Annotated in this window: 202 protein-coding genes, 2 tRNA genes and 4 pseudogenes (2 of these 208 running past the window's edge); 95 read left to right on the top strand and 113 right to left on the bottom strand. The window is 68.8% G+C overall.

Annotated elements, in window-relative coordinates; genetic code table 11:
- Positions 1 to 2,577 carry the 3' portion of a helix-turn-helix transcriptional regulator gene (locus ABD832_RS25200; protein ID WP_344899597.1) on the top strand. It extends 528 nt beyond the left edge of the window, so the window shows 2,577 of its 3,105 coding nt (coding positions 529-3,105); its start codon lies beyond the left edge, outside the window; its stop codon occupies positions 2,575 to 2,577.
- 95 nt (positions 2,578 to 2,672) lie between these two features.
- Here ABD832_RS25200 and ABD832_RS25195 read toward each other — a convergent pair whose 3' ends face one another.
- Together ABD832_RS25195 and ABD832_RS25190 are read right to left on the bottom strand one after the other, a co-directional pair.
- Positions 2,673 to 3,200, bottom strand: coding sequence for a GNAT family N-acetyltransferase (locus ABD832_RS25195; protein ID WP_344899595.1), 528 nt, complete (start codon positions 3,198 to 3,200; stop codon positions 2,673 to 2,675).
- Positions 3,201 to 3,331: 131 nt separating this feature from the next.
- The gene (locus ABD832_RS25190) at positions 3,332 to 3,964 is read right to left on the bottom strand and encodes an IclR family transcriptional regulator (RefSeq protein ID WP_344899593.1); all 633 of its coding nucleotides are present in this window, start codon (positions 3,962 to 3,964) and stop codon (positions 3,332 to 3,334) included.
- Between the two features lie 304 nt (positions 3,965 to 4,268).
- Here ABD832_RS25190 and ABD832_RS25185 point away from each other — a divergent pair, with 304 nt between their 5' ends.
- Complete coding sequence (locus ABD832_RS25185; protein WP_344899591.1) at positions 4,269 to 5,621, top strand: hypothetical protein; 1,353 nt, start codon at positions 4,269 to 4,271, stop codon at positions 5,619 to 5,621.
- Between the two features lie 18 nt (positions 5,622 to 5,639).
- On the opposite strand, the gene ABD832_RS25180 is transcribed toward ABD832_RS25185, so the two are convergent.
- The 4 genes from ABD832_RS25180 to ABD832_RS25165 all read right to left on the bottom strand — a co-directional run bounded on the left by ABD832_RS25180 (position 5,640) and on the right by ABD832_RS25165 (position 11,304).
- A complete protein-coding gene (locus ABD832_RS25180; protein ID WP_344899589.1) occupies positions 5,640 to 7,163 on the bottom strand; it encodes a tRNA ligase subunit PheS family protein in 1,524 nt (507 codons plus the stop codon).
- An 858-nt stretch (positions 7,164 to 8,021) separates the two neighbouring features.
- Positions 8,022 to 8,237, bottom strand: a complete 216-nt coding sequence (locus tag ABD832_RS25175; RefSeq protein WP_344899587.1) for an EF-hand domain-containing protein — start codon at positions 8,235 to 8,237, stop codon at positions 8,022 to 8,024.
- A gap of 203 nt (positions 8,238 to 8,440) precedes the next feature.
- The gene (gene secD, locus ABD832_RS25170) at positions 8,441 to 10,717 is read right to left on the bottom strand and encodes a protein translocase subunit SecD (protein ID WP_344899585.1); all 2,277 of its coding nucleotides are present in this window, start codon (positions 10,715 to 10,717) and stop codon (positions 8,441 to 8,443) included.
- Positions 10,718 to 10,920: 203 nt separating this feature from the next.
- Entirely contained in the window at positions 10,921 to 11,304 is a 384-nt protein-coding gene (locus tag ABD832_RS25165) for a hypothetical protein (RefSeq protein ID WP_344899583.1), read from the bottom strand.
- Positions 11,305 to 11,447: 143 nt separating this feature from the next.
- On the opposite strand from ABD832_RS25165, the gene ABD832_RS25160 reads away from it, so the two are divergent.
- The 4 genes from ABD832_RS25160 (at position 11,448) to ABD832_RS25145 (ending at position 17,181) form a co-directional block, all read left to right on the top strand.
- A complete protein-coding gene (locus ABD832_RS25160) occupies positions 11,448 to 13,106 on the top strand; it encodes an alpha-amylase family protein (protein ID WP_344899581.1) in 1,659 nt (552 codons plus the stop codon).
- 167 nt (positions 13,107 to 13,273) lie between these two features.
- On the top strand, positions 13,274 to 14,425 hold the full coding sequence (locus ABD832_RS25155) for an alanine racemase (RefSeq protein WP_344899579.1): 1,152 nt from the start codon (positions 13,274 to 13,276) through the stop codon (positions 14,423 to 14,425).
- 288 nt (positions 14,426 to 14,713) lie between these two features.
- Positions 14,714 to 15,781, top strand: a complete 1,068-nt coding sequence (locus tag ABD832_RS25150; RefSeq protein WP_344899577.1) for a lytic polysaccharide monooxygenase auxiliary activity family 9 protein — start codon at positions 14,714 to 14,716, stop codon at positions 15,779 to 15,781.
- A 212-nt stretch (positions 15,782 to 15,993) separates the two neighbouring features.
- Positions 15,994 to 17,181 (top strand): monooxygenase, encoded by a 1,188-nt coding sequence (locus tag ABD832_RS25145; protein WP_344899576.1) that lies wholly within the window; start codon positions 15,994 to 15,996, stop codon positions 17,179 to 17,181.
- A 398-nt stretch (positions 17,182 to 17,579) separates the two neighbouring features.
- Here the strand turns inward: ABD832_RS25145 and ABD832_RS25140 are convergent, their stop codons facing one another.
- The 3 genes from ABD832_RS25140 to ABD832_RS25130 all read right to left on the bottom strand — a co-directional run bounded on the left by ABD832_RS25140 (position 17,580) and on the right by ABD832_RS25130 (position 20,963).
- Positions 17,580 to 19,445: a CASTOR/POLLUX-related putative ion channel gene (locus ABD832_RS25140; RefSeq protein WP_344899575.1), complete on the bottom strand. Its 1,866-nt coding sequence runs from the start codon at positions 19,443 to 19,445 to the stop codon at positions 17,580 to 17,582.
- A gap of 109 nt (positions 19,446 to 19,554) precedes the next feature.
- The gene (locus ABD832_RS25135) at positions 19,555 to 20,046 is read right to left on the bottom strand and encodes a DUF4262 domain-containing protein (protein ID WP_344899574.1); all 492 of its coding nucleotides are present in this window, start codon (positions 20,044 to 20,046) and stop codon (positions 19,555 to 19,557) included.
- 251 nt (positions 20,047 to 20,297) lie between these two features.
- Positions 20,298 to 20,963, bottom strand: coding sequence for an AAA family ATPase (locus ABD832_RS25130; RefSeq protein WP_344899572.1), 666 nt, complete (start codon positions 20,961 to 20,963; stop codon positions 20,298 to 20,300).
- Between the two features lie 110 nt (positions 20,964 to 21,073).
- Here ABD832_RS25130 and ABD832_RS25125 point away from each other — a divergent pair, with 110 nt between their 5' ends.
- On the top strand, positions 21,074 to 21,307 hold the full coding sequence (locus tag ABD832_RS25125; RefSeq protein WP_344899570.1) for a helix-hairpin-helix domain-containing protein: 234 nt from the start codon (positions 21,074 to 21,076) through the stop codon (positions 21,305 to 21,307).
- Positions 21,308 to 21,397: 90 nt separating this feature from the next.
- Here ABD832_RS25125 and ABD832_RS25120 read toward each other — a convergent pair whose 3' ends face one another.
- Positions 21,398 to 21,613, bottom strand: coding sequence for a hypothetical protein (locus ABD832_RS25120; RefSeq protein WP_344899568.1), 216 nt, complete (start codon positions 21,611 to 21,613; stop codon positions 21,398 to 21,400).
- Positions 21,614 to 21,868: 255 nt separating this feature from the next.
- On the opposite strand from ABD832_RS25120, the gene ABD832_RS25115 reads away from it, so the two are divergent.
- Both ABD832_RS25115 and ABD832_RS25110 read left to right on the top strand, forming a co-directional pair.
- A complete protein-coding gene (locus ABD832_RS25115; protein ID WP_344899566.1) occupies positions 21,869 to 22,381 on the top strand; it encodes an FBP domain-containing protein in 513 nt (170 codons plus the stop codon).
- A gap of 118 nt (positions 22,382 to 22,499) precedes the next feature.
- Positions 22,500 to 22,892: a PPOX class F420-dependent oxidoreductase gene (locus ABD832_RS25110; RefSeq protein ID WP_344899564.1), complete on the top strand. Its 393-nt coding sequence runs from the start codon at positions 22,500 to 22,502 to the stop codon at positions 22,890 to 22,892.
- 9 nt (positions 22,893 to 22,901) lie between these two features.
- Here ABD832_RS25110 and ABD832_RS25105 read toward each other — a convergent pair whose 3' ends face one another.
- Positions 22,902 to 23,741 carry an alpha/beta fold hydrolase gene (locus ABD832_RS25105; RefSeq protein WP_344899562.1) on the bottom strand — a complete coding sequence of 280 codons (840 nt, stop codon included), beginning with the start codon at positions 23,739 to 23,741 and terminating at the stop codon, positions 22,902 to 22,904.
- A 194-nt stretch (positions 23,742 to 23,935) separates the two neighbouring features.
- Here ABD832_RS25105 and ABD832_RS25100 point away from each other — a divergent pair, with 194 nt between their 5' ends.
- From ABD832_RS25100 to ABD832_RS25085, 4 genes are all read left to right on the top strand, one after another.
- Positions 23,936 to 24,781, top strand: coding sequence for a class I SAM-dependent methyltransferase (locus ABD832_RS25100; protein ID WP_344899560.1), 846 nt, complete (start codon positions 23,936 to 23,938; stop codon positions 24,779 to 24,781).
- Positions 24,782 to 24,828: 47 nt separating this feature from the next.
- Positions 24,829 to 25,476 carry a TetR/AcrR family transcriptional regulator gene (locus ABD832_RS25095; protein WP_344899558.1) on the top strand — a complete coding sequence of 216 codons (648 nt, stop codon included), beginning with the start codon at positions 24,829 to 24,831 and terminating at the stop codon, positions 25,474 to 25,476.
- Positions 25,477 to 25,716: 240 nt separating this feature from the next.
- On the top strand, positions 25,717 to 26,898 hold the full coding sequence (locus ABD832_RS25090) for a hypothetical protein (protein ID WP_344899556.1): 1,182 nt from the start codon (positions 25,717 to 25,719) through the stop codon (positions 26,896 to 26,898).
- A 288-nt stretch (positions 26,899 to 27,186) separates the two neighbouring features.
- The gene (locus tag ABD832_RS25085; protein WP_344899554.1) at positions 27,187 to 27,546 is read left to right on the top strand and encodes a hypothetical protein; all 360 of its coding nucleotides are present in this window, start codon (positions 27,187 to 27,189) and stop codon (positions 27,544 to 27,546) included.
- Between the two features lie 195 nt (positions 27,547 to 27,741).
- Here the strand turns inward: ABD832_RS25085 and ABD832_RS25080 are convergent, their stop codons facing one another.
- Together ABD832_RS25080 and ABD832_RS25075 are read right to left on the bottom strand one after the other, a co-directional pair.
- The gene (locus tag ABD832_RS25080; RefSeq protein ID WP_344899552.1) at positions 27,742 to 28,230 is read right to left on the bottom strand and encodes an ATP-binding protein; all 489 of its coding nucleotides are present in this window, start codon (positions 28,228 to 28,230) and stop codon (positions 27,742 to 27,744) included.
- A 271-nt stretch (positions 28,231 to 28,501) separates the two neighbouring features.
- Positions 28,502 to 28,933: a hypothetical protein gene (locus tag ABD832_RS25075; protein WP_344899550.1), complete on the bottom strand. Its 432-nt coding sequence runs from the start codon at positions 28,931 to 28,933 to the stop codon at positions 28,502 to 28,504.
- A gap of 316 nt (positions 28,934 to 29,249) precedes the next feature.
- Between ABD832_RS25075 and ABD832_RS25070 the strand changes: the two genes are divergently transcribed.
- The gene (locus tag ABD832_RS25070; RefSeq protein ID WP_344899548.1) at positions 29,250 to 30,473 is read left to right on the top strand and encodes a helix-turn-helix domain-containing protein; all 1,224 of its coding nucleotides are present in this window, start codon (positions 29,250 to 29,252) and stop codon (positions 30,471 to 30,473) included.
- Between the two features lie 23 nt (positions 30,474 to 30,496).
- Here the strand turns inward: ABD832_RS25070 and ABD832_RS25065 are convergent, their stop codons facing one another.
- From ABD832_RS25065 to ABD832_RS25055, 3 genes are all read right to left on the bottom strand, one after another.
- Entirely contained in the window at positions 30,497 to 32,185 is a 1,689-nt protein-coding gene (locus ABD832_RS25065; RefSeq protein ID WP_344899546.1) for a caspase, EACC1-associated type, read from the bottom strand.
- Positions 32,182 to 32,556: an effector-associated constant component EACC1 gene (locus ABD832_RS25060; RefSeq protein ID WP_344899544.1), complete on the bottom strand. Its 375-nt coding sequence runs from the start codon at positions 32,554 to 32,556 to the stop codon at positions 32,182 to 32,184. Before ABD832_RS25060 ends, ABD832_RS25065 begins: the two co-directional genes overlap by 4 nt.
- Before the next feature lie 662 nt (positions 32,557 to 33,218).
- On the bottom strand, positions 33,219 to 33,848 hold the full coding sequence (locus tag ABD832_RS25055; protein WP_344899542.1) for a MerR family transcriptional regulator: 630 nt from the start codon (positions 33,846 to 33,848) through the stop codon (positions 33,219 to 33,221).
- Between the two features lie 113 nt (positions 33,849 to 33,961).
- Between ABD832_RS25055 and ABD832_RS25050 the strand changes: the two genes are divergently transcribed.
- Entirely contained in the window at positions 33,962 to 34,993 is a 1,032-nt protein-coding gene (locus ABD832_RS25050) for an aldo/keto reductase (RefSeq protein WP_344900073.1), read from the top strand.
- Positions 34,994 to 35,501: 508 nt separating this feature from the next.
- Positions 35,502 to 37,598: an MMPL family transporter gene (locus tag ABD832_RS25045; RefSeq protein ID WP_344899540.1), complete on the top strand. Its 2,097-nt coding sequence runs from the start codon at positions 35,502 to 35,504 to the stop codon at positions 37,596 to 37,598.
- Positions 37,599 to 37,681: 83 nt separating this feature from the next.
- On the opposite strand, the gene ABD832_RS25040 is transcribed toward ABD832_RS25045, so the two are convergent.
- The 3 genes from ABD832_RS25040 to ABD832_RS25030 form a co-directional block, all read right to left on the bottom strand.
- On the bottom strand, positions 37,682 to 38,476 hold the full coding sequence (locus ABD832_RS25040) for an MOSC domain-containing protein (RefSeq protein WP_344899538.1): 795 nt from the start codon (positions 38,474 to 38,476) through the stop codon (positions 37,682 to 37,684).
- A gap of 125 nt (positions 38,477 to 38,601) precedes the next feature.
- Complete coding sequence (locus tag ABD832_RS25035) at positions 38,602 to 39,342, bottom strand: VOC family protein (protein ID WP_344899536.1); 741 nt, start codon at positions 39,340 to 39,342, stop codon at positions 38,602 to 38,604.
- A gap of 10 nt (positions 39,343 to 39,352) precedes the next feature.
- Entirely contained in the window at positions 39,353 to 40,237 is an 885-nt protein-coding gene (locus ABD832_RS25030) for an alpha/beta hydrolase (protein ID WP_344899534.1), read from the bottom strand.
- Between the two features lie 585 nt (positions 40,238 to 40,822).
- Here ABD832_RS25030 and ABD832_RS25025 point away from each other — a divergent pair.
- The 3 genes from ABD832_RS25025 to ABD832_RS25015 all read left to right on the top strand — a co-directional run bounded on the left by ABD832_RS25025 (position 40,823) and on the right by ABD832_RS25015 (position 43,237).
- Positions 40,823 to 41,692, top strand: a complete 870-nt coding sequence (locus tag ABD832_RS25025) for an endonuclease/exonuclease/phosphatase family protein (RefSeq protein ID WP_413224612.1) — start codon at positions 40,823 to 40,825, stop codon at positions 41,690 to 41,692.
- 199 nt (positions 41,693 to 41,891) lie between these two features.
- Positions 41,892 to 42,698 carry a cellulose binding domain-containing protein gene (locus ABD832_RS25020; protein WP_344899530.1) on the top strand — a complete coding sequence of 269 codons (807 nt, stop codon included), beginning with the start codon at positions 41,892 to 41,894 and terminating at the stop codon, positions 42,696 to 42,698.
- A 389-nt stretch (positions 42,699 to 43,087) separates the two neighbouring features.
- Entirely contained in the window at positions 43,088 to 43,237 is a 150-nt protein-coding gene (locus ABD832_RS25015) for a hypothetical protein (protein WP_344899528.1), read from the top strand.
- 209 nt (positions 43,238 to 43,446) lie between these two features.
- Here the strand turns inward: ABD832_RS25015 and ABD832_RS25010 are convergent, their stop codons facing one another.
- From ABD832_RS25010 to ABD832_RS25000, 3 genes are read right to left on the bottom strand one after another with little or no spacing between them, the layout of a single operon-like run.
- The gene (locus tag ABD832_RS25010) at positions 43,447 to 43,785 is read right to left on the bottom strand and encodes a hypothetical protein (RefSeq protein WP_344899526.1); all 339 of its coding nucleotides are present in this window, start codon (positions 43,783 to 43,785) and stop codon (positions 43,447 to 43,449) included.
- Positions 43,785 to 45,803, bottom strand: coding sequence for a hypothetical protein (locus ABD832_RS25005; protein ID WP_344899524.1), 2,019 nt, complete (start codon positions 45,801 to 45,803; stop codon positions 43,785 to 43,787). Before ABD832_RS25005 ends, ABD832_RS25010 begins: the two co-directional genes overlap by 1 nt.
- A gap of 40 nt (positions 45,804 to 45,843) precedes the next feature.
- Entirely contained in the window at positions 45,844 to 46,107 is a 264-nt protein-coding gene (locus ABD832_RS25000) for a hypothetical protein (protein WP_344899522.1), read from the bottom strand.
- Positions 46,108 to 46,461: 354 nt separating this feature from the next.
- Here ABD832_RS25000 and ABD832_RS24995 point away from each other — a divergent pair, with 354 nt between their 5' ends.
- Together ABD832_RS24995 and ABD832_RS24990 are read left to right on the top strand one after the other, a co-directional pair.
- Positions 46,462 to 47,187, top strand: a complete 726-nt coding sequence (locus ABD832_RS24995) for an HAD family hydrolase (protein ID WP_344899520.1) — start codon at positions 46,462 to 46,464, stop codon at positions 47,185 to 47,187.
- A 133-nt stretch (positions 47,188 to 47,320) separates the two neighbouring features.
- The gene (locus tag ABD832_RS24990) at positions 47,321 to 48,700 is read left to right on the top strand and encodes a glycoside hydrolase family protein (RefSeq protein ID WP_344899518.1); all 1,380 of its coding nucleotides are present in this window, start codon (positions 47,321 to 47,323) and stop codon (positions 48,698 to 48,700) included.
- Here ABD832_RS24990 and ABD832_RS24985 read toward each other — a convergent pair whose 3' ends face one another.
- The gene (locus ABD832_RS24985; RefSeq protein ID WP_344899516.1) at positions 48,701 to 49,546 is read right to left on the bottom strand and encodes an NAD-dependent protein deacetylase; all 846 of its coding nucleotides are present in this window, start codon (positions 49,544 to 49,546) and stop codon (positions 48,701 to 48,703) included. It lies immediately after the preceding gene.
- A gap of 196 nt (positions 49,547 to 49,742) precedes the next feature.
- Between ABD832_RS24985 and ABD832_RS24980 the strand changes: the two genes are divergently transcribed.
- On the top strand, positions 49,743 to 50,168 hold the full coding sequence (locus ABD832_RS24980) for a DUF4259 domain-containing protein (RefSeq protein WP_344899514.1): 426 nt from the start codon (positions 49,743 to 49,745) through the stop codon (positions 50,166 to 50,168).
- A 198-nt stretch (positions 50,169 to 50,366) separates the two neighbouring features.
- Positions 50,367 to 51,752, top strand: coding sequence for an alpha/beta fold hydrolase (locus ABD832_RS24975; protein WP_344899512.1), 1,386 nt, complete (start codon positions 50,367 to 50,369; stop codon positions 51,750 to 51,752).
- Positions 51,753 to 51,810: 58 nt separating this feature from the next.
- Here the strand turns inward: ABD832_RS24975 and ABD832_RS24970 are convergent, their stop codons facing one another.
- The 5 genes from ABD832_RS24970 to ABD832_RS24950 all read right to left on the bottom strand — a co-directional run bounded on the left by ABD832_RS24970 (position 51,811) and on the right by ABD832_RS24950 (position 57,299).
- Positions 51,811 to 52,116 (bottom strand): transcriptional regulator, encoded by a 306-nt coding sequence (locus tag ABD832_RS24970; RefSeq protein WP_344899509.1) that lies wholly within the window; start codon positions 52,114 to 52,116, stop codon positions 51,811 to 51,813.
- Positions 52,097 to 52,585, bottom strand: a complete 489-nt coding sequence (locus ABD832_RS24965) for a hypothetical protein (protein WP_344899507.1) — start codon at positions 52,583 to 52,585, stop codon at positions 52,097 to 52,099. Before ABD832_RS24965 ends, ABD832_RS24970 begins: the two co-directional genes overlap by 20 nt.
- Positions 52,586 to 52,729: 144 nt before the next feature.
- Positions 52,730 to 54,805: an ABC transporter ATP-binding protein gene (locus ABD832_RS24960; RefSeq protein ID WP_344899505.1), complete on the bottom strand. Its 2,076-nt coding sequence runs from the start codon at positions 54,803 to 54,805 to the stop codon at positions 52,730 to 52,732.
- On the bottom strand, positions 54,802 to 56,535 hold the full coding sequence (locus ABD832_RS24955; RefSeq protein WP_344899503.1) for an ABC transporter ATP-binding protein: 1,734 nt from the start codon (positions 56,533 to 56,535) through the stop codon (positions 54,802 to 54,804). The genes ABD832_RS24960 and ABD832_RS24955 overlap by 4 nt, the downstream gene beginning before the upstream one ends.
- Before the next feature lie 155 nt (positions 56,536 to 56,690).
- Positions 56,691 to 57,299, bottom strand: a complete 609-nt coding sequence (locus tag ABD832_RS24950; protein ID WP_344899501.1) for a TetR/AcrR family transcriptional regulator — start codon at positions 57,297 to 57,299, stop codon at positions 56,691 to 56,693.
- Positions 57,300 to 57,588: 289 nt separating this feature from the next.
- On the opposite strand from ABD832_RS24950, the gene ABD832_RS24945 reads away from it, so the two are divergent.
- Complete coding sequence (locus ABD832_RS24945; protein WP_344899499.1) at positions 57,589 to 58,926, top strand: serine hydroxymethyltransferase; 1,338 nt, start codon at positions 57,589 to 57,591, stop codon at positions 58,924 to 58,926.
- Positions 58,927 to 58,994: 68 nt separating this feature from the next.
- Here ABD832_RS24945 and ABD832_RS24940 read toward each other — a convergent pair whose 3' ends face one another.
- On the bottom strand, positions 58,995 to 59,987 hold the full coding sequence (locus ABD832_RS24940; RefSeq protein ID WP_344899497.1) for an NAD-dependent epimerase/dehydratase family protein: 993 nt from the start codon (positions 59,985 to 59,987) through the stop codon (positions 58,995 to 58,997).
- Positions 59,988 to 60,134: 147 nt separating this feature from the next.
- On the opposite strand from ABD832_RS24940, the gene ABD832_RS24935 reads away from it, so the two are divergent.
- From ABD832_RS24935 to ABD832_RS24920, 4 genes are all read left to right on the top strand, one after another.
- A complete protein-coding gene (locus tag ABD832_RS24935; protein ID WP_344899495.1) occupies positions 60,135 to 60,509 on the top strand; it encodes an STAS domain-containing protein in 375 nt (124 codons plus the stop codon).
- The gene (locus tag ABD832_RS24930; protein ID WP_344899493.1) at positions 60,506 to 61,450 is read left to right on the top strand and encodes an anti-sigma factor RsbA family regulatory protein; all 945 of its coding nucleotides are present in this window, start codon (positions 60,506 to 60,508) and stop codon (positions 61,448 to 61,450) included. The genes ABD832_RS24935 and ABD832_RS24930 overlap by 4 nt, the downstream gene beginning before the upstream one ends.
- A 198-nt stretch (positions 61,451 to 61,648) precedes the next feature.
- A complete protein-coding gene (locus ABD832_RS24925) occupies positions 61,649 to 63,295 on the top strand; it encodes a PP2C family protein-serine/threonine phosphatase (protein ID WP_344899491.1) in 1,647 nt (548 codons plus the stop codon).
- Positions 63,295 to 63,696, top strand: coding sequence for an STAS domain-containing protein (locus ABD832_RS24920; protein ID WP_344899488.1), 402 nt, complete (start codon positions 63,295 to 63,297; stop codon positions 63,694 to 63,696). Before ABD832_RS24925 ends, ABD832_RS24920 begins: the two co-directional genes overlap by 1 nt.
- Before the next feature lie 142 nt (positions 63,697 to 63,838).
- On the opposite strand, the gene ABD832_RS24915 is transcribed toward ABD832_RS24920, so the two are convergent.
- Together ABD832_RS24915 and ABD832_RS24910 are read right to left on the bottom strand one after the other, a co-directional pair.
- On the bottom strand, positions 63,839 to 64,324 hold the full coding sequence (locus ABD832_RS24915) for a MarR family winged helix-turn-helix transcriptional regulator (RefSeq protein WP_344899486.1): 486 nt from the start codon (positions 64,322 to 64,324) through the stop codon (positions 63,839 to 63,841).
- Positions 64,325 to 64,542: 218 nt separating this feature from the next.
- On the bottom strand, positions 64,543 to 64,998 hold the full coding sequence (locus ABD832_RS24910) for a hypothetical protein (RefSeq protein WP_344899484.1): 456 nt from the start codon (positions 64,996 to 64,998) through the stop codon (positions 64,543 to 64,545).
- Between the two features lie 472 nt (positions 64,999 to 65,470).
- On the opposite strand from ABD832_RS24910, the gene ABD832_RS24905 reads away from it, so the two are divergent.
- Positions 65,471 to 66,733 (top strand): iron-containing redox enzyme family protein, encoded by a 1,263-nt coding sequence (locus ABD832_RS24905; RefSeq protein ID WP_344899482.1) that lies wholly within the window; start codon positions 65,471 to 65,473, stop codon positions 66,731 to 66,733.
- A 148-nt stretch (positions 66,734 to 66,881) separates the two neighbouring features.
- On the opposite strand, the gene ABD832_RS24900 is transcribed toward ABD832_RS24905, so the two are convergent.
- Complete coding sequence (locus ABD832_RS24900) at positions 66,882 to 67,124, bottom strand: CDGSH iron-sulfur domain-containing protein (RefSeq protein ID WP_344899480.1); 243 nt, start codon at positions 67,122 to 67,124, stop codon at positions 66,882 to 66,884.
- A gap of 87 nt (positions 67,125 to 67,211) precedes the next feature.
- Positions 67,212 to 67,793 carry a hemerythrin domain-containing protein gene (locus ABD832_RS24895; protein WP_344899478.1) on the bottom strand — a complete coding sequence of 194 codons (582 nt, stop codon included), beginning with the start codon at positions 67,791 to 67,793 and terminating at the stop codon, positions 67,212 to 67,214.
- 393 nt (positions 67,794 to 68,186) lie between these two features.
- Between ABD832_RS24895 and ABD832_RS24890 the strand changes: the two genes are divergently transcribed.
- The 4 genes from ABD832_RS24890 to ABD832_RS24875 all read left to right on the top strand — a co-directional run bounded on the left by ABD832_RS24890 (position 68,187) and on the right by ABD832_RS24875 (position 71,101).
- Positions 68,187 to 68,912 (top strand): hypothetical protein, encoded by a 726-nt coding sequence (locus ABD832_RS24890; protein ID WP_344899476.1) that lies wholly within the window; start codon positions 68,187 to 68,189, stop codon positions 68,910 to 68,912.
- Positions 68,909 to 69,310, top strand: a complete 402-nt coding sequence (locus tag ABD832_RS24885) for a phage holin family protein (RefSeq protein ID WP_344899474.1) — start codon at positions 68,909 to 68,911, stop codon at positions 69,308 to 69,310. Before ABD832_RS24890 ends, ABD832_RS24885 begins: the two co-directional genes overlap by 4 nt.
- Entirely contained in the window at positions 69,286 to 69,963 is a 678-nt protein-coding gene (locus ABD832_RS24880) for a DUF3618 domain-containing protein (protein WP_344899472.1), read from the top strand. The genes ABD832_RS24885 and ABD832_RS24880 overlap by 25 nt, the downstream gene beginning before the upstream one ends.
- Positions 69,964 to 70,081: 118 nt before the next feature.
- Positions 70,082 to 71,101, top strand: coding sequence for a YihY/virulence factor BrkB family protein (locus tag ABD832_RS24875; protein ID WP_344899470.1), 1,020 nt, complete (start codon positions 70,082 to 70,084; stop codon positions 71,099 to 71,101).
- Positions 71,102 to 71,189: 88 nt separating this feature from the next.
- On the opposite strand, the gene ABD832_RS24870 is transcribed toward ABD832_RS24875, so the two are convergent.
- The 5 genes from ABD832_RS24870 to ABD832_RS24850 form a co-directional block, all read right to left on the bottom strand.
- Positions 71,190 to 72,692 (bottom strand): glycoside hydrolase family 130 protein, encoded by a 1,503-nt coding sequence (locus ABD832_RS24870; protein ID WP_344899468.1) that lies wholly within the window; start codon positions 72,690 to 72,692, stop codon positions 71,190 to 71,192.
- Positions 72,689 to 73,885 carry a glycosyltransferase gene (locus ABD832_RS24865; RefSeq protein ID WP_344899466.1) on the bottom strand — a complete coding sequence of 399 codons (1,197 nt, stop codon included), beginning with the start codon at positions 73,883 to 73,885 and terminating at the stop codon, positions 72,689 to 72,691. Before ABD832_RS24865 ends, ABD832_RS24870 begins: the two co-directional genes overlap by 4 nt.
- Positions 73,886 to 73,900: 15 nt before the next feature.
- On the bottom strand, positions 73,901 to 75,040 hold the full coding sequence (locus ABD832_RS24860) for a glycosyltransferase (RefSeq protein ID WP_344899464.1): 1,140 nt from the start codon (positions 75,038 to 75,040) through the stop codon (positions 73,901 to 73,903).
- Between the two features lie 187 nt (positions 75,041 to 75,227).
- Positions 75,228 to 76,235 (bottom strand): glycosyltransferase family 4 protein, encoded by a 1,008-nt coding sequence (locus ABD832_RS24855; RefSeq protein ID WP_344899462.1) that lies wholly within the window; start codon positions 76,233 to 76,235, stop codon positions 75,228 to 75,230.
- Between the two features lie 46 nt (positions 76,236 to 76,281).
- Complete coding sequence (locus ABD832_RS24850) at positions 76,282 to 76,533, bottom strand: hypothetical protein (RefSeq protein WP_344899460.1); 252 nt, start codon at positions 76,531 to 76,533, stop codon at positions 76,282 to 76,284.
- Between the two features lie 486 nt (positions 76,534 to 77,019).
- Here ABD832_RS24850 and ABD832_RS24845 point away from each other — a divergent pair, with 486 nt between their 5' ends.
- Complete coding sequence (locus ABD832_RS24845; protein WP_344899458.1) at positions 77,020 to 78,207, top strand: esterase-like activity of phytase family protein; 1,188 nt, start codon at positions 77,020 to 77,022, stop codon at positions 78,205 to 78,207.
- Positions 78,208 to 78,368: 161 nt separating this feature from the next.
- Here ABD832_RS24845 and ABD832_RS24840 read toward each other — a convergent pair whose 3' ends face one another.
- The gene (locus tag ABD832_RS24840; protein WP_344899456.1) at positions 78,369 to 78,959 is read right to left on the bottom strand and encodes a hypothetical protein; all 591 of its coding nucleotides are present in this window, start codon (positions 78,957 to 78,959) and stop codon (positions 78,369 to 78,371) included.
- A gap of 526 nt (positions 78,960 to 79,485) precedes the next feature.
- On the opposite strand from ABD832_RS24840, the gene ABD832_RS24835 reads away from it, so the two are divergent.
- The 3 genes from ABD832_RS24835 (at position 79,486) to ABD832_RS24825 (ending at position 81,443) form a co-directional block, all read left to right on the top strand.
- Positions 79,486 to 80,259: a MerR family transcriptional regulator gene (locus ABD832_RS24835; RefSeq protein WP_344899454.1), complete on the top strand. Its 774-nt coding sequence runs from the start codon at positions 79,486 to 79,488 to the stop codon at positions 80,257 to 80,259.
- Between the two features lie 97 nt (positions 80,260 to 80,356).
- A complete protein-coding gene (locus tag ABD832_RS24830; protein WP_344899452.1) occupies positions 80,357 to 80,494 on the top strand; it encodes a hypothetical protein in 138 nt (45 codons plus the stop codon).
- On the top strand, positions 80,481 to 81,443 hold the full coding sequence (locus tag ABD832_RS24825) for a tetratricopeptide repeat protein (protein ID WP_344899450.1): 963 nt from the start codon (positions 80,481 to 80,483) through the stop codon (positions 81,441 to 81,443). Before ABD832_RS24830 ends, ABD832_RS24825 begins: the two co-directional genes overlap by 14 nt.
- 150 nt (positions 81,444 to 81,593) lie before the next feature.
- Here the strand turns inward: ABD832_RS24825 and ABD832_RS24820 are convergent, their stop codons facing one another.
- Positions 81,594 to 82,211 (bottom strand): hypothetical protein, encoded by a 618-nt coding sequence (locus ABD832_RS24820; RefSeq protein WP_344899448.1) that lies wholly within the window; start codon positions 82,209 to 82,211, stop codon positions 81,594 to 81,596.
- Positions 82,212 to 82,237: 26 nt separating this feature from the next.
- Positions 82,238 to 83,236, bottom strand: coding sequence for a lytic transglycosylase domain-containing protein (locus ABD832_RS24815; RefSeq protein ID WP_344899446.1), 999 nt, complete (start codon positions 83,234 to 83,236; stop codon positions 82,238 to 82,240).
- Between the two features lie 232 nt (positions 83,237 to 83,468).
- Here ABD832_RS24815 and ABD832_RS24810 point away from each other — a divergent pair.
- Positions 83,469 to 83,633: pseudogene (locus tag ABD832_RS24810) on the top strand (VOC family protein); the annotation flags it as partial.
- A gap of 63 nt (positions 83,634 to 83,696) precedes the next feature.
- Here the strand turns inward: ABD832_RS24810 and ABD832_RS24805 are convergent.
- Together ABD832_RS24805 and ABD832_RS24800 are read right to left on the bottom strand one after the other, a co-directional pair.
- Positions 83,697 to 84,344 carry a response regulator gene (locus tag ABD832_RS24805; RefSeq protein WP_344899444.1) on the bottom strand — a complete coding sequence of 216 codons (648 nt, stop codon included), beginning with the start codon at positions 84,342 to 84,344 and terminating at the stop codon, positions 83,697 to 83,699.
- Complete coding sequence (locus tag ABD832_RS24800; protein ID WP_344899442.1) at positions 84,341 to 85,591, bottom strand: sensor histidine kinase; 1,251 nt, start codon at positions 85,589 to 85,591, stop codon at positions 84,341 to 84,343. The genes ABD832_RS24805 and ABD832_RS24800 overlap by 4 nt, the downstream gene beginning before the upstream one ends.
- A gap of 337 nt (positions 85,592 to 85,928) precedes the next feature.
- On the opposite strand from ABD832_RS24800, the gene ABD832_RS24795 reads away from it, so the two are divergent.
- Entirely contained in the window at positions 85,929 to 87,152 is a 1,224-nt protein-coding gene (locus tag ABD832_RS24795) for a hypothetical protein (RefSeq protein ID WP_344899440.1), read from the top strand.
- Positions 87,153 to 87,272: 120 nt separating this feature from the next.
- Positions 87,273 to 88,019 carry a DUF429 domain-containing protein gene (locus ABD832_RS24790; RefSeq protein WP_344899438.1) on the top strand — a complete coding sequence of 249 codons (747 nt, stop codon included), beginning with the start codon at positions 87,273 to 87,275 and terminating at the stop codon, positions 88,017 to 88,019.
- Positions 88,020 to 88,257: 238 nt separating this feature from the next.
- Here the strand turns inward: ABD832_RS24790 and ABD832_RS24785 are convergent, their stop codons facing one another.
- Together ABD832_RS24785 and ABD832_RS24780 are read right to left on the bottom strand one after the other, a co-directional pair.
- Complete coding sequence (locus ABD832_RS24785) at positions 88,258 to 89,358, bottom strand: winged helix DNA-binding domain-containing protein (protein WP_344899436.1); 1,101 nt, start codon at positions 89,356 to 89,358, stop codon at positions 88,258 to 88,260.
- A complete protein-coding gene (locus ABD832_RS24780; protein WP_344899435.1) occupies positions 89,351 to 89,779 on the bottom strand; it encodes a nitroreductase family deazaflavin-dependent oxidoreductase in 429 nt (142 codons plus the stop codon). Before ABD832_RS24780 ends, ABD832_RS24785 begins: the two co-directional genes overlap by 8 nt.
- Positions 89,780 to 89,975: 196 nt before the next feature.
- On the opposite strand from ABD832_RS24780, the gene ABD832_RS24775 reads away from it, so the two are divergent.
- Positions 89,976 to 90,875: a helix-turn-helix domain-containing protein gene (locus ABD832_RS24775; RefSeq protein ID WP_344899433.1), complete on the top strand. Its 900-nt coding sequence runs from the start codon at positions 89,976 to 89,978 to the stop codon at positions 90,873 to 90,875.
- Between the two features lie 331 nt (positions 90,876 to 91,206).
- A complete protein-coding gene (locus ABD832_RS24770; RefSeq protein ID WP_344899431.1) occupies positions 91,207 to 92,199 on the top strand; it encodes an SMP-30/gluconolactonase/LRE family protein in 993 nt (330 codons plus the stop codon).
- A gap of 153 nt (positions 92,200 to 92,352) precedes the next feature.
- On the opposite strand, the gene ABD832_RS24765 is transcribed toward ABD832_RS24770, so the two are convergent.
- Complete coding sequence (locus tag ABD832_RS24765) at positions 92,353 to 92,835, bottom strand: MerR family transcriptional regulator (protein ID WP_344899429.1); 483 nt, start codon at positions 92,833 to 92,835, stop codon at positions 92,353 to 92,355.
- A 47-nt stretch (positions 92,836 to 92,882) separates the two neighbouring features.
- Between ABD832_RS24765 and ABD832_RS24760 the strand changes: the two genes are divergently transcribed.
- The 3 genes from ABD832_RS24760 (at position 92,883) to ABD832_RS24750 (ending at position 94,976) form a co-directional block, all read left to right on the top strand.
- The gene (locus ABD832_RS24760) at positions 92,883 to 93,680 is read left to right on the top strand and encodes an MBL fold metallo-hydrolase (RefSeq protein ID WP_344899427.1); all 798 of its coding nucleotides are present in this window, start codon (positions 92,883 to 92,885) and stop codon (positions 93,678 to 93,680) included.
- Positions 93,681 to 93,789: 109 nt separating this feature from the next.
- On the top strand, positions 93,790 to 94,239 hold the full coding sequence (locus tag ABD832_RS24755) for an HIT family protein (protein ID WP_344899425.1): 450 nt from the start codon (positions 93,790 to 93,792) through the stop codon (positions 94,237 to 94,239).
- Between the two features lie 608 nt (positions 94,240 to 94,847).
- On the top strand, positions 94,848 to 94,976 hold the full coding sequence (locus ABD832_RS24750; protein ID WP_413224607.1) for a DDE-type integrase/transposase/recombinase: 129 nt from the start codon (positions 94,848 to 94,850) through the stop codon (positions 94,974 to 94,976).
- 367 nt (positions 94,977 to 95,343) lie between these two features.
- Here the strand turns inward: ABD832_RS24750 and ABD832_RS24745 are convergent, their stop codons facing one another.
- The 10 genes from ABD832_RS24745 to ABD832_RS24700 all read right to left on the bottom strand — a co-directional run bounded on the left by ABD832_RS24745 (position 95,344) and on the right by ABD832_RS24700 (position 107,542).
- Positions 95,344 to 96,684 (bottom strand): DUF4407 domain-containing protein, encoded by a 1,341-nt coding sequence (locus ABD832_RS24745; RefSeq protein ID WP_344899423.1) that lies wholly within the window; start codon positions 96,682 to 96,684, stop codon positions 95,344 to 95,346.
- Complete coding sequence (locus ABD832_RS24740; protein WP_344899421.1) at positions 96,677 to 97,801, bottom strand: hypothetical protein; 1,125 nt, start codon at positions 97,799 to 97,801, stop codon at positions 96,677 to 96,679. The genes ABD832_RS24745 and ABD832_RS24740 overlap by 8 nt, the downstream gene beginning before the upstream one ends.
- On the bottom strand, positions 97,798 to 99,831 hold the full coding sequence (locus tag ABD832_RS24735) for a hypothetical protein (RefSeq protein ID WP_344899419.1): 2,034 nt from the start codon (positions 99,829 to 99,831) through the stop codon (positions 97,798 to 97,800). The genes ABD832_RS24740 and ABD832_RS24735 overlap by 4 nt, the downstream gene beginning before the upstream one ends.
- Positions 99,815 to 100,741 (bottom strand): hypothetical protein, encoded by a 927-nt coding sequence (locus ABD832_RS24730; RefSeq protein ID WP_344899417.1) that lies wholly within the window; start codon positions 100,739 to 100,741, stop codon positions 99,815 to 99,817. Before ABD832_RS24730 ends, ABD832_RS24735 begins: the two co-directional genes overlap by 17 nt.
- A 105-nt stretch (positions 100,742 to 100,846) precedes the next feature.
- On the bottom strand, positions 100,847 to 101,515 hold the full coding sequence (locus ABD832_RS24725) for a Crp/Fnr family transcriptional regulator (RefSeq protein ID WP_344899415.1): 669 nt from the start codon (positions 101,513 to 101,515) through the stop codon (positions 100,847 to 100,849).
- Between the two features lie 267 nt (positions 101,516 to 101,782).
- Positions 101,783 to 102,505 (bottom strand): hypothetical protein, encoded by a 723-nt coding sequence (locus tag ABD832_RS24720; protein ID WP_344899413.1) that lies wholly within the window; start codon positions 102,503 to 102,505, stop codon positions 101,783 to 101,785.
- 1,132 nt (positions 102,506 to 103,637) lie between these two features.
- Positions 103,638 to 104,348 carry a hypothetical protein gene (locus ABD832_RS24715; RefSeq protein WP_344899411.1) on the bottom strand — a complete coding sequence of 237 codons (711 nt, stop codon included), beginning with the start codon at positions 104,346 to 104,348 and terminating at the stop codon, positions 103,638 to 103,640.
- Positions 104,349 to 104,472: 124 nt separating this feature from the next.
- A protein-coding gene (locus tag ABD832_RS24710; RefSeq protein WP_413224990.1) for an IS3 family transposase occupies positions 104,473 to 105,644 on the bottom strand; the annotation gives its coding sequence in 2 pieces (ribosomal slippage) (positions 104,473 to 105,392 and positions 105,392 to 105,644; 1,173 coding nt in all).
- Between the two features lie 67 nt (positions 105,645 to 105,711).
- The gene (locus tag ABD832_RS24705; protein ID WP_344895986.1) at positions 105,712 to 106,599 is read right to left on the bottom strand and encodes an IS5 family transposase; all 888 of its coding nucleotides are present in this window, start codon (positions 106,597 to 106,599) and stop codon (positions 105,712 to 105,714) included.
- A 223-nt stretch (positions 106,600 to 106,822) separates the two neighbouring features.
- On the bottom strand, positions 106,823 to 107,542 hold the full coding sequence (locus ABD832_RS24700; RefSeq protein ID WP_344899409.1) for a winged helix-turn-helix transcriptional regulator: 720 nt from the start codon (positions 107,540 to 107,542) through the stop codon (positions 106,823 to 106,825).
- A 137-nt stretch (positions 107,543 to 107,679) separates the two neighbouring features.
- Here ABD832_RS24700 and ABD832_RS24695 point away from each other — a divergent pair, with 137 nt between their 5' ends.
- Positions 107,680 to 108,519, top strand: a complete 840-nt coding sequence (locus ABD832_RS24695) for a class I SAM-dependent methyltransferase (protein ID WP_344899407.1) — start codon at positions 107,680 to 107,682, stop codon at positions 108,517 to 108,519.
- A 576-nt stretch (positions 108,520 to 109,095) separates the two neighbouring features.
- Complete coding sequence (locus tag ABD832_RS24690) at positions 109,096 to 111,399, top strand: polysaccharide lyase 8 family protein (protein WP_344899405.1); 2,304 nt, start codon at positions 109,096 to 109,098, stop codon at positions 111,397 to 111,399.
- A gap of 481 nt (positions 111,400 to 111,880) precedes the next feature.
- Here ABD832_RS24690 and ABD832_RS24685 read toward each other — a convergent pair whose 3' ends face one another.
- Positions 111,881 to 113,101, bottom strand: a complete 1,221-nt coding sequence (locus ABD832_RS24685; protein WP_344899403.1) for a ligand-binding sensor domain-containing protein — start codon at positions 113,099 to 113,101, stop codon at positions 111,881 to 111,883.
- Positions 113,102 to 113,199: 98 nt separating this feature from the next.
- On the opposite strand from ABD832_RS24685, the gene ABD832_RS24680 reads away from it, so the two are divergent.
- Positions 113,200 to 113,544 (top strand): hypothetical protein, encoded by a 345-nt coding sequence (locus ABD832_RS24680; protein WP_344899401.1) that lies wholly within the window; start codon positions 113,200 to 113,202, stop codon positions 113,542 to 113,544.
- 472 nt (positions 113,545 to 114,016) lie between these two features.
- Here ABD832_RS24680 and ABD832_RS24675 read toward each other — a convergent pair.
- Positions 114,017 to 115,020: pseudogene (locus ABD832_RS24675) on the bottom strand (IS5 family transposase).
- Positions 115,021 to 115,288: 268 nt separating this feature from the next.
- On the opposite strand from ABD832_RS24675, the gene ABD832_RS24670 reads away from it, so the two are divergent.
- Entirely contained in the window at positions 115,289 to 116,176 is an 888-nt protein-coding gene (locus ABD832_RS24670; RefSeq protein WP_344895986.1) for an IS5 family transposase, read from the top strand.
- Positions 116,177 to 116,347: 171 nt separating this feature from the next.
- Here ABD832_RS24670 and ABD832_RS24665 read toward each other — a convergent pair whose 3' ends face one another.
- The 3 genes from ABD832_RS24665 to ABD832_RS24655 all read right to left on the bottom strand — a co-directional run bounded on the left by ABD832_RS24665 (position 116,348) and on the right by ABD832_RS24655 (position 126,398).
- The gene (locus ABD832_RS24665; protein ID WP_344899399.1) at positions 116,348 to 117,202 is read right to left on the bottom strand and encodes an ankyrin repeat domain-containing protein; all 855 of its coding nucleotides are present in this window, start codon (positions 117,200 to 117,202) and stop codon (positions 116,348 to 116,350) included.
- 849 nt (positions 117,203 to 118,051) lie between these two features.
- Entirely contained in the window at positions 118,052 to 120,451 is a 2,400-nt protein-coding gene (locus ABD832_RS24660; RefSeq protein ID WP_344899397.1) for a tetratricopeptide repeat protein, read from the bottom strand.
- Positions 120,452 to 121,091: 640 nt separating this feature from the next.
- Positions 121,092 to 126,398, bottom strand: a complete 5,307-nt coding sequence (locus ABD832_RS24655) for a sacsin N-terminal ATP-binding-like domain-containing protein (protein WP_344899395.1) — start codon at positions 126,396 to 126,398, stop codon at positions 121,092 to 121,094.
- Between the two features lie 520 nt (positions 126,399 to 126,918).
- Between ABD832_RS24655 and ABD832_RS24650 the strand changes: the two genes are divergently transcribed.
- Together ABD832_RS24650 and ABD832_RS24645 are read left to right on the top strand one after the other, a co-directional pair.
- Complete coding sequence (locus ABD832_RS24650; protein WP_344899393.1) at positions 126,919 to 127,845, top strand: hypothetical protein; 927 nt, start codon at positions 126,919 to 126,921, stop codon at positions 127,843 to 127,845.
- Between the two features lie 85 nt (positions 127,846 to 127,930).
- Positions 127,931 to 128,119, top strand: a complete 189-nt coding sequence (locus tag ABD832_RS24645) for a hypothetical protein (RefSeq protein WP_344899391.1) — start codon at positions 127,931 to 127,933, stop codon at positions 128,117 to 128,119.
- Between the two features lie 155 nt (positions 128,120 to 128,274).
- Here ABD832_RS24645 and ABD832_RS24640 read toward each other — a convergent pair whose 3' ends face one another.
- A complete protein-coding gene (locus ABD832_RS24640) occupies positions 128,275 to 130,173 on the bottom strand; it encodes a DUF2075 domain-containing protein (RefSeq protein ID WP_344899389.1) in 1,899 nt (632 codons plus the stop codon).
- 161 nt (positions 130,174 to 130,334) lie between these two features.
- On the opposite strand from ABD832_RS24640, the gene ABD832_RS24635 reads away from it, so the two are divergent.
- Positions 130,335 to 130,592, top strand: a complete 258-nt coding sequence (locus tag ABD832_RS24635) for a nucleotide pyrophosphohydrolase (RefSeq protein ID WP_344899387.1) — start codon at positions 130,335 to 130,337, stop codon at positions 130,590 to 130,592.
- Between the two features lie 279 nt (positions 130,593 to 130,871).
- Here the strand turns inward: ABD832_RS24635 and ABD832_RS24630 are convergent, their stop codons facing one another.
- From ABD832_RS24630 to ABD832_RS24610, 5 genes are all read right to left on the bottom strand, one after another.
- A complete protein-coding gene (locus ABD832_RS24630; RefSeq protein WP_344899385.1) occupies positions 130,872 to 134,180 on the bottom strand; it encodes a DEAD/DEAH box helicase in 3,309 nt (1,102 codons plus the stop codon).
- Between the two features lie 2 nt (positions 134,181 to 134,182).
- A complete protein-coding gene (locus ABD832_RS24625; RefSeq protein ID WP_344899383.1) occupies positions 134,183 to 137,098 on the bottom strand; it encodes a DUF1156 domain-containing protein in 2,916 nt (971 codons plus the stop codon).
- An 11-nt stretch (positions 137,099 to 137,109) separates the two neighbouring features.
- The gene (locus tag ABD832_RS24620) at positions 137,110 to 137,505 is read right to left on the bottom strand and encodes a DUF7680 family protein (protein WP_344899381.1); all 396 of its coding nucleotides are present in this window, start codon (positions 137,503 to 137,505) and stop codon (positions 137,110 to 137,112) included.
- Between the two features lie 77 nt (positions 137,506 to 137,582).
- On the bottom strand, positions 137,583 to 140,795 hold the full coding sequence (locus ABD832_RS24615) for an ATP-binding protein (protein ID WP_344899379.1): 3,213 nt from the start codon (positions 140,793 to 140,795) through the stop codon (positions 137,583 to 137,585).
- A gap of 888 nt (positions 140,796 to 141,683) precedes the next feature.
- Complete coding sequence (locus ABD832_RS24610; protein ID WP_344899377.1) at positions 141,684 to 141,950, bottom strand: GntR family transcriptional regulator; 267 nt, start codon at positions 141,948 to 141,950, stop codon at positions 141,684 to 141,686.
- A 261-nt stretch (positions 141,951 to 142,211) separates the two neighbouring features.
- On the opposite strand from ABD832_RS24610, the gene ABD832_RS24605 reads away from it, so the two are divergent.
- Entirely contained in the window at positions 142,212 to 142,511 is a 300-nt protein-coding gene (locus ABD832_RS24605; protein WP_344899375.1) for a hypothetical protein, read from the top strand.
- A gap of 504 nt (positions 142,512 to 143,015) precedes the next feature.
- Here the strand turns inward: ABD832_RS24605 and ABD832_RS24600 are convergent.
- The 3 genes from ABD832_RS24600 to ABD832_RS24590 form a co-directional block, all read right to left on the bottom strand.
- Positions 143,016 to 143,609, bottom strand: coding sequence for a guanylate kinase (locus ABD832_RS24600; RefSeq protein ID WP_344899373.1), 594 nt, complete (start codon positions 143,607 to 143,609; stop codon positions 143,016 to 143,018).
- On the bottom strand, positions 143,606 to 144,346 hold the full coding sequence (locus tag ABD832_RS24595) for a P-loop nucleotide/nucleoside kinase family protein (protein ID WP_344899371.1): 741 nt from the start codon (positions 144,344 to 144,346) through the stop codon (positions 143,606 to 143,608). Before ABD832_RS24595 ends, ABD832_RS24600 begins: the two co-directional genes overlap by 4 nt.
- A gap of 577 nt (positions 144,347 to 144,923) precedes the next feature.
- Positions 144,924 to 145,310 (bottom strand): GntR family transcriptional regulator, encoded by a 387-nt coding sequence (locus tag ABD832_RS24590; RefSeq protein WP_344900071.1) that lies wholly within the window; start codon positions 145,308 to 145,310, stop codon positions 144,924 to 144,926.
- 160 nt (positions 145,311 to 145,470) lie between these two features.
- Between ABD832_RS24590 and ABD832_RS24585 the strand changes: the two genes are divergently transcribed.
- The 8 genes from ABD832_RS24585 to ABD832_RS24550 all read left to right on the top strand — a co-directional run bounded on the left by ABD832_RS24585 (position 145,471) and on the right by ABD832_RS24550 (position 151,270).
- Positions 145,471 to 145,818: an SCO3933 family regulatory protein gene (locus tag ABD832_RS24585; RefSeq protein WP_344899369.1), complete on the top strand. Its 348-nt coding sequence runs from the start codon at positions 145,471 to 145,473 to the stop codon at positions 145,816 to 145,818.
- Complete coding sequence (locus ABD832_RS24580; RefSeq protein ID WP_344899367.1) at positions 145,815 to 147,188, top strand: FtsK/SpoIIIE domain-containing protein; 1,374 nt, start codon at positions 145,815 to 145,817, stop codon at positions 147,186 to 147,188. The genes ABD832_RS24585 and ABD832_RS24580 overlap by 4 nt, the downstream gene beginning before the upstream one ends.
- Positions 147,189 to 147,215: 27 nt before the next feature.
- A complete protein-coding gene (locus tag ABD832_RS24575; RefSeq protein WP_344899365.1) occupies positions 147,216 to 147,917 on the top strand; it encodes a DUF2637 domain-containing protein in 702 nt (233 codons plus the stop codon).
- Between the two features lie 11 nt (positions 147,918 to 147,928).
- Positions 147,929 to 148,105 (top strand): hypothetical protein, encoded by a 177-nt coding sequence (locus tag ABD832_RS24570; protein WP_344899363.1) that lies wholly within the window; start codon positions 147,929 to 147,931, stop codon positions 148,103 to 148,105.
- Positions 148,102 to 148,233 carry a hypothetical protein gene (locus tag ABD832_RS24565; protein WP_344899361.1) on the top strand — a complete coding sequence of 44 codons (132 nt, stop codon included), beginning with the start codon at positions 148,102 to 148,104 and terminating at the stop codon, positions 148,231 to 148,233. The genes ABD832_RS24570 and ABD832_RS24565 overlap by 4 nt, the downstream gene beginning before the upstream one ends.
- A gap of 103 nt (positions 148,234 to 148,336) precedes the next feature.
- The gene (locus ABD832_RS24560) at positions 148,337 to 149,725 is read left to right on the top strand and encodes a replication initiator (RefSeq protein WP_344899359.1); all 1,389 of its coding nucleotides are present in this window, start codon (positions 148,337 to 148,339) and stop codon (positions 149,723 to 149,725) included.
- A complete protein-coding gene (locus ABD832_RS24555) occupies positions 149,712 to 149,906 on the top strand; it encodes a helix-turn-helix transcriptional regulator (RefSeq protein WP_344899357.1) in 195 nt (64 codons plus the stop codon). The genes ABD832_RS24560 and ABD832_RS24555 overlap by 14 nt, the downstream gene beginning before the upstream one ends.
- Positions 149,903 to 151,270 carry a tyrosine-type recombinase/integrase gene (locus tag ABD832_RS24550; RefSeq protein ID WP_344899355.1) on the top strand — a complete coding sequence of 456 codons (1,368 nt, stop codon included), beginning with the start codon at positions 149,903 to 149,905 and terminating at the stop codon, positions 151,268 to 151,270. The genes ABD832_RS24555 and ABD832_RS24550 overlap by 4 nt, the downstream gene beginning before the upstream one ends.
- A gap of 44 nt (positions 151,271 to 151,314) precedes the next feature.
- On the opposite strand, the gene ABD832_RS24545 is transcribed toward ABD832_RS24550, so the two are convergent.
- The 3 genes from ABD832_RS24545 to ABD832_RS24535 all read right to left on the bottom strand — a co-directional run bounded on the left by ABD832_RS24545 (position 151,315) and on the right by ABD832_RS24535 (position 152,806).
- Complete coding sequence (locus tag ABD832_RS24545) at positions 151,315 to 151,791, bottom strand: NUDIX hydrolase (protein ID WP_344899353.1); 477 nt, start codon at positions 151,789 to 151,791, stop codon at positions 151,315 to 151,317.
- A gap of 50 nt (positions 151,792 to 151,841) precedes the next feature.
- Positions 151,842 to 152,495 carry an HAD family hydrolase gene (locus ABD832_RS24540; protein ID WP_344899351.1) on the bottom strand — a complete coding sequence of 218 codons (654 nt, stop codon included), beginning with the start codon at positions 152,493 to 152,495 and terminating at the stop codon, positions 151,842 to 151,844.
- Between the two features lie 238 nt (positions 152,496 to 152,733).
- Positions 152,734 to 152,806 (bottom strand) — tRNA-Arg (locus tag ABD832_RS24535).
- Positions 152,807 to 153,011: 205 nt separating this feature from the next.
- Between ABD832_RS24535 and ABD832_RS24530 the strand changes: the two genes are divergently transcribed.
- Together ABD832_RS24530 and ABD832_RS24525 are read left to right on the top strand one after the other, a co-directional pair.
- Positions 153,012 to 153,968 carry a hypothetical protein gene (locus ABD832_RS24530; protein ID WP_344899349.1) on the top strand — a complete coding sequence of 319 codons (957 nt, stop codon included), beginning with the start codon at positions 153,012 to 153,014 and terminating at the stop codon, positions 153,966 to 153,968.
- Positions 153,969 to 154,314: 346 nt separating this feature from the next.
- A complete protein-coding gene (locus ABD832_RS24525; protein WP_344899347.1) occupies positions 154,315 to 155,352 on the top strand; it encodes a D-alanyl-D-alanine carboxypeptidase family protein in 1,038 nt (345 codons plus the stop codon).
- Positions 155,353 to 155,410: 58 nt separating this feature from the next.
- Here the strand turns inward: ABD832_RS24525 and ABD832_RS24520 are convergent, their stop codons facing one another.
- Positions 155,411 to 155,611 (bottom strand): DUF397 domain-containing protein, encoded by a 201-nt coding sequence (locus tag ABD832_RS24520; RefSeq protein WP_344899345.1) that lies wholly within the window; start codon positions 155,609 to 155,611, stop codon positions 155,411 to 155,413.
- Entirely contained in the window at positions 155,598 to 156,437 is an 840-nt protein-coding gene (locus ABD832_RS24515) for a helix-turn-helix domain-containing protein (protein ID WP_344899343.1), read from the bottom strand. The genes ABD832_RS24520 and ABD832_RS24515 overlap by 14 nt, the downstream gene beginning before the upstream one ends.
- 935 nt (positions 156,438 to 157,372) lie before the next feature.
- Between ABD832_RS24515 and ABD832_RS24510 the strand changes: the two genes are divergently transcribed.
- Positions 157,373 to 157,852 (top strand): hypothetical protein, encoded by a 480-nt coding sequence (locus tag ABD832_RS24510; protein WP_344899341.1) that lies wholly within the window; start codon positions 157,373 to 157,375, stop codon positions 157,850 to 157,852.
- The gene (locus ABD832_RS24505) at positions 157,849 to 158,184 is read left to right on the top strand and encodes a hypothetical protein (RefSeq protein WP_344899339.1); all 336 of its coding nucleotides are present in this window, start codon (positions 157,849 to 157,851) and stop codon (positions 158,182 to 158,184) included. The genes ABD832_RS24510 and ABD832_RS24505 overlap by 4 nt, the downstream gene beginning before the upstream one ends.
- A gap of 70 nt (positions 158,185 to 158,254) precedes the next feature.
- On the opposite strand, the gene ABD832_RS24500 is transcribed toward ABD832_RS24505, so the two are convergent.
- Both ABD832_RS24500 and ABD832_RS24495 read right to left on the bottom strand, forming a co-directional pair.
- A complete protein-coding gene (locus ABD832_RS24500) occupies positions 158,255 to 158,860 on the bottom strand; it encodes a CpaB family protein (protein WP_344899337.1) in 606 nt (201 codons plus the stop codon).
- Positions 158,861 to 159,233: 373 nt separating this feature from the next.
- Positions 159,234 to 160,043, bottom strand: a complete 810-nt coding sequence (locus ABD832_RS24495; protein WP_344899335.1) for an S-methyl-5'-thioadenosine phosphorylase — start codon at positions 160,041 to 160,043, stop codon at positions 159,234 to 159,236.
- Positions 160,044 to 160,356: 313 nt separating this feature from the next.
- Here ABD832_RS24495 and ABD832_RS24490 point away from each other — a divergent pair, with 313 nt between their 5' ends.
- Positions 160,357 to 162,315, top strand: coding sequence for an MFS transporter (locus ABD832_RS24490; RefSeq protein WP_344899333.1), 1,959 nt, complete (start codon positions 160,357 to 160,359; stop codon positions 162,313 to 162,315).
- Between the two features lie 138 nt (positions 162,316 to 162,453).
- Here ABD832_RS24490 and ABD832_RS24485 read toward each other — a convergent pair whose 3' ends face one another.
- From ABD832_RS24485 to ABD832_RS24475, 3 genes are all read right to left on the bottom strand, one after another.
- A complete protein-coding gene (locus tag ABD832_RS24485; protein ID WP_344900069.1) occupies positions 162,454 to 162,819 on the bottom strand; it encodes an FmdB family zinc ribbon protein in 366 nt (121 codons plus the stop codon).
- Positions 162,820 to 163,009: 190 nt separating this feature from the next.
- Positions 163,010 to 164,515 carry a potassium/proton antiporter gene (locus ABD832_RS24480; protein ID WP_344899331.1) on the bottom strand — a complete coding sequence of 502 codons (1,506 nt, stop codon included), beginning with the start codon at positions 164,513 to 164,515 and terminating at the stop codon, positions 163,010 to 163,012.
- Between the two features lie 205 nt (positions 164,516 to 164,720).
- The gene (locus tag ABD832_RS24475; protein ID WP_344899329.1) at positions 164,721 to 165,299 is read right to left on the bottom strand and encodes a 5-formyltetrahydrofolate cyclo-ligase; all 579 of its coding nucleotides are present in this window, start codon (positions 165,297 to 165,299) and stop codon (positions 164,721 to 164,723) included.
- Positions 165,300 to 165,323: 24 nt separating this feature from the next.
- On the opposite strand from ABD832_RS24475, the gene galU reads away from it, so the two are divergent.
- From galU to ABD832_RS24440, 7 genes are all read left to right on the top strand, one after another.
- Entirely contained in the window at positions 165,324 to 166,223 is a 900-nt protein-coding gene (galU, locus tag ABD832_RS24470; RefSeq protein ID WP_344899327.1) for a UTP--glucose-1-phosphate uridylyltransferase GalU, read from the top strand.
- A gap of 5 nt (positions 166,224 to 166,228) precedes the next feature.
- A complete protein-coding gene (gene glp / locus ABD832_RS24465; protein ID WP_344900067.1) occupies positions 166,229 to 167,416 on the top strand; it encodes a molybdotransferase-like divisome protein Glp in 1,188 nt (395 codons plus the stop codon).
- Between the two features lie 118 nt (positions 167,417 to 167,534).
- Positions 167,535 to 168,005: a cyclic pyranopterin monophosphate synthase MoaC gene (gene moaC / locus ABD832_RS24460; protein WP_344900065.1), complete on the top strand. Its 471-nt coding sequence runs from the start codon at positions 167,535 to 167,537 to the stop codon at positions 168,003 to 168,005.
- 151 nt (positions 168,006 to 168,156) lie between these two features.
- A complete protein-coding gene (locus ABD832_RS24455; protein WP_344899325.1) occupies positions 168,157 to 168,630 on the top strand; it encodes a MogA/MoaB family molybdenum cofactor biosynthesis protein in 474 nt (157 codons plus the stop codon).
- Positions 168,631 to 168,677: 47 nt separating this feature from the next.
- Positions 168,678 to 169,331 (top strand): GNAT family N-acetyltransferase, encoded by a 654-nt coding sequence (locus ABD832_RS24450; protein WP_344900063.1) that lies wholly within the window; start codon positions 168,678 to 168,680, stop codon positions 169,329 to 169,331.
- A 124-nt stretch (positions 169,332 to 169,455) separates the two neighbouring features.
- Positions 169,456 to 170,232 (top strand): divisome protein SepX/GlpR, encoded by a 777-nt coding sequence (sepX, locus tag ABD832_RS24445; RefSeq protein ID WP_344899323.1) that lies wholly within the window; start codon positions 169,456 to 169,458, stop codon positions 170,230 to 170,232.
- Positions 170,233 to 170,288: 56 nt separating this feature from the next.
- Positions 170,289 to 170,362 (top strand) — tRNA-Ala (locus ABD832_RS24440).
- A 56-nt stretch (positions 170,363 to 170,418) separates the two neighbouring features.
- On the opposite strand, the gene ABD832_RS24435 is transcribed toward ABD832_RS24440, so the two are convergent.
- The 9 genes from ABD832_RS24435 to ABD832_RS24395 form a co-directional block, all read right to left on the bottom strand.
- Positions 170,419 to 171,678 carry a tyrosine-type recombinase/integrase gene (locus tag ABD832_RS24435; protein ID WP_344899321.1) on the bottom strand — a complete coding sequence of 420 codons (1,260 nt, stop codon included), beginning with the start codon at positions 171,676 to 171,678 and terminating at the stop codon, positions 170,419 to 170,421.
- Position 171,679: 1 nt separating this feature from the next.
- The gene (locus ABD832_RS24430) at positions 171,680 to 171,946 is read right to left on the bottom strand and encodes a helix-turn-helix domain-containing protein (RefSeq protein WP_344899319.1); all 267 of its coding nucleotides are present in this window, start codon (positions 171,944 to 171,946) and stop codon (positions 171,680 to 171,682) included.
- Positions 171,931 to 173,325 carry a replication initiator gene (locus ABD832_RS24425; RefSeq protein WP_344899317.1) on the bottom strand — a complete coding sequence of 465 codons (1,395 nt, stop codon included), beginning with the start codon at positions 173,323 to 173,325 and terminating at the stop codon, positions 171,931 to 171,933. The genes ABD832_RS24430 and ABD832_RS24425 overlap by 16 nt, the downstream gene beginning before the upstream one ends.
- A 217-nt stretch (positions 173,326 to 173,542) precedes the next feature.
- Positions 173,543 to 173,668, bottom strand: coding sequence for a hypothetical protein (locus ABD832_RS24420; protein WP_344899315.1), 126 nt, complete (start codon positions 173,666 to 173,668; stop codon positions 173,543 to 173,545).
- A complete protein-coding gene (locus tag ABD832_RS24415; protein WP_344899313.1) occupies positions 173,665 to 173,823 on the bottom strand; it encodes a hypothetical protein in 159 nt (52 codons plus the stop codon). Before ABD832_RS24415 ends, ABD832_RS24420 begins: the two co-directional genes overlap by 4 nt.
- A complete protein-coding gene (locus ABD832_RS24410; RefSeq protein ID WP_344899311.1) occupies positions 173,820 to 174,233 on the bottom strand; it encodes a hypothetical protein in 414 nt (137 codons plus the stop codon). The genes ABD832_RS24415 and ABD832_RS24410 overlap by 4 nt, the downstream gene beginning before the upstream one ends.
- Positions 174,230 to 174,925, bottom strand: coding sequence for a DUF2637 domain-containing protein (locus ABD832_RS24405; protein ID WP_344899309.1), 696 nt, complete (start codon positions 174,923 to 174,925; stop codon positions 174,230 to 174,232). The genes ABD832_RS24410 and ABD832_RS24405 overlap by 4 nt, the downstream gene beginning before the upstream one ends.
- A gap of 84 nt (positions 174,926 to 175,009) precedes the next feature.
- Complete coding sequence (locus tag ABD832_RS24400) at positions 175,010 to 176,347, bottom strand: FtsK/SpoIIIE domain-containing protein (RefSeq protein ID WP_344899308.1); 1,338 nt, start codon at positions 176,345 to 176,347, stop codon at positions 175,010 to 175,012.
- Positions 176,348 to 176,440: 93 nt separating this feature from the next.
- Entirely contained in the window at positions 176,441 to 176,770 is a 330-nt protein-coding gene (locus ABD832_RS24395) for an SCO3933 family regulatory protein (RefSeq protein WP_344899307.1), read from the bottom strand.
- Between the two features lie 136 nt (positions 176,771 to 176,906).
- Here ABD832_RS24395 and ABD832_RS24390 point away from each other — a divergent pair, with 136 nt between their 5' ends.
- A complete protein-coding gene (locus ABD832_RS24390) occupies positions 176,907 to 177,749 on the top strand; it encodes a GntR family transcriptional regulator (protein ID WP_344899305.1) in 843 nt (280 codons plus the stop codon).
- Positions 177,746 to 178,432 (top strand): HAD family hydrolase, encoded by a 687-nt coding sequence (locus ABD832_RS24385; protein WP_344899303.1) that lies wholly within the window; start codon positions 177,746 to 177,748, stop codon positions 178,430 to 178,432. Before ABD832_RS24390 ends, ABD832_RS24385 begins: the two co-directional genes overlap by 4 nt.
- A 1,690-nt stretch (positions 178,433 to 180,122) precedes the next feature.
- On the opposite strand, the gene ABD832_RS24380 is transcribed toward ABD832_RS24385, so the two are convergent.
- Together ABD832_RS24380 and ABD832_RS24375 are read right to left on the bottom strand one after the other, a co-directional pair.
- Entirely contained in the window at positions 180,123 to 181,043 is a 921-nt protein-coding gene (locus ABD832_RS24380) for a hypothetical protein (RefSeq protein WP_344899301.1), read from the bottom strand.
- Positions 181,044 to 182,209: 1,166 nt separating this feature from the next.
- Entirely contained in the window at positions 182,210 to 182,464 is a 255-nt protein-coding gene (locus ABD832_RS24375; protein WP_344899299.1) for a hypothetical protein, read from the bottom strand.
- 461 nt (positions 182,465 to 182,925) lie between these two features.
- Between ABD832_RS24375 and ABD832_RS24370 the strand changes: the two genes are divergently transcribed.
- The 4 genes from ABD832_RS24370 (at position 182,926) to ABD832_RS24355 (ending at position 186,777) form a co-directional block, all read left to right on the top strand.
- Positions 182,926 to 183,696: a GntR family transcriptional regulator gene (locus ABD832_RS24370; RefSeq protein WP_344899297.1), complete on the top strand. Its 771-nt coding sequence runs from the start codon at positions 182,926 to 182,928 to the stop codon at positions 183,694 to 183,696.
- 1,528 nt (positions 183,697 to 185,224) lie between these two features.
- The gene (locus tag ABD832_RS24365; RefSeq protein WP_344899295.1) at positions 185,225 to 185,509 is read left to right on the top strand and encodes a DUF7710 domain-containing protein; all 285 of its coding nucleotides are present in this window, start codon (positions 185,225 to 185,227) and stop codon (positions 185,507 to 185,509) included.
- Positions 185,510 to 185,595: 86 nt separating this feature from the next.
- Positions 185,596 to 186,111, top strand: a complete 516-nt coding sequence (locus ABD832_RS24360) for a hypothetical protein (protein WP_344899293.1) — start codon at positions 185,596 to 185,598, stop codon at positions 186,109 to 186,111.
- A gap of 126 nt (positions 186,112 to 186,237) precedes the next feature.
- Entirely contained in the window at positions 186,238 to 186,777 is a 540-nt protein-coding gene (locus ABD832_RS24355) for a hypothetical protein (protein WP_344899291.1), read from the top strand.
- A gap of 19 nt (positions 186,778 to 186,796) precedes the next feature.
- Here ABD832_RS24355 and ABD832_RS24350 read toward each other — a convergent pair whose 3' ends face one another.
- From ABD832_RS24350 to ABD832_RS24340, 3 genes and pseudogenes are all read right to left on the bottom strand, one after another.
- Positions 186,797 to 187,075 (bottom strand): hypothetical protein, encoded by a 279-nt coding sequence (locus ABD832_RS24350; protein WP_344899289.1) that lies wholly within the window; start codon positions 187,073 to 187,075, stop codon positions 186,797 to 186,799.
- Between the two features lie 257 nt (positions 187,076 to 187,332).
- Positions 187,333 to 189,687 (bottom strand): hypothetical protein, encoded by a 2,355-nt coding sequence (locus tag ABD832_RS24345; RefSeq protein WP_344899287.1) that lies wholly within the window; start codon positions 189,685 to 189,687, stop codon positions 187,333 to 187,335.
- Between the two features lie 142 nt (positions 189,688 to 189,829).
- A pseudogene (locus ABD832_RS24340) lies at positions 189,830 to 190,840 on the bottom strand (transposase).
- Here ABD832_RS24340 and ABD832_RS24335 point away from each other — a divergent pair.
- Both ABD832_RS24335 and ABD832_RS24330 read left to right on the top strand, forming a co-directional pair.
- Positions 190,839 to 191,656 (top strand): IS5 family transposase gene (locus ABD832_RS24335; protein ID WP_344899285.1). Its coding sequence is split into 2 segments (ribosomal slippage): positions 190,839 to 191,181 and positions 191,181 to 191,656, totalling 819 coding nucleotides; the frame shifts between segments, so codons are not numbered across the junction. The pseudogene ABD832_RS24340 and the gene ABD832_RS24335 sit on opposite strands and share 2 nt — an antisense overlap.
- A gap of 50 nt (positions 191,657 to 191,706) precedes the next feature.
- A protein-coding gene (locus ABD832_RS24330; RefSeq protein ID WP_344895459.1) for an IS5 family transposase occupies positions 191,707 to 192,512 on the top strand; the annotation gives its coding sequence in 2 pieces (ribosomal slippage) (positions 191,707 to 192,058 and positions 192,058 to 192,512; 807 coding nt in all).
- A 213-nt stretch (positions 192,513 to 192,725) separates the two neighbouring features.
- Here the strand turns inward: ABD832_RS24330 and ABD832_RS24325 are convergent.
- Positions 192,726 to 193,202: a hypothetical protein gene (locus ABD832_RS24325; RefSeq protein ID WP_344899283.1), complete on the bottom strand. Its 477-nt coding sequence runs from the start codon at positions 193,200 to 193,202 to the stop codon at positions 192,726 to 192,728.
- Between the two features lie 253 nt (positions 193,203 to 193,455).
- On the opposite strand from ABD832_RS24325, the pseudogene ABD832_RS24320 reads away from it, so the two are divergent.
- Positions 193,456 to 194,232: pseudogene (locus ABD832_RS24320) on the top strand (transposase family protein); the annotation flags it as partial.
- A 45-nt stretch (positions 194,233 to 194,277) separates the two neighbouring features.
- Positions 194,278 to 194,901, top strand: coding sequence for a DUF6461 domain-containing protein (locus ABD832_RS24315; RefSeq protein WP_344900061.1), 624 nt, complete (start codon positions 194,278 to 194,280; stop codon positions 194,899 to 194,901).
- Positions 194,902 to 195,256: 355 nt separating this feature from the next.
- On the opposite strand, the gene ABD832_RS24310 is transcribed toward ABD832_RS24315, so the two are convergent.
- From ABD832_RS24310 to ABD832_RS24285, 6 genes are all read right to left on the bottom strand, one after another.
- A complete protein-coding gene (locus ABD832_RS24310) occupies positions 195,257 to 196,213 on the bottom strand; it encodes a fumarylacetoacetate hydrolase family protein (RefSeq protein ID WP_344899281.1) in 957 nt (318 codons plus the stop codon).
- Positions 196,214 to 196,220: 7 nt separating this feature from the next.
- Positions 196,221 to 197,159: a VOC family protein gene (locus ABD832_RS24305; protein WP_344899279.1), complete on the bottom strand. Its 939-nt coding sequence runs from the start codon at positions 197,157 to 197,159 to the stop codon at positions 196,221 to 196,223.
- Positions 197,152 to 198,210 carry an amidohydrolase family protein gene (locus ABD832_RS24300; protein WP_344899277.1) on the bottom strand — a complete coding sequence of 353 codons (1,059 nt, stop codon included), beginning with the start codon at positions 198,208 to 198,210 and terminating at the stop codon, positions 197,152 to 197,154. The genes ABD832_RS24305 and ABD832_RS24300 overlap by 8 nt, the downstream gene beginning before the upstream one ends.
- Positions 198,211 to 198,297: 87 nt before the next feature.
- Positions 198,298 to 199,425 (bottom strand): FAD-dependent oxidoreductase, encoded by a 1,128-nt coding sequence (locus tag ABD832_RS24295; RefSeq protein ID WP_344899275.1) that lies wholly within the window; start codon positions 199,423 to 199,425, stop codon positions 198,298 to 198,300.
- A 6-nt stretch (positions 199,426 to 199,431) separates the two neighbouring features.
- Positions 199,432 to 200,391 carry a cyclase family protein gene (locus tag ABD832_RS24290; protein ID WP_344899273.1) on the bottom strand — a complete coding sequence of 320 codons (960 nt, stop codon included), beginning with the start codon at positions 200,389 to 200,391 and terminating at the stop codon, positions 199,432 to 199,434.
- Positions 200,391 to 201,395: a fumarylacetoacetate hydrolase family protein gene (locus tag ABD832_RS24285; protein WP_344899271.1), complete on the bottom strand. Its 1,005-nt coding sequence runs from the start codon at positions 201,393 to 201,395 to the stop codon at positions 200,391 to 200,393. Before ABD832_RS24285 ends, ABD832_RS24290 begins: the two co-directional genes overlap by 1 nt.
- A gap of 195 nt (positions 201,396 to 201,590) precedes the next feature.
- Between ABD832_RS24285 and ABD832_RS24280 the strand changes: the two genes are divergently transcribed.
- On the top strand, positions 201,591 to 202,505 hold the full coding sequence (locus ABD832_RS24280) for a LysR family transcriptional regulator (protein WP_344899269.1): 915 nt from the start codon (positions 201,591 to 201,593) through the stop codon (positions 202,503 to 202,505).
- A gap of 81 nt (positions 202,506 to 202,586) precedes the next feature.
- Here the strand turns inward: ABD832_RS24280 and ABD832_RS24275 are convergent, their stop codons facing one another.
- The 6 genes from ABD832_RS24275 to ABD832_RS24250 all read right to left on the bottom strand — a co-directional run bounded on the left by ABD832_RS24275 (position 202,587) and on the right by ABD832_RS24250 (position 209,975).
- The gene (locus ABD832_RS24275) at positions 202,587 to 204,821 is read right to left on the bottom strand and encodes a beta-glucosidase (RefSeq protein WP_344899267.1); all 2,235 of its coding nucleotides are present in this window, start codon (positions 204,819 to 204,821) and stop codon (positions 202,587 to 202,589) included.
- Between the two features lie 204 nt (positions 204,822 to 205,025).
- Complete coding sequence (locus ABD832_RS24270; protein WP_344899265.1) at positions 205,026 to 206,219, bottom strand: MFS transporter; 1,194 nt, start codon at positions 206,217 to 206,219, stop codon at positions 205,026 to 205,028.
- A 257-nt stretch (positions 206,220 to 206,476) separates the two neighbouring features.
- Positions 206,477 to 207,454 (bottom strand): AraC family transcriptional regulator, encoded by a 978-nt coding sequence (locus ABD832_RS24265; protein WP_344899263.1) that lies wholly within the window; start codon positions 207,452 to 207,454, stop codon positions 206,477 to 206,479.
- A gap of 180 nt (positions 207,455 to 207,634) precedes the next feature.
- Positions 207,635 to 208,858 carry a cytochrome P450 gene (locus tag ABD832_RS24260; protein ID WP_344899261.1) on the bottom strand — a complete coding sequence of 408 codons (1,224 nt, stop codon included), beginning with the start codon at positions 208,856 to 208,858 and terminating at the stop codon, positions 207,635 to 207,637.
- Between the two features lie 11 nt (positions 208,859 to 208,869).
- A complete protein-coding gene (locus ABD832_RS24255; RefSeq protein ID WP_344899259.1) occupies positions 208,870 to 209,802 on the bottom strand; it encodes a PDR/VanB family oxidoreductase in 933 nt (310 codons plus the stop codon).
- On the bottom strand, positions 209,799 to 209,975 hold the full coding sequence (locus tag ABD832_RS24250) for a hypothetical protein (RefSeq protein ID WP_344899257.1): 177 nt from the start codon (positions 209,973 to 209,975) through the stop codon (positions 209,799 to 209,801). Before ABD832_RS24250 ends, ABD832_RS24255 begins: the two co-directional genes overlap by 4 nt.
- A gap of 172 nt (positions 209,976 to 210,147) precedes the next feature.
- Here ABD832_RS24250 and ABD832_RS24245 point away from each other — a divergent pair, with 172 nt between their 5' ends.
- Positions 210,148 to 210,933 carry an IclR family transcriptional regulator gene (locus ABD832_RS24245; protein ID WP_344899255.1) on the top strand — a complete coding sequence of 262 codons (786 nt, stop codon included), beginning with the start codon at positions 210,148 to 210,150 and terminating at the stop codon, positions 210,931 to 210,933.
- 37 nt (positions 210,934 to 210,970) lie between these two features.
- Here the strand turns inward: ABD832_RS24245 and ABD832_RS24240 are convergent, their stop codons facing one another.
- Both ABD832_RS24240 and ABD832_RS24235 read right to left on the bottom strand, forming a co-directional pair.
- A complete protein-coding gene (locus tag ABD832_RS24240) occupies positions 210,971 to 211,975 on the bottom strand; it encodes an alpha/beta fold hydrolase (protein WP_344899253.1) in 1,005 nt (334 codons plus the stop codon).
- A gap of 135 nt (positions 211,976 to 212,110) precedes the next feature.
- The gene (locus ABD832_RS24235; RefSeq protein ID WP_344899251.1) at positions 212,111 to 212,587 is read right to left on the bottom strand and encodes an anthrone oxygenase family protein; all 477 of its coding nucleotides are present in this window, start codon (positions 212,585 to 212,587) and stop codon (positions 212,111 to 212,113) included.
- 302 nt (positions 212,588 to 212,889) lie between these two features.
- Between ABD832_RS24235 and ABD832_RS24230 the strand changes: the two genes are divergently transcribed.
- Together ABD832_RS24230 and ABD832_RS24225 are read left to right on the top strand one after the other, a co-directional pair.
- Positions 212,890 to 213,516, top strand: coding sequence for a ClpP family protease (locus ABD832_RS24230; RefSeq protein WP_344899249.1), 627 nt, complete (start codon positions 212,890 to 212,892; stop codon positions 213,514 to 213,516).
- Positions 213,513 to 214,115 (top strand): ClpP family protease, encoded by a 603-nt coding sequence (locus tag ABD832_RS24225; RefSeq protein ID WP_344899247.1) that lies wholly within the window; start codon positions 213,513 to 213,515, stop codon positions 214,113 to 214,115. The genes ABD832_RS24230 and ABD832_RS24225 overlap by 4 nt, the downstream gene beginning before the upstream one ends.
- A 15-nt stretch (positions 214,116 to 214,130) precedes the next feature.
- Here the strand turns inward: ABD832_RS24225 and ABD832_RS24220 are convergent, their stop codons facing one another.
- The 3 genes from ABD832_RS24220 to ABD832_RS24210 form a co-directional block, all read right to left on the bottom strand.
- On the bottom strand, positions 214,131 to 214,490 hold the full coding sequence (locus ABD832_RS24220; protein WP_344899245.1) for a helix-turn-helix domain-containing protein: 360 nt from the start codon (positions 214,488 to 214,490) through the stop codon (positions 214,131 to 214,133).
- A 43-nt stretch (positions 214,491 to 214,533) separates the two neighbouring features.
- Positions 214,534 to 215,376, bottom strand: a complete 843-nt coding sequence (locus tag ABD832_RS24215; protein WP_344899243.1) for an MBL fold metallo-hydrolase — start codon at positions 215,374 to 215,376, stop codon at positions 214,534 to 214,536.
- A gap of 135 nt (positions 215,377 to 215,511) precedes the next feature.
- Positions 215,512 to 217,167, bottom strand: coding sequence for a serine hydrolase domain-containing protein (locus tag ABD832_RS24210; RefSeq protein WP_344899241.1), 1,656 nt, complete (start codon positions 217,165 to 217,167; stop codon positions 215,512 to 215,514).
- Positions 217,168 to 217,388: 221 nt separating this feature from the next.
- On the opposite strand from ABD832_RS24210, the gene ABD832_RS24205 reads away from it, so the two are divergent.
- From ABD832_RS24205 to ABD832_RS24195, 3 genes are all read left to right on the top strand, one after another.
- The gene (locus tag ABD832_RS24205) at positions 217,389 to 218,336 is read left to right on the top strand and encodes a GbsR/MarR family transcriptional regulator (protein ID WP_425582642.1); all 948 of its coding nucleotides are present in this window, start codon (positions 217,389 to 217,391) and stop codon (positions 218,334 to 218,336) included.
- Positions 218,337 to 218,628: 292 nt separating this feature from the next.
- Positions 218,629 to 219,957 (top strand): family 43 glycosylhydrolase, encoded by a 1,329-nt coding sequence (locus tag ABD832_RS24200; RefSeq protein WP_344899237.1) that lies wholly within the window; start codon positions 218,629 to 218,631, stop codon positions 219,955 to 219,957.
- 114 nt (positions 219,958 to 220,071) lie between these two features.
- On the top strand, positions 220,072 to 222,354 hold the full coding sequence (locus tag ABD832_RS24195; protein ID WP_344899235.1) for a rhamnogalacturonan lyase family protein: 2,283 nt from the start codon (positions 220,072 to 220,074) through the stop codon (positions 222,352 to 222,354).
- A gap of 131 nt (positions 222,355 to 222,485) precedes the next feature.
- Here ABD832_RS24195 and ABD832_RS24190 read toward each other — a convergent pair whose 3' ends face one another.
- Positions 222,486 to 222,704 carry a hypothetical protein gene (locus ABD832_RS24190; protein WP_344899233.1) on the bottom strand — a complete coding sequence of 73 codons (219 nt, stop codon included), beginning with the start codon at positions 222,702 to 222,704 and terminating at the stop codon, positions 222,486 to 222,488.
- Positions 222,705 to 223,238: 534 nt separating this feature from the next.
- Here ABD832_RS24190 and ABD832_RS24185 point away from each other — a divergent pair.
- The 5 genes from ABD832_RS24185 to ABD832_RS24165 all read left to right on the top strand — a co-directional run.
- Positions 223,239 to 224,555, top strand: coding sequence for a cellulose binding domain-containing protein (locus ABD832_RS24185; protein ID WP_344899231.1), 1,317 nt, complete (start codon positions 223,239 to 223,241; stop codon positions 224,553 to 224,555).
- Positions 224,556 to 224,955: 400 nt separating this feature from the next.
- Entirely contained in the window at positions 224,956 to 225,966 is a 1,011-nt protein-coding gene (locus ABD832_RS24180; protein ID WP_344899229.1) for a ketoacyl-ACP synthase III family protein, read from the top strand.
- Positions 225,963 to 226,232 (top strand): acyl carrier protein, encoded by a 270-nt coding sequence (locus ABD832_RS24175; RefSeq protein ID WP_344899227.1) that lies wholly within the window; start codon positions 225,963 to 225,965, stop codon positions 226,230 to 226,232. Before ABD832_RS24180 ends, ABD832_RS24175 begins: the two co-directional genes overlap by 4 nt.
- Positions 226,233 to 226,250: 18 nt before the next feature.
- Entirely contained in the window at positions 226,251 to 227,294 is a 1,044-nt protein-coding gene (locus tag ABD832_RS24170) for a ketoacyl-ACP synthase III family protein (protein WP_344899225.1), read from the top strand.
- A gap of 47 nt (positions 227,295 to 227,341) precedes the next feature.
- Positions 227,342 to 230,686, top strand: the 5' portion of a protein-coding gene (locus ABD832_RS24165; RefSeq protein ID WP_344899223.1) for a type I polyketide synthase. Its footprint extends 447 nt past the window's final position; only the first 3,345 of its 3,792 coding nucleotides appear in the window; its start codon is at positions 227,342 to 227,344; the stop codon falls past the right edge of the window.

Here is a 230,686-nt window from a genome sequence, read left to right as displayed (position 1 = left end):
CGGGACGGCGGGTTCGCCGCGACCGTCGCCGAGGCCGCCCGCAGCCGCGCGGCACGGACGATCGCGCTCGGGCCGCTGGCGGTACGGGACGTCGCGCGCTATCTCGCGGTCCTGCCCGGTGGCGCCGGGCTGGCCGGGGCGGTGCACGAGCGCACCGGCGGGTCACCGCTCCTGGTGTCGGCGATGGCGCGTGCACTGGCGGAGACCGGCGCGGGAGACGATCCCGGAGGTGATTCCACAGGAGGTCCCGGAGGCGGTCCCGGAGGTGATTCCGCAGGAGGTGCCGGAGACGATTCCGGAGACGGTTCCTCCGGGGGGAGGCCCGGGGAGGGGTCCGGAGGCGATTCCGCGGGCCGGGACGGCGGGGGACGTCTTCCCGGGTTGCCTCCGGCGGATCTGCGCCTCCTCGTCGCGAAGATGCTCGGCGGGCTGGAACCGGCGGTGCGGGACACGGCGAGCGTGGCGGCGGTGCTCGGCGAGGACCTCGACCCGGTGCTGCTCTCCGACGTCGGGGGCCTGCCGGTCGCCGAGGTCTCCGGTTATCTCGACGCGCTCGCCGGCGCGGGCCTCGTCGTCCCGACGGGTCAGGCGCCGCCCCGGTACCGGTTTGCCCACGCCCTGATCCGTGAGGGCGTCGTCGCGGGGTCGGCGCCGGTCGTCCCGGAGCTGCACCGCAGGGCCGCCGAGTCGCTGCACCGGCGGATCGGCGCGGATCCCGTCCATGCCGCCCGTATCGCGGCCCACTGGCGGCAGGCCGGGGAGGACCCCGAGACGCTGCGGGCCGCGGTGCGCTGGACGCGGACCGCCGCCGCGCACGCGCTGCGGTCACTGGCCCCGGAGGAGGCGGCCCGGCTGCTCCGTCGGGCGCTGGAGTCGCTCGGCCGCGCCGGGGTCGGGCAGGGCGAGCCGGCGGAGCTGCTCGTCGAGCTCGCGATCGCCGAACGGTACGCGGGGCGGATGGCGCACAGCGTCCGGTACTGCGACCGGGCGGCGGACGCCGCGCAGGCCGCCGGTCGTCCCGACCTGCTCACCGCCGCCGCGCTCGTCATCTGCGGGATCGGAGACCCGGCGATCGCGACGAGGACGGCCGCGCTCTGCGACCGGGCGCTGTCCGCCCTCGACGCCGCGTCCGAGCCCAAGCCCGGTCCCGGTCCCAGGACGGTGAGAAGTCGTGACGCGGCCGGTTCGCAGGAGGCCGTTGGGGAGACGGCCGGGAACCGTGACGCGGTCGTCCTGCCGGTGAACGTCGCCCGTGCGCGCCTGCTCGCGCGCAAGGCGTGCCTGGTGACCGAGACAGGCCGCACCCCGGGTGCCGTACGGGAGTCGCGGGAGGCGCTGCGTCTGGCGGAGGAGTGCGGCGATCCGGTCGCGTTGCTGGACGCCGGACGGGCCCGGGTCGCGGTCCTCGACCGGCCGGGGGACGTGGCCGAACGCCTGCGGATGGGCGAGCTCGCCATCCGGACCGGGACACGAGACGGCAGGCCCATGGCCGCCGTACGCGGTCATGTCTGGCGCGTCGACGCGGGTTACCAGCTCGCCGACCTCGCGGCGGTCGACGACGAGATCACCCGGCTCGGCGAGCTGGCCTCGGCCACGCGGCTGCCGGTGGCCCGCTGGTACCACCTGCGCGTGTCGGCGGCGCGTTCGGCCCTGTCGGGCCGGTTCGACCGCGCGCGCTCGGCGTCGGCCGAGGCCGGGGAGATCGCCGCCAGGATGGGCGACCCCCTCGCCCGCGTCACCACCGACGTCTTCGCGCAGCTCATGGCGCTCCTGCGCGGTGACCGCGGCGACCTGCCCGCCGGGTATCGGGAGACCTTCGCGGCGCTGCCGCCGATCCCGGTCGTCGAGGCCGCCCACACCCTCTGCCTGTACCTGGACGGGAACCACGAGGAGGCGTTCGCCCGGTACGAGCACCTGCGGCCGCTGCTGCGCGATCCCGTGCCCGGGGTGGGCGGGATGGGACTGCTGCAGCACCTGACCGAGCTCGCCGAGGCGTTCGACGACGCCGAGGCCGCCGGGTGGGCGTACGCCCGGTGGCTGCCCTGGGCGGGGGCGGGCGGGCTTCCCGGCAACGCGCACACCTTCTGCGGCGGCTCCTGCGCGCGCCCGCTCGGCCGGATGGCCGCGGTGACGGGACGGCTCGACGAGGCCGCGGACACGCTGCGGGCCGCCGCCGAGATCGACATCAGGCTCGACGCCCGGCCCTGGCTCGTCCACACCTGGCTCGCGCTCGCCGGCGTGCTGCTGCGCCGGGGGACGCCCGGGGACCGGGCCGAGGCGACGGCCCTGGCCGTCCGGGCCGCGGCCGAGGCCCGGCGGCTCGGCATGCCGGGACCGCTCGACCGCGCCGACCGGCTGCTCGTCACCCTGGAGGCCGGACGCCGCACCGGCGACCCGCTCACCGCCAGGGAACGCGAGGTGGCCGGGCTGGTCGCGCAGGCGCTGTCGAACCGGAGGATCGCCGAACGGCTGGTGCTCAGCGAGCGCACCGTCGAGAGTCACGTGCGCAGCATCCTGGCCAAACTCGGCCTCGCCAACCGGACGGAACTCGTCGCCCACCTGCTCGCCGACCGGTGAACGGGACCCGGCGACCGGACGGAGCTCGCCGCCACCCGCTCGACCTGCTCGCCGACCGGTGAACGGGACCCGGCGGCCGGTCTCCGGCGCGCGCGTCAGCGGGTCCGGCGGTAGCGGGTCATCGGGCCGAGCAGGCCGGGGATCGTCTCGAAGGGGGTCATGCCGAGGCGTTCGGCGACGGCGACGGACGCGGCGTTGCCCTCGTCGACCTCGGCCAGCACCTCGGGCAGGCCCAGGGTGTCCAGCGCGTGCTCGACCACGGCCCGCGCCGCCTCGGTCGCGTAGCCGTACCCCCAGGCGGACGGTGCCAGGCTGTAGACCACCTCGACCCCGACCCCCTCCAGGGACCGCAGGCCCGCCGTCCCGAGCAGCTCGGCCCCCTGCGACTCGGCTCCCTGCTCGATCCCCTCACGTTTCCGGACGGTCCACACGCCGTACCCCGACGCGGCGAAGTCCTGCTCGCTCGTCTCGACGATCTCCGCGATCTCCGCCGCGGACAGGACGTCCCCGTCGAACAGGAACCGTCGTACCTCAGGGGAGGTCCAGTGCGCGCGCAGTTCGTCCAGGTCACGGGCGCGCACCGGCCGCAGTACCAGCCGGCCGGTCGTCAGGACGTGGTTCATCCGCACCCTCCAGGACGGTCACAGAGTCCGACCTCACGGTAACGATCACAGATCGGCCCGGCACCCCGTTTTCCCCGTGGCACCCGCACCGGTGTTCTCAAAGCAGCGGTGTCCTCAGGCCTGCGGTGTTCTCAGGTCAGTGAGCCGGACAGCTCGGCCGCCGCGACGGCGACGCGGGGGCCGACGACGTCGGGGTCCAGGGCGGTGAAGGCGACCACGCCCACCGACGCCTCCAGCCAGGGCAGGCCGGGCACGGGGGCGGCGACACCCCGCGCTCCCTCCTGGAGCTGTCCCTCGGAGGCCAGGTAGCCGGTGCGGCCCTCGCGCAGGGCGAGAATGGCCAGCCCGGCGGCACCCCGGGTGAGCGGGTGGCGCGACCCCTCGCGGTAGGCGACGTGCATGTTCGTCCAGGAGGGCTCGACCACCGCGACCGCCAGGCCCTCGTCGCCCTCGGCCACCGTCAGGTGCGCGGTCGCCCCGACCTCCTCGGCGAGCTTGCGCAGGGTGGGCAGGGCGTCCTCGCGCAGCAGCGGTTGCACCGCGCGGGCCAGGACCAGGACGCCGAAGCCCAGGTGGACCCGGCCGCCGCCGTCCCTGCGGACGAAGCCCTCGTTCTGCAGGGTGGTGAGCAGCCGGTACACCGCCGGGCGGCTGAGCCCCAGCTCCGTGGCCAGCTCCGTGGGGGTACGGCCCCGTCGGCCGTCGGCGAGCAGCCGCAGCAGCCGCAGGCCGCGCTCCAGGGTCTGCGAGGACTCGGCCGCCATCTAGGACGCCCGCCGGGCTGGAACCATGCCCCGATTATCGCCGTGATCTTGTCATACCGGTAATGACCGGTGACCGGGAACGTGCAGGGCTTTGCAAGAATCCCGGCACGTTCCAGGGACGGCGTGCGACGCGCTGGGGTTATGACCCTTTCGGTATGTCGGGAACGTCGCGAGTCTGCCTGCGCGAATCCAACGGAAGGTTACGGCGGGCCGTCGATTTCCTGACCGGGGCTGTTGAGGTCAGGGTGATCTGGGTAAAGTGCGAATCGATCGTTTTGACGGTATTCACCGGGGAGTTTCGGATATGCGACCTACTCTGCGCCGGGCTCTCGCCGTCGGTGCCGCCCTCGCGCTCGTCGGTGTCATGACGCCGAGCGCGGCGTACTCGCAGGACGATCCCCGTGACTGTTCCGACCTGCTGGGTGCCGACGCCCCGGCGTTCATGGTCTGCACCTGGCTGGCCAAGCCCGAGGAGGCCCTCGGTGTGGCGCTGTTCTGGGGGAGTGACGACGCGGCCCACCTGAAGGAGGCCACCCCCTCGGACGGCAAGTTCATCGACTGCTCGGCCTCCGGTTCCTTCTGCCCGGCGCCGGGCGAGGACTCCGTCGAGGGCGACGAGAACTCCCCCCTGCCCGGCGGCGAGGACGGCGGCACGCCCGAGTGCGAGGCCGGCGGACAGTGCTCGGTCGACGGGCACGGCGAGGGCGGCGACGGTACGGACAACGGGTCCGAGAACACCGGTGCCACCACCCCCGTCGGCACCCCCACCCCGACGCCGTCCGCGGCACCCGCGTCCGCGTTCGCGCAGGACCCCGCCGCAGCGACGGCGGCCGCGCAGAGCCCCGCAGGCCAGGCGATCACCGCCGCGAAGGACGTACGGCTGAGGGTCTGGATCGACACCGAGCTGGCCGATGACTGGAAGGCGGGCACCGCGGCCTTCACCGCCGCGGTCAAGCGCATCGGCGCGCTCGCCGCACGCCCCGAGGTGGCGGGCATCCGGTTCACCTCCCAGCTCGGCTACAACACCACGTTCGGCACGGAGGCCGACGTCACCGCGTTCGTCACCGCCGCCTCCGACGCCCTGCGCCAGGTCGCGCCGGGCAAGCGGCTGGGCGTCCACACGGTCGTGCCCGAGCTGGCCTGCGGCGCGAACGACGCCTGCAAGGCCGAGATGCGCAAGCGCCACCCGCTGCTCGCCCCCGAGAAGGTCGAGTCGCACCTGATCGCGGGCCGCGTCGACCAGCTCTCCCTGGACAGCGGCCTGCTGTACGGCGGCTACGCCACCTGGAAGATCGACGCCGACCAGGCCCACCGCAACCAGTGGATCCAGGTACGCGCCCGCTCGTGGGACGTGCTGGCCCAGGTCGCCGCCGAGGAGACCGGCCTCGTCGGCCAGGTCAGCGACGCCCAGATCGCCACCCGTCTCGGGACGCCCGTCAAGGACGGCGGCGCCCAGCAGGTGAACGTCTGGACCCGGGTGAAGAACGCCGAGGGCGTCGTGAACCGGCTGACCGCCTGGGAGCAGCTGAAGAAGCTCACCCCGATCCAGCGCCGCCTGGCGGCCGTCTACAACCCGGCCGCCCCCGAGAAGGACGTGGCCGCCGACCTCAAGCGGCTCTCCGAGATCGTCGGGCAGGTCTACCTCACCACCACCTGACAGGCCGTCACCGCTGCGTCATCCGCACCGGCCGTCGGTGAGGCGTTCCATCGCGGTGAGGTCGAGCTCCATCGCGCTCGTTCCCGCGGGCAGGCCGAGTGCCCGGACCGTACCGGCGCGCAGCTCGCCCGCGTGGCCCAGCACGATCCCGTCGGCGAGCAGCTCCAGGCAGCGTCCGGTCAGCCAGGGCGCGTACGCGGCGGGGCGGGTGACCAGGCCCGCTCCCATGACGTGGGCGGCCGTGCGCGCGGCGTCGACCGCGCGGGCCCACGACGACTCACCGGTCAGGGCGACGGCGAGGTTACGGGGCTGGGCGGGGACGGCGGCGTCCAGCGCGGCGAGCTGGTCGTCGGTGGGGCGCCGGCCCGTCGGCGGGACGGGCGGCGGGCCGGTGCCCGGCAGGGACGTGAAGACCGTTCCCTGCTCGAAGAGCGCGGGGTCGCGGTTCCCCCGGTTGAGGTTGAGGGCCAGCGCGGCCAGTAACCCGGGAAGGAGCGTGGTGCGCAGCGACCGCTCGCGCGGGTCGATCGGATTCGCGAGCACGGGCGCGGCGCGGCGCGGATCGTCGGGCGCCAGGTCGAAGGCGTCCCACGCGGCGTCGCAGACGAACGGGAGACGCGGTGTCTCGACATATCCGGCGTCCGCGAGGGCGTGACCGATCCGCCGCTCAAGGCTCCGCGACCGGGGGAGCCCGTCACGTGCCCCCCTGCCCGGCACCCCTCTCGCGCCGAGACCGCCGCGCGTCAGGGGAATGGTCTCCATCTCCGGTACGGCCCGCGCGGCCGGTACGGCCGCCGAGACGGGCGTGGCCCGCGGGCCCGGCGTCGTCCGCACGCCCGGAGCGCTCCGCGGGCGGGGTCGGTGCCGCGGTGTGCCCGAGGGCGGGGGATCGTCCGCCCGCAGGCCGTCCATCCGCAGCAGGGGCCGGACGTCGCCGTCGACGAGGTCGCGCACGTCCCGCAGCCCGTGCCGGAGCATCAGCGTGCGCTCGACGCCCAGGCCGAAGGCGAACGCGCCGTACCGGTGCGGGTCGATGCCGCAGGCGGCCAGCACCCGGTGGTGGACCGGGCCGCACCGCCCCCATCGCGCCCATCCCGTGCCGCCGCACGTCCCGCACGGGCCCGCACCGGTCCCGTCGTACGTCCCCGCGGCCGGGTCCCCGGGGGGTGCGGTGCCGTGGCAGGCCGGGCACTCCACCTCCACCTCCACGTCCGCCTCCGCCGGTGGCCCGGCGCGCACCGGCCGCCGGGGACGGAGCCGGATCGCCGTGCCTCCTCCGAACACCGAGGCGGCGAAGTGGTCGAGGGTCTTCCTCAGATCGACCGCGGTGAGGCCCAGGTCGACGGCGACGCCCCCGACCTCGTGGAACACCGGGCCGTGGACGGTGCCGGCCGCCTCCGGCCGGAACAGGCGGCCCGCGCAGACCGCGCGGAGCGGTGGGGGAGTGGCGAGCATCGCCCGTACCCGCAGCGACGCGCTGCAGGAGCGCAGCACCAGCCCCGACCCGCGCCGGTGCCCGTCGGGGTCCGTGGGATCCCGCACGCGCAGGACCCGGCCGTCCGGGCCGTCCGGGCCCCCAGGGCCACCGGGGTCGTCCGGGTCGCCGGGAGGTGCGGGGCGAGCGGCGGGAACGGGGGGGGCCGGGAGGGGCGGTGGTCGTGAGGAGATCGGCTGCCCCGGGCGGCCCGAGGGCGTCGGCGGAGACGAGGGTGAACCATTCCGCCTCGATCTCGGGCCCCTCGGTGACGCGGTATCCGAGATCGAGCAGGACGTCGGTCATCTGCTCGGCCATGACGGTCACCGGATGCCGGGCCCCGCGCGACCCGTGCGGCAGGCCCCCGGACCGGCCGCTGGATGCTCTCCTCATCGACTGCTGGGCCTTCTTCCCCTGTGAGTGCGCCGCCGTGCCCGCCCGGCATGGCCGGGTCCGGACGCGGGCGGTCCCCGGTGTGGTCGGGCGGAGAGCGGCCGGATCACCTTCCGGCCGGAATCCGGCGGGACACGGCGAAGACGCGGATCGCGGCGCGGCGGACGGCCCGGGGTGCGAGACCCGGAACCGCCTCCGGAGCAGGCCGGGACCGCCCCTGTGGAGCGTTCGCGGCACACATCCCCCGTCACACCGGGTGCTGATGTGACTACCCAAAGTTATTGTCCGGTGAACGGAGAGTCAACTTTCCGTCATGACGGCGGCGCCGACGCTCCCGGGCTCCTCGGCCCCGGGGCCGCCATGATCATCGGGAACGACCGGCCGGACTCCCGTTTCCGGCAGGGCCGGGTCTCGTTCGGCCGTACGCACCCGTGGACATGGTGACGGACCCGGCCCGGACGTCCGGGCCGGGTCCACCGGGTCCGCCGGGGCCTTTTCGGGTCCGCAGGGGCCGTCGGGATCGGGCGGGAGGCTCAGCCCGCCCGGTGCCGGCTGAGGTAGCCGGCGAACTCCTCCAGGGAGATCAGGCCGTCACCGTTCAGATCGATCTTCGCGACGGCCGCCGCGGCCGCCTCCGGGGTGATCGGCTCGCCGAGCACCTCCATGAGGCGGGTCAGCTCGGGGACCGAGATGAGGCCGTCACCATCGACATCGACGATCTGGAACGTTGTCGCGTAGTCGTCCGCCACGAGTGCATCCGCCTTCCGGCAGCAGGAAAATCAGACGTCACGCACACTAGCGGGATCCACGCGACCCACCGGCCGCAGGCCGGAGGTTTCTCCCACCCGAGGCACGATCACCGCACGCGACCGGCCACGAGGGGAACCCCAGGTCCACCCGTGACCGGCCACGAGGAACGCCAGGCCCGGACCGGTCACGAGCGGAGAGCCCGTCAGACCACCGCGCCCGACCCCTCACGCGGGCGGGCCAGCCTGCGGCCCTTGGGCCGGGGAGGCGTACCCGGCTTGCGGCGCTCCAGCTCGATCGCCAGCGGGCCCGCGACCAGTGCCGAGGAGAGCGTGCCGACGACGATCCCGATCAGCAGCGCCACCGCGAAGTCGGTCAGCGAGTCGCCGCCGAGCACCGCCAGCGCGGCCAGGATGAACAGCGCGCCCAGCCCGGTGTTGACCGTGCGGGGCACGGTCTGCAGGATCGCGGTGTTGACCACCTCGCCGAACGGCGCCTTCGGCCGCGCCCCCCACAGCTCGCGGACCCGGTCGAAGACCACGACCTTGTCGTTGACCGAGTAACCGACCACGGTGAGCATCGCGGCCAGGAACACCCCGTCGATCGGCTTTCCCAGCCACGCGAACGCGCCGATCACCACGGCCACGTCGGCGACCAGCGCCAGCACCGTCGCCAGGCCGAACGTCCAGCGGAACCGGAAGGCGAGATAGCCCAGCTGCGCCAGGAGCGCCACCCCCAGCGCGATCAGCGCGTTGCGGCGCAGTTCCTCTCCCAGGCTCGGCCCGATGAGCTCGTCACGCTCCTTGACGACCTGGGCGCCCTCGCTCTCCAGCGCGTTCTCGATCCTCACCACCTCGGGGGGGCTGATCTGGCCGGTCCGCACCGAGATGCCGTCATCGGAGGACTGCACCACCGCGTTGGGGAAACCGGCCCGGCCGACCAGCTCGCGGGCGGCGTCGGCGGTCATCGGGGTGCTCGTCGTGTACTCCACGAGCCGGCCGCCGGTGAACTCCACGCCGAAGTCGAGCCCGCGTACCGCGATCCCGGCCATGGAGACCGCCACCAGCACGCCGGCCACCGCGTAGTACACGGCGCGGCGGCCCATCAGGTCGGGCCGGTGCGTGTTCAGCCAGGTGCGGACGCGTCCGATGCCGGACAGGCCGGTGATGCCGGGCCGGGCGGTCACGGCGGGCAGGCTCACCGCCCACTGGGCCAGGACGCGCGTGATGACCATGGCCGTGATCAGCGAGGCGATCACGCCGATGCTCAGCGTGACACCGAAACCGCGTACCGGCCCCGATGCCAGCACGAACAGCAGCCCCGCGGCGAGCAGGGTGGTGATGTTGGAGTCGGCCACCGCGCTCCACGCGTTGCGGAACCCCTTCTCCAGCGCGCTCCGCAGCACCGGCTCGGCCGCGTACTCCTCGCGGGCCCGTTCGAAGACCAGCACGTTGGCGTCCACCGCCATGCCGATGGCGAGCACGAAACCCGCGAGTCCCGGCAGGGTGAGCGTCGCGCCCAGCCCCACCAGCGCCGCGTACGAGATGAGGGCGTAGCAGGCCAGCGCGGCGGCGGCGATGAGACCCACCAGGCGGTACGTCACGATGATGAACAGCGCGGTGAGCACGATGCCGATGACCGCGGCCTGTCCGCTGGCCGCGATCGCGGCGGAGCCGAGCGTCGGGCCGACGGTCCGCTGCTCGATGATCTCCACGGGCACCGGCAGCGAACCGCCCTTGATCAGCAGGGCCAGGTCGCCGGCCTCCTCGGCGGTGAAGTCGCCGGTGATCTGGGTGGAACCACCGGGCAGGCCGACGTTGCAGGCCACGTCCTCGTTCACCTGCGGCGAGACGATGACCTTGTCGTCGAGCACGATGGCGACCCTGCGCTTGGGGTCGCCCGGCTGGGCGCAGGCGGCCTCGCCGGTCAGTTTCGCCCACGCGGCACGGCCGCTGTCGCGGAAGTCGACGGTGACGAACCAGGCGGTGCCCTGCTGCGGGTCGATCCCGGCCGCGGCGTCGCCGACGCCGTCGCCGGTCAGGGCCGCGGGCCCGATCTGCACCGGAAGGCCGCGGTCGTCGGGCAGGATCTGCTCGCCCTTGCCCGGCTTGGTCCCGGACGCCGGGTCGGGGGCGGCGAGCACGGGATGGAAGGTGAGCTGCGCGGTCTTGCCGATGACCTCGGCGGCCTTGGTCGGGTCCTGCACGCCGGGCAGTTCCACGATGATGCGCCGCTCGCCGGAGCGGGCCAGCGGCGCGTCCGCCACGCCCAGGGCGTCGGCCCGGCGGCGGAGCACCTCAAGGGTGCGGTCGGTGGCCGCGGCGTCGGCCTTGACGGTCGGTGAGTCCCTGGTCTCCAGGACGAGCTGGGTGCCGCCGCGCAGGTCGAGACCGAGGCGCGGCGACATGCTGAGGGCGATGAAGAGCGAGGCGGCGATGACGGCGAGCGCGGTCACCGCGCGTACCACCGGGGCACGCGACATGGGAGCCTCCACAGGCTTGGACGTCGGGGACGGCTTCGCGGACGGCTGTCGAGCACGGCTCGGGGACGTCCTGGGAACGTCACCGGGCACGGTCCGGGCGCGGATCGGGTCCGGTCCGGGCGCGAATCCGGGTACGGCTTCGGGGGCGACTTCCGGTACGACTTCCGGTACGGCGAAGGCACCCCGGGCGACGCCGGGGTGTCTCAGCTCGTCGCTGTGGAGGCGGGTGGTGCGCGGCCCGGCCTGACGAGCAGGGCCGCGAGCGAGCGGGTGCCCTGGTCACCGGCCGGGCGGGAGCCCGTCCGGGCCGGGACGGAGGGATGCCATGGATCGGCCGGTGGAGCCGCGGACGGGGTGCCGCTCCCGCCGCCCAGGCCGATCCCGAGCCCGGCCAGGGCGGTGACGAGGGCTCCGCGGCCGGTGTCGGAGACCGGGCGGGAGAGGGAACGGTGGTCACCGGAGAGGTGGGAGGCGGTGGGCTGCCGCGACGGGGCGGCGACGGCACCTCCCGCTCCACCGGAGACGAGCAGCGGCAGCAGCAGTGCGAGCAGCCAGCCCAGGGGCGCGCCGCGCCGTGGCTGTCGCATGATCCCTCCCGGCCGTCCCGTCCACGGTAACCGGTCGGCGGACCGCCGTGGCGCGGTTCCTCCTCCGACCCGCCAGGGGTGATCATCGAGCCTCACCCAGGGGCTGGGCTCATAAACGCCTCAGCCTGGGGTAGTGCAGACCTATGCGACTGACCTACACGGCCGATCTCTGGTGGAAGAACGCCGTCGTCTACTGTCTGGACGTCGAGACGTACAAGGACGGGAACGGTGACGGCATCGGGGACTTCCGGGGCCTGACCCAGCAGATCGATCATCTCGACCGGCTGGGGGTGACCTGTATCTGGCTGATGCCGTTCTTCCCCAGCCCGAGCCGTGACGACGGCTACGACATCAGCGACTTCTACTCGGTCGACCCGCGCCTGGGCACCCTGGGTGACTTCGTGGAGTTCATGCGCACCGCCAGGGACCGCGGCATGCGGGTGATCGCCGACCTGGTGGTCAACCACACCTCCGACGAGCACCCCTGGTTCAAGGAGGCCCGCGCGAGCAAGAAATCGGCCAAGCGCGACTGGTACATCTGGCAGGACGAGCCCGGCCCCGTCGACCCCAAGGCGATCGTCTTCCCCGACAAGGAGGACAGCCTCTGGGAGCTGGACAAGAAGACCGGCCAGTACTACTACCACAGCTTCTACAAGTTCCAGCCCGACCTGAACACCGGCAACCCCGAGGTCCGCGACGAGATCGCCCGCGTTCTCGGCTTCTGGATGGAGCTCGGCCTGTCCGGCTTCCGGGTGGACGCGGTGCCGTTCCTGATCGAGGGCATCGGCGGCGACCCGCACGAGTTCCTCGCCGACCTGCGGGCCTTCATGAACCGCCGCGACGGCTCCTCGATCCTGCTGGGCGAGGTGAACCTGCCCTACCCGGACCTGATGAAGTTCTTCGGCGACGCCGGCAACGGCGACGAGATCACCATGTGCTTCGACTTCATCGCCATGCAGCGGTTCCACCTGGCGATGGCCCGCGAGAACCCGGAGATCCTCGCCGACGCCCTGCGCGACCGGCCCAAGCCGCCCGACGACTCCCAATGGGCGATGTTCGTCCGCAACCACGACGAGCTGACGCTGGACAAGCTGACCGAGGCGCAGAAGCAGGAGGTCTTCGACGCCTTCGGCCCGGACAAGGACATGCAGGTCTACGACCGGGGACTGCGCCGCAGGCTGCCGCCGATGCTCGGCGGCGACATGCGCCGGCTCAAGCTCGCCTACAGCGTGCTGTTCTCGCTGCCGGGCACGCCGGTGCTCTTCTACGGCGAGGAGATCGGCCTGGGCGAGAACCTGGAGGCCGAGGGGCGGATGGCGGTCCGCATCCCCATGCAGTGGTCGTCCCGCGGTGGTTTCTCACCGGACCCGAAGACGCGGGTGCCCTCTCCCACCGGTGACTTCGGCCCGCAGAACGTCAACGTCGAGGACCAGCGCCGCGACCCCGACTCCATGCTCCGCTGGGTCATGCTGCTGATCGAGCGCTACCGCGAGTCGCCCGAGCTGGCCTGGGGCGAGTACACCATCCTGGACGCGGGGGACACGGCCGTGCTGGCCCACCGGGCCGACGCCGAGGGCGGCACCGTGGTCGCCGTCCACAACTTCGCCGGTCGCAAGGCGGAGGTGGAGCTCGTGCTGGAGGGGCTCGACGACTTCGAGGTCCTGGTGGACCTGCTGGTCGACGGCGTGGTCGACCTGCCCGCCGACGGCAAGGTGACGTTCACCCTGGAGCCGTACGGGACGCGCTGGTTCCGCGCCTCCGTCCGGGACGCGGCCCCGGACCAGACCTCGGCCAAGAGCTGACGCTCCCCGCCCCCGGCCGCACGGCCTCGGCCGCACGGTCGTCGACCATGCGGCCGTTGGCCGCACGACCGTAGGACCGCGCGACCCCTGACCGCCCGGCCTCCGACCGCTTCCTGCGGTGACGGCGGCCGGGCGTGTCGGGCGTCCTCTCGGTCATGCTGGAGACCATGAGCTCCACCCGTCCCGCGTCCCCGGCCCCTGATGCGGCCCCTGATGCGGCTCCGGTCGCGGTCCCGGTCCCGACTCAGGTCTCGACTCAGGCCCCGGCCCCGGGATCGGGGTCGCCGCCCGCCTACGTCTACGACCTGGCCGAGCTGGACGCCCACGCCCGTGCCGTCCGGGCCGCGCTGGGGGACGTCGAGCTGTACTACGCGGTGAAGGCCAACCCCGACCCCGAACTGCTGCGCACGCTCGTCCCGTACGTGGACGGCTTCGAGGTGGCCTCGGGCGGAGAGCTCGCGCACGTCAGGGAGCACTTCCCGCACGTGCCGGTCGCGCTGGGCGGGCCCGGCAAGACCGACGCCGAGCTGCTGGCCGACGTCACCCGGCTGCACGTGGAGAGTCCCGGCGAGCTGCGCCGGCTGCTCGCCTCCGGCCGCCCCGCCGACGTGCTGCTCCGGGTGAACCTGGACGTCTCCATCGAGGGGGCCGCGCTGGCCATGGGCGGCGGCGCCACCCCGTTCGGGATGGACCCGGCCGGCGTCGACGAGTGCGTCGCACTGCTCCGCACCCAGGAGGCCGTACGGCTGCGCGGGATCCACGCCCACCTGGCCAGCGGCCTCGACGCCCCCCGGATGCTGGAACTGGCGGCGACGATCCTGGACTACGCGCGGACGCTGGGCGTCACCGAGATCAACCTCGGCGGCGGCATGGCCGTCTCCTACGCCGACCCGTCGGACCGGTTCGACTGGCAGGCCTACGGCCGGGGCCTGGCCGCCCTCCGCCGTCCCGGGGAGAGGCTCCGGATCGAGCCGGGCCGGTCGCTGACCGTCTACTGCGGGCGCTACGTGACGTACGTCATCGACGTCAAGCGGGTGCACGGCGAGCTGTTCGCGGTCGTGGCGGGCGGGACCCACCACCTGCGCACCCCCGCCACCAAGGGCCACGACCAGCCGGTGCTCGTGTCGCGGCCGGGCGAGCCGGTCACGATCGTCGGCCAGCTCTGCACCCCCAAGGACGTGCTGGCCCGCAGGGTCCCCGTCGCCCTGGAGGCCGGGGACCGGGTGGAGTTCGCCATGGCCGGCGCCTACGCCTGGAACATCTCCCACCACGACTTCCTGATGCATCCGAAGCCGACCTTCCACTATCTGACCGCGTGACCCCGTAAGGTCCGCGACGGCGAGACCGAACCCGTGCCCGCTCCCACGGCTGGACCGCGAGTCCGTCCTCACGCGCCGGAGGGTTCCCGCACGGCCTGTCACGGCGGGACCGCGAGTCCGTCCCCGGGCGCCCGGAACACCGTGTGCGCGGGCGGAATTTGAATGTTTCATCGTTCCTGCGGCGAATGTCCAGGTCACCGGTTCCCCGAGGGGCATAACCGTTGTTCCTGACCGTCGGTTAGGAGATGGTGGGCCCCGGATGCACCCTTGAATCTCAGAAGGAGACCCGTGCAGACGCTCTCCCGCACATTGCTTCGAAGTCTGCTCGCGATCGCGGGCGCCGCGATGCTGCTCGCCACCGCACTGGTCGTGCCCGCGTCGGCGCACGGCTCGGTGAGCGACCCCCCGACCCGTAACTACGGCTGCTGGCAGCGCTGGGGCGGCGACTTCCAGAACCCGCAGATGGCCACCCAGGACCCCATGTGCTGGCAGGCGTGGCAGGCCAACGTGCAGGCCATGTGGAACTGGAACGGCCTGTACCGCGAGGGCGTGGCAGGCAACCACCAGGCTGCCATCCCCGACGGCCAGCTGTGCAGCGGCGGCAGGGCCGAGGGCGGCCGCTACGCCGCGATGGACGTCCCCGGGGCCTGGAAGACGGTCGACAAGCCCGCCCGCTTCACCCTCAACCTCCTCGACCAGGCCATACACGGCGCGGACTACATCCGTGTGTACGCGACCAAACAGGGCTTCGATCCGAAGACACAACGGCTGGGCTGGGGTGACCTGGAACCGGTCGGCCAGACGGGCCGCGTCGCCACGGGCGCCACGACCCCCGTCGAGGTGAACGCCCCGGGCCGTTCCGGTCACCACATCGTGTTCACGATCTGGCAGGCCAGCCACTCGGACCAGTCGTACTACTTCTGCAGCGACGTGAACTTCACGGGCTCGAACCCCACCCCGACCCCGACTCCCACGCCCACCCCGACCCCCACCCCGACGCCGACTCCCACGCCGACGCCGACCCCCACGCCGACCCCGACGCCGACTCCCACCCCCGGCCAGGGCTGCTCGGCCACGTACCGGGTCGTCTCCACGTGGGGCGGCGGCTACCAGGCCGAGGTCCGCGTCGTCGCCGGCTCGGCCGCGATCTCCGGCTGGACGGCCGGATGGACGCTCGCCGGCGGGCAGACGATCAACTCGTCGTGGAATGCGACGCTGACGACCAGCGGATCCACCGTGACGGCGCGCAACGCCGCGTACAACGGTTCGCTCGCCGCCGGAGCCGCGACGACGTTCGGAGTCCTCATGTCCGGCACGCCCGGCACCGCGCCGACGGTGACCTGCAGCTCCGCCTGATCCACATCGTCCGAGCATCCGCGCCCGCCCGCCGGTCCCCCGGCGGGCGGGCGCCTTGCCGTGGCCGGACGACCTGCCCGGTCACGGCGGCCGGATGAAGTGGATCATCATCTTCAGGGCTGGTGACCCCCGGAATTCCTTCCGACCTCAGGATGAGAAGGTCGGGCTCCTGGACCGATGAGAAAACCGGCGCGGGCGAGGAGGCTGGAGACATGAAAACGACACGATGGGCGGGTGCCGCCGTCCTCGCGCTGGCGGGCACCCTTGTCGTCACGTCATGCGGGCGGGACGCGAGCACCGCGCATCCCTCCGCCGCGTCCCCCGGCTCCCCGAGTGCCGCCGCGCACTCCGGCCACGGGACGAAGGCGGCTCCGCCACCGGCCGCGCCGCTGCGGGCCGGGGAACGCTTCGTCAACCTGACGCTGCCCAAGCCCTACACCCCGGACGCGCCCCCCGGAGCGACCGACGAGTACCGGTGCTTCCTGCTCGACCCCGGCCTGACCGCCCCGGCGTTCCTCACCGGCAACCAGTTCCTGCCGCAGAACACCGACCTCGTGCACCACGCGATCGTCTACGCGGTCGAGAAGGACGCGGCCGAGAAGGCCGGTGCCCTCGACGCGAGCACTCCCGGTGACGGCTGGACCTGCTTCGGCGACGCCGGGATCGAGCAGGGCAAGTGGATCGGTCACTGGGCGCCGGGCGCCGACGAGACGCTGCTCACCCAGAAGGTCGGCCACCCGGTGGCCGCCGGCAGCCGGCTCGTCCTGCAGGTCCACTACAACCTGCTCGCCACCCAGGGGAAGACCGGCAGCGACCGGTCGGGCATCCGGCTCCGGTTCGTCGACGGCGACTCCAAGATCACCGCGCTGGAGACCACCCAGCTTCCCGCTCCCGTGGAGCTGCCCTGCACCCCGCAGGAGTCGGGCCCGCTGTGCGACCGTGACGCCGCCCTCAAGGACCTGGGCCGGCGCTTCGGCGAGCGGTCGAACCAGGCACCGAACTGGCTCGCCGGGATGTGCAACAAGGGACAGCCGCTGCCGCCGGGCGACACCCAGCACTGCGAGCTGCCGCTGCCCGCCAACGGCACGATCTACGCCCTGGCCGGGCACATGCACCTGCTGGGCCGCTCGATCAAGGTCGAGCTCAACCACGGCCGTTCCGGCGAGCGTGCCCTTCTCGACATCCCGCGGTACGACTTCGACGAGCAGGCCATCCGGCCGCTGGCCGAGCCCGTCGCGGTCAAGAAGGGCGACCGCCTGCGGGTCACCTGCACCCACGACGCGGGCCTGCGCACGATGCTGCCCGCGCTGAAGGGCTCGGCCCCGCGCTACGTCGTCTGGGGCGAGGGCACCAGCGACGAGATGTGCCTGGGCCTGGTCCTGTGGACCCCCGGCGCGTGAGGCCACCCTCGTGACGAGCGTCCCATGACGCGTCTCCTGCGTGACGAGCGGCCCGTGGCGCACCCCGCGTGACGAGCACGGCGAGGCGGAACCCTCCCCGCCGGGGACCTCACCGGAAGCGGCCTCCACCGGGGGGTGACCACTCCCGGTGAGGTTCCCCGGTTACGAAGAGGCGGCCGATGCTCATATGCTGCCTCTCGTCGTTTTTCCGCGCGGCGACCGCGCAGCACCCGAGGAGAGCCCACCGTGTACAAGGAGTTCGCGATCGAGGCCGTGGTCTGGCTGATCCCCGTCGCCGTGCTGCTGGGGCTCGCCTTCATGATCACTGCCTGATCCCCGTCGCGGCCCCGGCCCGCTCCGTGCCCTCGAAGGGCACGGAGCGGGCCGGGGCACGAGGGTCAGCGTTCGGCCAGGACGATCACCGAGTCGCCGGGGCCGAGCCGGAGCGGACGTGACTTGTCCGGGTTGAGGACGACGCCGAAGTGCGGCGCCTCGTTCTGCCGATCCGCCAGGCGGTAGCCGATCGCGGTCTCGCCCCGGCGGCGGGCCGACTCGATCACCGAGGCGAAGTCGACCGGCGCCCCCGGCCGGACGTACCGTTCGGCCGGACGCGGGTAGATCTCCGAGCCCCGGGAGTCGAAGAGGCAGCCGAACACCTCGGCCAGGTGCCGGTTCTCGGCGAGCTGCGCCAGCAGCAGGCCGATCACCGTGTCGCTGATCACGATGTCGTCGGCCTCGGTCACCTCGGCCAGGCCCCGGTTGTGCTCGTCGTGCATCTCGCTGACGATCGAGTAGCGCTCGTGCAGGGTGGTCTGCATGTCGCGCAGGTGGAGCAGGGTCGTCAGGGTGCGGATGTCGGCGTGGCCGGGGTCGTAGCGGTCGTCGGAGAGCACGATCACGTGCTGGTAGAGGCCCAGGCCCAGTGACTCCAGCGCGTAGCGGTCGGAGGTGTCGCACTCCTTGACGTTCACCGTGAGGTTCTTCAGCCCGTCGAGGACGACCGTCGCCCCCGGGTGGTCGGAGGCGATGTCCAGCATCGAGCCCGGCGCGACGTAGGCGTCCAGGTAGCGGACGATCTGGCGGCCCCGGCCGTTCCAGTTGAGGACCAGCGTGCGCTCGGGGCTCGGCCCGGTGCGCTCGTAGGAGACGATCGCCTCCTCCCGGGCGCCGGGCATGCCGTCGGCCAGATGGATCACCGAGTCGTCCTGGGCGATGACGATGATCTCGTCCGAGGCGGAGATCACGGTGTCCATGGGCGGGTTCAGCGCGATCCCGTCCGCCCGGCGCAGCCCGATCACCGTGGCGGTCTGGTAGGCCGGGAGCGCCGAGCCGTACGTCATGCCGGTGAAGTGCGGATCCGAGCGCAGGTAGATCTCGCCACCAGTGAAGTCGAGCAGGTCCATGCAGACCACCGAGACGCCCGACTGCCGCGACGACTGCACGATGAGCCGGGAGGCGGTGTCGTCGGAGTCGACGAGGTGGACGTCCGGGCCTCCGGCCAGGCGGGCGGCGGCCATGTTGGAGCTCTCGGCGACGGCGGCCACCACCGGGGGATGGTCACCGTCGCGCCTGGCCAGGGCGAGCAGCGTCTTGATGACGTGCGCGTCGGGATTCTCCCCCTGCGGGGACAGCACGACCACCGAGCGCGCCGAGCCCAGGTTCATCAGGTCGAGGTCGGTCGGCTCGGAGGGGCGGCCGGTCCGGCAGACCAGCCGGGTCCTGCCGGTGTCGCCCACGAACCGCCGGATCTCGTCCTCCATGGCGAGCTTGTCCTTGTCGGCGAGGATCGCGATGACCGACTTGCGGTCGCTCGCGTGGGCCTGGACCAGCTCGCTGATGATGGTGAACACCTGCTCCGACCATCCCAGGACCACGATGTGACCGGTCTCGATGATGCGGGACCTGCCCTTGCGCAGCTTCTCGAACCTGCCCATCAGCCCGTTGGCGAGGACGCCGACCAGCGCGCTGACGATGAAGATCCCGCCCAGTGACGCGATGAACATCAGGGCGACGAACGGCGCGCTCCCGGTGTCGGTGGCCACCTTGCCGGGGCTCAGCGTGCGCATCAGGGTCGTCCACAGCATGCCCGCGGCGCCGTGGTGCTCGGCGGCCTCGCGCGGGGTCAGCCACAGGCTCGCCGCCGTCACCAGCACGATCAGGCTGAGCGAGATGAGGGCGAGCCACCCGATGAGGGCGGTCGTACCACGCGACATGGTGTTGTCGAACCAGTAGCGCAGCCGTTCCCGGAACGTCGCCCGTGACACGGATCGCCTCCCCCCGTGAGTGAACAATGTCAACGATCGCATGGAATCGTAGGCCACCACGGGGGTTCGGGTGGCTGACCGGGACCGGTCAGGCCCGCCGTCCCGCCCCTCAGGGCAGCTTGGTCCAGGGGCCCGGGGCGTGCTCGTCCTTGGGGATCCACAGGGCGGGCTGGAGCTCGCGCAGCCTCGGGTCGCAGCCGTCGTTCCAGGGGAAACGGCCCGCGGCGTCGGGCCAGACGATCTCCATGAAGGGCAGCGGGGGCCGCTGGTAGAAGTGCAGCGCCGTGCCGAAGAGCGACCGGTACCAGCTCGTGTCCACCGGCTTGGCGACGACCGGGTAGTTCCTGATCACGTCGTCCCGCTCGCGGCCCTCGGCCAGGTGGTGCCCGGCGGCGATCCCGTCGGCCAGCGTGCCGAGGCAGTTGCCCATCACGTCCACCCGCAGGCCGAACATGGCCACCTCGGGGGAGCGGAGCGTGTGCCAGAGCCCGACGGTGAACGCCCAGCCCGGCCCGTCCTCGTCCTCGGGGACCATGACGACCGCCCACCCCCGGTCCCGTACGTTCCGTATCGTCCGCAGATCCGCCTCGTCGAGCTCCACCTCGCGCTGGACACACAGCAGACAGTGACAAACAGGCTGGTCGTACATATACCGAGCGTAGTGCGCCACGGGCGTCGAAGGGGACGGCACGGGCCCCGCCCCGATGGCCGGGACCGGACGCCGGTCCGCTCTCCCGCGCGGTGTCCTCGGCCGTTCCCGGGCGGCCGGGCCCGGACCCCGCACGGCCACCGGGCCCGGGCCCTGCGCGGTCACCGGGCCCGGAGATCTCGTGGCAGGTCTCCGGGGACCCCTCAGGGAAGATCACCGGGGGCGGAGGTCCTCGGGAGGATCCGCTCGGCGGGGGCTCGCCGTACCCGGCCACCGGTCCGCCGTACGCCGGTCCTGGCGGGCGGGGCGACCGGCACCGCGTCCGGCGTCCTGGCGGCCGGACGGTGCCCGCCGCCCTCGACCTGAAGGCCGACGGCGTGCGCGACCTGCGACGGCGTCAGCTGCGTCGTGTCGACGACCTTCCCCTCGCGGATCAGCCAGGGCAGGGCGTCGAGGTAGTCCGGGAGGTGGTCCAGCCGCCACTGCCGGGCCTCGGGGTCGAGGGTGTCCTCCTCGATCCGCCGGGTCAGGGTGGCCTGGTCGGTGTGGAGCACGACATGGTGGACGGGAATGCGGGACCGCTCCAGCCGGGCGCGGATCTCCGTCCAGTACTTCTCGACGAGGACCGTCTGCGGGACCACGAGAACCCCTCCGACGTACGCGAGCAGCCGCCGGGCGGTCTCCACGACCAGGCCCCGCCACGGTGGCCAGTCCTGGAAGTCCTCGACCGGTGGCAGGTCCGGGACGTGCCGCAGCATGACGCCGACCTGCTCCGGATCGAAGAGCCGGGCCTCGGGGATGATCGAGACGAGCTCCCGCGCGGTCGTCGTCTTGCCCGCGCCGAATGTGCCGTTCAACCAGACGATCATGACATCGAGGGTAGCCACCCCGCCCGATCCTGTCGTACGGAGATGCAAGACTCGCATGTCCGCGACCCCGTCCGACCCCGGCGTCCGGCCACGTTCCCGAAGGAGGCGTCATGGCGAGCGCGAGCGGTGAGCAGAGCGAGAGCGACATCCCGGTGGCCATCGGCAGGCCCGCGCGCGGTGCCCTGGCCGCGGCCGGCTACGACACGCTGGCCCAGGTGGCCACGGCGACCGAGAAGGAGCTCCTGGCGCTGCACGGCATGGGCCCCAAGGCCCTCGGCCTCCTGCGCGCCACCCTCGCGGAACGCGGCCTCACCTTCGCCGGGGCCGGCCGCGACGCCACATGACGGTCTCGCCGGGATCGGCCGCGACGCCACGTGACGGTTGCGCCGGGTCGGCCGCGACGCCACCGTGCGCGTGACGGTCTCCCGCGTCGTTCAGTCCTGCGTGCGGGCGAACAGTTCGAGGTGGAAGCACCGGGTGCAGCGGAAGGCCTCGACGTCCCAGCGGGTCTTCCCGAAGCGTTTCACGCCGCCGAAGATGCCGCGTTCCAGCGGGCCCGCGATCCAGCGGGCGTAGCCGTAGGAGTGCTCCCCACCGTCCTCGACGAATCCCGGCTCCAGGTCCGTGCCGTCGCACTGGGTGCATCGCATGCCCGTATTGTGCCAGTGCTCCGATCCCGCGTCCCGGGAGATCCCCGTACCCCAGGAGCCCGCGGGGCCCGATGACGACGGGCCGGAAAACCGGTCGACACGGCAGGAACCACCCTGGAAAACTGGCCACCGGCCATGCCCGCAGGGGCCGCCCTCCGGCCGCGTCCGTCACCCCGTTCTCCCCCGACCCGGAACGATCGGCCGTGAGCGTCGGGACGGGGCATACGGAAGATCATTCACAACGGTAGGTGGACCATGGACCCGATCGGCGAGAAAGAGATCCGCGGATCCTTCGTCAACTGCTCCAAGGGAGAGGCGCGCAGGATCAACCTGCCCAGGGCCCTGCCCGAGCTGCCCTGGGCCGATCTCGACTTCCTGGGCTGGCGCGACCCGGGTGCGCCGGACCGCGGCTACCTGGTCGCCGGGCATCGGGGCGAGCTGGTCGGCATTTCCCTGCGCGTCGCGCAGGAGGTCCGCAGGAGCTTCACCAAGAGCACCGTCTGCTCGGTCTGCGTCACCCCGCACCCCGGCACCGGCGTCTCCCTGTTCGTCGCACCCCGGGTCGGCGCGGCGGGCCGCCAGGGCAACACGGTCGGCACCTACATGTGCGCCGACCTGGCCTGCTCCCTCTACGTACGGGACATCAAGAGGTCCGAGCCCGGCGTGCGGTTCGAGACGCTCACCACCGAGGAGCGGATCACGCGGGCCGTCGCCAACCTGGAGGGCTTCCTGGACAAGGTCTTCGACGGCGACCTGCGCTCGGCGTGAGCCGGTCCGGGGCCGTCGCGGACCCGCCCCGACCCCGGCCGGCAGACGGTGAGTAGGCTCGTCACGACCGTGCTGAGCTGCCAGAACAGTGTCGCACCCGACTGGCCGAGAGATCGCCGTGAAACTCACCGAAGAACTGCTCGCGCTGCTGCGCCGGCCGAGCACCTGCTACCTCGCCACCTCGATGGCCGACGGCTCGCCGCAGCTGACCCAGACCTGGGTCGACACCGACGGCGAGCACGTGATCATCAACAGCGTGCAGAGCCACCTCAAGACCAGGAACATCGAGCGGGACCCGCGCGTGGCCGTCGCCGTCTCCGACCCCGCCGACCCCTCGCGCTACTTCCAGGTACGGGGCAGGGTGCTCAAGGTCACCACCGACGGCGCGGCCGACCACATCGAGATGCTCGCCCAGCGCTACCTCGGCACCTCCTATCCCTGGTACGGGGGCCGTGACCAGGTCCGCGTGATGTTCGTCATCGAGCCGGAGAAGATCAGCAGCATGGGCTGACGCTGACCCTCAGGCCCGGAGGAACGCGTCGATCGGCCCGGTCTGGCCGAGGATGGCGTGACCGGCCTCGGGGAGCAGGTGCACGATCGAGTGCGGGACGCACTCACGGACGCGCCGCGCGGTCCTGCGGGAGTCCAGCATGGCGTCCCGGCCGCCGACGATGACGAGCACGGGCATGTCCAGGCCGCGCAACGCGTCGTCGGAGAACACCGGCAGCCTCTCCCTGCGCGGGTTGAAGTGCGTGAACGTCAGGACGACGGCGTCGAGCACCTCCCGGTCCCGCTCCCCGTCCAGTCCCGCCACGGCCATCGCGGACTCGCGCAGCCCGCCGCGCCGGAACGGGCTGGTCAGCAGGGCCTTGAGGATCCAGCCGACCTTCTGCCGTCCCACGCCGCCGGGGCACAGCAGGACCAGGCGGGTCACGCGTTCCGGGCGGCGGATCGCGTAGTCCAGGGCCGTCCAGCCGCCGAGGGACGCGCCGACGAACGCGGCACCGGTGATCCCGAGCCCGTCCAGCACGTCGTCCAGCCAGAGGGACACGGCGTCGGAGTCCAGGGCGGGACGCGAAGGCGCGCTCAGCCCCGGCTCGCCGACGAGGTCGACGGCGTACGTACGGAAGTGCCGGGACCAGGTGGCGACGTCCCCCCGCCACATCGACGTGTTCGCACCCGAGCCGTGCAGCAGCACCAGGGGCGGCGCGTCCCGGGGGCCGGAGGCGAGGACGAAGGTCTCGCCCTCGCGGGTCGGCACCCGCAGGTGCTCGGCGGGGACCGGCCAGGCGTCCAGCACCCGCCGGTAGGTGTCGCGGAGCTCACGCTCACCGGCCTCGGACTTGTAGATCATGGTCATGGAACCACCTCCTCGGCCACAGTGAAGGCCCTGTCACCGTGTCAAGGTCAACCCACGTGACGGTTGACATCTCCCTTCCGCCGCTCTCATTATGAACATGCATTCATGAACGAGCGTTCATTACGAGGGCGTCGTGACCGTACCGGAGACGGGGGTCGGTCGCGCCGTCCGGCGAGACCCACGGAAGGGGTTCGATGTCCTCCATCGTCAACACCGAGCAGGCAGAGGCCTGGAACGGCTACGAGGGCAACCACTGGGCCGATCACCCGGACAGGTACGACGCCGTGAACAGCGGCTTCAACGACCACCTGCTGACGGCGGCCGCCATCGGCGACCACGACCACGTGCTCGACGTCGGATGCGGCAACGGGCAGCTGACACGGCTGGCCGCCCGTCGCGCGCGGCTCGGGCACGCCACCGGGATCGACCTGTCGGAACCGATGCTGGCGCGGGCACGTGCCACCGCGACCGGCGAGGGGGTCGCCAACGTCACCTTCACCAGGGGCGACGCCCAGGTCCACCCCTTCGCCGCCGCGAGCTTCGACGTGGCCGTGAGCCGGTTCGGCATCATGTTCTTCGCCGACCCGGTCGCCGCGTTCGCCAACATCGGCCGCGCCCTGCGGCCGCGAGGACGCCTGGCCCTGCTGTCCCTGCGGGGGATGGGCGACAACGAGGTGGGCACCGTCTTCGGGGCGATGGTGGAGCACCTGCCGCCGAACCCCGCCCCGGCCGGGCCCGGCGCTCCCGGACCGGAGTCGCTGGCCGACCCGGACCGCATCCGCGAGGTGCTCACGGGCGCGGGTTTTGAGAAAGTGTCCTGCACGCCCGTCGACGCGCCGCAGGTGTGGGGCCGGGACGCCGAGGACGCGAGCCGGTTCCTCGGAGCGTGGGGGCCGGTCCGCTTCCTGCTCGACCAGGTCGGCGAGGCCACCGCGGCCCGCGCCCGTGACGCGCTCACCGAGGCGCTGCGGCCCTACGAGGAGCCCGACGCCGTACGGCTGCGCGGTGCCGCCTGGCTGATCACCGCCACCCGTACCTGACCGTTCTCCCTCGGCCCGGCCCCGGGCGGTCACTACGATGTGATGCGATGTCACCCAGAAAAGCAGCCGCCCTGCGTGACGGCGAGGGCGACCGGAGTCTGCGCGAGCACCTGATCGCCGCGGCCGGACGCCTCATGGCCCGGCGCGGCACGGCCGGGCTCACCGTCCGCGACATCGCCCGCGAGGCGCAGGTCGCCGACGGCGTGCTGTACAACCACTTCGAGGGCAAGGAAGAGCTCCTCGCGCTCGCCCTGCACGCCCACGTCCGGACCGTCGAGCGCGAGCTGGGCGAGCGGCCCACCACGGCCGGGAGCGGGACGGTCGAGGACAACCTGCGCGCCTACATCACCCAGGGGCTGGCGCTGCACGCCGCGATCCTGCCCTCCTTCGCGGGCCTGCTCGGCCGGCCCGAGGTCCTCGTCCGGTTCGCGAGCCTGCCCAACCCCGTGGCGGGCGGGCGAGGACTGCGGGCGGACCTGGCCGCCTACCTGCGCGCCGAGCGGGACCTCGGCCGTCTCGCCCCGGACGCCAGCACCGAGGCCGCCGCCACGATGATCATCGGTGCCTGCCACGAGCTGGTCCTGCCCCACCTGCTCGGCGGCGGTACGGCGACCGCGCTGGAGATCCCCCCGGGGTTCGTCGACGAGCTGCTCACCGTCGTCCTGAGGGGCATCGGCCCCGCCGGGACCTCCTGAGAGCCGATCCCCCGACCGCGAGGACGGTGACCGTCCACTCCGCGCGGATCCGGCAGGGGGCGTGCGGAGCCCGCCCGGACCTCCGCCGTTCAGGTTCGCCGCGTACGCCGTCCAAGAGGACTTCCCGACCGGAGGGGCGAAAATCGGTGAAAAGGTGATTTATAAGGAACCGAATAATGCGAAGACGGACAGGCGAAATGCTGCTGGTGGGTGCACCTCGTACACGTTAGGTTGACGAGCGTGAGCACCGAATATCACCTCCCCCACAACTACACGACCGCGCGTCCTGAGCAGCTTCCCGCCTTTCCCAAGGCGCTGGGAGTGAGCGACCACTGGACGCCGTCGGCCATCACCCTGGCCGCCGGGAAGAAGCCCGGCACCCTGACCCTGACCAGTGCCCCGCCCTACGACTCGTCCCAGCACCAGTCCTTCGGGATCGGAGTTGGCACGTTCCAGTTCGACATGGCGACCCGCACCTCCAAGGGGTGGGGAGGCGGCATGGTCCGCTACCTCCAGTCCGGCAGGCCCTGCGTGTGGAAGCCGGAGGAGCCGAAGGAGGGCAGCTTCCACCTGGCGCTGGAGATCTCCGCCGAGGACGCCGCCGCGGTTCGCGCCTCCGAACGGGAGCACATCGAGGATTTCCAGCTCGCCTGGGACCGCTCCTTCGGGCTGGTCTCCGGTCTGCTGCCCACGTGCTCCGCGGATTCGACGCAGGGGGCGATCAAGGCGCTGGTCACCCGTCTGATCGCGATGGAAGCGGCGTACGTGATCCCGGCCGATCCCGACGAACCGGGAAACTGGGGTCCGCACATCCTCAAGGTGTACAAGGCGCTGTGTGCCCACTCCTACAAACGCGACGACAAAGGCCACCACTCGCCGATCCGGTACGAGTTCACGGTGCACGAGAAGACCATCACCCTGCGCTTCGCCTTCGGCCCGAGGCATCCCAGCACGGAGTTCGTGATTCCCGGCGAGATCTCCCCGGTCTTCACCGCCGCGAGCCATGAGGAGTACGTCCAGGCGAAGCAGGCCGCCGCGTCCCGGCCTCCCGCGGCGGCCGATGCGAGGCTGGACGTCGGCACCGTGGTCGTGTGGTCCGATGCCGCCCGCGACGGTCGGCTGTTCGAGGACTACCCGCTGGGGCTCTCCATCGCCGAACAGACCATCCACGCCGTCCCCGACCCCGACCCCGACAGCCAGCGGTGGGTGGTGGACATGCCCGCCATCAACGGCCGGCTCCACTTCGAGGAGGGAACGGTGGTCGCGGTGAACGACACCCACACGTGGGTGAGGATCGATTTCCGGGACCACGAGGACGACGGCTCGTTCACCTGGGCCACGCCGAAAGTGGCGCAGCTCGGACTTCCCGACGGACACGGCTACGTGTGCCTGCGTCACCACCTGCTGAAGCCGAAGACCTGACCGGCGCCGTCCCCGTCGGCCGCACCGGGCGGCTCCCCGGCGGACCGGCCGACACCCGTCCTCGCTCCTCGCGCTCTCACGGTGCCGGTCGAGGAAATCATCGGGACGCCCGAGGAAATCCTCGGGACGCCCCTGCCGGGCTCGCCGAGGTCAAGGGCGAGAAAGGCGCGTCCTGGTGAATCCGGTCGCCACCCAAGGCGAAAAACCACCCAAATTAACCCTTATGGGCTGATCGCGTCGAGTGTCATACTGGCCCCGCCCAAAACCTTGATCAGGGAGACCGATTCAATGCGCAAATCCTTCACATCAGCCCTCGTCGCACTCAGTGTCGCCGCCGCATCCGTCGTCTTCGCGCAGCCCGCAGCCGCCGAGACGCGCCACACCTGCCGGCCGTCCTACATCACCAACAAGTGCGCCAGCGGCTACACCCCGGCCAGGACCGACCTGCACCGCGTGTGGATCGGCCTGGACACCACCTCCATCGCCACCTGGGAGGTCTGGGACCGCGAGACCGGCGTACGGGTGGGCCGTGGCACGGTGAGCCCGAACAAGAGCTTCCGCGGTGCGGTCAACGGCCTCTACGGCACGAAGTACCAGCTGACCATCAAGGCCGACTGGGGCACCTACGGGTTCATCTGCGACTGCTGACCACCTGCCCGTCACCGTACGGCGACCGTCGCCGTACGACCGGGCACGACCTGCGGCCACCGGGTGATCCTCGTCCGTCGACACGACGGCCGGGGATCACCCGGTGGCCGTTCGCGTCCCCGGCCACCGCCCCGGGCTCCGTCCCTACCTCGCGACGGAAGGAACGACCCGGGATACGTCGTCGTCACGCCCGGCTCAGTCGTGGTCGTACGGTCCCGTCCACCGGACCGGCACACCGGGTCGTTCGGCCTTCGCGCCGGGCGAGCCGAGTTCGAACCAGATGACGGTGCCGGTGGAGTCGCGGTGGAAACCCCAGCGGGTGGCGAGCTCGTTGACGAGCAGCAGGCCCCGGCCACCCGTGGCGGCCGGCCCGGAGTCCCTCGTACAGGGAACTCCGGAGGCTCCGGCGTCCTGGACGGTGACCAGCACACCGCGAGGAGTGAACGCCACGGTGACGACGAACTCCCGAAGCCGGTCACCCGCTCCGCCGGGATCGGGCCGGTAGGGCTCGGCGTGGACGGCCTCGGCGGGTGCGGCGGAGTGCTCGATGGCGTTGGTGGCGAGCTCGCTGGTCAGGAGCAGGGCGTCGTCGAGGAGCGGGTGACCGTCCCCAAGGAGCTCGGCGACGAACTTCCGTGCCTGCCTGACCTGGTCACGACTGGCGGCGAACCGCTGGGAGATCACGGGTGTATGAGCATGGGACGCCGACCAGCCTGGTATCCGCCCAAGGTGCGGTGACCACATCGCACCAGGGAGACCCGATCCCGTGGCGTCGCCGGTCGTCGTCCGGAAGCGGTCCGCGAACACCCCGACGAGCGCGGACAGCAGTCGCACGGTCATTCCGGCCGTCCCCTTTCGCATCCTTCGCGGGTGATCGCGGTGTCGGCCACGTCCACCGTGTCCGCTGTACCGGCGTCGGCCGGTGCACCGGCCGCGGCGCCGACGAGAGGGGAACTCATACCTGAACCCCTCTCCGGTACGACTCGCGCCTGCCCGGCCGGGGCCGTACACCCGGTGGCGACTCCTGCCCGTGGGGCGGTGCGGCCATCGCGGCCGGTCGCGCGTGACGTCCCCTGCCGACGGGGGAGCCCGCAGGGGGATGGGCCGGTGCGCGCAGCGGCACGGTGGTCAGCGGATTCGGCGTGACGTGCCCGGTCATGGGCGCGGGCAGCCGACCACAGAGCCCGAGACGACGCCGGGCCGCCATGCGGGTACGGACCTGCGCCGGGGTGGGCTGCTCCCACAGGTGACCGGGCCGGTGCGGCAGGCTGGCGGCGTCGTGCGCGTACGGGGGATGACCGCACCAGCGGCACCCGAGGGGTGAGGGCGGCCGCTCGGCATGCCAGCGGACCCTGACGATCTTGATGGTTCCCCTATGGTTGAACACAGGTCGCACCTCCACTGTGCGATCGAGGCTCTGCCCGGCGACCTCATTCGCCTGGCAGAGCCGCCTTCTACGACGTCGCCGACCACACTCGCGCCGTGGCCGGTGACCGAGCTTCCGTTCCGGGAAGCGCCGGTCGGAAGCGGCACCTCGTCATCGAGGCCAGGTGGCCCGATCACCCGTATCAGCGGCCGTTTCCGTATCCATCGCTCCTTCACGCAGAGCGACGGTAGTGATGCGGAGAGGCAGCGACATCAGTGCGGTTGATACTTTGGCGGGGACGGGAGCCAAGCGCGGTATGGCGGGTTACCGTGAGGCCATGGCCTACTCTGACCCGGCTGCGGAGAGTGTGGGAAGGCGCGTACGACGTGCTCGTAAGCGCGCGGGCATCACCCAGATCGAGCTGGCGCGACGCATCGGCCGCGCGCAGTCCTGGGTGTCCGGGGTGGAGAACGACAGCATCCCGTTGGACTCCATCGCCCTGATCAACACCCTCTCCCGGGTGCTGCGCGTCCACCCCAACGAACTCACCGCGCGTCCCTACCGCGGTGACACGCCGGCCGAGGACCGAGGGCACTCGGCGATCCAGGAGATCCGTCGCCAACTGGAACGCTACGACCTCGATCCCGAATGGTCCGGCGACGTACGCCCGATTTTCGAGCTGCGATCCGAGGTCGAACGTCTCATGTGGCTACGGCGGGAGACACGCTATGCCGACATGGCCGACAGGACTCCTGCACTGATCGCCGAACTTCAGGCGGCCACCCACCTCTGCCCTGATGCCGATCGCATGAAGGCCTACCAACTGCTCTCGATCGCCTATCGGGCAGCCGACGCGGTCGCCTACAACCTCGGCTACGCCGATCTCTCGGTGATCGCCACCAACCGGATTCACTGGGCGGGAGAGCGAGCGGGGGACGTCTACAGCGAAGCGCTGTTCGCCTATCTACGGACCAGGAACCTGTGGGCCAGTACGTCGTGGAACGACGCGCTCACCGTGCTCGACACGGCATGTACGAAGATCGAGGGCGAGTACACCGCAGGTCATCCAGAGGCGTTGGCCGTCTGGGGAGGACTCCAACTGAGGGCCTCGATCACAGCAGCTCGTAAGAACGACGCCGATGAGGCATGGTCACGACACCGGCTCGCGGCCGAGGCGGTCACTCGACTTGGTGCGCGTCAGCGCACCAACTACTACGAGCTTTCCACCAACCAGCCCAACATCGACATCCATGGCGTGGCCATAGCCGTCGAACTGGGTGACGGACCGCGGGCCGTACAACGAGCGCAGACGGTCCACCTCCCCAAGGATCTCCCAGCCAGCCGTGCCGGTTACCACCATCTGGACTACGCCCGAGGACTGCTGTGGTGCGGTAAGCGCGATGACGCCCTGACGGAACTCGAACGCGCGGAGAAGATCGCCCCGATGCTCGTCCGCAACCACCCGATGGCCCAGCAGGCCGTACGAACGTTGCTGGAACTTGAGCGCTATGGCTACCGAGAGCGCATTCGACGGCTTGGTGTGCGGATGCACATCCTTTGAAAGGAACGGCCACGGATAGGTCGTTAGATAGGGGAAACGTACGGATTGGAGCTTGCTCTTTGATGGAGTTCCCGATGATATCTCAAGTGATCTTGACTGACTCGATGCTTATTGTTCATTCGTAGATCGTCTATAATCTCACCGGTTATTTGATCAACGACCTGAAGTTTTTCGTCTACAACGACTGCGCCGTACTCGAAGAGCATGCGGTGATTCGGGCACAAGCATAAAATATTGTCTCGTGTATCTGGCCCGTTATGAGGTATGCCGAGCCCACGGATATGGCTGGTTTCCGCATACCTAAGGCCGCCGATCGTTTCTAATGCTATGCCGCAGATTTGGCATTCGTGATCGTGTGCCTTTTTGACGTATTCGGCAAGCTTTCGATCTTGATAGATGCCACGAGAAACCTGTTCCCAGCGGTTAGGAGCTAGGTGCGCTTGAGTATCCTTGGAGCCTCCTGATTCATACTCGTCTAGAGCTTTGCTGCCCGAGTCTTCATTGAGTGCTTCTAGACGAAACTGCAGTATGCGATAATTGTCCTCCCCGATCGTCGACCAGTGATCGGCAACAATGAAGAGGCCATCATAGCTATACCCTTGAGACGGAGAGTACTCTGTTCCTGCCTCTGACCCGCGTATGACCCGTACAGGCAATCGGCTCATCTGGCTGGCGATCAGAGCGGAATTCCCAGGATCGCTTTCATGCTGGTCGGCAATTTGATGGCCTGTGTTTGGATCTCTTCCTCCATGTCCCGTGTAGATAATCACGTCTCCATAGTCTTTATCGTCTTTGTAGCCCCCTGATACGACGATCGACTCAGCGCCACCATTGCGCTGCGTACCGCAGATTCCGGCTTGTAAAGGTCTGTGTACGTTCGCCTTGTGCAGTGCTTTCCTGTCTGGAAACTCTGTTCCAATTTCAATGCCCGGGACAGGGCCGTAACCAGGAGGAGTTTCATTCTGTGAAACAACTGCACGATTATTGATGATTTCTAGCTGACCTGCAGTGTTGCGGTTCTGTATCTGAGGGAGAGGGGCTGTCTTTGATCTCAATGCCGAGTGAATGTGATTGTATATGTTGTTTATGGTAAGGCGCTTCGGCTGACCTTCTATGCCGTTCTGGAGAATATTAATCAGTTCGGCGGTGAAGGTTGTGTATAGCTCGCCCGGAGGAGCTAGAGAGAGTTTATCTTTTGCAGCGGAGGTGATTACGCATGTACCTTCAATGTTTGCCTGCGCGGAAATAGTGTCAGTGCTAGACATTGATCTGATTGCGCGACCGCTGTAGCAGCAATCTAGGATCGCGATTTTCCGCTTTGCGTTGCCGTGTATGATTGCTCGACGTATGTGATCGTATGCGACAGATGTAAAAGAGACCCGCCTGGGATCGTCATCTGATTTAGTCAGTGCTAGGAATAGTTCTCCGAGGTCCGGTCCGGCAAGTCCATGTCCTGCAAAATAAATAATTAGCGTGTCAGTTGCTTCCTCTGATGCCTTTATGACAGGGTCGATCATCTGAGGGATTTCGGCTGGTTCTCGAATTACTCTGCAATGCTGTGGTGGAAGTCCCCAGATATTGTGATCACATAGTGCTTCTTTTATGGCGGCAAGGTTGTTGGCGACGGTCGGTAAGTTTGGTAAGTTCTCGATGTCGTATTGGCTTGTGCCAATGAGGACGGCGCGAGACAAGCGAGGATCGGGTAGTTTCACTTAGACTCCTCCGATCCACCGGGCTTTTCGTTAAGAGCTTGAAGGATCTTCTTTGTGATTTGATCGTCGGCATCGCTTACAGTGACTTCGACGTCTCCGCGCTTAAGTGTTACCGCCACCTTCTGTCGACGGGTTGCCCTCCAGGCAAGATAAGCCAGTGTGAAGTTTGCTAACTCAAAGCCGTTACTAAGAACTAGATCGATGGCTTCTAAAGCTGAACCCATCTCGCTTTCCCGAGGCGAGCTCTGTCGCACGGACACTCGTGCATGCCGTCGAACGTCTTCGTCGTCTTGTAACCACCTGTAAAAGGATCGCAGCTCTTCCTCTGCCTCGCTGCCGCTCATGTTCACATTGATGATGTCTGCGCTCATGTCGCTACCTCCGGTTGCTCTAGTCGAAGACAGAGCTCGGTATGTCCATAGGGCGAAAATGGTGAAACCAACCCTATAGGGGGCTTGATGAAATCTCATACCACATGAGCATCCATCCCAAATGGGAGATATGTCTGATTTGGAATGGATGGTGTGCATCGGTAGGTGCGACTCTGAGCAGCTTCCGGATAGGCGGTCGACAGGAGCTTTGTTCGCTGAGAGTCTTCGTCGCCTGGTTCGATCCCGGAGCGGAGTTTCCCGCCTGCGCCGAGCTGTCGGCGTGGTTCGGGGCGGTTCCCGTCACATGACGTCCTGGTCACCCGGCCGCGGGAGGTCGTCCTGGAGCGGGTACGGTCCGTCTATTACAGGCGACCCACACCGTATCTGCCGGACAGTCCTTCGCAGGTCGAGCGGTTCACCGGCGCGCAGGCCCGCTTCGGGGTCGGCGGGGTTCTGGCCTCCCTGTCCTGCCAGTACGTCAGCCACTCGTGGGCAATCACCGCGACCGAGCACAAGCCGCTCCAGCTCGCCATCGCGCGACGTGTCGAATCCGCCGTGACCTCGCTGATCCGCTCATTCGCAATGGGTGCCTGCGTGATCCGCATGGCGGGAGGCGGTCGGATCCCTGGCGCGGGAGCCGTTTCTCGGGTCGACGTAGTCGGTTACTGCTTCGCCGATCCTCCGTAGGCGATGTCCTCCTGGGCGAACCTGCGCAGCGCGCTGAAGACGATGTCGCCGAGCGCCGTCCAGACGATGGCCCTCTCGATGAGGGCGTCCGCGTCGGGCTCCTGGACCAGCAGCTCCATCTCGGCCTGGGCGACCTGCCGGGCCGCCTGGGCGTAGCCCTCCAGCAACTTCAGCTGCTCGGTCTGGCCCAGGCGGGACAGGGTGGCGAGTGCCGAGGTCAGCGTCTGCCTGGCGGGGTTGGTCTGTCTGACCTGCCAGCCGAGCTGCTCGATCAGCTCTTCGGTCTGCTTGCTCGCCGCCTCCCACGCCTCGTCCTCGATCACCGGACGAGAGTTGGTCATGGCGAACTGGGCCTTGCCGACCGAGTCCAGGGGGCTCATCCCCGGCCCGTACATCTTTTCGAGGACCTCGCGCGTGGCCGCGACGCTGAGCCCGCCGACCTCGATGAGCGCCTTGACCAGCCTGAGACGACGGACGTGACTTTCGGCGTACTGCGCCTGGTTGTGGCTGGTGCGCTCCCCGGCGGACAGCAGGCCCTCACGCAGGTAGTACTTGATCGTCGGAACGGGCACGTCCGTACGCCGACTCAGCTCGGCAATCCGCATGGGTCCTCCCTCAGCCTCTCAGTACCCCTCGGTGGGACCTTGCCAACCCCGGTAAAAGGATAGTAGAAAGTGCTCCTATCCATTTTTTGGGTACGATCTAGGAGGTGATCGTAATGGACTACCGCCTGTTCGGTCAGACCGGCATGAAGGTGAGCCCGATCTGCCTCGGTGGCATGATGTTCGGCTGGTGGGGCGGCAACGGCTACGAAGAGTCGTCGAAGATGATCCGGCGGGCGATCGACGCCGGGGTCAACGTCATCGACACGGCCGACATCTACGCGAACGGTGAGTCCGAGGAGCTGATCGGCAGGTTCCTGGCCGAGAGCGGTCTGCGCGACCGGATCGTGCTGGCCACGAAGGTGCACGGCTCGATGGGAGACGATCCCAACCACGGCGGTAACAGCCGCCGCTGGATCATCCAGGAGGTCGACAACAGCCTGCGCCGGTTGCGTACCGACTGGATCGACCTGTACCAGATCCACCGTCCCGACCCCGGTGTCGACATCGACGAGACACTGGGGGCCCTCACCGACCTGGTGCGCGCGGGCAAGGTGCGCTACATCGGAAGTTCGACGTTCCCCGCGTACCAGGTGGTGGAGGCGCAGTGGGCCGCCGAGCGGCGGAACAGGGAGCGGTTCGTCGCCGAGCAGCCGCCCTACTCGATCCTCGCCCGCGGGGTGGAGGCCGACCTGCTTCCGGTCTGCCGGCGGTACGGCCTGGGCGTGCTCGCCTGGAGCCCTCTGGCCGGGGGCTGGCTCACCGGGCGTTACCGGGAGGGAGGCGAGCTTCCGCAGAGCAGGCGTGCCGCGATGCTTCCCGACCGTTACGACATGACGCTGCCGGAGAACCGGCGCAAGCTCGCCGCGGTCGAGCGGCTGGCGCTGCTGGCCGAGGAGAGCGGGATCTCGCTGATCGACATGGCCCTGCGGTTCGTGCTCCAGCACCCGGGCGTGACCTCGGCGATCATCGGGCCTCGCACGATGGAGCACCTGGAGAGCCAGCTCGGCGCCGCCGACGCGAGCCTCTCCGAGGATGTGCTGGACCGGATCGACGAGATCGTGCCCCCCGGAGTGACGATCAACGCCGCCGACGCCGGTTGGCGTCCCCCGGCCGTGGTCGACGCGTCGCTGCGCCGCAGGCGCTGACCTCGGAAAGCGTGAGCCGCGACCCCGAAAAGCATGGGACGTGACGAAGGGGTCTGGCTTCGAAAAGGAAGGAAAGGAAGGAGAGGAAGGGAAGGCGGGTACGACGATCGGCGGAACCCTGCAGTAGGGCCGCTCCGGAGCCTCGGCGAGCGTGAAGGAAGTGGCGACGTCACGTGAGAACGTCGTCACCTCCCTGTTCGCCCCCATCGTGTTTTCCGGCCTGACGATCGACGGCTGGACGTACGAGAACGTCATCGCGACACCTTCGAAGGTTTCTTCACCCCTGTCACGCCGTTGCCCGCCTCGGGTGCGGCGCGACCGCCGCGTGGACCTTCTGGCCGGCCTGCCGTCGCGGGCGCCGCGCCTCGCGGTGATGCGGATCCACCAGATGCCGGCAGTGGCCGATGTGCCATCGCTACGGCTACTCCGAGAAGAGAGATTAGGTATGTTCGCGACAATTGGTCGATTTGTCGCTAGGCGTCGTAGATGGGTCTGCTCAGCCGCCATCGTGTTCGTCGTCCTGGGCGGCGTGTGGGGCTCGGGAGCGGGGGGAATCCTGGGCGGCGGTGCCGGCCTCGACAACCCCTACGGCGAATCCTCTCAGGCGAACCGCCTGCTGGCGGACACGCTCGGGCGGCATGTCGCCGACGTGGTCGTCATGTACGAGAGCACCGGCATGACCGTGGACGACCCGCGCTTCCGCGAGAGCGTCGAGGCGGTGGTCGCCAAGCTCCCCAGGAACACCTACGACTGGGTGGAGACCTACTGGTCCACGAACTCGCCGGACTTCGTCTCCGAGGACAGGCACAAGACCTACCTTTCCCTGCAGCTCGTAGGAGCCGTGGAGGAGGAACAGGTCATCGTGTACAACCGGCTCGTGGGCCTGCTGGACGCGCAGGGCCTGACGGAACGTTTCGGCGGCCTGACCGCGGTGGGCCAGCAGTTCAACGCCATCAGCACCCGCGACCTCGCCAGGGCCGAACTGCTCTCGTTCCCGCTGCTGGTGATCTTCCTGTTGCTGGTGTTCCGCGGTGTCGTCGCGGCGGCGCTGCCGCTCGCCATCGCCGTCCTCGTTGCGGTCGGCTCGCTCGGCGTGCTGCGGGTGGTCGGCGGCTTCGTGGAGCTGTCCACCGCCGCCATCAACGTGGTGGTGATCCTGGGACTGGGACTGGCGACCGACTACGCGTTGCTCATCGTCAACAGGTTCCGGGAGGAACTCGCGGCGGGACGCGACGTCGAGGACGCCGTGGTGCGGGCCACCGCCACGGCCGGCCGTACGGTGGTGATCTCCGGCGTGACCGTCGCGGTCACGCTCGGCGGCCTGCTGGTGTTCCCCTCCAGGTTCCTGACCTCGCTGGCCTACTCCGGCGTCAGCGTGGTGCTGTTCGCGGTGCTGAGCGCGCTGACCGTGCTGCCCGCGCTGCTGCGGGTGGCCGGTCACCGGATCGACTCGCTGCGGATCCCGCTGCCCCGGCTGCGGCGGCGGAGCACGGTGCGGAAGGAGGACGGCTGGTACCGCCTCGCGCACGCCGTCATGCGCAGGCCGGTCACCGTGGTGCTGGCCGTCACCGTCTTCCTGGTCACGCTCGGCCTGCCGCTGCTCGGTGCCGTCTGGACACGGCCCGCCGAGTGGGCGCTGCCCGCGGACACCGACAGCGTGGTGGTGGCCAGGCAGCTGAAGGAGGAGTTCCCCCTCGACCCGACCAAGGTGATCAGCACCGTCGTGCGGATGCCCGGCCCGGCGGACACCCCGCAGGCCAAGGCCGCGCTCGACGAGTTCGGCCGACGGCTGGGGCGCATCGAGGGCATCGACAGCGTGGAGGTGAGCGGCACCAAGGGCGACCTGGCGCGGATCACCCTGGGGTACTCGCTGAGCCCGTACGGCCAGGAGATCAGGGACGTGGTCGTGAAGCTCCGCGCGGAACCGCCACCGCCCGGGGCCGACGCGCTGTTCGCCAACCGTCCGGCGGCGATCGTCGACATCCTGTCCATGATCGCGAGCGGGCTGCCGTGGATGCTGCTCATCGTCTCGGTCGTGACGTTCGTGGTCCTGTTCCTGGCGTTCGGATCCGTGATCCTGCCGATCAAGACAGTGATCATGAACCTCCTGTCGCTTTCCGCGGCCTTCGGCGCCATGGTGCTGATTTTCCAGGACGGTCTCCTGTCCGGGTTGCTCGGTTTCGAGGCCCCCGGATTCATCGACGCGAACATGCCCGTCATGATCGCGGCGATCACGTTCGGACTGGCCATGGACTACGAGGTGTTCATGCTGGCCAGAATCCGCGAACACTACGTGGAGTCGCACGACCCCGTGGAGTCGGTGGCGATCGGAGTCCAGCACACCGCCAGGATCGTCACCGCCGCGGCCCTGCTGCTGGGTGTCGTGGTGGGGGCGTTCGTCATCACCAGCGTCACCGTGCTGAAGATGATCGGTATCGGGGTGGTGGTCGCGCTCCTGGTCGACGCCACCATCGTGCGGGGCCTGCTGGTGCCGGCCGGCATGCGGCTGCTCGGGCACCGGGCATGGTGGTCGCCGGCTCCACTGGCCCGCTGGTGGGACCGGCACGGAATGCCGGAGGAGAGCGCGGGCCGAACAGCGGTGTGACGGCGCACGCGGCGACCATGCCGACGACGAGCCCGTTCACCTCGGGGAAGGACTCCGGTTCCAGGGTGACGGTGCCCGACCGGTCAGCCCGGCCGGACCTCGTCGCCGACCTTGAGCTCGCCAAGGTTCCTGGGCACCAGGCGGATGCCGAACCAGGTGTGCCCGTCCCAGCGACGCCGCTTGGCCAGGGTCCTCAGGGGTTCCTTGCCGCGCTCCTGGGTGTCCGGGTCCCAGAGGGTGACGACGCAGCGGTCGCACAACGTCGAGACGCGGAAGTCGGCCTCGCCGATGCGGAGCGACGTCCAGGCGTCCTCCGCAAAGGGCTTCGCGCCATCGATGACGACGTTGGGCCGGAAGCGGGCGATGTCGAGAGGGTCCGGGGGGTGCTCCTGGTGCTCCATGGCGACTTCGACGATCCAGTCGTCCAGGCGCCGGAGCGAGCTCCGGGAGACGAGCAGGAGCGGGCCGTCCCAGAGGCCGCCCTGTTTCTCGGTGACGGTCCGGCGCTCGGGGTCGTCCAGCCAGATGAGGCGGGCGGGCCTGCCGAGCAGGTGGGTGAACCATTCGTGGGCGTCGGCGTGGGCGAGTACGGCTCGATCGAGGGTGGAGCAACTGAGCGGGAGCATGTCGCCGGTGGCCGGGGGGACCGTGAGCTCGCCCATGTCCTTCGCCGACAGGTGGAGGCCGCCTTCAGGGGTCTCGACGGCCGAGACCGAGAGGAGCCGGGGGTGTTCGCCTACCCAGATCAGTTCTCCCATCGGGCCCACCACTCCCCAGCGACGGTCGCCTTCCAGACCCCACGGCAGGACGCGGGCGGACGAACGAGGGATGCCTTTGGCGGACCTGAGGGGGTAGGTGCGGATCTCCTCTACTTCCATGGGAAGAGAATAGGAAAAAGCACTCCCCCGGAGTACGGGAGGCGTCCGGAACGGGGTGCCGGACTCCTTTGGGGATGTGAATCCCGCACGCTCTCCTACGAGGGACGGTGTCGTCGGGCTCCGCGTCAGGACGGGGCGAGGACGCAGAACTCGTGGCCCTCCGGGTCGGCCAGGCACGTCCACGGCACGTCGCCCTGGCCGAGGTCGAGGTCGGTGGCGCCGAGCGACCGCAGCCGGGCCACCTCCGCCGCCTGGTCGTCACCGGGGTACGGCAGCAGGTCGAGATGGACGCGGTCCGGCACGGTCTTCACACCGGGCGTACGGAGGAACTCCAGGTACGGGCCGACGCCCCTGGCCGAGCGCAGCACGGCGCGGTCGTCGGTGACCTCGTGCAGGGTCCAGTCGATCGCGTCCCCCCAGAACCGGGCCATGGCCCGCGGGTCCGCGCAGTCGACGACCACCGCGGCGATCGGCCCGGTGTCCCGGTAGATCTCCCGGGGCTCCAGCACGCAGAACTCGTTGCCCTCCGGGTCGGCCAGGACCGTCCACGGCACGTCACCCTGGCCCACGTCGGCGGGCGTCGCGCCGAGCCCCTTCAGGCGCTCGACCAACTCCGCCTGATGGGCCGCGGAGGCGGTGGCGAGATCGAGGTGCAGGCGGTTCTTCGTCGTCGTCCTGGGTTCCGGGACGGGAACGACGTCGACGCCGACGGCGACCGGGTCCGGCCAGACGAGGCCGCCGACGGGTCCGACGTAGGTGGTCACGCCGGGGCTGTAGGCGCTCCAGCCGAGCGCCTCCGCCCAGAAGCGGCCGACCGCCGAGGCGTCGAGGGCCTTCACGTTCACCTGCACGGGTCGCAGTGCCATGCCGGCGACCCTACGCGCTCGCCGTGGCCACCTTGTCGGCCCACTCCGCGATGCGGCGCAGCAGGGTGGTGGCGACCGGGGGCGGGTCGGCAAGGAGCACGGTTGCGTGAAAGGCGTGGGGCATGCCCTCGTAGATGTCGAGCCGGACGTCCCCTCCCGCGGTGGACATCGTTTCGGCGAAGCGCCGGGAGTCGTCGAGCATCACCTCCTTCGAGCCCACCGCGAGCAGGAGCGGCGGCAGCCCGCGCAGGTCACCGTGCAGGGGGGACTGGGGTGCCCGGTCCGGTCGCTCCCCGTCCAGGTACTGGGTGCGGACGTGGTCGAGGACGGCCCGGCCGACGACGTCCTGGCCGTCGTTGGCGTCGATGGACGGGCTGGACAGGGTGAGGTCGGTCTGCGGGGAGACGGCCAGCGCCGCCGCGGGGAGGGGATCGCCCGCCTCCTTGAGGACCAGCAGCGCCGACAGCAGCAGCGTGCCCCCGGCCGACTCGCCCGCCAGGATGATCCGCGACGCGGGCACGCCTTGGCCGAGCAGGCTCCGGTAGGCGGCCACCGCGTCGTCGAGGGCGGCCGGATACCGGTGGGCCGGGGCGAGCCGGTAGTCCACCGCCAGGACGGGGCGACCGGTCACCTGCGACAGGCGGTAGGCCATGAGCTGCTCGAAGTGGGGGTTCGTGTACTCGAATCCGCCTCCGTGGAGATAGATCGTCACCCCTTTCCCGACCGTAACCCGGCCCGCGGTGACCCACGTACCGGGAATGTCGCCGGTGTGCGGCAGGACGGGGGTGAGGTCGGCGTCGCCGGGCAGGTCCGGGGGGCTGGCGTGCAGGGTCATGAGCCGTGACAGGGCCTCGGCGCTGTCGCCGGGCGTGCTGGGGATGCGTGTGACGTTCACGATGTGGGATTCCTTTTCCGGGAGCGGACGGGCATCGGCCCGCTCCGGGCATGGTCGAGATCGGTGGAGGTACGCGGCGAGAACGGCGGGACGTCAGCCGTTCATCGACCCGTAGAACGCGAATCCGCTGGATTCGGGCCGGTCGGGCTCGGGGAGGGGTGCGGGTGGCGGTGGTGCTCGGTGCCACGGGGCGCGGGGACGGCGCGCGGGCGCTGTGCGGTCAGCCGCTGCCTGTGAAGTGTGAACTCACGACGTCATCCCTAGCTACGGCGCCTCCATGCCACCGCCGTCCTCCCGGCCGGTGGCACGCGACATGCCCGTCATTACAGGGCTTCGCGACGAACGCTGTCAAGGCGTGGCTTCCTCGGCCGCTCCGTTCGCATCACCGGAAGAGGCCCGGCCGGGTCGCGGTGGCCGTACGGTCGGGGCATGAGCGTCGAAGATCGGGAAGCCGGTCGCGAGGGGGGAAGCGCCCACCCAGCCGGACGCCGGACGTGGGACCGGGGACGGGGGCGAGGCGTGCCGGGCAGGTCACGGCCGCGCGGGTGGGTCCTCGCGTCGGCCGCCGTGGCGGTGGCGGTGCTGATGGCGTTCCCCGGCGTCGTGCCCAACACCGTGGGCAATCTCGGCAGCCTGCTGGAGACCTTCCTTCCCTGGGCAGGCCTGGCCGTTCCCGTACTGCTGGGGCCGGTCCTGCTGCGCCGCTCGGCCCTCGCGACGGTGTCCCTGGTGCTGCCCGCGGTGGTCTGGGTCGTGGTGTTCGGCGGACGGTCGCTGCCCGCCGACCGGGAGGCGGCGGGCGACCTGACCGTGCTCCAGCACAACGTCGGCGAGGAGAATCCCGACCACACCGGGACGGCGCGAGCCCTGGCGAGGGCCGGGGCCGACCTCGTCGCCCTGGAGGAGCTGACGCCCGCCGTCCGGCCCGCCTACGAGCGCGTCCTCGCGTCCGGCCACCCTCACCGGGCGGTCGCGGGCACCGTCGGCCTCTGGTCCCGGTACCCCCTGACGGACGCGCGGCCGGTGGACATCAGACCGGCGGGCGTCGGGCCCGACTGGAACCGCGGGCTGCGGGTCACCGCGCGGACACCGCAGGGGGACGTGGCCGTGTACGTCGCCCACCTTCCCTCGATCCGCATCCGGCCGTCGGACGGTTTCGGTTCCGGCCGCAGGGACCAGAGCGCCGCCGCGCTGGGCAGGGCCGTCGCCTCGGAGTCGCTGGACAGGGTCGTCCTGCTGGGGGATCTCAACGGCACCCTCGACGACCGCGGCCTGGCCCCGCTCACCTCCCGGCTGGTCTCGACGCGGAACGGGTTCGCCTTCAGCTGGCCCGCGGCCTTTCCCCTCGCCCGTATCGACCACGTCATGACCCGTGGGGCGACACCCGTCGCCGCCTGGACTCTGCCCGCCACCGGCAGCGACCACCTGCCGCTCATGGCCCGCGTCGACCTCTGACACCCGCCGGCGGTTGCGCGGATCCACGCGACGTGCGCCTGGTGCTCCGGTGAACTCCCGCGCACCCGCCGTCGATGAAAGTTTCATCGGCCGGCACCGTTCATCAGGGCCACCCGGCCGTGGTGGCGGCGCGACGTTGACCGGTCCCGTCCAGGGTGTGACGTTCCTTGAAGGGGTCATCATCGAAGGGGGCACATCAATGCGGGTAACGACATGGCTGGCCGGTTGGGCCGGCGGAGGGGCGACGGCCGTCGCGCTCCTCTTCCTGGGGGCCGGAACCGCCACGGCCACCACACCGTCACCGGCACCCTCCGCTTCTCCCGCCCTCCCGTGCCGCACGGCACCGCAGACCCCGGCGCCCTCCAGCACCCCGCCGACCGCGCCGGGAACGCCGACGGTCGTGAACGTCACGCTCAACCAGGTGCACCTGAGCTGGGCCGCTTCCGTCGATCCGCACGGCGTCGCCTGCTACTACGTGTACGAGAACAGGAACGGCACGGCCGTCCGGGTGGCCACCTTCCAGCCCGCGGTCACCGAGGGGAGGATCTACCTTTCGTTCCCCCCGCGCTACGTCGCCTCGGAGGTCCACCACCTGTACGTCGTGGCCGTCGACACCAAGGGCGAGGTGAGTGCCCCGTCCGGAACGGTGGCCGTCACGATCTACAACGACCTCCCCCCGGTGCCCGGCAGTTGCGAGGTGAAGTACACCTCCTGGCCGTGGAGCGCCGGGATGAGCACGAACATCAGGATCACCAACACCGGCTCCGCGACCTTCACCGACTGGCAGCTCGCGTTCTCCTTCGCCGACCCCGGCCAGCGGGTGACCTCCGGCTGGTCGGCCACCTGGTCGCAGACCGCGAGCGCGGTGACGGCCGTGGCCCAGCCCTGGAACAAGGACCTCGCTCCCGGGCAGTCGCTGCTCATCGGCTTCCAGGGCACCCACACGGGCGCCAACCCCCCTCCGGAGGCCTTCCGGTTCAACGGGGTCGCGTGTGCTCAGCCGTGAGGGAGGGGCCGGCCCGGTGACACGTCCGCGCTGAACGATCAGGGCCCGTCCGACGGCGGAACCGGAGGTCCGGGCCGGGGAAGAGCGCGCCGCCTCGTCACTCTCGCGGGGATTCGCGCCTCACGTGAGACTTCGTGACCGCACCGGTCGAGAGCCCATGGACACGGGCCACCGCGCGGTCGTGACTGCCTGCGGTGTCGCCGCCGGTACGCCGGATCCGGATTCAAAAGACGGTCTTGCATATCGGTGATCACTGGTTGAGGATCAATATGCAGCGGCAATTCCCCACGGGGGCCCAAAGGAAGGTCCAAAGCATGAGTTTCATGAAAAGAGCGGTCGTCGGCCTCGCGAGTTTCGCCATCGCCGGAACGGTCTTATCCTTCGGTGGCGTGGCCCACGCCGAAAGCAAGTTCTACGGCGGTTACTCGGACGCCGGTACCTGCAACTACTGGAGGTACGCGGTCAGGGACTCGGGATACCGGGTGACGGCCTGTACCTGGTCGCAGCCCAACAAGTGGCACTTCACGGCGTGGCGTTAGCACCCACGGCGGACCCGCCGTGAACCAGGCGCGGTCCACGGGCCCGGCCCCTTGAGGGGCCGGGCCCTTCGCGCTTCCCGACGTTCGCGCTTCCCGACGTTCGCGCTTCCCGACGAGAGCGGCTTCCTGGCGGTCACCGCCCGTGGCATCGCGATCCGGCGGCGGCTGTCGGGGACGCCTGCGGGGCATGCCGTTCGGAGGAAGCCGGATCAGGAGGTGGCGAACGGGCACTTCCAGGAGCCGCCTGCTTTCTCGGCTTCCGCGGTCCACTCCTCAAGTTCTTTTCCGGCATACTCTGTCTGCGCGTGGAGGCTGGACCAGTCGGCGAACTCCCCGTTCGGACGAATGCGACCGTCTACGAACCAAGAAGCTCCCTTGATCTCCTTTTCGGGAATTTTTTCATGCCCAGCAAGACATTCGACGACGCTGTGTATGGCTCTTGTCCGTATCTCCCACGGCTCGCTCTGAGGCGGAGTGGCGGGCTTGTCCGAACAAGCCGTAGCAGCGAAGATCGTGATCAAAGTGGCCAGTCTTACCATGGCCTTCATCAGGGTGTCATCCCTCGCTGGGTCTGCATGTCCGCCTCGGTGACCCGGACCCACTCTTCCAGTTCCTTTCCTGCGACCTTCTTCTGTGCGTTCGTGTTGTACCAATCGGCAAATTCCGCGTTGGGGATGATCACCCCATTGTGGAACCATGACACGTTGCTCTCCACGTCTATGGCTCCAGCATTGATCAGCCCTTGAACCACCGGGATTTCCACACGTGAGACCCGGTCATAGAAAGCTTCTGCATTTTTCTTCAGGGCATCCGTCGCATGGTCGGTATCAAGGGCCTCGTTCAAGGGCGGCTGAGCGAGGGCAGTGAAAATCTGGGCGCTGGTCGTCGGGCCCACGGCTTTGGTGAAGTTTATAGCGCCGAATCCTCCGCTAAACATGGACAAGAAGGTCGCGCTGCGCTTGTTCTGAGCATCTTTCTTTTCGGCATCGCTGAAATTTTGGTCTGCCTCGATCTTGGAAACGAAGCCATAAAGTGCTGCCATCTCCGAGAGGTAATTTTGGTCGGAGGGGTCCAGGACTGTCGCTTTTACGGCTCCACTGAGCCGTGCGTCCATGGAACCCAGAAGCTTACCGAGGTCCTTTTCGTTGTTCAGCGCCTGTTTGAGAAGCCCTTTGAGCTCGCGGTGAGAGAAGTAGGAAACCCACAGTCCATTTGGGGAGCGTTTGCTCAGAACTGCTTCGCTAGGAACTCCCAGGCGTGCCGAGGCGGCGAAGTCCGGAAGATAACGGTCGATCGCGAAGTTCAACGCCCTACGTGTCTCCGCCGGCAGCACCTTCTCCGGGTTCAGCCGGGAGAACTCCGCCGTGGCCTTGGCGATGTTGACCACCGACCAGGCCGACTCCCTGGCGTCGGTGCCTCCGCCGCGCTTCGCGGAGGCGGCGGCCTCCAGGAAGGTGCCGACGTGGGAGGAGAGGTCGACCTGGCCGATCTTGGGAGAAGGGTCGGTCATGCCGCCGGGCGGTGCGGGACGCCGGTGGAACGAGTCCGACCCGGGGGTCCGCCAGGAGTCGTCGACCAGCATCCGGGTGTAGGTCAGGCCCTTGTCGGGGTCGCCGAGGACGTGGCGGGCCGCCTTCCCGTTCTCGGCCGACCGGTTCAGGGCGGCGATCACCGGGTCGTGGCCGGCCAGGACCTTCTGGAACCGGAACACGTCCCCGCCCAGGTCGGACGACCCGTTGCCGGATCGCGTGGGAGGAAAGGAGATCGTGCCGGCCTTGCGCGCGTCCAGGAGGGAGCGGGTGATGTCGGCCAGGAGCCGGGAGTCCCAGTCCTTGCCGGACGGCCCGTGCTTGAGGAGCATGCCCACCGACCACGGGTCCTTGGCCTTGGTGAGCGCCGCACGGGTCGCGTCGGACATCAGTGGCCTGGCGTCCTTGCCGCTGCCGGTGCGCAGGCTGCCGGCGGCGGCCAGGGCGCCCGCCAGAGTGGTGAGGACACCCTGGTCCTGACAGGAGAACAGCGTGCCCTCGGAGTGGTCCCCGTCGTTGAGCACCCGGGCGGCCTGGGCCGTGGCCGGGCCCGCGATCTGCAGGAAGGTCCTGAGGTAGTCGTTGTCCTTGGGATGCAGCCGTAGCTTCTCGGCCGCCTCGCGCAGTGCGGCGCGTTTCTCCTCCGTGTTCTCGCCGTCCATGGCCGTGACCAGCGCGGTGGCGTCGCGTTCCGCCTGGAAGCCGCTCCGGCCGGTGGCCTTCCAGTCCAGCGGCACGACGGGGGGAGGGATCGGGCCGGGGACGTGGCCGGGCATGCCCATGACGGGTGCCTTGGGGTCCCAGCCCTTCAGGCGGGCCAGCTCGTAGGCCCGTTCGGTGCGGGCCTCCATGTCACGGGCGTCGTCCCGCGCGCTGTCGACCAGGCGGGGCAGGACGCCGAAGCCGACCTGAGCGTCCCAATTCTCCATTTTCCGCTGGATCACCGAACCGCGGTCGGCCAGTATCTCGTGGAGCCGTTTGAGCTGAGCGGTCAGTTTCTCCAGCCTGTCGGGAGCGACGCCCACGAATTCGCCCATGCCGTCCTCTCGGTGCGTTCCACGTGATGGAGTGGTTTCCCTATGGGGTGTTCCCGCCTGCCGCCACGGCTTTCTCGATCCGGGTGACGATCGCCTGCTGTTCCTTGGCGACCGCGTCGAGCAGTGAGAGGAGATGCGCGCGGCGGGCGTTCCACTCGTCACTCCAGGCGTCGGCCGAGGACCCCTGCCAGGTCTCCTTGCCGAACAGGGGTGGTACGGCGCGCAGCGCGTCGAGGATCTCGTTCATCGCGGTGGTGACCGCGGACATGTCCGCCCTGCACTGGGCCAGATCGGCGGGGGTCACCCCGAACCTCCCTTGGACGCTGCTCTCGGCGGGGTAGGGCCGCGTGACGGTACGGGATCCTGACGGAAAGACTCTAATAATGTTCTCCGCCGGAACGCCAGGGCAGCGATTCGGGAAACGGAGATTACCGCATGACGATCGTTCTCTCCCGATTCACAAGGTGAGCCTTTTTCGCTCCGGCCGTGGAACGGAAGACCGATGATCGCTCCTGTGTCTCTTCGGCTTCGACGGGACGCTCGCGGCATCTCGATGCCCAGGGTTCGCCGATCCGAAACGACCGCTCCCATGCTTTCCCGCTGTTTCACGGCCGGGAGGAGGAGCGCGTCGCCGAGGCGATCTCGTTATGCTCGGGCGGTGAGTTCTCCGATGACGCTCGTCCTGTGGGACATCGACCACACGCTGATCGACGCCGGTGGCGTCACCGCCGACACCTATGACCACGCGCTGCACGCCGTCACCGGCCGGCGGATGGAACACGCCGTGGAGGTGGCCGGCCGGACCGAACGGGCGATCGTCACCGAGATCCTCCAGGCCCACCGGGTGGAGGTCTCCGATCGGCTGCTGGACTCCTTCTACGTGGCGCTCGCCGAGGCGTTCGTCGTGCGCGAGGCCGTCATGCGCGAGCGCGGCCGGGCCCTGGCCGGGGTGCGCGAGGTGCTCACCGCGCTGGGGGAGCGCCCGGACGTGGTGCAGTCGGTGCTGACCGGGAACACCGAGCCGGTCTCGGTCGGCAAGCTCACCGTGTTCGGGCTGGAAAGCTTCGTGGACTTCGAGGTGGGCGCGTACGGCACCGACCACGAGGACCGGGCGGCGCTGGTGGCGCTGGCGCAGGAGCGCGCCGCGGGCAAGTACGGACGCTCCTTCGGCGCGCGCGACACCGTGCTGGTGGGGGACACGCCCAACGACGTCCGCGCGGGTCACGAGGGCGGGGCGCGGGTGATCGCGGTCGCGACGGGCTTCAACGACGCCGCCGTCCTCGACGCGGCCGGTCCGGAGCTGGTGCTGGAGGACCTCACCGACACCGAGGCGGTCGTACGGGCCGTCCTCGCCGTGACGGACCGGGCGGCCGGCGAGCGGTAGTCGCCGGCGGGCAGCGTCAGGCGGCGTCAGGCGACGTGACGACCGCCCGCGGACCGTGCGCCTGTATGCCGCCCTTACACGGCTCATGGAACGCTCGGGGTACGGCGAACGGTGAGGATCGGGTGAGGCTCAGGTGTCAGCGCTCGGATGGGGATCGATGTGGCGGCGTCCCGGCCGGAGGATCGTCTCCGGGGCGGCGCTGGTCGCGACGGCACTGGTCGTCGCGAGCTGTTCCCCGGGGGAGAGCGTGGACCGGGCGGCCCAGGACGGCCGGCAGCCCACCGCCGCCCCGTCCGCGGCGCCCACCGCGAACATCAAGGAGCCCCCGCGGGTCGACCCGGCCTGGCCCCGCTGGGGGTTCACCCACACCGGGGTCAGCGCCAACAACGTCACCCCGCAGTTCGAGCAGACCGTGGCCCAGCGGCTGGCCCAGACCCCGATGCTGCAGAACCAGCACATCATGGGGTTCGGCGCGCTCAACCCCCAGCCCCGCCCGCGGGAGTTCTACTGGGAGGACCTCGACAGCCGGACGAACCTCATGAGGCGGTCCGGTGGCACACAGATCATGACGCTCTGCTGTGCCCCCGACTGGATGAAGGGGGGACCGGAGGGGCCGACCCAGGACTCGGCCTGGAGCGAGCACCTGGAGGACGCCCCCTACCCCAAGCACTTCGACGACTTCGCCAGGCTGTCGGCGGCCGTCGCCACGAAGTACCGCGACGTCAAGTACTTCATGGTCTGGAACGAGTTCAAGGGCTTCTGGAAGGACCACTCCAAACCTGCGGACTACAAGGGCTACACCGCGATGTACAACAAGGTCTACGACGCGGTGAAGGCGGCCAGGCCCGACGCGCAGGTCGGCGGCCCCTACCTCGGCTTCGACAGCAACAGGACCGGGAACTCCGAGCTGCGGGGCCCGTGGGGGGTCGTCAACCAGAACGCCCTGGACGCCTTCGAGTACTGGTTCGAGAACAAGAAGGGCGCCGACTTCGTCGTGGTGGACGGCGCCTCGGTGACCGACGCCCATGAGCTGCTGCCCGACGCGTTCGGGGCGCTGGGCAAGTTCAGCGCGGTCACCACCTGGCTGCGGGAGAAGACCGACCTGCCGGTCTGGTGGTCGGAGTGGTACTTCGTCCCCGAGGACAAGACCGTGTGGCCCGAGCCCATGCGGCTCGCCGTCCAGGCCGCGTCGATGATCGAGTTCGCCGAGAGCGGCGCCGCCACGGCGCTGTACTGGAACCCGCAGGTCAAGCAGGGGACCTGCCTGCCCTGCATGTGGGATCCGCGGACCGGGGCCGAGCAGCCGACCGGACGGCTGATGGCCGACTTCACCCGGTGGTTCCCGGCCGGTGCCAGGCTGGAGGCGGTGACCTCCTCCGCCCCCGGGGTCCGGGTGCTGGCCCAGCCGCAGCAGATGGTCATGGTCAACACCACCGGGGCGAAGGTCACCACGACTGTGGACGGCAGGGAGTTCGCCCTCGGGCCGTACGAGATCAGGTGGAGCGGCCGCTGATCAGCGCGCGGTCGTGGCCCGGGGGGCGGTGAGGTCGACCAGCGCGGGAAGGATCTCGCCCAGGGGGCCGTCGACGGTGAGCGCCGCGTGCTCGTCCCCCCGGGTCGGGCCCTGGTTGACGATCGCCACGGGGATGCCGAGCTTCGCGGCGCGCAGGACGAACCGGCGGCCGGACATCACCGTCAGCGACGACCCCAGGATCAGGAGCAGGCGCGCCCCCTCCACCAGGGCGAAGCACTCGCCCACCCGGCCCGCCGGGACGCTCTCCCCGAAGAACACGACGTCGGGCTTGAGGATCCCCTCCGGACAGGCCCGGCATCCGACCACCTCGAACCCGTCGATCTCCTCGTCCCCGAGCTCGGCGTCGCCGTCGGGGTTGACCGCGACGGCGCGGGCGGCGAAGGCGGGGTTCGCCCGGGTCAGGCGGGCGTCCAGCTCCTCCCGGGAGCTCAGGTCGCCGCAGTTCAGGCAGATCACGCGGTGCAGGCTGCCGTGCAGCTCGATGACGTCGCGGGCGCCGCCCTCCTGGTGCAGGCCGTCGACGTTCTGCGTGACGACGCCGGTCACCAGGCCCCGCCGCTGCAGGTCCGCGACCGCCCGGTGGCCGCTGTTCGGCCTCGCCCCGGCCATCGCCCGCCACCCGACGTGGCTGCGGGCCCAGTAGCGCCGTCTGGCCACCGGGCCGGACAGGAACGCCTGGTAGGTCATCGGGCTGTGCCGTCTCGACGCGCCGCTCGGCCCCCGGTAGTCCGGGATCCCCGACTCCGTCGACAGGCCGGCGCCGCTCAGCACCACGACGCCGCCCGCCGCCAGCATTTTCGCCAGCGCGTTCGCATCCTCGTTCACCCCTCCATGCTGCCTCACCCCGCGGACCGGTCGGCACCGGCGTCCCGCACCGGCGCGGAGGCCGGGCCGGGGCGACGTCCAGGGCCGTTCAGGGCCGTCCGGGTACGGTGCCGGTAGGCCGGCCGGTGCCCGGTCTGTCGGTGCTTCCTGCCACGATGTCCGGACACCCGCGCACCACGACGACCTGGAGACGTACATGGGCACCTGGGACCTCGGCCCCTTCGACAACGACACGGCGGCCGACTTCTCCGGCAGGCTGGACAAGGCCGACGAGGACAAGCGGGAGGAGCTCATCCGCGAGGCGCTCGCCCGCGCGGCCGGCACCACCGACTATCTCGACTTCGACGACGCGGCCGAGGCCCTGGCCGCGGCCGCGCTGGTCGCCGCGCAGCGTCCCGGCGGGGAGGCCGTGCTGAGCCCGTACGGCCCCAAGAAGCCCCTGCCGGTGCTCCCGGCCGAGCTGGGGGGCCTCGCCGTCCAGGCGCTCGACCGGGTCATGGCCGAGCCCTCGGAGCTGCTGGAGCTGTGGTCGGCGGAGGGGGCCGGTGACCTGTGGAGGACGAGCGTCCTGCGGCTGCGGAACATCCTCCTCGCGGACGGGGAGGGCGGCGCCTCCTCCTGACCGGCCCGGGCACGTTCCGGCACCCTCTCCTGGAACGTTCCGGAACGCCTCCCGGGAACCCGCGTGGTGACCCGTTCAGGCTCTTAAAACGAGGCATCCGGTCGCGTGCCGGGATGACATCCCCCGGGATGATCCGCCGTCCGCGGATCGGACCGGGGGCCGACGCGGCCGGGGCGCCCGTTCGGAGATCGTGGCCGCATGATGACATCGATCGTGGTCGCCCTGAGCCTGCTGGGCTCCGGCGTACAGGCGGGGCAGGCGGGGCAGGCCGAGCCCCTGGACTGGGCTCCCTGCCCGAAGGACACGAGCGGGATGGAATGCGCCGACCTGCGCGTCCCGGTCGACTGGAGCAAGCCCGACGGCCGCAAGATCACGCTGAGGCTGGGCCGGCTCAAGGCCACCGGCGTCTCCGAGGGCTCCGTCCTGGTGGCCTACGGCGGGCCGGGCGGGCCCGGGATCTCGATCACCCGGTCGGGGAACTGGTGGGCCGGGCTGCGCAAGCGCATGGACGTCGTCACCTGGGACACCCGGGGCTACGGCGAGCAGTTCGGCGGCCTCAGCACCGGCCTGCCGTGCACCTGGACCCGCGTCCCGCTGCCGGAGTTCCCCCGGGACGACGCCGACTTCGGGCGGCTCTCCGACACCAACCGGGGCTACGCCGAGGCCTGCCGGAACAAGGATCCCGAGTTCTTCGCGAACATGAGCTCCGCCGACAACGCCAGGGACATGGAGGCGATCAGGAAGGCGCTCGGCAGCGCCGGGCTCAACTACTACGGCGCCTCCTACGCCGGGTTCTACGGGCAGGACTACGCCCGGCTCTTCCCCGCCGAGGTGCGCACGATGGTGCTCGACGGCACCTGGAACCACGCCACCGCCGACTGGGGCGCCGAGATGGAGAAGATGGCCAGGAGCAACGACAAGGCCCTCGGCCGGTTCTTCGACTGGTGCGCGGCCGAGGGGAAGTGCCGCGACGTGCGCGCCCGGTGGCGCGGGCTGGTCGCCGGGGCCGACCGTACGCCGATCCCCGCCAAGCGGGCCGGGATCGCCTACGACGGCCGCGACCTGCAGGCGTTCGCGATCAGCGCGGCCCGGGACGGCGAGACGGCATGGCCCGAGCTGGCCAGGGACGTCCGCGGGGCGATCGCCGGTGACGCCTCCGGTTTCCTGCCCGAGCGGGGCGCCCGCTACCCCGACCAGTCCACGGGCGTCACCGAGTGCCTCGACTGGCCCCGTCCGGCGAACCGGGCCGAGCTCGACGCGACGATCGCCCGGCTGCGCAGGGCCGCACCCGACGCGGGGACGGCCAACACGCTGGCGACCGGGACCCTGGGCTGCATCGGCTGGCCGGTCCCGGTCACCAACCCGCCGGCCCCGCTGCCCAAGGGGCTGCCGCCGCTGCTCGGCGCGGGCGCCTGGGACGAGTCCGACGCCGTCCGGCGGGTGGTCGCCCAGGTCCCGGGAAGCGCCGTCGTCCGCCACGAGGGGCCGGGGCACACGCTGTACGTGACCAACCCCTGCGCCCGCGGCCACATCGACCGCTACCTGGCCGACCGCGTGCTGCCGGCCGCGGGGACGACCTGCTGACCGGACGGGGAACGCCCCCGGACCGCCGCCCCCGGATCCGGGCGGGGCGTGCCGGGGGTCATCCGCCGTCGACGTTCGCCAGGTCGCTGAGGCGGTGGAGTTCGGCCAGGTGCCCGGCCAGTGCCTGCCGGCCCTCGGCGGTGAGCGCGATCCAGGTGCTCCTGGCGGCCTTGCCCGAGGTCTTGGTCACCTCCACGTACCCCTCCGTCTGCAGGACCTTGACGTGCTTGCTCAGCACCGAGTCGCTGACGGCGAGGGTCTCGCGGAGCACCGAGAACTCCGCGGACTCCACCGCCGAGAGCATCGCGCAGATCTGCAGGCGGTTGGGGGCGTGGATGATCTCGTCAAAGACCGGGGCGGTCACGACCCGCTCGCACATCCGCCCGCAGGGCCTCGTCCATGCGGTGGCCCATGACGACGGTGAGGACGCCGATCAGCACCCCGGCCACCGCCACGGCCCCGTACACCCCGGCTCCCCACTCCAGGTACATCGCGATCCCCGCCACGATCAGGACGGGCAGCATGTAGAGCCCGTAGGTCCGCCGGGCGGCGGGAGTGGACGTGTAGCGGTCGATGGACAACCCCGTCGACCGCTTGAGCGCCGCGGTGAGCGCGAACGGCACCAGGATGAGGAACAGCGGCACCCCGTAGGACGCCCAGCGCATGCTGATGGAGACGCAGGCACCGGCCATGGCCACCCCGAGCCCGGCGTGGTACCACCACGGGCTGGTGATGCGCTCCGCCGTATGGGCGCGCATCGCGGTGACGCTGTCCAGGGCCGCGCGGGCGGCGGCCGGGTCGGGGGTCTCCAGGTGGGATCGGCTGCTTTCCATGATGGAAAGCATACACCGAGCTTTCCGTCATGGAAAGTTCCTTTTCCCGGAACGTCCCCGCCGTCGCCCGGTCGTCTTCCCAACCCGGCCGACATCCCGTCCGGCCGCCACCCGGCCGCCACCCGGCCGCCGCCCGGTCCGACCTCACTTCTCGACGAGTTCCTCCTCCGCCTCGACGAGGGCGCCGCTGAACTGGGCCGAGTACAGGCGGTGGTAGGCGCCCCGGGCGGTGAGCAGTTCCTCGTGGGTGCCGTGCTCGACGATCCTGCCCTCCTCCATCACCAGGATGAGGTCGGCGTCGCGGATCGTGGAGAGCCGGTGCGCGATGACGAAGCTGGTCCGGTCCGAGCGCAGCGCGGCCATCGCGTGCTGCACCAGGACCTCGGTACGGGTGTCGACCGAGCTGGTCGCCTCGTCCAGGATGAGCAGCGACGGGTCGGCGAGGAAGGCGCGGGCGATGGTCAGCAGCTGCTTCTCGCCGGCGCTGACGTTGCCGCCCTCCTCGTCGATCACGGTGTCGTACCCGTCGGGCAGGGTCCGGACGAAGCGGTCGACGAACGTGGCCCGCGCGGCGGCCAGGATCTGCTCCTCGGTGGCCTCCGGGTTGCCGTAGGCGATGTTCTCCCGGATGGTCCCGCCGAACAGCCAGGTGTCCTGGAGCACCATGCCGATGTGCGAGCGCAGGTCCTCACGGCGCATCGCGGTGATGTCCACGCCGTCGAGGGTGATCCTTCCCGCGTCCAGCTCGTAGAAGCGCATGACGAGGTTGACCAGGGTGGTCTTGCCCGCGCCGGTGGGGCCGACGATCGCGACCGTGTGACCGGGCTCGGCCACCAGCGACAGGTCCTCGATGAGGGGCCGCTCCGGGTCGTAGCTGAAGGAGACCCGCTCGAACTCGACGCGGCCCTGCCGGACCGTGGGAGGGACCGGGTCGGCCGGGTCCGGGTCCTGCTCGACGGCGTCGAGCAGCTCGAAGACCCGCTCGGCCGAGGCGACCCCCGACTGCAGCAGGTTGGCCATCGAGGCGACCTGGGTGAGCGGCTGGGTGAACTGCCGCGAGTACTGGATGAACGCCTGGACGTCGCCCAGGCTCATCGTGCCGGTGGCGACCCGCAGGCCGCCGACGACCGCGATCGCCACGTAGTTGAGGTTCCCGATGAACATCATCATCGGCATGATGATCCCGGAGACGAACTGCGCGCCGAAGCCGGCCTTGTACAGCTCCTCGTTGCGCTGCCGGAACACCTCCTCCACCTCGGGGCGGCGGCCGAAGACCTTCACCAGCTCGTGGCCGGTGAACGCCTCCTCGATGTGGGCGTTCAGGGTGCCGGTGTGGGCCCACTGCGCGACGAAGTGCCGCTGCGAGCGCTTGGCGATCATCCCGGTGACGACCATCGAGAGCGGGATGGTCACCAGGGCGATCAGGGCGAGCAGCGGCGAGATCACGAACATCATCGCCAGCACGCCGATCACGGTCAGCAGCGAGACCAGGAGCTGGCTCAGCGTCTGCTGCAGGGTCTGCGAGACGTTGTCGATGTCGTTGGTGACCCGGCTGAGCAGCTCACCGCGCGGCTGGCCGTCGAAGAACCGCAGCGGAAGCCGGTTGATCTTCTCCTCGGCGTCCTCGCGCAGCCGGTAGACGGTCCGCTGCACCACGTCGTTGAGGATGTAGCCCTGCAGCCAGGCGAAGAGCGAGGCCGCGACGTACAGGGCCAGGACCCAGAGCAGGGCCGTGCCCAGGGCGTCGAAGTCGATGCCCCGGCCCGGGACGACGTCCATCCGGGCGAGCAGGTCGGCGAAGTTGTCGTTGCCCGCCGCGCGGGCCGCGGCGACCGCCTGCTCGGCGGTCGTCCCGGCCGGGAGCTGCCTGCCGATCACGCCGGTGAAGATCAGGTCCGTCGCGTACCCGAGGATCTTGGGCCCGATGACGGAGAACACCACGCTGACGACGGCCAGGGCGATCACCAGCAGGAGCATCGGGCGCTCCGGGCTCAGCCGCCGCATCAGCCGGCGGGTGGACGGCCCGAAGTTCATGGCCTTCTCGGCGGGCATCCCCATCCCGCCCATGGGGCCGCGCCCGAAGGGGCCGCCGCCCGCGGGAGGCCGCGGCGTCGGGGCGGCCGGGGTCGCCGGAGCCGCCGGGGGTGTCGCGGGTGTCGCGGGCGCGGCGGCCGCCGGAGTCCCGGCCGGGGGAGTCGTGGTCGTGGGCCGGTCTCTCATGCTGCGGTCTCCGCGGCTAGTTGGGACTCGACGATCTCGATGTACGTCGGGCAGGACTCCAGCAGCTCGTCGTGCGTCCCGAGGCCGACGATCACCCCGTCGTCCAGGACGACGATCTGGTCGGCGTCGGCGATGGTGGAGACGCGCTGGCCGACGATGACCACGGCCGCCCGCGCGGTGTGCGGGCGCAGGGCGGCGCGCAGCCGGGCGTCGGTGGCCAGGTCCAGGGCCGAGAACGAGTCGTCGAACAGGTAGATCTCGGGCTTGCTGACCAGCGCTCTGGCGATGGAGAGCCGCTGGCGCTGGCCGCCGGAGACGTTGGTGCCGCCCTGGGCGATCGGCGCGTCCAGGCCGCCGGGCATCTCCTCGACGAAGCCGCGGGCCTGGGCGACCTCCAGCGCCTCCCACAGCTCCTCGTCGCTCGCGTCGGGGTTGCCGTAGCGCAGGTTGCTCGCGACGGTGCCGCTGAACAGGTACGGCTTCTGCGGCACCAGGCCGATGCGCTTCCACAGCGTCTGGGGGTCGAGCTCGCGCACGTCGACGCCGTCGACCATGACCGTCCCGCCGGTGGCGTCGAACAGCCGGGGGATCAGCGACAGCAGCGTGGTCTTGCCCGAGCCGGTGCTGCCGATGACGGCGACGGTCTGCCCGGCGGTCGCGCGGAACGTGATGCCCGACAGCACGGGTGCGGCCGCGCCCGGGTAGCGGAACTCGACGTCGCGCATCTCCAGCTCGCCGTGGCCGGTCACCTCGCGGACCGGGTTCTCGGGCGGGACGACCGACGAGTCGGTGTCGAGCACCTCGGCGATCCGCTCGGCGCAGACCGCGGCGCGCGGGATCATCATCGAGATGAAGGTGGCCATCATCATCGAGGTCAGGATCTGCATCAGGTACATGAGGAACGCGGTGAGGGCGCCGATCTGCATGTCGCCGCCGTCCACCCGCCAGGCGCCGAACCAGAGCACGGCGATGCTGGAGGCGTTCAGGATGAGCATCACGACGGGGAAGATGAGCGAGGTGAGCCGTCCCACCCGCAGCGCCGTCCCGGTCAGCGCCTCGTTGGCCTCGGCGAACCTGCGTGTCTCCTCGCGCTCGCGGACGAAGGCGCGCACCACGCGGATGCCGGTGAGCTGCTCGCGCAGCACCTGGTTGACCACGTCGATGCGGGTCTGCATGGCGCGGAACTGGGGCACCATGCGGGAGATGATCAGGCCGATCGAGATCAGCAGCGCCGGTACGCAGACCAGCATCAGCCAGGACAGGCCGAGGTCCTGGCGGAGCGCCATCACGATGCCGCCGATGCCCATGATCGGCGCGGCGACCAGCATGGTGCAGGTCATCACGACGAGCATCTGGACCTGCTGCACGTCGTTGGTGCCCCGGGTGATCAGCGAGGGGGCCCCGAACTGGGAGACCTCGCGGGCGGAGAACCCGCCGACCCGGTGGAAGACGGCGGCGCGGACGTCGCGCCCGAACCCCATGGCGGCGTGGGCGCCGTAGTAGACCGCCGCGACCGAGCAGGCGATCTGCACCAGGGAGACGACCAGCATCCAGGCGCCGGCCGACAGGATGTATCCGGTGTCGCCGACCGCCACGCCCCGGTCGATGATGTCGGCGTTCAGGCTGGGCAGGTAGAGCGAGGCGATGGTGCCGACCAGTTGCAGCACCACCACGGCGGCCAGCGCGCCCGTGTAGGGGCGCAGGTAGGTACGGAGCAGGCGGGTCAGCACGGCGGCACCGCGTCGCGGGCGGAGGGAGGGAGGACGTCGCGCAGGGGGGCCGTGTACCGGCCGGCCTGCTCTGGCGCCCCGTTGGCCAGAATCATGAGCGGTCTCTTTCGAGGGGAGATGATGGGATCAGCGTCCGACATGAACCTTTGTTGAGGTCAAGGCTGCGGGCCGAGGCCGGGACGCCGGCGGATTCCGTCGAGCAGCAGGGAGACGATGTCCGCCGGGGACATCGGGTCGTTCTCGACGAACGCGGGATGGCTGGACGCGATGGTGAGCAGCTTCAGCCGCTGCGCCGCGCCGGCCGGCTCGCAGCGCAGCCGGTCACGGTCGGGGACGATCAGGTCCACGATCGCCCGGTGGGTGAGCTCCGCGTGCTCCACGCGCTGCCGGTGGGTGCGTTCGGCCCCGGCGGCCCCCGCCGCCCCGAGCGCGTTCATCAGGCGGAAGATGCGCTTGGTGTGGCGCTGCATGATCTCGACCGCCGCGACGAGCCGGACCTCCAGCGGGGCCGTGCCGTCGATGTCCCTGAGCTCGGCGAGGAGCGGCGCGGGGTCGAAGGCGCTGGACACGGCGGCGTTCACCAACTCGTCCTTGGTGGTGAAGACGCGGAAGATCGTCCCTTCGGCGACGCCCGCCGCCTGGGCGATCTGCCGGGTGCTCACGTCGGGACCGTGGGCGAGCACGAGCGAGAGGGTGGACGCGATGAGCGCCGCACGCCGCTCGTCCGGCGGGAGGGGCGCGGCCCTCTGCGGGATCGAGGTCACCGGGGAACCCTACAGCGAATGAGTGAGTAACTCACTCATTTATTCCGGGGGCGGAGGAACCCGGCCTGGAGCGGCCTCGCGGTCCGGTGGCCTCCGTGACGTGTGTGACGGGTGTGTTCTCCTATCAGATATTTCATCCGTTTTTTGCAACAGATGTAGGAAAAGCGCATTGAAAACCCCGTCTTTCACCCGATGCGCCGGGCGTCACCTTCGATCTACCGTCGTGTGGCAGACGAACCGTCCCCGCCTCACCCGGCAGCCGTCTGCCTGCCGGTCAGGAGATCACCCGATGCCCCGTACCCTCGCCCAGCGTCCCTGGGTGCCCGCCGTCACCGAGGATCGTGTCCGGTTCGTCCTGAAGGCCGTGACGGATCGGACGCCATCCCGGGTGCAGGGAGAGATCGAACGGCTGGTCGCCGAGAACCACCGCATCCACGACGTCGAGTCGGTCAACCTGAACCCGGCCACCAACGTCATGAACCCGCGGGCCGAGGCGCTGCTCTCCGCCGGTCTCGGGTCGCGGCCCTCGCTGGGCCATCCGGGGGAGAAGTACGAGATGGGCCTGGAGGCGATCGAGCAGATCGAGATCATCGCCGCCGAGCTGGCCGCCGAGGTCTTCGGCGCCACCTACGCCGAGGTCCGCGTCGGCTCCGGGGCGCTCGCGAACCTCTACACGTTCATGGCCGTCTGCAGGCCCGGGGACACGATCATCGCCCCGCCGGCCAGCATCGGCGGTCACGTCACCCACCACGGCCCCGGCGCCGCCGGCCTGTACGGCCTGAACACCGTCCCGGCCCCGGTCACCGCGGACGGGTACACGGTGGACGTCGACGCGCTGGCCGAGCTCGCCGCGACGGTACGGCCGACGCTGATCACGGTCGGCGGCAGCCTCAACCTGTTCCCGCACCCGGTGGCGCGGATCCGCGAGATCGCCGACACGGTCGGCGCCAAGGTGCTCTTCGACGCCGCGCACCTGTGCGGAATGATCGCCGGTGGGATCTGGCCGAGGCCGCTGGAGGAGGGTGCCCACCTGATCACCATGAGCACCTACAAGAGCCTGGGCGGCCCGGCGGGTGGGCTCATCGTGACCGACGACGCCGAGCTGGCCGAACGGCTCGACGCGATCGCCTACCCCGGGCTGACCGCCAACTTCGACGCGGGCAAGACCGCCGCGCTGGCCATGACCATGCTCGACTGGAAGGCGGCCGGGCCCGCCTACGCGCGGACGATGGCCGCGACCGCGCGGCGCCTGGCCGACGAGCTGCTCGCCCTCGGCGTCCCGGTCTTCGCCGCCGAGCGCGGGTGCACCCGCTCCCACCAGTTCGCCGTCCCGGCCCACCGCTACGGCGGGGGGCAGCGGGCCGCCCGACGGCTGCGCGAGGCCAACCTGCTCGCCTGCGGCATCGGCTTGCCGATGGAACCGGTCGAGGGGGACGTCAACGGCCTGCGCCTGGGCACCCCGGAGATCGTCAGGCTCGGCATGACCGAGGCGGACATGCCCGCCCTGGCCTCGTTCATCGCCCGCGGCCTGGACGAGGGGACCGACCCGGTCACCGTGGCGCCGGAGGTCACCGCGTGGCGGAGCCGGTTCTCCGGGGTGCGCTTCACCGCCGACACCCCTTTCTGAGGACACCCGTTCCCGAGGGCACGGCTTTCTGAGAGGCGGCGTCCCGGGAGGCTGGGGAGCAGGAGCGGTCAGGAGCGCGCGGCCCAGCGGGAGAGCAGCTCGGCCTCCCTGCCCGCGTCGATGGCCCCCGGGGTGGAGAAGGACGACTCCGCCTCGCGGACCTCGCGGATCGACCGCCGCAGCGGGCGCGGGCCGAGCCCCGCGGCGAGGGCGGCGGACGGGTCGGCGGCGTTGATCGCCCTGAGCGGGTCCCCCTCCGACCACAGCGGCAGCGACCGGCCGGTCTCGCCCTCGGCGAGCAGGAAGTCCTGCCCCGCCCAGGTCAGGGTGGTGCCGGGAGGCGCGACCTCGGCCGCGATCGTCTCCAGCAGGTCTCCGAAGGAGAACGGCGGGGCGGGGGTGGCCGCGTGGAAGGTGCCCGGCCGCGCCTCCTCGACCATGGAGACGATCCAGGCCGCCAGGTCGCGGGCGTCGACGACCTGGATGGGGTCGTCCGGGTCGCCGGGGGCCAGGACCTCCCCGCCCCGGGCGATCCGGTTGACCCAGTAGGTGAAGCGGCCGGTGTGGTCGTGCGGGCCGATGACGTACGTGGGCCGCACGACCAGCGTCGGGGACCCGAACGCGTCCGCCGCGGCCCGCTCGCAGAGCACCTTCAGCGGCCCGTACGTCTCGTCCGTCACGCTTTCGGGGACCGGCCCGTCGAGCTCGCGGAGCTCGCGGAGCTCGGCCAATGGCGCGTCCTCGGTGAACCCCGGCGCCACGGGCACCCGGTAGACCGCGGTGGTGGAGACGAGGGCGTACCGGCCGGTCCGCAGCGCTCCGGACAGCGCGGTGACCTGGCGGGGGAAGTAGGCGCTGACGTCGACGGTCGCGTCCCAGCTCCGGCCGTGCAGGACGGACAGGTCGCCGTCACGGTCGGCCGTCAGGCGCTCGACGTCCGGGAACAGCTCCGCCCCGGTCCTGCCCCGGTGCAGCAGGGAGACCTCGTGGCCGGCCGCGAGCGCCGCCTCGGTGATGTGCCTGCCGACGAACCGGGTACCGCCGACGATGAGAATTCGCATGCCCGTCATTGTCGCCGTCCCAGGTGGCGGTGCCCACCCGGCGGCCCGCCTCCGCGATCCGCCCGGCCCGGCCTCCCCGCGCGTGCCTGCCGAGAGTGACGAGCAGGTACGTTATGGGAGTCAATCGTCGATTTCAGGACGGTCACCGTGCCGATCTCGCCACAGACGGGACCTCTCGATCCCGCCTCCGATCACGACGGCGATCCGCCCCCCTCGGGCGGCCTCCGCATCGATCCGCTCGGGCCGCCGCCCGGTCTGCAGGTGAGCGGTGAGATCGACCGCACCACCAGGCGGGTCTGGCAGGAGGCGCTGAGCGAGCTGGTGAGAGGCGGAGGGGACCGCCACCTGTACCTGTCCGGTCTGACGTTCATCGACGTCCGCGGAGCCTGGCTGCTGGAGCAGTCCGCGCGGGCCCTCGTCGGCGGCGGCAGGCTCTTCCTGCACAGCGCGCCCTACTGCCTGAGATCCGTGCTGGCCCTGATCGGATCGGATTCGGTGTCGATCGAAGTGAAGACCAAATGAGCATGACGACCGCCGAGACGGAACCGTTCGTCCATCCCGCGCTGTTCTACCGCGGCGACCGGGAGTACCTGGAGGGCACCGTCCCCTTCATCCTGGACGGGCTGAAGGCCGGCGAGCCGGTCGCGGTCGCCGTCCCGGCGCGGAACCTCGCGCTGATCCGGGACGAGCTGGGCGAGGTCGCGCCGCAGGACGGCGAGGTGCTCTTCGTCGACATGGAGCAGGCCGGCCGCAACCCGGGACGCATCATCCCCGCCGTGCTGTGGGCGTTCACCGACCTGCATCCGGGACGCAGGGTCCGCGTCGTCGGCGAGCCCGTCTGGCCCGACCGCTCACCGACCGAGTACGTGGCGTGCCTGCAGCACGAGGCGCTGATCAACCTGGCCTTCTCCGGGCGGGACGTCACCATCCTGTGCCCGTACGACGCCGACGGGCTGGCCCCCGAGATCATCGGGCACGCCGAGGAGACCCACCCGGTCATCATCGACGGCACGGACACGCGCGCCAGCACCGGGTACGCGCCCGAGCGGGTCATCCGGGACTGCGGCGGGCCGCTGTCCGAGCCGGCCGGCGCCGAGACCCTGGCCTTCGGCGGGGACGACCTGTGGCGGGTGCGCGCCTTCGCCGTGGCGTACGCGGACGGGATCGGCCTGTCCGGGGAGCGGCTGGAGGACCTGCGGCTGATCGCCAGCGAGCTCGCCGCCAACAGCCTCGAACACGGCGGAGGCTCCGGGGTCGCGCGGATCTGGACCGAGGACCGCCGGATCGTCTTCGACGTCAGCGACACCGGTCACATCGCCGACCCCCTGGCGGGACGGCGCCCGGCCGACTCCCGGCAGCGGGGCTCCCGGGGCCTGCTCGTCACCAACCTCCTCGGCGACCTCGTCCGCGTCCACACCGAGCGGGGGAGGACCACCGTCCGCGTGTACTTCGACCTCCCCTGACCGCCTTCCCGCTCCCGGTCCCGCGCCTCACCCGGCACTCCCATCCCGGTTAAAACGTCCCGGCATGGGACGGCGGGGCGAGAGAGTGCGATCCTGGACGAGAACGACCTCGGCCCGCTCTTCCCGGCGGACCGGAAAACCGGAAGATCTGGAAACACCGACGAAGCCGGCAACAGCGACACCTGGGAGAACGCCATCTTGGCCACACCGCTGCCCGAAGAGCACGAGCTCCCCCTGCGGGGTGCCGCCCAGGGACCGGTGGGTGACGCGATCGGCACGCTGGCGCTCCCGTCCGGTATCGAGGACCCCTCCCCGGGCGTCACGGCCGGGGTGCGGGCCATGCTCGACGTGATGCCGGGCGCGGCCACCTGGTCCAGGCCGGTCCGCGACGAGACGGGCGCGATCCTGGACTTCCTCATCCTGGCCGCCAGCCCGGAGGCCCGGGACGTGCACGGCCGGCAGGGCGAGGAACTGGTCGGCGCGAGCACCCTGGAGCGCTACCCGTCCGTCCACGGCACCGAGCTGTGGGAGACCTACCTCAGGGTGATGGAGACCGGCGAGCCCGGACGCGTCGACCTGTACGAGCACGTCGAGGACGCGGGCGGCGTCCCGCACCGCTCCTGGTACGGCGTGCGCTCCGCCCGGGTGGCCGGCGGCCTGCTCAACACCTGGGTCAGCCACGACGGCGAACGGCGGCTGGCCGCCCGCCTGGAGCGCACCGAGCAGCTCGGCAACCTGGGCTGGGTGCACTGGAACCTGGCGAGCGGGGAGATCACCTGGTCGCCGAGGGTGTACGAGATACACGGCCGCGACCCGGCCGAGGGGCCCCTCACGCTGGAGCAGTACGCCGCCGCCACCGTCGCCGAGGACCGGGCCGTGCTGGAACGGGCCCTGGCCGCGCTGGCCGAGACCGGTGAGTCCCAGGAGTTCGAGATCCGCGTCCTGCCCGTCGCGGGGGAGGACGGGCCGGGCGTCCGGCACGTCCGGATCTTCGCCGAGGCCGTCCGGGATGCGCAGGGTGCGTCGCTGGAGATCCACGCGGTCGTCCAGGACATCACCTCCTGGCGCCGGGCCGCCGACGACCTCGCCGTCGCCAACCGCAGGCTGGAGGAGGAGAACCGCCTCTCGGTCAGCCTGCAGAACGTCATCATGCCGGTCGAGGAGAAGCCCCGGGCCCTTCCCGGCCTGCGGGTGTCCGCGCGCTACGCCCCCGCCGAGAAGGAGGCGTGGCTGGGCGGCGACTGGTACCAGGCCATCGAGCTGGACGACGGGGACGTGCTGCTGGCCGTCGGGGACGTGGCCGGGCACGGGCTGGCCGCGGCCTCCGCGATGGCCAAGCTGCGCCACGCCATCACCGGCCTGGCCTTCGCCCACCACGATCCCGCGCGGATCCTCGCCACGCTCAACCGCATGCTCTGCAAGCTCCGGCCGGACGTGCTGGCCACCGCGATCGTGGCCCGCTACAGCCCGGCCGACCGGATGCTGCGCTGGACCCATGCGGGGCATCCACCGATGCTGCTGGCCAGGGGCGGGCGGGTGGAGCGCCTGCTGCACCCCGGGGTACTGCTCGGCGTCTTCGACGACGCCTCCTACACCTACGGCTCCGTACGGCTGCGCCAGGACGACCTGCTGGTCATGTTCACCGACGGGCTGATCGAGAAACGCGGACGGGACCTGTACGAGGGGCTGGACCTGGTGAGCGCGACCGTGGCCGAGGTGCTGCGCTCGCACCACGGCGACGACCGGCTGCAGGCGGTCATGGAGGCCATGGTGCCGAGCAGCGACACCGACGACACCTGCGTCCTGGTCGTCCAGGTCGTCGCGCCCGTCCGGGGGGAGGGGTGATGACGGAACTGCACCTGAAGACCACGGCCGCGGAGCTGGGGGCGACCGCCGAGGAGGGGATCGGGGTCGTGGTGATCGGCGGCAGCCTCGACTTCTCCATCCACGAGCTCGTCGTCGAGTTCATGGACCGCGCCTTCGACCGGTTCGGGCCGGACCTGATCCTGGACCTCACCGGGCTCGACCTCCTCGACTCCCGGGCGACCGGCCTCATCGTCCTGTGCTGGAAGCGTTCCCTGGAGGAGGGGGGCGAGCTGAGCCTGGTCGCCACCGAACGCGGCGCGACGCGCATCCTGTGGATCACCGGCCTGACGATGCGCATCCGGGCCTTTCCCACGCTGCGAGAGGCCCTGGACGCCCGGCGGACGGCCGAGCAGGGGGACCGGCCCGAGCGGTCGGCCTGAGCGGCCGGGTTCGCGCTGCCGGTTCGAGTGGCCTGGTTCGCGCTGCCGGTTCGAGCGATCGGTTCGCGCGGCCGGGTTCGCGCCGCGGTTTCGCGCGGTGGTGTCGAGCGGCCGTCCCGGGTCGGTGGACCGGTGGCGGCGGTCAGTAGCCGCCGAACCAGCCGGGGACGTCCAGCCGGAAGACGTCCAGGGGCGTCACGGCCCGCAGGTCGGCCTCCAGGGCGCGCAGGCGGTCCTCGCCCAGGGTCCTCGCCCATCCGGCGCGCAGGTCGTCGAAGATCCGCGCCGACAGGACGAGGCTGTCCACCCCCCGCCCGGTGAGCCGCACGATCTTGCGCCGGGCGTCGTCGGGGTCGTGGGCGCGTTCGACGTAGCCCAGCCGTTCCAGGGTGTCGACCGTCTTGCCCGCCGCCTGCTTGGAGACGCCCAACCGGCGGCCGAGCTCCACCGCGGTGGTGCCCCGCGAGCCGATCGCCTGCATCACGAAGCCGTGCATGGGCCGCAGGTCGGGGTGCCCCCGGCGGGCGAGCTCGGCATGGAGCTCGTCGATGAGGATCCGGAAGCCGAGAAAGAGCCGGAGCGGGAGCTCGAAGCCCGGGGAGCTCGCGGAGCTCGGGGGGTCCGGCACGACGGGGGGAGTAGGGGAGCCCGAGGACACCGCGAAGCCTGGGGAGTCCACGGAGCCAGAGGAGCTCGAGGAGCCCGCGGAGCCCGCGGAGCCCGCGGAGCTCGGAGGGTCGCTGGTCACGGGCACCTCCTGCTCACCGCTCCGACAATGGCGTTGTCGAGTTTAGGGACGCGCGCCACCCCTGTCACCCGCGCCTGTCACCCGCCCTGCCGCCCGGCTCAGCGCGTACGGCCGTCCGGGCGGCGCTGGTCCTGGAGCCAGGTGTCGGTCTGTCGGGTGGCCTTGGGCGCGCTGGGGGTGGCGGGCGAGCGGCGGGTGGCGCGGGTCTCGGTCACGGTGAAGTCGGCCACCACGTGCCGGTTGTGCAGCAGGAAGCCCACCACGCCCGCGATCGCCTGCACGCTGCCGCTGGCCCGCGCGTGACCGGTCAGCAGGTAGACCAGCGGGGTGGACGGCTGGTCGAGGGCGAAGTAGCGGCCGTGATGGTGCGCGTCCTGGAGGGTCCTGATGGGGATCGGCCTCGAGGTGGTGAACCACGCGGCGACCTCCCAGGAGGGCTGGGACTGGTCGGCGTCGTTCGACTCCTCGTAGCAGGTCGTGCAACCCCGGCGAGCGTCCTGCCCGTGGGGGCACGCCCAGGCGGCGAGGTCGTGCGGCATGCTGTGCTCGGACATGAGCTGACCGTACCTTCCCGTGCCGGAACCCCGCCGCTTCCCCCGCTCCACGCGCCGGGGCACCGCGGTTTCCCGTTCTCCGTCCTTCCCGAGATCCGGGTTCATCCCCCGATTCCGGACCGTCCCCCCGTCCGCGGACCGATCTTCTTCCCTCGATCGGGTCCTCCTCCCCGAATCGGCCCCTCCGATCGGTTCTCCCGCTTCGGCGCCCCCGGCACCCCGGCCGGCCGGGGGCCGGCGACGGCTCGCGCCGTAGCACCATATTTCGTTATTTATGCAGTTCAGCGGGGGTAAAGCGCGATCTTGGAGCGTTTCGCGGACACGGCTACGGGCATCGCACCGGTCTGGGGGCATCCGACGGGGGGGACGCATGACACATGGGTTCGACGCTTCCGATCACCGCGGGCGGGGCGCCGCCGGTGTCCGCGGTGACGGTGTCCGTGGTGACGGCGTCCGTGGTGACGGCGTCACGGTGAACGATCCCTCCCGGGACGCGGACACGCTCGCGCCGGGGCACGGCCCCGCCGCCCCGGGACCCGGACTCTCCGGGTTCTCCGAACTGTCCGAGCTCTCCGGGCTCCCTGGGCTCCCCGGGACGTCCGATCCCCGAACGGCCGCGGGCCCGTCCAAGGCCCCGCGCCCCCCGGCCGCCCCGGCGGGGACGGCGCCAGCCGGGACCGATCCCGCCGACCCCTCGCCGCCGGTCCTGGCTCCGGAGCTGCCCGCCGCACGGGGGCCGATCACCACGCTCCTGTTCGAACGGCTGGTACGCCCCCCGCACCGCTTCGGCCTGTTCTCGCTCCCGCTGATGTCGTTCCCGGCGCGCTTCGCGGGCCCGGTCCTGGCGGACGAGGACGTGCAGCTGGCGCTCTTCGTCTGCTACGAGCTGCACTACCAGGGTTTTTGGGGCGTGGACGAGCGCTGGGAGTGGAACCCCTCCCTGCTGGAGGTACGGGAGATCCTGGAGACGCGGTTCGAGGAGGGGCTGGCGCGGGCCGTGTCCTGTCCGCCCGCGCCACGGCCCGGGGACACGCGCCGGGCCCTGGTCGAGCTGGTGGCCGCCGCCGAGGGGCCCGACCTGTCGGTGTTCCTCCAGCGCCAGGCCGACCTGGCCCAGTTCCGCGAGTTCGTCGCGCACCGGTCGATCTACCACCTGAAGGAGGCCGACCCGCACACCTGGGGGATCCCCCGCCTGCGCGGCCGTTCCAAGGCCGCCCTGGTGGAGATCCAGATGGACGAGTACGGCGGCGGGCGTCCCGGGCGGATGCACTCCGAGCTGTTCAGGACCACCATGCGCGGCCTGGGCATGGACGACTCCTACGGCGCCTACCTCGGCCGGGTGCCCGCGATCACGCTCGCGATCTCCAACGCGATGTCGCTGTTCGGCCTGCACCGCCGTCATCTCGGCGCGCTGCTCGGCCATCTGGCGGCGTTCGAGATGACCTCCTCGATCCCCAACGCGTGCTATTCCCGGGGGGTGCGGCGGCTGGGCGGCGACGAGGAGACCTCGCGCTTCTACGACGAGCACGTGCAGGCCGACGCCGTGCACGAGCAGGTCGCCGCGCACGACATGTGCGGGGGGTTCGTCGCGCAGCACCCCTCGCGCGCCGGTGACGTCCTGTACGGGGCGGCCTGCGGCCTGGCCCTGGACCGGCTCTTCGCCGAGCACGTGACGGGGAGCTGGAGCCGGGGCCTCTCGTCACTGCGGGAGGCGGGCACGACGATCGGGCCGTGACGGCCGCCGTCCGGTCCTGGGCCGTCTCTCCCGCCGATCCACGGGGGGACGTCTGGCGACCCCGGTCGTCCCCGTCACCGGCCGTTTCCCCTGCCGATCCACGAGGAGACGCCCGGCGACCCAGGCCGTCCCCGTCACCGGGTCCCCGTCACGGGGCGTCCGGGCCCGCTCCGTTCCCGGGCCGGTCCGGCGTGTCCCGGGGAGGGTCGGGCTCGCCCGGCGCGCGGAAGCCGATCGCCTTGTGGGAGCCGTCGCAGAAGGGCTTGGCGGCGGACCGGCCGCAGCGGCACAGCGCCACCGTCGCCCTGCCGGGGTCGATGGTCCGGCCGTCCTGGGTCAGCAGCTCGAAGGGCCCCCGCACCAGCAGGGGGCCGTCCTCACACGTGGTCACAGTGACCGAATTGTCCCCTTTATGTGGCATTAGAGAAGACTGCCCGCTGCTGTCGCGAAGAAACGCGAACGGTGACCGTGGGCCGCGCTACCGTCCCATGGCCTGGCGGATCACGTCGCGGGTCCGGTCCACGATCGCCACCGGGCCTCCCAGCAGCAGGTTCCCGAGCGCCGACTCGGTCCCCGGGTGCGGGTGGGTGGGCGCCACCGCCTCGGCGGCCTTCACCCCCGCGGCCAGGGCCCGTCGCTCGGCCACGCTGGTGCGCGCGCGCAGCCGGGGGAACTCGTGCTCCTCCTCCGCGCGGGCGTGGGCCAGCACCGCCGTCCGGAGCGCCCGCAGCCCCGCGGGGAAGTCCGGGTGCCCGGGGCCCAGCCCTTCCAGGCCGGCCAGGAGCCGCTTCGCCTCCCGCTCCTCGGCCAGGCGGCCGTCGACCACCTCGTCGCCGTCGTCGAGCAGCAGGCGCACGTAGGGGTGCACGATCTCCTCCTCGGCGGTCTCGTGCACGGCCAGCAGCCGCACGAGCCGCTGGAAGGCCTCGGCCCGGCCGCCCTCGCCGGTGCTCTCCTCCACCTCGTCGAACAGCTCCACGATCATCTCGTGCTGGCGTACCAGCAGATCCACGACGTCGTTCTCACCCATCAGCTCGGGTGCGATCCGGCGGTCACTCATGGGGCCCCCTTCGGCTCCCCGGTCGATTACCCCTGCTCGCGCGGCGAAACCACGAAGGCTCCCGGTGGACCATGAATAAGCGCGCCAGAGCGGGGTAGGCGTCTCAGCAAAATACATTCTTGGCATTTATCCCAAATACGATGTTCGTCGGGTCTCATTTGCGATCAATGGGCCCGTACGAGCCCCTGACCTTGGACGTCCTCCCTCCCGGGTCCGGTCCGTCTCGTGCCGGGAGATCGAAAAAATCATCGGGTCGTCCAACAGCAGCTCAGATGGTAAAAACCTTATGCGGCATATAGATCTTTCCGGGAATTTCAGAAGTCCGATGAATGAGAAGGGGCCAGGAGGGTAACCGGAGACTCAGTCGAGATGCACAACCTTTGGAGGGCATCGATGAGTGAATTTCCGACCGGGGCGGGGGAGCGCCCAGGCTATGGCCAGGACTCCCCGAGCACGGCTCAGCACGCCAAGTCCGCCGTCGGGGAGGTCGCCCAGACCGCCAAGGGGCAGACGCAGGCGGTCGCCGGGGAGGCCAAGCAGCAGGCTCGCCAGGTGGTCCAGCAGCTGAAGGGCCGCGTCGGCGACCAGGCGCACCAGCAGAGCCAGCGCGCCGCCCAGGGCATCCGCCAGTGGGCCGACGACCTGGCCGCGATGGGCGAGAGCGCCAAGCCCGACTCACCGGTGTCCGGAGTGGTCCAGCAGGTCGCCGACCAGGGACGGCGCGCGGCCGACTACCTCGACCAGCACGGGCTGGCCGGGGCGGTGGAGGAGGTCCAGACCTTCGCGCGCCGTCGTCCGGGAGCGTTCCTGCTCGGCGCCGTCGCCGCGGGCTTCCTGATCGGCAGGGCCGCCAAGGCCTCGGGCGGAGTCGCGTCCGGCGGTTCCGCCACGACCGGATCCGGGGTGGGGACGGGCACGTCCTACACGCCGCCCGCCTACCCCACCACGCCGAGCACTCCCTACCCGACCACGCCGCCGGTGTCGGCGCAGCCGCTGACCGAGCCGGTCGTCCGGCCCTCGGTGGACCCGTACGGCACCGAGCCGACGACGACCCGCGAGGGTTTCGGCGGCCCCGGCAGCACCCCGCCGCACACCGGTCTGGGTGGTGAGATCCGATGAGCTATCCCGGCCCTGAGCCGAGTGAGCCGTCACTGGGACAACTGGTCGGGGAGATCGGGGAGGACCTGTCGAGGCTGGTCCGCCAGGAACTGCAGCTGGCCAAGGCCGAGCTCCGCGAGGAGGCCGGCAAGGCCGGCAAGGCGGCGGGCCTGCTGGGGGGAGCCGGATTCGCCGGTTACATGGTCGCCCTGCTGCTGACGCTGGCCGTCGTGTTCGGCCTGGGCAATGTCATGGATCTGGGATGGGCCGCGTTGATCGTCGCCGTCATCTGGGCGGTGGTGGGAGCGGTGCTGTACACGACCGGGCGTGCCCGGCTTCGTGAGGTGCAGCCCAAGCCGGAACGTACCGTTGAAACGCTCAAGGAGGATGCCCAATGGGCACGGGACCTGACGAAATAAGGGCAGAGATCAACGCCACCCGCGCCGAGCTGGCCGCGGACGTGGAGCGTCTCGCCGATCGGACGAGCCCGAAGCGGATCGTCCGCCGCCGTACCGACACCGTGCGCCGGCGCATCCAGACGGTGCGCGAGCGCGTCATGGGCACGCCGACGCACGCCGTCCACAAGGTCGGCAACCAGGCGTCGTACGCGGCGGCCGGGGTGCGCGACGCCGCCACCGGCACCGCGGAGACCGTCCGTGACGCCGCCTCCAGCACCGCCGAGACCGTCAAGCACGGTGCCCAGCAGGCGGCCGAGGTGGTCCAGAACGCGCCTCAGCAGGCGATGCGGAGCGCCCAGGGCAACCCGCTGGCCGCCGGAGTGATCGCTTTCGGTGCCGGACTGCTGGCGGCGACCCTGATCCCGCGGACCGCGGTCGAGGAGCGCGCCGCCGGGCAGATCATGGAGCAGGCCGAAGGCGTGATCGAGCCCGTCAAGCAGGCGGTGCAGGAGTCGGCCCAGTCGCTCGGCCAGGAGGCCAAGGAAGTGGCCACCGAGGCCGTCCAGCAGGTCAAGGAGAGCGCCACCGGGGCCGCCCAGGCCACCGGTGAGCACGCCCGCGAGCAGGCCCAGCAGGTGGCCGAGCACGCCCGGCCGGGCAACGGTCACCAGTAACCGGTGATCGACAGCCGATGACGGGCCCCGGCCCGTCCGGCGGATTCATCAGAAGATCCGAGCGCCGCCGTCCTCACCGCAGAGGGCGGCGGCCTCCGACAGAGGCGGTGCAACCCCCATGTCAGGTCAGGACACCGGACGCCCGGCCACCGGCTCCGGTCGCGCGGCGGACGACCAGGCGGCTCCGGACAAGCCCACCGAGATGCCCAAGGAATCGTGGTGGGCGGTGTTCAAACGCACCGTCAAGGAGTTCCAGCAGGACAACCTGACCGACTGGGCCGCGGCACTGACCTACTACGCGGTGCTGTCCATCTTCCCGGCGCTGCTGGCCGTGGTCTCGCTGCTCGGCCTGTTCGGGCAGTCGGCCACCCAGTCGCTCGTCGACAACCTCGGCGCCGTCGCCCCCGGCCCCGCCAAGCAGACCCTCGACACCGTGCTGCAGGGCCTGCAGAGCAGCCCGCGCGCGGCCGGCATCAGCACGATCATCGGTATCGCCGTGGCGCTCTGGTCCGCCTCGGGATACGTCGGCGCCTTCATGCGCGCCGCCAACGTCATGTACGAGATGCCCGAGGGCAGGCCCGTCTGGAAGACCCTGCCGCTGCGCCTGGCCATCACCACCGTCCTGGTGATCCTGATGGCGGTCGGCTCGGTGGCGGTCGTGTTCACCGGCGGGCTCGCCGACCAGGCCGGGAAGGTCCTGGGGATCGGCGAGACGGCGCTGACCGTCTGGAACATCGCCAAGTGGCCCGTCCTGGTGCTCATCGTGATGGCCACCCTCGCGCTGCTGTACTGGGCCGCGCCCAACGTCCGCCACCCGGGCTTCCGCTGGCTCACCCCCGGCAGCGCCATCGCCGTGGTGCTCTGGATCGTCGCCTCGGCCGCGTTCGCCTTCTACGTGGCCAACTTCGGCGCCTACAACAAGACCTACGCGGCCCTGTCCGGCGTCATCGTCTTCCTGATCTGGCTGTGGATCTCCAACGTGGCGGTGCTGCTGGGCGTGGAGTTCGACGCCGAGCTCGCCCGCGGCCGGGCCATCGAGGCCGGCCAGTCCGAGCGGCAGGAGCCCTACGTCGAGCCCCGCGACACCCGGAAGTTCGACGACGAGGAGCGCGAGCAGGTCCGCGACATCAAGGGCTGACCGGCCCGATCGACCCGATCGACCCGACCGGCCGCACGGCCGGTCAGGGGTCGGGCTCGCCGGTCCGGCGCCCGCAAGGCCCGGCCTCTCAGGAGGCCGGGCCGTTCTGGTGCTCGCCCGGCAGCGGCCGCATCGCGCCCAGCAGGTCGTCCAGGGGTACGCGGGCGAACCCGATCCGGGCGTCGCTCGCCCCGTACGGCAACCACAGGGCGTCCGCGTGCAGCAGGCCGCCGCAGGAGTACACGACGTTGGGCACGTACCCGTCGCGCTCGGTCTCCCCCGGGGTGAGCAGCGTGCCCGGGAGCTCGGCGACGACGCGGTGCGGCTCGTCCAGGTCGAGCAGGAGCGCGCCGATGGCGTAGCGGCGCATCGGGCCGACCCCGTGGGTCAGGACCAGCCAGCCGGCCGCGGTCTCCAGCGGGGAGCCGCAGTTGCCCACCTGGATCAGCTCCCAGCTCTGGCGGGGGGAGTGCAGCGGGATCGGCCGCCGCCACCTGCTCCGCTCGTCGAGCGAGGTCAGGCCGATGGTCTCGCCGTCGGAACGGCAGAGCGCCAGCCGCTGACCGCCCACCGGCCGCGGGAACAGCGCCATCCCCTTGTTGGCCGCGCCGGGCCCGCGCAGCGGGGTCACCTCGAAGCTGCGCAGGTCGTCGCTGGACAGCAGCTGCGAGCGGATGTGCCGCCCGTCGTAGGCGGTGTAGGTGGCCCGGTACGAGGTCGTGCCGTCCTCCTCGACGACCCTGACGAAACGGGCGTCCTCCATCCCGTTGCTCTCGGCCGAGCTGGCGGGCCAGAGCACCCGCCGCTCGACGGGGACCTGTTCGGGGAAGGTCACCGCGTAGTCCGAGGCGGTCGACCGGCGCATCTCCTCCAGGGTCGCGTGCGTGGTGGTACGGGCCAGCAGGTCGGCCGGGAGCCGCGTTATGGCCCGTTCGAACTCGTCGTCGCCGAACAGGTCCGGCAGGGAGCCCAGCACGGTCGCGGAGACCTCGTTGTCGCGGTCCTCGTCGGCGAGCGCCGCGGCCAGCAGGTCCCGCCGGTGCAGGGTGCCGCGCCGGGGGCCGAGGGTCAGCGGCCCCGACCGGTCGGTGACGGACAGCTCCGCCCCCGGGCCCAGCAGCACCGTGGCGAAGCCGATGGACGACAGGTGGCCCTCGCCGATCTGCCGCGTGCTGATCACCGTGCGCAGCTGCCCGGGGAGCAGGCCGGACTGGTCGGGGTGGGCCACCATCGAGGGGTTGCACAGGGCGGCGCCCTCCACGGCGTACTCGTGGCTGAAGTAGGCCCCGACGAGCAGGCGGGTCTCCGGTCCCAGCTCGACATGGCCCGGGACGCGGTGGCGGACCATGTCGTAGTGGTGCAGGAAGGTCGCCTCCAGGTCGCCGTGCCGGTCGCCGAACCGCCGCAGCGTCTCCCGGAGCAGCGCGGCGGTCTCGTCCGGCCCCAGCAGCGCGACGCGGTCGATCAGGGCCGCGGCCCGGCTGCGCACCAGGGCGGCGTCCTCACCCGGGACGAACAGCTTGACGACCACCCTGCGCGGGTCCGGTGCCAGGGTCGGGCCGAGCCGGGTGGCCAGGTCCCGGACGGTCACGGCGTCTCGGCCCGTCCGAGAGGCGGCCTGCCGGCCCGCCGCGCACCCTCGCCCGGTACGGGGTCGCCGTGCCGGGGCCGCCCGCCCTGCCGCGGCAGCCCGGCCTCCGGGGAGTGCCCGGCCGCGCGCAGCCGCTCGGCGTGCTGCATCGTGGAGATGAACGCGATGGTCGACTCCGCCCCCTGGTTCAGGTTGGGGCCGTACGGGGTCAGGCCGTCGTGGCCACCGCCGGTCGCGGCGTCCCACATCACCGCGCCACCGTCGTTGACGCCCCGGAACCACGCCACGGCCCGCCACACCCCCGCCCGCCAGACGGGGTCGCCGGTGACGGCCTCCGCGACGGCGAAGGCGTCGGCGAGCGCGGCCGGCTCGATCGGCTGCTGGTCGTAGCGGTCCCGGGGGCCGCCCCTGCGCCACCCGGTCACCGGGACCACCGAGAACCGGCCTCCCGTGGTCTGCACCTCGCCGAGCCAGGCCAGCATCCGCAGGCCCGCGGCGAGCGTACGGCCGTCACCCCCGAGATGACCGGCGCTGATGAGCACCTCGGCCAGGGCCGCGTTGGCGTAGGTCAGCTCCGGCTGCGGCCACGGCCAGTCCGGATCGTCCGGGGGCTGGCCGACCGCCAGGGCGGCGTCCGACAGCAGGGCCGCGGCCGGGGCGCTGTCCGGGTGGGCGCGCAGCACCTCCGCCGCGCCCAGCCCGGCGAACACCATGGCCCGCGGGTGCGGGGACCTCCTGGTCGCGCCGAGGGTGAAGGCCATCATGGCCTCCTCGCGGATCCACCGGGCCGGGTCGCGGACAGCCGCGGTGCCCAGGCCCCACAGCGCCCGTCCCCACCAGTCGCCGAGACCGGGCTCGTCGCTCCAGCGCCGGTCGTAGGAGAGCCGGTTGCGGAACGCGCCGGAGTCGTCCTGCGCGTGGGTGAGGAAGGCCAGGTAGCGCTCGGCGAGCCGGTGCACCTGTGGGGACGGCGAGGGCTCGCGGGAGGCGACGACGAGCCCGCGGGCGACGTCGTCGGTGCAGTAGCCGTGCTGGCGGCGGGCGACGGCGTGCCGGGCGTGCTCGAACAGGCCGGTGTCGTCGCTCAGCCGTACCAGGTGCCGGAAGTCCGGGCCGGACGGTACGGCGGCGGGCGCGGTGGAACACCCGGCGGGGTCCGGGGCGAGGGGGGCCTCGGAGGAGCCGGGGGGCACGGGGGGGAGCCGGGGTCACGGCAGCGCCACCGCCGCGGCGGCCGGTCGCTCGGACAGAAGGCTCCGGGCGAGGTTCTCGTAGCGGGCCGCCACGGCCGGCCACAGCAGGGTCGGGGCCACCACGCGGGCACGGTTCCTGAGCTTGTCGGCCAGGCCCGGCTCGGTCAGGATCCGGCGCACCGCGGCGGCGAGCGCCACCGGGTCCTCGTGCGGCACGAGCAGGCCGGGCCCGTCAGTGAGCAGCTCCACCGCGTGCGGGAAGGACGTGGCGACGATCGGCACGCCGGCCGCCACCGCCTCGATGAGCACCCCGGAGGTGACCTGCTCCTGCGAGTCGTACGGCAGCACGACCACGTCGGCCGAGCGGATCAGCCGGATCAGCGTGGTCTGGTCGCGGTAGACCGGGTCGTAGTGCACGTCGCCGGCAACGCCCAGCCGCTCGCCCAGCCGCTCCAGCCCGTCGCGGTAGGACTCGCCGTACTGCTCCAGCACCTTGGGATGGGTCTTGCCCGCCACCGTGTACGTCGGGGAGGGCGAGAGGTCGCCCAGCAGGGACAGCGCCTGCAACGCCCACTCGATGCCCTTGCCCGGACCGATCAGCCCCCAGGTGAGCAGGCGCGGGCGCGGCTGCCGCACGGCCAGGACGTGCATGTGCTCGGCGGCCCCGTGCGGGATGACCGAGACCTTGCGCGCGTCCACCCGGTAGCCGCCGAACAATCGGTCGCGGGCGGTGCCGGTCATGGTCACCACCGCGCCCGCGGCGTCTGCGATCTCCTCCAGCAGGGTGCGCTGGCGGGGGGTGGGGCGGGTCAGCACGGTGTGCAGGACCACGATGCTGGGCACGGACAGAGCGCGCAGCAGCGGCAGGACGTCCTGGCCGTCCGCGCCCGGGTAGATGCCGTACTCGTGCTGGACGACCGCGACGTCGTACCGTTCCAGGGCCGAGGTCGCCGCCCGCCAGCCCTCCCTCTCGCCGGGCGTCCAGGTGTGCACGACCCCGCGCGCGGGACGCGCGTCGTCGGAGTCGGTGACGACCCGGACGATCCCGCCGCGGGTGCCGCCCTCACCGAGGTGGGCGGCCAGCGCCGAGTTGAAGGTCGCCAGCCCACACTGGGTGGGCGGATGGGTGCTGAGAAAGCCGTATGTGCGGACCAACTGTCATACCTCCGGTCATCGGCCGCTCCGGGTGCGGATGCGGCCTCACGCGGTGGAGACGTCCATCGGCCGGCGTGATGACGGATGGAGTTCGAAGCCTGGTGCCGGGGCCGTCCTCGTCGGGGCCGGCTTTCCGCGATCCCACATCCAATGGCAGGCTCTGCGTCACTTCGACAGTATCAATGCCCTATTTACGGCCCAGCATGCTGCGATATACCTGTAAATAGTCGTCCACCATCCGGTCAACGCCGAACCTGCGTTCGGCCTGGGCACGGCAATCCGCCCGGTCGATCGCGCCGGCGCGCGCCACCGCGGAGACCGCCTCCTCGACCGTGTCGGCCAGCAGGCCGGTCACCCCGGGGTCCACCACCTCCGGCATCGACCCGCGCCGGTAGGCGATGACCGGGGTGCCGCAGGCCATCGACTCGACCACCGACAGGCCGAAGGGCTCGTCGAACGCGATGGGGTGCAGCAGCGCCAGGCTGCCGCCCAGGATCTCCGCCCGCCGCTCGGGGCCGACCGAGCCGAGGAACCTGACCCGCTCGCCGTCGACGTGCGGGGCGACCTCCTCGTCGAAGTACCGCCGGTCCTGGACGATCCCGCAGATGGTCAGCGGCAGCCCGGCCCGCCGGGCGATCTCGATCGCGGTGGCGGTGCCCTTGTCGGGATGGATACGGCCGAAGACGACCAGGCCGGGACCGCCGCGCGGGTCGAACGGCAGCAGGCTCAGGTCCACGCCGTGGTGGACGGTGGCGACGTAGTCCAGCCGGTCGGAGCGGTCGGAGTCGGAGATGGAGACGTACGCCGACCGGGCACGGGCGTAGGCCGGCAGGATCCCCGCCCCGGAGAAGCCGTGGACGGTGGTGACCATCGGGGCGCGGCAGTGCCCGGCGAAGGCCAGCGGCAGCCAGTCGAGGTGGTTGTGCACGAGGTCGAACTCGCCGGAGCGGCCCAGCGCGTGCGCGACGTGCATGGCCTCCCAGACCCGCCCGTCCATCGACGGGTCCTCGGCGTAACCGGCCGGGCAGACCCCGTCGAGCGAACCCGCGGTGATCGAGTCCAGGGTGGCGAAGAGCGTCACGTCGACGCCCCTGGCGACCAGCCCCTCGGCGAGGAGCCCGGTGACCAGCTCCCAGGGCCCGTAGTGCCGGGGCGGCGTGCGCCAGGCGACCGGGCCGAGCAGGGCCACCTTCACGGGGCGCCCGCGGGCCCGGCCCGGCGGGGGCGGCGCCGGGGCGGCGTCACAGGTTCACCCCCCGGCCGGACTGGTAGGGGCAGAGCCAGGCGAAGACCACGCTGCCAAAGTTCACCAGCATGGTGTGGGGGGAGCGGCCGGCGGTCTCGGTGACCTGGAGCCGGACGACCGAGCCGTCCCGCATCCAGCCCGCCACCTCGTCCTCGGTGGGCCGGTGACCGTGCAGGCGCAGCATCAGGTCGTGGGACTGCCCGGCGATCCGCAGGTGCAGCTCGCACACGGGTTCGGTGTCCGTCACGATGTGCCGTCCAGGTGAGGTAGACCCGGCGGAGTCGTCGGAGTCCCTTCCGAGGGTACCCCCCGCCCGGCCGGAACCCAGGACGCGCGTCCGCCCGGCACGGGACCGGTCACGTCGCGCCCGGCACCGGATCGTCACGTCACACCCGGGTGCCACCCGTCGCGTCGTGTTTGGCGGGCACCCGTCGCGTCGCGCCCGCCGGGCCGGAGGTCCCCGGCCCCGCGTTCGGAGGTCTCCGGCCCCACGTTCGGAGGGAACGGCTTCTCGCGAGGTCTCGTCCCCGGCGTCCGTGCCGACATCCTTTGAAGGGCATTGTCGTGATCGCAATTCCACGTCGGAAAAGGTATGACAAAACGCTCGGGTTCGCGTGGCATTAAGTGGACAACGGCCTTCGGAATACCGGATCTCATGGATGTTTCCCGCGATTCGCGGTCTCATATTCCAGCCAGCCCTCCAGGGGATGTTTTCTGGGATGAGGAAAGTCATATGGCCAATTCGCGCAGAATGACGGCGATCGCCGTCGCGCTCATGACGACGGTCGGCTTCGCGGCCGTCGGTACCCAGTCGTCGACGGCCGCGACGGCCGCTTCCACGGAGACGACGACCGCGGCGGCACCCGCCAGGGAGCTCCGGATCACCCGCTTCCTCGGGGAGCAGCGCCTGCCGCACAAGCTGCGGCTCTCCGGGACCACCGTCGGCGGCCTGTCCGGGATCGACCGGGACCCGCGTACCGACACCTGGTACTTCATCTCCGACGACCGGTGGCGCTACAACCCGGCCCGTTTCTACACCGGCCGCCTGGCCATCGACCGCGCCACCGGGGCGTTCACCGGGGTGAACCTCACCGGGGTCACCACCCTGCGCCGCCAGGGCGGGAGCGCCTACCCCGCCTACGGGCGGCCCCGCTCCGCCGACCCCGAGACGATCCGCTTCGACCGGTGGAGCCGCCGCCTGATCTGGGCCCAGGAGGGCGACCGGCCGGACGAGGCCAACCCCGACATCCCGGTCTCGGACCTGTTCGTCCGCTGGACCGACCGCAGAGGCCGTCACCTCGGCGACCTGTCGATGCCCGGCAACCTCAAGATGACCGCCACCGCCACCGGACCCCGCCGCAACTTCGGGTTCGAGGGCCTGACCACCACCGAGCACTCCGTCGTCGCGGTCACCGAGGGGCCGCGCCACGAGGACGGCCCGTTGCCCACCGCCCAGCGCGGAGCCGCGGCCCGCATCACCGTGTGGAGCCGTGACGGCCGGCCGCGCGCGCAGTACGCCTACCCGATCGACCCGCTGCCCGCGGCGCCGATCCCGGCGAACGGCAAGTCCGACAGCGGCGTGTCGGAGATCCTGGCCATCGACGACCGCCGCTACCTCGCCCTGGAGCGTTCCTGGATCGAGGGCGTCGGCTACAAGGCCAAGCTGTACGAGGTCGACCTGGGCGGTGCCACGAACGTGCTGAACAGGGACAGCCTGGTCGGCGGGCGCCCGTACCGTCCGGTGGTCAAGCGCCTGGTCTCCGACCTCAGCACGGTACGGACGCCCGTGCAGAACCTGGAGAGCCTGGCCTGGGGCCCGCGCCTGCGCACCGGCGAGTGCACGCTGGTGGTCGGCGCCGACGACAACTTCGACCGGCGGGAGGCCAACCAGTTCCTGGCCTTCGCCGCGCGGGGCTGCTGAGGTTCGTACTTCCGCTCTGGAACGATCCGGCGCGCCCGGGACCCGACACGCGGGTCCCGGGCGCGCCGGACGCATGATCAGCCGGGTTTCGCGCACCATCCGGCCTCCGGTCCCGGCGACGGGGCCGTCACCTCACGGGACTCTGCTCACGGTGCGAGGTCTCAGTCGACCGTGACGGAACCGAACCGGTACGCGGTGTAGCCGTTCTCGTCCCCGTAGTGCACCCGGCCGGTCATGACGTGGTACGGGCTCGCCGACACGGAGTGGTTGCTCTCCCTCACGTCGGAGCCCCACGGGCTGAGGACGACCCGCAGCTGCCGGCCCTGCCACCACAGCGCGGCCTGCTCGTAGTAGGTGTAGCCGTTCTCGTTCCCCGAGTGCCGCCTGCCGACGATGACCTGGTTCTCGGGTGCCTCGAAGAGCGAGCTGCTCTCCCTGCCGACGCCGACCCAGCCGCGGCGCTCGACCGTCACCTGCTCGTCGTCGATGAAGATCTGGCTGCAGGAGTACTTGGTGTAGCCGTTCTCGTCGCCGGTGTGCGACCGGCCGGTCATCACCTGGTTGTCGGGGCAGCTGACGATGGCGCCGGCCGATTCCTTCACGGTCGTCACGGTGTGTAGCTGAACTCTGACCGTGTGCACCGCGGCGGCGGACGACGTCGCGGCGGTCGCGGGAGTCGCCGCGGCCAGGGTAAGCACGGAGAAGGCGGCGGCCGCCATCGCGGCGGGCAGGGCCTTGGTGGGCATCCTCATGTTCTTCTTTTCCTTTCGAGATGGTCGAAGTGTCGAGAGCACATGTGCCGGCGGCTCACGCCGTCCCCCGGGATCGGCGCCGATCCGGTCTTGACGGGTCCGCGTGCGCAGGTAAAGACCGTTGCAGGGGGCGGTGATTACATGGTGGCCATTACCGGTCGATCGGGTCGTCCTCCCACGGGGGGAGCGCGGGTCCGCCGCGCGCATTACCCGAAACGCCGCCGTCTCATTGAAACCGGATAAAGGAAGGCCGAAATAAATCCACCGTCTCCGGCCACCTGGTTCTTCTTCTCGGCACCTCGGCGGGAATGCAGGTTTCGGTCATTTATGGCCTGCGATGACCCCCGGTGACGAGAGCATGAGCCCATGGTGATCGCCTGGCGATCCCCTGGGTGAGGAGCGCGCGGACCGGCGTGCTGAGCCGGTGGGCCCGCCCGGCAGGTTTCCCGGACGTTCCGCGGCGGACCGGCGGGACCTTCGGACCCGGCCGGCCCCCTCCCGCCGTGGGAGCGTCCATGCTGGGGACGTGAACGAGGGACACCTGCCGATCGGGCGGTTCGCCCGGCTGTGCCGGCTCAGCGTCAAGCAGCTGCGGCACTACGACGAGCTGGGCCTGCTGGCCCCGGACCGGGTCGATCCGGACACCGGATATCGCTACTACCTGCCACGGCAGGCACGCGCCGCGATGCTGATCGCCATGCTCCGCTCCCTGGACGTGCCCCTGCGGTCCATCGCGCGGGTGCTGGACGGCGAGACCGGCGTGCTGGACGGGGTACGCGACCGGATGCGGGCCGACCTGGCGCGCCGCGAGCGCAACGTCGCCGCGCTGCAGCGCATCCTCTCCGACGGCATGCCCCGCCCGGAGGTGACCGTCGTCCGCGAACCGGCCCGGCGTGTGGCCGTGGTGCGCGACATCGCGTCCCCGGAGGGGATCGGCGCCGTCACCTCGGCGTGCATGGCCCGGCTGATGGCGGCCGTGGGCCCGCCCGAGGGGCTGCTGATCGGGCTGTTCCCGCTCGACCTCACGCAGGAGGTCCCGGTGACCGTCGCGGCCGAGACGTCCAGGGACGTCCCCGGCACGTCCCCGGACGTCCTGCCGGGCGGCTCGTACGCCTCGGCCACCCACGTGGGGCCGTACGACCAGATCTCCCTCACCGGGCACGCGCTGCTCGCCTGGGCGGGAGAGCGCGGGCACACCCCCGCCGGCCCGCTGCGCGAGGTGTACGTCTCCGACCCCGCGACCACGCCGCCGGACCGGCTCGTCACCCACCTGATGATCAAACTGGAGGACGCGGGATGAACCCGTGATCCGCGCGTCGTGGCAGTCGTTCCCAAGCGATCCACAAGATCGCGCGGCCACGATGACGTCCGAGAGCAACACGACGGAAGGAGTGTTCATGCGTGTGATGAGACGCCTGGGGACCATGGCGGCGGCACTGGCCGTCCCGTTCCTCGTCGTTCTGATGAGCGACACGGCGACGGCGGAGGCCATCCGCATCGCCAACCACTGCGAACCGCCCCTTGACGCCGACTGAGCGGTTCACGCGGCTCGCCGGGTACCGCCGGATCAGGACGATCCGGCGGTACCTGCTCCGCGGGACCTACTGCTGCGGACGCGGCTGGTACGCCGAGGGGGAGCGGTGGGCCCGGCGGGCGGACGAGACCGTGCACCGGGTGGACCCCGCCGACCGGGCCGCGCTCCTGGTCGAGCTGGCCACGCTGTGGCACGGGCTCACCCGGTACGCGCGGGCGTACCGCTGCGCCCGGCAGGCGGTGGAACCGCTGACGCGGGCCCCCGCAGAGCCGCGGCGCGACCGCTCGCTCGCCGACGTGCTCGTCCTCCTGGGGGACGTCGCGCGCAGGGCGGCCCGGTACGCCGAGGCCGGGTCCCACCTGCACGAGGCGCTCGCCCTGGTGGAGGAGACCGACCACGTACGGCGGGCGACCGTCCTGCTGGCCCTGGGGGTGCTGGGCAAGGACACCGGCCGTCACGAGGAGGCCGAAGCCCGGTACCGGCAGGCGCTGTCCCACCTGGAACGGCACGGCGGGAGTCCCCTGATGGAGGCGGACGCCCTGCACAACCTCGCGGGACTCGCGCACGCCCGGGGCGCTCCGGGAGGGGAGGAGCACGCCAGGGCCGCGATCGAGATCCGGAGCAGGACGCTCGGACCGGCCCACCCGCAGGTCGCCGGGGACCTGGCGGTGCTCGGTGCCGTGCTCGCGGCCGAAGGCAGGCACGCCGAGGCCGAGGACGCGCTGAACCGTGCCCTGGACGTCTTCCGCGACCGCCTGGGGGCCGATCACTACGAGGTCGCGGTGTGCCAGGTGAACCTGGCGCGTCTGGACGCGCTCCAGGGGCGGGCCGGGGAGGCGGAACGGCGCTACCGGGAGGCGCTGTCCATCAAGCGCCTGGTGCTGGGCGACGACCATCCGGAGGTGGAACGGCTGGCCGCGGTGGTGGGAGCGACGTCCGGAGGGTCCTGACCGCTGCGGCGGGGACGGCCTGCGGGGGCTTTCGGCCACTGCGGTGGGGACGGCCTCCGAGAGGGCTCCCGGTGGCGGCGCCGGTCGCAGCGTCGGTCACGGCGCCGGTCGCGGTGGCGGGGACGACGCTCAGGGGCCGTGACCGCGGCGTCAGCCGCGCGGACGCCGGGACCGGGGCATCAGACCGGCGGCGCGGGCGGCGCGGTCCTCCTCGGGGGTGCCCCGGGCCCCGCCCGGCCTGGCGCGGACGACGTAGCGGAAGGGAAGCCCGCCGGGCATCGCGAGCATCCCGCCGAACCGGGTGTCACCGGCGAACCAGACCTCCCCGTCCGGCCGCGTCCCCTCACCGGGAGGGAGGAACGCGCACTGGGCCTGACCGTCCGGCCGCAGGAGCACGACCCGGTTCTGCCGGCCCCACCGCCGCCCTCCCTCCCGTCGGCCCTCCGAGGCGATCACCCGTACGGACTCGGTGGCGCAGGGCCACACCTGCCAGCCGTAGGTGGTCACGACCGCCCGTTCCAGGCGCCGGGCCCGGCGCCAGAGCAGCACCGGGGCGGCGGTCACCACAAGGACGATCGCGAGAGCCACGACGGCGGCCGACCCCGGCCCCCAGGTCACGGCCGCGACCACCAGCAGCACCGCCTCGGCGGCGAGCAGGGCGAACCCCAGGAGCAGCGGCCGTTCCCTGCGCCGCAGGATCTCCTCCACACCGGGGGTGTCCAGGGCCGCCCCGGGCAGCACCCGGTAACCGAACTCCTCGGCCAGCATCCCTCTCCCCGCCTTCCGCGATCCGGTCAGGGACCGGTGAGGCGACGGTCACCGCGGGTGGTGACCACGAACACCTGCCAGTTGTAGTACGCGTAGTAGTTCCTGACGTCCCGCTCGATCTGGCGCGCGTACAGCTGCACCGCGTCGACGTAGGCGTAGGAGTGGTTGTACGCGTACAGGGCACGCCGGTAGTCGCGCGGCGCCCCCGAGGCGCGCAGGTAGTTGGCCGCGGCCAGCAGGGCGTCCCGGGTGTCCTGGATGTCGCCGCCCATCCCGTACGCGTCCCAGGTGCGCGGCATGAACTGCATCGGCCCCTTGGCGCCGGTGTGGCTCGGCGACCTCACGCGGCCGAACTTGGTCTCGACGAACATGACCGCCGCGAGCACCTCCCAGTCCACCTTGAAGCGGCGCTCGGCGTGCTTGAACTGGGCGAGCAGGAAATCGGCGGGCTTGGCCGGCTGGACGCGGAACTTCGCCGCGCCGCTGATCGGCTTGACCAGGGAGAGCAGGTTGCGTCCGGCCGTCACGTTGGCCTTCGCCTCGGCGGCCAGCGCCTTGGGCAGCCGGGCGTAGGTGCGGGAGGCGACCTTCTGGTTGCGGACCAGGTGACGGTAGATGCGCTGCTGGTGCAGGGTCAGCAGCACCACCGGCTCGGGAGGGTTCCCCCTGCCCGGGTCGCCGTCGCGCCTCCAGTCGTCGATGGCGCGCCGGAGCCGCGTGGTGGTCGTGGTCAGGGAGCGGGCCAGCGCGGCCGGGTCGGTGGGGATCGCCACGTCCGGCGCGGGCGGGGCCGGTACCTGCCCGGCGGCCTGCTCGGCCGGAGGCGTCGTCTCGCCGGGGGGCGCCGTTGCGGCCCGTCCCGTGCCGGTGGCGGGGTCCGTGCCGGCCGGCTCCGTCCGCGACGGTTCGGGGGCCGAGCCCGCCGCCCGGTCGCCGGAGGCCGGTGCGGTGGCACCCTGCGACGCGGTGCAGCCGGAGAGCGCGGTGGTCAGGGCGAGGGTGAGGGCGCCGAGCGAGGCGACCACCGGCCTGCCCCGCGACCGGCCCGTCCGCGACGTCCCGCGGCCCGGAGGGTCCTGCCGCGTCTCGTGGTCAGGAAGGCTGTGCCGCACCCCGTGGTCCAAGAGGTTCCGCTGAGCGAGTGTGACCCTCCCGCTCGGCCGGTGGTCACGTCCCGTCGGTGCGGTCTCCGCATGCTGATCCTTCACCGGGCCCAACGTACCCGAGCGAGGGCCGTGGGAGGGGGTGGGAGATGACCCGGACATGAGCATCGAGGTGGAGGACGTGGACGCCGCCTACGCGGTCATGCGCGAGCGCGGCGCCGAGATCGTGCACCCGTTGCAGGACGAGGAGTGGGGCGTCCGCAGGTTCTTCGTCCGCGACCCGGACGGCCGCGTGGTCAACGTCCTGGGACACACGTGACCCACCCGGGGTGATCTCGGCGAGGACGGATCCGAAGGTACGGAACCCGCGGGCGGCTCGGACTCACGACCGCCGGTGGCCGGTCTCCCACGCCCAGGCGGCGATGCCCACCCGGTTGCGGACGCCCAGCTTGCGCTGGATGTGGGCCAGATGGGTCTTGACGGTGCCCGGCGTGATGTAGAGCTCGGCACCGATCTCCGGGTTGGTCCGGCCGTCCGCGACCAGCGACACGATGTCGAGCTCCCGGTCGGTGAGCGGCGACGGGGCCTCCGGCGCGTCCCGCACACCGGACAGCTGCCGCAGCAGCCGTACCGTCACCGACGGGCTGATCAGCGAGTCGCCCAGCATCGCGGCGCGGACGGCCTCGATCAGCAGCGCGGTCCCCGAGTGCTTGAGCAGGAAACCGCACGCGCCGTGGCGCAGCGCGGTGTGCACGTAGGCGTCCAGGTCGAAGGTGGTGACCACGACGACCCGCGTCACGACGGGGGCGTCGGGCGCGCACAGGATCCGGGTCAGCTCCAGCCCGTCCATCCGCGGCATCCGGATGTCGGCGATCACCACGTCCGGCCGCAGCCTCTCGGCCAGCTCCAGCGCCTCGACCCCGTCGGCGGCCTGCCCGACGACGTCGATGTCCGGCGCGGAGTTCAGGATCGTGCGGAACCCGAACCTGACCCGTTCCTCGTCGTCGGCGACGAGCACCCGGATGGTCACGGCGCCGGCTCCGTCACGTCGCCGGGGGACCCTTCGGCCGCGTCGCCGGGGGACCCTTCGACACCCGCGGGGAGGCATGCGCGCACCTGCCAGCCGCCCGGCGGCAGGGGACCGGCGGAGAACGTACCGCCGAGCGCCTCGACCCGCTCCGCCAGCCCGGCCAGCCCGATCCCGCTGTGCCGCCTGCCCGCGGGGTCGCGGACGCCGCCCCACCGGTCGCCGGACTCGCGGGCGCCCGGCCGGTCATCGGATTCGCGCTGTCCCCGATCCGCGTCCGGGGCCCGGTCGGTCACCGTCAGCGAGATCCCCTCGGCGGACCGGCGGAGCGTCACGGTGACCGTCGCGCCCGGGGCGGCATGGCGGCGTACGTTGGTCAGCGACTCGACCACCACCCGGTACACGGTCGTGTCGACCTGACGGCTCAGGCCCGCGCCGAGCCCGGGGTCCGTCTCCAGCTCGATCGGGCCCGTGCCCGAACCGGCGTACCGCCGGACGAGCTCCGGCAGGTCGGCCACGCAGGGTGACGTCGTACGGGATCCGGCGGTGCCCTCCTCCAGCTCGCGCAGCACCCGGATCGTGCCGTCCATCGAGGCCAGCGCGTGGGTGCCGTCGGCCTCGATCCGCTGCAGCATCCGGGCGGCCTCCTCGGGGTCGGTGCGCAGCAGCACCTGCGCGGCCTGCGCCTGGATGACCATGGCGCTGACGTCGTGGGCGACGAAGTCGTGCAGGTCGGTGGCCAGCCGCAGGCGCTGTGCCCGCCGCGCGTGACGCACCGACCGGACCCGGTGCGCGTCGAGCCAGCGCAGGTACCCGCCGGCTCCCGCGCCGACGAACGCGGCCAGCGACCAGAACGCGCAGATCGCGGCGAGCTCCCACCCGGGCGCCGCCGCCAGGCCGGTGATCGGGATGCCCAGGAACGCCATGGCGAGCACCGCGAGCACACCGGCGGCCACGGCCTGCGCGACGGGCGCCCAGCGGCAGGCCAGCGCGACGAGGATCATCATCGCCAGGGTGTGCAGCAGCGGCCAGGGACCGCCACCGGCCCTGACCGGGCCGGTGAACCAGACCGTGGTGGCGACGAGCGAGACCAGCGACACCGTGCCGGAGGCGACGGCGACGAACCGGCGGGTACGGGGCCGGCCGGCCGCGATCACGCCCACCGTGCCCAGCGCCAGCACGGCGGGCAGCACGTGCGGCAGACCGGCGTGCGGGCGCAGCACCGCGGCCAGGGCGAGGAGCGCCCCCACAGCACCGGCCGGCACCCCCGCCCGTACGGCCAGGCGGCCGGCACCCGGTCGTCCCCGATCGTCATCGGATCGTCCCCGGCCGGCACCCGCTCCTCTCCGGCTGGCACCGGATCGCCTCTGTTCGTCACCGGATCGCCCTCGGCCGGCACCCGGACGTCCCGGGTCGTCGCCGGATCGTCCCTGGTCGGCGGTCGTCGGGGTGGTCGGCACGAGCCTCACCCTAGGTCACCCGCGGCCCTCGCCGCGTCTGCCGATCGGGGGATATCCCGCGGGCCGTACCGGGCGGGAGGCTCGACCCGTGACCGCCCCGCCGGGGCGGCAGAACCGAGGAGCCGTGATGTCCCACCCGACCCCCTCAGGCCGCGCCGCCGCGCACGAGCCGACGCGCCCGCCGGAGAGATCGACAGGGGGGACCCGGGCGTCCGCGACCGGGATCGAGACCGGCGGGAGGCGTCACGACCACCCGGCGGACCGGCGCTCGGTGCTCGTCGCGTGGGCGGCGGCGCTGTGGTGCCTCGTCTACGGATCCCTGGGCGTGTACTGGGCGTCCGGCGGAGCGGGCTTCCCGTTCGGCCCCTCCGACACGAACGCCGCGAACATGGGCAGCTGGCTGGCCGCCGCGACACCGGGCCCCACCGGCGCCGTCATCGCCGTCGGATGCGCGGCGGGGGTGGTGGCCGCGCTGGCGGCGGTGATGCCGTGGGGACGGAGGCTGCCGCGCCGGCCGCTCGCCGGCGTGCTGTTCGTCCTCGCGACGCCCCTGCTGCTCGCGGCCCCGGACGTCCGCATCCTGCAGAACCTCGCCTACTCGCTGTTCGGGAACGTGAGCCTGATCGACTGGCCGGTTCTCAACCAGGCGCTGTGCGTGGCCGGGGGCATCCTGCTCGCCGCCACCGCGACGCGGGTCCTGCGCCGCCGCCCCTGCCCCGCCTGCGGCCGCCCGCCCGCCGACCCGGACGACCGGCGGCGCTGGACACGGATCGGCCGGTGGGCCACCGCCGTGGCGGTGCTGGCACCGCTGCCGTACGCGGCGCAGCGGGCGGCCTGGAACCTGGGCATCCCGCTCGGGGTGGACGAGGCGTTCGTCCAGGCACTGGCCACCGACTTCCAGTCGAAGGGGCTCGGCCCGATCCTGATGTACAGCCTGACGCTGGGCGCGGTCGGCGGGGCGCTGCTGACGACCGGGCTGTCCATGAGCTGGGGGGAGACCTTCCCGCGCTGGGTGCCCTACCTCGGCGGACGCCGGGTACCGGTGACGATGGCCGTGATCCCGGCGACGGTGGTGACGGTCGCGGTGACCGTGGCCGGGCTGGCGGTGTGGCGATGGGCCCTCCTCGAAGGGGAGGTCGACGGCTCCGCCGTGCCGGGCCTGCTGTGGGTGCCGTGGGGGATCGCGCTGGGCGTGGCCACCCTCGCCTACCACCGGCGCCGCCGGAACACCTGCCCCGGCCAGCCCGACTGCCCCGGCCGTCTCGACCCCGTCGACCCGCCCGACCCGTCCGGCCCTCCCGGTCACCCCGGCGTCCTCGGCAGGTCCGATGATCCCGGCCTTCCCGGCTGACCCGGTCACCCCGGTCACCCTGGTCATTCCGGCGTCCTCGTCCGGTCCGATGGTTCCCGCCTCTCCGGCTGACCCGGCCTCCTCGTCCGCCCGCCGGACGAGCCCATCTATCGTGGACAGATGCTCACGGTCGGGGTCGATCTCGCGGCGGAGGCGGTCAGGACGGCCGTGGCATGGCTCGACTGGTCCGCGGACGGTGCCCGTGTCGGCCGGATCGAGATCCAGGCGGACGACGACATGATCGTCGAGGCTCTCATGCGCGCGGACAAGGCCGGTGTCGACTGCCCCATCGGCTGGCCGGACGCGTTCGTCGACTTCGTCGTCGCCCACCGCGCCGGGCACGTCCGGGTGCCCGCAGGCGTCGCCGGGCGGGACTGGCGCAGGAACCTCGCCCTCCGGGTGACCGACCGGGTGGTCCGCGACCTGACCGGCCTCACCCCGCTGAGCGTCTCCGCCGACCGGATCGGCCACACCGCCATGCGCTGCGCGGGCCTGCTGGCCGAGCTCGCCCGGCGCGGCCGTCCGGCCGACCGCCGCGGCGACGGCGTCGTGGTGGAGGTCTACCCCGCGGCCTCGCTCAGGCGGTGGGGACTTCCCTTCCGCGGCTACAAACGCTCCGCCAACCTCGCGGCCCTCGGGGACCTGGTGGACGCCCTACGGGAAGCGGCGCCCTGGCTCGACCTCGGCCCGTACGAGCGCGTCTGCCGCGCCTCCGACGACGCCACGGACGCCGTCGTCGCCGCCCTCACCGCCCGCGCCGCGTCGCTGGGCCTGGCGACCGTCCCGACGGGGGAGCAGGCCGGGCCCGCCCGCACCGAGGGCTGGATCGCCCTGCCCACCACGCCTCTGCGCGATCTGCACGGGTAGGGCCGGTTCGTCCCACGGCCATGGCTCCGCCACGTCTCCGCGTGAGCTGCACGGGTGATGGGCGCCTTGCCTCCCGCGGCTCCGCACGGGCCACAGGGGTGAAACGCCACAGCCCACCGGAGAGCGCGCTCGCTCCCTCCGCTCATCCGGCGACCTCACCACCCCTTCCCGGTCGATGCCGTTCAGGACGGGCCCCGGCGCCTCACCACGTCGAAACAGCATCGCGTCGGGAAGCGGCTCACCAGGGAGCGGCGACGCGGACGGCGTGGGTGTCGGCGGGGGCGAGGAAGCGCAGCAGACGCTCGCCCTCCGCCTCGGTCTCGTCACGGTGGCGGGCGGTGAGCGGGGCGAACGGGGTGACGGTGAGGATCGTGGTGCCGCGTTCGCGGGCGGTCGCCCAGGTGGCCGCGACCGTCCCGTCGACAAGGACCGGGCCGGGAACCGGGCCGTGCTCGGGCCAGGCGCGCCTGACCTGCTCGGGATCGAGGGAGCCCATGCGGCCGCGGTCGGCGAAGGAGAGCAGCACGTTGTCGTAGTCGTACAGGAACCTGACCGGGGCCGGGGTGTCCTCGGCGGGCCGCGGCGCGTCCGGCAGGTCGTACAGCTCCCCGCCCTGCTCGTTGCGGAAGACCCGCAGATCCATCGGCTCGATGACCTCGCGCAGCCGGGTGAGCCCGCAGTGGGCCTGCACGTCCATGACGGTGGCGGGCCCGAACGCGGCGAGGTAGCGGGCCACGAAGTCCTCGACGGAGGGGGCCGCCTCCTGTGGCGCGCCCAGCCAGTGCTCGGCGCTGGTGTGGGCGATCGGGCCGCTCCGGCCCCACATGCCGCGGGGCGGGACCTGGACCAGGGCGACCCTGGCCCGTACGACCTGGGCGAGGGCCGCGGCGTCGCGGCCGGGGAACAGCGCGGCGAGCTCCTTGCCGAGCGCGCCGAAGGTCATCGGCCGCTCCTCCAGGAGCTCGCGGCCCGCGGCGGCGACCGCGTCGAGGTCGAGGTCGCGCAGGTGCCTGCCGAACGCGCCCTGGGTGACGCGCCCGATGACCGGTTCGACCAGCGGCCGCCAGCGCAGGCAGTCGCGCGCGGTGACCAGGTGGATGGTCGACCGCATCAGGGCGATCCTCACCAGTGTCCGGTCCTCCAGCAGACCGGCCGCCCGCTCGGGGTCGAAGTCCCGGATCCGGGACCACAGGCCGACGTACCACGTGTGCGGGGTCTGGGCCTGGAGCCCGGCGACCCGCTCGACCATCTCCGGCACCGGCAGCGCCGACCGCTCCAGCAACGACTGCCTCGCCAGGGTCGCCCGGTTGAGCGCACGCAGGGTCAGCACCTCAGGCATGTTCGAGGATCACCACCGGGATGTCGCGCGCGGTCTTGCGCCGGTAGTCGGCGTACTCACCGTGGATCCCCACCATCTGCTCCCACAGCGCGGGCTTCTCCGCGGCGGTCGCGGTCCGCGCGACGGCGGCGAACACCTGGGCCTCCACCTGCACCTCGACCTGCGGCAGGGCCAGGATGTTGTGGTACCACAGCGGGTGGTCGTCGGCCCCGCCGTTGGAGGCGACGACCACGTAGGCGTCGCCGTCGCGACCGTAGATCAGCGGGGTCCGCCGCTTCAGCCCGGACCTGCGCCCGACGGTGGTCAGCAGCAGGGTGGGCCTGCCGTGGTAGAGGTGGCCCTTCGCGCCGTTCGACTCGACGTAGGTACGGAGGTGCTTGGCGACCCAGCCCGTGGGAGAATCGATGATCTCGTCGCTCATGCCGCTCACGCTACCGGTGTACGGGGACATTTCCTGATACGCGCTCTTCCGGGGTTGAGACGCGCCGAGGCCGGAGGTGCCCGGTGGTGCTCGACCGGGTCCCCGGGACCCGTTGAAGGACGTCTCACACCCCCTCGGCGATCCCTACCCCGACGGGGTGAGGCACGGATCACCGGCCGTGCACATACTTGGTCCCATGAACGAGCACGGGCGACTCGCCGACTTCCTCCAGGCACGCCGTGGCCTGCTGCGGCCGGAGGACGTCGGGCTGCGGACCTACGGCGAGCGGCGCCGGGTGCCCGGGCTGCGGCGCGAGGAGCTCGCGATGCTCGCGGGCATCAGTGCGCCGTACTACACCCGCCTGGAACAGGGCCAGTCACGCAACGCCTCACGCGAGGTGCTCGACGCCATAGCGGGCGCCCTGCGGCTGGACGCGTCCGAGCGTGCCCATCTGCACGCCCTGGCCCGCGCGCCGGGACGAGGGCCCGCGAGCAGGCCGCGTCCCGAACGCGTCAGCCCGGCGACGAGGGCCCTGCTGGCGGCGTTCGGGAACACCCCCGCCGTCGTGATCGGCCGCCGTACCGACGTGCTGGCCTGGAACCGTCAGGGGCACGGGCTGTTCGCCGGTCACCTCGACCAGGACGGCCCGGACGACCCGGCTCGACGGCCGAGCATGGCCAGGCTGGTGTTCCTCGACGCGCACACCCGTGAGCTGTACGCCGACTGGCCCGCCAAGGCCAGGGCCGTGGTGGGGAACCTCCGCCTGACGGCCGGGCGCCACCCGGACGATCCGCTGCTGGCCGGGCTGATCGGCGAGCTGACCGTGAACAGCCCGGAGTTCGCCACGATGTGGGCCGACCACCGGGTTCTGGCCTGCGACGTCGCCGACTACGAGATGCGCCACCCCCTGGTCGGGACGCTGACGGTCACCCAGCAGACGCTGCGGAGCCCGCAGGGGGACGGCCCGGCCCTGGTGGTGGCCACGGCCGATCCCGGCTCCCCCTCCGCGACGGCCCTGACCCTTCTCTCCCACATCACCGCGCCACCGGAAACACCCCGGCCGCGCCACGACACCGACACCCGTACCACCACCTGATCCGCACCCGTCCTGACCCGCACTTCTTATCGGTCGGCCCGGCCACGCCAAGAGGCCGGTCCTCCCCGTTCTTTCAAGCCTCTCGACAAGGAACGCCCCTGACCCGGGCGTCTCCCGGCCTCCGCGCTCCTCGACCACGGCCCCCTTCGACCACAGGGCCCTTCGACCACGGGTCCTCTGACCACGACGCCCTTCGACCGAAGAGCCTCCTCGACCACGGCGCCTCCCGATCACGGCGTCCTTCGACCGAAGAGCCCCCCTCGGCCCCCAGTACCTCCCGATCACGGCGCCGCGCCGCGGACGCCGCATGCCCGAGAACAGTGAAGGAACCATGTCCCAGCGAAGCATCAAGATCACGACCTCGGCCGTTCTGATGGCCGCCGCCACCCTGACGGCCGCCACCCCGGCGGGTGCGACGTCCACCCCGGCCGGCGCGGCGTCCACCGACGGGCCGCTGACGGACGTGCGGATCGCCACCCACTTCGACCTGTCCACGGGCCAGATGCCGGAGAACATCGCCCTGCTGCCCGACGGCACGGTGAACGTCACCTTCGCCGCCGGCCGGCAGGTGGCCCAGGTCACTCCCCGGGGCACGACGCGGATCCTGGCGACGCTGCCCGCGCCCGCCGACGGCGGAACCGGCACGCCGGTCCTCGGCTTCCCCCTGGCCACCGGCATCGTCCGTACCCCGGACGGCACGGTCTACGTGCTGTACGCGACCGGCACGGCCGATCTGACGGGGCTGTGGCGGATGCGGCCCGGCCGGGCCCCGAAGCGCATCGCCGCGCTGCCCGCGAACGGCCTGCCCAACGGGCTGGCCCTGGACGGGCGCGGCGAGCGGCTCTACGTCACCGACTCGGTGCTCGGCACCGTGTGGACCGTCCCCGTCACCGGTGGCACCCCCACCGCGTGGTCCACCGCCCCCGAACTCTCCTCGACCGGTTTCCTCGGGGCCAACGGCGCGAAGGTGCACCGCGGCGCGCTGTGGGTGAGCAACCTCGACCGGGGCACCCTCCTGCGCATCCCGATCCGTCCCGGGAACCGGGCGGGAACGCCGCAGGTCAAGGCGTCGGGCATGATCGGGATCGACGACTTCGCCTTCACCGGCCGCGGGGACGAGGTCCTCGCCGCCCTCAACGCCCCCAACACGGTCGTACGCGTCCGCGCCGACGGCACCGTCACCACCGTCCTGGACGCCGGCGACGGACTCCAGAACCCCACCTCGGTCGCGCTGCGCGGCAGGGAGGTGTACGTGCTCAGCGCCGCCTACACCACGGCCACCGACCCCAACCTGCTGCGCGCACGCCTGCACGACCACCGATAGGTCGTCCCGGGCCCGCGCTCTGAGATCAAACCGGTCCACGGGCCGCACGGATGGGCCCCGCCCATCAGCTCCGCGACCGGCCGGCTCACGGCCCGTGGTCCCGGGAACGTCCCCGGGGTCGCGGCCGTGCGGACCCGTCGGCACGACGAGATGTCACTCCCCGGCCCCGGTCCGGGCGCGGCCCGCGGACGCCGCCACACCTGCCAGCCGTCGCCCGTCCGGCCGGGCCCTGCCGGTGACCGGGGGCACGGGGCCCTTGAACGTGCGCTTGAAGTCGGGACACGCCACGAGCGGTTCGTGCATGCACGTCGAGGCATGGTGGAGACCGTCGCGCATCCGGGTGAGCCGGGCGATGTCCTCCTCCAGCTCCCGCGCCTTCTCCGCCATCCGCGCGCGCAGCCCGGTGTCGTCGGGCGTGGCCACCAGGAACCGGGCGATCTCGGCGATCGTGAACCCGGCGCCGCGGGCGCAGGCGATGAGCGCGAGACGATCGAGAACGTCGGGCCGGTAGGTACGGCGCAGGCCGTTGCGACCCGACGAGGCGACGAGGCCTCTCTTCTCGTAGAACCGCAGCGCCGAAGGCGCCAGCCCGGAACGCTCGGCCACCTCGGCGATGTCCAGCAGCGGCTCGGCCACCGTACCTCCTTGACTTGAATCGCGCTTCAAGTCACACACTAGCCGCCATGAACATCCACCACCTCAACTGCGGGTCCGTACGGCAGATCGAGGCCACCTACGACGGCCCGGCCCCCGCCCACGCCGTCAACCACTGTCTGCTGGTCGAGACCGACTCCGACGGCCTGGTCCTCGTCGAGACCGGCCTCGGCCTCGGCGACATCCGCGACCCGGGCGACACCCTCGGCTCCGACTGGGTCGAGATGGCGCAACCCGTGCTGGACGAGGAGGAGACCGCCGTCCGCCAGGTCGTCCGGCTGGGACACTCACCCGGCGACGTACGCCACATCATCGTGACCCACCTCGACGTCGACCACTGCGGCGGCCTGCCCGACTTCCCGGACGCCCAGGTCCACGTCCTCGCCGCGGAGCTCGAAGCGGCGACCACCGAGGCGCCCAGCTTCCGCTACCGCCCGGCCCACTGGGTACACGGCCCCAGGTGGGTCCCCTATACCCCCGAGCCGGGCGAGGAGTGGTTCGGGTTCACCTCCGTCCAGCCCAAGGGCCTGCCGCCGGAGATCCGGCTGGTCCCGCTCGGCGGTCACACCGCAGGCCACACCGGAGTGGCCGTGCGCGACGGCGATCGCTGGCTCCTGCACTGCGGCGACGCCTACTACTACCACCGGGAACTCGACGAGAACCCGCACCCGCACCCCCTGCTCGACATCGTGCAGACCGGCTCGGAGGTCCACCGCGACCTCAGGCTCGGCACCCAGGCCCGGTTGCGCGAGCTCGTCCGCGACCACGGCGACGAGGTCTCGGTCATCAGCGCCCACGATCCGTGGGAACTGGCCCGCTACCTCTGACCTGCTCTGCCCCTGACCTCCGCGCGGCCGGAACGCGACCGGTCCGGCCCCGACCCCCGTCCTGGTCCCGGCCCCGCGGTTCCGGTCCCCGCCCGTACCATCGGGCCTCATGACGATGCCCGCGGACTGCTACACCTGCGAGCGGGAAGCGCACTTCGGCGCGCTGCCACCGTGGGAGAGGATCGCGTTCGACGAGCACTGGCGGGTCGCCCACGCGATCGGCACGGCTCTGCCGGGGTGGCTGGTGCTGGTCCCGCGCCGCCATGTCACGGAGATCGCCGCCCTGACCGACGTGGAGGCCGCCGGGCTCGGCACCTGGCAGGTCCGGCTGTCGCGGGCGCTGCACGAGGTGACCGGCTGCGCCAAGACGTACGTGGTGCAGTTCGCCGAGCTGGAGGGTTTCCACCACGTGCACTTCCACATCGTGCCGCGCATGGGCGACCTGCCACGCGAGTCGCGCGGCCGCGGGGTCTTCGACCTGCTGGGCCGTACGGGCGACGACGCCGTCCCCGCCGAACGGATGGACGAGACGGCCCTCGCGCTCGCCCGCCTCCTGTGACGGCCGGGACCTTTCAGGAGGCACTGCTCGGCCGGTTTCGGTACGCCTTCGCGGAGCCAGGTCTGTCTGGGGGGCGCTCACTGCGCTGGCCGAGAACCGCTTTGTGCTGCACTACGTGTACTGGCTGCAGGGACGATAACGAGTGCGCCCGCTCGACCAGGCCGAGCGGGCGCTGTCGCTCTTCACCGAGCTCGACGACCCACCCCGGGCGCCCGCGCGGGGGACTGGTACCACTCGTGGTCAAGCAACGCATCGCCGAACTGGAGACCGAACTGCAGGCCAGCCCTGCTCGATCGAGCTGGTGCGAGAGGTGGCGCTCCAAGTAGGCGGTTCGAAGCCATCGCGGTCGAGGTTGTCTCCCGGCCCGCTTGACTGACCGACCTGACCACTCAGGGGCATGCCGACTCCCTGAGCACCTACGGTGCCCTCCGTGTACACGCCGAGTCGCGGCTGGGCCACGGCGTGCCGCTCAGCCACGGCGCGTGGTACTCCTGATGCACCACCCGGGCTGACCGGGGTTACCGGCCGACCCGGGTGGCGTTGGTCCACGTCCGTTCAGATAACCACAACCTGGTCGACCCCCACCTCTCCCAAAGCGAGTCGAACCAGTGTGGGTCATCGACATCACCGAACGTCCCACCCGCCAGGGCAAGGTGTACTGCGCCGTGGTGCTGGACGCCTACTCACGCCGAGTCGTCGGCCGGTCCATCGACTCGTCTCCACCGCCGCGTTGGTGACAATGCGCTCGGTATGACCGTTCAACCGCACAGCCTGCCGGTCGCCGTGATCATCCCCTTGGGCCAAGGCGTGCAACGTGGGTTCAAGAGGTCGTCGCGACACTGCTGTCCAACAGAAAGTGCAGACGATCGCTGACGGTCTCTGGTTCCGAATGCAGACCGACCTCCTCGATCGTCAGCGCCGGAACATCCGGATCGAGCTCACAAACGCCATCTTCGAGTACCCGGGAATCTGGCACAGACGCAGACGGTGTCACAATAACCTCGGCACGTCGGCCCCGATGAAGTTTGAAAGCATGGCTATTGTGGCATGACGACCTAGAAATAGGACTCTATTAGACCCGAGGCAGAACAGAGAGAATAAAGTTTAAGATCCTTGTTGGCGCACAGGCGTCGAGCCCATGAAAGTACGGGCGAGGCGGTCTATCTCGTCGTCCCTGGACGCCTCGTCCACGCGCTGATTGCGATCGATCCGGCCGCGTTCGGCTTTCAGTCGGCGCTCTTCCTCGCGCAGTCTGATCTCGTACTCACCGGTCCTCTGCCGGGTGGTGAAGTTCAGTTCGGCTTCATGGCAGGCTGAGCCCGTGCGCAACTCCTGAGTGAGAAGACGGTCATACTCGGTCTTGCCGTTCAGCATCTTTGAGATGATCGGCATGCAGTCGAGCAGCACGAAGATGATACGCAACAACCAGTGAGCGAAGCTGACCATGCCGCTCTGGCCTGCGATCGTGCCCAGGGCCTCCCACCGGTCAAGCAGCCCGATGTTGGTGTAAGCCTGCTTCTCCTTCTCGACGCGTTCTGTGATCTTCCTGCTAAGTACCGCCGCGCGTTCCGTCTCGGCCCTGGCGCGATCAGCCGCAAGAAGGCCGAGCTTCGCCTTCAGTTTTGCCACCTCCGCCTTCTGCTGGGAGATGTCATGGCCGGCGAGGAAGGTGTTCAGTTCGTTGTTTCGGGCTTTGCACTCGGGTCCGTTGCCGGGAATGCCGGTGGTCCGATTCGAGACCTTGACGCCGTAGCATTCTCGGTCGCGGCGGCCCTCCAGCCTCGCCTGCTCTTCCATGTCCGCTGCCAGCCGATCTTCCGCGGCTTGGAGGACACTCTGTCTCTGCGTCATATTGCCTTCGACGGCGAGTGCCTTGTCGCTGCCGTCGAGGATGAAACCGGTGCAGTCGACATCCGCAGGAGCCGCCGCTCTGAGGGGATTGCACTGCTTGTGCCGGCTCTCGATCAGGCTGATCGCCTGGTTGCGTTCCTCCATGATCTGCCGGTCGAGCCGTTCCTGAAAGATCTTGAGGGTCAGCGGCTCGGCGATGAAGACACCGATGACGACGGCGAGGGCGAGTCGGATGAGCAGGTTGCCCCAACGCGACCAGCCGTCGTTGTCACCGTTAAGGCTGGTGATCAGAAATCGGTCGATGTTGGCAATGATCAGCCCCCACAGCGCCGCCACCGGCAACAGATACAGCAGGGACGCTTGCGAAAGCAGTGTCAGCGCGCCCAGCATGGAGGTGCCCGCTATAAGCGCGGTGCTGACCACGACTCCGCCGAGACTGGTGTAGCGGGAGCGTTCCTGAGGAACACTTGCGAGGATTTTCTCGTCGACTCCGGTGAACCGGCGGAGGAACCTTCCGAGACTGGGCTTCTCCCGACGCCGGAAGGGCCGTCTGTACTGCTCGGCCGCCTTGGAACCGTGGAGGATGTCAACCACGGACATCCTCCTCCATGAAGAAATCGTCGTCGGTGTCGCCTGTCGTCACCTCGGCACGGGCCTCGTACGTGAGTCCTTCGAGGTCCTCCACCTCCGCCTCCGGCTCGACTTCGTCGAAGGTGGCAAGCAGTTCCTTGCCGGTCGTTTCGTTGAACAGACCCTGGGCGATCGCCGTCCGAACGACATCGGCCCGGGCACGGGCCTGAACGACCTGCAAGTCGTGCTCGAGCTGGATCCCACGCTGGATGGCGCTGTATTCCCGATCGCCCAGGGCGGCGTAACGTTCGGCGATCTGTTGGCCGCTGAGACCGCGAACAGTGACGTACAGACCGTCGGCGGCGCCTGGACCGCTGTTGAGAAGATCCCTGATCTTCATGGCCTCGGTGATCTGCTGATCCCGGTCCAGGGCCGCCTCCTGCCGGGTGAAGTCGTTCGCACTGTGACCCTTGACGTGCAGAAAATCCTGCTCATCGAGTTCGAAGTCACGATCGAGCTTGCGCCTCACGTCGCGGAGGCCGTGTTCGCCCTGGATGTTGTGCAGACTGGTTTCGTAGTGTCGCCGCCCCTGGGCGATCTCGTCGGGGGCGTACACGTGGAGGCCGGAGAACTCGGCCGTCATGCCGGGCAGCACGCACGGCACTACGGTGGTGTATGCCTTCACCTGGGCATGTACGAGCGTCCACAACTCGTGGACCTGGTGCAGCTCATAGCCACGGCCGAGTTCGAAGAGTTTGTGGTAGGCCTGAATGTAGGCGACCAGGTGTTCGGTGATGTCGGTCAGGCCAGCGCGCACCACCTCGATCGGTTCGTCGACCGTGCAGCGGAACTGGACCGCGACAGTGAAGTCGTGGGCGCCGGAGGAGTTGATCGGAACATTGATCGTGGTGAGATGATCCTTGGTCATGTCCACGACGCTGACGCTGGCGGCGTGCAGCACGTGCGCTTCGTCGCCGCGCAGTCGCCGGTCGCCCAGCACGAACGTGCCGTCGTACTCGAAGACAAGTCGCTGGTGCGGAAGCTGGCGGGGGAGGCTGGAGATCGGACGCCGAGGTTTGCTCAGGAACCCTTGCTTGGCGACAGGATCAAGGGGAATCTGACTGATCACGGGGTAGCTCATGGACGCTTTCCGATGGTGTCGAGGGACAGAACAGCCGGGCTCAGAAAGACCCGGAGCAGCGACAGGAGAATCTTCAGCCGGTTCTCGTCGGTGTTGCGGGAGATGGCGTAACGCCGCAGGTCATGGGCCAGTAGAGGCCGTTCCTTCGCGGGTAGCGCCTCCACGAGCGCTGCGAACAGGGCATGCACATGGTCGCGGTCATCGTCATCGCGTTCATCGAAGGCGCAGACGACGTCGTACAGGGCTACCAGCGCATCCTTGCGGTGAGGACGCTTGACGAGAACCGCAGACCAGAGTTTGGCGAGGGGGACGGTGGAGTCAGGGCAACTACGTAGATGAGCGGTGACTGTGGGGGCCCCGAGGCCATCCGCGCGAGCCGACAGGACACTCAAGATCGCCCGGATGAGCGGATCGACCGCACGGCCGATCCGTCTCTCGTTGCCGATCTGACGCGCCAGCCAGTCGAGCATCGGCAGAGCGTTGCCGGTGGCCTCGGTCAGCGCTGCGAACAGATGGGCGAGTGCAATCTCTGCATGCCGGACAGGCTTCTCGCTGCCTCTGATCTGTAACCAAAGCATCCGGACCGCCTCCAGCGGGAACCGGATGCCCAGTTCACCGGACCAGGCAAGGGTGGCGGTGAATTTGGGTCTGGCGGCGGACGCCTTCGTCCACGAGCTGACAGTACGCAACACCTCCGGACGGGTCGTCTCGTCCAGGCACAACCATGAGATGGCCATCGCCGCGGTGGCCTGGCTGCGCATGACGCCTCTTCCACGCGCCCACGGAGTGAGAAAAGTGCTTTCGACGTACGAGTAGTCCGAGACCGAGGCAAGAATCGCCACACCCCTGGCGATCTCCGCCTGTGCGCTCGAATCGCGTAGAGCGGCGCACTCATGGAGCCATTCGGTGACCGGCTCCCACAACCGCATGCCGTGTCGCTGGTACAGCTCCCGCATCACGTGCGTTCGATGACTTGCGACCCTGAACTCCAGCCTGCGCCCCGGCGACAGGCTGAAGAGTGAGCCCTCCGCCACGGGAAGCAGGCGGCGTCGGTTAGGCATGGGATCATCCGCCGAAACGGCAACCGCACTCTCGGCGCCGATACCGGCGATCGACTCCAGCCGGGCGAGCAGTGACTCAAAGCCGACCTCCGGGAGGCCGGCGGCGAAGGCCATGGCGGCCATCTCGAAGAGCTCCCCGCGAGTACGCGGACCGTCGAACCAGGCGACCACATCGCGTCGCCCGGCGGACTCCAGCCTGCCCAGCGCACTGTCCAGTGGAGTCCCCGAGGCCAGGTCGCGCGCCAGTGTCACCATGTCGGCCATGGCATAGTCGGTGGTGATCTGTGCGGCCACCTCGTCAGCGACCTCGGGTGCCACCCGATAAGCCAGCAGGACGTCGCGGATCGGTGGCGATTGCCAGAGAATTTGATCCCTTTCGGGCAGCGAGGATGCCGTCATCGTGATCACCAGGTAAGCCCCGGCGTCGCGCACGCGGCGCCTGATCTCCCGTACGTGAAAGTCAGCGACGCTTCCGTCGGTGTCGTCCTTGGGCCAGTCGCACAGCAAGTAGCCGTGAGCTCTCCGGTATTCGCGGGCGGCCAGCTTCTCCAGCGTGTAGGCCGGGCTGAGTTCCACCACCTCGTGCGGCCCCTGGACGAGGTCACGAAGCAGATTGAGCGCCGCCGTCCGGCGGCCGGTGCCGACACTGCCTATCAAGGCCACCATGTTGCAGCTGCACAGCTGTTCGGCCGCGGCCTTGTAGCTGTCACGGCGCACGTAGGAGGTGCAGGCCTCCGCCATTTCGTCGGCGGATACGGGTCCCGAGGTGCGGCGGGACTTGGTGCGGGAACCGGAGATGCCGAAGGAGGCTCCACCGATGTTGCCGTGGATGTGGTTGATGACGGTCTGGACCTGGGAGACTTGCGCGAAACTTTCGTCTGTCGCCTCGGCCTGATCGGTCAGGTCCACAGGCGTGGCTGCCTCGCCGATCAGGACGCCGTCGGGCGGCGAATCAGTTTCGGATACCAAAGTTGATCTCCTCGCCGGAAATGGGGGCGGTGATCAGGTTTACGGTCATCTGCTCGGCATTGAATTGCTGCGCGAACTGCTTCGCGGCGGGGTCGACCCGCACCAGCTTCTCCAGGGACTCCAGCAGGTCGTCACGCGACTCCGGGTCGCCCGGCTGGCCCTGCTCGGACCGAAACGCCTTGATCTTCGCGAGCAGTCTGCGGGCTCCATCGAGGCCGGTCTCGGTACCGTAGGCGCCGAGACGTTCGAGGGCGCCCCCGGCGATGAGGGCCCACAAGGTGTCGGCGACCTCGGGCAGGTTGTTCATGTCGAGAATTCCTTTCTGATCCAGGTCTTCGGAAGGAATCCACATCCAGGCGATTTCGGTGCGCTCCTTGGTCGGCACCTCCGACCGAGTGAACGACTCCGGCCGATACGAGGTGTGGAGCTGTCGGACGACGTCCTCATAGAGCCGATCGGTGAGAATGAGCACCAGGTCGGCGCGCGGGTTCATCTTCAGGGCGGTACGGGCGACCTTCGCGTCGAGCAACCGACAGGTGGTCACCACGACCTGGCCAATGAAGCCCATCGCACCGCGTTTCACGACGCCATGGCCGATCGCAATGCGTATCCGCAGGCGGGCGTCGTCTCGGCGTTCGCGGTTGTGGTCATGGAGTGCCTTGCGCACGCGGTGGACCAGGTCGTCGATGACCCGAAGTTCGGCCTCCCTTTCGGGGAGGATGCTGACCTCACCGTCGCCGGCTTCCTGGCGGGCCCAGGTTTCGCGGCGCAGGCCGGCTTCTCGTGCGCTACGGTCCATGACCTGGGCCAGGCCCGACTGGATCGAGTCGTGCCGTAGGTCGTCGCCGCGGCCGTATCCCTCCGCATCGACCGCCATGACCAGGCGGCGGCTGAAATCAGAATCGAGCATCACGTCACCTTGTAGTTGCAAGAAAGATCCATAAGAGTGGTGGGGGGATCGCCAGGTGATGGAGTCTGGCGAAGATCGCATCGCCCCAAGACGTACCAGTACGGTTTACCGATAGTTGGCCAGGCCGATCGGGTCGATGACGAGCTTCCTGCGATGACCGGGGTCGATCAGCTCAAGCTCCTTGAAACGTCGCATGGCCTTGAAGACGGCGTCTTTTCTGGCTCCAATGAGATTGGCGATCTCCTCGTGGGTGAGGTCCACGCCCAGATCCCGTTTTCCGTCTGCCCTGTCGACTCCATGCCGACCGGAAAGCTCCACGAGCACGTTCGCGACCCGTACGGGCACGCTGAACTGGGCGAAGTCGGTTCTTCTGCGATTGGCCCAGTCGAGCCGGTCGGCGATCATTCTCGCCAGTGCATTCCATGCTGCCGGATGGCGATCGAGGAAGTCGGTGAACGCCTCTGCACGGATGACGTGCACCAACAGCGGACTGCATGCGGTCACCATGGCCGACCTTGGCTCTCTACGCAGAGTTGCCAGTTCGCCGACCACGTCACCGCTGACGCGGATGCCTAATATGGCTGCTCCGCCTGATTCGAGGTAGGCCGTCACCTTTACGCACGCCGTGAGCCGCTGACCTGGCATGGACCTCAGCAGATAGACCTCGGATCTCTCGCGATCTCCTTGGTATATGAGTGGCTCGCCGGCCTGCCGAGGGGACGGCGGCACGAGAGCCAGAAGTTCCGCTCGCTCCTCTGGGCTGAGCCTTGCCATGAGGGTGCCAATGGGCCACCTGGTGGGAGTTTGATCATTTATCACGGATTAAGCGCCTTGAGTCATCGATGTGAAGCTGTTAGAAGCTACACCCTGGAATATGTGAGGGCCAGGTTTTAGATGGTTATCAGTGTGGATATATGGTCGCTTGTCCGACTTATCCCAAAGGTGTATTTAAATTTTCGTGAGAGTGGAACAATGTTCCTGTGGTTGACGCTTCCTGGTGGAACGATGGCACCTTTCGCAACTTATGTACCTATAAAGTTGTTAATTAGGTTTTCTGTGGCATGTGTACTTGTCCGATACTGTGTCGATCACCGGTCTAGGGTTGTCGGCGCTACGGATCGATGTGGGCCAGGCGTGGGTCGGGGAAGAAGGTCCGGACGATGCCGGGACGCTTTCACGGTCGGAGCGTGCTGTGGTGCATGGCGACTGTCGGCCCGGGGTCTTCTTGATCCGCAGCGTCTCGGTACCGCTCTCCCGTGCGTGGCGTTCCCATCGGGACGCCCATTCACGGTTCACGCCCAGCGTCTCGGTCACCCGATCTGGCGACATGCTCCGCTCCGGTGACCGGATGGCGAAGACCTTCTCCTCGAACGCTGCTCTGCGACCTTTCCGAGCCACTCTCCTAGCCTGCCTTCGACGGAACGTGGTCTTCCATCGGGTGAGCACGACTGCGGTGCCGGCTTCGGCTTTGCTGCTGACCCGAGCGATGATCAGGCAGATTTCGGCGGACAGTGACACCTTGCCTGATAGACGCCGATCCCGTTGACCGGCAGGTTTCCCTTTCTTGGCCGGAGTGACGGAGGTATTGATGAACGGCACGGTCGGCTGGCGGCGATCATCAGGTGACTCCTCTGGGAACGACGCTGTGTTCAAGACGCTTCGTCTCTGCGTACGGAAAGCTGTTGGTAAGTCGGGGTCTTCGTAGAGGATCGACTGGTGATCGCCATAGGGGTCATGCGAGACGCGCTCGTAGAACAAGGTCATCGCGTGTTCCCTGCCGGAGGTAAGCGTGCGCTACAAGTAAAGCGTAGCGTGAACTAAGTGCACAAGGGATACCCTTGTGTCTGTGGATCCGTGCCGTGTTCGCTGGTGTGCGGTATGCGATCCTTCCGACACCGATCGGCAAGATCGAGTTTGGCGTTGCCGATGAGGCGATGAGCGCGGATCCACTGAGGCCTCCCGATCCTCGAACAGGTCGAGGCGTCGTGTTGCGCGATCGGCTTGACAGCGGGGGCATAGGCCAGGTGTTTTACGGCATGACATCGGATTCCGAGTCAGTGGTGTTGAAGGTCATTCGGAGGAGTTCTTCGACAAGACCGAGGTGCGTGAGCGGTTCCCCTGGAAGATGGGCGTGATGCGAACACCTCAGGGTCCGTACGTCGTGGTTCCGGTGAACACCGCTGAGGAAGCCGCTGACAAGCCGTGGCTTGCGGCCGCCACGTTCACGGTTTGAACCGGCGCAAGGTCGTCTTCGCCGCCGCGGTTGGTGACGTCCTCACGCGCACTGAGGGCGGCGTCCGTTCTTCACGCGTACGCGCCGGGGCTCAACCCCGACGAGTGGTGCGACCAGATATCAAGGCCCGGGTGACAGGATGACGGGGTGACGGGGTGGCGTTCTTTGCTGAAACCGCTCGAGGGCAGGCCATGCGAGTACAAAAGCAGCAGCACCTTCTTGATCGGTAAGGTCTCGCGCATCCAGGATGTGTGCGGGCGGCGATCCGGTCGTGTAGGCAACCAGGTTTGGCCTCGGCGACCCACAATGGCAGTCCACTGGGTGCCGACAGTGCCTGCAGGTCGTCGGCGTGAGTGTGAGTCTTGCCGGAGCGTCGGGTATCGGTGAATTCGTCCTTGCGCTGAGTGCCTGCTCGGTGCAGCGGTCGGTGGGGATCAGCGTGCCGTTCGGAATTACATACGCCAATCCCTCGGCGTGAGCGTGGGCGAGACCGTCGAGGAGATGTGGTACTTGAGCCGCAACGACTTGGACTGTTCCACCTGCTGACTACGAACGCATGCGGGCGATGCACGCCCGGACCGACCGAAGTGTCCAGCCGGGCACACGCGCCACTCAATAGATTGATCATGTCGGTCGACGACCACTACATAATTTTCGAAGGCCCTACGTCACCGCGTCGGGTGGTTCAGGGAGATCGTTAAGAGGAGTGAAGGCGGCATTGGTGCCGTTCACGGTGACCGCGTATACGTGGCGTGGCGGATCTATGCTCCCCGGCCCCACGATCCACAGATAGGCGGGTGAAAGACCAAGGACATACTCGACTTCCTTTGCCGCCGCCTGCGGCAAGGCGGTCAGCTGGCCGTGTTCCTCGATCTCCCTTACCAGGCGTGCGGTCTGCATAGCGCTGGCTTTGGCTTCCATCTTCAGGTGGATGTCGCCCGAGTGGCTGTAGAACTCGGCATCGGTCTCGTAACTCTGCCCCTGTTTTTTCGAGATCAGGTCTCGTGAAAAGGACCGATACAGGGAGAAGGAGCTATGGATCTTGCTGTACCCGTAATGCTCGATGGCCAGAGCATAGGCCGCTATGTGCGGGATGTATTCACGATTGAGCCACGCGGTGTCACCCGTGGGCTTGGAGAACAGGTGGCGTGGTTTTCCTGCCGGTGTATCAAAGTGATCAGGGCCGGTCTCTCCCCGTTTCTTGAGGCGAAAGCAGCCCGGTGGGCACCCGCCGAAGTTGATGATCCCTGCGGTAACGGCCCCGAGAAACCATGTGCACTCATCGTGATCGAGCGGAGTTCGGATGGGTGCGGGACGGCCGCCCGGCGCAAGAGACTCGATGAGTTGCGTGGCCGCTAAAAGTGGGTTTTCCATGAAGGCATGGTGACTGACATGTCCCCACAGGGCAGGCCCATCGCATCATTTGCCGCGACGATGGCGTGGAGCCGTCGCCTTGAGGGGCCACGGCGATTCCGGACAGCCGTCTTATGGGCGTAGCCTATGCGGCTGCTGGGGTTGAAAGGGACTCGTTGAGTACTTCCAGGGGCGGCCGGTAGCCGAGCGCCGAATGCAGGCGCCGGCGGTTGTAGAACCCTTCGATGTAGCGGATGACCTGCCGTCTTGCCTTGGCCCGGGTGGTGAAGACGAAGCGGTGCAGCCATTCGTTCTTGAGCGCGGCAAAGAACGACTCGGCCATCGCGTTGTCGTAGCAGACCCCGGTGCGGCCGACCGAGCGGCGGATGTCCAACCCGGCCAGGAAACGGCCGAACTCGTTGCTGGTGTAGTTCGAGCCGCGATCGGCGTGGAATATGGCTCCGGGCTGGAGCAGGCCGGTGCCGGCGGCCATCTGGATCGCGGCCTTGATCAGGTCGGTGCGGTAGTGGTCGGCCATCGCCCAGCCTAGGACCGCTTTGCTGTGGCAGTCGATCACGGTGGCCAGATACAAAAAGCCCTCCCAGGTGCGGATATAGGTGATGTCGCCGACCAGCTTGGTGCCCGGCCGGGTTGCGGTGAAGTCGCGGCCGAGTAGGTCGGGGATGCCGCGAAAGTCGCCCTGAACGGTGGTGGTGGGCCGAAACGCCCGCACCTGGGCCGGGACCAGGCCCTGGGTGCGCATCAACGCGCGGACCAGTTCGGCCGAGCAGTGCTCGCCCCGGCGCAGCAGGGCGGCGTGGACCCGCCGGTAGCCATAGGTTTCGTGCGAGTCGGCGAAGACCTCGGCGGCCAGCTGGGTGAGCAACGCGCGGCGTTGCGCGGTGGCCGAGGCCGGCCGCTCGCGCCATTCGTAGTAGCCCGAGCGGGACACGTTCAGCCAGGTGCACATCCGGGCGATGGCGTGGTGGGCCTTCTCCGCATCGATCAGCTCGTACTTGGCGAGCGTCATCGACTCTCGGCCGCGAAGAAGGCGGCTGCTTTTTTCAAGAACGCCAGCTTCTCTCGCAGCTCGGCGTTCTCTCGCTCCAGCTCCCGGATCCGGGCCCGCTCCGGCCCGGAGACCGGCTGCTCATCTGGGCCGTGCACAACCCGATGCCGAGTCACCCAACTGCCCAAGGTGCTGGCGTTGATGCCGAACTCCCGGGCCACCGCCGCGACTGTGCGATCACCCTCCAGCACCATACGGACGGCTTCTTCCTTGAACTCGGGTGAGAACTGCCTGCGACGTCTCGTCACGTGCCTACCTCTTCCAGACTTCTGTCAGCTTATGCAGCCGACTGTCCGGAATCTGCTAGAGCCTGTTTCAAAGGCAGGTGAGCCAGTCGTTGATGGCGGCGATATGGATGGTGGCCTGGTAACGGACGGCGAGCTTGTCGTATCTGGTGGCGAGAGCGCGGTGGCGCTTGAGCCGGTTGATACCGCGCTCCACGGTGTTGCGATCGCGGTAGTCGATCCGGTCGAAGGCCGGAGGCCGACCGCCTCGGCTGCCGCGTCGTAGCCGTCCTTGAACCCGGTCGGCCGGTTCGGGAATCGTGGCGCGGATACCGCGCCGGCGCAGGTGAGAGCGGATGGCTTGGGAGGAGTAGGCCTTGTCCGCCCGTACCCGGTCCGGACGGGTCCGCGGCCGTCCCGGCCCTACTCTGGGCACCTTGATGGCGGCCATGACCGCCTCGAACTGCGGTGCATCTCCGCGCTGGCCGGCGGTCAGGACCAGCGACAACAGTTTCTGGCCCTGCTCGCACGCCAGGTGCAGCTTGGTCGACAGGCCACCGCGAGAGCGGCCCAGCGCGTGATCGCCGGGTTCGGTCTCCACCCCGCCGGGCGGCTCGGCCTGCCGGTCTGCTGTCCTTGATGCCCCGGCCGCGTGCTGGTGGGCTCGGCAGATCGTGGAATCGACTCCCACCTGCCAGCCGATCAGCCCTTGGGCATCGCCGGCGGCCTGCAGGCCGCACACGATCTGCCGCCAGGTACCTGAGCGCTGCCACCGGCGAAACAAGGAGTACACCGCCTGCCAGGAGCCATAGCATTCGGGCACGTCCCGCCACGGTGCTCCGACCCGTACCCGCCACCGGATCCCGTCGATCAGCTGTCGTTTGGTCCACCGCGAGGGCCGCCCCGGCCTCTTGGCCGCCGGCAGCAGCGGTTCCAAGGCCGCCCATTGCGCATCGGTCAGATCGAACCGCCGCGTCACCGCTAGGGTGGTCACGAGATCTCCGGTGTTCAGGTTCTTCTTGGTCGTTGAACCCTCTACCGGAGATCTCTTTATTTAGCGATCGTTACACACCGCTACATACCGGACTTCGAGACAGGCCTTAGGCGCCTCACCTTGTCATCGGCGGCCTCGCCGGTGCAGGTAGCGTCAAGACGATTGCGTGCATGTTCCGTGACCGCTGACATGCCGACATACAGCGGTCCTACGGTGGCATCGAGCCGTCTGCGGTCGCCGAGGGGCGAAAAGCTAAGGGCCGGGGCACGGAGGCCCAGTCGGGAAGTGCGAACCACAGAGGCACGGCGCGGCGTAGCGCTTCGGGGCCCTGCACCTCGACCGCGTGGGCACGCAGCGCGTCCGGCCAGCTCAGGTCGCCGCGCCAGACCTCGACCATGCTGCGCAGGCCGGCGGTCACCGTCACGGTCACGGCGTGACCGGGGTCGGTGTCGCAGACGTCGACCTCGCCACGTGTGATCACGAGCCACCAGTGGCGGCTGCCGGGTGGCACGTCCGGGAACCGGAACTCGACGACCGTCCGCCCGTCCGGAACGGCGGTCCGGTCGACGTTGCGGTGCATGTCCCACAGCAGCAGCTTCGGGTCCAGGTCCTCGTCGCCCAGCTCTCCGATCCAGCGGACGCCCCAGGCGGCGAGCGCCTCGATCACCGGTCGCAGCTCGTGGCCGGCCTGGGTCAGCACGTATCGCACGTCGTTGTCCTCGACGCGCCTCTCCACGATGCCGGCATGGGTGAGCCGGTGCAGGCGCCGGGACAGCAACGTGGGGGACATGCGCGGCAGACCGCGACGCAGTTCGTTGAAACGCTCGGTCCCGCACACCAGTTCCCGGATGACGAGCAGCGTCCAGCGTTCGTCGAGCAGTTCCACGGCCTTGGCGACCGGGCAGAACTGGTGATAGGAGGAGCCCACGCTCCGCAGTCTAAAGTCAGCCGCCGCGAACGTCGGCGACAACCGGCCGGGTGCCGGTACAGATCGTGTACTGGATGGCGGATCCGTCCCTCCCTACCGTCGATCCCAGTCCACCGCGACGATGAGGGAGAAGCACGATGAACGTACCGGGCGAGGCGTCAGAGGCCGGCCGTGCGCTGAAGGCCAGGCACCGCGCCATGTGGGCGTTGGGCGACTACCCCGCGGTCGCCGCCGAGATCATCCCCGAGCTGGGTGCGATCCTGGTCGAGGCGTGCGGGGTGGGACGCGGGGACAGGGTTCTGGACGTGGCCGCCGGGTCGGGCAACGCCGCCATTCCCGCGGCGCTGGCCGGGGCGAGCGTGGTGGCCGGCGACCTGACCCCGGAACTGCTGGAGGCGGGACGGGCCCTGGCCGCGCGGCGCGGCGCGGAGGTCGAGTGGCGACAGGACGACGCGGAGGCCCTGCCGTACGCCGACGGCGAGTTCGACACGGTCATGTCCTGTCTCGGGGTCATGTTCGCCCCCCACCACCGGGCCGCCGCCGGCGAACTGGTCCGGGTCTGCCGTCCGGGCGGCACGATCGGCCTGCTCAGCTGGACGCCGGAGGGGTTCGTCGGACAGATGTTCGCGACGATGAAGCCGTACGCGCCCCCGCCTCCGCCCGGCGCGCAACCCCCTCCGCTGTGGGGCAGCGAGGATCACGTCCGCACGCTGCTCGGGGACGCGGTCACCGATGTCGTCGCACGCCGTCAGACGGTCACGGTCGACCGGTTCACTCACCCGGGCGCGTTCCTCGACTACTTCAAGGCCAACTACGGCCCGACCGTCGCCGTCTACCGGGGGATGGCAGGGGACCCCGACCGGGTCGCCGCCCTGGACCACGCCCTCACCGAACTGGCCCGCCGCCACCTGCACGGTGAGGGAGGAACGGTGATGGAGTGGGAGTACCTCCTCCTCACGGCACGCAAGCGCGACTGACGACGAGAATCGTCGGCGGCGGCCCACCCCGAGGGGCCACCGTGATCCCGGACGGTCCCGTTCCCGGCCGCGGCCAGAGCCCCGGCGTTTTCCGGAGCATGACTTGGCGTTCGCCCACCGGGCACGGTGGGCCGGCCCCACCCGCTATGACAGCACTCCTGAGAGCTGTCCCGCCGGTCGCCGGTTTCGCCCAGCGATGATCCGGCGTAAGACCTCTCCCGGACCGTCTCTCGACCACAACCTGATCCGTACCCCAGGAGTCGCGCAGAGGACCACAAAGCGTACAATCGGTCGGACCTTACCTGACGTTTCTTCGGGTCCTCCGGAATGGCTACGGAGCGACTTCCACCGCTTTTGAGGCTCTTTGTTCGGTCAGGTAAGCGGGCAGCTCGGGATGCTCCGGCCGGTGAGACACCATCGGCTGATCGGTCCGGTTTGTCACCGCCCGAGCCGGGTACCGCGCGTTCCCGGCGACGTTCGTACACCCACTCGCCGTCAGAAGAGCCGGATGATCCACCTGCATGCCGACTTATGATCTTTTCGTCTGATACCTGCCCTGTTGCCGGAAGAAGCTTTATGACCCACCCCCTCAGCCGGCGGTCCGCCCTGCTGAGCGCCGCGGCAGTGGCCGGTCTCGCCCTGTGGGAGAGACCGGCCGAGGCGGCCGGCGCCACCACGTTCGACGCCGCGCGCGAGCGGTGGGTGAGCCTGCTGGCCGGAGGGTCGTACGACTCCGTTCATACCGACAGGACGTACACCGACAGGGCACGGATGCTCGAGGGGTCGGCCAACGCGGTGCTGCGCAAGCTGAGGCCCGCCGCCGATCGCCCGAGCCTGTGGCCGGACCTGTCGCTGTCGGACCCCCGGACGGGCAACTTCAACCGCTCCTACAACCGCATGCGCACCCTGGCGCTGGCCTGGGCCACGCCGGGCACCGCCATGCACCACGACGGCCAGGTCGCCCGGACCGCTGTCAATGCGTTGGACTTCCTCTACGAGCACGCGTACCACGAAGGGCTCGACCGGCGGGGCAGCAACTGGTTCTGGTGGGAGATCGGCGTCCCCCGCGCGCTGACCGACACCTGCGCCCTGCTGTACGACGGCCTGCCCCCGGACCGCATCGAACGCTGGCTGCGCCCCCTGCGCCGTTGGTGCCCCGACCCGGAGCGCCGCGTCAGCCACCCCGGCGTCGTCGAGACCGGCGCCAACCGTGCGGGCAAGGCCATGGCGGTGGCGATGCGCGGGCTGCTCACCCACGACGCCCGCCTCGTCAAGCGGGCCAGGAACGCCGTCTCCGACCTTCTACGGCCGACGAGGGGCCCGGGCGACGGCTTCTACCGTGACGGATCGTTCATCCAGCACGACGTGTACCCCTACACCGGCAGCTACGGTGTGGACTACCTGGAGAGCGTGGCCAAGCTGATCGCCATGCTCTCCGGGTCACCGTGGGAGATCACCGGAATCGACAACGTCTACGACCTCGTGGATCGCTCGTTCGTGCCCTTCGTCTTCGACGGGCTGATGATGGACTGCGTACGCGGCCGGCAGATCTCGGTGCAGGGCCACCGTGACCACCACTCGGGACAGAAGGCGGTCGAGGCCGTCCTCACCCTGCTGGAGACGGCACCCGAGCGCCACGCCCGGCGCTGGCGACCGCTGGTCAAAGGCTGGCTCACCCGCAACCAGGCCACCCCCTACGGCACGCTCGCACCGCCGGCGAGCATCGCGAGGGCCACCGCCCTGCTGGCCGACCCGTCGGTGCCCGTCGGCCCGCGCACGACGGGCACGTACGTCTTCGCCGACATGGACCGGGTCGTGCACCGCCGCCCCACCTGGGCGTACGCGATCGCAATGAGCTCGCGGCGCATCGGCGCCGCCGAGGCCATCAACCGGGAGAACCTGCACGGCTGGTACACCGGCGACGGCATGACCTACCTCTACACCGGCGACCTCACCCACTGGAACGACGACCTGTGGCCCACGATCGACCCGTACCGGCTGCCGGGCACGACGGTCGACACCCGCAGGCGCGCCGATCTCCCGCACGACCACCGTCGTCTGCCTCCCACCCCGTGGGCGGGCGGCGTGGCGCTCGACGGCGAGTACGGCGTGGCCGCCATGAGACTCATCGCCGGCGGCTCCTCGCTGCGGGCCAGGAAGGCGTGGTTCCTGCTCGACGACGCGGTGATCGCCCTCGGCGCCGGCATCACCGCCTCCGACGGCCGCCGTATCGAGACCGTCGTGGAGAACCGCAACACCCACGACCGGCATCCGCCGCTGACCCGGGGCGACGGATGGATCCACCTGGACGGTGTGGCCGGCTACGCGCTGCTCGACGGCGCCGACGCGAAGGTGATCCGCAAGAAGCGCACCGGCCGCTGGCGGGACATCGACAAGGGTGCCACCACCGGAGGGGACACGTCTCCCGTCACCAGGCACTACACGACGATCCTCATCGACCACGGCGTCGACCCCCGCAAGGCGCGCTACGCCTACGCCGTACTGCCCGATGCCTCCGTCACGCAGATGGAGGCCTACGACGGGCGGATCGAGATCCTCGCCAACTCCGCGGCGGTGCAGGCCATCTCACGCGACGGCATGACCGCCGCCGTCTTCTGGCGCGCGGGAACCGTCGAGACCCCCGACGGCCCGCTCACCGTCGACGGCCCCTGCACCCTGCTGGTCCACCACGCAGACAAGCGGGTACGGCTCGCGCTCTCCGACCCGTCCAGGACCGCCGACGAGGTGAAGATCACACTGCCCTGGCCGGTGAGATCGATCGAGAAAAGCGACCGCAGCGTGCGCAGGGCCAAGACCGCGCTCAAGGTGGAGGTGAGGGGCAGCCGCGGACACGCCCACACCGCGGAGGTGCGCGTCTGAGTGTGAGATGTTCGAAGCGGATGAGGTACGGGATCGACGAGCGAGTCGCGTACGGGATCACGACGAAGAGCACCCTGATGAGCTTCCGAGGACTTCTTCCGTGACCACCACCATGGCTGTCGTCGGCCGTCGCGCCGTCCGCGTGTGAGACCGGGGCGCGCCCCTCGCTTCCGGTGCCGCCGAAGCGCTCGTGACGGGACCCTCGGCTCTCCACCTCTGCACGGATTCGGTTCCGGAGTATCGCCGTCGGTGTCCAAGCTTTTGCATCGCACGCGTCAAGACGGACGCGGGCCCAGAGGATCATGCAGCATCGGGAAGGGGCAGTGGCCAACGATCGCTGACAGTCGTGCGGCCCCGGACACGCCAAGAAGCCCTTGACCAGGGTTTCTGCTGGTCAAGGGCGCTTTTCTGCCGGTCGGATCCGGTGCCCAGCGAGAGACATGGTGGCAAGCCGTCGGGGTTGGGTACGTGGGAGCACTGTCTACGGGTCCATTTTCCAGATGATGCCGTTTGAGAACGGCATCTTCTCGTCCTCGGTCCCGTCCTGGCCGACGGCCCATACCGTCGCCGCCCCGGGACGCCGGGCGAGCTGTGCCACCGTCCGGCCGCCCAAGGGTCCACGGGTGATCGGGTGATTTTCCCACTCCCCACCGGTGAAGTGGGTCAGGTTACGGGAGGCGTTCGCCCAGAGGCCGCCGGCGCCGTCAGAGACGATGCTTCCGATGGAGGATTCTTCGGGCATGACCTTGACCGTCCATCGGAAGCCGTCCCATTTCATCAGCACCGGTCTGGTGCACGTCATCTCCTCTTCACCGCAGATCCAGTACATCGAGCTGAGCACCCACACCTCCCCTTGGTCGCCGACGGCAATGTCGAGCACGCGCGTCTCACCTTGGTCCTTGTACACGCGAGGAATGGGCGGCCGGGGAACCGACCTCCATTCACGGCCGGTCCATCGGGCAAGCGCGGGATGGCCGTCTTTTTCTCCCGCGATCCACAGGGTGCCGGATCCCGTTCCTTCCAAGGCGCCGATGTGCAAGGGCGGTCGCCGTGCCTGCCAGCGCTCGCCATCCCAGTGCTGGAGCATGTCGTAGGTGCCCGTCCAGACATCGTCGCGGGCGAACGCGGCGACGCCCGCGAACTGCGTGTCCTCGATCTGGAACTCGGAGGCGGTCCACGCGGTCCCGTCCCAGTGCGTCACGCAGCCGCGCCCGCCACCGTTCGCGGAGGGGTCCATGCAGATGCCGAACACCCAGATGTGGCCATCGGAGGTGGCGGTGACGTGCCGCGGCTCCACCACCCGCTCAGGCGCCGGCATCTCCTGCCAGCTCGTGCCGTCCCACCGCAACACGAACGAACTCCAGCGGAGCGACCCGCAAGGCTCGTGCGGCCCATCGGGGCGGTTCGGGGCGGGGAACTGCCGCTGTCCGACCGCGTACGCGGTGCCGTCGCGCAGCGCTACCACGCTGGAGAATCCGTCACTGTAGGGATAGGCGTTGTAGTGAACCAGCCGCACATCACCTCCGAACGGCAGCGGCGGCGGCGTGGGGGCCAGGGTGGAACCCTGAAAGAGCGAACAGCTGCGTTCCGGCGTAGGCTTGGACTTGGACTTGGACTGGGCGAGATTCTTACTGTCCGCAGCCGAGCACCCGGTCAGCAGGAGAAATGCGGCCAGGATCGAGCACATTGTTCGTGAGCCCATGCGAGTAGCTTGCCAGGCCCCGGGCTTCCAATTCTGGTTTCAGGAGGAAAGTAGTCAGTCGGTAGCCTTCAGGGTTTCACTGCGGCGGACTTCCTCAGTTGGCGAAACACACTCGTCTCGACGTCAAGGCGTCCGTACCTGAGTCCGCGACCGACCGGCACTACATCGTCTACCCGTGGGTCGCCGACTGCGCGGCTCTGTGCAAGGCCGACTGGAAGCCCTTGTGGACCAACGAGGCCGCGTTCGAGCAGCTGTTGCAACTGCGCGAGAAGAGGACGACCGTGGCCGGCAGGCGGTTGCCGGTCAAGGAGGCCAGGAGCGCCGCGGCCGGCGCCACCGCCGCCGTCATCGGCACCGCGGCGATTGTCCGCCAAGTGCGTAAAGAAACGGCGTCAGCAAAGGCCGGTGAGGATTCTGCTAGTGGACTACCACCATGGACTTGACCAGGCCCGTCATCACACCGGCAGTCCAATGAGCGGGTTTCTTGTGGCTTTCTACGGACTCTGCGAGCTGCGGCGTAACCACCCTCGCCGGGGTGCTCGCCGGCTGGTGTGAGAGCTGACCCGTCGTCCCTGTCCCGGTACGGTCTCGTCCCGTCCCGGGTAGCAGTGCATTGGGTGCTGATGCGTCATGGTCTGGTGCACCTCATTCCTCGGGGGCGGCGCGAGGATTACACGCGTTGGCAGCGCTCTGAGTCGATGCAGCTGTGGCAGGCTTGAGCTGCCCTGCAGATTCCGGACAGTCAGCTACATAAGCTGACAGAAGCCTGAAATCTGCAGGGTATCTCAAAATCACTCGACGGGCCGGTCATAGCGTTGACGTGCTCTTGAGGGTCTACGCCAAGTGCATCGAAGGACAGCACAGCCGCGCCAACAGCAAGATCGATGAAGCGCTAGGGCGTGTATCGAGTCGTGATCAAGTGGTGGTCCGGGTGAGGTGCTTGACCCAGATCATTGAGGCGCGCAGATGGAGGCCGGCGAGGTAGCTGCCTGGGGTCTTGTCGTATCGGGTGGCGACGCCTCGCCAGGCCTTGAGCTTGTTGATCAGGCGCTCGACGGTGTTCCTTTCCTTGTAGAGGTCGGCGTCGTGACTGACAGGCCGACCGCCTGCGGAGCCCTTCTTCTTCCGGTTGGCGGCCTGGTCTTTCTTCTCCGGGATCACTGCCTTGATGCCGCGTCTGCGCAGGTGAGCCCGATTGCCGCGGGAGGAGTAGGCCTTGTCGGCGGCGACCGCGTCCGGCCGGGTGCGGGGGCGGCCGACGGGCATGCGGATGCGTATCTTCCCCAGCACGGGGATGAACTGCGGGCTGTCCGCGGCCTGGCCTGCGGTCAGCACGAACGCCAGCGGGCGGCACTTGCGGTCGGCGGCCAGGTGAACCTTGCTGCTCTGCCCGCCCCTGGAGCGTCCCAGCAGGGCGGCCTTCAGCCGGAGTTTCCGCCGACGCCGGATACGTCGTCGCTCCTCCCGCTCGGGATCGATCTCGGCGTCCTGTCCGTCTTGTTCTTCGAGACCGCCCCTTTTGACCGGGCCCACTCCTCCTCGGCGGCTGCCTTCTCCAGGACGCCGAGAACGTCCTCGCCCAGGTGCATCCCGGCCGCGTCGTGGTGAGCACGCGCGGTGGTGGAGTCGACGCCGACCAGGGACAGGTCCACCGCACCCCGCTTGGCTGCCTCCGCGATCAGGCCCTCCAGCAGGGCCTCGAAGACGCCGGCGTCACGCCATTGCCGGAAGCGGTTGTGGACGGTCGACCAGGCACCGAACTCCTGCGGCATCTCCCGTCACTGTCCGCCGGTCCTGAACCGCCAGATCACCCCCTCGAACTGCTGCCGTAACCGCTCGGGATACGGGCCATACTCGCCGATCGGCAGGTACGGCCCGATTAACTCCCACTCCGCGTCCGTCAGTTGCACTCGCGTCACGCAACAAGATCTACCGGTCCAGATCTCATCACGAGGGCGAATCAACAGATTGATCACGACCCAATACGCGCCCTAGGAGAATGATCGACAATGCTGCTCCATGGGCCCGGGCTGTTCCGGGGCCTTCGTCGTTTTGGGGCGGCCTAAGGCCTGTCTCGAAGTCCGGTATGTAGCGGTGTGTAACGATCGCTAAATAAAGAGATCTCCGGTAGAGGGTTCAACGACCAAGAAGAACCTGAACACCGGAGATCTCGTGACCACCCTAGCGGTGACGCGGCGGTTCGATCTGACCGATGCGCAATGGGCGGCCTTGGAACCGCTGCTGCCGGCGGCCAAGAGGCCGGGGCGGCCCTCGCGGTGGACCAAACGACAGCTGATCGACGGGATCCGGTGGCGGGTACGGGTCGGAGCACCGTGGCGGGACGTGCCCGAATGCTATGGCTCCTGGCAGGCGGTGTACTCCTTGTTTCGCCGGTGGCAGCGCTCAGGTACCTGGCGGCAGATCGTGTGCGGCCTGCAGGCCGCCGGCGATGCCCAAGGGCTGATCGGCTGGCAGGTGGGAGTCGATTCCACGATCTGCCGAGCCCACCAGCACGCGGCCGGGGCATCAAGGACAGCAGACCGGCAGGCCGAGCCGCCCGGCGGGGTGGAGACCGAACCCGGCGATCACGCGCTGGGCCGCTCTCGCGGTGGCCTGTCGACCAAGCTGCACCTGGCGTGCGAGCAGGGCCAGAAACTGTTGTCGCTGGTCCTGACCGCCGGCCAGCGCGGAGATGCACCGCAGTTCGAGGCGGTCATGGCCGCCATCAAGGTGCCCAGAGTAGGGCCGGGACGGCCGCGGACCCGTCCGGACCGGGTACGGGCGGACAAGGCCTACTCCTCCCAAGCCATCCGCTCTCACCTGCGCCGGCGCGGTATCCGCGCCACGATTCCCGAACCGGCCGACCGGGTTCAAGGACGGCTACGACGCGGCAGCCGAGGCGGTCGGCCTCCGGCCTTCGACCGGATCGACTACCGCGATCGCAACACCGTGGAGCGCGGTATCAACCGGCTCAAGCGCCACCGCGCTCTCGCCACCAGATACGACAAGCTCGCCGTCCGTTACCAGGCCACCATCCATATCGCCGCCATCAACGACTGGCTCACCTGCCTTTGAAACAGGCTCTAGGCGACCACTTCAAGGACAACCCGCAGTGGCTAAGCGCGGCACGGCAGGATGTTCGGGAGAGCCAGGATTACAAGACCAACCGTGACACGAATAGGCGGATGGGTTCGCCATCCCTTGACCGGCTCCGCGAATTCTTCGCGTTCCACGGGAAACGTGAGGTCAGCGCCAGTAGTCGCGTTCCGGCAGACGCAGCCACACGTCGGGCGGCCCGGTGACTGCACGCGCGTCAGTCAACCGCAGGCCGGCGTAGGCACAGGAATAGGCGACCGCACGGTACCGGTAAAGGTAGGAGAACAGGACCTCCAGCGGCCCGTCCTCCTCCCAGGGAGTTCCGCCGGGATGCAGGTCCCAACCGACGATCTCACCGTCGCGAACGATGCTGCCCTGGTTGCCGCTCTTGGGGTTGGCGTACAGGCCGTAACAGACGGTACCTACGGACAAGCGCTTGCTGACGCCGGGCGTCTGCGGCATGTACCCCCATGGCTGGGTGACGACGCAGCCACCGGGTACGTCGGTAACGCCGACGAAGGCCATCGACTCCTCGCTGAAAGGGTCGATCTCGTTGAGGAACTCCTCGGGGTCGGCGATCTCGACTGTGGCTTCTAGCCGCCGCGTCGCCTCGGCCGCGTCGATCCCGGCCACACACGCCAGCCCTGTGCCGTCGTAATAGAGATCGCCCAGCGTCGCCCTCAGGCGCTCGGCCTCCGCTACCGCGGCGACTTCGTCATTCGACAGCCCGTTCATTCCGATGGGGCGGTCGAACAGGCCGGGCTCCGGGCCGGCCAGGCTGAGACGCCCGGGTGACCAGCCGCTCATCATCGGCCTCCACGGGTCAGCCCCCGCGGACACCAGGGCGCGGGCGTTGTCGTGGCGACCCTCGTACACAGCGACCCAGAGAGCGGTTCGTCCCTCGTACATGGCGTCGACATTCTCCATGCGACCGGCCAACTCCGCGACCTCCTCGGGTGAACCCTCCTCGGCCGCATCGTGCAACGACGACTCGTCTTCATACATGCTCTAACTCCCTTCAAAGGTGACTTGAAGGACACACCACGGCACCGACAAATGTCGCCGACGAAGATGCATTAGAAGCGGAGCGGATCAAGGTCCAGTTTCTTGAAGCTGCGTCCGGAGAAGGCGAGAGTCATGGTCGACCCGGGGAAACTCCTTCAAGATCGTCCCCCATGTGTCCCCCGATCATTGACCTATGGCTGCACGCGACGGCACCCGACTGCATGTGATCACTGGGGGAGCGCACGCTAAGCCCCTGGTCAAGGGGCTAACGGTTGGTCAAGATGGTGCCCCCGGCATGATTCGAACATGCGACACCCGCTTTAGGAGAGCGGCGGTCTCACAGTTGACTCGTGCGGCGTGAGCTGCGCGAACGTCTTGGACGGTCCGTGCCGTTAGGGAGATCATCCCGTGCATGTCCCGTACTCGCCGAGTCGGGTCATCGTCTCACCTGTTAGCAGGCAATCTGAAGCACAGGGCCCGTTAGATCAAGCACTAGAAGCAACGAAAGCATGACCCTCCACTTTTCAGGCGGAAAAGCAGGGCAGCCACAACGTCAAGCGCACATGTGAGCTGCTGGAGGTCTCCCGAGCCGCCTTCTACGCACGTCGCCGGGGCGCCCCTGGTTCTCGGGCGGTCATGATGGGCACCTGGCCGAGCGCATCGCCGAGATCCATCGATACTCGCGCGGCACTGGAGTTGCTCCGGTTCGGTAGACGCTTCAGGCCTTGCGACTATGCGGCAGCGCAACCATCCTCCTGGATGTTCTTGAGTGCGTGTCAATCGCACCGTCACCATCCCGCCCAGAGGAGACGTGTTAGCCGGTTTCAGCTCAGCCCGTAGAACGGTTTTTCATGAAGGACGGCTGACAGATCCATCTGCCTCTAGTCCGAATCTAAACGCATCAGACACCCATGGGAGTGCTTGTGTAGATTGAAATAGCATGGCATAGCCAGCGTCAAAGACTTCATGCGCAAATTGGTCGAGCTCTTCTAAATTCTCGGTGCTCTCCGTCAGCTCTATAAGCTTTTTTAGGGCCGTCAAGTTGCCTGTATCGGCAATATCAAATGCGTAATTCTTCGCTTCTGCTCTCTTTCCTTCCTGCTCCAACAGCTGAACTACTTGAAGTATTGATTCGATGTCGTTAGCGCTGGCGGCTCGGCGATACAATGTGATCGCTTCTGTCGGATTCCCATCCCGCAAGTGCTTGCGAGCAGCTTCCCTCATAACGGGGATGCTGTCAGCGTTAAGGCCTAAGCGATAAATAAACTCAACGGATTGGTGATCACTGAGCTTCTCGTACGTCTCGGCGAGACTTATTAGGAAATTTCCCTGGGCCTCGGCGAGGACGCCCCGATCCTCCTCGTGGTGGTGAGTAAGATTAAAGGATGGTGTGACGGAAAATAGCGTCCTACGTATTATTACCAGCTGGAATGGCTCTTCGCTATCAGTGCAGGATGTCAACCGATATGCTTGCGTGTACTGCTGGCATTCGTCGAGGCTAAATTTGTTTTCCATGTGGGCAAGATATTTCGGATCCGCCTCGCATGCCTCCCATCTGAGATGCTCGAGAGTAGAAATGTCTCCTAATTGGGAATCGAACGTAATCGTCAGAATGTTCGTCCCTCCTGATGCTTCGGCAAGAGAGGGGGGTCTTAATAGCTGTTGCATCGGCCTTTGGTACCATGTTGCATGTCTCTTGACTGAAGCGCGGCCAGGCGGTTTCGGTGGCGCATTTCTCTTTTGTTTATCATCTCGACTCGCCTTGCGAAGATACTCTAAGTCATTGCGATCAGGTATGTCTGAAGGCATCCCTAGTTTCTCGGCATGTCGCAAGCGTCCACGGCGTCGAGCGGCCTCGGCAAGGGTCGTTCTATCGTCGAGTGATGCATGTTGAGAGGAGGCTTGCCAGAAACTTGAGGGAGGACAGATCAAACGCCGCGAGCGAGCACCATATTCTTCCAGAAAGTCAGCCAAGCGGTAGAATAAGTCACCTTCGCTTGGCATCGCTTGCCTGGAGGGATCTCCAGGGCGAGGTCTGATTCTGCTCAGCGGGGCGCGAGCTCCTCGACACGGCAGTAGATCGGTCAGGTAGGCGAACGCCTGTTCTGACCAGTCATCGGCTAGCATCTCCCATTGCTCGTCGGTCAGGTATCCGGCGGCGGCTTCTTCTAACAGCGGCCGGGATAGGACGGGCCCATGTCCGAGCCGGCGGGCATCCATCGCAGCATGCAATACCGCCTGAGTCGCGACGGTGGCGTTTTCATAGCGCTCGATCAGCGCGGGACCGCCAGCAAGATATTGGGTCAGCGCTCCGGTTCGCGCGCGAGCCAGCGCCTCGGTGAGTCGCGGATCCCCTGCGCGATCGGCACGCAGAATTGCAGCCGCAAGATCGGGGCCAGTGAAGGACGTAGGGATGCGGATGCTGAGGTTCTTGATAAGCTCACGAGCTTGGGCGTGGGGATCAGGCAAGCCAGGGGCAGGCATTCTGGTGAGTATGTCCCAATAGGCAGGCCACAAAGTAGCCAATACCAAGACCGGGCCACGCTCGGGTGTAGCCGATAGATCACGCAATGCCGCGGCGATCTGTTCTCCCAATGGGCTTGGGGTGAGCAGGTAGTGCTGGGCTTCGTTGAGCCATATGACAGTGTGTGAGCCAACGTTATCCAGGCCAGCTAAGGCCGCCTCGGGCCGGTCTGGACGCAGCGGATGCCACAATCGCCAGGGCTCAGGCAAATCCCGTATAGCTTCCCAGCAAGCGCGTGTCTTGCCGGTGGAGGACTCGCCAACTAGGACGCACATCTGAACATCGCGCAGACGCTGCACCCCCGCTACCGCGGAGGCTAGCGCTACATCATGAGCACGGCCGATGTAGGCGGGTAACGGCCCAAAGCCAGCGGCTGCCGCGCCAGCATCGATGGCCGGATGCACTTCCAGGTCTAATGGGCGCACCTGCCTGATCGGCCGCCCCGGGCCGTGCGGAACGGAATCGTTCTCCGCCCAGTTGCTGTTGTGCACGTCTGTTCGGTCGGTCGATTGCGTAGCGACATGCACTGGTAGCGGACTGGTAGTCGGGCGGTTGTTCTGCGCGTCGTCATAAACCTGCTTCCAGGCTGCGAGACTACCCAAAATGGAATCGGGATGTTCTCGCTGATTGTCTTGTACTTTGCGTTGATAGGCCTTCAACAAGGGCTCAACCTGATCAGTCCAGTCCGGCAGACGCTTACGTTGGCCGTTGATCAGGTTCTCCACCGTGCTACAGGGGATACCTGAGTGGCGGGCCAGCCATGCGGCTGACGGGTTCCATGCTGCCTCGCGCGCTAGTTTGAGGTAGCCAGCGAAGATCTCTCCTCCCTGCGCGATTGGGGACTCCTGCTCTGGCACCGACCCACCTTCCTCACCCCAAGGGCGGCTTTGTCCTGCTGCCGATCTGGGTGTTCTTGGCTTGAAGACGCGCCCCGAGATTACCGACACTGACGATGATCTCATCGATGATGGGTTCGTATGTAGATAACCAAAACGACCCTGGGTTACCCGAGTTGGCCTTCGTTTCGAGACGCAACAGGGTCTTGTGCACTGGGATCGGAGCATGTCAGGAACGATGACGCGCTACGGCCGTCTGGCCGCCCTTGCCACTACTGCTGCAGGTGCGCCTGCCATCGCATGGGTCGTACATCCCATCCTCTGTGGGGCCATTGTCAGCCTGCAGACAACCATCGGGCTCTTCATCATCGGAGTAGCACTGTTCGGCTCCGCGCGCCTCAGTGAACGCGCCTTCCGGCTGCTGCGATGGGCCGCTGACAGGCCCGAACCTCCGAAGCGTCGCCCCCGGTAGTCACCCGCCAACGCCAAGGCGGAAGCCCTGGCGGAGCATCGAGGCGGTTCAGTCGGCTCAATTAGCCAATCGATACGAGAACCGGATCGAGCCACCCTCGGTCCGGAAAACCTTGCGACCCTTGGCGCTGAAGGGGTTTGGAAGCCGGAGGAGCCGGGCGCGCTCCGGGTCCTCGATCCAGAGGACAGCCAGGATGCTCCATCTCGTGCTTCCCGCGTATCGTTGTGCGGCACGGACTTCGCTCTCACCCAGCTCGATCTGGCCACCGTCACCCCTGGTCGCCTTTACCTCGAACATGAAGGGTTCGCTGTCAGATCCGACGAGGAAGTCGTATCCAAGGCTGTCATCTCCAGGACTGCCGGGGAAGACATGCCGACGGTTGGAAGATACCCAACTCTCCTCAGTGGTGGCAGGGAAGTAGCGGCGGAGCCATTCGTAGGCGTACCACTCGCCCATGAAGCCGAGCGCGTCTCGCTGCTCCTGCGAAAGGTCCTGTCGACCGCCGCCAAAGACTCCTCCGCGCCCGCCGCTGCGGGTACGGCCTGTGGCCGGAGCCTCCAGGTTCGCGAAATGAAGGCCGCTGCTGATGATTACCGGATTCGCCGCCACTGTATTTCGCAACGCGGAGATCAAACCCGTGTAACTACCGGACGCGACATCGACTTCCTGGCCGGCAACAGAGACGATCCTCCGCTTGCGAAGCTGGGCGTCGCGGATCTGGTCTTCTGTCGTGCGCTGGTCGCGCAGGCCCTCGGTGGTGACACCGTGGGCCGCAGGCTGGAGAGTGGCAGGCATACCGGCAGGCCAATGGCCCAGAGCGACGAGCCAGGTCACGACGTCGTCCTTGGTTAGGTGGCGAAAATCCAGTGCGCCGCGCAGATCCAGCAGGCTAGCTGCATCCCCATCGACAGCCGCGGGCACGATGTGCCCGGTTGCCCTGATTAAAGCTTTGATCTCGGGAAGCGCACTCCGGACTACCATGGCATTCTCACTGTTGAGGCGGTCGCGCGAAGGTAGGGAGACCCCTGTCGGGGGCTCGGGCAGGCCGGTGAGCCGGTGAGCCAGGCAAGCGTCGATGTATGTGTCCACCAATTCAACGCCGGCTTCCTCGACCGTCAGTGCCCAGTCATCGGGTGCGGTGATCCAGCTTAAGGAACGCAGGTCGGGCCAGCCGTCGACGAGCCGACGGGCATCGAATTCAGCCAGAAACGCCAGCCGTAGTCGGTCGACGAGTTCGGTTCTTCGGTGATCTACACGTCTTCTGACGGCATCCTCGTGTGCATCGCCTCGGTTGATCTGCTGGTAGGTCGGGGTGAGCATGGCAAGGGTCTGGTTGAGCTCGGCGAAGCCCAGCCCCGTCCGCTCGCGCAAGTCGTCGACGCCACGGGCGGCGCGTGCGGCACGGATAAGCTCGGTCGCGTTCAGCGGCAGGGCGTCTTCGTGGTTGGCGAGGAGCGCTTGGAGCGCGGCGACATCGACTGGACGCGGAGTGAGCAGATCATCGGTGAGTTCGATGCCGAGCACGTGCACGAGCAAGGGATAGAGCCGTTCGATGATTCCTGCCAGTGAGCCATCGATTCGGTTGACCGTCTCCCGGTACTGGATGAGCTCGACGTCAAGCGCGGCGGCGAGAACCTGCTCGGGGACATTGCCAACGTTGCAGGGTGCATCCTTGAGTTGGAGCGCGGCTGACTTAAGACGGTGCGTGAAGTCTGGCCGGTCCAGCACAGCGGCAATCGCGTAACTGAGTTTGGCCACATCGTCCCATGTCAGGTCGTTAGCCAGGTCCGCGGGAGCCGCGATGAGAGGACTGTCCTCGTTCGGCAGTGGCAGCACTCCTGCCAGGCGCTCTGGCAGTGGACAGGCCTCGTTATCGAGCGTGATGATCAGGGATTCGTAGCCATGCAGGCGTATCCGTCGCGCCGTGGCGACGAGCTTCATGAGTTCCTGCTCTACAGGTTTCACTTGCTGGTGCTCGGCCAGCACACCGAGCGCGTATGGGAGCCACGGAATCTGCTCAGTAAGCAGTGCGCCGAGTTCGGTCTGTTCCGGGTTCTGCCCGTCGATCTCCACGCTCGGGTTGGTGGTGCTCACTTGCCTTACCCCACTGCGGCTGAGCTTGACCAGCAGGAAAGATATCTGCTGTGCCGCCTTGGGCACGACGAGGAGCGGCTTGGTCATGTCCCGGATGAAGCGGACGATGAGATTGTCGTGCACCTCGCTCACGTAGATCGCATTTTCTTCAGTCAATTCCGCTGGAACCACGGTGTCCAGCGATTCGCCCCGCTCGACCAGTAGCGGGGACTTACGGAGCGGTTCAAGGACGGCATCGGTGTAGCCGTACAATCGTGACCGGTCGGCCAACTGCTGCCAGGCATGTTGATTAGCATGCTCGACCGCGTTTCGGTCATGGGATCCCACTTCTCCCTCGGCAACCAGACGTCCCAGTGAGGCGAGGGCGCGAACGCAGTCTTCCTGATTGCCCCAGATGGGCATGCCGAGTTCGTGAAGGCGTGATCGTGCCGTGCGGTTTCGCAGCAGGTCGCGGAGCTTGGGATCAGGGACGGGGAGCGGAACGAGCTGGCCTTCTGCTTCCTCGGGTATGAGCCATACGTTGGATGGCCGGGCGAACAAGATGTTCCGGGTGCGATCCCGAACCGGGAGCCACGAATAGTTGCGAAGGAATACGGCGGCTGGTGTAGGGAAGATCATGAGATGCTCCCTGCTGCCTGTGCCGCTGCTCCACCTGCACTGGAATAGCTGGTCACTCCAGCGAGCGAGGCCACGAAAGAGGAGGCGAGCGAAGGCGCATCGACCAGCCTCCGAAAACTCAGTGGCTACTCCCTGCCCAGGGATTCGAAAGGCATGGGTGCCGTAATAGGAGGAGCGCGGCCGCCGTGGCCAGAGGGATTGCCGCTGAATCTCTGGATTCCATTGGTTGGCTATGTCGGTGGGCAACTGAGCCCAGCGAACAAAGTCCGTGCTGCTGGGGGCATCGAGCCATGTGTTCACCTCGGAATGGATCATGATCAGGCCGTCCTGAACGCCGATCATGGACAGGAACCTCTGCCAGTCTTCGCGGGTGCCATTGTCACGGCCGGTGAACGTCTCCGGTTCCGCCACGAACCGAGTCTTGATGCTGTTCAGGTCGTGGCAAAGGTCGCGTCCCTCCGCTACGACGGTGGCCAAGTCGTCACCACAGTCAGTTCTCCACCCCTTGCCAAAAAACGCTGTCTTGGCTTCTATGAGAGAGCCTGAGGTGGTAGGCACGTGAAGACCGAGGTCGTCCGGAATGCTGGTTCCTTTTACGTTCTGATGCACCTGAAAGACGAATCGCAGAACTTGGCGGCGTACCTCATTGGATGGACTGTTCTGAAGTTCACGTCGGACGTGACTGAGCAGCGTTTGGACGTTGAACTGGTGAACAAGCCCATGCTGGATGAGGAACTGGCGGGCTTCTGCGCGGTGCGGCTCCCCCTGCCCGTTGGTCCAGCGCAGCTTCTCGTGGGTGTAGAACAGACGCTTCTTCAGCGCGCGTGGAACTGTGATTCCCTTGAGCCCGGTTGCGTCGGCGGCCGTGGGATGGAAGAAGGCCTGTTGCCGCTGGGGAGCGTTACTCGCCGGGGGAGTGGCACCGTTGAAGTGCCGCAGCCGGGAGTCGTCAGACAGCAGCAGACGACGTCCCTGGAGGGCTGCGGTGTCCCGCTGGCCGAACATCCGGAAGAGGTCAACGTAAAGATCGTCCCACGGACTCGGCGCCTCTCCGCCACGGGGCAGCGGAAGCCGGACAGCAATACGCTCTGCATGGTCGGCGAGAAAATTCGGAGACGGTGTCAAGTGGAGTCCGAGACATCTGACAAGCCGATCGAGGCGCTGAACTCCTACGGTTGTGTCTGCAATGGAAACGCCAGCAGCGCGGGCGGCGTCTGCGGTCAAGACCCGGAAGTCACCTCGGGGCCAGCGGATAGCGCGATCAGGGGTATCCCATGATCGGCACGGTGAGTGATCGTCGAGGACGGGCAGCAACTGAACCTTCTCCACAGGGGCGCCGTGGACCCGAGGCACAGCATTGAGGAGTAGATCCGCGGGGCCTTCTTCCCAGCTGATCAAATCGATTGCCATCCGGCGTGATCGATGGTCCGGCTGTCGTCGCAGCTGAGCAGCCATCAAGAGACAGGTTTCTGCTGCGGAGGTGAAGAGCATCTCGTTCAGCGGATGGGTCTCGTCCAGTGAAGTGCGGTCCACCGTGGTGAAGAAGGGAGCGTTCAGGTGACCGTGGAGCGGAGACACGGCGCTGCCACCGAGCGGCAAGAAAGTATAGAGGCGGCCGTCGGCCGCGTCGGCGTGAGGCAGCGCGATCTCCACGATTGCCGGCTCGGTCCACTCCTCCCAGGAATCATCGAGGTCGCCGGTGGACACGGCCCGATTGACCGTCTGAGCGAGCCGATCCGGAGGGACCACCCCGCGGACCATAGTGAACAGACCAAACGCCCCGAGATCGATCTCAGCCAGAGAGATTTCGGGGAGGGCTTCCTTCCCATCGACCTGGTCAATGCGGACCGGGCGGCTTTCGCTGCGCGATAGCCGTATAACCTTGGCGTCGTCACCGAGCATCCGATGTTCGAGGGTCAGGCTCTCCAGCCGGTTCAGGAAGAGCATGACCGGCACCTTGGCCATGGCCAGCTCCTGCCAGAGCTGCACTGCCGTCAGACAGGCGTCCCGGCTCTTGAGAGGAAGCCGGATGACAGTGACGTGTCCCGCTGCGGCGAGTGTCGCGCAGGTGACCGGCAGCTCGCTGATCGGATAGGGGATTTGAAAGTCAGGTAGGTCCTCGTGAGCGCGTGCGGCGAGGTCTGCGTCTTCAAGCAGGTCGATGAGATCCGGGTAAGTGGCGAAGCGAAACCGGTAGCCGTCGAGCAGGCCCGAAAATGAGCTGAAAATTTCTGGGGCGTTCGTGAGCTCCAGGACGCTGCGGAAGCCCACACCCTTGTTACCGATACCTTCGCCCACCTTCTTCTCGCTCATGGCGTACTTGCAGATGGCCATCACTCGATCCCAGGTGAACGGGGTGCCGCTGTTGGCCACATAGAGCGTTCCGTGCTTGCCGTCGGTCTCATCCAGCAGGACATGGACGCGGCCGTCGTTCCGGTCGCCCGAGTGCGCGTCATGCGCGTTCTGCAATAATTCCAGGAAGGAGCGCCCCCGATAGTCGCGTGCGGTCGCCCGGCTCGCCTTCTGTAGTTGTTTGGCGAAGTTCGCAGTCTGGCTGTTCTGCCAGTCCTTGACGACCGACCGCGCGTAGTTGCGGAGCTCGTTGGCATGCTGGTCGGCGCCAGCGCCTCTTGCGCTGAGCTCTACAGTCATCGTTACCCTTGCCTCTCGTGTGAGATGGCGGACACGGTAGCGGACGGCACAGACATTTCGCCGATGGGAATCTTGTTTGTTAGCGCCAAGAGAGTCCTGGTCATGCACCCTTTCGGGATGCCGTCGCTTTCGGGTGCCTTTCGGAGGCGCGGTGAGTAACCGACCGGAACGAGTTTGCTCCGTCGCTTGTCTGTCAGAGGATGAAAAGTGTTGCTGAACGCCGCATACCAGCCAGCAGCGTTTTCGCTGCTTGAGAGCTTGAAGGCGACGTTCCCGCAGCTCGGGAGCACCCTTTTCGATGACCTACACCATCTTCGAAGGACATCGGAGATTCAGCGATTGATCATCGGCCGCCCCGTCACCAGCCAGCTGGTGCATGATCGCAAACCGAGCAACTAGTTCGTCGTGGGTTGTCTACGCTACGGTGACGATGACCTTGCTGTGGCTCATCAGCCTCACCCGCTCACCGCCACAGCGCCTGCTTCGCTTCCTCGGAAGCGCAAAGTGAGGACTTCACTCTGTGAGCAAGACCGCGTACATCTACGTCCCTCGCAACTCGATCACCAACTTCACCATCGGGATCGACAACGGCGTTTGGGGGTGGCACTCCGCCACCCTGGACAAGGCTGACGGCAGGAAGATCGTCGCCTCCCTTGAGATAGGCGACTACCTCCTCTTCGGACACCGCGGCCCTAACAGCCGCGTCGCCGCGAACGGATGGCACGATGCGCACCTGCAGCGGGTTGTCGTCGGTCAGATCACCAGGCCGTTGTATACCAGCACTTCACAGGTCTGGCCAGATGGCATCTACCCGGAGCGGGTGGATGTCGACATTCTCAGCGATGACACCGATGTGACCGGAGCCATGCTGGCGGCTGACGCCATGGAAGCGCTCCGGATGTCGGCCAACAAACAGGGAACCGCTGTTCTCGGCAGTTCGGACGCTGTGCTGGCGCTCGCGGTAACGCGTCAGGAGACCGACCCACAGGATGCCTCGAAGCCCGGTGAGCCATTGACGATCAACGGCTCCACCGACGTGATCAGGATCATGCTCGGCCGGCGGGAACAGCACAAGCTACGCGGCGCGAAGTTCGGTAAGCGGACCCTGCTGACCTGCGCGTTGTGTGGGCGCACTCTGCCCCGACCGCTGGTGCGCCTGGCACATATCAAGCTTCGCTCGCGCGCCACCCACACCGAGCGGCTGGACCTGAACAATGTGATGGTCGCCTGCCTGGCAGGTTGCGACGCCCTGTTCGAATGCGGCTACATCTACGTCGACAGCGAGGGGTTCATCCGCTCGTCGGTTCCGGAGAGCGACCTGTCGGACGTGGGGAAGCTCACCCGCGAGCTGGCCGGTCGGCGATGTGTCGAGCACAACGCCGACAGCGACAAGTACTTCGCATTCCATCGGGCCGAGGCTGTCAAGGGGTTCCCCCCTCTCTCCTAGCTGGTTGTGCGGTAGTCGCCTGTACGGATCTGCCCCACGTCCCTGGTGGGGATTCCCCTGTCTTCGGTCGTCTGAGGGACCACCCATGCTTATGCCTTTGTCGCGTTGGCAACGCACGTTCATCGTCGCCGTCCTTGTCCTGCCGATGTTAGTGATCATCGTGCTGTCCTTGCCGGTGTGGCTCTATCTGCCGTTCCGGCAGGCGGGACGGGCGTTCATCTTGGACCTGGTCCGAGAGTTCACGAAGTGGATCAAGGCGGCCAAAGGCGAGTAGAAGCCGCCGAAGGCCATCGCGCGGTACCGCCTGAACCGGGCGAGGCCACAACATCCCGCTGCACCGCTTGTGGACGACGGCAACGAGCCTCTTGACCAGCGAGCTGTGAGACTCGTGTGCGGTGCGTCACTCAGCGAGGACAACTTCAGTGGTCGTTACTCCGGTAGGACGGGCACGCCGAGTCTGGCGAACAGGCGGTTGGTGGTGAGGTCCTCGGAGTACAGAACGGCGCCGCGCATGCCGCGGGTGGCCAGGACCCGATAGGTGTTGCGAACGAGCTGGTCGAAGCGGGGGGCGACGTTGACTGCGGTGTCCTTGTTGGCTCTGCGGTCGGATTTCCACCCCTGTTCGGTCCAGGTCAGGTCTTTTCCGAAGATGACGCCCGCGTAGTCGTACTCGAATCCTTGGGCTGTGTAGATGCAGCCGACCTGGTCGAAGCCGGCCGGGTCGCTGGCCCACAGGCTGGAGGGGGGAACACCGTTGACGGTCCGGTCGGCCTTGGAGTTCCAGGGGCGGTGCCAGTCGTCGATCTTGATGTCGTTGACCAGGGCGCCGTTGTCCTGGGGTTTGCTCCAGGGCCAGCAGAAGCCGGCCGCGATGCGAGCGGTGTGTCCCTGGGGCAGCTTGGTCCGCAGGAAGTTCTCCATTACGGCGGGGGTGCGGGCCACGTACAGCTCAAACGTATCCAGCGGCAGCCACCGCTGCGGACCCTGCTCCGAACCCAGACCCAGAAGGTTCTCGATCCAAGTGACGTATTCGGGGCAGCCGCCGCAGCGGAACTGGTGACGCAGGTCGATCTGGTGGACCTTCACTCCCATCGCCGTGGCGGTGTCGTGGATGAGTTGGACGGAGCCCACCTCGCCGCGGCGGACCAGCTGGTGTTCGTCCAGCAGGAACACCGGGACCTGTGCGGCGTTGATCAGCTCCTGCACCTGGGGTGGTGCCTGTCGGCCGTCGTCGTACCCGTTGCGGGTGTCGCGTTTGCGGGAGGTCTCGCGCAGCCGATGGGCCTCATCGCACAGCAGGACGTCCAAGTCGTTGGTGGTGGCGTGGGTGTAGCTGTTGAAGTAGGAGAAACTGCGCCGCGCCCGTGGGTCGACCCTCTCAACATTGTCACGCAGGGTCTGGGTGAACGATCTGCTGCCGGTGGCGTGAACGGCACGCACGCCTTGGCGGTTCAAGGCGCCCAACAGTTCGACGGCGATCACGCTCTTGCCGGTGCCGGGACCGCCCACGATCACGACGGCCTCCTTGGGGGCGCCCTGTTTGCTTCTGGTGACCGCGCCTCGCACGTAGTCGTAGGCTTCCCGCTGCTCATCCAGTAGTGGGAAGACCGACCGATGGCAGACGCTATCGCTGACCACCGCCATCAGGCCTCCGGTCGGCAGCACCGGAGCCTCCAAGAGCTCCTGGGTGTAGTGGGCCGCTTTCTCGGGGGCCAGGGCGGTGCGAAGAGCGCGTTTGAACTGCTCGCGGTGATCTTTGCCGTACATCCGCGCATAGAGGGGATCGCACTGCAGGCCCATGGCGGAGGGGCGGATCGTCGCCAGGGTCTCACCGGTGGCGTTGTGCATGTTGACGATGCAGGAGACCTCGGCCGACTGCTTCAGCAGGGGGATGTAGTCGATCAGGACCTGGCGGTAGCCCCAGACCTGCCTGACCGGATGCAGCCGCGGGTTGCTGTTGGGTGCCCCGGGAGCGTGCACCATCTGCGAGCCTGGATCCGGCCGCACCCACTCCCACTGCTTGTTCTCCACCACAACCACCGACATCCGCCCGCTGCCCGGATGGGACCCGACCAGCACCAGGTCCATGCGCACGTCGGTGATCGGAATCTTGAACTCCACCAACACCTGCACCTCGGCCAAGTTCGTTTCCAGCAGCAATTCGACGACCGTCGGGATGCTGTTGCGCCAGGATTCGACCTCCTTGTCGTCCAGCTTGCCGCCGATCAACACGTCGAAGCTCCGCCTGAGCTCCCTGATGAGATGTCCTGCGGAGATGGCGTTGGCGAGGTCGCCGGCGGTTGCCTGGTACAGACAGCGTGAGGCCACGAAAGCCGCTCCTTCACAAAGTGGCGCCATCCAGACGCAGGTGATGCGTGGTGTGAGACGTACCGTAACGCCGTCCACCGACAATTATCGGCCTCCGTCACTCCGGTTGCAGATATCGCTTGTGAGTTCCAATGACGGTAGGGGCGGTAAAGTCGGTACCTGTGGCGACAGAACTTGAGGAGCTCGCTGGGCGTCTTCGCCGGTTCGGTGCGGAGCGCGAATGGAAGAAGTTCCATACCCCGAAGAATCTGGCAATGGCCTTGGCTGGTGAAGCGGGAGAGCTACTGGCTGAGTTCCAGTGGTTGACTCCCGAGGAGTCCCAGCGCCCAGACCCTGAGACTCTGGGCCGGATCCGTGGAGAGCTGGCTGATGTGCTGAACTACCTCGTGCACTCGCCGCCGTCCTTGAAGTCGACCTGATGGAAGCTGCCCATGACAAGATCGACATATCCGAACGACGGTACGCTTCTGACATATACCGAGGTTCAGCGCGCAAGGCACCCCCGCTGTCCTCGTGAAATAAATCTGCGATTCATGCGGATGGAGTTGGTGGAGCTGTGAATCCACTATTTTCCTGCCAGCGGAATTCCTGTGGATAGTTATTCAGCACGGCGAACTCCTTCTGGGAACCAGGGTTCCTCAGAAATTAAGTATCCACTAAACCGGGTCAACTCCAGAAGTGATCCATGCTGCCATCTGTCACTCACCGGGTTCGCGGGGGAGGAGGGAGGCCAACTCGGGTGACCCGTAGGTCAGGAAGACGAGGTCGCTGTCACTGCTGGTGTCCCAGATGTCGCGGTCGAATGTCACGGGGACTGAGGCCGTGGGTAGCTGACCTAAGTAGTGCTCGATGGATATCGCGCCGTCGGAACGTCTGAAGGACACACCAGCGTCGTCACGCGCAAGGACGAGGTTGTAGATACCGGGGCGTCCGTCGTCTGGGGTCAGCCAGCGGCCTGAGAGAAGGTTGTTCGTGAGTTTGGTGGCAAGGACTGGCGGAGTGATGTCTCCTACTAGGACTGGTGGAGTTTTGATGGTGATGCCGTCGCCAGGGGCGCCGAGGTCGTCGGTTCTGACGGGCTGGTTGTTGATGTCCTCAATTTGGGTTCGGATGCTGGCGATCTCGCTGGCGATAACTTCGTCGCTGAGGTGTGCGGCAAGGACGAGGTCTTCGATGACTTTCTCGACAGTGCCAAGGACAGGTGCAGCGCCGCCGACTATGTTGGTGAAGTCGTCGTAGTCCTCCTTGATGCCCTTGTAGACCTGCTCTTCGACAGTGTTTTTGTAGAAGTAGTTGCTGATCTGGAGATGCCCGTAGGCAGCGCCGATACGGTCGATGCGACCGATGCGCTGTTCGACGCGCATCAGATTCCAGGGCATGTCGTAGTTGATGAGGCGGCCCGACGTCTGCAGGTTGAGGCCCTCGCTCATCGAGTCGGTACCGATCAAGACCTCAATACTGCCGTTGCGGAACCGGTTCTTGATCTCAGCCTTGGTAACTGGGCTCCACTTCCCTGCGACCGGATCGTAAATTTCGCCGCCGCGGCCGGAGTAGCAGCCAAGCTTGTTGTAGCCGGCGGCTAGGAGGCGCTCGCGGATGTAGTCCATGGTGTCGGTGTACTGAGTGAAGACGACCGCGGAGTCATACGTCTTGAACGACTTGGCCAGATCCTCGATGAGCTGCTTGGCCTTCGTGTCCTCACCGGTAAGGTCGCCGAGGTCATTGAGGAAGGAGCGCAGCTCGCCGATCTCCTCCTTGAGGCGGTCGGCGCGGACGTCGAAGACCTCGGGGTCGAAGAGAGAGCTTTCCAGGTCGGCGCCATCGTCGTCGGTGAGGAGGTCGGCCAGGCTCTTGCCTTGCTCGAGTACGTCGAGGCGGCGCTGGAGGGATTGCTTGATTGCTTCAAAGGAGGAAGTCAGCCGGCGCCGGTAGACGGTCATGATGAAACCGAGGGCCTTGGTGGCCTTGTCGGATTTGTAGGCGTTGTAGTGGCGGCGGATGTACTCCTCGATACGGTCGTACAGCCTCCGCTCATTCCGCTCTAGAGGAATGAATTCGTCTTTGACGTGTCGATACGGGATGATGACGGAGGCCGGGATGATGCCGGCCGCCTGGTAGGCCCGCATGGTCTTACGAGTGTTGCGGAAAACTCGATCGCGCATCGGGGTGTGGCGGCGAGCCCACTTATCCATCCACTCGGAGGTGGCATTGGGGAACTGTGCCCTGAGATCAGGTGAAGGTGGGTTGCTGGCCATCCCGATCACCGTCAACGCGTCGGCCCACCCGAGTGCGTCGTTGACCTGCTGCTCCAGCTCCTGATCACGTTCAGCGAGTGGATCGGAGAAGTAATCTTCCAGCATGTCGCAGATGAGTTCCCAGCCGCGCCTCTCGGGCGAGTCACCGAGGTAGGTGAAGTATTGGGTGAAGAAGAACGCTTGCTTACCCCACTTGCCTGGCAATCCGAGGAGCGCGATGAGGTCCCAGGCTTCGTGGGGGTGCATTTGCATCGGAGTCGCCGAAGCCAGATAGAGCGCACGCCATAGGTCGCGCTTCTTCATCTCTTGGAGCAGTGCGAGCAGGGAATTGGGAGTGTCAGTCGCTTTGGAGCCGCGGCGGCGGGCGTGATGAGCCTCATCAACGAGAACAACATCCCATGGTCCGGCGTCGAGGATCTCAGTACGGCGAGTGCGGCGGCGAGCAAGGTGGGAGGAGGCAAGCACAATCGGAAAGGCCGACCACGGGTTAGCATTTAGGTCAGTCTGGAGGGGTTGGTCGAACCGGTCGACGAAATTGCCCTTGTCGTAGCGGGCGACATCGAGGTTCATCTTCTCGTGGAGTTCTTCCTGCCACTGTTTCATCACCGAGGCCGGCACTAGAAGCAAGGCCTTCTTTGCCTGGCCGGAGGTAAATAGCTCGCGCAGCAGCATGCCTGCCTCGACGGTCTTGCCGAGACCGACCTCGTCGGCGAAGAGATAGCTTCGCGGGTACGTCGACACCACCCGGTGGATCAGCTCGGCCTGATGTGGCAGCGGCTGAGCCCACGCTGTACCCACGCCAGTCCATGCGGACGTCTTCGGCGCATCCCGAAGAGCGACCAGCTCGTCCCAGGCCGCCTGGATAGCAATGTCCGCCTCGATAGGCGGTGTCTTGTGATCGGCTCCTTCGGGCTTCGGCTGCGGCACGAGAGTGTCAGGGGGAAACGGCGGAGCGTCAGGAGCGTGCTCTATCAGGTGTTCTCGGACGGCGGTAGGTAGATCGATGACTGCCCACCCCTTGTCGGGGTGGCCGCGCCAGTGCTGATCGAAGGCTCGCTCCTTGGGCTTGCCATAGTCCTCCCAGGACTCGGTGCGCCAGGAGCGGTAGGCGTCGAAGGTCTCGTGGTTCTTCACCCATGCAGTGACCGAGGCATTGTTGGAGCCGCTGAATGCGACCTTGTGGCCGTAACGGTCTGTGAAGATGCCGTACTTAGTATGGAAGTAGCGGCCCGACTCCTTATGGGTAAGCAAGTGGCCATGCTTGTCGACCGGGATGCCGACTCGGATGTGAAGCTGGTTGTTGGCGACCATCCAGGCCAGCACGCTGAGATGCTCGCTCTGCACGATCTTCGTGCCCTCCAGGCCAGGATCAGCCAGTAGAAGCTCGGCGACCACGTCGTCGAGCGGGGTGCCGGAGAGCACCGCGTCCACGTCCTTCTTACCGAGCTGGGCGCCGACGATGAGTCTCATCACGCCACCACGGGCGATGAAGTACGCCGTGCCCTGAGCGGCGAACTGCAGCTCTGCTCCGGACCAATAGCCGACCGCACGGTCGTAGGCGACGGCTCGGGAAAGCAGTGGCTCGTAGAACGTCTCAAACGGCGCATTGTCGGGCGAGTACATCGCCTTCAGCGTCACGTTGCGGAACGAGTCCTCAGCCATGGCAGGGTCATGGTCGAAGAGACCACCTTGCGTTGGTGCCGCTGGCTTGGCGGCAGCACCGGGAAACAAAGCATTGTCGTGCTCGGCCAACCTCACTCCACCTCGAAGAGCGCGTTGGGCTTGTCCTCGACCAACGTGGCCACGTCAGTGGCCTCCGGCAGTATCACGTCAGGGAAGTAAAGCGTGCACAGGGTGTCAAGGCGCCCGGCCTCGGCCACTACCCAGTCTCCCTTGACCTTGGTGCGCGGCATCGCGTTCGCCAGACCCTGCAGGGTGGAGATGAACCCGGCGTCGTTGGTGTAGCCGTGCTTATCGAGGAATCGCTTGGCCGCCGGCATGCCATCGTGCTCGGCGATGTACAGGGTCGTGTCAACGGCGTCGATGATGTAGTCGAACGAGGCAGCCTCGGGCCGTACGCCGGGTGCGGCGGACTCGACACCACGCCGCACCCGCTCGCTTGGGGTGAGCAGCGTGACCTTGCCCGAGGTCTTGGCGACCACCCTGGCCCGCTCGAGCTGGTCGATGTCGAGCCCGCCGACGGCGAGTGCCAGGAGGCGGGCGGTGTCGAAGGGGAACTCGCGGGCAACGAACGTGTCCCAGGCCAGTAGCACGAAGTCGGTGAGCGTGTCGGTCTTCGCCGCCTTCCCGACCAGTCGAGACCGGCGTAGATTCACGATCTCCTCGCGTGCCAGGGCGAGGGCTTCCTCGGGTCGTAGCAGTTTGTCGCGGCCGTCCTCGTCCGGGGTCGAGGAGTAGACGGGCCAGCTCTGCGAGATCACCGAGAGCGTCGGACCGTACGTCGACAGAAGCAAGTCGACGCCCTCGATTCCGTCGTGCTGGAACTGGGTCGCCGCTTCGCGGGCTGCACGTCGGATGTTTTGTTCGATGTCATCGAGGTAGACCTTCGTGTTGTCACTCCTCTCATTGCGCTTTCGGCACACCAACATGATTGTCGATGCGGCCGAGTTCATGTTTGCTTGGTGAAGGGAATTCTCAAATTCGGTGTTCACAGGCCACGAGGTCTCGATCGTAAAACCAGCCTGAAGCAGGCCCATTCCAAGGGTATCCCAGGCTTCAGCCTTCTTATGCGTGAACATTACCGAGAGTACGCCCTGGTCGTCGAGGATACGACGGCTCTCAACGAAAATGCTGGCCATCTTCGTCTCGTAGTCGAGGTCAGCAAGTTCCTTCTTCCGCTTTCCCATCGCCGCGAAGCGTGCGGGGTTGGCCACAGCCTCGTTGTCTTTGTCGGTGAGATCGTCCTGGAAGTAGTCAGGGATGAGGCGGCCCAGGGTCCGCTTTTCCCAGACGTAGAAGTAGTCTGCGAGCTCCGCATACATCACGTTGTCGTAGTACGGCGGGTCCATGCAGACGTGAGTAACCGCACCGTCGGAAAGGGCAAGGCTTGCGCCACTTCCCTGAAGGATCGTCACCTCACGCGGCAAGCGATTCTCGAGATTTAGAGTTGAAACTCCAGTTTCATCGAGCAACCGAGCAATGCTGCCGTACGCATCTAGGAGTTGGTGAAGGCACCAGGAGTAAAGAGCTGAGGCGCCCTCAAATTCAGCACTGGTCCACTTGAACGCGAAGTCATGTCGATCGAAGACGCTGCGCATGCCTTGACGTAGCACGTTCCATGACGCCTGCCTTGAGTTGTAGTTGAGAGCCGTCCCCTGCATCATCGCGAGCTCGAAGAGGACTGCATCAGCACGATCGCCGAGTGCTTCCCGGACTTCGGGCATTAGCTTTGCGAATTCGTTGACGAACGTGCCGTGGACCAGTGCCTGGCGCGGCATGTAGAAGTCGAGCCAGGTGTTGATGCCGTACATGCGGTGACCGCGGTCGTAGTTGGCCTCTGCCGGAATCTCTTCGGAGGGCAAAATGTCTGTCGCCTGCCACAGCGCCTTCACCTCCTCAAGCTTCGCCTCCGCAGCAGCGATGGCATCGAGGTCGGCCTGGTTGGGGACGCGGAAAGTGCGTTCGCCCGAGGGCGTGCGTATGGCGACGGCGTAGAGAACCTGCTTCATCTGGCCGGCCTGGGCGGCCTGCTTGATGTAGTCGCCGTCGATGACGAGGTTGTCGTAGGGCGAGATGGCTTTGCCCCGGGCGGTGGTTCCAGTGGAAGCGTCGGACTTGTCGACGTTCCTGCCGAGGGCAATCTCGAAGATTGGCTCGGAGAGTTCGACGCCGTCGTGCTGGGTGAGCATTCGGACGGCTGCTTCCTTGCCTACGGTCTTGCGGAGCCACTTGTCGTGCATGAGCGGTACGAGGCGGCCGGTGCGGGGGCAGGAGATGGCATTGGCCCAGATGTAGGCGATGACACTCTCGCCACCCTGGAGCGGGAAGTATTCCTTAAGCCGCTTCTCGACTCGCTTGACGAGGACTTGCCCCCACTTCCTCAGTTCTGGAACCAGGTCGAGCCCTTTGGTCGCGGGGATCTCGACGCCAGCCTTAAGCACGCAAGCGGCGACGCCGTTGAGGTCGTTGGCGACCACCGGGAGCCCGAGGCGGGACGCCACCCAGGGAATGCTGCCGCCACCGGCCGTCGGGTCGGCAAGCGTCGGGAGCTTGCCCCAGGTATGGATGAGAACCGCATGGAGCAGGTCGATGTCCATGCGCGGGATCGAGTTACGGAAGGCCTGCTTGTAGCCGTAGCCGTTGCCCTTGAGCTTTACGCCAGCGGCGTTGGCAGCGTCGATGACCTTCCGCCCGTATACCGGGTCGCCCCAGATGCCGACAAGGTGAAGCAGCCAGCGGCGGTAGGCAGCTTCGTCTTGGAGTTCGACTGTGTCGGGGAACGCCTTGGCGAGCTCCTCGGACCAGGCGGGTAGCACACCGGCGAGGGCGACGGCGGCGGAAGCGACGAGGGGGCGGCGGGCCCACCAGATGTGGAGAAAGGAAAGCGGTGGGAGGGCGGAGGCGGCGCCGCGCTCGCGGCGGGACTCGATACCAAGTTCGGCGACAGGAAGCCAGTCCTCGATAAGGACGCGCGGCTTGGTGCTGTTCAAGGGTGGCTCTTTCAATCGGCGAGGAGGGTACGGAGAGCCTTGCGGGCGCGATTGGCGTCGAAGCCGATGCACTTGGAGTACCAGTAGTAGGTCTCCTCGGTGCTCATGGCATTGATGCCAGCGATGAGTGCACGGACACGCTCGTGCTTGGCAATGGGCTGGGTGGCCATCAGAATCAGGGCCAGACGTACGCCGTCGGATTCGGCGAGCCGAATGGGTGCTTTCCGGGTGAAGGTCAGCACACTGGGCTGGTGGCCCGATCCCCTTATGGCTGCGAAGAGGGCGTCGATGACGCGGCCCGTCTGCTGAGGGGTGAGGGTGACGACGGCCGCGGCAAGGACAGAGCCAGCCTCGCCGTACGTCTCCTCAATAGTGAGGCCGTAGGTCTCACCACGGCCGGGCTGCACAATGAGACGGAAACCACGAACGCCCGTGACGGCAGCGAGTCGTCGGCTCGGGACAGTCGCCGCTCGTTGAGGGGCTGTCACCTGGTTACCTCTGCAGTCATGGTGGTGTTCTTCATGCCGAGCTTTTTAATGACGTCATGGATCTGCGCGAACTGTGGGTCGTTGACGTCGAGTGCCGGGTCGAACCGGAAGGTGAGGGTGACGTCGCCGACCACCTTCGTGGCAGGGGTGAGCGCCTTCTTGGCGTGGCCATAGGCCATTTGGAAGTCGGCGCGCTCGGCCGTGCCCTGGAACTGGATGCCGCCTCCGGTGAGACCCTTGTACTCTGCGCGGATAGTGGAGCGGACCGTGATGGTCTGCTTCTGCAGCATGCCGAGCGAGACGACGGCGAGGTCGATGTCGCTCGTGCCAGACGCAGTATCCGCGCTCACCTTCAAACTGAGAGTCCTGATGGTGCGGATCGCGTAGTCGGAGACAGCATCAAGCAGGGTCTGCATGGCCGCGCCGCCGGGGCCATTCGCGGTGAAGGTCTTGGCGGTGGTGATGCGAGTGGGGACTTCGACGCCGATCTCGTCGGCGACCTCCCGGGGGAGGATATGGAGGGTGTCGAGGCCCTTGTCCTTAATCGCCGAGGGTGAGAGCGCCCGGATGCCGGCGGCAGGCGCGGTGTCGGTGACAACAAACCAGCTGTACTCGCTGGACTGGACGGCGGTGGCCAACAGGTCGAGTACGTCGGTCTTGGAGGGTTCGCCCCCGCAGACGGCCTCAAGGCGGGTGCGGACGTCGGCACCGGTGAGCTGGTCGCTGGTGAGCACCGAGCGGAGGTCCGTCTGGGTGGGCTTACGGACTAGCAGGCCGCGCTTCTGTGCCTCGGCCATGGTCATAACCTCAGCGTCGGCACTGAAGGTGATCGACATGCCAGCCTGATTGTGGGCCGTATAGGCCTTGCCGCTGGCTGAGTCGTAGTAGACCCAGTTGTCGTGACTAATGCCGTTGACAATCGCGTCACGCAACAGGGAGGGGTTGCGAACGATGGAGGCCTTGTGGTCGGACCAGAAGTAATCGGCGATCGCCGCCGTGCTCGTGGTCTCCTTGTTGGCCCAGGTGCGGTTGCGTAGGAAGGAGGCGGTGAACGGGCTTGTACGGATCTTGTCCTCGTCGGTCAGCAGTGTGATGACTGCAGAGGTGGCATTCTTCGGGTCGCCCTGGGATTGGGCGGGAAGCTCCCGGTGGCGCAGGTAGCTGGTGGCCTTCTCATCGGCCGGGTAGTAGATGTGCTTGAAACACCGGGTGACCGCGATGCGTGCCTGGAGGCGGGCCTCCTTGTCGTAGGTTTCGACCTTCTTGCGAACCTCCACGCTGAACTGACCCAGCCGGTGGGTATCGGCGGCGAGGTTGTTGGAGGCGATCAAGGCACGTGCACGGTCCTTGAGCACGTGGACCTGCTCAGCATCGGCCAGAGCGAAAACCAGAGAGTTGCGGTACTTGCGCGGCGTACCGACTGAGCCGACCTTGTCGAGCATCTCTACGATTTGTGCCGGTGGCTGGTCGGCGTGGGCCGGATCGACGGTGACGACATCGTGGTCGAGTACGGCTACGCGTAGCGCGTCCTTGTCCGGGATCTCAGCAGGGCCTGATGGGAAATGGATTGCAGTGACGCCGCCGTCGTTGGCGAACGCCTTTTGTATCAGACTGTCGACTTCCGCGGCCACTGCGGTGTTGGCGACGTTTCGCTTTTCGGTCTCGATGATGGCGTTGACGTTGGGCTCAATGTTGAAGCGCCAGCGAGCACCGTCGTACGACAGGTGCCAGAAGACCTTCTCTGACTCGGTCAGCGCCTTCTCGAAGACGGTGGCGTCCTCGCCTGGACGCAGAGTGCCGACCAGCCAGTCGTTGCGGCCTGCCCCTGCAGTGGACACCATCTCCAGGGAGTGAGTGAATACGGTGCGGGCCACGCGGGCGGCGTAGGCAGGCTTGCCGGGGAAGACATCGGCGTCGACGACAGCGGCGTGGGAGGCCTTGGAGGCGAAGTCGCCCTTGGCTACGCTTGCGTACTCGGCGCGGCCGAGGCCGTCGGTGAGGTGGTTGAGGACCGGCTCGTTGGAATAGTCGATGTCGCCGACGTTAATGATTGCCGTATTGTCGTTGGTGACGTAGATGTTGGCCACGACCTCAGCCAGGAGCTTCAGGGCGCCGCGGGCGCGTTGGAACTGGGTTATGTTGCCCAGGCGCTTATCGAGGACACGGACCAGCTCAGGGTGAAACGGGTAGCTTTTGGTGACCAAATCGCCGTAGGAAGCCGGGTGCTCGGCACCACCGGCAAGCTGCTCGGTTTTGGCGAGCTTTTCGTAAAAGTCTCGGTAAGCGTCCCCAGCTGCCTTGGCGGCGTCCTTGTCGACAGAAGCGAAGATGCGCTTCTTGAGGATTTCGCCGATCTCGTTGTCATCGGCCGGCTTGATTACCGCGCTCGGCTGCACCGCGCGGGTCAGCACGTCGCCAATCTCCTGGGCGGCCTTGACCGAGGCGGTGTTGGCGGCGTCGGTCTTCTCCTTCTCTTCACCGGTCAGCTCACTGATCTCGGTGGTCTCCGCGCCGAACGCGTTGGTGGTCGCGGCCAGGGTGATGATGACCGAGACCTTATTGGTCGGATCGGAGGCGACTTCGAAGAGGTTGCCAAGGAAGACCGGTATCGCGCCGGCCATACGACGTATGTCCTCGCTCCCGGAGGAGGCGACTGCGCGCAGATACTTGGCTATCTCGTCGATGATCACGACCGTCGGCTTGCCATGGAAAGTGGCCTTGATCGTGGCGGTGCCCGGAGCGGTGCGTTGGGTGTCGTTCGCCTCCATCGCTGCGAACGCGTCATCGCCGATCTGGGCAGCCATCTCACCCCACATCGTGTAAGTGCGATGGCCGTTGGTCTCGATACCCGCGGTGGGGTCGAGCGCGTCGCCGACTAGGGCCGCGACCTGGACTGGGCCGTCGGGAAGCAGGCTCAGGTCGAGGAACTCAGTGATGTTGGACGGCCGGGCGCCCTTGGCGAGGTGGTAGACGGCGGTCAGGCCGTGGGTCTTACCGCCACCGAACGAGGTCGTCGGGCGAAGTACGCCGTTCTCCCCTGCGACACCCTTCGCTCCGCTCAGACGGCCGAAAGTCTTGATGAGTAGCGTCTTCAGGCCGCTCGTGGGATAGGTCTGCGCAAAGAATGCTTCCGCGTCGCCGTACACCGGATAGTGCTCCGCGTCGCGGACCACCTTGTCCAGCTGAGCTGCGAAGTGGTTGTCTGCCAACCCGCCTTCGAGGACGTCGCTGCGAGGATGACATACCTCCCGGAGCGGGACCAGATGTGCCACAAGCTTCCACCCCATCGTTACTAATGCGCTCAAGAGATCCGGGAGTGTGAGATTTTCGTCAAAGCTCCCGAATCTTGAAATGACACCAGGTGATGTTGGGACACGGTAAACCAATGATCAAATTGCATCTAAGTCGTTATCTGGCGCGCCAGCTCTTGAGCGAAGTGCGAAGCCTGCGGGGCATCCGAGGCGCAAGTATTCGCTGATCCTGGCCATGAGGTCTGGGTTGTTTGCCCTGCTCATGCCGTATTGAGGAGTTCCTTACTTTATGTACTGATTGAGCTGGCATAGAGGGATGTGCGATCGCTCCATAACGGGCTCGAATCTTGGGGTCCCTGAGCTGCCACCTCAGTCGTGGTCATCCGGTGGCAAGGGCTGACGAAGTCGGCCGCCTGGCAGGCCTGACTCTTGGTGGTCCCGAATGGGACCGCATGCACGACCGGCTGGCATGACCGGTTCCAGCCAGCCAGCCGGATCGGAGGACTGACTGAGCTATCCCGCGGTTGGTGGCTCTTCTCCGTCACTCGGGATATCCGGTGGCAAGGGGACCCGAACCGTAGGGCCGCCAGGCCCGGAGGCTCGGAAGCCCCGCGGCAGCCCTTATGGTCGCCTCATTCAGACTGCTGGGAGGCTTCTTCCGGCCATGGGTGTCCGCTTGGTGGACATCAGCGCGTGGGCGGCGCGGCCGCGACCGGCCGAAGAGCCGCAGCGCGGCCAGCGACCGCCCGACGCGCGCGGGACGCCGCAGGCGGCACGCGCCTTGAAGACGTAGAGAAAGTTCTCATCCGGAGTGAGCAGACTCCGATGATCTTGGTGCCGTAGTAGCTACTCGGATGTCTCGCCAGCTTCCGTGGTGCGCTCCTCGGCGGTGGTGACGAAACTGCCCATGCCGCGTTCGGTGCGGATCCATCGGTCCTTGCGCAGGGCGTTCATGACCTTTTGGGCGGTCTGGGTGGCGATGCCGAACTCTTGGGTGAGGTCGATGACCGAGGGGATTCGCTGGCCCGCCTTGTACTGGCCGGCTTCGATGCGCTGGACGATGATGTCTCGCACCTGACGCCACCTGGGCAAATCGTCCCGCAACTCGGTCATGAGTACACGGTAGGAACCCGTAGTGGAGGGTACTCCAGCGGAACATACTGCTGTGTTCTATGGTGTACCACGGTATTGCATGCCTATGATGCAGCCGTGGGCATCGGTGAGTGGTGGGCCTACCGGCTCGGGACGACCGCTTCCTCATACCGGTCCGTTCCTCGGTGCAGGAGGGCTCCGAGGGACACGGTCCCGGGCTCCACTCACCGATGCCTGCCGAACAAGGGCCTTCGCCGGACGATACGGAGAAGAGAGCGAGTCGTGAGCACCTTGGGCCACCTGGCGGCGTACTACCACGGCATCCACGTGGCTCCGCTGCACGATGGCCACGAGGTGTTGAGCTGGCGGGGCAGGATGCCGCGCTTCGATCGAATCCGGGTACGCGAGCACACCTGCGAATGCGAACCGCTCACCTACGAGTTCTGCACCGCGGGCGGGATGGTGCTCATCCGGCGGCGCCAGGACGGGGGCAAGAAGGTCACTCTTCGGGAGAGCGAGTGGATGCGGACCGCCGAAGGGGAGCGCCTGTGGACGGCGATCCTCACCGGGCGGGCCCGATGACATCAAAGGTAGGAAGGGGACCCATGCCCGATCGGCTGCTCTCGGCTCCTGCGCCGGCCCCGGTGACGTACGGCCCGGTGTTCGACGGGTGGTGCGTGGAAACCGGCTCCTCGGGAGTCCTCTACGCGCGCCGCACACTTGAACGACCGTTGGAGCGACACGAGGTGCTCGCTGGCCTCACCCGCTATCTCGTCGCGCACGGCTTGGACGAGCTGATCCGTCTCGTCGAGGGGCAACGGCACATCGCGGAGTACCTACAGGCAGGAACACCGTTGCCGGTGTGCCCGTACTGCGGGTGCGGTCAGGGAGAGGCCCCGTTAATCGTGACCGCGGACGAGTCGTCCGTCACGGCGGAGCGCTGCGCGCAGAGTCACAGGGCCGACGGGTGCGGGCACGTTCGTGTCGAGTGGACCTATCAGCTTCCGCTCCCCGACGGGGCACGCTGTCGTGACTGTGGCACCTGGTGGCGGCTCGACCTGATCCCTGACGAGGTGGCGGCGCGACTCAACGACGGCATCCCTCCGGTTGAGAGCAGCCAGCGTCCCGCAGACGATCGTAAGCTCTCATGATCTCGTGCGCCGCCGCGTCGGCTCCGAGGCGATCGGTGTGGATGCGCAGATGAAAGAACCCGGCGTCGGTGTTGGTTTCCAGGTCGGTGAGCGTCTCGTCCCATGCGGCAAGGCGCTTGGGGGTGTCGACGTCCCCGCGCGCCTGGGATCGCTGCTCGGTGACCTCGCGCGGCACCCACAACAGCACACGGAACCACCCGTCCGGGACCGTGCCGATGAGTTGCCGCAGATCACCGATGTTGCCCATGTGGACGACAGGGACGTAGCCGGCCGCGCGCCGGTCTTCGATCGTCTGGCGGTCGATGGCGTAGACGTTGCCGTAGCGATGGGTCTCGGCGACCAGCCGGCCCGCCTCGCGGAGCGTATCCAGGTGCTCGGCGCTGACGAACTCATACCCCTCGGCGCGGCCGGTACCGACCTTGAGCTTGGGCAACAACGTAAACCGAGGATCCAGGCGAGTGAGAGCAGCGGTGATGGTGTCCTTGCCGCTGGCGGGCGGGCCGTAGAGGACGATTCCCTGAGGGCTCACGTCAGGATCCGCTTGAGGGCTTCGCGGGTCTGGTCGGCGAGGCTGATGGCCGCACCGAGCCGGTTGTCGATGGTGACGTGTGCGGTGGGCGGGCTGGTCTCGACGTTCAGGCTCGCGGCGTACTGTTCCCAGTTCTCCAGCTTCCAGGCGTCCCGGGCGGCGCCGCGGAACTCGATGTACTCGCGCATCGACTCGGGGTCGCAGCGGACCCAGATCGCCGCGACGTCGATCCCCTTGGCCGCGCACCGGTTCTCCAGGCGGGTGAACCACGCCTCGTCCTTGAGTTCGGCGATGAACGGGGCCGACAGGATGGCCGAGGTGCCGACGTTGAGGTTGTCCCACGCGGTCTCCATGAGACATCGGTACTCGAAGGGGCGGACCTCCTTCAGGTACAGGTCGGTGTGGCGGTCGTTGGGGTCGCCGCCGAGGGAGACGAGCAGCCGCTCGACGATGCATCGGGTCAGGGAGTCCTTGTCCAGGAACGCCCATCCGGTGATGTCGGACAGGAAGCGGGAGAACTCTGTCTTGCCCGATCCGGCGTACCCGCCGACCAGGGCGAGAATGGGGCGAGGGCTGCCTCCGCCGTGTCGCCTGCGCCAGGCGTCGACCACGCGGCTGCGAAGAAGTCCCGGCGGGGAGTCGCCGGATTCGATGCCGCCGACGGAGACCTTGGTGAACGTCTCCTCGATGACCAGGGCGGCGGCATTGTCGGCGGCCGGATCGGTGGGAGCGGGCAAATCGGAAATCACAATTTCCGCTTTCTGTGATTCACCGGGCAGGGCGGGACGAAACCCTAGTTCGGGCTCGGTGGCTTCATAGAGCAGGCAGTAAGCGCGCCGGTAATGCGGGCCGGGGAACACGGTTCCCTGCTCGTGCGCCCACAGGGTTTGGAAGTTGGCGGCCGGGACGCTCAGGCCGTGGCGGCCCGCCGCTTGGCGGAGTCGTTCGCCTGCGGCTTCCAGGGTAAGGCCGTGGGCGTCGCGGTGTTCGCGCAGGCGGGAGGGTATCCAGCCGGGTCGCTGGGTCGTCTTCGATTGCATACTTTCGCCTTCACGCTTCGGGGACGGTGCGCGGCGTGCGGTCGTGCATGTGAAAACGCATGTGTAAATGGCCGTTGAGGAGAACTGAAGAAGCTTAACTAGATCGGCGTGATACCGGAAACCCCCAGCTCACGGTGAACTTAGGACATCGCGAAACGCGAAACACACCGCAGAGCAAGGGAGGAACCGATGAACGCCGACCCCCAGCGGATCATCTGGGAATTGACCGCAATTCGGGCAGAGCTGGACGAGTTGGCCTGCCGGATCGGTGAGATCACTTTGGCTCTGCGAAGACTGCCGCCTCCAGAGCGACGAGCCGATCCCCCAGCTCCCTGATGCTCTGGCGCGTCTGGGCGAGCTGCTCCAGGATCTCGGCGTTCACGTCCGACAGCTCGGGCTTGGAGGTCTCGGCAGGGACCTGGCGGACGAACACGCCCTTGCCCTGCTGGCCGATCACCAGTCCCTCGGTGCGGAGCACGCTGATCGCGGCCTTGACCACGCTGGCGGAGACGTCGAAGCGCTCGCCGAGTTGGGCGATGGAGGGCAGGGCCATGCCGGGGGCAAGTGAGCCGGCACGGATCTGGCCGCGCAGCTCGTCGACGATCTGCAAGTAGGCCGGCTGTCCGGTCTTCTCCGCCATCTGTGTCTCGTCCCGTCGCATCTGCTGCACCCACTGCGTCGTGATGCACCGTCCTGCACCACGACTCCAGTTCAGCACACCCCGGTAAAGAAACCAACCAAGCCGCCAAGGAACTCATTGACAACATAGAATTCTAAGTGTTCCATGTGTTCCAAGAATCCCAGCTAGCAAAGGAACGATCATGCGCGCCATCCCCATCCCCGTCGACGTCACCAAGCTCCAGATCACCTGCGTCAAGGCCGCCAAGCCCCGCCTCGTCAACAAGGACACCGGCGAGATCAAGCGCGACAAGGACGGCAACGTCATGTACGAACTCACCTTCCTGTTCGAGGACGACCTCGGCCGGATGGAGCTCGTCAAGGTCAACACCACCCCCGAACCGCAGATCACCCCCGGCGAAGAGGTCGTCCCCGTCGACCTGGTCGGCTACGTCTGGGAACAGGGCGGACGCTGGGGCATCTCCTACCGCGCCTCCGCCTTTCACCCCGCCGGCGCTCCCCTCACCTCCGGAGCGGGGGCGAACCTGTGATCACCCTCGACCACCCCCTGTTCAAACTCCTCGCCGTCCTGCTCACCCTCATCGCCTGGCGCCGCTGGGCTCCGGCCTCCTACTGGTACGCCCTCGTCTTCCCCCGCAAGGCCATCTGGCTGCGCTGGACCTGGCGACACGTCGCCTCCGGCTGCGGGCTGACCAAGAAGCGGCACCGCTGGTGGTTCACCACCGTCCCCGGCCTGGTCGCCTCCACCGGCGTCGTACGCGTCAAGCGGCGCTTCCAACGGGTCGCCGTCGACACCAAGCCCTGGATGGGCCTGCCCCGGCCCGTACGGCACGGCTTCCGCATCACCTTCCACCTCCTCGACGGCCAGGTGCCCGACGACTACGCCAAGGTCTGTGAACGACTCGCGCATGCCTGGCGCATCGAGGCGGTTCGCGTCGTCGGCTCCCGCCCCGGCCGCGTCACCCTCCAAGGCATCACCCAAGACCCTCTGACCCACGTCGCCCCCGCCTGCCCACCGGCCGAACCACGCGACGGCTGGCGGGCCGAGGACCTGCTCCGGCCGATCGTCGGCGTCTTGGAGACCGGCGCGGCCTGGCGAATGGACCTGCGGCTCATTCCGCACTGGATGAACGCCGGTGCCACCCAATCGGGAAAGTCCAACCTGATCAACGCGCTCATTGTCGGCCTGGCCCCGCAACCGGTCGCCCTGGTCGGCTTCGACCTCAAAGGCGGGGTCGAACTGTCGGCCTATGCCGCCCGGCTCACCGCGCTGGCCACCACCCGCACCGAGTGCCTCGACCTGCTCAGTGACCTGATCGCCGTCATGGGCGCCCGGATGCTGGCCTGTCGCCGCTACGGAGTGCGCGACATCTGGCAACTCCCCGATGCCGCTCGCCCCATCCCCGTCGTAGTCCTGGTCGACGAGCTGGCAGAGCTGTACCTGACCGCCGACAAGGCCGAAAAGGATCAAGTCACCCGTACCGCCACCGCACTGCTACGCATCGCCCAGCTCGGCCGCGCCTTCGGCATCCACCTGATCCTGTCCGGCCAGCGCATCGGCTCCGATCTCGGCCCCGGCGTGACCGCGCTGCGCGCCCAGATCGGCGGACGGGTCTGCCACCGCGTCAACGACCCCGAAACCGCCGTGATGACCCTCGGCGACCTCGACCCCGACGCCCTCATAGCCGCCCGCTCCATCGCCCCCGAACTACCCGGCGTGGCCGTGATCACCGGCTCCGACGGCCGCTGGTACCGCGCCCGATCCGGCTACGTCTCCACCACCGCCGCCGAACAAGCCGCGGGCGCCTACGCCCAGATGGCTCCCTCGTGGAACCAGGTCGCCGCCTCCGGCCTCGGTCACGAGCTGCCCGGCGTCGACACCGTCGAACTCATCGCCTGATCTCTCAGACCTGGAAGGAGAGCCACCGTGACCGCGACCGCGCCTCGCCTGGCCGTACGGCTGGCCGACTCCGCGCCGGTACTGATCCTCGCGGCGATCGCCGGCGCGGCCAGCTTCACCCACATCCGCGACACCGCCACCGAACACGGACAGTCCGGCCCAATGGCCTGGGCCGTGGCCGTCTGCGTCGACCTCACCTGTGTCATGGCCGCCCGGGAACGGCAACGCGACAAGAAGAACGGACGGGAACGAGACGGCTGGATCTCCTGGCCGACCCTCGTCCTCATCGGAGGGATCGTCCTGTCCCTGGCCGCCAACCTCGCCCAGGCCGAACCCTCGCCCTGGGGATGGATCACCGCCGCGACCCCGGCCGGCGCCTTCCTGATCGCCGTCTCCATGCTGGAGCGCCGCGCCTCCGAACCCCGTCCCGAACCGTCCCCGGCACTCGTTCCCGTTCCGGACCCCGTACCGCAGGCCCCGGCCCGACCCGCCGCGCTCGTCCCGCCGCCCGTTCCCGCCGTACCGGATCAGAACGGTACCGAGAACGGCCAGAACGGCACCGGACCGACGGGCGAGCTCCTCGACTACGCGCGCCGCGTCGCCGACGAACACCACGCCCGACATGGCAGACCCATCACCCGCGACACCCTGCGCACCCGCCTCGGGGTGTCCAGTCAGCTCGCCTCCGACCTGCTGCGCACCCTGCGCGACAGCCCCCACCCCACCTGAAGGAGACCCCCATGCGCATCCGCCTCGACGGCACCTACGCCGAAATCGTCCACGCCGCCAACAAGATCCGCACGATCCTCCCGATCGGCTCGATCTCGCCGATCATCCCGCTCCACGAACGGCCACACACCTGGCGCGTGTTCCTCGATACCGCGCCCAAGCGCACCGGAAGCAGGTGGATCACATGACCGACACCCCCGACTCCCCGCCCGTCGACATCACGCCCAAGCGCTGGCGGTGCTGCCACTGCGGCGGTAACGGAGTCGACAGCCACGGCCAGACCTGCGAGCACTGCGAGGGCCTCGGCTTCATCTGAGAGTCCTCGGCGCCCCCGGCGTGACCACACATCCGCCAAGACGTCCGCCACGTCGGGGGCCATCCCACACCGAACATCCACAGCCCGGAAGGGACACCCCATCATGCCAAACCCCCACGCGGTAGCCGGGATGATCACCCGGCTCCACGACCCCCAATACGCCCGCTGGGCCTCCCAGATCCGCCGAACCGGCGGCTGCCGACAGCCCATCCACCTGCGCGGCCACGTCCACCACCTCGACCCCGCCACCGGCAAGCGCCTGCACACCTACACCACCACAACCGAACCGGACGGCATCCTGCGCGTCCCCTGCAAGACCCGCCGCGCCTCCCGCTGCCCGGCCTGCGCCGAGACCTACCGGGCCGACACCTACCAGCTCATCCGCGCGGGCCTCGTCGGGGGCAAAGGTGTCCCGACCTCGGTCACCGCGCACCCCTGCCTGTTCATCACTCTCACCGCCCCCTCCTTCGGCGTCGTCCACACCCGGCGAGAGAAGAACGGCGCCGTCCTGCCGTGTCACGCCCGCCGTGACGCGACCACCTGCCCGCACGGACGCGTCATGTCTTGCACCGCCCGGCACGGCGCCGACGACAGCCGCCTCGGCGAACCGCTCTGCCCGGACTGCTACGACTACGCGGGCTCGGTGCTGTTCAACGCCACCTCCCCGGAGCTGTGGCGACGCTTCACCGAAGCTCTCCGCCGACGCGTCGCCAAGAACGCCGGGCTGACACAGTGGGAGCTACGGCAACAGGCCGTCATCTCCTTCGCCAAGGTCGCCGAGTATCAGCGGCGCGGCGTCGTCCACTTCCACGCGGTCATCCGCGTCGACGGCCCCGAGGGACCGGCCACGACTCCACCGGCCTGGGCGACGGCCGACCTGCTGACCGACGCCGTACAGCACGCCGCCTCGGCCGTCGCGGTCACCGTCCCTGCGGTACCCGGCGAACCCGCGCGGGCCTTCCAGTGGGGCACTCAACTCGATGTCCGTGAGATCACCGTGACCGGTGACCTTACCGACCAGGCCGTAGCCGCCTACATCGCCAAGTACGCCACCAAAGCCGCCGAGTGCGTCGGCACCCTGGACCGGCGTATCAACCCCCTCGATGACCTGACCGCCCTGCCGGTCCGTGACCACGCCCGGCGGCTCATCGCCGAGTGCCTTCGCCTGGGCGCCCTCGACGAACTGACCGAGTTCCGGCTCATCAAATGGGCGAACATGCTGGGCTTCCGCGGCCACTTCTCCACCAAGAGCCGCCGCTACTCCACCACCCTCGGCGACATCCGCCAGGAACGCACTGACTACATGCGCGGTGAGGCGATCAGCACCGGACGGCTTCCGCTCTTCGACGAGGACACCGTCCTCGTGATCGCCGAATGGGAGTACGCCGGACAAGGTCTGTCGATCGGAGACGCTCTCCTCGCTGCCGCACTGACGGGGAGACCCTTGCCCCTACCTCCGGTGCTCGGGGAGGTGTGCGATGCCTCGGCCTGATGACCGACTCCTCACCGTGCCCGAAGTGCTCACCGTGCTGAACGGAATCTCCCGTCGCACCTTCTACCGGTGGCGGGAACTCGGCAAGGCGCCAGCCTGCATCCAGTACCCCAATGACGAGCTGCGTGTTCGGCGCAGCGACCTCGAAGCGTGGCTCGACTCGCTGCGGGAGGCGTCGTGACCGTCACCTACGAAGTGCGCATCTGGGAAGTCCGCCGGAACCAGTCCAGCAAGGCGCCGTCCTTCGAAGCACGTTGGAAGGCCGGCACCAAGTCGCGATCCAAGACCTTCCGGACCAAGGCGCTGGCCGAGAACTTCCTGTCCGACCTTCGCCAAGCGGCGAGGAAGGGGGAGGCGTTCGACGTCGCCACCGGACTGCCGCTCTCGATGCTGGCGGCCTCTGAGCCTTCGGGACCCACTTTCATGCAGTTCGCGCAGTCGTACGTGGTCAGTCGGTGGCGCAGGACGGCTCCTCGAACTCGGGAAACTGAGGCGTACGCGCTGTTGTCGCTGATTCCGGCGTTGGTGGCCGACGTACCGGACCGGCCGGAGGACGACGAACTGCGGCAGGTGCTACGTGACCACGTGCTGCTTCCGGAAGACCGGCGGGAGACGCTGACCCGTGTGCAGGCCGTGGCGCTGCGCTGGCTGGAGAAGGCGTCCCTTCCACTGGCGGATCTCCAGGAGGCGCGCGTTGTCCGTATCGCGCTCGACGTCATCTCGGTCACCTTCGACGGTAAGGAGGCCGCGGCCAACACGGTACGGCGGAAGCGGGCCATCCTTCATCACCTCCTGGAGCTGGCGGTGGAACAAAAGGTGTTCACGATCAATCCGCTGCATGAGATCAAGTGGAAGCCGCCCAAGGCCGTCAACGTCGTCGACCCCCGCACGGTGATCAATCCGGCCCAAGCGAAGCAACTCCTGGCCGCCGTGCCCAAGATCGGCCGCACTCGGGGAGTTCGACTCAGAGCCCTGTTCGCTTGCATTTACTACGCGGGTCTGCGGCCGGAGGAGGCGGCGGACCTTCGTCTGAAGAACTGCACCCTGCCCGAAGCGGGATGGGGTCAGATCATCCTGGAGAGGGCGAGACCGCAGGCGAACAAGCGATGGACCAACTCGGGGGAGACCCACGAGTCACGCAGCCTCAAGCACCGAGCGAAGAAGGAAACCAGGGAGATCCCCATCCCGCCTGTCCTGGTCACCATTCTCCGTGAGCACATCGACGCCTACGGCACCGAGGACGACGGCCGGCTCTTTCGGACGACCAAGGGAGGTTCTTACTCCAGCTCGGCATGCTCCTACGTCTGGCAGGAAGCGCGAGCGCTCGTCTTCACCGATGAGCAGGTGAGGTCATCGCTCGCCGCCCGGCCCTACGACTTGCGACACGCTGCCCTGTCCCTCTGGCTCAACGCGGGCGTACCGGCTACCGAGGTAGCCAAACGAGCCGGGCACAGCGTGGAGGTCCTCCACCGGGTGTACGCCAAATGCATGGAGGGCCAACAGGAACGGATGAACGGGAAGATCGGCAACGCTCTCGGCGAATGATTCCCATAAATGCTCGACTCCAGGCCTCGGCACAAGCCGGGGCCTCAACCTATGTGCGGCTTGTCCGATCCTTCGAGGAAGTGGCGGATCCGCAGCCGCATTGAGCGGTCCATCGACAGTGAGCAAATCGCGTCCCGCGGCACCCAACGCACTTCCCGGGATTCGTCGCTTGGCGTCGGCTCCCCGTCGACGACTCGGCCGGTGAGCACGATGGAGAACTCCTGTCGGGCCTCGCCGTTGCTGGTATAGAGAATCACGTGTTTGGGGTCGGTGTACGTTCCGACAAGGCCGGTGATCTCACACCCGATCCCCGTCTCTTCCAACGTCTCGCGGATCGCGGCCTCGGGCAGGGACTCGCCAAGGTCGATCGCGCCGCCGGGTAGGGCCCAGTTGCCGTTGTCGCTACGAAGGATCATCAGGATCTCGCCCGCCTCGTTGGTGACTACGACGTTCACTGACGGAACCAGGCTGTTGGGCTTAGGGGCGGCGGGGTCGTCGTGGAAGTCGATCCGGCGGGTCATGGATCAGGACTCTACTGACGTTCCTGCGGCCCCTCAGCCTCTCCGGAAAGTCACTCGCCGACGGTGCGCAAGATGTCCATCGCGTGCATCACATCGGTGACTACATGGTCTGGCGGGCGCTCATGACCGGTCCAAGCTCCGCGACCGATCCAGACCGTACACAGGCCGGCCGAGTGCCCCCCACCGACATCCGCGACGGGGTGGTCTCCGACCATCCACCCTCCCTCGGCGAGGTCTGTGCCGCACCGCTTGGCAGCGATCTCAAACAGGCCCGTGTCGGGTTTGCGGATGCCCTCGATGCCCGAAAGTGCGTAGCCGTCGACGGCGTCGCCCAAGCCCGTTTGCTGGATCTTGCCGAGTTGGTTGTCCGCCGTGCCGTTGGTGATGATCCCTACCCGCCATCCGAGCGCGCGTAGCTCTGCCAGCGCGGCCATGACCTCGGGACGACACTCGACGAGATGGGGCATACGGCGGCGGTACGCGGCCCACAAATTTGCTGCCGAAGTGGAGAGCTTGAACTGCTCGCGCACCTTGGCGAAGAACAGCTCACGATGAGGCAGGCCGTTACGGTCCAGCTTGATCATGTAGTCGACGGCTTGCTGGCCGAGACGATGCTCCTCGGTGAACTCCTCCGCCCACACCTGGAAGGCGGCGTCCAGGTCGATGAGTGTGTTGTCCAGGTCAAAGAGCGCCAATCGCTGCACGATGTCCGATCCTAGGTGGTGCCGGCTCTGCCTCCGGACTACTGTCCGGTCCCGTGGGATCGCCCGGCTCTGGTCCGCCATGACGAGGTGCGACCTGCGGAAACGCTTCGAGATTCATCCCACGCATATCCCACGGCCGCTGACATACGGCTGCCCACGGTTGCATACGGCTGCATGGAGCCGGGGAACAAGGAGAAGAACATGCCCAGGTCAAAGGCATGATCGCTGGTCGGAAGAGTGCCCCCGGCATGATTCGAACATGCGACACCCGCTTTAGGAGAGCGGTGCTCTATCCCCTGAGCTACGGAGGCAGGGGCTCCTTGTAAGAGTAGCGAAAGTACGGAGTGCTTGCGCGCCCGGAGGGGGAGTTGGGGGTGGAGGCCGGGTTATCGGTTCGCTGACGTGGAGTAAAAGGGCGGCAAGTGGGAGCGAGGGTGACGATGGGCAGGCTTACTGTCACTCTCTGTGATCAATGGGCGACGGAAGCGTGATCGTGGGCGCCGGACGCTTCAGCCGGTGGTGCTCTGTGGCGCGATGCTGGCGCCCGCGCTTCTGGCCGGGGGGTTACTGGCGGTCGAACTGACGGGCTACGAGGCGATCTTGCGGTCGGCCATCGCCGATCCGGACCCCGGCATATCCGGCCGGACGGACAGCCCTCAGGGCGGGCACGGGGAGCAGGAGAGCGCGGGGAGAAGCCGAGAGGGGGCCTGGGGGAGCGACGGGCTGAGCGAGGAAGCCGAAGGGCTCCAGGGGCCCGTACATGACGGGGAGAGGCCGAGCGGCACGACACCTCATGCCGATGCGGGAAGCGGCGACGCCCTTGGAGCCGGAGGCGAGGAGGAGGCTCCGTCCGGGCCGGACAACGGCGCGCTGGCACCGGCCGGGGGGCCGGCACTGGACATGGCCGCCCCGGTACCAGGTGCGGTGGCGGTGGTGCCGGTCGTGGTCGGTCCGGTACCGGACGGGCTGTTCAGGGCGAGGCTGGTGCCTTCGCCGCTGCGGCCGGATCAGGTGTACGGCGGCTGGGTGCTCGTCGCGGCAGGGGCGGACGGCGTCGACACGCCCCACGAGATCGGTGCCACGGACCCGACGGGCGACCTGGGCGACGCGCCTGGCAACGGAGGCGAGTTCGGGAGCGGAGGCCCGGTCGGCGCGGATAGCGCCGACGACGCGGGTGGCGCAGGGGAGCCGGTCGGCGGAACGCCGGGGATGGCCTACCCGGACGCCTTCGTCCCCGTACGGATCCACCCCGGCTCGACCGGAGCTCACCGGAGGACGGGGGAAGAGTCCGCGATGCCGTTCAGACCCTGGCTGGAGCGCGTGGTGCCGGTGGCGGAGCCCCGGGTGATGCGTACGGTGCCGGTGCCGCCCTGGAGGGAGCGGTCGTCACCGAGGACGGCAGGACGGTCGCCTTCGGAGGGGACGCTGAAGGCGGCCAGGAGGGCGCCGGAGGCAGTGGGCAGGGCGTCATAGACGGCAGGGAGGAGGCCGCGGAAGCGGACGCCGGTGGCGCGGGCGGCGGGTCGGCAAAAGAGCTCGGCGGCGGGCCGGCAAGAGAGCTCGGCGGGAGGTCGGCACGAGGGTCCGACGAGGTGGCGGGATGCCAGGCTCGGGGACGCCCGGCGGCGGTCCGACCGGGGAAAAGTCTGACTTGTCCGGTCGCAAAAAGGGGTGTTCGGCGCATAACGGCTGTGGAGAGCTGGCCCGTACGGTTGGTCGGCTGTAGTAGCGTGCGTGCCTGGCCCAGGTCACGAATTCGCAAACGGAGGGGTCGAACGTGCCACCTCGTCGATCAGCGAGCCTGATCGCCGTCGTCGCGATGATGACTTCCCTCCTGCCGGGAGTCGCCGCCGCGCAGCGGGCACCGGCGGACGTCGAAGCCGTCGCCCCCGCCGATCCGGTGAACCTCACCGAGCTGCGTCGCGAGGCGGAGAAGGCGGCCAAGGACCTCGAGGCCGCGACCAAGGCGTTGGAGCAGCGCCGTGCGCAGATCCGTGAGTCCGAGCGGAAGCTCTCCGCAACGTTGAGGGAGCTGCAGACGGCCGAGAGGGCCTTCGCCCAGATCCGGCAGCCGCTGTCGAACCTGGTCGGGTTGCTCTACCAGCAGCCCGCGGGCGGGGAGGTGGCCGGGTTCCTGTCCGGGCAGTCCAACGGCGACACCCTGCGCACCATGGCGACCGTCAGCCAGCTCGTCGCCGAGCGGGACCTGATCCTGCGGGACAGCGGCCGCCTGCAGAAGGAGCGCGAGCGGCTGGCGGGCGAGGCTCAGGAGCTCCGGGCCAGTAACTTGCTCGCGGAGGCGCAGATGGGCGCCGAGATCGAGACGCTCAGGGCTCGCTCCCAGAAGATCGTGCAATCCCTGACCAAGGCGCTGGTGAAGCTGGGCGTCAAGATCAACAAGCAGGGACGGCCCGCCGCGGGGTGCGATCCGACCCGGGCCGCCTCGATGAGCGACTTCCCCAACGGGCTCATCCCGCAGGCGTACCTCTGCCCGCTCCAGCAGCGGGGCAACCAGCTGCGCGGTGACGCCGCGCTCGCGTTCATCAGCCTCAACGAGTCGTACAAGCGGCAGTTCGGCAGGCCGATATGCGTGACCGACAGCTACCGGAGCCTGGCCGAGCAGCAGTCGGTCTACTACACCCGTCCGGGCCTGGCGGCGATTCCGGGGCGCAGTAACCACGGGCTGGGGCTGGCCGTCGACCTGTGCGGCGGCGTGGAGCGGTTCCGTTCGCCCCAGTTCAACTGGCTGGAGGCGAACGGCAAGAAGTTCGGCTGGATCCACCCCAAGTGGGCCTATGTCAGCCCGTTCGAACCCTGGCACTGGGAGTACGACCCCAAAATCGGCTCCCTGTTGTAAGGGCCTGGTCGCGGTCCCGGTGGGCCGCACTCGCTAAAGGCCGGTACCCGTTGCCGGGTCAGATCTCTCCGTTGCGGATGCCCGCCAGGAAGTCTCTCCAGACAGCAGGGGAGAAGGTCAGGGCCGGGCCGTTGCGGTCCTTGCTGTCGCGTACGGCGACGAGCCCCGGCAGGTTGGTGGCCACTTCGACGCAGTCGTTGTTGGGACCGCTGAGGGTGGACGTGCGGAACTCGGCGCCGGACAGGTCAGGGGAGAGCATGGTTACTCCTCACGGCGGCGACGAACGCCGCGGACTCCTCGGGGGGTAGGCACGCGTCGGTAAGGCGCTTGAACGTCAGCATAAGTCGCCGGACCTGTTCGCTGTCCTCGACGTAGACCTCACCCGCCGGACATTCGGCATAGCCCAGATCTGGGTCGTCATCGAAGGACAGCACCGAGAAGGCGCCCTCAGTGCCGCAATGAACGCCGACCTTCAACGGGAGGATCTGAACGGTGATGTTCGGTCTGTTCGTGGCCTGCAGGATGTTGTCGAGCTGATCGGCCATGGTGTCGGCTGACCCCACGGGGTAGCGAAGGACGCTTTCAAAGATGAGGAAGTGCAGCATCGGAGCCTGAGAGCCGAGCAGGGTGGTCTTGCGCTGCATGCGGGCGTCGACGCGACGCGTCAGTTCGACATCGGACCGATCCGGGTGGCCCGCCCTGATGACCTCCCGGGCGTAGTTCTCGTTCTGAAGTAGGCCTGGGACCACCAACGGTGCCCAGTGGCAGATCGTTCTGGCCGCCGCCTCGAACTCGACGTAGGACCCGGTGAACACATCGGAATAGGCCGTCCACCAACCTCGGCGGGCGACTTCACGGGTGAGCTGCACCATGGCCTCCGTGGTTGCTTCCTCCACGCAGTAAAGACGGCAGATGGCCGCCACATCTCCGGGTGTCGGAGCGATCTTGCCAGTTTCGAAGCGGTTGAGCTTCGACCTGGACCACCCAAGATGCTCGGCGGCGGCCTCGGTCGTCAGGCCGGTGGTCGCACGCAAGGTGCGCAGCTCACGGGAGAGACGACGAAGGCGAACCGTGGAGTACTTCATGCGGTCAGTTTGCCGGAGCCCGATCGGCTCCTCCTGCTCAACACAACAAATATGTGCGATGGGATTGCTGCTGTGAGATTCTCACGGCATCATGCTGTACGTCACTCAGGGTGTTGAATCTCGAACAGCAAGTGATCGGCTCGCGCTCTGTGTCGTCGCGTGATTTCGACATGAAACGGGCCCGTCGATGGTGTGGGCCACCGTCAACGAGCCCTTGATCAGGAAGTGAGTCCTGACCCGTGAACAACCCTAGTGCTCCGGTTCTTGACCGGATCACGGTGAGCGGCTGCGGCTGTTTCGTCGACGCCCCACCGATGCCGATGGGGTGTGCCGCCTGCGGGCATGCCCCCTACGCGCACGGCTGCCTCGACGACCGACCGGCCGATCACGACTACGTGCAGCCCTGTGGCGCTCTGATGGCCGTCCGCCTGGAGGCCCGTCGTACCGGGGACCTCTCTTCGCCCTGCTGCGAGCCGCTCGCCCCCGCGCCTCGGGCCGAGGTGGTCCCGTCGGTGCCCGCTCAGCGAGCTGGGGTGTCAGTGCCTGCTCAGCGGGATGGGGAGGCGGTGCATGTTCAGTGGACCGAAGGGACGGCCGTGCCGATATCCGCTCGGTGCCGACCGCGAGGGGACGGGATCGTGGCCCCTGCCGCACCGGCATCATCCCGGCGGACGCCTCGCCACCACCGTCGTCCGACACCTGCGGTCGGATCCGTTCTCGCCAGGCAGTCTCGGCTCGGAGCCGGACACTGTCCTGCGGCCTGCTCTGAGCAGGCCGCCGTCCGTGCTTCGCGCTGCGCGACGGTCGCCCTGTCCTCGTACCGGCTGCCGGGCCGATACGGCATACCCCTCCATGATCTTCCCTGCCCCATGAAGCGGGCCCGTCCACCGCTACCAACGTCCGGACGGGCCCTTGATCGGATGGAGGCCCAATCAATGACCGATGATAAATCCACCCCACTCACACCTGCCGGTGTTGAACCGACCGGTCCGGAACCGGTCAGTCCCGAACCGGCTCCCGAATCCTCTGGTTCCGAGTCGGCCGGCTCCGAACTGGCTGGTCCTGAGCGGGCCGAGTCCGTGGCGACCGGGGACAAGTCCACGTCGGCCAAGGTCGGGTCCGTCATTCCTGGGTGGCGACTGATCCTCAGCGATGCTGGACGGCTGTGGGCCAGTCGTGAGGTGCCCTTCTCCCCGGTCGCGTTCGACGCCGGAGCCGGTCGGACCGTCGATGCCGACACCCTCGATGCTCTTCGCGCCGAGACCGGGCGGCAGGAGGCCATCGCGGAGGAGGCCCAGCGGCAGGAAGAGGCTCAGCAGCAAAGCGCAGAGAAGGCTCGGCAGGTCACCGGGGAGGTTCGGGAGCAGACTGCCGACGAGCCTCGGGAGCAGGTCGCCGGGCAGGTGAGCCCATGATCCGCCGTCTGGCCTCCGCTCAGGGGCGTCACCGGGACGGCCGGCCCGCCAGTGCCGTCCCTCACTACACCTGGGACCACCAGGCCCGCGCCGAGGCGGCGATGTTGCAGATCACCTGGCCGGGCTGGGCCGTGCTCTACGGCACCGGCAGCCGTCTCTTCCACGCCATCGCCACCTGGCCCACCCCCGAGCCGCTCCTGCTCTGCGACCGCACCGCCGAGGGGTTGAAGGTTCAGATGCGCGAGGCCGAGATGATGACGATCGCTCGACGCTGGATGCTCACCGAGGGCGAGCCCGAGACCGACCGCCCTCAGGCGAGCGGTACCCCCTGAATGGGCGCGGTGGCCTTTCTTCCCCGGTTCAGGTCGCCGCGCTCTCGTCGAAGCGCCTCCCGGGTGAGGATCACCCGGTGCGCGGGCCGATGGTCACCGAGAGCCGCCCGCCCGCCTGGGCAGAGGCCAGCCCGGTCGCCTGTTCCGACGTGGTCGCCAGCACGACGAGCGCACCCCCGTTCGAGTCGCCGGCCGGGGTGGCCAGGACTGTGACGTCCTCGGCCACGGTCGTCGCGGGGACGGCGCCGTCCCAGGTCGAGGCGGCGGCGAGCACGTCGACCACGTCACCGGGGGAGAGCAGGCGTGCGGTCTCGGGGTCGGCGACGCGTACCGGGGTGGCGACCGTTCCCGGGCCGTGGGCGGCCAGCAGGCCGGGACCGAGGAGACGGACGTCGGTCAGCGGCTCCCCGCGCCTGGCGGGACCCGCCAGGATCCTCCCGGCGAACGGCGTGCCCGGCCTCAGGGCGCCGTCGGGGACGGTGTCGGGCCGCAGGGCCGCCGGGGTCAGGTCGGACGCCTTCAGCGCGCCGCCGGGGAGGTCCCTGGCGGCGACGAGGACGGTCGTCGACGCCGTGTCGGGGCTCAGGGCCAGCAGGGCGCAGCCCATCGCCAGGGCGGCGACGGCGGTGGCGACGAGGCGGTGACGACGGTCGAGCAGACGGCGCAGGACGCGCATGACGGACTCCAGGGGAAGAGCCGGGCGGCGCGGTGCCCGTGACGAGCCGCCCCCTCGGGCGAGGGGACGGGGATGACCGACTTTCGAAGGGGACGGCCCCGTTGCGAGGCGGGGCGACCTCCACGGGGAATGGGCCACCACTCGGGGCGGAGGGTGGAAATGATCAACGTCAGACGGTGGCGACCTCACCGCAGGACCGGGGCCACCTCCACCGAAAGCCCACGGGGAGCCGTGACGGCTTCGGGGACGGTGCTCGCAGCGGACGCAGGAGCGGGACGACCCCGCCAGGGCCGGGAACCACCTTCGGTGGGAATGGGGGACAGGCCGTCCCTCCGAACGGCGACGACCCGTCCAGCCCGAGGAGCCCCCGGGCTCAGCCCGGAAGCTCGAACGGCAGCTTCAACCCGTCCAGGGCACTCCCGCAGGGGCAGGAGCGCTCGTCGGGCAGGGCCGCGACGACGTCGACGATCAGGGAGCGCATGCGGGCGACGTTGGTCCCGAAGAAGGCCAGGACCTCCTCGTGGGTGACGCCCTCACCCGCCTCGACCCCGGCGTCGTGGTCGGTGACCAGGGAGACGGAGGTGTAGCACAGGGCCAGCTCGCGGGCGAGGACGGCCTCGGGGAAGGCGGTCATGCCGACGATCGACCAGCCGTTGGCGCCGAACCAGCGGGACTCGGCGCGGGTGGAGAAGCGCGGGCCCTCGATGACCACGAGGGTGCCGCCGTCGGACACCTCCCACCCCGAGGCGCCGGCCACGGTGACGGCCGCCGAGCGGCCGACGGGGCAGTACGGGTCGGCGAAGGCCACGTGCACGACGCCGCCCTCGTCGTAGTAGGTCTGCACGCGCCCGGAGGTGCGGTCGACGAGCTGGTCGGGCACGACCAGGGCGCCGGGGCCGATCTCGGCGCGCAGGGAGCCGACCGCGCTGGGCGCGAGCACCTGGCGGACCCCGAGGGAGCGCAGGGCCCACAGGTTCGCCCGGTAAGGGATGCGGTGCGGCGGGAAGCGGTGGTCGCGACCGTGCCGGGGGACGAAGGCGACCGAACGCGACCCGATGCGGCCGACGGTGACCACGTCGCTCGGAGGGCCGTACGGTGTGCTGATCTCGATCTCGGTGGCGTCGTCGAGCAACGAGTAGAAGCCCGAGCCGCCGATGACCCCGATGTCCGCGCGATTGACCATGGCGCCGAGATTAGCGCGGCCGGACGGCCCGCGAGGAGCCCCGGGTCGCGCCTGTGGACGACCGCACCCACCGAGTGATCGCTTGCTCACCCTGAGTAGGATCGGTGGAACCGATCGGAGGCGGAGGCGCGCCATGGGTGTCCAGCGGTCCCGACGGTGGCCTCGGAGGCGAGCCGGAAAGCAGGACCGGAAGCGGGGCGGGGAGCAGGACCGGGAGCGAGGCGGGGAGCAGATCCCGAAGGGGACCCGGGAGCGAGCCGGGAAGCAGACCCGGAAGGGGATCCGGGAGCGAACCCCGGAGCGGGCGGGGAGCGTGGGGTTCGTCATCGGCGCGCTCATGCTCGGCATGCTGCTGGCGTCCCTGGACCAGACGATCGTCTCCACGGCGCTGCCCACGATCGTCGGCGACCTGGGCGGGCTGGCGGAGCTGTCATGGGTGGTGACCGCCTACATCCTGGCCTCGACGGTCTCGACGCCGCTGTGGGGCAAGCTCGGCGACCAGTACGGCCGCAAGGGGCTCTTCCAGGCGTCGATCGTCGTCTTCCTGATCGGGTCGGTGCTGTGCGGCCAGGCGCGGGGCATGGGCGAGCTGATCGCGTTCCGCGGCCTGCAGGGGCTGGGCGGCGGCGGGCTCATCGTGCTCTCCCAGGCGATCGTCGCCGACGTCGTCCCGGCCCGCGAGCGCGGGAGGTACCAGGGGTTCTTCGGGGCGGTCTTCGCCGTCTCCAGCGTGGCCGGCCCGCTGCTCGGCGGCCTGTTCGTCGACCACCTGTCCTGGCGGTGGGTGTTCTACGTCAACCTGCCCCTGGGGGCCGTGGCCCTGGCGGTCGTGGCCAGGGCGCTGCCGCCGAGCGGGGAGCGGACCCGGCACACCATCGACTACCTGGGGATCGTCCTGCTGGGCGGTGCCGCCGCCTGCCTGATCCTGGTGACCACCTGGGGCGGCACCACCTATCCCTGGGGCCATCCCGCGATCCTCGGCCCGGCCGTGGCCGCCGTGGTGCTGCTGACGCTCTGGTGGCGGGCCGAGCATCGGGCTCCGGAGCCGGTGATGCCGCCGAGGCTGTTCCGGATCCGGACCTTCAACGTGGCGTCGCTGATCGGCTTCCTGGTGGGGTTCGCGATGTTCGGCCCGCTCACCTACATGCCGCTCTTCCTCCAGGTCGTGCAGGGGGTGTCGGCCACCACCTCGGGCCTGCACCTGCTGCCGATGATGGCCGGCCTGCTGGTCACCTCGATCACCGGAGGGATGGTCATCAGCCGTACCGGGCGGTATCGGGCCTTCCCGATCGCCGGGGGCGCGATCACCGCCGTCGGGCTCTACCTGCTCTCGTACGTGAACCCGGACATCTCCGCCCTGCAGCTGAGCCTGTCGCTGCTCGTGCTGGGGGTCGGCCTCGGGCTGGTGATGCAGGTGCTGGTCCTCGCCGTGCAGAACGCGGTCGGCTTCGAGGACCTGGGGGTGGCCACGTCGGGGGCGACCTTCTTCCGGACGATCGGCGGCTCGTTCGGCGTCGCGGTGGCCGGTGCGATCTTCAGCTCCGGTCTGGGGAACTCGCTGGAACGCCTCTCGCGGACGGCCGGCCTGCCGCCGGGGCTTGCGGAGACCGTCCAGGCCGATCCGACGGCCGTACGGCGGCTGCCTCCCGAGACCGCCACCGCGTTCCTGGACGCCTACTCCGGCGCGATCGCCCAGGTCTTCCTGTACAGCGTGCCCATGGCGCTGGTGGCGTTCGCGGTGGCCTGGCTGCTGCCCGAGACGCCGCTGCGGGAGACGACGAAGGTGACCGATCCCGGCGACTGCTACGGGGCGGTACCGGTCGAGCGGTCCTCGCTGGGCGAGGTCGAGCGGGGGCTGTGGCGGCTGGCGGACGCGGACATGCGCGCCGACTACTACCGCCGCCTGGGCGAGGCGACCGGGATGGACGTATCGCCGGGGTCGGTCTGGCTGGTCACCCGGCTGGCCTCGTGCGGACCCCAGGCCGGTGCGGACCTGGCCACGCGGGCGGGGGTCACGGTCGAGGAGGGCCGGCCGTACGCGGACGCGCTCGTCGAGCGCGGCCTGGTCCGCAGGTCCGGCGACGGGAAGGTCCTGGAGCTCACCGACGAGGGCGAGCGGACGGCGGGCCGCCTGGTGCAGGAGGCCCGCGACGGGCTCGCCCGGCTGGTCGACGACTGGAACCCGGCCGAGCACCCGCGCCTGCGCGAGCTGCTGGACAGGCTTCCCCGCGAGCTGCTCGGCTCGGCCGCGGACCGGCCGCCGGGCCGTTGAACCGAGGGACCGGCCGCCGTGTCACCGGGCCGTGAGACCGGTCACCGTGTCACCGGATCGTACGGCAGGCCACCGGGCCGTCGTACCGTACCTACCGGATCCGGTGACGGCCGGTCGGCGGGGCGGGACGCGCGGGGCTCAGGAGGCGGCGGCGGCCGGGGTGCTCGTGGCCTTCGACGGCTTGGCGTCCGAGGAACCCGAGGAACCCTTGGAGTCGGCAGAGCCCTTGGAGTCGGTGGAGCTCGAGGAACCCGACGAGTCCGACGACTTGGAGGAGTCCGAGGAGCCGGACGAGCCGTTCGCGGAGGTCACCGTGCTGGACGAGGACGACCTGCTGTCGGTCCGGTAGAAGCCCGAGCCCTTGAAGACGATGCCGACCGCGGAGAACACCTTGCGCAGGTTGCCCGCGCAGCTCGGGCACTCGGTGAGCGCGTCGTCGGAGAACTTCTGGACGATCTCGAACTGGTGGTCACAGGCGTTGCAAGCGTACTGGTAGGTGGGCACGCGCTCCTCCTCGTAGTGGTCCGCGCCGATTGGCACTCTGGTGGCGCGACTGCTAATGGTACGCAGCCGACAAGCATAAACGCGAGTCGGAGTTCTCGCATTCCATAGGGAGATTCCCGTCAGGTGCCCCGGCGGCCACGGGGGAAGATCTACGACACGTCCCGCATCGGCCCGTACGGCGGGGTTTCGGTCAGGTGCCCTGCTCGCCGTACCAGCCCGCGAGCTTGCCCTTGCGGCTGATCGCCCGCATCCGGCGCTCGACCGTGGTGCGGCAGGCGGCCGTGGTCACCACCAGGAGCTGGTCGTCCACCCGGATCCTGGTGGAGTCGGCCGGGACGAACGTCCGGCCGTCCCTGACGATCAGGGTGACCTGCGCGTCCGAGGGCAGCCGCAGCTCGAAGATCTCCACCCCGTGCAGCTTGGACGTCGGCGGCACCCGTACCTGGAGCAGGTCGGCGTTGAGCTCCTCCAGCGGGGCCGACTCGACCTCCAGGTCGCGCGCCTCGGCCGGGGTGGTCAGGCCCAGCAGCTTCGCCACGAACGGCAGCGTCGGCCCCTGCAGCAGGGTGTACACGACGACGATCACGAAGACCTCGTTGAACACGAACCTGGCCGTGCCGTCGTCCATCGAGGTGGCCGCCCACGGGATGGTCGCGAGCACGATGGGGACCGCGCCGCGCAGCCCGGCCCAGGACAGGAACGCCTGCTCGCGCCAGTTCAGCCGGTCCACGCGCAGCAGCCGGACCAGCAGCGCCGAGACGATGATTGACGCGGGCCGGGCCACCGCGACCAGGATGAACCCGGCCACCAGGCCGGGAACGATGGCGGACGGCATCTCCGACGGGCTGGCCAGCATCCCCAGCATCACGAACAGGCCGATCTGGGCCAGCCAGGCCACGCCCTCGGCGAACCCCCGCGAGGCCGCGCGGTGCGGCATCCGGGAGTTGCCCATGACCAGCGCGGCGAGGTAGACCGCGAGGAAACCGCTGCCGTGCAGCAGCATCGCCCCGGCGTAGGCGACGAACGCGAGCGCGAGCACCGCGATCGGGTACAGGCCCGAGACCGGCAGCGCGATGCGGCGCAGCGCGTACGTGCCGAGCGGGGCGACCGCCAGGCCGACGGCCGCACCCACCACCAGCTCGAAGACCACCTCGAACAGGGCGACCCCGAGACTGGGCGAGGTGGCGGCGCTCAGCAGCATGACCGCGATGACCGTGGGGGCGTCGTTGAACCCGGACTCGGCCTCCAGGATGCCCGCCAGGCGCGAGGGCAGCGGCAGGCGCCGCAGGACCGAGAACACCGCGGCGGCGTCGGTGGAGGCGAGGATGGCGCCCAGCAGCAGCGCGGTCCGCCAGTCCATGCCGAGGATCAGGTGCACCGGGGCCGCGACGGCCACGATGCTCACCCCCACGCCCACGGTGGCGAGCACCAGCGCGGTGGGGATGGCGTTCCTGACGTGGTTCCAGCTCGTGGTCAGGCCGCCCTCGGCCAGGATGATCGCCAGCGCGATCAGGCCTATCTGCTGGGCGAGCTGCGGATCCTCGAACTGCAGCCCGAACCCGGACTCGCCGATGAGCAGGCCGAAGCCGAGGAAGATCAGGAGGCTGGGCAGTCCGCTGCGATGGGCGACACGCACGGCGACGATGGCCGCGATGACGATCCCGGCACCGAGAAGCAGCCAGACGTCCAGTCCCATCTGGCCCCCTCTCCGACTCCGGGGACCATTGTGTCGCATTCCGAGTCGCCGTCATGCACCGTGGACACGCGCTCCCCGTCGCGACCCGGACGCCCCGCGCCCCGTCCGGTCCGGTCCGGCCGCGACGGGGTCTCACCTGCGCGGGCCGCCCCGGCCACTCCACCGGTCCGTCCGTTCCACCGGTCCGTCCGTGCCGGGACGGATCTCACCCGTCCGCGGCGATCCTGACGATCCCGTCCGGTGTCGCGGCGTAGCGGACCGCCCGGTCGTGCGGCTCGGCGGGCACGCCGTCGAGCAGCTCGCCCTCGTGCAGCAGCGCCACCGTCGGCACGTTCGGGCCGACCCTGGCCAGCGCCCGGTCGTAGGAGCCGCCGCCCCGGCCGAGCCGCACCCCGGTGGAGGCGTCCACCGCCAGCGCGGGCACGATCACCAGCGCCGCCGTCCTGATCGCGTCGACGCCACGCCGGGTGTCGACCGGTTCCATGAGGCCGAACCGCCCGGGGGCGAGGGTGTCCGGGCCGTCGTACACGGCCCAGTCGAGATCGTCGTCCTCGCGCAGCACGGGCAGGATCACGGTCGCGCCGTGCTTCCACAGGGCGAAGACCAGCCCGTGGGTGGCCGGCTCGGTGCCGATCGACCAGTAGCACGCGACCAGCCCGGCCATCTGCACCCAGGGCCGGTCCAGCAGGGATTCCCTGATCTGGACGGAAGCCGCGTGCCGCCGCTCGCCGGGGATCGAGGCCCGCGCGGCCTCGATCGTGGAACGCAGCTTCAGCTTGTCCACAGATCCCTCCACTAAGGTTTCGGTATGGCCGACTTCGAAGCTGTGACGAAAGCCGTAGTTCCCGCTGCGGGCCTGGGCACCCGTTTTCTCCCGGCGACCAAGGCGACGCCCAAGGAGATGCTGCCCATCGTCGACAAGCCCGCGATCCAGTATGTCGTCGAGGAGGCGGTCTCCGCCGGTCTGCTCGACCTCCTCATGGTCACGGGCAAGACCAAGCGCTCCATCGAGGACCACTTCGACCGGGCCATCGAGCTGGAGGAGGCCCTGGAGGCCAAGGGCGACGACGAGCGCCTCTCCCAGGTTCGCGAGCCCGCCGACCTGGCCACCCTGCACTACGTCAGGCAGGGCCAGCCGCGCGGCCTGGGACACGCGGTCCTGTGCGCCAAGCAGCACGTGGGCAACCACCCCTTCGCCTGCCTGCTCGGCGACGACCTCATCGACCACCGCGACGAGCTCCTCAAGCGCATGATCGAGGTACGCGGCACGCACGGCGGCAGCGTGATCGCGCTGATGGAGGTCCCCGCCGAGCAGGTCTCCCTGTACGGGTGCGCCGCCATCGAGCCCACCGGCGAGGACGACGTGGTCAGGGTGACCGACCTGGTGGAGAAGCCGCCCGCCGACGAGGCCCCGTCCAACTGGGCGATCATCGGCCGGTACGTGATCGACCCGGCCGTGTTCGAGGTGCTGGAGAACACCCCGCCGGGACGCGGCGACGAGATCCAGCTCACCGACGCCCTGCGCACCCTGGCCTCACGCGGCAGCGACCAGGGCGGGCCGGTGCACGGCGTGCTGTTCCGCGGCCGCCGCTACGACACCGGCAACAAGATCGACTACCTGCGCACGGTGGTGCAGTTCGCCGCCGACCGGCCCGACCTGGCACCGGAGTTCCTGCCCTGGCTCAAGGAGTTCCTGGCCTCGCGATGAGCTCCATGAGGTCGGTCGACGACCATCTTTCCGACATCCTGAACACCGTGCGGGTCCTGGCCCCGCTGGAGGTGGAGCTGGAGCGGGCGCTGGGCACCACGCTGGCCGAGGAGGTCACCTCCCCGGTCCCGCTGCCGCCCTTCGACAACTCCGCCATGGACGGCTACGCCGTACGGGCCGAGGACGTCGCGGACGCCCCGGTGACGCTCCCGGTGATCGACGACATCGCCGCCGGCGACGGCCGCCTGCAGGCCATCGGCCCCGGCATGGTGACGCGGATCATGACGGGTGCCCCGATGCCCGCCGGGGCCGACGCGGTGGTCCCGGTCGAGTGGACCGACGGCGGCACGGTCCGGGTGGCGATCGACCGCCCGGCGCGGCCGGGGAACGCCGTCCGCCGGTCCGGGGAGGACGTGCGCGCCGGTGACGTCGTGCTGCCCGCGGGCACCTCGATCGGACCGGCCCAGCTCGGCGTGCTGGCCGGGGTCGGCCGCCGCCGGGTGCTGGTACGGCCCCGGCCGAGGGTCGTCGTGATCTCCACCGGGGCCGAGCTGGTCGAGCCGGGGCTGCCCCTGGGACCCGGCCAGATCTGGGAGTCCAACAGCTACACCCTGATCGCCGCCGTCCGCGAGGCGGGCGGGGACGGGTACCGGGCCGGGATCGTCACCGACGACGCCTCCCGTTTCCTCGACCAGCTCGACGCCCAGCTCCTGCGCGCCGACCTCGTGATCACCAGCGGCGGTGTCTCGATGGGCGCGTACGAGCCCGTCAAGGAGGCGCTGGGCCCGCTCGGCACGGTCCGCTTCGACCGGGTGGCCATGCAGCCGGGCATGCCCCAGGGGTTCGGCGTGGTCGGCGAGGACGACGTCCCGATCTTCGCGCTGCCCGGCAACCCGGTGTCGTCGTTCGTGTCGTTCATGCTGTTCGTCCGGCCCGCGCTGCGGAAGATGCGCGGCCTGCCCGCCGGGCCCACGCCGACCGTGCGGATGGTCACCACGGCCGCGCTGCGCTCGCCCGACGGCAAGCGCTCGTTCCTGCGGGGCGTGCTCGGCCCGGACGGCACGGTCGCGCCGGTGCTGAGGCAGGGCTCCCACCAGCTCGCCGCCCTGGCCTCGGCCAACGCGCTGATCGTGGTCCCCGAGTCCGTCACCGAGCTCGGTGAGGGCGCGGACGTGGAGGTCATCCCCCTGTGAGGTCTCCTCGTGCGAGCGGGAACGGGGACGCCCCTGTGAGGCGTCCCCATGGGAGCGGGAACGGGGACGACGACGTGAAGATCATTTCCTTGTGAACGGAACCGGAGAGGACACCGACATGGCCGGATTCACCCACCTCGACGAGACCGGCGCCGCCCGGATGGTGGACGTCTCCGCCAAGGACGTCTCCGTCCGCACGGCGACCGCCACCGGCAGGGTGCTGCTCGACGCCCGGGCCGTGGCCCTGCTGCGGTCGGGGGAGGTCCCCAAGGGGGACGCGATCGGGACCGCGCGGATCGCCGGCATCATGGGCGCCAAGCGCACCCCCGATCTGATCCCGCTCTGCCACCCCATCGCGCTGCACGGGGTCGAGGTCGAGCTGGCCGTGGCCGACGAGGGCGTGGAGATCACCGCCCGGGTCAGGACGGCCGACCGCACCGGGGTGGAGATGGAGGCGCTCACCGCGGTCTCGGTCGCGGCCCTGGCACTGATCGACATGGTCAAGGCGGTGGACCCGGCGGCCGTGATCACCGACGTCCGCGTCGAGGAGAAGACCGGCGGCAAGACCGGGACGTGGACCCGCCCCTGAGGTCTTCGTGGCGCGCGGGCCGGGACGACGACTCCCGGGTGGACCCAAGCGGGCCCGCGCGGACCGGGGCCGGAGGGGCTGGGATGATGGCCGTCCGACCGCTCCCCGCCCGGGACCCGGGAGCCGGGGATCTCCAGCACGGAGGTGTTCGATGAGAGCTCTGGTGATCACCGCGTCCAACCGGGCCGCCGCCGGGACGTACGAGGACACCTCGGGCAGGCTGCTCGCCGAGCTGCTCACCGCGGCCGGATGCGACGTGGACGGCCCCCGCGTCGTCCCCGACGGCGAGCCGGTCGAGGCGGCGCTGCGGACCGGGGTGGCCGAGGAGTACGACGTGATCGTCACCACCGGCGGCACCGGGCTGACCCCGGCCGACCTCACCCCCGAGATGACCCGGCGAGTGATCGACAAGGAGATCCCGGGCATCGCCGAGGCCGTCCGGCAGGTCAACCGGGACAGGGTGCCGACCTCGATCCTGTCCCGCGGGCTCGCCGGCCAGGCCGGGAACACGCTGATCGTCAACCTGCCGGGATCCTCCGGGGGCGTACGCGACGGCATGGCCGTGCTCGGGCCCGTCCTGGAGCACGCCGTGGACCAGATCCGCGGGGGAGACCATTCCCGCTGATCCGGGCGCCCCGCTTCCATGGCACGGCGGGTCACCTTGGGGGGATGATGGAGGGCGTGGATCGACTTCGTGGCTGGCCGGTGACCCTGACCGAGGGTCCGGTGGGACTTCGGCCGCTGCGGCTGCGGGACGTGCGCGTCTGGCGGGAGTCGCGGCTTCGCAACGCGGACTGGCTGCGCCCCTGGGAGCCGACCAATCCCGAGACGCCCCTGTTCAAGACCGGCCTGGGCCCGTACGTCTCGATGGCCGGAACGCTCCGCAGGGAGGCCAGGCAGGGGCTCGCCCTGCCCTGGGTCGTCACCTACGAGGGAGCCTTCGCCGGGCAGCTCACCGTGGGCGCCATCGTCTGGGGGTCGGCCAGGTCCGCGCAGATCGGCTACTGGATCGACGGCGCGCTGGCCGGGCGCGGCATCACCCCAACCGCCGTCGCCCTGGCGGTCGACCACTGCTTCTTCACCACCGGCCTGCACCGCGTCGAGGCCAACATCCGGCCGGAGAACCAGGCCAGCCGCAGGGTGGTCGAGAAGCTCGGCTTCCGGGAGGAGGGCGTCAGGCGCAGGCACCTGCACATCGACGGCGCCTGGCGCGATCACATCTGCTACGCGCTCACCGTCGAGGACGCGCCCAGAGGGCTGGTGGCGCGCTGGCGACGGGCCCGGGAGGCGGCCGCGCACGGGGGCGGCCCACATGAAGAGGTTTGAAGAACTCGCGACACACCGCATCGAATGCTCGTCAAATAGTGACACGCGGTCTTACGGTGCGTGACATGAGCAGATCGAGGACGCCGTCGGAGCACGCGCGTCTTCACGCTGCTCGGAGGCGGCCATGAGCGTCTTCCTGTACCTGGCCATCGTCGTCATGTGGTTGTGCGTCCTCGTGCCCATGTGGCTGCGCCGCGACCGTAACACCTACGCCGACCTGGACAAGGACGCCAGCCCGTACGCGTACGAGGAGCAGGGGGCCGAGGAGGATTCCGCCGACACGCTGGCCGAGCCGCTGCCCGTGTCCCCGTCCTCGCTCTCCTCGCCCTCGCTCTCCTCGTCCGAGCGATCCGGTGACGAGGTCTCCGAGCCCGGCGCCAGGGAGACCTCCCCGGACACCGGGGCTTTCGGGGCCTCCGAGGTGCCGTCCGGGACGGCCGGGACCGTGTCCGGGGGCGAGCCCGGCACCGGGGACGCACCCGCCGGTCCGGGGCCTGTCCGGCCGTCCATGACCAGGGCGGAGGCCGAGCGCCGCCGCGCCGAGGGCCGCCGCCGGGCCAAGCACGTGGCCAAGCGCAGGCGCCTGACGCTCTGGTGCGTGCTGCTCCTGATCACCTCCGTGGTGACGGCCGCCGTCAAGGTCATCCCCTGGTGGGGCGTGGCGCCCTCGGTGGTGCTGCTGGGCGCCTATCTCGGCATCTTGCGGGCCACGGTCCAGATCGACGCCGAGCGGCGCAGAGCCGCCGTCCAGGCCCGCGCGGAACGTGCCAGACGCGCCCGCCGCCGCGCCGCCCTGCTGGAGACCCAGCGGCCGGTGGCCGAGATCATCGACCTGGACGCGCACCGCGACGAGATCTTCGACCAGTACGCCGAGTCGGGACGGCGCGCGGTCGGCGACTGACCGGCGCCCGGATGGCGCGAGCGCCCCCGGAAGTTTGCTAACCTAGTCCACGTCTTGGGGATGTAGCGCAGTCCGGTAGCGCACTTCGTTCGCATCGAAGGGGTCAGGGGTTCGAATCCCCTCATCTCCACAGGACGAAAGGCCCGATTCCAGATCATGGAACCGGGCCTTTTTGCTGCTTAGTGGCTATGAGGCCGCTTCATCCTCCGGGGAGGGACGTACGGCCTCCGCAGGACTCTCGCGGACCGGAGTCAGCGAAAAGTCAGCGAACACCGCGCGGGCCCTGTTGTTGCGGTCGCGTGAGGCGTGCGTGTAGCGGTTGAGCGTGGTCGAGATCTGCTCGTGCCCGATGAGCCCGGCCACGTCGTTGACGGGGACGCCCTCGGAGACGAGCCAGGTGGCGTAGCAGTGCCGTAGGTCGTGGAACCTCAAACTCTCACCCGCGTGCTGGGCGAGATGGGAGACGGCCTCTTCCCGGGTCGCGAACCGCTTGCGCCGTTCGGAGCCGCTCTTGTCGGTCCAGGTGCCGAGGAAGCCGTCCCCGAGGTTGGAGACCGACCCGAGCAGACCGGCCCGGACGAGGGACGGCCGCCAGACGCGGGCGCGGAAGGTGTGCCGGCTCATCAGGTTGCCGCTACGGACCGTGAAGACCTCGCCGAGCGGTCCCGCGGGGAAAGCGGTCCGGTGCTGGGTGAGGAGGTCGACCGTGAACCCGGGAAGCGGGACCTCCCGGCGCCCGGCCCTGGACTTCGGATAGGGCTTGATCGTGATGTGCCCGTTGATCTCCACGGCGACCCGGAGCACCCGCAGCGTTCCGGCGTCGAGGTCGACGGCGTCCCACCGCAGACCGGCGCACTCACCCCACCGCAGTCCGGCACCGGCCGCCAGGGCGACCACCGCGCGGTACCGGTCGGGGACGTGCCGGAGAAGCGTGGTGAACTCCTCGCGGGTGATGATCCGGTCATCGTCGTCCTGGCGTCGACGCCGGGGTAGCCGTACTCCCTCGCAGGGGTTGGCGCCGATGAGCCGGTCTCGTACAGCCGAGCGCAGCACGCCGGAGAGCAGGCGGTTGCACTCGATCACGCTGGCCGGGGAGAGCCGCTTGCCGAGGTCGGTGATCCACGCCTGTACGGCCGAGTGGTCGATCTTGCCGAGCGGGATGTCCTGCCAGCGTGCCAGGACGTGGTTCCGCATGATCGACTTATCACGGGCGGCCGTGGCCAGCTCGTGGTTCCGCGACTTCAGCCAGTTCTCCGCGTAGGGGCCGAGCTTGGTCTTGCCCGCATGTGGATCGACGTAGCTTCCTCTGTTGAGCGAGCTGTTGATCTCGGCGAGGAAGGCCGCCGCCTCCCGCTTGGTGGCGAAGGTCTTCGAGCGTTGCCGGTCAGTCTGGTCGCGCCAGTTCGCCCGGTAGGTGCCCGCCTTGGTCTTGATGATGTGGCCCATGTCAGCGCTCCCCGTCTTCCGCCAGTCCGTCGAGCCAGGTGTGGAAGCGCCGTTTGGGGATCACCCACCGGTTGCCGAGCTTGATGGCCGGGATCGTGCCGTCCCGTACCGAGGCGTACGCGCTGCCACGCGAGAGCGACAGGAGACGGGCGACCTCGGTGACGGTGTAGACGGCCCGGCCGGAGAACGGGTCGACCGCCGAGACCTCCGGGGCCGGGGCGGACGGCCCGCCCTGACGGGGAACGAGCTGGATCACGCTGTGGCGCATCGGCTTCCTCCTTCCTGACGGGGGACGAACTGACCGGCTAGAGCGGATTCCCCAGCGGTGTAGCCCTGTCCGGCGTACCTCCAGTTGGCGAGGACGAGCGTGGCGGCGGGGTCGTACGGCAGCCGCTCAAGGTCGCGCGCCTGGCGATACTCCAGGCGGACGCGGCGCAGGGCGGTCATGGTGGTGGAGTAGGCCCGGCTCTTGGTCGAGAAGTGGCCGCGAAAGCCGAGCATGTGCGCCCACTGCCGGAGCCGGAGCGGCGCGAGGTCGGGATGGGCCCTGGTGTCGCCGAGTCGCCATGCCGTACGGATCAGCCGGGCGGCGTGCTCGGTGACGCCCAGCTGTTCGAGCCGGGCGAGGTCGGAGCGTTTCACCCGCCGGTCGAGGGTGCCGGAGGTCTCGGCGGCCTTCGTGGCGTACTTGGCGACATAGCCGGCCACCGCCGCCTCGGGGAGGGCGGACCCGTCCGGGCCGGTCGACTCGATGTGTCGCACATCGACCGCGCCCCAGCGCAGTTCTCGGGAACCTTCCCCGTCCGGGGCGGGAGCGTCGAGACGTACGGCCTTCGCCGCGGACTCGATGGTCTCGGAGAGCAGTTCGACGGTGGCCCAGGCCGGAGGCGCGTCGATCTCGCCGTCCGGGGAACGGCCGTCGAGGCGGATCACGGCGTGAAAGTGGATGATCCCGCGCGCCTGATACTCGGCCACCTTGGCGAAGGACAGCCGGGCCTGTCGGCTGAACTCGGCACGGGTCAGCCCGGCCGCCGTGCTCAGGTGCCGCCGGAGGTAGACCCCGAAGCGTTGCCACAGCACGCCCGCGTGAGCGTTCCACAGGACGTGGCCGGTGTAGTCGTAGGTGCCGGGGTCGAGAGGCTGGCCGATGCGCCGGTCACCGGAGAGATGCCGTTCGAAGCAGGCTGTGCCGTTGCGGCGGGGGTGGCAGAGGTCGGCCTGGCCGTGCTTGTCGGGGCTGCGGTGGACCGGCCCGAAGCCCGGAGCCGTGAGGGTGGCCAAGACGCGCGGGTGCGTGCTCACGGTGGCCGGCACTCCCTTGTCCCCGCCGAGCAGGCCCGCGCGGATCAGGTGGAAGGTGTCGGCCCGGTAGGTCTCGGCGCAGGCCGGGCAGCGGGAGGCCCGTCGGTTGCCGCAGCGGACGAGCAACTGCCCGTGAGGCTCGCCCCGGGTCGAGTAGCGGTGCAGGATCTCCCCGGTGGCCGAGTCGAGGGTGGACACCTCGCCGGTCAGGCGGATCGGGGCGGAGCAGCCGTGCAGCCGGTCGACCTGGTGAAGCCAGCGGTTAAGGTCCCGGCCGGAGTGCTGAGCCAGGTCCCGGATGACCGGGCCGATGAGGTCGCCGATGGGGGTGGGGTGTTCGGTCATTCGTCCTCCTTTCCGGTGCCCTCGAAGCCGGGGCCGTTGTCGGTGGTCGTTCGGTCGCCGTGGTGATGGGTGGGATGGACGCGGACGGAGTCGCGGCTGTCGCGATCCGCTTCGGGCCGGTGGCGCATACTGGTGGTTCCTTTGCGAGTGAGCGGAGGGAACGCCCCACGGAGCGGCGGGCTGCCAGGCTTGAGCCGCCCCGTGGTGGCGTTGTCGGTCAGGTGTCGATGCCGGTGCCGTCGCAGTCGGAGCAGGTGACCGCGACCTGGTAGGGACTGGTGTCGCCGTCGTCGTTGACCAGGCCGGTGCCGTTGCAGGTGCCGCATGCGTAGGCGTGGATCACGGCGGGTCTTCTCCTTCCTCGGGTTCCTTGATGCGGGTGCAGGGGCAGGGCGTGCCGTCGGCAGGGTTGAGGCGGTCGCAGCCGGTCGGGTCGCCGTCGATTTCGCAGCCGTAGCGGGCGCAGCATCCGCAGAAGGGGCAGACGAGCCGGGTCATGGTGCGTCCCGTTCGACGACGGCCCAGGCCGACCGGTCACCGCCGGCATGCCGCACGGCGGCCAGGACGTACGCGAGGTTGGCGGTGTCCAGGCGGGTGATGGCCGGGCCGAGGTCGACCGGGTGGCCCGCGGCGATGCTGAGCGCGATGCGCAGGACGGCCGCCTCGGAGTTGGAACAGGGAAGCAGGTTGTTGCACAGCGCGGCGTGGAGGGTGTCCCAGGAGATGACCGCGAGCGGGATCCGGCTGTAGCCGTCCGGGGCGTAATCCACCGCCATGCGCAGGAAGTCGCTCCGGTGCAGCCAGGTGCCGTGGTGGACCAGCAGCTCCACGGCGGACTCCATGGCGTAGGAGCCGCGCGCCCAGGCGCGAGCCGCCTCCACCAGGTGGGGAAGATCGGGTGAGGTCATGACGGGTCGAGTCTTTTCTGTCGGGTGGGATCGGTCGCGATCTGCCGCAGCAGGTCGGCGGCGAGGTCGCCGGAGATGCCCATACGGGTTCGGAGCAGGTCCGCTGTGACGGGCCGGCCGTGCTTGGCGCTGTGCTCATCGGCCAGCCGCCGGGCGAAGGTGAGCAGTGCGGGGGACGACGGGCCGGGCTGGTTGCCCGGGGAGCTCTCGGCGGTGTCAGGAGCGGGGAGGGGAACCGGGTCGATCTCGGGGACGGGCACCGGGGCCGGGGCGACGACAGCCGGAGGCGGGGGCCGGTGGGAGGCGCGGCGTTCCAGCATGGAGACCGCCACCAGGAAGGCCACCGCGGGTGTCGCGGCGCAGATCCACCCCCAGACCGATGTCTCGGCGCTGGCCAGGTTGGCGGCCAGGGTGAGGACGATCCCGCCGGCCAGTACGAGAGCGGGCCAGGAGATCGGTCCCCGTCGAGGGCGCCCGGTGCGCTTGTCGCGTTGGAGCTCGCGGGCGGCCATGACGCACATCAGGTCGATGCACACCGCGACGGCCCAGGACTGCCAGCCGTGCTGGCCGTGTTCGGCCGCCAGTTCGGAGATGTGGGTGAAGGAGCCCACCGCCGCTATGACGGCCAGGACCACGACTGGCGCGGAATCCAGCATTGTGGAGCGGACGCGACCGGGCTTGTGGCTGGTCATCGCGAGTCACCTCCTTCCGGATTCGGGCATGGGGCGGGTAGGGACATGGCGTGATCGGGGCTCACACCGGGCCGGGGGATGAGGTCAGGCGACGTGCAGGTCCCGCACGGTGTCGCCGACGCGAGGAGCCGTGACCGCGGCCCACGACGGGGTCAGATAGGCATGCCGCTGGGCGGCGTACTCGGCGGTGGCTTCGGAGACGTAGAAGGAACGAGCCCGGTACCACTGGCCGTCCTGGCCGGCCACGATCGCGACGCCGGGCGTCTCGGCGGGGATCGCGCGCGCGGAGACCAGCGCGGCCGGGTCGAGGTCGCCGAGGGTCATGGTCGCGGTCTCGGGATCGTTGACGCGGTGGCAGACGCGGCCGGAGCACTGAGCGCGCAGGGCGGTGACACCGGGGCCGAGGTCGGAGCCGATGCGCTGGCCGCAGCAGAACAGGTAGATACCGAAGGCCCGCCCGAGCTGGGCGACCCGCAGCAGTGCCGTGGACGTACGGGCGATCTCGTCTTTCTCGCTCTTGTCGGCCATCAGGTACAGCTCGGCCAGCTCGTCGACCAGGACCACGACGGGGACCGGCCTGTCGTGGTCGTCCAACTGCCAGATGTTGCGTGCCCCGGCATCTCGGCACGTCTCCATCCGGTCGGCCATCAGCGCCACCAGGTCATCAAGCAGGTCGGCGCACTCGGTGCGCGAGGTGGCCAGCGCCGACAGCCGAGGCGCGTACGGGGTGAACTCCACACCGCCCTTGAGGTCGAAGCCGACCAGGGCGACCGGTTGCGGAGCCAGACCGACGATCAGCGCGTTGGCGAGGTTGGACTTGCCTGACTGCGTGGCCCCGGCGTTCAGCCAGTGCGGGACGGTACGGAAATCGATCTCCCAGGGGTGACCGGTCTCCAGCCGTCCCACCGTGACCTTGAGCAGGTCGGGTGACGGCGGCAGGTCGTCGATGCGCACGAGGGGATCTCGGACGGTCACGGCGAGCACCACCCGCCCCGGCCGGGGCGAGGAAACGCGAACCGCGTGAACGCCCCAGGAGTGCGCCAGCCGTTCCGCTGCCGCGCTGTAGTCACCGGGTACCTGCCCCTCCAGGGTGTGAACGGTGACCCGCCAGCCGTGCCGGGTCGGCAGCGGCAGCCACATCCACGGCTTGGTGTCCACCGTCACCCGCTGGAACCTGCGCCTGACCCGTACGGTGCCGGTCGAGGAGATCAGGCCGGGAACGGTGGTGAACCAGAAGCGCTGCCGCTTCTTGGTGAGCCCGCAGCCGAGAGCGACCTTGCGCCAGGTGGCGCGGACGGTGATCGCGGCGAGCGGGTAGCCGACCACGAACCAGAACGAGGGCCGGTGCCACCTGCGCCAGCACAGGAGCAGGGTGGCGACCACGGTCGCGGCCAGGGCGAGCCAGAGCAGACGTTCGAACATAATGAGAACCGTCCTTTCGTGTAGGCGAGAGGAGGCCCCGGAGCGGGCGGTGCTGCCAGGCGAGCCCGCTCCAGGGGCACCACGTCAGGCCGGTCAGGCGGCCCGGACGGCGGCCGGCCGGATCGTCTCGGCGCGGAAGCCGAGACCGGAGCGGCCGTTCATCGACCAGAAGAACGCGGCCAGGCCGACCGGGACGACCTGCACGCCCTCGGGGATCTGCGGGAACGTCTCGCTGGGGAACGTCACCACGATCACCGGGTTGCGCCGGTCGTCGTTCGGCTTGGGCAGGAGCGGGATGGTGTAGAGCTCCCGCCCCTCCGCGTCTCTCTTGACCTCGCCCGTGGCGCGGTCCACGATCTTGGGCTCGGGTTCGCCCGCGACAATGAACGCCAAGGCCGAGAGGTCGACGGGGATGTTGCGCATGTGGATCACTCCTTGAGTTGACTAACCTGCCTAGCCAGGTTGGCTGTGGCTCAATGTTGACCAGCATGGCTAGCCATGTCAACCCTTCGGGAAAAACTGGCCTAGGCGACCTAGGAGAACTAGACTGATTTGCGTGATGAGTCTTGACCCTGACGACCCGCGCCCGCCCTACCAGCAGGTGGCGAACGCCCTGCGTGCGGCGATCCTGACGAAGAAGTTCGAGCCGGGGGAGAAGCTGCCCTCCGGGACCGAACTCGCCAAGCAGTACGGCGTGGCGCGCATGACCGTCCAGCAGGCCATCCGCCTGCTACGGGACGAGGGTCTGATCGTGTCGCGCCAGGGGAGCGGCGTGTTCGTCCGGGAACGCACCGAGCGGCCGGTAGAGCTCAGGCCGCACATCGAGCACGCCTTCGAGACGACCAACGTCGCCATCGACTTCGCCGGCTTCTCCGGAGAGACGCTTCAGGGCATGCTCCAGGAGCCGCTGGACAAGATCCGTCTCGGACGGCTCACGCCCGAGTCCATCAGCATCCGCATCCTGGTCCCGGACATGGACCAGCCGATGTCCCTGCCGTGCCGGGCGGACGATCTCAGCGACGACCCGGTGATCCGGGCACGCGCTCGCCGCATCCAGCAGCGCAGTACCCAGGCCATTGGGGACGCCGTTCACGAGCTGGCGGACCTCGGGCTGGTGAAGTCCGCATCCGTCGAGGTGCGCGTCCACCAGACGACCCCGGCGTTCAAGTTCTACGTGATCAACCGGGAGCAGGTGTTCTTCGGCTTCTACCCGGTGGTCAAGCACACGGTGCGAATCAAGGGCGAGCCGCACGAGCTGTACGACGTCATGGGCAAGGACGCGGTGCTGTTCCACTACCAGGTGACCGAGGACGCCTCATCGATGCAGTCGCAGTACGTGGCCCAGGTGCGCACCTGGTTCGAGAGCATGTGGACCACGATCAGTCGGGAAATCGAGCTGTGACCGAGACGCTGACGGAGATCTTCCGGCGGTCCCGCGCTGTCCTTCTCGACTTCGACGGCCCGGTGTGCAGCATCTTCGCCGGCTTGCCAGCGCCTGTGGTCGCGGACCGGCTCAAGCAGTTGCTCCAGGATGAGGGGGCAGAGCTTCCTCAGGACGTCGCGGAGCTGGACGACCCGCTCAAGGTGTTGCGCCGTACGGCGTTCTTCGCGCCGAGCCTGATCAACAAGGTGGAGGCGGCGTTCATCGGCTACGAGATCGAGGCCGCAGGCTGCGCCGAGATCACACCGGGCGTGCGGGAACTCCTTGATGCCTGCGCCGAGGCGGACCGGCCCGTAGTGATCGTGAGCAATAACTCCGAGCGCGCGATCGAGACCTTCCTTGGCCTGGCCAAGCTGAAGGAGCAGGTTGCCGGGGTCGTCGGCCGGCCGGTCGGCAACCCGGCCGAGATGAAGCCACATCCCCGATTGGTGCTTCGAGCCTGCGAGATGACCAACGTGTCGCCGGGTGAGACCGTCCTGATCGGAGACTCCGACTTCGACATGCAGGCCGCGGTCAACGCCGGAGCCCTGAGCATCGCGTATGCCAATGCACCTGGAAAGGAAGCGAAGCTCGCCGAGGCCGGAGCAGATGCGGTGACCAGCAGCATGCAGGCACTCGCTGAGGCGTTCAGAGCGATCTCGTAGCCGAACCAGAGCGAGTGTCAAGCATCAACCGAAGCAGGACAACCAAGCCAGAGCGCGCTGGTTCAAACTTTCCCTACGTCATCAAGGGCGTGCCGCCTGCGGCGACCCGCCGCGCGTGGGCGGTCGCTGGCCGCGCTGCGGCTCTTCGGCCGGTCGCGGCCCGCGCCGCCCACGCGTTTACAACCACAAGGCGTGTCTGAATCGGCAAAAGCCATTACGGTAAGCACTAATCTGCTGATCGGCCTGGCTTAGTTGACCTACGAAATCCTTGATTCTGAGCCTTGCGACCGCTTCGCTTCTTCGAGTAAGCGCCTATCGAGAACCGTTCCATTTTCATGTTTAATCCGCACGAGTTCATAGAGCCCATCAGGAGTTTCCCGTCGCTCGTCGAGAGCGTCGAAGGCGGAGCTGTTAATGTCATCAAGCAAACAATTAATAAGACTGGCTAAGTATGATGGCCCTCTCCCTCCATAGCCCCATGTTGCATTTATGCCCTCACCGCCCGGAGCCAAATAGACACTCCCATCAAATGTGCGAATCCAGACGTCATCGTCAAGAATAACCGAATGAAGAGAAGACTCTGCTGGAAGACGATGAGGCAGGGCCGCAAAATAGCGGTCGTCATGCTCGGGTCGATATACAGGCAGACCAGTCGCCGGGTCACGAAACAGGTCGTCTTCCTTGCTGGCGCCTAGTCGTGTGAATTCGGCCCGCCACGAGGCCTTCTCCAGAGTATGTATCCATTTTGTAGCCGTAGCGTTATGGCTCGGGTATACCTGAATGTTGGTCGAAAATGGGAGATGTCTACCTTTACCCCACCCGTGGGTCTCTTTTACGCATTGCGCTGCAAGATCATCCGATCGAGACCAAATGTCCGACCATGCATCTATCCAAATGTTATCTGTCGGAGCTTCCGTAAGATCGGGTTCAGGGATTGGCCGGGCGGCAATCAGTATGCCGTCAGAGTCTTCCCATTCTTCAATATCGGATTGGGCCCACATTACAGCTTGATGTCTAGCCCGCCTAACGAGATACCTCAAAACGATAGCTGCTGGATGATTGTGTGGATATATGTTGGCTAACTCTAAAACGATCTTTTCATCGAATCCGCCCCGGGGGTGATCAAGGATGGTTGGTCCTCCCGGCTCCCATCGTCTCATGATTTGTGGACTACGCATGGAGTTTGGCCAGTATGGAACAGGCATTCCTAGTACTCGCTGGAGTTCTCTTCCGGTTGTATATACAAACTTTTCGGAATTAGTAGGCTCAAACTCTATCAGGTCATTTAGACTTACCAATACGATAGAAAAAACGTGCGGGAGCAGCTTGCAGAGCGGTTCTCGATGAAAGTGGCTTTCGTGGGACGGGTATATGAGGCATACCTGACCATATTCGGTGTCCCAGGTGAGTACTGCGTAGTCCTTAAGGAAGCGAATGCCTCGGTAGGTACATGGTTTCGTCGCTGTCCGAAGATCCTTGAGGCGATAGCGTTCAGCCATTCTGTGGCCTCCCCGCTGGGCCCACTTATCTATTGAGTATCGCTGCCACCGGTCGTGTCCATCGTCACCTCTAATAGGTTGAGGAAAATTGGGTTCTCGTCGCAGCCTCCACACTTCCCGCAGAGGCAGGTTAAGTATCTTACTTATTTCATTTGCCGTAATCAGTTCGGAGTCAGATGCCATTTCAGCCCCTAGATTCTATCTATATTGCTGTGACCTCTATCGGCTACCCCGATTTCAGCATGTTTGTATATACGATTCGCGCAACTAATGAGTTCTTCTAGCATGTCGTTGGCTTCTTCGCTAGATTCGATCGCTAGCGTTAGTTTAAGAATGGCTTCCGTCAATGCTTCCGAATTAGCGCTAGGCTCACCGTGTGTTTCGAGTGCATCAAGAGCCATTCTGGCAGAAACTGGCCACCCTAGTGCAACACTTTTTCGGCTCTCTCTAGGTGCGATCCAATCCAATGTTCCCTCAAGATCGCTTAGCATGGACGAATCTATCAACACAGGGCCAGAAGTCTCTAATGTCTGCGGCTCTACGTAGTCACGCAAAATAATTACTATGCGCCGAACTTTGTCCAAAATGCTATAGGCCTCTGAGGGCAGGGCCCAGGTCCAAGTCCATGCATCACAACATCTACGCCCCAAATTGACAAGGTCTAAGAGGTCATGTTTTGTGATGACCTGATTATTTCCCAGCTCTTCTGAGAGGCGGCTAATCATGTCAAGCGTTTCGCCTCTAAGCTTGAAAAACAGCGTTGACGGAGACTCTTCCTTTGCGAAATTTTGGGACTGCACCCTAAGTGCATTGCAACAGTTGAGTAAGTGATCGCACAGTTGACGCGTAAGTGCTACTAGTGATCTCTGTTGCTGGGCTGCAGTTCTATCCATACTGATCTGATGAAGGATGATTAAGCCGAGAGGGACCGCATAAAGGAAGCCTGCAAGCGAGGACAGTAAGTTGGTCCAGAATGGAGCGTGGTCCCATGTTCCGGCAACATCGCCTAATGAACCGAACAGAATCAGTAACGTGCCGAAACTAACCATGATCTTTGTTGTGACTTGAATCGGATTCGGAGTTTCACGCCACGTCGCTCGGATGAACTCCATCGCTCTAGCAAGGTGGTGGCTGACTGGGGGCGGCTCCATGGACATATTCTCTAGGAGGAGTGATTGCATGGGAAGCCTACTTGCGAGAGTTCGGTAGAGCGCATGTGTCTTTGGCTGCCGCGCCGCTTCCGGTGCTCGGACCTGGCGGTCCTGTGCTCTAGGTCGGCCTGCTATCAGATGACGTGGTGGACGTAGGCAGCAAGCGACGCAGGACAGGCATGGGATGACCAAGCCTGCCGTACGGACTCATGGCCCTGTTTAGCAGGTCATACGATGTATTGAAGATTTTCCTCCTGCTCTCCCCTAAAGCGATGCTCTTTGAGGCTGCCGCGGGGCTTCCGTTCCTCGGGCCTGGCGGCCCTGCGGTACGGGTCCCCTTGCCATCGGATGACGGGGCGGACCAAGAGGACTCCACTTCCTGCCAGGCAAAAGCTTCTTCTGCGTCAGATCTCGTCAGCAGGCGGGAAGCGCTTTCGCAACGCCTCCATAACCCTCGCTGGATCCCGCTCGATTTCTCGTAACAACTCTTCGATGGCCGCATCAGCCAGTTTGGCTCTACGGAGGTGTAAGCGGATCTTCATCCGACGGAGGCGCAGGTGGAGGCGGTCCAAGACGGGCATACGAGGGAGCATCTAATCTCCGATGAGCTAGAGGAACCCTCGCCTCGCGGGAGATAACGGGGTGAGGGTAGGACGGGCATCGCCCGTCGGTGTATGGGCGGGCCCTCGCCTGACCGGGGAAGGATGGCGAGGGCCCGGGGTCCGGCGGTGCGGTGGAGTCGCTGCCTGCCGGACGCGATGTGTGGTCCCGCCCCATGCCGTCCCACCCTTCGGGACGACTCCCCCCTCCAGGTTGGAGCGGGACCACGGGCCCCGCAGGTGAGTAGCCTGCGCACACCCACTCGCGGAGGGTCTGGCCCGACCGTCGCCGCCATGAGGGGCACCGGCAGCCGGGGGATTACAGGAGCTTGCTGCCCTCCTGGCGGACGCTCATGGGCGTCTCACCTCGGGGTGCGTGCCGCTCGGTTGGACTGGTCTCGCAGGCGGCTCGGTCGAGCTTCGGATCCAGGAGCCAGTCCAGGTAGACGATCCTGTCCAGCCCGGACCTCCGCTCAAGGTTGTGACCGCAGTGGCTACAGACTGCGTGAGGCGTGCCGAAGTCGAAGCTCATGCTGGTGCTCCCCGGAGGATTTCCTGTCGGGCGAGCTCGGTCGCCAGTTCTCGCGCTGTGTTGGCTTCCACGGTGCGCAGGAATGGGGACTCAGGGGCAGCCTGTTCTTCGGTCAGCTCTTGGTGGTGGGTGCCTCTCCAGTAGCCGGCGGGACTGTGCCAGAAGCTCCAGGACGGAAAGGCTTCGGTGAGGATCTTCAGCCACTCGGCGTCGTCGATCGGCAGGCTAGGGTCCGGCAGCACGAGGGTCATACGGGTGCCACCTGTCGGACGTACAGCTCGGCCCATGACATGTGAGCGTCTCGGGTACCGCGAGATCCGTACCGGTCAGCGAGGGCGGACACCAGCCGCCATGCGTTCGGGGGTGCGGGCGTGCCTGGCTTCGGGGTATTCGGGTCGCGGACTTCGAAGCGGATGCAGTTCGGCGCGACGGTCGTGATGAGGCGGATTGTGCTGCCCTGTTCGGTTCGGGTGAGGGAGTCGGAGACCATCGCGTGCACTACCTGTGCGGCGTCGTCGGTGCGGTCAGGCTGGTGTTGCTTGGTGATGGTGCGAGCGTGCTGTACGGCTGCGTCGACGCTGCCGGGCAACGGCGCGTAGTCCTGTGAGTAGGTCGACATGGATCACCACCAGGGGAAGAGCGATCCGGCTATCCGGCTCGCCAGTCGGATGACCAGCTTGCAAGCCGGATATCCGGATGTCAACCTGGTGGAGTGGATCAGCCCAGGTACCTTCAACTCGTCGCCCTCATCCGGCGGCAAATCGTCACCGGCGAACTTCCCGCGGGAACCCGCCTGCCCGCGCGTCAGGACTTGGCCGCCGAGCACGGTGTAGCTGAGGGCGTCATCCGCGAGGCGATCCGCCAACTCGCCCAGGAAGGGCATGTCATCTCCCGCCCCGGTGCGGGAACCTTCGTCAGGGAGCGTCAGCCGGTACGGAGGATTCCCCGCTCCTGGCATCGAGAGCGGAAGGCTGGCTCGCCGTTCGCCGCGAGCATGCTTGAGCAGGCGAGGACCGGAAGCTGGGAGTACGAGTCCACCACGGTGCGCGCGTCGCTGGAGATACGCGCCCGGCTCGCTCTCGATGAGCCTGAAGATGACCGCGATGACGTCATGTACACCCGATACATCTTCCGGGCCGACGGTCAAGTCTGGATGCTGTCGGATTCCTACGAGCCACTGCAACTGACCAAAGGCACGATCGTGGCGATGCCCGAGGACGGGCCGCTGGCCGGCCATGGGGTGACGCACCGAATGGCCGAGATCGGCGTGATCGTCGATGACTGGGTCGAAGATGTCGGCGCACGCGCCGCTCTTCCGGCAGAGGCCAAGCGGCTCGGCATCTCGCCGGGGTCCATCGTGCTGACGATCCAGCGCACCTACCTCGCCGACGGTCGGCCGGTCGAAGTCGCCGACATCGTAGTCCCAGCAGAGACCTCGCAACTCGGGTATTCCGGTCCGGTCGGCGAACGCGCCAGCGGATGACCCGTCACGAGGGCGTGCCGTCACTCTGCTCCAGGCGGGAGCTTCGTGGCACACCGGGGGGTCGACTCACAGAGACCCGAGTGCCCAACTAGGTGACAACGGTTATAAACGGGGTTGAACGGCTTGGTTTCGCATCGAAGGGTGCGGGGGTTCGAATCTTAGATCTTGGCAGTACGTTCAGATGTGCTGTAGCTATGCGCACAGAGACGTTATGGGCTGCAGAACCGTCTCATTTTGGGCACGGATCTTACGGGTGATGTGAACTGGGCCTTGTGGGAATGCGGCACCTGGTGCTCCGACTTTAAATCCGTCATTAAGGTAGAAACCTCCCGCAGGCTCCGTTTTCATGACTTATTGTCAGTAGCGGAAAACCTATTTTTGTGGTCATATCTTCTGTGAGCCTCGTCGGAGGTTTGGAACGATCTATCCAATATATTCCTGGGAGGCGTACATGTCTAATAAGATCCTTCAGCGAGCCGTTGTGTTTACTGTCCCGACTATCGTCCTCACGCTAGTGGTGACACCAATCCCCTCATTCGCGGGAACAAACTTTGCTCCTACCTGTGACGGTAGTAGGAGTGCAGCTGTAGCGATCGCTAAAACGGGGACCGTGACGGAGCCAGCCTCCTCGATCGTGTCGGCTATGCCACCGCCGTCGAACATGTATGAGCCGAAAATTGACCATAAGGCACGCCTTGTGCTCCGTTACTCACCACAATATCGGTGTGTTTGGGGCCTAATGGTGCTTGATCGGAAATGGGTGCGCGAAGGTTTTATGGATCAAAGTGGTCCGGCTCTTTGGTTGGACACTTCTTATGATGGTGGAAAAACTATATATGCCGGGAAAGTGAATCACTGGAGAATATCGGCAGGTAAATCAATCACGCACACGCCAACTAGGCTCACGGGTCCGCGTATTACTCCAGAGCTCGAATCAGTTCGCGTTTGTGGGTATGGTGTCCACAAGGTGGCCGTTTATGGGGAAAAGATTCGAGGTAGAATTGGCGTTCCAGCGATGTCGTTTAAGAATTCTCAAAATCCCACCGTGTGTACCCCATGGGTAACCCCACCTGAATGAGGCTTTTTGTTTTGAGTAGCTCACCGTTGAGGACACGGTTCACGTCTCAATCCTTGAGGCTGGCAGCTTAGGTCTGACACTGACCTAACAATGAGTGGCGATGTCCATCCGCAATCAGGTCGGAGCAGGTTTCCCGCGCGTGTAAGAGTCAGCGAAAAGTCAGCGGACTCGCTGACACGGAAGCGTAGCCGGGATCAACGGGCGTCACCATCGCGGCACCTGACGGCACCGGACAGCATCCGCTGGTAGGAAGCGGTACGCCCCACCGGGGTTCGCATCGAAGGGGTCAGGGGTTCGAATCCCCTCATCTCCACCCAGGTCAGAGGCCGCTTCCGAGAGATCGGGAGCGGCCTTCTGCGTTGCCGGGTGACCAACTGAGTGACTACGGTCCATCCACCGGGTCCGTGCCCTTCCGGGTTTCGCAAAGTCCAGTAGTGAGGTGTCTCAGCGGTGAGCGATTCCAGTCCCGTGACCGTGTGGGTCTTCCTGGGTGAGGGGGCTCAGTGGCCGTCCGGCGTGTTCCGGACGCGAGAGCGCGCTGAGTCGTGGATCAAGACCGGCGAGCTGACGGGGATGCTCACGGAGTACCCCCTCGACACGGGTGTCCACGACTGGGCGATCGAGCACGGCCATTTCCAGCCTCGCACCGCTCACCAGCGGACTCCTTCGTTCGTCGGGCGCTTCACGACTGCGCACCAAGAGCATTTCCACTACATCAAGGGAGATCAGGACTAGGCCGTCTCCCGTGGTCATGGTTTTCGGTGTGAGTGACGAGCGAGGCGTGTTTTGTGCGTGGGTGATGCATCTGCCACGGTGTTTGGATGGCTGAGCTTTTAGGTGACAAGCGTAGGTTCGCTGTCGAGGTCGGAGACTGGGACGGCCCGGCGCTACGTCGGGTGGACTTGTGGGTCGCTGATCAGTGGGTGACGTGCGATGACAACATGGCCTTCGTCAAACAGTTCCGTTATTACGTGGCACTTACCGCTGCCGGGATCCGCTCCGCTGGGGACCAGGCTCCGCCGTTCGTTGGTTTGTCTCCGGCTGGCATTCACCAGCGGCTTGAGGCCAAGCTCAGGGACGGTGAGGAGGAGTACGAGCGGTTCGGGTTCTTTCACCGCTGGGGCTGGGGTCCCACGACCGACAACGTGACATCATTCCTCTGGCGAGATGGGGTCCGCCTGGTGATCACACTGGAGTTCTTGCGAGAGGAACACCTGCTCATACATCCCGAGCATGCGGGAACGATCTTCGTGGCCGAGCTCCCGGCCGCCGAGTTCGTAGGAATTCTGGAGGAGATGGTGACCATCCTCGGCGATGGTGAGGGGGCCGTCACATGACGGGGTGGCGGAGCCAGATGCGGATCGAGGCGACGTCGTTTCCTGCGAGGGGAAAGGGGGAGGGCGAAGCCCGGGCCGTACCCCGCTCCGCGGGAGGCTGCGTGCAGGCGCCGTTACTGTTCGGCCATGACGTTTCCCGCCGCGCGGTTTAAAGGGTGCTTTCCCGAGCTCTTCGGCTTCGTGCTGCTCGATGCCACAGGGCTCGGCGATGTCGGTGCTGGCAGCCCCGTCGGCAGGAATCTGTTGCAGCTGTTCAGCACGAGTGAGCAGGGCGATCGGGTCGTACGTGACGGCATCGCGATTCCCGCGCAGAACATCGATCCCGGCTTCTACACCGTGCTCGTACGCCACGCCCAGAGCCCTTCACCGTGGCAGGACCCCAAGGTGACATCCGCCGGGTGGGTTCTGCACGTCCGGTCAGAAGAGCTGCTGTTGTGTGGCCTGGGCTACCTCACGAAGTGGACGCCCGACGATCCCCGGCATCGTCGCATTTCCGTACCACCCGGCTGGTACGAAGTGGAAATCCGCGGCCACCTCTTGGGCCCCGACGACCTTGATGACCCTGACGACGCCGCCTACGAGTTCGTCCTGAGCGGTCCGACCGGCGCCCGGCCCACGTTCCATGCCCACCTCGACCACGGCCTCAACCTCATCGACAACGACTGATCACATCGGCCTCCTTCGTCTAGAAAGAGACGACCCGGCGAGGCGGACGCTCTCGCCGGGCAGGATCTACGTCGGGGTGCTGAGCTAGAGAACGGGAAAGAATTTGTTCATCGCTGCCGACCTTGGAGGCGAAGACGAGGCCGTTGTCCTGCCAGTTTGTGTCTGCTGCCTTGCGGGCCACGTCCTGGCGCTCGCGGTGGAGCTTGAGGGCGTCCAGGCAGCGTTTCGGCATGGCCGGCGTTCGCTGGGACTTGCGGGTCTTGGTGTCGCCGCTCTCCCGGACCGAGTGCCAGACCATCAGACGTCGATCGTGGCACAACAGGTGATCAGGTAGGACTTTCTGAACTGAAGTGGGCTTGTGGCGACACCTCTTCTATCGAAAGCCCACACCTGTTTCAGGGACATCGTGATTCCTCCTGGTCCAGGCGTGCCGATGCATGTCTGCCAGCAACAAGAATAAAATGCTTGGGCCGACCTTTTGAGATCACCTCATGTGACCCTAATCCGAAGGTTCAGTTGATCGTCGTCAGCACACCGACACGTGAGGTGGCTCCCTCAAATGAGGGTCTCATTCGCCTCTGTATGCGGGGTAGACGTGTCTAGCTCAGCGTGCTCGACGGTAATAGGAGAATGTGCGTCCAACAGCTCGGTGAACGGCGTGTCGTCGACGAACTTGAGGCGCAGCGGCTGATGCGAGCCGAGCAGCCGGAGTCCATGCGGGATTAGCTGCGGAACCGCGACGTCGGGTAGCCAGGGCGCCTCCGCGGAGGATCCATTGAGCAAGAGCTCACGGCGCTCGCCGTCCTGCCAGACATGCTCCTCTCGGCCGATGAAATCGGTGACCGTCCTGGTGCGCACGTACACATTGGGAAATAGCCCATTGCGGCGCAAGGTCGATACCACCCGATGGATCGAGGCACAAGCCATGGCGATCTCTGGCTCCTGCGGGAGCGAGGAGCGTGGATGGCTGAGACTGTTCCTTACTTTCGCCACCTGGCCCGTCCGCAGGTCCGCCGCGACACCGTGGAGCACGCTGATGATCTCCTGGAGCGAGTCTGGTTCGATGTCGAAGACCAGGCTTCGGTGCAGGAACGGGAAGGAATGCAGGGGCGAGTGGCGTGCGAGATTGGGAAATGAAGCGTATGGCCTGTCCACGGCGGTGCTCAGGACCTCAGGTTCCGCGCACATTCCGGCGATCATTGCGAATGTCTCGATAAGGGTGCCGAGTGCGTTGGCTCCGTCGGGAGAGTACCGCAGGCTCCCGCGGGCCGTCGCAACTCTGGCGAGCAGGGGGTTAGCGAAGGCGCGTGCCCAGGACACGCGGTACGTGAACCGCTGGTCGCGCTTTTCGGGGTAGTGGTCGGCGAAGACAAGCCAGCAAACGTAAGTGATCGTTTCCTGGAGCAGTTCTTCCAGAGCGACGAACAGGCTGACTCCGGAGCTGCGGACCTCCTCTGCATCCTGCGCCGCCTGGGCGGCCCCATACCGCTCAAAGGCCGGAAGATGGCGAAGGACACGTGCCTCCACCACAGGCGGGGGAGGGAGCGGCATACCGAGTTTCCAGAGGATTCTCTGCAATAGGACCCGCTCGTTGTCCGCACTGGACGGCAGCTCGAACCTTCCAGGGCCGACCAGATGGAAGGCACGCCTGGTTTGGGCGCGGCTGGCGAGCACGAGGGAACTCATGGCCTCCTCGAGTGTCCGGCTGGACAAGAAGTGCTCCAGTTGGTCTTGAACGTTCTTTCCGGTCTCATTGCGCAGCGCCCATGACAGGTCCTCCTTCAGGGGGCCGTCGTAAAGCGCAAGCAGGAAGGTCGTTAGCTGGAGTGACGTCCAATTCTGCCGGGGTCTGAAACGTATCCCCAGGCGGCTCAGCTCGGCCTGACTATTGAAGTAGCCGCCTTCGGCATGTCGATTCCGGATCGGATAGCGGGTCTCACTAGGGCCGAGGACGATCTCCCCGTCATCAACCAGCTGCTCCAAATGGCAGATGATCTCCGCGTTGGAGACGATCAGGATGAGCTGCAAGAGTTCAGCGTCGGATACACCGGCAGCCAGGTCCGACGGTGCCTTGCGGGATGCGCCACGGTCGAGGAGTAGATTTGCCTGTTTCCGAAGGCCGTTCGAGCCCTGCGCGAGTAATGACGCGAGGAGGGCCCTCCGCTCATAAGAAGTCAACCCGCTCGCCACAAGCCAGGGCAGGCTCCAATCGTTGTCAGGACGATAGAAGGCGTTATCCGGTTTCCTGATGTCATCAAGTAGTTGGGCGATCGCGATAGAGAGGGGAGTATCCCTGCCGATGCCGCTATAAATCGTCCCGGCGTCCGTGATGCCCGTATTAAACCTGACATGGTTGACTTCGGGGCAACCCGGATCGGTGCAGACCACTTCGGCGCCGCACAGTGTGTTCGGCAGGCACCTGTGCTCGGCCACGGGCACGATGCCAAACGGCCCGACCGTAAGATCCGCGACCTGGAAGACCCCCTGCGGCAAGAGCTCGACGATCTCCATGCTTTCGCGGTGGGGCAGAAATTTCTGGTGGTCTCGGCCGCGGACGCTCATGTAGGCGGCCTCGACCTCGTCGCTGTAGACCCAAGGGTAGCGGATCTTCAGGGCACGGATGTCGGCGCTCAATGCGTCAATGAGAACGGGAAGATCGGTTGCCTCGTAGTCCACTAGAAAGCTGTCACCCAGGGCAAACTCCGCGAGGATAGCCGCTTTGATGTCAGCCGGGCTCTTGTCCGGATGCTCCATAGAGAGGGAGGCGTAGAGATCGGTTCCGCTACCGGAGAGCGCGATCGCAGTGTCAAAGGCGTCTGAGAAGTGGTAACCGTCCGGCAGGATGCAGTGCAGCGCGAACTCACGGACAGCAACGAGTCGCTGGAAGTTCAGATCTTCACGCAAGTCCACCCATGCTCCTTAACCTATCGAACTCCCTCTGAAATATCACAGCGGATGTTCCCATAGTTCCGAAATCCCCGGAATCGCATGGATTCCGTTAGAGGGGCTCTCCAGTTAACGGCTCTGTCTCACTTTCGGTGGTGACGGAACGTCAACCCAAGAGGATCCGGTGACAGAGCAGCGCGAATCCGGCGCGGCCGTGCATCTGGCGCATGATGCGTTTGCTCTTGGTGTTCACGCCTTCGGTGCCGCTGTTGTGGTGGACAAGGTGGCGGCCGCGTGGACAGCATCGCGGCCCTGGTCAAGGCCACGGGTGAAGGCATGCAGGTGGGGTAGGTCGGCGGCGCGGACGGTGGTGATCCACGTGTCGAGACGGTCGGCGTTGCCCTCGTGCGGCCGGAGCAGACCGGCGAAAGCGCGCACCAGCCCGGCCATGCCGATCATCTCGGGGCAGGCAGCGGTGAGCGTATCAAGCAAGCTCCGCTGCTTGCCGGTGAGGTTACCGGGCCGGGTGAGCAGGAGCCGGGCCAAGTGGCGCGGCGAGATGGGCAAGCGGTCGGCTTCGACTCGCCCCTGGGTGATGTAGCGGTGGAGAAGGTTGAAGGCGCTCTGGTAGCCGAGGGCTTTGATCTCTGCGAACAAGTGCACGATGGGGGCGGGCCGATACTGCGGGACGCGGCGAATCGCTTCGGCGTAGGCGCCGGAGCCGTCTCGGCACACGAGCTGTACTCCGGGATAGGCGCATGGCCAGGGCGGACAGTGCTCTCGTCCCGGCGGGCCCGGCCGGCTCGCGGACCACCGCGCCGATCTGGCAGGTGAGGCGGGGCGTGCGTCGTTGGTAGCGTTCCAGCACGCCAGGAAGTTGTTCGCGGAAGGTCTGGTGGCAGCCGCGCGTCGGGCAGATCGGTCGGCGGATGCGCACCACTGCGAGCACGCTGCGGGCGTCGACCGGAACATCGGTCACGCTCCGCTCGTGGTAGCCGTGTACCCGGGCTGTTTCGGCTCCACAGTGCGGGCACGCGACTGATCGGTCGGGGGTCCGCGCCCGCACCCGAATATGTTTCCCCTCGTCCGCCACATCCTCCACGAGCAACGGCGATAAGCCTGAGAACACGACACTTACAGCGTGTCCTACATGGTGGTGAGTCGTTGAATCCAGCATGGGCAACGGGCAATGGGACTGGATCGTCCCAGAGGGATTGTGGGAGATCGCGCGGCCGTTGCTGCCGGCGCCCCGGGTGCGCCCGCAAGGCGGCGGGATCGTCGGTGTCGCTGATGAGGCGGTGTTCGCCGCGACCGTCTACGTGCTGGTCAGCGGATGCTCCTGGCGGGCGCTGCCGCCGTGTTTCGGAGCCTCAAAGTCGACCGTGCATCGCCGGTTTTTAATCTGGTCGCGAGCTGGAGTCTGGGAGCGGCTGCACCAGGCCGTCCTGGACCGGCTCGCCGACGATGGCCTGCTGGACGTGTCGCGCGTGGTGCTCGACTCGGCGCACGTGCGCGCCAAAAAGGGGGCGAACACACAGGCCCTTCACCCGTGGACCGGGGTAAACCCGGTTCCAAGCTGCACGTCCTGTCGGACGCGGCCGGACTGCCCCTGGTCGTCGGCCTGTCCGCGGCCAACGTCCACGACAGCCGCCGGCTGAAGCCGATGGTGCTCGCCCTCCAATTGAGACACAGCCCTGCCCAGGGCCGGTATCGCAAGCCCGGTAAGTTCCACGCCGACAAAGCCTACGACCATCCTGAGCTGCGGCGGTGGCTGCGCGGCAAGCGCATCGGGGTGCGCATCGCCCGCAAAGGCGTCGAATCCAGCCAGCGACTGGGCCGCCATCGATGGGTGATCGAACGGACCATCTCCTGGCTGTTCGGCTACCGACGCCTGTCACCCCGCTACGAGCGTCACCCCTACACCTACCTGGCCTTTCTCACCCTCGCCGCAGCCATGACCTGCCATAAGCGACATCTCAAACTCACCATGTAGGACACGTTCTTAGACCGTGACTCATTTGGTAGTCGGTCGTTGGATAGGACGTGGATGCATTCCTTCAGCGACTGGTCCCTGACGAGTTGTGGGAGCTGTTTCAGCGCGTGGTTCCCTCGGCTCCCACCCGGCCGCAAGGCGGTGGACGACGGCGCGTGGATGATCGAATGATCTTGGCGGCGATCGTGTACGTGGCCACCACAGGGTGCGCCTGGCGGCAGCTCCCGCCGGTCTTCGGCGCCTCCTGGCAGACGGTGAACCGTCGTTTCGCCGAGTGGAGCGCCGCCCGGGTGTGGGCCAAGCTGTACCGGGTTGTACTGGATGAGCTGGGCTCGCGCGGAGAACTCGACTGGTCGCGGTGCGCGATCGACTCGGTCAGCGTACGGGCGGCAAAAGGGGGGAGCTGACAGGTCCGAATCCTGTCGATCGAGGCAAGGCCGGGTCGAAGATCCACCTCATCACCGAACGGACCGGTCTGCCGATCTCTGTCGCGATCAGCGCGGCCAACGTCCACGACAGTCGGGGATTGGAGCCGCTGGTGCGCGCTATCCCGCCCATCCGCTCTCGCCGTGGACCGCGACGTCGCCGACCGGCGAAGCTTCATGGTGACAAGGGTTATGACTACCCGCATCTGCGAACCTTCCTGCGCAGCCGCGGGATCATCCCGCGCATCGCCCGCCGGGGGATCGAGTCCAGCCAGCGCCTGGGACGCCATCGCTGGGTAGTCGAGCGGACCGTCTCCTGGCTGGTCGGCTGCCGACGCCTCCACCGCCGCTACGAACGCCGCGCCGACCACTTCGCGTCCTTCGTCGCCATCGCCGCCGCTCTCATTTGCTACCGCCGCCTGACCAAATGAGTCACGGTCTTACCAGCTCGTTGGCATCACGCATGACTCACCGTGACGCAGGAAACGTTCTGTCACCACCGAATCTGCGACAGAGCCGAAAACCGTACAGTCCCGCTTACGGCCTCGCCTGTCGCACCCCACTATTACGGCGATTGCTGGAGCGGGTTGTGCCGACGGCGGGGACGGCCCGCAGCCCGGTTGACCGCACATTTGGAACAGTCTCTAATGAGCGATCTTGATGACGGCCTTGGCGCCCCGGACTGCCACCACGCCGAAGGAGACGTCGTTCAGCTTGCTGGGTCCTCCTTGGTCAGGGGTCTGTTCCAGCATACTGATCTGCGTGCCGTCCAGAGTGGTGCCGAAGAAGGAGACGGAGCCGTTCTCCACGGCGACGTTGATCGGGGGCAGGTTCCATTCGGGGTTCAGGGTGATGGTCTGGCCGTCGGAGATCAGGACTTCGCATCTGGCGTCACGGCAGGCTCGAAGTTTCTTACCGTCCTTGGCTTTCGGGAAGGGCTTGGGCGGAGTGGTGGTGGGCGTTGGAGAAGGAGTTGCCGAGGGCGGCGGTTGTTGGGTTGTCGCGGTGGCCGCTGTTTCCTTTGGGGCGGCTTCCTTGGGGGCGGTCGCGCAGCCCATGAGCAACACGAATAGGGCCGCTGTACCTGCCCACGCCATTCCGGTCGGGGATGCTTTCGGCATGTCTTCTCCTTGCCCGGTCAACGACGTTGCAAGCGGACTCGCATTGCGGGATGGCGTCGGCCCCTTCGAGGCTGGTCAGTCCGTAGCGCTCACGCCCTGGTCAGTCCTCTCCTGGGCGCCGATTAATCTACTGAGCTCTTTCCATCGTGAAGGCATCGGTCAGAATGGGGCTGCGGAAAGCAGTGGTGGCTGAGAGGAGACTCCCGATAAGACAGCAGTCGACCACAATCCGATGCCCCGACCGGGAGCCTCGTTGCTGCCTTGCCGTGCCTCGATTCCGCTGTCCGACCACACCTTGATTCGCCTGGCCGAACTCACCCGCACCCGGCACGCCGAACCTCGCTCCCGGTGGCGGAAGTTGGACTCGGCGCAGCAGGCGCTACTGGTCCTGGGCCCTTTGCGCAATGGCGGCACCTACGCCCGCTTGGCCGCCGGTTTCGCCGTGGGGACCACCACGGCCCGGCGCTATGTTCGTGAAGCCGTCGATCTCCTGGCCGGCCTGGCCGACGACGTTCATGCCGCCGTCGAGCGCGCATCCCGGCCGACCTGCACCATCTCGGACGGCACTCTCATCCCGATTGACCGCCTCGCCGACGAGCGGCCGTATCACAGCGGCAAACACAAACGGCATGGAATGAACGTGCAACTGCCGGCCGACCCCATGGGCAGACGGGTGTGGGCCTCGCCCGCGTTGCCGGGCGCCGTGCACGACGTGAGCGCCGCTCGGAAGGTCGGCCTTATCGACGCCTTGACCAGCGCCGACATGGAGACTATTGCGGACAAGGGGCATCAAGGCGCGGGCGCCACGATTCGGACGCCGTTCAAGCGACATCGCCATCGGCCCTGGGTCGCGCGGGCAGCGGGATGTCGACCGCGCCCACGCCCGTGTCCGGGCCATCGGTGAGCGTGCCGTCGCGACCTTGAAAGGCTGCAAGGTGCTGACCAGGCTGCGCTGTTGCCCGCATCAAGCGACAGCGTTCGTGCAGCGATCCTTGTGCCGCAGCTCGTGGAAGAAGGCCGCTGTTCAGGAGGAAATGGTTCTTGTTGTGTCGGTGGGCGCTGCAAGCATGACGAGATGATCGCGACTCCTGACGACTACTCCTGGTTCTCCCCTGAGCGCTTCCCCGAGTTCGCGGATGCCTACTGCTTCACCTACGTCCGCGGCCTGACGCTTGAGGAAGTGGTGACCCGGCTCGGCGTACGGGTCGAAGACTGCTCCCGCGTGACGCTTGATGAGCTGATCCGGTGGCAAACCTTCGGCGCCGTCGCCGTTGGAGACTGGGTGCTCCTCGTCGAGGCCTACAGCGGGCTCGGCGTCACCAAAGAGATCATCATGCCGCTGTCGGAGGGCACTCGTCTCGTTTCCCACTTCTACCTCGACGTCGATGACATGGACTACTTCTACTGGATCGACGACGGGAAGATCCGGTTCGAGTTCGCGCACGACGAAGGCTATTCCCACCGGTTCGAAGACGGGAGGCTCCAGTTCATGTTCCGGCCCCACGAAAGCTACTCGGAGGAGATGCCGGACGAACTCGCAGAGATCCTGGAGCGGATCGACTCCCCCGTCTATTCGATCGCCGCCCCCCACAGAGGGCCGGCGTTCCTCATGGCCGAGCGCCTCACCGGGATCACGATGACGCCGCAACTGCTGGAGGAGTCCACCTATCTGGGCGGAGTCGTTCCCGGATCGAGGTGAGCGGGATCCATCGTCTGCGGCTCCCCCGGGCCGGCAGGCGGACGGTGGATCACTTCGCTGCACGCTCCTGCAGGTTTCACGGGGCACTGTTCTCCACAGGCCTGCTGCACCAGGCCACCAGGATGAAAAAGCCTCACTGCAAGATCCCTTACGGAGGCACTCGAATGAGATCTACCTGTCCAGCCGTTCGGCTCCTTGAATAGCGAGAAGTTCGAACATGGCCAACCCTGGAAAAGCAGTCCGCACCCGATTGAGGGCCACATCGCCAAGCTCGGCGGGGAGGCGATCGAGGACGGCTCCTTCAAGATCATATGAAAAGTCCTGCCATGGTGATGTCGGGGAGCCGCGGACATGATCAGGGGCGGGCGCGGGGGCGTTTGCGCGCCGAGGGGATCGGCACGGGCGTGGTGCCGGGGACGATGGTGTTGGAAACGGTGCCGATGCCTTCGACGGTGAGGGTGACGGTGTCGCCGGGTCTGAGCGCCGGGGGGTCCTGATCGCCGCGCCGTCCCCACAGCTCGGCCAGGCAGCCGCCGTTGCCGCAGGTCCCCGACCCGAGCACGTCGCCGGGACGTACCCGGGCGCCGCGTGAGGCGTAGGCGACCAGCTCCTCGAACGTCCAGCTCATGTTGGACAGCAGGTCCCGGCCGATCTCGACCCCGTTGACCTCGGCCGTCAGGGCGAGCCGCAGCAGGCCGTCGGCGTCGCGGTAGGGCTCCAGCTCGTCGGCCGTCACCAGCCACGGGCCGAGCGTGGTGGCGCCGTCCTTGCCCTTGCAGGGACCCAGGCCGACCTGCATCTCGCGGGACTGCAGATCCCGTGCCGACCAGTCGTTGAAGATCGTGTAGCCGAAGATGTGGTCGCGGGCCCGTTCGGGGGAGAGGTCGCGGCCCTCGCGGCCGACGACCGCGGCCACCTCCAGCTCGAAGTCCAGGGCGTGGCAGCCGGGCGGCACCGGGACGTCGTCGTGGGCTCCGACCATCGCGCAGGGGTTGGCGAAGTAGAACGTCGGCGCGTCATACCAGGCGTCCGGGACGCCCGCGGTGCCGTCGACGCTGCGGCGCACGCCCTCGACGTGCTCCTCGAACGTGACGAAGTCGCGGACCGAGGGCGGTTCGACCGGCGGGAGCAGCCGCACCTCGGCCAAGGGCAGGGCCGCCCCGGTGGCGGGGACGTGGCCGGTGCGGATGACCTCGAGGAGGTCGGTCCCCTCGGGGAAGGGCGACAGGACGGCGCCGTCGTCGCCGTCACCGCCGAGGTCGACGATGCCGCTGCGGCGCAGGCCCAGGTGCTCGAAGGTCGCGAGACGCATGGCGGCCTCAGACCGGCGGGGCGACGAAGACGCCGCGGTCGGGGTCGTTGAAGGACTCCTTGGCGATGAGTTCGTTCATCGGGTTGGCGGTGCCCCACTGGTCGGTGACCTCCGGGGAGGAGAAGTCGTAGACGTGCGGGTGCCAGGCGTCCTCGTCGAGTTCCTCCAGCTCGGTGGTGTACTCCACGGTGTTGCCGTGCGGGTCCAGGAAGTAGGAGAAGGTGTTGTCCCCGGCCAGGTGGCGGCCCGGCCCCCAGATCATGCGGACGCCCGCGCGCAGCAGCCGGCCGGTGCCGTACATGTACTCGTCAACGCCGCGCAGCTCGAAGCTGATGTGGTGCAGCGAGGTGTGCGGGCCGCGGGCGATGGCCAGGCTGTGGTGCTGGGGGTTGCAGCGCATGAAATGCATGACCTGGCCCATGTGCGGGTGGGCCAGGGTGTCCGACAGCGCGAAGTTCAGATGCCGCTCGTACCAGGCGCGGGTGGCGTCGATGTCGGGGGCGTTGAGCACCACGTGCGACAGGCGCACCGGGACCGACTCCTTGGGCTCCAGCCTGCGGTGGGCGCGGACGGCCACGTCGGCGGAGATCTCCACGGTACGGCCGTCGAGGTCGAAGAAGCGGAAGCCGTACCCGCCGCCGGGGGTGTCGATCCTTGCGGGCTCGGAGATCAGCGGGACGCCGGCGGTACGCAGCCGGGTGGCGAGGGCGTCGACGTCGGCGGGGGTGGCGGCGCCGAAGGAGATCAGGTCGAGCCGCTTCTCGCCGGCCTTGCGCAGCCGGACGACGTACTGCTCGGGTGAGCCCTCGGCGGCCAGGAAGCTGATGCCGGTGTCGCCGGCGACCTCGGTCAGGCCCCAGACGCCGGAGTAGAACTCCCGCTGCCTGTCGTAGTCGGGCACGGCCAGGTCGACGTGGCGCAGATGGGTGATGAGCCGGTCAGGCACGGGACTGCTCCTTGGGGCGGGTGTCGTCGAGGTCGAAGAGGGCGGCGGCGTTGCGGCCGCGGATCGCGTCGAAGGTGTCCGGTTCGAATCCGGCGGCGCGCAGCCGGTCCAGGGGGTCCTCGACGCCCATGTCGAAGGGGTGGTCCGAGCCGAGCAGCACCCGGGAGGGGCCGGCGACGTCGACCAGGGCGCGCAGGGCGGCGGGCTCGTGGACGAGGGAGTCGAACCACAGGCGCCGCAGGTAGGTGCTCGGCGGGTCGGCGCAGCCGCGCGCCTCCGGACGCACCCGCCAGCCGTGGTCGGCCCGGCCCAGGTGGGTGGGCAGGTAGCCGCCGCCGTGGGCCGCGACGACCTTCAGCCCGGGATGGCGGTCCAGCACGCCGGAGAAGATCAGGTGGGACAGGGCGACGGCGTTCTCGACCGGCTGCCCGACGATGTTGGACAGGTAGAACCGGTCCAGCCGCTCGTCCAGCGTGCAGCCGAACGGGTGCAGGAACACCACGGCGCCGAGTTCGGCGGCACGCGCCCAGAAGGGCTCGTACGCCGGGTCCGACAGCTCCCGGCCCGGGGTGTGCGAGGAGCCGGGAGCGTGCGAGGAGCCCGGGGCGTGCGAGGAGCCGGGGGCGTGCGAGGAGATCTGCACCCCCTTCAGGCCCAGGCCGAGGGCGTGCTCCAGCAGCCCCACCATCAGCGAGGGGTGCTGCAGGGGCACCAGGCCCAGGCCGTACAGCCGGTCGGGGGCCTGGGCGCAGTGCTCGGCGGTGCCCTGGCCGGCCAGCAGGCAGACGCGCTCGGCGAGCTCCTCGTCGGCCCAGTAGTGGTAGTGCGACGGCGACGGGCTGACGACCTGGACGTCCACCCCGGCGGTGTCCATGTCGGCCAGCCGGTCCGGCACCCGGGTGAGCCGCGCGACGCGCTCGCCGATCATCCGGCCCGAGACCGCAAGGGACTCGGGCCCGTTGCGGCGCGCGTCCAGCGCCCGGTGCTCCCGCAGGCCCGGGTGGCCGGCCACGACCTGCTCGACGCGGGGCAGGATGACGTGGGCGTGCACGTCGACGGTCGGTGCGGGTGCGTGGCCGGGGGGGCGTCGTGCCCGTGGTCGTGCCGCCGGCGGGCGCGGCGTTCGAGGGGGTGGTGTTCACGGGTGCCTCGTCACCATCTCGGCGATGCGGCCCATCAGGCCGGGCACGTCGGCGTCCGGGGCGGGGTGCATCTGCCACTCGGCCAGCTGCAGGGACGCCTCGACCACGGCCTTCGCCCGCTCGTGGCGGCGGTCCATGAAGGTGTCGAACAGCGGCTGGTCGAGCCGTCCGGCACCGAGCAGCAGCTCGGCCAGGACGGCGGCGTCCTCCAGGCACTGGGCCGCGCCCTGGGCGAGGGTGGGCGGGCAGGCGTGCACGGCGTCGCCGATCAGCACGACGCGGCCGCGGTTCCAGGGACGCTCCACCAGCAGCGACTCGAACCAGGTGTAGTGGATCCGGTCGGGGTCGGTGATGTCGGCCCGGATCTCCTCCCAGGCGCCGCCGTAGGACTCGGCCAGCGCCCGCATGTGGGCGGGCTTGTCGGCGTCGGCCACCGACTCGCGGGGCCGGGCCTTCTCCACCAGGTAGGCGTACATGGTGTCCTCGCCCGTGGGGCAGTAACCGGCGATGAAACACGGGCCGCCGTAGACCAGGTCGGTGCGCTCGACGTCCTTGGGACGGCGGGTGTGGATGCGCCAGATGCCCATCCCGGTCGGCCGGATGACGCCCTCGACGCCCAGCAGCCCGCGGACCTTGGAGCGGATGCCGTCGGCGCCCACGACCAGGTCGTAGGTGCCGGCGGTCCCGTCGGACATCCGCGCCCGTACGGCGTCGCCGGTGTCGGTGAGGCTCTCCACGGTCAGGCCGAGCGCGATCCGGGCTCCGGACGCGCGGACGGCGTCGGCGAGGATCGCGGCCAGCTCGGGGCGGTTCATGCCGAGCGTGGCCGGCAGGCCGGGGCCGCCGGTGCGGGCGTCGGGGATCTCGGCCAGCAGGCGGCCGTCGGGGGTGCGCAGTCCCAGGGAGTCGAACGCGAAGCCCGAGGCGGCGACCCGGTCCCAGATCCCGAGGTCGCGCAGCACCCGCAGCGCGTTGCCCTGGAGGGTGATGCCCGAGCCGAGCGCGGTGAGCTCCGGTTTGATCTCCGCGATGTCCACGGCGACGCCGCCGCGGGCGAGCAGGATCGCCAGGGCCGATCCGGCGGTGCCGCCGCCGACGATGAGGACGTTACCGATTGCGGTCATGGGGTCTCACTTGACGGCCAGGGGGTTGACGGGGGAGCCGACCGCGCCGGTGACGGGCAGCGGGGCGGCGGTGAGCCAGAACTCGTGCACGCCGTCGGCGGCGCAGTCGGCGGCGAGGGCGTCCAGGTCCCACATCTCGCCGATGAGCAGGCCGAGGTGCGGGATGACGACCTGGTGCAGGGGCTGGAAGGCGTGGTCGAACTCGTTGGGACGCACCTCGAAGCCCCAGGTGTCGGTGGCGATCGCGGCGATCTCGGTGCGGTGCAGCCAGCCGGCGGTGGTGAACGACAGGCCCGGGGCGGGGCCGCCGGCGTAGTCGCCCCAGCCGTTCCGGCGCGCCCGGGTGAGCTGCCCGGTGCGCACGCACACGATGTCGCCGCGGCCGACCGTGACGTGCTGCGCCTCGGCGGTGGAGACGAGGTGTTCCTCGGTGATCGCGAACCCGTCCGGCAGCTCTCCCCCGTCGCCGAACGCGCGGCCGACGTCGAGCAGGACGCCGCGGCCCGCGACGGGCGCGGCCAGGTGCTCGATGCCGGTGACCAGGTCACCGGCGGAGGTCACCACCCTGTCGGCGGGGCGGCCGTTCCACGCGATGCCGTGGTCGAAGATGTGGCCCAGGCCGTCCCACTGGGTGGAGCACTGCAGCGGCATGGCGATGACGTCGTCCGCGCCGCCGAACCCGTGCGGGAAACCCTGGTCGCCGTGCACCGCGTCCAGGCCGGTGTCGGTCATCGTGTGCACCGGGTTGGTACGGCGCCGCCAGCCCTTCTGCGGGCCGTCGGTGTCGAAGCGCTGCGACAGGGAGAAGGAAACGCCCCGGCGGACCAGCGCCGCGCCTTGGCGGCGCTTGGCCTCGTCGATGAAGTTGACCGTGCCCAGCACGTCGTCCTGGCCCCAGCGGCCCCAGTTGGAGCAGCGGGCGGCGGCCTCGGCGATGGCGCCCTCGGGGTCGGTGCGGTCGAGCATCAGCCCTCCCGCCGGTGCGGGTCGGCCACGCACCGGTTGCGCTGCACGCCCAGGCCGGTGATCGTCCCCTCCATCACGTCGCCGGGCCGCAGCAGCCGGCCCCGGTGCATGCCGTTGCCGGCCGGGCTGCCGGTGAGCACCAGGTCGCCGGGGAGCAGCTTCACGGTCCGGGAGACGTACGACACCAGCCGCGCCACGTCGAAGATCATGTCCTTGGTGGACTCGTCCTGCATGACCTCGCCGTTGAGCCGCAGGGTGATCCGCAGGTCACCGGGGTCGGCGACGAAGGCGGACGGCACCAGGTAGGGACCCAGCGGGGTGAACGTGGGGGCGTTCTTGGCGCGCAGCCAGTCGGTGCCGATCTCCGGCATGTCCCGGCGGAACACCAGCTCGCGGGCGGTGAGGTCGTTGGCGACGGTGTAGGCGGCCACGTGCTCGCCCGCCCGCTCGACCGGGACCCGGAACGCCGGGCGTCCGATCACCGCGGCCAGCTCCAGCTCCCAGTCCGCCTTGGCGCACCAGGCCGGGATCACCACGTCGTCGTATGGGCCGGTGACCGAGGAGGGCAGGCCGATGAACACGTACGGCTCGTCCTCGGCCGCGCGGCGGTCCATCATCGCCGCGACCTCCGCCCTGACCTGCTCGGCCGGACGACCGCCCGCGGGCTCGTGCGCCACCGCCAGGTCGATGACGTGGGTGCGGTAGTTGGCGCCGGACTGCAGGATCTGCCGGGGCTCGACCGGGGCGTGCACCCGCAGATCGGCGAGCGGCAGCCACTCCTCCCGCGCCGACGCGGCGGCGGTGTGCAGCAGCGGCAGCACGGCGTCCCACCGCTCCAGGAGGGTACGGGTGGTCGGTTCGCCGTCGCCCGGTGCGTGAAGGCCGGGGACGGTACGCAGGTCCAGGACGCGATCGCCGGCGATCAGGCCGGGGAAGGGGGGCCCGTTCCCGGTGGAGAAGGTGCCGACCGCGAACGGGCCGGCGAGAGACGGATGTGTTTCCACGAGGTTTCCTCCTGGTGCGGTGCCCTTAACCTTGGGCCACCGGGGTTAATCTGGGAAATCGATTCTTCGGATCGGAAGTATTCGCCGGACGAATAGAGAAGGGCGATCTTCCCGCGGGTCCGCCCGCGAAGAGCCGTCATTCAAGAGAGTGATAGCTTCGGCCGCGTCATCCATTGTGTGAATTCCGGGGGTCCGATGAGACTGGAGAGCCTCGATCTGAACCTGCTGGCCGCGCTGCACGCGTTGCTGGAGGAGCGCAACGTCACCCGCGCCGGCGTGCGGATCGGGCTCAGCCAGCCGGCCACCAGCGCGGCGCTGAGCCGCCTGCGCCGGCACTTCGGCGACGAGCTGCTGCTGCGCGTGGGCAACGGCTTCGAGCTCACCCCGCTGGCCGCCTCACTGGTCGACGCGACGGCACTGGCGGTCAACGTCGTCGACCGGGTCTTCTCAGCCCGGCCCGACTTCGACCCCGCCGTCAGCGACCGCGAGTTCACCCTGGTCAGCTCGGACTACGCGCTGACCGTCCTGGGCAAGGAGCTGATGCGCACCCTCGGTCGCGAGGCCCCCGCGGTCCGCCTGCGGTTCCTGCAGATCAACGTCCAGCGGGTCGACGACATCGACACCACCCTGCGCTCGGTGGACGGCCTGCTGATGCCGCACGGCTTCATCTCCAATCATCCGGCGGTGGACGTCTACACCGACCGCTGGGTCATCGTCGCCGACCGCGACCACCCCGACCTGCGCGACGGCGTCACCATGGACCACCTGCGCGAACTTCCCTGGGCGGTGACCTTCCGCGGTCCGACGGCGATCGCCTCGGCGGCACGCCAGCTCACCATGCTCGGCGTGGAGCCGCGGATCGAGATCGTGGTGGAGAACTTCCAGTCCCTGCCGTTCCTCGTTCCCGGCACCCGGCGCATCTGCCTGCTGCAGGAGCGGCTGGCCCTGAGCATGTCCGGGCTGGAGGACTTCCAGATCCTGCCCTGCCCGTACGAGGCGGTGCCCGTCATCGAGGCGTTCTGGTACCACGCGGTCCACCAGGCCGATGCGGGACACCGGTGGCTGCGCACGCTCCTCGTCGACGTCGGCAAGCGGGTGGAGCGACGGTGAACGGGGGAGCGGCCGTCCCGCCGGGGATGTCCCGGGGACGGCCGCTCCTGAAGGAAAACGCCTGGGGAGACGGTCGTCCCGTCAGGACACGCGGAACGTGCCGTTCAGCGAGATGTTCCGCGAGGAGGTGCCGACCTGCACGCCGTACCGGCCCGACGGCGTGGCCCACCGGTCCGCCGCGGCGTCCCAGTAGGACAGCGGCCGGTTCGGGGCCGCCGGGTCCACGGTGACCTCCACCATCCGGGAGGCGTTCGGCGCCAGCGTCACCCGGGCCCAGCCGGCCAGCCGCTTGGGCGGCTCACCGGCCTGGGCGGGCAGCCCGAGGTAGACCTGGGCGACCTCGGTGCCGGTGCGCTGCCCGGTGTTGGTCACCAGGAACCTGACCTTGACCGGCTGCCTGCCGTCCGTCTGCGGCGGGGTGACGGTGAGGGTGCTGTAGGAGAACGTCGTGTACGACAGCCCGTGCCCGAAGGGGAACAGCGGTGTGATGTTCCTGCTGTCGTACCAGCGGTAGCCGACCTTGAGCCCTTCGGTGTGGTCGACCTGGCGGATGCTCTGGTCGCCCTCGGGTCGGGTCGTCCCGCCGCCGGGCAGCACGCCGGGGTACTGCCTGGCCGATCCCGCGGTGGGCAGGTCCGACAGCGAGGCGGGGAAGGTCTGCGGCAGCTTCCCGGACGGGTTGACGTCGCCCCACAGCAGGGAGGCGATCGCGTTGCCCTGCTGGACCCCGGGGTACCACGCCTGCAGGACGGCCTTGACCTTGCCCAGCCACGGCATCAGGACCGGGCCGCCGGTCTCCAGCACCGCGACGGTGCGCGGGTTGGCCGTGGCCACGGCCGAGACGAGGGCGTCGCCGCCGCCGTCCAGGGAGATGTCGGGAAGGTCGGCGAACTCGCCCTCGGTGTAGTAGCCGAAGACGACGGCCACGTCCGCGCTCGCGGCGACGCGGGCCGCCCTCGCGGGGTCGCTTCCGTCGTCGAAGACGACCCGGCCGCCGTCCCTGGCGGCCCGTGCGGTGATCGCGTCGAGCGGCGCGACCGGGGTGGGGCAGTCGACGTAGGTGCCGCCCGGGGGCATCAGCCAGGTGGCCGAGCAGACGGTGCTCGCGCTGACGCCGTTGGTCGGGGTGCGGGAGGCGGTGGGGCCGATGACGGCGATCGTCCTGCGCTGCCCGGTGATCGGCAGGACGGCCGCCTCGTTCTTCAGCAGCACGCTGCCCTCCTCGGCCACCTGGCGCGCCACCGCCTGGTTCGCCGCCGACGACACGTTCGCCGCGGCGGTGGCCGGCAGCGGACGGTCGAACAGGCCCGCGGAGATCAGCGCCCGTACGACGCGGAAGGCCGCGGTGTCGATCTGCGCGGTGGTGATCTGCCCGGCGGCCAGCGCGGCCTTGAGCTTCTCCGGCGTCCAGTAGGCGGGCTTGTTCAGCTCCTGGTCGAGCCCGGCCCTCAGGGACGGGGCCGTCGAGGTCACCGCCCAGAAGTCGGAGACGACGAAGCCGCCGAACCCGATCGTGCCGCGTAGACGATCGGTCAGCAGGGTGGGGTTCTCGCACGAGTAGACGCCGTTGACCTGGTTGTAGGCGCACATGACACCACCGGGTGCGCCCTTCCTGACGGCGATCTCGAACGGCAGCTCGTAGATCTGGCGCAGGGTCCTCTCGTCGATGTTGGACGAGCTCAGCGTGCGGTCGGTCTCCTGCTCGTTGCCGACGAAGTGCTTGAGCACCGACAGGACGGGCGCCTGGGGGTTGCCCTTCTGGATCCCCTGGATCTCGGCCGCGGCCAGGTCGCCGCTCAGCAGCGGGTCCTCGCCCAGGTATTCGGAGGTACGGCCGTTGAGCGGGGTGCGCCCGCTCGCGATGCTGGGGCCGAGGAAGACGTTGCGGCGCTTGCGGAACGCCTCGTCGGCGACCGCGCGTCCCTTGGCGGTGTTCAGGGCCGTGTTCCAGGTCGCCGCCTGCGCGATCGGGGCCGGGAAGGCCGTCACGCCCGTGTCGCCGCGGATCCCGAAGGGCCCGTCGGTGTAGGTGAGGGCGGGGGCGCAGGCGACCTGGGCGGGGTAGACGACCCCGTCGGGGAACTGCGTGCGCTGCGGTTCGGCGGCGGGCTGCTCCACCAGCCAGCGCATCTTCTGCTCCAGGGTGGAGGCGTCCAGCAGGGTGCGCGCGCGGGTGTCGGCGGACGCGGTCGTGTCCATCCACGCGCAGGGGGCGGCGGTGGCGTTCGCCGCCGTCGTGACGTGCAGGGCGGTGGCGGGGACGACGAGGCAGAGGGCGAGGGCGAGTCGTCTCGCCCGTCGTGTGCGATGGTGCACCTGATCCTCCGAGGCTGAGAAGGGGGGAGGGGCGCGGGATCGCCGCCCGGTCGTTTCCGGCGGGTTTCGCGCCCTGCACGGATCATCGGCCGCCGGGTGAACGCCGAGATAGGCCAGGATGAACCTCTTGTAGCACGGAATTGCCGTCGGCTTCGGCGACGCCGCCGGCAGCGGGGGCCCGCGATCCCGGTGGCGCGTCCGCCCTCAGGAGGGTCCGGTCCCCGGGGTGGTGAGCGACGACGTCGGCACGGTCAGGACCTTGGCGACGAGGCCGGCCAGGACCAGCGACGCCACGCCCAGGACGGCCAGTGACGCGCCGAGTCCTCCGGTCACCGCGGTCAGCGCGCCGACCAGCAGGGGGGACAGGAACTCCCCGAGGAACAGGGCGGCCGTCCACAGGCCGGTGCCCCGGCCGCGCTGCGCGAACGGCAGCGTGCCGACCGCCCAGGTGACCAGGGTCGGCAGCAGCAGGCCGGTGGCGAAGCCGGTGAGCACGGCTCCGGTCACGATCACCGGGACGGCGTCCGTGGCGAAGATCAGGAGCAGGCCGAGCCCGGCCAGGACGAACTCCACGACGAGCAGCGTCCTCGCCCCGCGGGCGGCCACCCTGGCGAACAGCCCGGCGCCGACGGCGGTCGCCAGCGACATCAGCGCGGTGATGCCGCCGATGGCGGCGGGGTCGGTGACACCTGCCCCGTCCAGGACGTAGGAGAGCTGGACGATCAGCGTGTAGAACACGACGCCTCCGCCCACGGTGACCAGGCTGGGCAGGGCCATGACCCGCCAGGGCCAGGGCTGCCGTGTCCCGTGCGCCGCGACGGCGGGCTGCCACAGCAGGATCGCCATGGGGATCGCGGCCAGCGCGGCGGCGCCGTACAGCCAGAAGGGGGTGCGCCAGTCGTCGGCGCCGAGCAGGCCGCCGAGGGCGAAGAAGGCGGTCGCGGAGATCGTGGTGACCAGCGTCTGCAGGCCCAGGTACCGGATGCGGCGGGGGCCGGACCAGTAGTCGGCGATCAGGGTGGTGCAGCACGTCATGATGGCCGCCTCGCAGATGCCGACGAAGACGCGGCTGATCAGGATGCTCTGCAGGGAGTCCAGGTAGAGGGGGGCGGTGCCGAAGACCGAGTAGGCGACCATGGCGGCGATCAGCAGCCGTTTGCGGTCGAACCTGTCGGCGACGGCCCCCGCGAAGGGCGCTCCGAGCGCGATGAACAGCGCGGGGACGGTCAGGATCACCGGGACCAGGATGTCGGCGCCCGGCGTGTCGGCGAAGTACCGGCTCATGCGGGGCAGGACCGGTGAGAGCAGGACGGCGCCGAGTACGGGCATGCAACTGCCGATGAGCAGCAGGACGAGCTGGGGGAGTCCTGCCTGGCGGGAGGTGACCGGCTGGGACATGCGGGCCTCGCTAGTGTCACGGGCGGATGTGGCACGCATCACTGTGGACACTGTCCGTGACATGCGGAAGACGGAACTTTCTGATACCGCCCATCCATGCCGTGGATTGTTCCGTCGTGAGGCCCCGATCGCCGGGGGACCGGCTCGTGTCGCGTCCGGGCTCGTATCGCGCCAGGCTGGCAGGTGAGCTCTCGGGTGCTCGTGTCGCGCTTCGGGTCGGCGGGTGAAGTCCTCGCGTACTCGCGTCGCGCTCCGGGTCAGCGGGTGAGGCTCTCGCGGAAGCTCGTGGCGCTCATGCCGAAGTGCGCCCGGAAACGGCGGGCGAAGTGGTTCTGGTCCGGCCAGCCGACCAGGTGCCCGACGCGCGACACCGGCTGGTCGGTCTGCACGAGCAGCCTCGCCGCCGCCTCGGCCCGCAGGTGCGTCAGATAGGCCATGGGAGGCATGCCGACGCTCGCCTTGAACAGGCGCACCAGGTATCCCGGCGTCAGGAAGGAGGCACCGGCCAGCTCGCCCAGCGACCAGCCGTGCCCGAGATCGCTCTCCATCCGCCGGATGACGTCGGCCACCACCGGGGGAACCACCGGCTCGGCCGTGTCGTCCCCACCCGGCGGGCCGCTCCCGGCGCGGCTGAGCACGCCGAGGAACAGCAGGAGCCGTCCGACGAGATCGGCGCGGTGAGGCGTCGCGGGATCGGTGCTCAGCTCGCGCAGGGCGTCGAGATGCGCGACACAGTCGGCCAGTGCCCGCAGGCCGAGGACCGGTTCCCGATGGCTCGGAGGCGCCGCCCGCGAGCCGGCCGCGGGGACGTCCGGTGTCGTTCGGCAGGGCTCGCCGTGCCCGTCGCCGAACAGCCGGGTGAGGATCGGGTCCTCGCTGACCCAGGCCAGCTCGCGCGCGAGCAGGCCGGGCGGCAGGCCGCAACCGTACAGCTCCAGCCGGTCGCACTCGTCGTAGGCGTGCCGCGTCCCGGCGGGCAGGAGGATGACGCTGCCCTGGCGGACGCGGTGCTCTCCGGCGGGCGTGCGGTGGACCGCCTTCCCCGCCATGACGACGGCGATCTCGGCACGGGAATGCGCGTGCGGGGACCCGGCCGCCGGTCCGGGCCGGAAGCGGCCGATCCGCAGGTCGCGGGCGCCGGTCGCCGGGCGGGTCGTCTGGGCGGTCCTCGCGTGGGTTCGGCGCGAGGCCGTCCGGTGGCGCGCACGCGGGGTGGCCGGCCGGCCCCCGGTCATGGGATCACCACGCTCGCGGCGAGGGCCGCGCGGGCCCGGGGAGGCTTTCCGAGGATCCGATCCGCCTCGCCGGTGAGGGAGCGGGCGGGAAACGCGTTCCGGCCACGCCGCGTACCTCGTATGCCATCGGTCGTCGCCTTCCTTCGCTTCGGGGACCCGGATCGGGATCGTGACGCCCGGTCACGCGAGGTGCGCGCGGACGGGCAGCGAGCGCCAGGCGCGCAGGGTGTTGTTGTGATGGCGCCGGGGGGTCCCGGCGAGTTCGAAGCGCTCGACGCGGCGCGCCAGGGCGGACAGCAGCGCCTCGGCCTCCAGGCGGGCGACGTGCTGGCCGACGCACTGGTGCAGGCCCATGCCGAAGCCGACGTGCCCGGAGGGATCGCGGGACAGGTCGAAGACGCCGGGGTCGTCCCAGCGGCGCGGGTCGCGGTTGGCCGCCGCGAGGAACATCAAGATCTTCCTGCCCTCGGGGACGACCGCGCCGCCGATCAGGACGTCGCGGTCGGCGGTGCGGAAGAAGGTCTGCACGGGCGACTGCCAGCGCACGGCCTCGTCGAACGCCACCCGCGCCAGGCCCGGGTCCTCACGCAGCCGCCGCCACTGGCCGGGGTGGACGGCGAAGGCGTACAGCACGGCGGCCAGGCCGTGCACGGTGGTGTCGACCCCGGCCGACAGCAGGGAGCGCACCACCAGCGGCGCCTGCTCGGGGGTGATGTCACCGCGGTCGGCCGCCGCCCAGATCCGCGCACCGAAACCGCCCTCGGCCAGCACCTCGCGCCGGCACCGGTCGTTGACCCAGGCCGACAGCTCGCCCGCCCGGGGATCACCCTTGGCCACCAGGTCGTTGGCCGGGCCGAAGGCGTTGAAGAGGTGGTCCCCGTAGGGCAGCAGGTTCTCCCGGCCCTCGCGGGGAATGCCGACCGCGTCGGGGAACACCCGCAGCGGGAAGGCCTCGGCGAGCGCCGTGACCGCGTCGAACTCCCGCTCGGCCAGGACCTTCTCCACCAGGTCCTCGGCCTCGGCGAACCACCGCCCGCGCAGCCCGCGCAGCTCCCGCGGACCGAGAATCCGGGTCAGGACGGCGCGCGGGGCGTCGTGCCGGGGCGGGTCGGCCTCCAGCAGCAGGCTGGGCGGGCGCCACGGCTTCTCGTGACGGAAGTTGCTCAGCCCCACCCCGGCCCCGGAGGGGAAGTTCTGCCAGTCGGTCAGCGCGGCGTGCACGTGCTCGTGACGGGCGAGGGCGTAGACGTCGTACCGGGGCAGGTGGACGACAGGGCCGGCGGCCAGCAGGGCGGCGTGCAGCGGTGCGGGTTCCTCCAGCACGTCATGGGCGAACGGGTCGGCGTCGAGCACCGGCAGCGCGGTCATGGCGGTCATGGCGGTCACGGCGGTCACGGCGGTCACGGCGGGATCCTTCACAGGTCGAGGACGAGGCGGTCGGAGCGGGATCGGGAGACGCAGACGAACATGCTGTCCCCGGCCGCCCGTTCGGCGTCGTCCAGCAGCGCGTCCCGGTGATCGGGTACACCCTCCAGCACGCCGGTCTCGCAGGTGCCGCACAGGCCCTGCCGGCAGGAGGACAGCACGCCGACCCCGGCGTCGTTGATCGCTTGCAGGACGGACCGGTCAGGGGTGACCGTCACCGACACCCCCGAGCGGCGCAGTACGACCTCGAAGGGCTCGTCGCGGGCGGGTGTGCTCCCGTTCCCGGCCGTGAACCGCTCGGTGCGCAGTGATCCGGCGGGCCAGTGCGCCGCCCGCCGCTCCACCGCCTCCAGCAGCCCGGCGGGGCCGCAGCAGTAGACCCTGGTGCCGGGCTCGGGCCGCTCGGGCAGGTCGAGCGGGCCCCGTTCGTCCTGCGGGGCGAGGGTCACCCTGTCGCCGTGACGGGCCAGCTCGTCGGCGAACGCCATGGACGCCCGCGTCCGCCCGCCGTACAGCAGGTGCCAGTCCGCGTCCAGCAGCTCGGCCTGGTGGATCATGGGGAGCAGCGGTGTGATGCCGATGCCTCCGGCGACGAACAGGTACCGCTCGGACGGCACCAGGGGGAAGTTGTTGCGGGGCCCGCCGATGGCGACCGTGTCTCCCTCGGCCAGGACGTCGTGGACGTAGGCCGATCCGCCCCGCCCGTCCGGTTCGCGCAGCACGCCGATCCGGTAGGTGCGCGGGTCCCAGCGGTCGCCGCACAGCGAGTACTGGCGGGTCAGCCCGCCCGGCAGGACGAGGTCGACGTGCGCGCCGGGCGTCCAGTCCGGCAGCCGCCCGCCGTCCGGGTGTTCCAAGGTCAGCGCCACGACGCCGTCGGCCACCCGCGTCTTCGTCGCGACTCTCAGGTCCAGCGAGGTCATACGGTCTCCCCGGACGGGATGCGGAAGATGCCCCGGGTGGCCGGCATCCCGCCCTCCACCAGCGGCTCGGGGGTCCAGCCGGTGACGAAGCAGAAGCCGGACATCACGGTGAAGAAGCCCGCCCACACCGGCAGGACGCGCACGGCGATCGCCGGCCGTCGCGGGCGCGACATCGGGGCCTCGTCCATACGAGCGCGCGACACCTCAGGATGAGTGCGCATCTGACCGGCCTTTCGAAGAGGGTTGGCAGCCGATGATGAACCCGTCACCGGCGCCCTTCCACCGCACATCCATTCAATGGACGACGTCGCGCCAGAAGGACCCTGACCAGCGATGATGGGGAGCATGGCCAGATCGTCCAGCGGCGAGTCGGTACTGACGCGCGCCGTTCGCGTCCTCGAGGCGTTCAGCCCTCAGGAGCCGGTGCTGACGGTGAGCCAGATCAGCCGCAGGGCCGCGCTGCCGATGGCCACCACCGTCCGCCTGGTCGAGGAGCTGACCCGGCACGGGCTACTGGCCCGGGACGAGCAACGCCGGGTGCGGATCGGCAACCGGCTGTGGGAACTCGCCCAGCGGGCCTCACCGGTGGGCACGCTGCGGGAGACCGCCATGCAGTTCATGAGCGATCTGCACAGCGTGGTCGGCCACTCCGCGCAACTCGGCATCCTCGACGGCCAGGAGGTGCTGTTCATCGAACGCCTCATCGCGCCGGGCGCGGTCACCACCGTCACCCGGATCGGCGGGCGGCTGCCGCTGCACGCCTCGTCGGCGGGCCTGGTCCTGCTGGCGCACGCCCCCGCCGACCTCAGGGACCGGGTGCTGCGCGGGCCGTTGCAGCCGTACACCCCGCATACGATCACCGATCAACGGGCGCTGCGCGCGGCCCTCGCAGAGGTACGCCAGAACGGGTTCGCGCTCTGCCCGGGTCACATCCGCCCGAACGCCACCGGGATCTCCGTGCCGGTGCGGGTGGCCGGGCGCGTGGTCGCCGCGCTCGGCCTGGTGGTCCCCAACGAGGAGCACGCCTGGTCGCTGGCCCGGCCACTGCAGATCACCGGGATGGCACTCGGCCGGGCCCTCGACGTGCAGGCCGGCCTGTCGCAGCGGATCCAGCCGTGGATCCAGCCGTGACGGACGCCGGAAGACGTCCGCTCGTGTGGCCCCCTCCTCAAGGGCGCCGCAGGCCGGAGCCGCCCGGCGCGTGTCGCCGGAGGAAGTCACGCGCCGCGGCCTGTGCCCGACCGGCCTTCGGGCTGAGCCAGAAGCCCAGGTGATCGTCGTGTTCCATCCAGTGCCGTTCCGCGCCGGGTATCCGCTCGGCCGCGAACCTCCCGTGGTCGAACGGCACATCGCCGTCCTGGGTGCCGTGGACCAGCAGCGCCGGAGCTGAGATCCGCTCCAGGGGAAGCTTTCCACGCCGGGCCTGTACCGCGTCGTTGTCCGTGCCCGCCCAGCGCTTCCGGTACGGGAACGTCGTGTCGAACATCGCCGTGAAGAGCTCCCGCACCTGCGGCGTGTTCATGATGTGCGCGACGCGCTCGGCCCGTTGCCCGTCGGTGTAGGTGCCGGTCTCGCTCAACGTCCCCGCGACGACGGTCTCGAACGAGACCTCCGCCGTCAGCCGGGCCAGCTTCTGGCCCACCGTGTCCATGAACGCCCTTCGCAGCGGTGAGCCCGTCCCGGCAGGCCGCGGCATGCTCACCCCGCCGACGGAGACCAGGGCCCAGATCCGGTCCGGATGGCGCGCGGCGAAGGTGTAGCCCACCGGGCTTCCCGCGGAGACCGCGAGGACTCCGACCCGGTCGATGCCGAGTTCGTCCAGCAGCGCCGCGAGCAGGTCCGCCTGCTCCTCGTTGGTCCGGCCGCTCTCCAGCGGCGTTCCGAGGTAGCCGGGCCGTGAAGGGCTGAGAACGCGGAACCCGTCCCTTCGCAGCCAATCGGCGAACAGCCGTCCCTGGTCGGCTCCCCCGAGCCCGGCGTGGACGGACAGCAGTACGGGGCCTTCGGTGCCGTGCAGGTCGTACTCGATCGGGCCGAGCCGTGTCGTGGCGGTCCGCAGGTCGATCCGGACGTCACGGAGGATCGACCGGCGTGGATCGGTGTCGATGCCGCCGTCCCAGAGGGCGAGCCCGGCGACGCCCAGTGCCGGCACCCCGATCAGGACGGCGAGCATCACCCTGACGATCCTGAAAATTCTTCGTTTCCCCATGGCTTCACATCCCTCGGGTGTCAGGGTGGCGTCTCGCGGAGGGGTGCCGGTGTCGCGGCACCCGATGCCGGGGGGACTCGGGTGAGCCGCCGAGCCCTTTCACCGGCTCTCGGGCCGGACGAGGACGGCGATGCCGATCATCACGGCGAAGGCCGACAGGGCGGTCAGGGTACGGATCGTGTGGAAGAGCTCCCACTGCTGCAGGATCTCGGAGTGCCCGGCCGGGGCGGAACCGGCGGCGGCCCATCGCCTGATGTGGGCGTGCAGCGGGATGTTGCCGAAGACGGTCACCAGCAGCGAGGCCACCGTCAGGACGCCGGCCCCGAGCGCCAGGCGCCGTGGCAGGCCGCGGCGGACGACGGCCAGTCCGAACGTGGTGAGGATCGCCAGCGCCATCGCACTCTGCATGACCGGCTCGTTGACCTCCATCATCGCGGTGTGGAAGGTCAGACGCACGTCCAGCGGGACGGTCCCGAAGGTGGGGACCACGTTGGCCGCGCCGTACCCGAAGGCTCCGGCGAGCAGCCCGGTGGCCAGCAACGCGGCCGCGTGGACGTATCTGGCTGGGTTTCTCATGGCCGTAATCGTCGCCGGCCCGCCGACGCCGGTCGTCGTACCGCGGGTGGCTTCCCCCCGTACGGCACTGGGAGGAGAAACCGTTCCCGCTACGACACCGGGAGTAGGAGCGCACCGTGCCGCCACGCGGACGGGAGGGTTCCCCCTCGCCCTCACGTGCAGGGGGTTCCGTCCGGACGGCGTGCACAGGGACCGGTGGGCAGGCCTCCGAGGTCCGGAAACCGGGTCCGCGCTGCTCAGAGCAGATCTGCCGCAGGCAGATCGTGTCGACGCCGCTCCCGGTCGCCCCGCAGGATGGGCGCATGGGCGAAGAATCGAAACCTCCAATGTTCGACGCGCGGGTGAGACGTCAGCTCTACGACGGGCGCGTTCTCGTTCTCGACGGTCCTCTCAACGACGACAACGGGACGTTGCTCGCCACGCAGTTGATGGCACTCGCCGCGCAGGACGCGTCGGCCGACATCGCGCTGTGGATTCACTCCCCGGGCGGCTCGGTCCCGTCGATGCTCGCGATCCGTGACGTCATGCGGCTCATTCCCTGTGACGTGTCGACCCTCGCGCTGGGTATCGCCTACAGCGCCGGGCAGTTCCTGCTGTCGTCGGGTACCCGGGGGAAGCGCCGTGCCCTGCCGCACGCGCGTGTCCTGATGCACCAGGGCTCGGCCGGGATCGGCGGCACCGCGGTCGACATCGAGCTGCAGGCCGACGACCTGCGGCACACCCGTGACACGGTGCTCGGTCTCATCTCGGCGGACACGGGGCAGCCCTTCGAGCGCATATTCGAGGACTCCCTGCACGATCGCTGGTACACGGCGCAGGAGGCACTGGAGTACGGCTTCATCGACGCGATCGTCCAGAGCTTCGACGAGATAGCGCCACAGGACCGCCCGCGGCTCGGATTCACCATCACCGAAGGAGACGGCCAGTGAGCACGTACACGATCCCCAACGTCATCGCCCAGAATCCCCGGGGCGAGCGGATCATGGACGTCTACTCGCAGCTTCTCACCGAGCGGATCGTCTATCTGGGGACCGGGATCGACGCGGGTGTCGCGAACGCGCTCGTCGCGCAGTTCATCTTCCTGGAGTCGGAGAACCCCGACGGCGCCATACAGTTCTACATCAACTGTGAGGGCGGGGACCCGAGCGCGATGCTCGCGATATACGACACCATGCGCTACATCCGCCCGCGGGTCGAGACGACCTGCGTCGGACAGGCCGTCGCGGTGGGCGCCGTCCTCCTCGCCGCGGGGGCCGAGGGGAGACGTGCCGCCCTCCCGCACGCACGGGTGATCCTGCACCAACCGGCCGCTCAGGGACGCGGAACGATCCCCGACCTCATCCTCCAGGCCGACGAGGTCGTCCGTGTCCGGGCGGACATCGAGCGCATCCTGTCACGGCACACGGGCCAGAGCGTGGAGACCCTGCGCGCCGACACCGATCACGATCGCGTGTTCACCGCGACCGCGGCCCTGCAGTACGGGCTCATCGACGAGATCATCGAGGAGCGTTCGCAGACGCGCGGGTGATCCCGGCAGGCCTCGCTACGCGGCCAGGGCGTACGCCATCGAGCAGGTGGCGCCTGTCGACGTGCCGCTGCTCTGAGCGGACCGCAGGCTCTCGGTGACGGCGAGGGTCAGATCGACCAGGGTGACGTCCAGCGCGCCGGCGACCGCGGCGATCATCTCGCTCGACGGCTCCTTGACGCCTCGTTCGATCTCGGAGAGATACTGCGGCGAGACACCGGCACGACGCGCCGTCTCGCTCAGCTTCTCGCCCCGCTCGTGACGAAGCCCCCGCAGACGCTCACCGAGCACGTGCCGCCACAGCGGCTCCCGAGCCGGGGACGACGTGGGATCGGGCCGAACGATCGCCGGACGTAGCGGCGGGACAGAGGACGCCATACCTCTCACCATAGAGAGACGGCGCGTTCGAGTCCCGCCGACTTCACGCAGAGCGGAACCGGCCCCCTCCTCCGTCCCTCTCGGCGAGGCGCCGGGCCTGCCCGTCGTGCACGTCGCTCACCCACTCCCAGCCGGGCCTGGCCGACGGGCCGATCCGCGGGTCGTCGGGGGTACGGCCCTCACGCAGGGCGAGCACGTACGCCCGGTCCTGCTCGATCCGCGCGCGTACCTGATCGGCTCCGCCGACCGACCCGTGACCGGGGACGACGGCGTCGGCGCCGTCCGCCACGCCCTCCAGCAGTCGCAGCGCGGCGAGGTAGTCCTCGATCGGGTCGGCGGTGCCGTCCAGGTCGAGCATCGGGACCAGGACGTCGGAGAGCATGTCACCGGCGACGAGAACCCGGCGTTCTTCGATGAACAGTGCCGCATGGCCCGGTGCGTGCGCCTGATGCTCGATGATCCGGACCTGCGGGCCGTCCCACGGAATCCCCGCCGCCTCGTCCGGCAGGGCGGTGATCAGGCCGTACAGGTCGAGCGGGACCTTCTCGGCGATGCCCGTCTCGAGCAGGTGCTCGGTGATGTCGGCCTTGATGTTCGGGTCGGACAGCTGCTCCCGGACGGCGGCCGCGCAGCGGGCCGTGCCGTATCGGGGGGCCGTGCCGAGCCGGGCGTGCCAGAGGAGGTGATCCCAGTCCGGATGCGTCGAGAAGCCCGCCACGACGGTCTGCCCCGAATCGGACAGATCGTCGGCGAGGCAGGCCATCTCGTGGTCCTGCACCCCCGCGTCGATGAGCAACGAGCCTGCCCGGCCGTGCACGACGACGGCATTGCTCTGGCAGAACTCGCTCTCGTGGACCGATACACCCTCCGTGACCTGCGTCAGCATGGGGGGCTCCTTCCGCTTGTGATGTGCAACCGCCTGTCGAGACCGTAATACCTAGTGGTGGCATTTTGCAAGCACTATGGAAGGGGGCGTACGAGCCGGGACCGGGGTGTCCTGCCGACGCCACGCGCGGAGCGGCTACGCCGTCGGGAGGCCGAGGGCGTTGGCCGCGTCGACCTCGAAGTACTCCGTCGTGGCGAAGGCGCCGGCGTGATCCTCGAAGAAGCTCCTGACGCCGTCGATCGAGTCGTGGACGATGACGTTCACCGCCTTGGTCCCGTCGGTGCTCGCCACCCCCAGCGTCCACCTGGCACCCTGGGGAAGCCGGCCGTACGCCTTCTTCAGGGAATCCCAGAAACCGTCGTTGTCGGAGATCGTGGAAACGATCATGACGTGCACCGTGGCACTCTCCTTGCCGGCTCTCGGGCTCACCCGGCAGTTGACGTGCAGATACCGTGCGGCACCGTTCTCGAAGTCGTAGATCGCGACCGTCCGGGGGTCCTCGAGCGGATGGTCCGAAGGCATCAGAAAGTGGGTCTCGCTGATCGGGAGCAGCTCGTGGTCGACCTGCTGTGGTCTGCCGAGGAATTCCGCCTCCATGGGGTCCAGGGTGGACCTGAGGTGGAGCCTTCCGTGCTCGGCCACCACGTCGTAGCGGGTGCCGGGGCGCTCGTAGGAGCCTTCGTACCTGGACGGATCGAGGACCAGGGCCGGGTCGGGCTCCGGCAGGCCGGGGACGGTGCCCGCGCCGAGGCCGGTCAGGATCTCGTCGAACACCTTCCGGTAGAAGCTGTCGCGCGGCCCGGCGTTCGCCAGCATCGACACGGCGATGTTCGATTCCGGCAGGATCCGCAGGCGGGCGCTCTGGCCGATCGTGCTGCCGTCGTGGGCGTAGACGGTCCGGCCGTGCCAGTCGCACACGATGAGGCCGAGTGCCCACTCCGGCCCGAACGTGTACGGGTCGGGTACGGGGACCCGCGACTCCGTCATCTCGCGGATGACGCCGGGCGAGACGATCCCGGTCCCGTTCGGCGCCTTTCCCTCGTTGAGGAACACGTACGCCATCGTGAGCAGTTCCCGGGCCGTCGTGGTGACGTTCCCCCCGGGACCGAAGGAGCGCGGCAGGTGATCCAGCGGTGAGAGGACGGGGCCTTCCTCGAGGGATCGGACCAGGTGCCCGGTCGCGGCCCGGTCCCGGTCGACGTGCTCAGGCCGGGTGCCCGTCGAGGTCAGCCCCAGGGGGGCGAACAGGCGATCCTTCATGATGTCGTCCCACCGCCCGCCGTCGATCACCTCCATGATGCGGGCGAGGATCGCGTATCCCAGGGCCGCGCTGTAGCCATGGGTGCGGCCCAGGGGGTGGACCTGGCTCGCGTCGGCGATGTTCTCCACCATGCGCTCGTACACGTCGTCACCCTCGCCCGGATCCCCGTAGCTCTCCTCGATGCCACCGGTGTGGTTGAGCAGATGGCGGGGGGTGACCCTGGCGCCGACGTCGGGGTCGGCGACCCGGAAACCGGAGAGGTAGGTCCGCACCGGCTCGTCCAGGGAGACCTTCCCCTCGTCGACGAGCTGCATGAAGGCGAGGGCGGTCCACGTCTTGGACACCGAGCCGCACTGGTAGATCGTGCGGGTCGTCGCGGGCTCCCGCGTGGAGACGTTCCTGACGCCGACCGCGAGGTCGGTGATCTCCCCGTTGACGAGGACACCGATCGCGGCACTCGGGATCCGGTACTCCGCGAGCAGCTCGGAGACGCGAGCGCGTATCCGGGCCACGTCCAACGCTTGTGTCATAAGAAGGTCCTCGTCCCGTGCGAATCTTTCTGGGAGAGAAAAGGCTACGTTGCATTTCAAGTACGGTCAACTTTAGACATTCATATATGCGTATTCAAGCTGGTCTTCTGTGGGAATCGTTGCAACGACATTGTTGATGAATGCAATTCACGTCGACCCTTCGTTGCAATGTACTGTTAGTGAACGCACCCGTGGACCCGAGCCAACAGGAGGGCGGGCCGATGCCCGGAGGCAGGCTGACCCACGACGACCGCCGGCAGATCGCGATCTGGCTGGCCGAGGGCCTGGGGTACGCCGAGATCGCCAGGCGGCTGGGCAGGCCCACGTCCACGATCAGCCGCGAGGTGGCGCGCAACAGCACCCCCGGCGGGTACCTGGCCGACCACGCCCAGCGGTCCACCGGGCAGCGCGCCCGCCGCAGACCGGTTCGGGCCACGGAGCCACCGGCCGACGGGCGGCCGGCCGAGTCCGTGCGCGGTTTCACCGAGCAGTTCGCGACGCTGCTGGCCGGGACCGGCCTTCCCCGGATGCCCGCCCGGGTGTTCGTCTGCCTGCTCACCTCCGACTCCGGGAGCCTGACGTCCGCCGAGCTCGTACACCGGCTACGGGTCAGCCCGGCGTCGGTGTCCAAGGCCGTCGGCCACCTCGAGGTGATCGACCTGGTCAGGCGCACCCGGGATTCCGGCCGCCGGGAGCGGTACGTCGTCGACGACGACGTCTGGCTCCGGGCGTTCGAGGCCGACACCGGGGCGCACGCCGAGATCGCGGCGGCCGCGCGACACGGGAGCGAGCTCTTCGGCTCCGGCACGTCCACCGGCACCCGGCTGGACAGGATGGCCCGGTTCTTCGCCTGGATCAGCGAGCAGATGAACGACAGCGGCCTCACCGACGCCGTCGTGCACGACGCGCTGACAGTGCTCGCCGCGCTGGTGTACGCCGCCCGCCCGCTCACCCTGGACGACCTCGCCACGGCACTGGACTGGCCGCTCCGGCGGGCTGCCGACGCCCTGGACGCGATCGGCCGTCGTCCGATCCTCGCCGACCCGCTCACCGTGGAACGGGCCGGGCACGGCGCATACGCCGTCGCCCCGAGACCCGACCGCCTGAGCCCCGCGCAACGCGCCGCCCTGATCGCCGCTCCGGGCTCGGTCCCACGGGCCCGGGAATGACGAAGCCGGACGGACGTCGCGACCGCGATCCCTCCTCGCGTGAGGGTGAAATTTTCACGTTTTAATTCTGTGCGGCCGTGACGGCCGGGGGCGTGACCTCGGACGCGGCGACGGTGCGGGGTGCGGCCGTCCGGGACCCGAGAGCACGTCGTTGACTTCCCCGGTCAAGGCTCCTAGGGTCTGGCCACCACCCACCTCCACCACAGTGACGGGCAATGACATGAAGAGATCGAGGGCGCTCCGACGATTTATGTTAACGTTAACATCGACGCTCGGGGCGGCGGTTCCCGCGGTGGCCGTCGCACAGATGCCGGCCCAGGCGGCGGTGGCCTGCCGGGTGGACTACGCGGTGGCCTCGCAGTGGTCGGGCGGGTTCACCGGTGGCGTCACCGTGCGCAACCTCGGTGACCCGGTCGACGGCTGGCGGCTGACCTGGACCTTCACCGGGGGCCAGCGGATCTCCCAGGCGTGGAACGCCACCGCCACGCAGAGCGGGACGGCGGTGACGGCCGTCGACGCCGGCTACAACGCCGCCCTCCCCTCCGGCGGCAGCACCACGTTCGGCTTCAACGCCTCCTCGGGAACCGCCAACCCCGCCCCGGCCGACTTCGCCCTCAACGGCGTCGCCTGCACCGGAGCCCCGGCCACTCCCACCCCCACCGCGAGCCCGACGGTGAGTCCGACGGCCGGTCCCAGCCCGTCACCGACCCCGACGGGGCCGACGACTCCACCGGCCTCCTACCCCGCTCCCGGCCGCGTCACGGGCGACATCGGCGTGCACGACCCCACGGTGGTCAGGCGACCCGGCGGCGGTTACCTGATGGCCCACACCGGCGACAACGTCGCGCTGAAGACCTCCACCGACCGCGTCACCTGGCGCAACGCCGGAAGCGTCTTCCCCGGCGGCGCCCCCTGGACCACCCCCTACACCGGGGGTGCCCGCAACCTGTGGGCTCCGGACATCTCCTACCACAACGGCCAGTACTACCTGTACTACTCCGCCTCCAGCTTCGGCTCCACCAACTCGGCGATCTTCCTGGCCACCAGCCCCACCGGGGCCTCCGGCTCCTGGACCGACCGGGGAGCGGTCATCTCCACCACCGCCTCCAGCACCTACAACGCGATCGACCCCAACCTGATCGTCGACGGCCAGGGCCGCTGGTGGATGTCCTTCGGCTCCTTCTGGTCCGGCATCAAGCTGATCGAGCTGGACCCGGCCACCGGCAAGCGCCTGAACACCACGATCCGCAGCATCGCCGCCCGCCCCGGCAGCACCGCGATCGAGGCGCCGTTCATCGTCAAGCACGGCGGCTACTACTACCAGTGGGTGTCCTTCGACCGCTGCTGCAACGGCGCCAGCAGCACCTACCGGGTCATGGTCGGCCGCTCCACCAGCGTCACCGGCCCCTACGTCGACCGCAACGGCGTCGCGATGACCTCCGGTGGCGGCACCCAGGTGCTGGCCGGGCACGGCTCGATCCACGGCCCGGGCCACCAGGCCGTCCTCGCCGACACCGACGGCGAGCTGCTGGTCTACCACTACTACGCCGACAACGGCGCCTCCCTTCTCGGTATCAACCGGATCGGCTACGACTCGGCCGGCTGGCCGTTCGTCCACTGACCCCGATCCGTCCGCCGGACACCGACCCGCTCGCGGAACGCCATCACCCGGGAGCGGGACCAGGAAAGACGATCCCCGACGAACCAACGGAACCACCATCTGATTGGGCCAGACATGAGACGTTTCATCCATCTGACACGGAGCCGCGCGGTGATCGGCGGCGCCGTGTGCGCGGTGATCCTGGGAGGGGCCGCCGTCCAGGCGCCCGCCTCCGCGGCGGTGTCCTGCCGCGTCACCTACGAGATCGCCAGCCAGTGGGGTGGCGGCTTCGGCGCAGGCGTGACGATCAACAATCTCGGTGACCCGGTCGACGGCTGGCGGCTGAGCTGGAACTTCACCGGGGGCCAGCAGATCTCCCAGGCGTGGAACGCCACCGCCACGCAGAGCGGGACGGCGGTGACGGCCGTCGACGCCGGCTACAACGCCGCCATCCCCTCCGGCGGCAGCGCCTCCTTCGGGTTCAACGCCTCCTGGAACGGGTCCAACCCCGCCCCGGCCTCCTTCTCCCTCAACGGCACGGTCTGCGACGGCGGCACCGCCTCGCCCACCCCGACGCCCACCCCGACGCCGACGCCCACCGTCTCCCCGACCCCGACCCCGACCCCGACCCCGACCCCGACCCCGACGCCCACACCCACTCCGACGCCCACTCCGACGCCGCCCCCGGCCGACGCCAAGCAGGCCGAGGACCTGGACCGCGGCCTGATCAGCGTGCGCTCCGGATCCGGCAACCTGGTGTCCTGGCGGCTGCTGGGCACCGAGGCCCGCGACACGTCGTTCAACGTGTACCGGGGCGGCACCCGCATCGCGACCGTGACCAACTCCACCAACCACCTGGACCCCGGCGCCGCCGCCGACGCCTCGTACACGGTGCGGGCGGTCAGCGGCGGCGGCGAGGGCCCGGCGTCGCAGACCTCGCTGCGGTTCGGCAACGGCTACCTGGACGTGCCGATCAGCCCGCCGTCCTCCGGCCACCACGCCAGTGACGCCGCCCCCGCCGACCTGGACGGCGACGGCCGCCTGGACATCGTGCTGAAGTGGGAGGCCAACAACTCCAAGGACAACTCCCAGGCCGGCGTCACCGACCCGGTCTACGTCGACGGCGTCAGGCTGGACGGCACCCGGCTGTGGCGGATCAACCTGGGCCGCAACATCCGGGCCGGGGCGCACTACACCCAGTTCCAGGCCTACGACTACGACGGCGACGGCAGGGCCGAGGTCGCGATGAAGACCGCCGACGGCACCGTCGACGGCCGCGGCACCGTGATCGGCAACGCGAGCGCCGACCACCGCAACTCCGACGGCTACGTCCTGGCCGGGCCCGAGTACCTGACCATGTTCAACGGCCAGACCGGCGCCGCGACCTCCACGGTGAACTACGACCCGCCGCGCGGCAACGTCGGCTCCTGGGGCGACACCTACGGCAACCGGGTGGATCGGTTCCTGGCCGGCACCGCCTACCTCGACGGCAACCGCCCCAGCCTGATCATGGCCCGCGGCTACTACACCCGCGCCGTGATCGTGGCCTGGGACTTCCGCAACGGCTCCCTCGTCAAGCGGTGGACCTTCGACTCCAACGCCTCCGGCAACGGCGGCTACGCGGGCCAGGGCAACCACTCCCTGAGCGTGGGCGACGTCGACGCCGACGGCAGGGACGAGATCCTCTACGGCGCCGCCGCCATCGACGACAACGGCCGCGGCCTGTGGAACACCGGCCTGGGCCACGGGGACGCCGCCCATCTGGGCGACCTCAACCCCTCCCGTCCGGGCCTGGAGTACGTGAAGATCTCCGAGTGGGCCGCCAGCCCCGGCCTGTACATGGTCGACGCCCGTACCGGGTCGAGGCTGTGGCAGACCGCCGCCAGCTCGGGTGAGGGCCCCGGGCGCGGGGTGGCCGCCGACATCTACGCGGGCAGCCCCGGCGCCGAGTCCTGGGCCGCGGGCGCCGGCCAGAACGGCCTGCGCAACACCGCGGGCACGGTCGTCGGCCGCCAGCCCTCCTCGGCCAACTTCCTGGCCTGGTGGGACGCCGACTCGGTGCGCGAGCTGCTGGACCAGACCCGGATCGACAAGTACGGCACCGGCGGCGAGACCCGGCTGCTGAGCGCCTCGGGGGTGCACTCCAACAACGGCACCAAGGCCACCCCGTCCCTGTCGGGTGACATCCTCGGCGACTGGCGCGAGGAGGTCATCTGGCCCACCACCGACAACCGGGCCCTGCGGATCTACGCCACGCCGCACCCGACCACCGTGAAGATCCACACGCTGCTGCACGACCCGCAGTACCGGGTCGCGCTGGCCTGGCAGAACACCGCCTACAACCAGCCTCCGCACCCCAGCTTCTTCATCGGCGACGGCATGGCCACCCCGCCCCAGCCCAAGGTCTACCTCCGATAAGACCCGGCGCCGGCGGATCCGGGCCTGGTCTCCCGGCGCTTCCCGGCGGGCGTCCCCTCCTGGTGGGAGGGGGCGCCCGAAGCGCGCGCCCGGTCCGGTCTCCCGGGGCCGGGCGCGCGCGTGTCACGGGGTCACGCGTACAGGAAGTAGTAGCGGTACCGCCCCTCCCACTCGCAGGAGTAGTCGTCCCACCAGCCCTGGTCGGTGCCGCGGGTCCCGACCCGCTCGCACTCGGAGTGCTCCCTGAAGACGCCGGCCAACGTCTCGGCGTGCGCGGGGGTGGCGCCGATCGTCAGTGTCGCTCCGAGGACCACGGCGGCCGAGACGAGAACAGCGCGGGTCTTTCGCATTCGTCCTCCTGTGAGTGGGGAGATCATGAAAGTGGACATTATCACTCACTGCCAGCCAGAAAGATTGTCAGGTCCCGATCGGCCGAGGTGAGGAGATGAAACTTTCATCGGTGTCGCCGGGGCGGTGGGTGTTTCACAGGCATTCACCGGTGGTAAAGACGGTGCGTGGCCTTCCGGAGTGATGTTCCGGACGCTGTCCAATTCCATGCACGGCGTTCTTGAAATGCCTTGCAGGTGCGTATCCGGCCACCTGTGCATGCCATGGATGATCTGTGCTTCTTCACGCTGTATGACGGGTAAAGTACGGTTCGTACCGGGGTTTCTGGTCGGCCAAAACGATATGAAGAAACCTTTGACCGCCGTCATCCGGGTGTCATATCGTCGCCCCGCCCATATCGATGTAAGTCGCGACACTCGAGCAGGACGTTGTTCTCGCAGGCGCTACGGTCGGCGTACCGATCACGGCTGTCCCGGCACAGGAGAAGACACGGACGGTCACCGGGGAAGCGGCGATCATCCGACCGGAGTCGCCCCATGCAAGCTCGAATCCGTATGGCCATGACCGCCGTCATGGCGGTGACCATGCTGGCAGCCACCGGCGTGTCGACGGCCCTGGCGCCGCCGGCCCACGCCCAGGTGGTCGCCGACATCGCCTACGCACCCGCGCAACCGGCCGGGAGCAGGGGACACCTGCTGGACCTGCACCTGCCCTCCACCGGCATCACGCCCCGACCACTGATCATCTGGCACACCGGCTCGGCGTGGACGAGCGACGACGGCAAGGCCGGGGCGGACGCGATCGCGGCGATCTTCAACCCCCTGGGCTTCGCCGTGGCCGGCGTCAGCGTCCGGTCCAGTGCCCAGGCGATCTTCCCGGCCCAGGTGCACGACATGAAGGCGGCCATCCGCTGGCTGCGCGCGAACGCCGCCACCTACCAGCTCGACCCCAACCGTTTCGCGATCATGGGCGACTCGTCGGGAGGCTGGCTCACGGAGATGGCCACCCTGTCCGGCGGCGTGGCGGCGATGGAGGGAACCGTCGGCACGACCGGCGTCTCCAGCGCCGTGCAGGTGGGGCTCGCCTTCTACAGCCCGACCGACTTCCTGCAGATGAACGCGCAGAACCTGCCGACCGGCGGGCTCGACCACAACTCGCCCGCCTCACCGGAGTCCCTCCTGGTCGGCTGCCCGATCCAGACCTGCCCGGCCGCGGTGGCCCAGGCCAACCCGATGACCTACGCCGACGCGAACGACCCGCCGCTGATGTTCCTGCACGGCCAGGCCGACTTCCTGGTGCCGCACGGGCAGAGCGTCCTGCTCTACAACAGGATCAAGGCCCAGTGCGGTGACGCCACGTTCGTCTCGGTGCCCGCCGCGGACCACATGATGCCCCAGATCATGGACCCCGCCCAGCACGGCCTGCAGACCGTCCGCACCACCACCGACTGCGGCGAGACCGTCTCCACCGGGACGTTCAACCCGACCTGGGCCAACTTCACGACCTTCCTGCGCAGCGGGCTCAAGATGGGCAACGCCTGCGAGGTCACCTACAGCACCGGCGTCTGGACCGGCGCCTTCAACGGCAGCGTGACGATCAGGAACACCGGCACGACCCCCGTCGACCGCTGGGTCCTGACGTGGACCTGGCCGGGCAACCAGCAGGTCACCAGCGGCTGGAACGCCACGGTGACCCAGACCGGCACCCAGGTGACCGCCCGCGACGCCGGCCACAACTCCTACATCGGCCCCGGCTCCAGCCAGAGCTTCGGCTTCTCGGCGACCGCCACCGGGACGAACGGTATTCCGGCCCAGTTCAAACTCAACAACATCGTCTGCACGAGAGTGCCCTGACGCCGACGCGCCGGGCCGTCGCCGAATGGCGGCGGCCCGGCGCCGTTCTCACATCGTCCTGACTCCTCGTCATTACATTTCCAGAAACCACGGCGTGGAGCGGAAAGACGCATTTCCGGGGCGACACGTTCCGTTGAATTCCGACCACGGAATGTCACCGACCGGATTGCCCGCGTTTATATTGCTTTCCCCGACGGGCCGCCCCTATTCTTGCCCGTGGCGGCTCGCCGGACTATTTCCCGTTGCTTTCATGCCCGGCCGGGGGTCGCCTGATATCCCGGCGCCCGAAATGAATCGGATGAGCCGACTTCCGCTGCCCGAGGGCGTTGCCCGGGATCGTCGATGAGTGAGGGGACGCGTGCGTACATCCAACATGTTCGTCAGGAGTCTCGGCGTATATGTGCCTGACAGTGTGAGCGTCGAGCAGGCGGTCCGCGAGGGCTGGTACCCGGCCGAGGAGGTCGAGAGGTACCGGCAGATCGGCGCGGCGGTGGCCGGCGACATGCCCGCGCCCGAGATGGCGCGGCTCGCCGTCCTGGACGCGTACGACCGCTGGGGGGAGTCCTCCCCGAAGGAGCTCGACCTTCTGCTCTACCCGTCGGTCTGGCACCAGGGCCCGAACGGCTGGCAGCCCCAGCACTACCTGCAGATGCACCTGCTCGGCGGGAACGTTCCGGCGTTCGAGATCCGGAGCGGCTGCGTGGGGATGATCAGCTCGCTGGAGCTGGCGGCGAGCTACCTGCAGGCCGACGCCGGCCGGGAGACGGCCATGGTCGTCTCCTCGGACAACCACGGCACCCCGCTGGTGGACCGCTGGCGGATGACCCCCGGGGCGCTGATCGGCGACGCCGCGGCCGCGCTCCTGCTCGGCAAGGGGTACGGCATGGCCGAGCTGCTGTCGGTGAACGCGACGGTGATCCCGGAGGCCGACGCGGTCAACGACGGCGGCTACCCCCTCTTCCCCCCGGACGCCACCGTCGGCAGGGGGCTGAGCTTCGGCGATCGGCACGAGGAGTTCCGCCAGCGGCTGCTCAAGGCCCAGGGGACCGGGATCCACCTGACGATCCAGAAGACGATGATGCAGCAGGTCGAACGGACCCTCGACGAGGCCGGGATCGAGCTCTCCGACATCACGAAGGTGGCCCTGCCGCACGGCCGCCGCGAGGACCTGGACGGGCAGATGTCCTGGCTGGGCATCGACGAGGACCAGACGACCTGGGACTACGGCAGGCGCGTGGGCCACTGCGGCGCGGTGGACCAGTTCATCGCCTTCGAGCACCTGATCGCGACCGGCGGGCTCGTGGCCGGCGACCACCTGCTCATGGTCGGGTTCGGCTCCGGCACGTCCGTCGCCGCGGCGGCGTTCAGGATCCTGGACACCTCGCCCGTCACGGCGGGGGCACGCGCATGACCGGGCTCACCCGCACGACCGGGCTCTCCCAGCGGCTGGTCGGCTTCATCCAGGACAACCTCGTCCAGGACGGCGACGACATCACCGTCGACGAGACGACCCCGCTCCTGGTGTCGGGCCTGCTGGACTCGTTGCGGACGGCACGGCTGCTGAACTTCCTCCGCAAGGACGTCGGCGTCCCGATCCCCGCCGCGAAGCTCGACCCCGAGAACTTCCGGGACGTCGTGACCATCGTGGCGATGGTCGAAGAACTCGAATCCGTCTAGCCGGGGCGAGGACGAAGCATGCGGTACGCGGACACGTACATCGCCGGGGTGGGGGCCTTCGTCCCCCGGACCGTCGTCAGCGTCGAGAAGGCCGTCGCCAAGGGCTGGTACCCGGCCGAGGAGGCCGAGCTGCACAACCTGGGCGGGGCGGTCGTGGCCGGTGACGTACCGGCTCCGGAGATGGCCCTGCACGCGGCGCGGATCGCGCTCAAGCGCAGCGGGCGGGCGCCCGCCGACCTGGATCTCCTGCTGTACGCCTCGACGTGGCACCAGGGACCGGACGGCTGGCCCCCGCACTCCTACCTGCAGCGCCGGCTCGTCGGCGGGGACGTCCTGGCCACCGAGATCCGCCAGGGCTGCAACGGGATGTTCATCGCCCTGGAACTCGCGGCCGGTCACCTGAGCGCCGTCCCCGGACGGCAGGCCGCCCTGCTGGTCTCCTCCGACAACTACGGCACCCCGCTGATGGACCGGTGGCGGATGGGCCCCGGCTACATCGGCGGGGACGCCGCCGCGGCGCTCGTGCTCACCAGGCGGCCGGGGTTCGCGCGCCTGATGTCGGTCTGCACGACGACGGTGGCCGAGGCCGAGGAACTGCACCGGGGTAGCGAACCCCTGTTCCCCCCGGGCGTCACGGTCGGGCGGAAGATGAGCTTCGCGGCCAGGAACGAGCAGTTCCGGCAGCAGGTCATGCCCAGGGGCGAGGCCACCGCGGCGCTGTTTCACATCCAGCGGGCGCTGATGGAGGTCGTCGAACGCGCGCTGGACGAGAGCGGGATCAAGGCCGGCGACCTCACCCGGGTGGCGTTCATGAACTACTCCGAGGAGATCGTCGAGCAGCGGTGCATGGCCATGCTCGACCTGCCCATGTCCCGCTCCACCTGGGACTACGGCCGCACCATCGGCCACTGCGGGGCCGGCGACCAGGTCCTCTCCCTCGACCACCTGCTCGCGACCGGGCAGCTGGGTCCCGGCGACCACATGCTGATGCTCGGCACCGGGCCGGGAGTGACCGTCTCCAGCGCCGTCATCAAGATCATCGACAGTCCTCAGTGGGCCTGAACCGAAGGGAAAGAACGCAGATGGCCGACAGTCCGCACGGAGTCCGGGTGGAACCAGTGGCGGTGGTCGGGATCGGATGCCGCCTTCCCGGTGACGTCCGCTCACCGGACGAGTTCTGGGACCTGCTGCGCGCCGGCCGGAACACGACCGGGCCGCTGCCCGCCGAACGCTGGCGCCGGTACGAGAACCGCGGTCCCGAACACGCCGCCGCGCTGCGCGACGCCGTACGTCACGGCAGCTTCCTGAGCGACATCGAGGGCTTCGACGCGGAGTTCTTCGGCCTGTCGCCCCGCGAGGCCGAGCTGATGGACCCGCAGCAGCGGATCCTGATGGAGACTGCGTGGGAGGCCCTGGAGAACGCCGGCCTGCCGCCGCACGAACTGGCCGGCACCGACGCCGGGGTGTTCATGGGGGTCTGCACCGCCGACTACGGGGGCCGTCTCCTGGAGGACCTGCCCCAGATCGAGGCGTGGACCGGGATCGGCGCCGCGACCTGCGCCGTCGCCAATCGCATCTCCTACTCCCTGGACCTGCGCGGCCCCAGCATGGCGATCGACACCGCCTGCTCGGCGTCGCTGGTCGCGCTGCACCTGGCCGCGCAGAGCCTGCGGCTCGGCGAGAGCGACGTCGCCCTCGCCGGCGGCGTCAACCTGCTGGTCACCCCGGGCCAGACCCTCACGCTCGGCACGGCCGGAGCCCTGGCCCCCGACGGGCGGTCCAAGTCGTTCGACGCGTCGGCCGACGGCTACGGACGCGGCGAGGGCTGCGGCGTGATCGTGCTCAAGCGGCTGTCCGACGCGGAACGCGACGGCGACCGGATCCTCGCGCTCGTCGTCGGCAGCGCCGTCAACCAGGACGGGCACACCAACGGCATCATGGCGCCGTGCGGGAAGGCCCAGGAACACGTGATGGCCCGGGCCTGCCGGCAGGCGGGTGTCGCGCCGTCCACCGTCGACTACATCGAGGCGCACGGCACCGGGACCCGGCTCGGCGACCCGCTGGAGGCGGGCGCGCTGTCCTCGGTGTACGGCGCGGGGCGGCCCGCAGACGACCCGTGCCTCATCGGCTCGGTCAAGTCCAACATCGGCCACCTCGAAGGCGCCGCCGGCATCACCGGCGTCATCAAGGCGGTCCTCGCCCTCCACCGCGGGGAGATCCCCCCGAGCGTGCTGACCGCCCTGAACCCGGCCGTGCAGTGGGAGACCTCGGGCCTGCGCGTGGTGACCGAGCGGTCGGACTGGCCGCAGCGCGACCACCCCCGCCGGGCGGGCGTCTCCAGCTTCGGCTACGGCGGCACGGTCGCGCACATCGTGCTCGAACAGGCGCCCCCGGCCCCGGAGGCGGCCCGGAAGACGCCCCGCGACGAGGCGGCGGGGGAGCGGCTGTTCCCGCTGTCGGCCGCCTCCGAGCAGGCGCTGCGGCAGTACGCGGGCACGCTCGCCGACCGCCTCGGCGACGGGCTCGACCCGGCGTCGGCGGGACACACGCTGGCGCTGCGGCGCACCCACCTGGCCCGTCGCGCCGTCGTGCTCGCGGCGGACGCGGGCGAGCTCGCGGCCGGTCTGCGCAGGCTCGCCGACGACGCGCCGGCCGAGAACGTCCTGCTCGGCGACGTGCTGCCCGACGCCGGTCCCGGACCGGTCTGGGTCTTCTCCGGACAGGGCTGCCAGTGGCGCGGGATGGGCCGGGAACTGCTCGCCGTACCGGAGTTCGCGTCCCTGGTCGACGAGGTGGAGCCGATCTTCGCCGAGGAGATCGGCTTCTCTCCCCGGCAGGTCCTCGCCGACGGCGACCTCGACACCATCGACCGCGTGCAGACCATGATCTTCGTGATGCAGCTGGGCCTCGCCAGGCTCTGGAACGCGTACGGGGTCGCCCCGAAGGCCGTCATCGGCCACTCCGTCGGCGAGATCGCGGCGGCCGTGACGGCCGGCGCGATGACCGTCGCCGACGGCGCCCGCCTGATCTGCCGCCGCTCCCGGCTGCTGCGCCGGGCCGAGGGCAAGGGCGCCATGGTGATGGTCGACCTGTCCTTCGAGGAGGCGGCGCACCGGCTGGCCGGACGCGACGACCTGGTGGCCGCGATCGCGTCGGCCCCCGGCTCCACCGTGCTGTCCGGCGACGTCGCCGCGGTCGAGCAGGTGCTGGACGAGTGGCCGGTCGAGGGCATCGTGGTGCGGCGGGTGGCCTCCGACGTCGCCTTCCACAGCCCGCACATGGACCCCCTGGCCGTCGACCTGGCAGCAGCCGTCGCCGACCTGGAGTTCGGGGCGCCCCGCATCCCCATGTACACGACCGCGCTGGCCGACCCCCGGTCGGCGCCCGTCCTGGACGGCGCGTACTGGGCGGCCAACCTCCGCGACCCCGTGCGGCTGGTCGCGGCGACGACGGCCGCGGCGCAGGACGGCCACCGCGTGTTCCTGGAGATCTCCCCCCACCCCGTGGTCGCGCACTCGGTGACCGAGACGCTCTCGGAGAACGGGTACGAGGACGTGTTCGTCGGCACGTCGCTGCGCCGCAACCAGCCGGAGCGGCAGGCCCTCCTCGTCGCACTGGGCACGGCGCACTGCCACGGCGTCGACGTGGACTGGAGCCGGCTGCAGCCGTCCGGCACCCTGGCCGACCTGCCGCCGTACGCCTGGCAGCACCGCCGTCACTGGCGCGACTCCTACGCCGGGGACGACAACCGCGGGCACGACGTGGACTCCCACACCCTGCTCGGAGCCGGGACCGCCCTGGCCGGGAGCCGGACCCGGGTGTGGCGGACCAGCGTGGAGGACGCCGACCGGCCCTACCCGGGCAGCCACACCCTCAACGGGGTCGAGATCGTGCCCGCCGCCGTGCTGGTCAACACGTTCCTGCACGCGGCCGAGGACGAGGACGTCACGCTCACCGACGTGGAGATGATGCATCCGCTGATGACCGCGGAACGCAGGCAGGTCCAGGTCGTGCACGAGCCTCCGGTGCTGCGGCTCGCGGCCCGCACCCCGGCCGGCCCGGACGAGCCCGAACCCGCCTGGCTGGTGCACGTCACCGCGGACGTGGCCGCTCCGGGCCAGCCGAAGCCCGACGTGCTGCCGGACGACGGCTCCCTCGTCCCGGTCGACCCCGGGTTCGTGCACGGTCGGCTGGCCGCCGTCGGCGTGCCCTCGACGGGCTTCGACTGGACGATCGAGACGCTGCTCGGCGCGGACGGCGCGCTGCGGGCCACGGTCCGCACCGGGGACCCCGGCAGCTGGGCACCGGCGCTGGACGCGGCGATGTCCGTGGCGCCCTGCGTGTTCCCCGGCGACCCGGTGCTGCGCATGGTCGTGCACATCGACGAGGTGGTGCTGACCGGCACCCCGCCCTCGACGTTGATCATCGACGCGGCCGTGGACCCGGCCGCCGAC

The sequence above is a fragment of the Streptosporangium longisporum genome (assembly GCF_039534895.1).
In the GTDB taxonomy this organism is placed as follows: domain Bacteria; phylum Actinomycetota; class Actinomycetes; order Streptosporangiales; family Streptosporangiaceae; genus Streptosporangium; species Streptosporangium longisporum.
This window is presented reverse-complemented; position numbering and strand designations above follow the sequence as displayed.

Bases quoted from the DNA above. Each gene is read 5' to 3' on its own strand.
- ABD832_RS25195 (WP_344899595.1), bottom strand. From the start codon at position 3,200: ATGAACCACGTCCTGACGACCGGCCGGCTGGTACTGCGGCCGGTGCGC.
- ABD832_RS25190 (WP_344899593.1), bottom strand. From the start codon at position 3,964: ATGGCGGCCGAGTCCTCGCAGACCCTGGAGCGCGGCCTGCGGCTGCTG.
- ABD832_RS25185 (WP_344899591.1), top strand. From the start codon at position 4,269: ATGCGACCTACTCTGCGCCGGGCTCTCGCCGTCGGTGCCGCCCTCGCG.
- secD (WP_344899585.1), bottom strand. From the start codon at position 10,717: ATGTCGCGTGCCCCGGTGGTACGCGCGGTGACCGCGCTCGCCGTCATC.
- ABD832_RS25165 (WP_344899583.1), bottom strand. From the start codon at position 11,304: ATGCGACAGCCACGGCGCGGCGCGCCCCTGGGCTGGCTGCTCGCACTG.
- ABD832_RS25160 (WP_344899581.1), top strand. From the start codon at position 11,448: ATGCGACTGACCTACACGGCCGATCTCTGGTGGAAGAACGCCGTCGTC.
- ABD832_RS25155 (WP_344899579.1), top strand. From the start codon at position 13,274: ATGAGCTCCACCCGTCCCGCGTCCCCGGCCCCTGATGCGGCCCCTGAT.
- ABD832_RS25145 (WP_344899576.1), top strand. From the start codon at position 15,994: ATGAAAACGACACGATGGGCGGGTGCCGCCGTCCTCGCGCTGGCGGGC.
- ABD832_RS25130 (WP_344899572.1), bottom strand. From the start codon at position 20,963: ATGATCGTCTGGTTGAACGGCACATTCGGCGCGGGCAAGACGACGACC.
- ABD832_RS25125 (WP_344899570.1), top strand. From the start codon at position 21,074: ATGGCGAGCGCGAGCGGTGAGCAGAGCGAGAGCGACATCCCGGTGGCC.
- ABD832_RS25120 (WP_344899568.1), bottom strand. From the start codon at position 21,613: ATGCGATGCACCCAGTGCGACGGCACGGACCTGGAGCCGGGATTCGTC.
- ABD832_RS25115 (WP_344899566.1), top strand. From the start codon at position 21,869: ATGGACCCGATCGGCGAGAAAGAGATCCGCGGATCCTTCGTCAACTGC.
- ABD832_RS25105 (WP_344899562.1), bottom strand. From the start codon at position 23,741: ATGACCATGATCTACAAGTCCGAGGCCGGTGAGCGTGAGCTCCGCGAC.
- ABD832_RS25100 (WP_344899560.1), top strand. From the start codon at position 23,936: ATGTCCTCCATCGTCAACACCGAGCAGGCAGAGGCCTGGAACGGCTAC.
- ABD832_RS25095 (WP_344899558.1), top strand. From the start codon at position 24,829: ATGTCACCCAGAAAAGCAGCCGCCCTGCGTGACGGCGAGGGCGACCGG.
- ABD832_RS25085 (WP_344899554.1), top strand. From the start codon at position 27,187: ATGCGCAAATCCTTCACATCAGCCCTCGTCGCACTCAGTGTCGCCGCC.
- ABD832_RS25070 (WP_344899548.1), top strand. From the start codon at position 29,250: ATGGCCTACTCTGACCCGGCTGCGGAGAGTGTGGGAAGGCGCGTACGA.
- ABD832_RS25060 (WP_344899544.1), bottom strand. From the start codon at position 32,556: ATGAGCGCAGACATCATCAATGTGAACATGAGCGGCAGCGAGGCAGAG.
- ABD832_RS25055 (WP_344899542.1), bottom strand. From the start codon at position 33,848: ATGCGGATTGCCGAGCTGAGTCGGCGTACGGACGTGCCCGTTCCGACG.
- ABD832_RS25050 (WP_344900073.1), top strand. From the start codon at position 33,962: ATGGACTACCGCCTGTTCGGTCAGACCGGCATGAAGGTGAGCCCGATC.
- ABD832_RS25040 (WP_344899538.1), bottom strand. From the start codon at position 38,476: ATGGAAGTAGAGGAGATCCGCACCTACCCCCTCAGGTCCGCCAAAGGC.
- ABD832_RS25035 (WP_344899536.1), bottom strand. From the start codon at position 39,342: ATGGCACTGCGACCCGTGCAGGTGAACGTGAAGGCCCTCGACGCCTCG.
- ABD832_RS25025 (WP_413224612.1), top strand. From the start codon at position 40,823: ATGGCGTTCCCCGGCGTCGTGCCCAACACCGTGGGCAATCTCGGCAGC.
- ABD832_RS25020 (WP_344899530.1), top strand. From the start codon at position 41,892: ATGCGGGTAACGACATGGCTGGCCGGTTGGGCCGGCGGAGGGGCGACG.
- ABD832_RS25010 (WP_344899526.1), bottom strand. From the start codon at position 43,785: ATGAAGGCCATGGTAAGACTGGCCACTTTGATCACGATCTTCGCTGCT.
- ABD832_RS25005 (WP_344899524.1), bottom strand. From the start codon at position 45,803: ATGGGCGAATTCGTGGGCGTCGCTCCCGACAGGCTGGAGAAACTGACC.
- ABD832_RS24980 (WP_344899514.1), top strand. From the start codon at position 49,743: ATGGGCACCTGGGACCTCGGCCCCTTCGACAACGACACGGCGGCCGAC.
- ABD832_RS24975 (WP_344899512.1), top strand. From the start codon at position 50,367: ATGATGACATCGATCGTGGTCGCCCTGAGCCTGCTGGGCTCCGGCGTA.
- ABD832_RS24965 (WP_344899507.1), bottom strand. From the start codon at position 52,585: ATGGAAAGCAGCCGATCCCACCTGGAGACCCCCGACCCGGCCGCCGCC.
- ABD832_RS24960 (WP_344899505.1), bottom strand. From the start codon at position 54,805: ATGAGAGACCGGCCCACGACCACGACTCCCCCGGCCGGGACTCCGGCG.
- ABD832_RS24945 (WP_344899499.1), top strand. From the start codon at position 57,589: ATGCCCCGTACCCTCGCCCAGCGTCCCTGGGTGCCCGCCGTCACCGAG.
- ABD832_RS24940 (WP_344899497.1), bottom strand. From the start codon at position 59,987: ATGCGAATTCTCATCGTCGGCGGTACCCGGTTCGTCGGCAGGCACATC.
- ABD832_RS24930 (WP_344899493.1), top strand. From the start codon at position 60,506: ATGAGCATGACGACCGCCGAGACGGAACCGTTCGTCCATCCCGCGCTG.
- ABD832_RS24920 (WP_344899488.1), top strand. From the start codon at position 63,295: ATGACGGAACTGCACCTGAAGACCACGGCCGCGGAGCTGGGGGCGACC.
- ABD832_RS24910 (WP_344899484.1), bottom strand. From the start codon at position 64,998: ATGTCCGAGCACAGCATGCCGCACGACCTCGCCGCCTGGGCGTGCCCC.
- ABD832_RS24895 (WP_344899478.1), bottom strand. From the start codon at position 67,793: ATGAGTGACCGCCGGATCGCACCCGAGCTGATGGGTGAGAACGACGTC.
- ABD832_RS24890 (WP_344899476.1), top strand. From the start codon at position 68,187: ATGAGTGAATTTCCGACCGGGGCGGGGGAGCGCCCAGGCTATGGCCAG.
- ABD832_RS24885 (WP_344899474.1), top strand. From the start codon at position 68,909: ATGAGCTATCCCGGCCCTGAGCCGAGTGAGCCGTCACTGGGACAACTG.
- ABD832_RS24880 (WP_344899472.1), top strand. From the start codon at position 69,286: ATGGGCACGGGACCTGACGAAATAAGGGCAGAGATCAACGCCACCCGC.
- ABD832_RS24875 (WP_344899470.1), top strand. From the start codon at position 70,082: ATGTCAGGTCAGGACACCGGACGCCCGGCCACCGGCTCCGGTCGCGCG.
- ABD832_RS24845 (WP_344899458.1), top strand. From the start codon at position 77,020: ATGGCCAATTCGCGCAGAATGACGGCGATCGCCGTCGCGCTCATGACG.
- ABD832_RS24840 (WP_344899456.1), bottom strand. From the start codon at position 78,959: ATGAGGATGCCCACCAAGGCCCTGCCCGCCGCGATGGCGGCCGCCGCC.
- ABD832_RS24830 (WP_344899452.1), top strand. From the start codon at position 80,357: ATGCGTGTGATGAGACGCCTGGGGACCATGGCGGCGGCACTGGCCGTC.
- ABD832_RS24820 (WP_344899448.1), bottom strand. From the start codon at position 82,211: ATGCTGGCCGAGGAGTTCGGTTACCGGGTGCTGCCCGGGGCGGCCCTG.
- ABD832_RS24795 (WP_344899440.1), top strand. From the start codon at position 85,929: ATGTCCCACCCGACCCCCTCAGGCCGCGCCGCCGCGCACGAGCCGACG.
- ABD832_RS24790 (WP_344899438.1), top strand. From the start codon at position 87,273: ATGCTCACGGTCGGGGTCGATCTCGCGGCGGAGGCGGTCAGGACGGCC.
- ABD832_RS24785 (WP_344899436.1), bottom strand. From the start codon at position 89,358: ATGCCTGAGGTGCTGACCCTGCGTGCGCTCAACCGGGCGACCCTGGCG.
- ABD832_RS24780 (WP_344899435.1), bottom strand. From the start codon at position 89,779: ATGAGCGACGAGATCATCGATTCTCCCACGGGCTGGGTCGCCAAGCAC.
- ABD832_RS24775 (WP_344899433.1), top strand. From the start codon at position 89,976: ATGAACGAGCACGGGCGACTCGCCGACTTCCTCCAGGCACGCCGTGGC.
- ABD832_RS24770 (WP_344899431.1), top strand. From the start codon at position 91,207: ATGTCCCAGCGAAGCATCAAGATCACGACCTCGGCCGTTCTGATGGCC.
- ABD832_RS24760 (WP_344899427.1), top strand. From the start codon at position 92,883: ATGAACATCCACCACCTCAACTGCGGGTCCGTACGGCAGATCGAGGCC.
- ABD832_RS24755 (WP_344899425.1), top strand. From the start codon at position 93,790: ATGACGATGCCCGCGGACTGCTACACCTGCGAGCGGGAAGCGCACTTC.
- ABD832_RS24740 (WP_344899421.1), bottom strand. From the start codon at position 97,801: ATGAGCTACCCCGTGATCAGTCAGATTCCCCTTGATCCTGTCGCCAAG.
- ABD832_RS24730 (WP_344899417.1), bottom strand. From the start codon at position 100,741: ATGCTCGATTCTGATTTCAGCCGCCGCCTGGTCATGGCGGTCGATGCG.
- ABD832_RS24725 (WP_344899415.1), bottom strand. From the start codon at position 101,515: ATGGCAAGGCTCAGCCCAGAGGAGCGAGCGGAACTTCTGGCTCTCGTG.
- ABD832_RS24720 (WP_344899413.1), bottom strand. From the start codon at position 102,505: ATGACCTTGTTCTACGAGCGCGTCTCGCATGACCCCTATGGCGATCAC.
- ABD832_RS24715 (WP_344899411.1), bottom strand. From the start codon at position 104,348: ATGGAAAACCCACTTTTAGCGGCCACGCAACTCATCGAGTCTCTTGCG.
- ABD832_RS24695 (WP_344899407.1), top strand. From the start codon at position 107,680: ATGAACGTACCGGGCGAGGCGTCAGAGGCCGGCCGTGCGCTGAAGGCC.
- ABD832_RS24690 (WP_344899405.1), top strand. From the start codon at position 109,096: ATGACCCACCCCCTCAGCCGGCGGTCCGCCCTGCTGAGCGCCGCGGCA.
- ABD832_RS24685 (WP_344899403.1), bottom strand. From the start codon at position 113,101: ATGGGCTCACGAACAATGTGCTCGATCCTGGCCGCATTTCTCCTGCTG.
- ABD832_RS24665 (WP_344899399.1), bottom strand. From the start codon at position 117,202: ATGTATGAAGACGAGTCGTCGTTGCACGATGCGGCCGAGGAGGGTTCA.
- ABD832_RS24655 (WP_344899395.1), bottom strand. From the start codon at position 126,398: ATGACTGTAGAGCTCAGCGCAAGAGGCGCTGGCGCCGACCAGCATGCC.
- ABD832_RS24645 (WP_344899391.1), top strand. From the start codon at position 127,931: ATGCTTATGCCTTTGTCGCGTTGGCAACGCACGTTCATCGTCGCCGTC.
- ABD832_RS24610 (WP_344899377.1), bottom strand. From the start codon at position 141,950: ATGACCGAGTTGCGGGACGATTTGCCCAGGTGGCGTCAGGTGCGAGAC.
- ABD832_RS24590 (WP_344900071.1), bottom strand. From the start codon at position 145,310: ATGCGACGGGACGAGACACAGATGGCGGAGAAGACCGGACAGCCGGCC.
- ABD832_RS24585 (WP_344899369.1), top strand. From the start codon at position 145,471: ATGCGCGCCATCCCCATCCCCGTCGACGTCACCAAGCTCCAGATCACC.
- ABD832_RS24570 (WP_344899363.1), top strand. From the start codon at position 147,929: ATGCGCATCCGCCTCGACGGCACCTACGCCGAAATCGTCCACGCCGCC.
- ABD832_RS24565 (WP_344899361.1), top strand. From the start codon at position 148,102: ATGACCGACACCCCCGACTCCCCGCCCGTCGACATCACGCCCAAGCGC.
- ABD832_RS24560 (WP_344899359.1), top strand. From the start codon at position 148,337: ATGCCAAACCCCCACGCGGTAGCCGGGATGATCACCCGGCTCCACGAC.
- ABD832_RS24555 (WP_344899357.1), top strand. From the start codon at position 149,712: ATGCCTCGGCCTGATGACCGACTCCTCACCGTGCCCGAAGTGCTCACC.
- ABD832_RS24545 (WP_344899353.1), bottom strand. From the start codon at position 151,791: ATGACCCGCCGGATCGACTTCCACGACGACCCCGCCGCCCCTAAGCCC.
- ABD832_RS24525 (WP_344899347.1), top strand. From the start codon at position 154,315: ATGATGACTTCCCTCCTGCCGGGAGTCGCCGCCGCGCAGCGGGCACCG.
- ABD832_RS24520 (WP_344899345.1), bottom strand. From the start codon at position 155,611: ATGCTCTCCCCTGACCTGTCCGGCGCCGAGTTCCGCACGTCCACCCTC.
- ABD832_RS24515 (WP_344899343.1), bottom strand. From the start codon at position 156,437: ATGAAGTACTCCACGGTTCGCCTTCGTCGTCTCTCCCGTGAGCTGCGC.
- ABD832_RS24510 (WP_344899341.1), top strand. From the start codon at position 157,373: ATGACCGATGATAAATCCACCCCACTCACACCTGCCGGTGTTGAACCG.
- ABD832_RS24505 (WP_344899339.1), top strand. From the start codon at position 157,849: ATGATCCGCCGTCTGGCCTCCGCTCAGGGGCGTCACCGGGACGGCCGG.
- ABD832_RS24500 (WP_344899337.1), bottom strand. From the start codon at position 158,860: ATGCGCGTCCTGCGCCGTCTGCTCGACCGTCGTCACCGCCTCGTCGCC.
- ABD832_RS24495 (WP_344899335.1), bottom strand. From the start codon at position 160,043: ATGGTCAATCGCGCGGACATCGGGGTCATCGGCGGCTCGGGCTTCTAC.
- ABD832_RS24480 (WP_344899331.1), bottom strand. From the start codon at position 164,515: ATGGGACTGGACGTCTGGCTGCTTCTCGGTGCCGGGATCGTCATCGCG.
- galU (WP_344899327.1), top strand. From the start codon at position 165,324: ATGGCCGACTTCGAAGCTGTGACGAAAGCCGTAGTTCCCGCTGCGGGC.
- glp (WP_344900067.1), top strand. From the start codon at position 166,229: ATGAGGTCGGTCGACGACCATCTTTCCGACATCCTGAACACCGTGCGG.
- moaC (WP_344900065.1), top strand. From the start codon at position 167,535: ATGGCCGGATTCACCCACCTCGACGAGACCGGCGCCGCCCGGATGGTG.
- ABD832_RS24455 (WP_344899325.1), top strand. From the start codon at position 168,157: ATGAGAGCTCTGGTGATCACCGCGTCCAACCGGGCCGCCGCCGGGACG.
- ABD832_RS24450 (WP_344900063.1), top strand. From the start codon at position 168,678: ATGGAGGGCGTGGATCGACTTCGTGGCTGGCCGGTGACCCTGACCGAG.
- sepX (WP_344899323.1), top strand. From the start codon at position 169,456: ATGAGCGTCTTCCTGTACCTGGCCATCGTCGTCATGTGGTTGTGCGTC.
- ABD832_RS24435 (WP_344899321.1), bottom strand. From the start codon at position 171,678: ATGGGCCACATCATCAAGACCAAGGCGGGCACCTACCGGGCGAACTGG.
- ABD832_RS24430 (WP_344899319.1), bottom strand. From the start codon at position 171,946: ATGCGCCACAGCGTGATCCAGCTCGTTCCCCGTCAGGGCGGGCCGTCC.
- ABD832_RS24425 (WP_344899317.1), bottom strand. From the start codon at position 173,325: ATGACCGAACACCCCACCCCCATCGGCGACCTCATCGGCCCGGTCATC.
- ABD832_RS24415 (WP_344899313.1), bottom strand. From the start codon at position 173,823: ATGACCCGGCTCGTCTGCCCCTTCTGCGGATGCTGCGCCCGCTACGGC.
- ABD832_RS24410 (WP_344899311.1), bottom strand. From the start codon at position 174,233: ATGACCTCACCCGATCTTCCCCACCTGGTGGAGGCGGCTCGCGCCTGG.
- ABD832_RS24405 (WP_344899309.1), bottom strand. From the start codon at position 174,925: ATGACCAGCCACAAGCCCGGTCGCGTCCGCTCCACAATGCTGGATTCC.
- ABD832_RS24400 (WP_344899308.1), bottom strand. From the start codon at position 176,347: ATGTTCGAACGTCTGCTCTGGCTCGCCCTGGCCGCGACCGTGGTCGCC.
- ABD832_RS24395 (WP_344899307.1), bottom strand. From the start codon at position 176,770: ATGCGCAACATCCCCGTCGACCTCTCGGCCTTGGCGTTCATTGTCGCG.
- ABD832_RS24390 (WP_344899305.1), top strand. From the start codon at position 176,907: ATGAGTCTTGACCCTGACGACCCGCGCCCGCCCTACCAGCAGGTGGCG.
- ABD832_RS24380 (WP_344899301.1), bottom strand. From the start codon at position 181,043: ATGGAGTTCATCCGAGCGACGTGGCGTGAAACTCCGAATCCGATTCAA.
- ABD832_RS24375 (WP_344899299.1), bottom strand. From the start codon at position 182,464: ATGACCCTCGTGCTGCCGGACCCTAGCCTGCCGATCGACGACGCCGAG.
- ABD832_RS24360 (WP_344899293.1), top strand. From the start codon at position 185,596: ATGGCTGAGCTTTTAGGTGACAAGCGTAGGTTCGCTGTCGAGGTCGGA.
- ABD832_RS24355 (WP_344899291.1), top strand. From the start codon at position 186,238: ATGACGTTTCCCGCCGCGCGGTTTAAAGGGTGCTTTCCCGAGCTCTTC.
- ABD832_RS24350 (WP_344899289.1), bottom strand. From the start codon at position 187,075: ATGGTCTGGCACTCGGTCCGGGAGAGCGGCGACACCAAGACCCGCAAG.
- ABD832_RS24325 (WP_344899283.1), bottom strand. From the start codon at position 193,202: ATGCCGAAAGCATCCCCGACCGGAATGGCGTGGGCAGGTACAGCGGCC.
- ABD832_RS24315 (WP_344900061.1), top strand. From the start codon at position 194,278: ATGATCGCGACTCCTGACGACTACTCCTGGTTCTCCCCTGAGCGCTTC.
- ABD832_RS24310 (WP_344899281.1), bottom strand. From the start codon at position 196,213: ATGCGTCTCGCGACCTTCGAGCACCTGGGCCTGCGCCGCAGCGGCATC.
- ABD832_RS24295 (WP_344899275.1), bottom strand. From the start codon at position 199,425: ATGACCGCAATCGGTAACGTCCTCATCGTCGGCGGCGGCACCGCCGGA.
- ABD832_RS24290 (WP_344899273.1), bottom strand. From the start codon at position 200,391: ATGCTCGACCGCACCGACCCCGAGGGCGCCATCGCCGAGGCCGCCGCC.
- ABD832_RS24280 (WP_344899269.1), top strand. From the start codon at position 201,591: ATGAGACTGGAGAGCCTCGATCTGAACCTGCTGGCCGCGCTGCACGCG.
- ABD832_RS24270 (WP_344899265.1), bottom strand. From the start codon at position 206,219: ATGTCCCAGCCGGTCACCTCCCGCCAGGCAGGACTCCCCCAGCTCGTC.
- ABD832_RS24265 (WP_344899263.1), bottom strand. From the start codon at position 207,454: ATGACCGGGGGCCGGCCGGCCACCCCGCGTGCGCGCCACCGGACGGCC.
- ABD832_RS24255 (WP_344899259.1), bottom strand. From the start codon at position 209,802: ATGACCTCGCTGGACCTGAGAGTCGCGACGAAGACGCGGGTGGCCGAC.
- ABD832_RS24250 (WP_344899257.1), bottom strand. From the start codon at position 209,975: ATGTCGCGCCCGCGACGGCCGGCGATCGCCGTGCGCGTCCTGCCGGTG.
- ABD832_RS24245 (WP_344899255.1), top strand. From the start codon at position 210,148: ATGGCCAGATCGTCCAGCGGCGAGTCGGTACTGACGCGCGCCGTTCGC.
- ABD832_RS24240 (WP_344899253.1), bottom strand. From the start codon at position 211,975: ATGCTCGCCGTCCTGATCGGGGTGCCGGCACTGGGCGTCGCCGGGCTC.
- ABD832_RS24235 (WP_344899251.1), bottom strand. From the start codon at position 212,587: ATGAGAAACCCAGCCAGATACGTCCACGCGGCCGCGTTGCTGGCCACC.
- ABD832_RS24230 (WP_344899249.1), top strand. From the start codon at position 212,890: ATGGGCGAAGAATCGAAACCTCCAATGTTCGACGCGCGGGTGAGACGT.
- ABD832_RS24220 (WP_344899245.1), bottom strand. From the start codon at position 214,490: ATGGCGTCCTCTGTCCCGCCGCTACGTCCGGCGATCGTTCGGCCCGAT.
- ABD832_RS24215 (WP_344899243.1), bottom strand. From the start codon at position 215,376: ATGCTGACGCAGGTCACGGAGGGTGTATCGGTCCACGAGAGCGAGTTC.
- ABD832_RS24210 (WP_344899241.1), bottom strand. From the start codon at position 217,167: ATGACACAAGCGTTGGACGTGGCCCGGATACGCGCTCGCGTCTCCGAG.
- ABD832_RS24205 (WP_425582642.1), top strand. From the start codon at position 217,389: ATGCCCGGAGGCAGGCTGACCCACGACGACCGCCGGCAGATCGCGATC.
- ABD832_RS24195 (WP_344899235.1), top strand. From the start codon at position 220,072: ATGAGACGTTTCATCCATCTGACACGGAGCCGCGCGGTGATCGGCGGC.
- ABD832_RS24190 (WP_344899233.1), bottom strand. From the start codon at position 222,704: ATGCGAAAGACCCGCGCTGTTCTCGTCTCGGCCGCCGTGGTCCTCGGA.
- ABD832_RS24185 (WP_344899231.1), top strand. From the start codon at position 223,239: ATGCAAGCTCGAATCCGTATGGCCATGACCGCCGTCATGGCGGTGACC.
- ABD832_RS24175 (WP_344899227.1), top strand. From the start codon at position 225,963: ATGACCGGGCTCACCCGCACGACCGGGCTCTCCCAGCGGCTGGTCGGC.
- ABD832_RS24170 (WP_344899225.1), top strand. From the start codon at position 226,251: ATGCGGTACGCGGACACGTACATCGCCGGGGTGGGGGCCTTCGTCCCC.